Annotated in this window: 220 protein-coding genes and 1 pseudogene (2 of these 221 only partly in view); 126 read left to right on the top strand and 95 right to left on the bottom strand. The window is 71.6% G+C overall.

All coding sequences use genetic code 11. From position 1 onward, the window contains the following. On the top strand, positions 1-608 hold the 3' portion of the coding sequence (locus ACBR40_RS07380; RefSeq protein WP_344207603.1) for a hypothetical protein. 259 nt of this gene lie to the left of the window's left edge; the window shows 608 of its 867 coding nt (coding positions 260-867); its start codon lies off the left edge, out of view; it ends in the stop codon at positions 606-608. A gap of 1336 nt (positions 609-1944) precedes the next feature. On the opposite strand, the gene ACBR40_RS07375 is transcribed toward ACBR40_RS07380, so the two are convergent. Further along, the gene (locus tag ACBR40_RS07375) at positions 1945-2751 is read right to left on the bottom strand and encodes an LLM class flavin-dependent oxidoreductase (RefSeq protein WP_364447890.1); all 807 of its coding nucleotides are present in this window, start codon (positions 2749-2751) and stop codon (positions 1945-1947) included. A gap of 351 nt (positions 2752-3102) precedes the next feature. On the opposite strand from ACBR40_RS07375, the gene ACBR40_RS07370 reads away from it, so the two are divergent. From ACBR40_RS07370 to ACBR40_RS07350, 5 genes are read left to right on the top strand one after another with little or no spacing between them, the layout of a single operon-like run. Then, complete coding sequence (locus ACBR40_RS07370) at positions 3103-3441, top strand: PadR family transcriptional regulator (RefSeq protein WP_371248005.1); 339 nt, start codon at positions 3103-3105, stop codon at positions 3439-3441. Beyond that, entirely contained in the window at positions 3438-4430 is a 993-nt protein-coding gene (locus ACBR40_RS07365; RefSeq protein WP_371248004.1) for a permease prefix domain 1-containing protein, read from the top strand. Before ACBR40_RS07370 ends, ACBR40_RS07365 begins: the two co-directional genes overlap by 4 nt. A 24-nt stretch (positions 4431-4454) precedes the next feature. Continuing rightward, the gene (locus ACBR40_RS07360) at positions 4455-5420 is read left to right on the top strand and encodes an NAD(P)-dependent alcohol dehydrogenase (protein ID WP_371248003.1); all 966 of its coding nucleotides are present in this window, start codon (positions 4455-4457) and stop codon (positions 5418-5420) included. A gap of 32 nt (positions 5421-5452) precedes the next feature. Continuing rightward, on the top strand, positions 5453-5680 hold the full coding sequence (locus ACBR40_RS07355; RefSeq protein WP_371248354.1) for an aminotransferase class V-fold PLP-dependent enzyme: 228 nt from the start codon (positions 5453-5455) through the stop codon (positions 5678-5680). Continuing rightward, entirely contained in the window at positions 5656-5856 is a 201-nt protein-coding gene (locus ACBR40_RS07350) for a hypothetical protein (protein WP_371248002.1), read from the top strand. Before ACBR40_RS07355 ends, ACBR40_RS07350 begins: the two co-directional genes overlap by 25 nt. Positions 5857-6009: 153 nt before the next feature. On the opposite strand, the gene ACBR40_RS07345 is transcribed toward ACBR40_RS07350, so the two are convergent. From ACBR40_RS07345 to ACBR40_RS07330, 4 genes are read right to left on the bottom strand one after another with little or no spacing between them, the layout of a single operon-like run. Next, positions 6010-6666, bottom strand: coding sequence for a response regulator (locus ACBR40_RS07345; protein ID WP_371248001.1), 657 nt, complete (start codon positions 6664-6666; stop codon positions 6010-6012). After that, positions 6663-6926, bottom strand: coding sequence for an ATP-binding protein (locus ACBR40_RS07340; RefSeq protein ID WP_371248000.1), 264 nt, complete (start codon positions 6924-6926; stop codon positions 6663-6665). The genes ACBR40_RS07345 and ACBR40_RS07340 overlap by 4 nt, the downstream gene beginning before the upstream one ends. Beyond that, the gene (locus tag ACBR40_RS07335) at positions 6832-7740 is read right to left on the bottom strand and encodes a sensor histidine kinase (protein ID WP_371247999.1); all 909 of its coding nucleotides are present in this window, start codon (positions 7738-7740) and stop codon (positions 6832-6834) included. Before ACBR40_RS07335 ends, ACBR40_RS07340 begins: the two co-directional genes overlap by 95 nt. Position 7741: 1 nt before the next feature. Further along, positions 7742-9157: an alpha/beta fold hydrolase gene (locus tag ACBR40_RS07330; RefSeq protein ID WP_371247998.1), complete on the bottom strand. Its 1416-nt coding sequence runs from the start codon at positions 9155-9157 to the stop codon at positions 7742-7744. A 460-nt stretch (positions 9158-9617) separates the two neighbouring features. Here ACBR40_RS07330 and ACBR40_RS07325 point away from each other — a divergent pair, with 460 nt between their 5' ends. The 4 genes from ACBR40_RS07325 to ACBR40_RS07310 all read left to right on the top strand — a co-directional run bounded on the left by ACBR40_RS07325 (position 9618) and on the right by ACBR40_RS07310 (position 13778). Further along, on the top strand, positions 9618-10808 hold the full coding sequence (locus ACBR40_RS07325) for a hypothetical protein (protein WP_371247996.1): 1191 nt from the start codon (positions 9618-9620) through the stop codon (positions 10806-10808). A 439-nt stretch (positions 10809-11247) separates the two neighbouring features. Next, complete coding sequence (locus ACBR40_RS07320; RefSeq protein WP_371247995.1) at positions 11248-12063, top strand: hypothetical protein; 816 nt, start codon at positions 11248-11250, stop codon at positions 12061-12063. Between the two features lie 164 nt (positions 12064-12227). After that, positions 12228-12590 (top strand): nuclear transport factor 2 family protein, encoded by a 363-nt coding sequence (locus ACBR40_RS07315; RefSeq protein ID WP_371247994.1) that lies wholly within the window; start codon positions 12228-12230, stop codon positions 12588-12590. Between the two features lie 384 nt (positions 12591-12974). Beyond that, positions 12975-13778, top strand: coding sequence for a hypothetical protein (locus ACBR40_RS07310; RefSeq protein WP_371247993.1), 804 nt, complete (start codon positions 12975-12977; stop codon positions 13776-13778). Positions 13779-13791: 13 nt separating this feature from the next. Here the strand turns inward: ACBR40_RS07310 and ACBR40_RS07305 are convergent, their stop codons facing one another. Both ACBR40_RS07305 and ACBR40_RS07300 read right to left on the bottom strand, forming a co-directional pair. Continuing rightward, the gene (locus tag ACBR40_RS07305) at positions 13792-14511 is read right to left on the bottom strand and encodes a response regulator (RefSeq protein ID WP_371247992.1); all 720 of its coding nucleotides are present in this window, start codon (positions 14509-14511) and stop codon (positions 13792-13794) included. Next, positions 14508-15710 carry a sensor histidine kinase gene (locus ACBR40_RS07300; protein WP_371247991.1) on the bottom strand — a complete coding sequence of 401 codons (1203 nt, stop codon included), beginning with the start codon at positions 15708-15710 and terminating at the stop codon, positions 14508-14510. The genes ACBR40_RS07305 and ACBR40_RS07300 overlap by 4 nt, the downstream gene beginning before the upstream one ends. 421 nt (positions 15711-16131) lie before the next feature. Here ACBR40_RS07300 and ACBR40_RS07295 point away from each other — a divergent pair, with 421 nt between their 5' ends. Beyond that, the gene (locus tag ACBR40_RS07295) at positions 16132-17586 is read left to right on the top strand and encodes a hypothetical protein (protein ID WP_371247990.1); all 1455 of its coding nucleotides are present in this window, start codon (positions 16132-16134) and stop codon (positions 17584-17586) included. A 91-nt stretch (positions 17587-17677) separates the two neighbouring features. Continuing rightward, positions 17678-17953: a hypothetical protein gene (locus ACBR40_RS07290; RefSeq protein ID WP_371247989.1), complete on the top strand. Its 276-nt coding sequence runs from the start codon at positions 17678-17680 to the stop codon at positions 17951-17953. Here ACBR40_RS07290 and ACBR40_RS07285 read toward each other — a convergent pair. Then, complete coding sequence (locus ACBR40_RS07285) at positions 17950-20370, bottom strand: glycoside hydrolase family 2 TIM barrel-domain containing protein (RefSeq protein WP_371247988.1); 2421 nt, start codon at positions 20368-20370, stop codon at positions 17950-17952. The two genes, ACBR40_RS07290 and ACBR40_RS07285, sit on opposite strands and share 4 nt — an antisense overlap. A 144-nt stretch (positions 20371-20514) precedes the next feature. Between ACBR40_RS07285 and ACBR40_RS07280 the strand changes: the two genes are divergently transcribed. From ACBR40_RS07280 to ACBR40_RS07240, 9 genes are all read left to right on the top strand, one after another. Then, positions 20515-21468 carry a LacI family DNA-binding transcriptional regulator gene (locus ACBR40_RS07280; RefSeq protein WP_371248353.1) on the top strand — a complete coding sequence of 318 codons (954 nt, stop codon included), beginning with the start codon at positions 20515-20517 and terminating at the stop codon, positions 21466-21468. Positions 21469-21545: 77 nt separating this feature from the next. Further along, entirely contained in the window at positions 21546-22595 is a 1050-nt protein-coding gene (locus tag ACBR40_RS07275; RefSeq protein ID WP_371247987.1) for a LacI family DNA-binding transcriptional regulator, read from the top strand. Positions 22596-23042: 447 nt separating this feature from the next. Further along, positions 23043-23945: a sugar ABC transporter permease gene (locus ACBR40_RS07270; RefSeq protein WP_344207949.1), complete on the top strand. Its 903-nt coding sequence runs from the start codon at positions 23043-23045 to the stop codon at positions 23943-23945. Beyond that, positions 23938-24765 (top strand): carbohydrate ABC transporter permease, encoded by an 828-nt coding sequence (locus ACBR40_RS07265; RefSeq protein ID WP_344207624.1) that lies wholly within the window; start codon positions 23938-23940, stop codon positions 24763-24765. The genes ACBR40_RS07270 and ACBR40_RS07265 overlap by 8 nt, the downstream gene beginning before the upstream one ends. A 23-nt stretch (positions 24766-24788) precedes the next feature. Further along, positions 24789-26075: a sugar ABC transporter substrate-binding protein gene (locus ACBR40_RS07260; protein WP_344207625.1), complete on the top strand. Its 1287-nt coding sequence runs from the start codon at positions 24789-24791 to the stop codon at positions 26073-26075. Between the two features lie 24 nt (positions 26076-26099). After that, entirely contained in the window at positions 26100-27194 is a 1095-nt protein-coding gene (locus tag ACBR40_RS07255; RefSeq protein ID WP_344207626.1) for a Gfo/Idh/MocA family oxidoreductase, read from the top strand. After that, positions 27191-28093, top strand: a complete 903-nt coding sequence (locus ACBR40_RS07250) for a PmoA family protein (RefSeq protein ID WP_371247986.1) — start codon at positions 27191-27193, stop codon at positions 28091-28093. The genes ACBR40_RS07255 and ACBR40_RS07250 overlap by 4 nt, the downstream gene beginning before the upstream one ends. Before the next feature lie 79 nt (positions 28094-28172). Next, on the top strand, positions 28173-32135 hold the full coding sequence (locus ACBR40_RS07245) for a carboxypeptidase regulatory-like domain-containing protein (RefSeq protein ID WP_371247985.1): 3963 nt from the start codon (positions 28173-28175) through the stop codon (positions 32133-32135). Between the two features lie 5 nt (positions 32136-32140). After that, on the top strand, positions 32141-33199 hold the full coding sequence (locus ACBR40_RS07240) for a LacI family DNA-binding transcriptional regulator (protein WP_371247984.1): 1059 nt from the start codon (positions 32141-32143) through the stop codon (positions 33197-33199). Here the strand turns inward: ACBR40_RS07240 and ACBR40_RS07235 are convergent. Genes ACBR40_RS07235 through ACBR40_RS07220 form a run of 4 tightly spaced genes read right to left on the bottom strand, consistent with a single transcriptional unit; the run spans position 33196 to position 37955 of the window. Continuing rightward, positions 33196-33915 (bottom strand): FadR/GntR family transcriptional regulator, encoded by a 720-nt coding sequence (locus ACBR40_RS07235; RefSeq protein ID WP_371247983.1) that lies wholly within the window; start codon positions 33913-33915, stop codon positions 33196-33198. The genes ACBR40_RS07240 and ACBR40_RS07235 overlap by 4 nt on opposite strands. Positions 33916-33922: 7 nt before the next feature. Continuing rightward, entirely contained in the window at positions 33923-35056 is a 1134-nt protein-coding gene (locus ACBR40_RS07230; RefSeq protein ID WP_371247982.1) for a DUF917 domain-containing protein, read from the bottom strand. Further along, entirely contained in the window at positions 35041-36630 is a 1590-nt protein-coding gene (locus tag ACBR40_RS07225; RefSeq protein ID WP_371247981.1) for a hydantoinase/oxoprolinase N-terminal domain-containing protein, read from the bottom strand. The genes ACBR40_RS07230 and ACBR40_RS07225 overlap by 16 nt, the downstream gene beginning before the upstream one ends. 14 nt (positions 36631-36644) lie before the next feature. Beyond that, complete coding sequence (locus tag ACBR40_RS07220; protein WP_371247980.1) at positions 36645-37955, bottom strand: cytosine permease; 1311 nt, start codon at positions 37953-37955, stop codon at positions 36645-36647. Between the two features lie 155 nt (positions 37956-38110). Between ACBR40_RS07220 and ACBR40_RS07215 the strand changes: the two genes are divergently transcribed. Further along, positions 38111-38857, top strand: coding sequence for a hypothetical protein (locus ACBR40_RS07215; RefSeq protein WP_371247979.1), 747 nt, complete (start codon positions 38111-38113; stop codon positions 38855-38857). A 43-nt stretch (positions 38858-38900) separates the two neighbouring features. Here the strand turns inward: ACBR40_RS07215 and ACBR40_RS07210 are convergent, their stop codons facing one another. Next, positions 38901-40127, bottom strand: a complete 1227-nt coding sequence (locus ACBR40_RS07210) for an alpha/beta hydrolase family protein (RefSeq protein WP_371247978.1) — start codon at positions 40125-40127, stop codon at positions 38901-38903. 119 nt (positions 40128-40246) lie between these two features. Continuing rightward, the gene (locus tag ACBR40_RS07205; RefSeq protein ID WP_253767451.1) at positions 40247-40744 is read right to left on the bottom strand and encodes a hypothetical protein; all 498 of its coding nucleotides are present in this window, start codon (positions 40742-40744) and stop codon (positions 40247-40249) included. Between the two features lie 96 nt (positions 40745-40840). On the opposite strand from ACBR40_RS07205, the gene ACBR40_RS07200 reads away from it, so the two are divergent. Then, positions 40841-41332, top strand: coding sequence for a helix-turn-helix domain-containing protein (locus ACBR40_RS07200; RefSeq protein WP_344207638.1), 492 nt, complete (start codon positions 40841-40843; stop codon positions 41330-41332). Positions 41333-41425: 93 nt separating this feature from the next. Here the strand turns inward: ACBR40_RS07200 and ACBR40_RS07195 are convergent, their stop codons facing one another. Further along, positions 41426-42256: a class I SAM-dependent methyltransferase gene (locus tag ACBR40_RS07195; RefSeq protein ID WP_371248352.1), complete on the bottom strand. Its 831-nt coding sequence runs from the start codon at positions 42254-42256 to the stop codon at positions 41426-41428. A 69-nt stretch (positions 42257-42325) separates the two neighbouring features. Here ACBR40_RS07195 and ACBR40_RS07190 point away from each other — a divergent pair, with 69 nt between their 5' ends. Then, complete coding sequence (locus ACBR40_RS07190) at positions 42326-42832, top strand: GbsR/MarR family transcriptional regulator (RefSeq protein ID WP_371247977.1); 507 nt, start codon at positions 42326-42328, stop codon at positions 42830-42832. Between the two features lie 14 nt (positions 42833-42846). Here ACBR40_RS07190 and ACBR40_RS07185 read toward each other — a convergent pair whose 3' ends face one another. Then, positions 42847-44214, bottom strand: coding sequence for an ankyrin repeat domain-containing protein (locus ACBR40_RS07185; protein ID WP_371247976.1), 1368 nt, complete (start codon positions 44212-44214; stop codon positions 42847-42849). A gap of 462 nt (positions 44215-44676) precedes the next feature. Between ACBR40_RS07185 and ACBR40_RS07180 the strand changes: the two genes are divergently transcribed. Next, the gene (locus tag ACBR40_RS07180; protein ID WP_371247975.1) at positions 44677-44856 is read left to right on the top strand and encodes a hypothetical protein; all 180 of its coding nucleotides are present in this window, start codon (positions 44677-44679) and stop codon (positions 44854-44856) included. Positions 44857-45102: 246 nt separating this feature from the next. On the opposite strand, the gene ACBR40_RS07175 is transcribed toward ACBR40_RS07180, so the two are convergent. After that, positions 45103-45441 carry a hypothetical protein gene (locus ACBR40_RS07175; protein WP_371247974.1) on the bottom strand — a complete coding sequence of 113 codons (339 nt, stop codon included), beginning with the start codon at positions 45439-45441 and terminating at the stop codon, positions 45103-45105. A 9-nt stretch (positions 45442-45450) separates the two neighbouring features. Next, the gene (locus ACBR40_RS07170; protein ID WP_371247973.1) at positions 45451-45894 is read right to left on the bottom strand and encodes a VOC family protein; all 444 of its coding nucleotides are present in this window, start codon (positions 45892-45894) and stop codon (positions 45451-45453) included. An 87-nt stretch (positions 45895-45981) separates the two neighbouring features. Between ACBR40_RS07170 and ACBR40_RS07165 the strand changes: the two genes are divergently transcribed. Next, positions 45982-46431: a winged helix-turn-helix transcriptional regulator gene (locus tag ACBR40_RS07165; RefSeq protein WP_371247972.1), complete on the top strand. Its 450-nt coding sequence runs from the start codon at positions 45982-45984 to the stop codon at positions 46429-46431. A gap of 22 nt (positions 46432-46453) precedes the next feature. Here the strand turns inward: ACBR40_RS07165 and ACBR40_RS07160 are convergent, their stop codons facing one another. Then, entirely contained in the window at positions 46454-47035 is a 582-nt protein-coding gene (locus ACBR40_RS07160; protein ID WP_371247971.1) for a hypothetical protein, read from the bottom strand. Between the two features lie 222 nt (positions 47036-47257). Further along, positions 47258-47716 (bottom strand): MarR family transcriptional regulator, encoded by a 459-nt coding sequence (locus ACBR40_RS07155; protein WP_344207645.1) that lies wholly within the window; start codon positions 47714-47716, stop codon positions 47258-47260. A gap of 62 nt (positions 47717-47778) precedes the next feature. Here ACBR40_RS07155 and ACBR40_RS07150 point away from each other — a divergent pair, with 62 nt between their 5' ends. The 7 genes and pseudogenes from ACBR40_RS07150 to ACBR40_RS07120 all read left to right on the top strand — a co-directional run bounded on the left by ACBR40_RS07150 (position 47779) and on the right by ACBR40_RS07120 (position 52866). After that, positions 47779-48147 (top strand): VOC family protein, encoded by a 369-nt coding sequence (locus ACBR40_RS07150; protein WP_371247970.1) that lies wholly within the window; start codon positions 47779-47781, stop codon positions 48145-48147. A 178-nt stretch (positions 48148-48325) separates the two neighbouring features. Beyond that, positions 48326-48555 (top strand): annotated as a pseudogene (locus tag ACBR40_RS07145) (ISL3 family transposase); the annotation flags it as partial. Positions 48556-48595: 40 nt separating this feature from the next. Continuing rightward, positions 48596-49168 (top strand): RNA polymerase sigma factor, encoded by a 573-nt coding sequence (locus tag ACBR40_RS07140; RefSeq protein WP_371247969.1) that lies wholly within the window; start codon positions 48596-48598, stop codon positions 49166-49168. After that, positions 49165-49953: a zf-HC2 domain-containing protein gene (locus tag ACBR40_RS07135; protein WP_371247968.1), complete on the top strand. Its 789-nt coding sequence runs from the start codon at positions 49165-49167 to the stop codon at positions 49951-49953. The genes ACBR40_RS07140 and ACBR40_RS07135 overlap by 4 nt, the downstream gene beginning before the upstream one ends. After that, a complete protein-coding gene (locus tag ACBR40_RS07130; RefSeq protein ID WP_371247966.1) occupies positions 49950-50786 on the top strand; it encodes an ABC transporter ATP-binding protein in 837 nt (278 codons plus the stop codon). The genes ACBR40_RS07135 and ACBR40_RS07130 overlap by 4 nt, the downstream gene beginning before the upstream one ends. Next, positions 50783-52225: a hypothetical protein gene (locus tag ACBR40_RS07125; protein WP_371247965.1), complete on the top strand. Its 1443-nt coding sequence runs from the start codon at positions 50783-50785 to the stop codon at positions 52223-52225. The genes ACBR40_RS07130 and ACBR40_RS07125 overlap by 4 nt, the downstream gene beginning before the upstream one ends. Continuing rightward, positions 52216-52866 carry a hypothetical protein gene (locus tag ACBR40_RS07120; RefSeq protein ID WP_371247964.1) on the top strand — a complete coding sequence of 217 codons (651 nt, stop codon included), beginning with the start codon at positions 52216-52218 and terminating at the stop codon, positions 52864-52866. The genes ACBR40_RS07125 and ACBR40_RS07120 overlap by 10 nt, the downstream gene beginning before the upstream one ends. Positions 52867-52963: 97 nt before the next feature. Here ACBR40_RS07120 and ACBR40_RS07115 read toward each other — a convergent pair whose 3' ends face one another. The 5 genes from ACBR40_RS07115 to ACBR40_RS07095 all read right to left on the bottom strand — a co-directional run bounded on the left by ACBR40_RS07115 (position 52964) and on the right by ACBR40_RS07095 (position 56067). After that, a complete protein-coding gene (locus ACBR40_RS07115; RefSeq protein WP_371247963.1) occupies positions 52964-53797 on the bottom strand; it encodes a hypothetical protein in 834 nt (277 codons plus the stop codon). Further along, positions 53794-54330, bottom strand: a complete 537-nt coding sequence (locus ACBR40_RS07110; RefSeq protein ID WP_371247962.1) for an RNA polymerase sigma factor — start codon at positions 54328-54330, stop codon at positions 53794-53796. Before ACBR40_RS07110 ends, ACBR40_RS07115 begins: the two co-directional genes overlap by 4 nt. Before the next feature lie 171 nt (positions 54331-54501). Further along, positions 54502-54879 (bottom strand): SDR family oxidoreductase, encoded by a 378-nt coding sequence (locus tag ACBR40_RS07105; protein ID WP_371248350.1) that lies wholly within the window; start codon positions 54877-54879, stop codon positions 54502-54504. A gap of 154 nt (positions 54880-55033) precedes the next feature. Beyond that, positions 55034-55669 carry a transcriptional regulator gene (locus ACBR40_RS07100; protein WP_371247961.1) on the bottom strand — a complete coding sequence of 212 codons (636 nt, stop codon included), beginning with the start codon at positions 55667-55669 and terminating at the stop codon, positions 55034-55036. After that, positions 55666-56067 carry a DNA-binding protein gene (locus ACBR40_RS07095; RefSeq protein ID WP_371247960.1) on the bottom strand — a complete coding sequence of 134 codons (402 nt, stop codon included), beginning with the start codon at positions 56065-56067 and terminating at the stop codon, positions 55666-55668. The genes ACBR40_RS07100 and ACBR40_RS07095 overlap by 4 nt, the downstream gene beginning before the upstream one ends. A gap of 57 nt (positions 56068-56124) precedes the next feature. Between ACBR40_RS07095 and ACBR40_RS07090 the strand changes: the two genes are divergently transcribed. From ACBR40_RS07090 to ACBR40_RS07075, 4 genes are all read left to right on the top strand, one after another. Further along, entirely contained in the window at positions 56125-57351 is a 1227-nt protein-coding gene (locus ACBR40_RS07090) for a PEP/pyruvate-binding domain-containing protein (RefSeq protein WP_371247959.1), read from the top strand. After that, on the top strand, positions 57348-57944 hold the full coding sequence (locus tag ACBR40_RS07085) for a histidine phosphatase family protein (RefSeq protein WP_371247958.1): 597 nt from the start codon (positions 57348-57350) through the stop codon (positions 57942-57944). Before ACBR40_RS07090 ends, ACBR40_RS07085 begins: the two co-directional genes overlap by 4 nt. Positions 57945-58095: 151 nt before the next feature. After that, positions 58096-58641: a DinB family protein gene (locus ACBR40_RS07080; protein ID WP_371247957.1), complete on the top strand. Its 546-nt coding sequence runs from the start codon at positions 58096-58098 to the stop codon at positions 58639-58641. Between the two features lie 301 nt (positions 58642-58942). Next, entirely contained in the window at positions 58943-60112 is a 1170-nt protein-coding gene (locus tag ACBR40_RS07075; protein ID WP_371247956.1) for a hypothetical protein, read from the top strand. A gap of 70 nt (positions 60113-60182) precedes the next feature. On the opposite strand, the gene ACBR40_RS07070 is transcribed toward ACBR40_RS07075, so the two are convergent. Next, entirely contained in the window at positions 60183-60590 is a 408-nt protein-coding gene (locus ACBR40_RS07070) for an Imm10 family immunity protein (RefSeq protein ID WP_371247955.1), read from the bottom strand. Between the two features lie 62 nt (positions 60591-60652). Between ACBR40_RS07070 and ACBR40_RS07065 the strand changes: the two genes are divergently transcribed. After that, positions 60653-61120 carry a hypothetical protein gene (locus tag ACBR40_RS07065; RefSeq protein ID WP_371247954.1) on the top strand — a complete coding sequence of 156 codons (468 nt, stop codon included), beginning with the start codon at positions 60653-60655 and terminating at the stop codon, positions 61118-61120. 69 nt (positions 61121-61189) lie between these two features. Here ACBR40_RS07065 and ACBR40_RS07060 read toward each other — a convergent pair whose 3' ends face one another. The 5 genes from ACBR40_RS07060 to ACBR40_RS07040 all read right to left on the bottom strand — a co-directional run bounded on the left by ACBR40_RS07060 (position 61190) and on the right by ACBR40_RS07040 (position 64579). Beyond that, positions 61190-61483 (bottom strand): hypothetical protein, encoded by a 294-nt coding sequence (locus tag ACBR40_RS07060; RefSeq protein ID WP_371247953.1) that lies wholly within the window; start codon positions 61481-61483, stop codon positions 61190-61192. A gap of 25 nt (positions 61484-61508) precedes the next feature. Beyond that, positions 61509-61904 (bottom strand): hypothetical protein, encoded by a 396-nt coding sequence (locus ACBR40_RS07055; protein WP_364448038.1) that lies wholly within the window; start codon positions 61902-61904, stop codon positions 61509-61511. Between the two features lie 234 nt (positions 61905-62138). After that, on the bottom strand, positions 62139-62525 hold the full coding sequence (locus ACBR40_RS07050; protein ID WP_371247952.1) for a hypothetical protein: 387 nt from the start codon (positions 62523-62525) through the stop codon (positions 62139-62141). Positions 62526-62718: 193 nt separating this feature from the next. Continuing rightward, a complete protein-coding gene (locus ACBR40_RS07045) occupies positions 62719-63963 on the bottom strand; it encodes an MFS transporter (protein ID WP_371247951.1) in 1245 nt (414 codons plus the stop codon). A gap of 16 nt (positions 63964-63979) precedes the next feature. After that, the gene (locus ACBR40_RS07040; RefSeq protein ID WP_371247950.1) at positions 63980-64579 is read right to left on the bottom strand and encodes a helix-turn-helix domain-containing protein; all 600 of its coding nucleotides are present in this window, start codon (positions 64577-64579) and stop codon (positions 63980-63982) included. A 213-nt stretch (positions 64580-64792) separates the two neighbouring features. Between ACBR40_RS07040 and ACBR40_RS07035 the strand changes: the two genes are divergently transcribed. Further along, positions 64793-65233 (top strand): hypothetical protein, encoded by a 441-nt coding sequence (locus tag ACBR40_RS07035; protein WP_364448048.1) that lies wholly within the window; start codon positions 64793-64795, stop codon positions 65231-65233. A gap of 28 nt (positions 65234-65261) precedes the next feature. Here ACBR40_RS07035 and ACBR40_RS07030 read toward each other — a convergent pair whose 3' ends face one another. Continuing rightward, on the bottom strand, positions 65262-65708 hold the full coding sequence (locus ACBR40_RS07030; protein ID WP_371247949.1) for a MarR family winged helix-turn-helix transcriptional regulator: 447 nt from the start codon (positions 65706-65708) through the stop codon (positions 65262-65264). Between the two features lie 114 nt (positions 65709-65822). On the opposite strand from ACBR40_RS07030, the gene ACBR40_RS07025 reads away from it, so the two are divergent. Continuing rightward, positions 65823-66710 (top strand): MBL fold metallo-hydrolase, encoded by an 888-nt coding sequence (locus ACBR40_RS07025; protein ID WP_371247948.1) that lies wholly within the window; start codon positions 65823-65825, stop codon positions 66708-66710. Positions 66711-66713: 3 nt separating this feature from the next. Further along, entirely contained in the window at positions 66714-67910 is a 1197-nt protein-coding gene (locus tag ACBR40_RS07020) for an MFS transporter (protein ID WP_371247947.1), read from the top strand. 12 nt (positions 67911-67922) lie between these two features. Here the strand turns inward: ACBR40_RS07020 and ACBR40_RS07015 are convergent, their stop codons facing one another. Both ACBR40_RS07015 and ACBR40_RS07010 read right to left on the bottom strand, forming a co-directional pair. After that, positions 67923-68168 (bottom strand): hypothetical protein, encoded by a 246-nt coding sequence (locus ACBR40_RS07015; protein WP_371247946.1) that lies wholly within the window; start codon positions 68166-68168, stop codon positions 67923-67925. A gap of 30 nt (positions 68169-68198) precedes the next feature. Continuing rightward, a complete protein-coding gene (locus tag ACBR40_RS07010) occupies positions 68199-68645 on the bottom strand; it encodes a hypothetical protein (RefSeq protein ID WP_371247945.1) in 447 nt (148 codons plus the stop codon). Positions 68646-68829: 184 nt separating this feature from the next. Between ACBR40_RS07010 and ACBR40_RS07005 the strand changes: the two genes are divergently transcribed. Continuing rightward, positions 68830-69984 carry a hypothetical protein gene (locus tag ACBR40_RS07005; RefSeq protein WP_371247944.1) on the top strand — a complete coding sequence of 385 codons (1155 nt, stop codon included), beginning with the start codon at positions 68830-68832 and terminating at the stop codon, positions 69982-69984. Between the two features lie 58 nt (positions 69985-70042). On the opposite strand, the gene ACBR40_RS07000 is transcribed toward ACBR40_RS07005, so the two are convergent. Then, positions 70043-70927, bottom strand: a complete 885-nt coding sequence (locus ACBR40_RS07000) for a LysR family transcriptional regulator (RefSeq protein WP_371247943.1) — start codon at positions 70925-70927, stop codon at positions 70043-70045. Positions 70928-71169: 242 nt separating this feature from the next. Between ACBR40_RS07000 and ACBR40_RS06995 the strand changes: the two genes are divergently transcribed. After that, the gene (locus ACBR40_RS06995; RefSeq protein WP_371247942.1) at positions 71170-73689 is read left to right on the top strand and encodes an excinuclease ABC subunit UvrA; all 2520 of its coding nucleotides are present in this window, start codon (positions 71170-71172) and stop codon (positions 73687-73689) included. A 7-nt stretch (positions 73690-73696) separates the two neighbouring features. On the opposite strand, the gene ACBR40_RS06990 is transcribed toward ACBR40_RS06995, so the two are convergent. Further along, complete coding sequence (locus ACBR40_RS06990) at positions 73697-75736, bottom strand: hypothetical protein (RefSeq protein ID WP_371247941.1); 2040 nt, start codon at positions 75734-75736, stop codon at positions 73697-73699. A gap of 7 nt (positions 75737-75743) precedes the next feature. Then, positions 75744-76757, bottom strand: a complete 1014-nt coding sequence (locus ACBR40_RS06985; RefSeq protein ID WP_371247940.1) for a hydroxyacid dehydrogenase — start codon at positions 76755-76757, stop codon at positions 75744-75746. A gap of 201 nt (positions 76758-76958) precedes the next feature. On the opposite strand from ACBR40_RS06985, the gene ACBR40_RS06980 reads away from it, so the two are divergent. The 4 genes from ACBR40_RS06980 (at position 76959) to ACBR40_RS06965 (ending at position 81691) form a co-directional block, all read left to right on the top strand. Next, entirely contained in the window at positions 76959-77927 is a 969-nt protein-coding gene (locus ACBR40_RS06980) for an ABC transporter permease (protein WP_371248348.1), read from the top strand. Then, positions 77924-78814, top strand: a complete 891-nt coding sequence (locus ACBR40_RS06975) for a carbohydrate ABC transporter permease (RefSeq protein ID WP_344207674.1) — start codon at positions 77924-77926, stop codon at positions 78812-78814. Before ACBR40_RS06980 ends, ACBR40_RS06975 begins: the two co-directional genes overlap by 4 nt. Positions 78815-78834: 20 nt before the next feature. Then, positions 78835-80490: an extracellular solute-binding protein gene (locus ACBR40_RS06970; protein WP_371247939.1), complete on the top strand. Its 1656-nt coding sequence runs from the start codon at positions 78835-78837 to the stop codon at positions 80488-80490. 118 nt (positions 80491-80608) lie between these two features. After that, on the top strand, positions 80609-81691 hold the full coding sequence (locus ACBR40_RS06965) for a LacI family DNA-binding transcriptional regulator (protein ID WP_344207676.1): 1083 nt from the start codon (positions 80609-80611) through the stop codon (positions 81689-81691). Positions 81692-81704: 13 nt separating this feature from the next. On the opposite strand, the gene ACBR40_RS06960 is transcribed toward ACBR40_RS06965, so the two are convergent. The 3 genes from ACBR40_RS06960 to ACBR40_RS06950 all read right to left on the bottom strand — a co-directional run bounded on the left by ACBR40_RS06960 (position 81705) and on the right by ACBR40_RS06950 (position 86938). Continuing rightward, on the bottom strand, positions 81705-82415 hold the full coding sequence (locus ACBR40_RS06960) for an endonuclease/exonuclease/phosphatase family protein (RefSeq protein WP_371247938.1): 711 nt from the start codon (positions 82413-82415) through the stop codon (positions 81705-81707). Between the two features lie 83 nt (positions 82416-82498). Further along, positions 82499-85216, bottom strand: coding sequence for a Tat pathway signal sequence domain protein (locus ACBR40_RS06955; RefSeq protein WP_371247937.1), 2718 nt, complete (start codon positions 85214-85216; stop codon positions 82499-82501). Positions 85217-85246: 30 nt separating this feature from the next. After that, positions 85247-86938, bottom strand: a complete 1692-nt coding sequence (locus tag ACBR40_RS06950) for a hypothetical protein (RefSeq protein ID WP_371247936.1) — start codon at positions 86936-86938, stop codon at positions 85247-85249. Positions 86939-87424: 486 nt separating this feature from the next. Here ACBR40_RS06950 and ACBR40_RS06945 point away from each other — a divergent pair, with 486 nt between their 5' ends. Continuing rightward, positions 87425-88462, top strand: a complete 1038-nt coding sequence (locus ACBR40_RS06945) for a rhamnogalacturonan acetylesterase (RefSeq protein WP_371247935.1) — start codon at positions 87425-87427, stop codon at positions 88460-88462. A gap of 84 nt (positions 88463-88546) precedes the next feature. Here ACBR40_RS06945 and ACBR40_RS06940 read toward each other — a convergent pair whose 3' ends face one another. Continuing rightward, positions 88547-89089 carry a cyclophilin-like fold protein gene (locus tag ACBR40_RS06940; RefSeq protein ID WP_371247934.1) on the bottom strand — a complete coding sequence of 181 codons (543 nt, stop codon included), beginning with the start codon at positions 89087-89089 and terminating at the stop codon, positions 88547-88549. Between the two features lie 102 nt (positions 89090-89191). On the opposite strand from ACBR40_RS06940, the gene ACBR40_RS06935 reads away from it, so the two are divergent. From ACBR40_RS06935 to ACBR40_RS06920, 4 genes are all read left to right on the top strand, one after another. After that, positions 89192-90091, top strand: coding sequence for a helix-turn-helix transcriptional regulator (locus tag ACBR40_RS06935; RefSeq protein ID WP_371247933.1), 900 nt, complete (start codon positions 89192-89194; stop codon positions 90089-90091). Between the two features lie 140 nt (positions 90092-90231). Further along, positions 90232-91194 (top strand): hypothetical protein, encoded by a 963-nt coding sequence (locus tag ACBR40_RS06930; RefSeq protein WP_371247931.1) that lies wholly within the window; start codon positions 90232-90234, stop codon positions 91192-91194. A 601-nt stretch (positions 91195-91795) separates the two neighbouring features. Then, a complete protein-coding gene (locus ACBR40_RS06925; protein ID WP_371247930.1) occupies positions 91796-91948 on the top strand; it encodes a hypothetical protein in 153 nt (50 codons plus the stop codon). A gap of 55 nt (positions 91949-92003) precedes the next feature. Then, positions 92004-92198, top strand: a complete 195-nt coding sequence (locus tag ACBR40_RS06920) for a WYL domain-containing protein (RefSeq protein WP_371248346.1) — start codon at positions 92004-92006, stop codon at positions 92196-92198. A 130-nt stretch (positions 92199-92328) separates the two neighbouring features. Here the strand turns inward: ACBR40_RS06920 and ACBR40_RS06915 are convergent, their stop codons facing one another. After that, positions 92329-93879: a M4 family metallopeptidase gene (locus tag ACBR40_RS06915; RefSeq protein ID WP_371247929.1), complete on the bottom strand. Its 1551-nt coding sequence runs from the start codon at positions 93877-93879 to the stop codon at positions 92329-92331. Between the two features lie 360 nt (positions 93880-94239). On the opposite strand from ACBR40_RS06915, the gene ACBR40_RS06910 reads away from it, so the two are divergent. After that, the gene (locus ACBR40_RS06910) at positions 94240-94500 is read left to right on the top strand and encodes a hypothetical protein (protein ID WP_344207686.1); all 261 of its coding nucleotides are present in this window, start codon (positions 94240-94242) and stop codon (positions 94498-94500) included. A gap of 60 nt (positions 94501-94560) precedes the next feature. Here ACBR40_RS06910 and ACBR40_RS06905 read toward each other — a convergent pair whose 3' ends face one another. Genes ACBR40_RS06905 through ACBR40_RS06895 form a run of 3 tightly spaced genes read right to left on the bottom strand, consistent with a single transcriptional unit; the run spans position 94561 to position 97518 of the window. Further along, the gene (locus ACBR40_RS06905) at positions 94561-95226 is read right to left on the bottom strand and encodes a response regulator transcription factor (RefSeq protein ID WP_344207687.1); all 666 of its coding nucleotides are present in this window, start codon (positions 95224-95226) and stop codon (positions 94561-94563) included. Further along, positions 95219-97297, bottom strand: a complete 2079-nt coding sequence (locus tag ACBR40_RS06900; RefSeq protein ID WP_371247928.1) for an ATP-binding protein — start codon at positions 97295-97297, stop codon at positions 95219-95221. The genes ACBR40_RS06905 and ACBR40_RS06900 overlap by 8 nt, the downstream gene beginning before the upstream one ends. Beyond that, on the bottom strand, positions 97276-97518 hold the full coding sequence (locus tag ACBR40_RS06895; RefSeq protein WP_344207689.1) for a hypothetical protein: 243 nt from the start codon (positions 97516-97518) through the stop codon (positions 97276-97278). The genes ACBR40_RS06900 and ACBR40_RS06895 overlap by 22 nt, the downstream gene beginning before the upstream one ends. A gap of 294 nt (positions 97519-97812) precedes the next feature. Here ACBR40_RS06895 and ACBR40_RS06890 point away from each other — a divergent pair, with 294 nt between their 5' ends. Further along, on the top strand, positions 97813-98100 hold the full coding sequence (locus tag ACBR40_RS06890; RefSeq protein ID WP_371247927.1) for an ATP-binding cassette domain-containing protein: 288 nt from the start codon (positions 97813-97815) through the stop codon (positions 98098-98100). Between the two features lie 76 nt (positions 98101-98176). On the opposite strand, the gene ACBR40_RS06885 is transcribed toward ACBR40_RS06890, so the two are convergent. After that, positions 98177-98761 (bottom strand): DinB family protein, encoded by a 585-nt coding sequence (locus tag ACBR40_RS06885; RefSeq protein ID WP_371247926.1) that lies wholly within the window; start codon positions 98759-98761, stop codon positions 98177-98179. A 279-nt stretch (positions 98762-99040) separates the two neighbouring features. On the opposite strand from ACBR40_RS06885, the gene ACBR40_RS06880 reads away from it, so the two are divergent. Both ACBR40_RS06880 and ACBR40_RS06875 read left to right on the top strand, forming a co-directional pair. After that, positions 99041-99571: a PadR family transcriptional regulator gene (locus tag ACBR40_RS06880; protein WP_371247925.1), complete on the top strand. Its 531-nt coding sequence runs from the start codon at positions 99041-99043 to the stop codon at positions 99569-99571. Positions 99572-99739: 168 nt separating this feature from the next. Beyond that, positions 99740-100186, top strand: coding sequence for a nitroreductase family deazaflavin-dependent oxidoreductase (locus ACBR40_RS06875; protein WP_371247924.1), 447 nt, complete (start codon positions 99740-99742; stop codon positions 100184-100186). 238 nt (positions 100187-100424) lie between these two features. Here ACBR40_RS06875 and ACBR40_RS06870 read toward each other — a convergent pair whose 3' ends face one another. Beyond that, positions 100425-101408: an AraC family transcriptional regulator gene (locus ACBR40_RS06870; protein WP_371247923.1), complete on the bottom strand. Its 984-nt coding sequence runs from the start codon at positions 101406-101408 to the stop codon at positions 100425-100427. Between the two features lie 69 nt (positions 101409-101477). On the opposite strand from ACBR40_RS06870, the gene ACBR40_RS06865 reads away from it, so the two are divergent. Both ACBR40_RS06865 and ACBR40_RS06860 read left to right on the top strand, forming a co-directional pair. Then, a complete protein-coding gene (locus ACBR40_RS06865; protein WP_371247922.1) occupies positions 101478-102326 on the top strand; it encodes an SDR family oxidoreductase in 849 nt (282 codons plus the stop codon). Next, positions 102323-102733, top strand: a complete 411-nt coding sequence (locus ACBR40_RS06860; RefSeq protein WP_371247921.1) for a DUF4440 domain-containing protein — start codon at positions 102323-102325, stop codon at positions 102731-102733. The genes ACBR40_RS06865 and ACBR40_RS06860 overlap by 4 nt, the downstream gene beginning before the upstream one ends. Positions 102734-102736: 3 nt before the next feature. Here the strand turns inward: ACBR40_RS06860 and ACBR40_RS06855 are convergent, their stop codons facing one another. Both ACBR40_RS06855 and ACBR40_RS06850 read right to left on the bottom strand, forming a co-directional pair. Further along, positions 102737-102982: a hypothetical protein gene (locus ACBR40_RS06855; RefSeq protein WP_371247920.1), complete on the bottom strand. Its 246-nt coding sequence runs from the start codon at positions 102980-102982 to the stop codon at positions 102737-102739. 53 nt (positions 102983-103035) lie between these two features. Beyond that, on the bottom strand, positions 103036-103659 hold the full coding sequence (locus ACBR40_RS06850; protein ID WP_344207699.1) for a hypothetical protein: 624 nt from the start codon (positions 103657-103659) through the stop codon (positions 103036-103038). Positions 103660-103794: 135 nt separating this feature from the next. Between ACBR40_RS06850 and ACBR40_RS06845 the strand changes: the two genes are divergently transcribed. Together ACBR40_RS06845 and ACBR40_RS06840 are read left to right on the top strand one after the other, a co-directional pair. Further along, on the top strand, positions 103795-104328 hold the full coding sequence (locus ACBR40_RS06845) for an RNA polymerase sigma factor (RefSeq protein WP_344207700.1): 534 nt from the start codon (positions 103795-103797) through the stop codon (positions 104326-104328). Beyond that, on the top strand, positions 104328-105260 hold the full coding sequence (locus ACBR40_RS06840) for a CU044_5270 family protein (RefSeq protein WP_371248345.1): 933 nt from the start codon (positions 104328-104330) through the stop codon (positions 105258-105260). The genes ACBR40_RS06845 and ACBR40_RS06840 overlap by 1 nt, the downstream gene beginning before the upstream one ends. A gap of 49 nt (positions 105261-105309) precedes the next feature. On the opposite strand, the gene ACBR40_RS06835 is transcribed toward ACBR40_RS06840, so the two are convergent. Further along, on the bottom strand, positions 105310-105912 hold the full coding sequence (locus ACBR40_RS06835) for a TIGR03086 family metal-binding protein (protein WP_371247919.1): 603 nt from the start codon (positions 105910-105912) through the stop codon (positions 105310-105312). A gap of 51 nt (positions 105913-105963) precedes the next feature. Between ACBR40_RS06835 and ACBR40_RS06830 the strand changes: the two genes are divergently transcribed. The 3 genes from ACBR40_RS06830 to ACBR40_RS06820 all read left to right on the top strand — a co-directional run bounded on the left by ACBR40_RS06830 (position 105964) and on the right by ACBR40_RS06820 (position 107475). Then, a complete protein-coding gene (locus ACBR40_RS06830) occupies positions 105964-106425 on the top strand; it encodes a MarR family winged helix-turn-helix transcriptional regulator (protein WP_371247918.1) in 462 nt (153 codons plus the stop codon). Positions 106426-106538: 113 nt separating this feature from the next. Further along, on the top strand, positions 106539-107087 hold the full coding sequence (locus tag ACBR40_RS06825) for an alcohol dehydrogenase catalytic domain-containing protein (RefSeq protein ID WP_371247917.1): 549 nt from the start codon (positions 106539-106541) through the stop codon (positions 107085-107087). After that, positions 106996-107475, top strand: a complete 480-nt coding sequence (locus ACBR40_RS06820; RefSeq protein WP_371247916.1) for a zinc-binding dehydrogenase — start codon at positions 106996-106998, stop codon at positions 107473-107475. The genes ACBR40_RS06825 and ACBR40_RS06820 overlap by 92 nt, the downstream gene beginning before the upstream one ends. A gap of 29 nt (positions 107476-107504) precedes the next feature. On the opposite strand, the gene ACBR40_RS06815 is transcribed toward ACBR40_RS06820, so the two are convergent. Both ACBR40_RS06815 and ACBR40_RS06810 read right to left on the bottom strand, forming a co-directional pair. Beyond that, positions 107505-107987, bottom strand: coding sequence for a pyridoxamine 5'-phosphate oxidase family protein (locus ACBR40_RS06815; RefSeq protein ID WP_364448156.1), 483 nt, complete (start codon positions 107985-107987; stop codon positions 107505-107507). A gap of 19 nt (positions 107988-108006) precedes the next feature. Then, positions 108007-109419, bottom strand: coding sequence for an MFS transporter (locus ACBR40_RS06810; protein ID WP_371247915.1), 1413 nt, complete (start codon positions 109417-109419; stop codon positions 108007-108009). 170 nt (positions 109420-109589) lie between these two features. On the opposite strand from ACBR40_RS06810, the gene ACBR40_RS06805 reads away from it, so the two are divergent. The 6 genes from ACBR40_RS06805 to ACBR40_RS06780 all read left to right on the top strand — a co-directional run bounded on the left by ACBR40_RS06805 (position 109590) and on the right by ACBR40_RS06780 (position 115423). Beyond that, positions 109590-110084, top strand: a complete 495-nt coding sequence (locus ACBR40_RS06805) for a helix-turn-helix domain-containing protein (RefSeq protein WP_344207707.1) — start codon at positions 109590-109592, stop codon at positions 110082-110084. Between the two features lie 433 nt (positions 110085-110517). Continuing rightward, positions 110518-111312, top strand: coding sequence for an integrase (locus tag ACBR40_RS06800; protein ID WP_371247914.1), 795 nt, complete (start codon positions 110518-110520; stop codon positions 111310-111312). A gap of 187 nt (positions 111313-111499) precedes the next feature. Next, complete coding sequence (locus tag ACBR40_RS06795) at positions 111500-112936, top strand: MBOAT family protein (RefSeq protein WP_371247913.1); 1437 nt, start codon at positions 111500-111502, stop codon at positions 112934-112936. A gap of 11 nt (positions 112937-112947) precedes the next feature. Then, entirely contained in the window at positions 112948-114105 is a 1158-nt protein-coding gene (locus ACBR40_RS06790; RefSeq protein WP_371247912.1) for a hypothetical protein, read from the top strand. A 122-nt stretch (positions 114106-114227) separates the two neighbouring features. Further along, complete coding sequence (locus ACBR40_RS06785; protein ID WP_344207712.1) at positions 114228-114794, top strand: RNA polymerase sigma factor; 567 nt, start codon at positions 114228-114230, stop codon at positions 114792-114794. A gap of 2 nt (positions 114795-114796) precedes the next feature. After that, on the top strand, positions 114797-115423 hold the full coding sequence (locus tag ACBR40_RS06780; protein WP_371247911.1) for a hypothetical protein: 627 nt from the start codon (positions 114797-114799) through the stop codon (positions 115421-115423). A 71-nt stretch (positions 115424-115494) separates the two neighbouring features. On the opposite strand, the gene ACBR40_RS06775 is transcribed toward ACBR40_RS06780, so the two are convergent. The 5 genes from ACBR40_RS06775 to ACBR40_RS06755 form a co-directional block, all read right to left on the bottom strand. Then, a complete protein-coding gene (locus ACBR40_RS06775; RefSeq protein ID WP_091088912.1) occupies positions 115495-115896 on the bottom strand; it encodes a DUF6009 family protein in 402 nt (133 codons plus the stop codon). Further along, the gene (locus ACBR40_RS06770; RefSeq protein ID WP_344207714.1) at positions 115893-117413 is read right to left on the bottom strand and encodes a phage/plasmid primase, P4 family; all 1521 of its coding nucleotides are present in this window, start codon (positions 117411-117413) and stop codon (positions 115893-115895) included. Before ACBR40_RS06770 ends, ACBR40_RS06775 begins: the two co-directional genes overlap by 4 nt. Further along, on the bottom strand, positions 117410-118516 hold the full coding sequence (locus tag ACBR40_RS06765) for a bifunctional DNA primase/polymerase (protein WP_371247910.1): 1107 nt from the start codon (positions 118514-118516) through the stop codon (positions 117410-117412). Before ACBR40_RS06765 ends, ACBR40_RS06770 begins: the two co-directional genes overlap by 4 nt. A 781-nt stretch (positions 118517-119297) precedes the next feature. Further along, a complete protein-coding gene (locus ACBR40_RS06760; protein WP_371247909.1) occupies positions 119298-120794 on the bottom strand; it encodes an FAD-dependent monooxygenase in 1497 nt (498 codons plus the stop codon). 62 nt (positions 120795-120856) lie between these two features. Then, positions 120857-121459, bottom strand: coding sequence for a TetR/AcrR family transcriptional regulator (locus tag ACBR40_RS06755; RefSeq protein ID WP_371247908.1), 603 nt, complete (start codon positions 121457-121459; stop codon positions 120857-120859). Positions 121460-121602: 143 nt separating this feature from the next. On the opposite strand from ACBR40_RS06755, the gene ACBR40_RS06750 reads away from it, so the two are divergent. Further along, on the top strand, positions 121603-121758 hold the full coding sequence (locus tag ACBR40_RS06750) for an RNA polymerase sigma factor (protein WP_371248343.1): 156 nt from the start codon (positions 121603-121605) through the stop codon (positions 121756-121758). Between the two features lie 268 nt (positions 121759-122026). Next, a complete protein-coding gene (locus tag ACBR40_RS06745) occupies positions 122027-122281 on the top strand; it encodes a hypothetical protein (RefSeq protein WP_371247907.1) in 255 nt (84 codons plus the stop codon). Between the two features lie 20 nt (positions 122282-122301). Here the strand turns inward: ACBR40_RS06745 and ACBR40_RS06740 are convergent, their stop codons facing one another. The 3 genes from ACBR40_RS06740 to ACBR40_RS06730 all read right to left on the bottom strand — a co-directional run bounded on the left by ACBR40_RS06740 (position 122302) and on the right by ACBR40_RS06730 (position 126054). Continuing rightward, positions 122302-123060, bottom strand: coding sequence for a hypothetical protein (locus tag ACBR40_RS06740; protein WP_371247906.1), 759 nt, complete (start codon positions 123058-123060; stop codon positions 122302-122304). Between the two features lie 452 nt (positions 123061-123512). Further along, complete coding sequence (locus ACBR40_RS06735) at positions 123513-124505, bottom strand: ParA family protein (protein WP_344207720.1); 993 nt, start codon at positions 124503-124505, stop codon at positions 123513-123515. A gap of 967 nt (positions 124506-125472) precedes the next feature. Further along, complete coding sequence (locus ACBR40_RS06730; RefSeq protein ID WP_371247905.1) at positions 125473-126054, bottom strand: TetR/AcrR family transcriptional regulator; 582 nt, start codon at positions 126052-126054, stop codon at positions 125473-125475. A gap of 64 nt (positions 126055-126118) precedes the next feature. On the opposite strand from ACBR40_RS06730, the gene ACBR40_RS06725 reads away from it, so the two are divergent. Then, entirely contained in the window at positions 126119-127162 is a 1044-nt protein-coding gene (locus tag ACBR40_RS06725; RefSeq protein WP_371247904.1) for an FAD-dependent monooxygenase, read from the top strand. Positions 127163-127245: 83 nt separating this feature from the next. On the opposite strand, the gene ACBR40_RS06720 is transcribed toward ACBR40_RS06725, so the two are convergent. Continuing rightward, positions 127246-128046, bottom strand: coding sequence for a hypothetical protein (locus tag ACBR40_RS06720; RefSeq protein WP_371247903.1), 801 nt, complete (start codon positions 128044-128046; stop codon positions 127246-127248). Between the two features lie 236 nt (positions 128047-128282). On the opposite strand from ACBR40_RS06720, the gene ACBR40_RS06715 reads away from it, so the two are divergent. The 4 genes from ACBR40_RS06715 (at position 128283) to ACBR40_RS06700 (ending at position 132099) form a co-directional block, all read left to right on the top strand. Further along, on the top strand, positions 128283-128666 hold the full coding sequence (locus ACBR40_RS06715) for an alpha/beta hydrolase fold domain-containing protein (RefSeq protein ID WP_371247902.1): 384 nt from the start codon (positions 128283-128285) through the stop codon (positions 128664-128666). A 196-nt stretch (positions 128667-128862) separates the two neighbouring features. Beyond that, on the top strand, positions 128863-130311 hold the full coding sequence (locus tag ACBR40_RS06710) for an alpha/beta fold hydrolase (protein ID WP_371248342.1): 1449 nt from the start codon (positions 128863-128865) through the stop codon (positions 130309-130311). A 208-nt stretch (positions 130312-130519) separates the two neighbouring features. Beyond that, complete coding sequence (locus ACBR40_RS06705) at positions 130520-130990, top strand: histidine phosphatase family protein (protein WP_371248341.1); 471 nt, start codon at positions 130520-130522, stop codon at positions 130988-130990. A 305-nt stretch (positions 130991-131295) separates the two neighbouring features. After that, positions 131296-132099, top strand: coding sequence for an endonuclease/exonuclease/phosphatase family protein (locus ACBR40_RS06700; protein WP_371247901.1), 804 nt, complete (start codon positions 131296-131298; stop codon positions 132097-132099). Between the two features lie 381 nt (positions 132100-132480). Here the strand turns inward: ACBR40_RS06700 and ACBR40_RS06695 are convergent, their stop codons facing one another. After that, on the bottom strand, positions 132481-133398 hold the full coding sequence (locus ACBR40_RS06695; RefSeq protein WP_371247900.1) for a hypothetical protein: 918 nt from the start codon (positions 133396-133398) through the stop codon (positions 132481-132483). 332 nt (positions 133399-133730) lie between these two features. Here ACBR40_RS06695 and ACBR40_RS06690 point away from each other — a divergent pair, with 332 nt between their 5' ends. Both ACBR40_RS06690 and ACBR40_RS06685 read left to right on the top strand, forming a co-directional pair. After that, the gene (locus ACBR40_RS06690; protein ID WP_371247899.1) at positions 133731-134684 is read left to right on the top strand and encodes a phosphotransferase family protein; all 954 of its coding nucleotides are present in this window, start codon (positions 133731-133733) and stop codon (positions 134682-134684) included. A 298-nt stretch (positions 134685-134982) separates the two neighbouring features. After that, the gene (locus tag ACBR40_RS06685; protein ID WP_371247898.1) at positions 134983-135249 is read left to right on the top strand and encodes a hypothetical protein; all 267 of its coding nucleotides are present in this window, start codon (positions 134983-134985) and stop codon (positions 135247-135249) included. A 7-nt stretch (positions 135250-135256) separates the two neighbouring features. Here ACBR40_RS06685 and ACBR40_RS06680 read toward each other — a convergent pair whose 3' ends face one another. Both ACBR40_RS06680 and ACBR40_RS06675 read right to left on the bottom strand, forming a co-directional pair. Further along, the gene (locus tag ACBR40_RS06680; protein ID WP_371247897.1) at positions 135257-135790 is read right to left on the bottom strand and encodes a GNAT family N-acetyltransferase; all 534 of its coding nucleotides are present in this window, start codon (positions 135788-135790) and stop codon (positions 135257-135259) included. A gap of 58 nt (positions 135791-135848) precedes the next feature. Further along, the gene (locus tag ACBR40_RS06675; protein ID WP_344207731.1) at positions 135849-136697 is read right to left on the bottom strand and encodes a helix-turn-helix transcriptional regulator; all 849 of its coding nucleotides are present in this window, start codon (positions 136695-136697) and stop codon (positions 135849-135851) included. A gap of 101 nt (positions 136698-136798) precedes the next feature. On the opposite strand from ACBR40_RS06675, the gene ACBR40_RS06670 reads away from it, so the two are divergent. Further along, complete coding sequence (locus tag ACBR40_RS06670) at positions 136799-137563, top strand: SDR family oxidoreductase (RefSeq protein WP_371247896.1); 765 nt, start codon at positions 136799-136801, stop codon at positions 137561-137563. Between the two features lie 109 nt (positions 137564-137672). Here ACBR40_RS06670 and ACBR40_RS06665 read toward each other — a convergent pair whose 3' ends face one another. Continuing rightward, on the bottom strand, positions 137673-138893 hold the full coding sequence (locus ACBR40_RS06665) for an aminotransferase class V-fold PLP-dependent enzyme (RefSeq protein ID WP_371247895.1): 1221 nt from the start codon (positions 138891-138893) through the stop codon (positions 137673-137675). Here ACBR40_RS06665 and ACBR40_RS06660 point away from each other — a divergent pair. From ACBR40_RS06660 to ACBR40_RS06630, 7 genes are all read left to right on the top strand, one after another. Then, a complete protein-coding gene (locus ACBR40_RS06660; RefSeq protein ID WP_371247894.1) occupies positions 138892-140292 on the top strand; it encodes a PLP-dependent aminotransferase family protein in 1401 nt (466 codons plus the stop codon). The genes ACBR40_RS06665 and ACBR40_RS06660 overlap by 2 nt on opposite strands. A gap of 34 nt (positions 140293-140326) precedes the next feature. Beyond that, positions 140327-141367 carry a LacI family DNA-binding transcriptional regulator gene (locus tag ACBR40_RS06655; protein ID WP_371247893.1) on the top strand — a complete coding sequence of 347 codons (1041 nt, stop codon included), beginning with the start codon at positions 140327-140329 and terminating at the stop codon, positions 141365-141367. Positions 141368-141505: 138 nt separating this feature from the next. Beyond that, positions 141506-143602: an alpha-galactosidase gene (locus ACBR40_RS06650; protein ID WP_371247892.1), complete on the top strand. Its 2097-nt coding sequence runs from the start codon at positions 141506-141508 to the stop codon at positions 143600-143602. Between the two features lie 59 nt (positions 143603-143661). Further along, a complete protein-coding gene (locus tag ACBR40_RS06645) occupies positions 143662-144981 on the top strand; it encodes an ABC transporter substrate-binding protein (RefSeq protein ID WP_371247891.1) in 1320 nt (439 codons plus the stop codon). Between the two features lie 60 nt (positions 144982-145041). Next, entirely contained in the window at positions 145042-145980 is a 939-nt protein-coding gene (locus ACBR40_RS06640) for a carbohydrate ABC transporter permease (protein WP_371247890.1), read from the top strand. Next, positions 145977-146852, top strand: coding sequence for a carbohydrate ABC transporter permease (locus ACBR40_RS06635; RefSeq protein ID WP_344207739.1), 876 nt, complete (start codon positions 145977-145979; stop codon positions 146850-146852). Before ACBR40_RS06640 ends, ACBR40_RS06635 begins: the two co-directional genes overlap by 4 nt. A gap of 42 nt (positions 146853-146894) precedes the next feature. Continuing rightward, complete coding sequence (locus tag ACBR40_RS06630) at positions 146895-149489, top strand: CBM35 domain-containing protein (protein ID WP_371247889.1); 2595 nt, start codon at positions 146895-146897, stop codon at positions 149487-149489. 158 nt (positions 149490-149647) lie between these two features. Here the strand turns inward: ACBR40_RS06630 and ACBR40_RS06625 are convergent, their stop codons facing one another. After that, positions 149648-150121 carry an Rrf2 family transcriptional regulator gene (locus ACBR40_RS06625; RefSeq protein WP_371247888.1) on the bottom strand — a complete coding sequence of 158 codons (474 nt, stop codon included), beginning with the start codon at positions 150119-150121 and terminating at the stop codon, positions 149648-149650. Positions 150122-150287: 166 nt separating this feature from the next. Here ACBR40_RS06625 and ACBR40_RS06620 point away from each other — a divergent pair, with 166 nt between their 5' ends. Both ACBR40_RS06620 and ACBR40_RS06615 read left to right on the top strand, forming a co-directional pair. Next, entirely contained in the window at positions 150288-150755 is a 468-nt protein-coding gene (locus ACBR40_RS06620) for a carboxymuconolactone decarboxylase family protein (RefSeq protein ID WP_371247887.1), read from the top strand. Positions 150756-151032: 277 nt separating this feature from the next. Beyond that, entirely contained in the window at positions 151033-152493 is a 1461-nt protein-coding gene (locus ACBR40_RS06615; RefSeq protein ID WP_371247885.1) for an RICIN domain-containing protein, read from the top strand. A 98-nt stretch (positions 152494-152591) separates the two neighbouring features. On the opposite strand, the gene ACBR40_RS06610 is transcribed toward ACBR40_RS06615, so the two are convergent. Together ACBR40_RS06610 and ACBR40_RS06605 are read right to left on the bottom strand one after the other, a co-directional pair. After that, the gene (locus ACBR40_RS06610) at positions 152592-154070 is read right to left on the bottom strand and encodes an MFS transporter (RefSeq protein ID WP_371247884.1); all 1479 of its coding nucleotides are present in this window, start codon (positions 154068-154070) and stop codon (positions 152592-152594) included. Then, complete coding sequence (locus tag ACBR40_RS06605; RefSeq protein WP_371247883.1) at positions 154067-155029, bottom strand: MBL fold metallo-hydrolase; 963 nt, start codon at positions 155027-155029, stop codon at positions 154067-154069. The genes ACBR40_RS06610 and ACBR40_RS06605 overlap by 4 nt, the downstream gene beginning before the upstream one ends. A gap of 101 nt (positions 155030-155130) precedes the next feature. Between ACBR40_RS06605 and ACBR40_RS06600 the strand changes: the two genes are divergently transcribed. Next, positions 155131-156072, top strand: coding sequence for a cupin domain-containing protein (locus ACBR40_RS06600; protein ID WP_371247882.1), 942 nt, complete (start codon positions 155131-155133; stop codon positions 156070-156072). Positions 156073-156265: 193 nt separating this feature from the next. After that, on the top strand, positions 156266-156538 hold the full coding sequence (locus ACBR40_RS06595; protein ID WP_371247881.1) for a hypothetical protein: 273 nt from the start codon (positions 156266-156268) through the stop codon (positions 156536-156538). A 252-nt stretch (positions 156539-156790) separates the two neighbouring features. Here ACBR40_RS06595 and ACBR40_RS06590 read toward each other — a convergent pair whose 3' ends face one another. After that, positions 156791-157891, bottom strand: coding sequence for a hypothetical protein (locus ACBR40_RS06590; RefSeq protein WP_371247880.1), 1101 nt, complete (start codon positions 157889-157891; stop codon positions 156791-156793). Between the two features lie 209 nt (positions 157892-158100). Here ACBR40_RS06590 and ACBR40_RS06585 point away from each other — a divergent pair, with 209 nt between their 5' ends. After that, positions 158101-158403 carry an ArsR family transcriptional regulator gene (locus tag ACBR40_RS06585; RefSeq protein WP_364448302.1) on the top strand — a complete coding sequence of 101 codons (303 nt, stop codon included), beginning with the start codon at positions 158101-158103 and terminating at the stop codon, positions 158401-158403. Continuing rightward, on the top strand, positions 158393-158923 hold the full coding sequence (locus tag ACBR40_RS06580; protein ID WP_371247879.1) for a YbaK/prolyl-tRNA synthetase associated domain-containing protein: 531 nt from the start codon (positions 158393-158395) through the stop codon (positions 158921-158923). The genes ACBR40_RS06585 and ACBR40_RS06580 overlap by 11 nt, the downstream gene beginning before the upstream one ends. An 18-nt stretch (positions 158924-158941) precedes the next feature. Here ACBR40_RS06580 and ACBR40_RS06575 read toward each other — a convergent pair whose 3' ends face one another. After that, positions 158942-159736, bottom strand: a complete 795-nt coding sequence (locus tag ACBR40_RS06575) for a helix-turn-helix transcriptional regulator (protein WP_371247878.1) — start codon at positions 159734-159736, stop codon at positions 158942-158944. An 83-nt stretch (positions 159737-159819) separates the two neighbouring features. Here ACBR40_RS06575 and ilvD point away from each other — a divergent pair, with 83 nt between their 5' ends. The 7 genes from ilvD (at position 159820) to ACBR40_RS06540 (ending at position 166820) form a co-directional block, all read left to right on the top strand. Beyond that, the gene (ilvD, locus tag ACBR40_RS06570) at positions 159820-161655 is read left to right on the top strand and encodes a dihydroxy-acid dehydratase (RefSeq protein WP_371247877.1); all 1836 of its coding nucleotides are present in this window, start codon (positions 159820-159822) and stop codon (positions 161653-161655) included. Between the two features lie 90 nt (positions 161656-161745). Continuing rightward, positions 161746-162339: an RNA polymerase sigma factor gene (locus ACBR40_RS06565; protein ID WP_364448312.1), complete on the top strand. Its 594-nt coding sequence runs from the start codon at positions 161746-161748 to the stop codon at positions 162337-162339. Next, a complete protein-coding gene (locus ACBR40_RS06560) occupies positions 162336-163304 on the top strand; it encodes a CU044_5270 family protein (protein WP_371247876.1) in 969 nt (322 codons plus the stop codon). The genes ACBR40_RS06565 and ACBR40_RS06560 overlap by 4 nt, the downstream gene beginning before the upstream one ends. A gap of 54 nt (positions 163305-163358) precedes the next feature. Further along, entirely contained in the window at positions 163359-163595 is a 237-nt protein-coding gene (locus tag ACBR40_RS06555; RefSeq protein ID WP_371247875.1) for a hypothetical protein, read from the top strand. Positions 163596-163705: 110 nt separating this feature from the next. Further along, positions 163706-164770, top strand: a complete 1065-nt coding sequence (locus ACBR40_RS06550; RefSeq protein ID WP_371247874.1) for an AAA family ATPase — start codon at positions 163706-163708, stop codon at positions 164768-164770. Then, positions 164767-166074 (top strand): VWA-like domain-containing protein, encoded by a 1308-nt coding sequence (locus ACBR40_RS06545; RefSeq protein ID WP_371247873.1) that lies wholly within the window; start codon positions 164767-164769, stop codon positions 166072-166074. Before ACBR40_RS06550 ends, ACBR40_RS06545 begins: the two co-directional genes overlap by 4 nt. After that, positions 166071-166820, top strand: coding sequence for a hypothetical protein (locus ACBR40_RS06540; protein WP_371247872.1), 750 nt, complete (start codon positions 166071-166073; stop codon positions 166818-166820). Before ACBR40_RS06545 ends, ACBR40_RS06540 begins: the two co-directional genes overlap by 4 nt. Positions 166821-166837: 17 nt before the next feature. Here ACBR40_RS06540 and ACBR40_RS06535 read toward each other — a convergent pair whose 3' ends face one another. Continuing rightward, on the bottom strand, positions 166838-167632 hold the full coding sequence (locus ACBR40_RS06535; RefSeq protein ID WP_371247871.1) for a hypothetical protein: 795 nt from the start codon (positions 167630-167632) through the stop codon (positions 166838-166840). Positions 167633-167692: 60 nt separating this feature from the next. After that, positions 167693-168130, bottom strand: coding sequence for a MerR family transcriptional regulator (locus ACBR40_RS06530; RefSeq protein WP_371247870.1), 438 nt, complete (start codon positions 168128-168130; stop codon positions 167693-167695). Between the two features lie 37 nt (positions 168131-168167). Here ACBR40_RS06530 and ACBR40_RS06525 point away from each other — a divergent pair, with 37 nt between their 5' ends. Then, entirely contained in the window at positions 168168-168797 is a 630-nt protein-coding gene (locus ACBR40_RS06525; protein WP_371247869.1) for a class I SAM-dependent methyltransferase, read from the top strand. Between the two features lie 9 nt (positions 168798-168806). On the opposite strand, the gene ACBR40_RS06520 is transcribed toward ACBR40_RS06525, so the two are convergent. Together ACBR40_RS06520 and ACBR40_RS06515 are read right to left on the bottom strand one after the other, a co-directional pair. Further along, complete coding sequence (locus ACBR40_RS06520) at positions 168807-169220, bottom strand: SRPBCC family protein (protein ID WP_344207768.1); 414 nt, start codon at positions 169218-169220, stop codon at positions 168807-168809. A 36-nt stretch (positions 169221-169256) separates the two neighbouring features. After that, a complete protein-coding gene (locus ACBR40_RS06515; protein WP_371247868.1) occupies positions 169257-169814 on the bottom strand; it encodes a MarR family winged helix-turn-helix transcriptional regulator in 558 nt (185 codons plus the stop codon). Between the two features lie 89 nt (positions 169815-169903). On the opposite strand from ACBR40_RS06515, the gene ACBR40_RS06510 reads away from it, so the two are divergent. After that, on the top strand, positions 169904-171952 hold the full coding sequence (locus tag ACBR40_RS06510; RefSeq protein WP_371247867.1) for a tetratricopeptide repeat protein: 2049 nt from the start codon (positions 169904-169906) through the stop codon (positions 171950-171952). Here ACBR40_RS06510 and ACBR40_RS06505 read toward each other — a convergent pair. The 5 genes from ACBR40_RS06505 to ACBR40_RS06485 form a co-directional block, all read right to left on the bottom strand. Next, a complete protein-coding gene (locus ACBR40_RS06505; RefSeq protein ID WP_371247866.1) occupies positions 171872-172345 on the bottom strand; it encodes a hypothetical protein in 474 nt (157 codons plus the stop codon). The genes ACBR40_RS06510 and ACBR40_RS06505 overlap by 81 nt on opposite strands. Positions 172346-172352: 7 nt before the next feature. Next, positions 172353-176990 carry a CHAT domain-containing protein gene (locus ACBR40_RS06500; protein ID WP_371247865.1) on the bottom strand — a complete coding sequence of 1546 codons (4638 nt, stop codon included), beginning with the start codon at positions 176988-176990 and terminating at the stop codon, positions 172353-172355. 73 nt (positions 176991-177063) lie between these two features. Beyond that, on the bottom strand, positions 177064-177696 hold the full coding sequence (locus tag ACBR40_RS06495) for a GPP34 family phosphoprotein (RefSeq protein WP_371247864.1): 633 nt from the start codon (positions 177694-177696) through the stop codon (positions 177064-177066). Further along, positions 177683-177949 (bottom strand): hypothetical protein, encoded by a 267-nt coding sequence (locus tag ACBR40_RS06490; RefSeq protein WP_371247863.1) that lies wholly within the window; start codon positions 177947-177949, stop codon positions 177683-177685. Before ACBR40_RS06490 ends, ACBR40_RS06495 begins: the two co-directional genes overlap by 14 nt. 5 nt (positions 177950-177954) lie before the next feature. After that, complete coding sequence (locus ACBR40_RS06485) at positions 177955-178905, bottom strand: SPFH domain-containing protein (RefSeq protein WP_371247862.1); 951 nt, start codon at positions 178903-178905, stop codon at positions 177955-177957. 104 nt (positions 178906-179009) lie between these two features. Between ACBR40_RS06485 and ACBR40_RS06480 the strand changes: the two genes are divergently transcribed. After that, entirely contained in the window at positions 179010-179540 is a 531-nt protein-coding gene (locus ACBR40_RS06480) for a GNAT family N-acetyltransferase (RefSeq protein WP_371247861.1), read from the top strand. Between the two features lie 189 nt (positions 179541-179729). On the opposite strand, the gene ACBR40_RS06475 is transcribed toward ACBR40_RS06480, so the two are convergent. Beyond that, positions 179730-180158 carry a type II toxin-antitoxin system VapC family toxin gene (locus ACBR40_RS06475; RefSeq protein ID WP_143082465.1) on the bottom strand — a complete coding sequence of 143 codons (429 nt, stop codon included), beginning with the start codon at positions 180156-180158 and terminating at the stop codon, positions 179730-179732. After that, a complete protein-coding gene (locus ACBR40_RS06470; RefSeq protein WP_329594113.1) occupies positions 180151-180417 on the bottom strand; it encodes a hypothetical protein in 267 nt (88 codons plus the stop codon). Before ACBR40_RS06470 ends, ACBR40_RS06475 begins: the two co-directional genes overlap by 8 nt. Before the next feature lie 138 nt (positions 180418-180555). Here ACBR40_RS06470 and ACBR40_RS06465 point away from each other — a divergent pair, with 138 nt between their 5' ends. The 3 genes from ACBR40_RS06465 to ACBR40_RS06455 all read left to right on the top strand — a co-directional run bounded on the left by ACBR40_RS06465 (position 180556) and on the right by ACBR40_RS06455 (position 185133). Then, positions 180556-180852 carry a DUF4193 domain-containing protein gene (locus ACBR40_RS06465; protein WP_344207957.1) on the top strand — a complete coding sequence of 99 codons (297 nt, stop codon included), beginning with the start codon at positions 180556-180558 and terminating at the stop codon, positions 180850-180852. Positions 180853-181099: 247 nt separating this feature from the next. Continuing rightward, positions 181100-181522: a hypothetical protein gene (locus tag ACBR40_RS06460; RefSeq protein ID WP_371247860.1), complete on the top strand. Its 423-nt coding sequence runs from the start codon at positions 181100-181102 to the stop codon at positions 181520-181522. Then, on the top strand, positions 181519-185133 hold the full coding sequence (locus ACBR40_RS06455) for a tetratricopeptide repeat protein (RefSeq protein WP_371247859.1): 3615 nt from the start codon (positions 181519-181521) through the stop codon (positions 185131-185133). Before ACBR40_RS06460 ends, ACBR40_RS06455 begins: the two co-directional genes overlap by 4 nt. Before the next feature lie 38 nt (positions 185134-185171). Here the strand turns inward: ACBR40_RS06455 and ACBR40_RS06450 are convergent, their stop codons facing one another. Beyond that, positions 185172-186695 (bottom strand): alpha/beta hydrolase, encoded by a 1524-nt coding sequence (locus ACBR40_RS06450; RefSeq protein WP_371247858.1) that lies wholly within the window; start codon positions 186693-186695, stop codon positions 185172-185174. A gap of 430 nt (positions 186696-187125) precedes the next feature. On the opposite strand from ACBR40_RS06450, the gene ACBR40_RS06445 reads away from it, so the two are divergent. From ACBR40_RS06445 to ACBR40_RS06410, 8 genes are all read left to right on the top strand, one after another. After that, on the top strand, positions 187126-187773 hold the full coding sequence (locus ACBR40_RS06445) for a hypothetical protein (protein WP_371247857.1): 648 nt from the start codon (positions 187126-187128) through the stop codon (positions 187771-187773). Positions 187774-188091: 318 nt separating this feature from the next. After that, positions 188092-189234, top strand: a complete 1143-nt coding sequence (locus tag ACBR40_RS06440; RefSeq protein ID WP_344207781.1) for an MFS transporter — start codon at positions 188092-188094, stop codon at positions 189232-189234. A 56-nt stretch (positions 189235-189290) separates the two neighbouring features. Continuing rightward, positions 189291-190805, top strand: a complete 1515-nt coding sequence (locus tag ACBR40_RS06435; RefSeq protein WP_371247856.1) for an ABC transporter substrate-binding protein — start codon at positions 189291-189293, stop codon at positions 190803-190805. After that, positions 190802-191713 carry an ABC transporter permease gene (locus tag ACBR40_RS06430; RefSeq protein ID WP_371247855.1) on the top strand — a complete coding sequence of 304 codons (912 nt, stop codon included), beginning with the start codon at positions 190802-190804 and terminating at the stop codon, positions 191711-191713. Before ACBR40_RS06435 ends, ACBR40_RS06430 begins: the two co-directional genes overlap by 4 nt. Beyond that, positions 191710-192465, top strand: coding sequence for an ABC transporter permease (locus ACBR40_RS06425; RefSeq protein WP_371247854.1), 756 nt, complete (start codon positions 191710-191712; stop codon positions 192463-192465). Before ACBR40_RS06430 ends, ACBR40_RS06425 begins: the two co-directional genes overlap by 4 nt. Next, the gene (locus ACBR40_RS06420) at positions 192452-193852 is read left to right on the top strand and encodes an ABC transporter ATP-binding protein (RefSeq protein WP_371247853.1); all 1401 of its coding nucleotides are present in this window, start codon (positions 192452-192454) and stop codon (positions 193850-193852) included. Before ACBR40_RS06425 ends, ACBR40_RS06420 begins: the two co-directional genes overlap by 14 nt. Positions 193853-193888: 36 nt before the next feature. Then, on the top strand, positions 193889-195223 hold the full coding sequence (locus ACBR40_RS06415) for a lanthionine synthetase LanC family protein (protein ID WP_371247852.1): 1335 nt from the start codon (positions 193889-193891) through the stop codon (positions 195221-195223). Between the two features lie 32 nt (positions 195224-195255). Continuing rightward, positions 195256-196701 carry an FAD/NAD(P)-binding protein gene (locus ACBR40_RS06410; RefSeq protein WP_371247851.1) on the top strand — a complete coding sequence of 482 codons (1446 nt, stop codon included), beginning with the start codon at positions 195256-195258 and terminating at the stop codon, positions 196699-196701. A 65-nt stretch (positions 196702-196766) separates the two neighbouring features. Here ACBR40_RS06410 and ACBR40_RS06405 read toward each other — a convergent pair whose 3' ends face one another. Continuing rightward, the gene (locus ACBR40_RS06405) at positions 196767-197792 is read right to left on the bottom strand and encodes a hypothetical protein (protein ID WP_371247850.1); all 1026 of its coding nucleotides are present in this window, start codon (positions 197790-197792) and stop codon (positions 196767-196769) included. Positions 197793-197870: 78 nt separating this feature from the next. On the opposite strand from ACBR40_RS06405, the gene ACBR40_RS06400 reads away from it, so the two are divergent. Together ACBR40_RS06400 and ACBR40_RS06395 are read left to right on the top strand one after the other, a co-directional pair. Beyond that, positions 197871-198461: a TetR/AcrR family transcriptional regulator gene (locus ACBR40_RS06400; protein WP_371247849.1), complete on the top strand. Its 591-nt coding sequence runs from the start codon at positions 197871-197873 to the stop codon at positions 198459-198461. A gap of 118 nt (positions 198462-198579) precedes the next feature. Further along, positions 198580-199122: a dihydrofolate reductase family protein gene (locus tag ACBR40_RS06395; RefSeq protein WP_344207790.1), complete on the top strand. Its 543-nt coding sequence runs from the start codon at positions 198580-198582 to the stop codon at positions 199120-199122. A gap of 142 nt (positions 199123-199264) precedes the next feature. Here the strand turns inward: ACBR40_RS06395 and ACBR40_RS06390 are convergent, their stop codons facing one another. The 3 genes from ACBR40_RS06390 to ACBR40_RS06380 are packed head-to-tail and all read right to left on the bottom strand — an operon-like array spanning position 199265 to position 203354. Beyond that, entirely contained in the window at positions 199265-200413 is a 1149-nt protein-coding gene (locus ACBR40_RS06390; RefSeq protein ID WP_371247848.1) for an ROK family protein, read from the bottom strand. Between the two features lie 48 nt (positions 200414-200461). Then, a complete protein-coding gene (locus ACBR40_RS06385; protein ID WP_371247847.1) occupies positions 200462-201955 on the bottom strand; it encodes a glycoside hydrolase family 36 protein in 1494 nt (497 codons plus the stop codon). Positions 201956-201986: 31 nt separating this feature from the next. Further along, positions 201987-203354, bottom strand: a complete 1368-nt coding sequence (locus ACBR40_RS06380) for a sugar ABC transporter substrate-binding protein (RefSeq protein WP_371247846.1) — start codon at positions 203352-203354, stop codon at positions 201987-201989. A 146-nt stretch (positions 203355-203500) separates the two neighbouring features. Here ACBR40_RS06380 and ACBR40_RS06375 point away from each other — a divergent pair, with 146 nt between their 5' ends. Then, positions 203501-203674 (top strand): hypothetical protein, encoded by a 174-nt coding sequence (locus ACBR40_RS06375; RefSeq protein ID WP_371247845.1) that lies wholly within the window; start codon positions 203501-203503, stop codon positions 203672-203674. A 30-nt stretch (positions 203675-203704) separates the two neighbouring features. Beyond that, positions 203705-204889, top strand: coding sequence for a DUF4832 domain-containing protein (locus ACBR40_RS06370; RefSeq protein ID WP_371247844.1), 1185 nt, complete (start codon positions 203705-203707; stop codon positions 204887-204889). Positions 204890-204928: 39 nt separating this feature from the next. On the opposite strand, the gene ACBR40_RS06365 is transcribed toward ACBR40_RS06370, so the two are convergent. Both ACBR40_RS06365 and ACBR40_RS06360 read right to left on the bottom strand, forming a co-directional pair. Then, entirely contained in the window at positions 204929-205810 is an 882-nt protein-coding gene (locus tag ACBR40_RS06365; protein WP_371247843.1) for a carbohydrate ABC transporter permease, read from the bottom strand. A 10-nt stretch (positions 205811-205820) separates the two neighbouring features. Continuing rightward, positions 205821-206774, bottom strand: a complete 954-nt coding sequence (locus tag ACBR40_RS06360; protein ID WP_371247842.1) for a carbohydrate ABC transporter permease — start codon at positions 206772-206774, stop codon at positions 205821-205823. Positions 206775-206995: 221 nt separating this feature from the next. Here ACBR40_RS06360 and ACBR40_RS06355 point away from each other — a divergent pair, with 221 nt between their 5' ends. Beyond that, the gene (locus ACBR40_RS06355) at positions 206996-207598 is read left to right on the top strand and encodes a hypothetical protein (RefSeq protein ID WP_371247841.1); all 603 of its coding nucleotides are present in this window, start codon (positions 206996-206998) and stop codon (positions 207596-207598) included. Between the two features lie 197 nt (positions 207599-207795). On the opposite strand, the gene ACBR40_RS06350 is transcribed toward ACBR40_RS06355, so the two are convergent. From ACBR40_RS06350 to ACBR40_RS06325, 6 genes are all read right to left on the bottom strand, one after another. After that, the gene (locus ACBR40_RS06350) at positions 207796-208143 is read right to left on the bottom strand and encodes a hypothetical protein (RefSeq protein WP_371247840.1); all 348 of its coding nucleotides are present in this window, start codon (positions 208141-208143) and stop codon (positions 207796-207798) included. Continuing rightward, positions 208140-208739 carry a hypothetical protein gene (locus tag ACBR40_RS06345; protein ID WP_371247839.1) on the bottom strand — a complete coding sequence of 200 codons (600 nt, stop codon included), beginning with the start codon at positions 208737-208739 and terminating at the stop codon, positions 208140-208142. The genes ACBR40_RS06350 and ACBR40_RS06345 overlap by 4 nt, the downstream gene beginning before the upstream one ends. 1208 nt (positions 208740-209947) lie before the next feature. Then, complete coding sequence (gene ssuE / locus ACBR40_RS06340) at positions 209948-210448, bottom strand: NADPH-dependent FMN reductase (RefSeq protein ID WP_371247838.1); 501 nt, start codon at positions 210446-210448, stop codon at positions 209948-209950. 24 nt (positions 210449-210472) lie between these two features. After that, complete coding sequence (locus ACBR40_RS06335) at positions 210473-211624, bottom strand: acyl-CoA dehydrogenase family protein (protein WP_371247837.1); 1152 nt, start codon at positions 211622-211624, stop codon at positions 210473-210475. After that, positions 211621-212775: an LLM class flavin-dependent oxidoreductase gene (locus ACBR40_RS06330; protein ID WP_371247836.1), complete on the bottom strand. Its 1155-nt coding sequence runs from the start codon at positions 212773-212775 to the stop codon at positions 211621-211623. The genes ACBR40_RS06335 and ACBR40_RS06330 overlap by 4 nt, the downstream gene beginning before the upstream one ends. A gap of 11 nt (positions 212776-212786) precedes the next feature. Then, positions 212787-213968, bottom strand: a complete 1182-nt coding sequence (locus tag ACBR40_RS06325; protein WP_371247835.1) for an SfnB family sulfur acquisition oxidoreductase — start codon at positions 213966-213968, stop codon at positions 212787-212789. 85 nt (positions 213969-214053) lie between these two features. Between ACBR40_RS06325 and ACBR40_RS06320 the strand changes: the two genes are divergently transcribed. The 8 genes from ACBR40_RS06320 to ACBR40_RS06285 are packed head-to-tail and all read left to right on the top strand — an operon-like array spanning position 214054 to position 223183. After that, complete coding sequence (locus ACBR40_RS06320; protein WP_371247834.1) at positions 214054-215679, top strand: ABC transporter substrate-binding protein; 1626 nt, start codon at positions 214054-214056, stop codon at positions 215677-215679. Between the two features lie 3 nt (positions 215680-215682). After that, positions 215683-217302 (top strand): ABC transporter substrate-binding protein, encoded by a 1620-nt coding sequence (locus tag ACBR40_RS06315; RefSeq protein WP_371247833.1) that lies wholly within the window; start codon positions 215683-215685, stop codon positions 217300-217302. Beyond that, positions 217299-218231, top strand: a complete 933-nt coding sequence (locus ACBR40_RS06310; protein ID WP_371247832.1) for an ABC transporter permease — start codon at positions 217299-217301, stop codon at positions 218229-218231. Before ACBR40_RS06315 ends, ACBR40_RS06310 begins: the two co-directional genes overlap by 4 nt. Before the next feature lie 31 nt (positions 218232-218262). Beyond that, a complete protein-coding gene (locus ACBR40_RS06305) occupies positions 218263-219066 on the top strand; it encodes an ABC transporter permease (protein ID WP_371247831.1) in 804 nt (267 codons plus the stop codon). Continuing rightward, entirely contained in the window at positions 219063-219542 is a 480-nt protein-coding gene (locus ACBR40_RS06300) for an ATP-binding cassette domain-containing protein (RefSeq protein ID WP_371247830.1), read from the top strand. The genes ACBR40_RS06305 and ACBR40_RS06300 overlap by 4 nt, the downstream gene beginning before the upstream one ends. Further along, positions 219443-220642 carry an ATP-binding cassette domain-containing protein gene (locus ACBR40_RS06295; protein WP_371247829.1) on the top strand — a complete coding sequence of 400 codons (1200 nt, stop codon included), beginning with the start codon at positions 219443-219445 and terminating at the stop codon, positions 220640-220642. Before ACBR40_RS06300 ends, ACBR40_RS06295 begins: the two co-directional genes overlap by 100 nt. 1 nt (position 220643) lies before the next feature. After that, positions 220644-221822, top strand: a complete 1179-nt coding sequence (locus ACBR40_RS06290) for an SfnB family sulfur acquisition oxidoreductase (protein ID WP_371247828.1) — start codon at positions 220644-220646, stop codon at positions 221820-221822. Beyond that, entirely contained in the window at positions 221819-223183 is a 1365-nt protein-coding gene (locus tag ACBR40_RS06285; protein WP_371247827.1) for an LLM class flavin-dependent oxidoreductase, read from the top strand. Before ACBR40_RS06290 ends, ACBR40_RS06285 begins: the two co-directional genes overlap by 4 nt. A gap of 16 nt (positions 223184-223199) precedes the next feature. On the opposite strand, the gene ACBR40_RS06280 is transcribed toward ACBR40_RS06285, so the two are convergent. Beyond that, a protein-coding gene (locus ACBR40_RS06280; protein ID WP_371247826.1) for an LLM class flavin-dependent oxidoreductase crosses the window boundary here: on the bottom strand, positions 223200-223527 show its end. The gene runs 689 nt beyond the window's last position; only the last 328 of its 1017 coding nucleotides appear in the window; its start codon lies beyond the right edge, outside the window; its stop codon occupies positions 223200-223202.

The following is a 223527-nucleotide window of genomic DNA, read 5'->3' as shown; positions in this document are numbered from 1 at the left end:
GGCTGAACGCAGTCGACACGACCTTGCGCCAGGTGCTCGGCGACGTGGTCGATTCACCGGAGATGTCTCATGCCGCCGCGCTGGCCCGGGAGGCGGCCCAAGCCATCTCGGGCGAGCTGAGCGGGCGGCCTCTGTACGCCGCGCACGCCGCACTTCCCTGGCCCACCGCCCCGCACCTGGTTCTCTGGCACGCCGCGACCTTGCTGCGCGAGTTCCGCGGTGACGGCCATCTGGCCGCCCTGCTGGCCGCCGGGCTCAGCGGAATCGAAGCCCTCGTCACCCACGCCGCCACCGGCGCCGTCCCGGCCGAGACGCTCCGGGTCACCCGCGGCTGGACCGAGACCGACTGGGCGGCCGCTGAGCGCAGGCTGGAGGAACGCGGCTGGCTCCGCGACGGCTCCTTGACCGAGCAGGGCCGCAGGGAACGTGAAGGGATCGAAGAGGCGACCGACCGTATGAGCACGGCCCCCTACGCCGCGCTCGGCGACGATCGCTGTCAAGAACTGTGCGTCCTGGCGCGCCCTTGGAGCAAACAAGTGGCGGCCGAGCTGATGTCCTGGGCCGCGGCCCGCAACTCCCGGGATCCCCGAACGCCACGAACGGACTGATCATCGTCCCACCCAACCGAGCGACGTCACTCCCGCGAGGCCGCCGTGACGCTCTTCGCCTGGCTGTCCGTGAAGCGCCCTTGATCCAGACCTAGCACACCAGCCCAGCAGCGTTACTGAAAGCGTCAGGCCATAGCGCTCAGCAACCGCCCCACGTTCGAGCTCGCACCGCCTGCGGTACTGCTGCGGCCCTCACCGCCCATGAGCAGGCATCGGAACTGTGCCGACAGACGCCGGCGCGCTCGCTGAGAGGGAAGATTTGGCTCTTCAGCGTCGCGAGCCTGGACGCGGCAGGGTGTCGACGGCCTCGGCGAAGGCACGGATGAGCGGGTTGGTGTCAGTGGCGCGCCAGGCGAAAGCCCATCGAACGGGCAGGGACTCGCCTTTACACTGTAGATTCGTTTTTGCCCCGGGGACACATGCAGTGGCGGGGCTGACTCAGCGGTAACACCCCCAGCGCGATGTCGGGAGGCCTGAAGAGATTCCCTCGAAACCGTCGGTGTGACCGCATACGCTGCCGGCAGTGGCCGACGCGCTGGCCCGCTTCCGAGTTCCCCGCCCCCCACGCGGCGGACGGCGACGAGGACAAGGTCCCCCGGATCGCGCTTGATGAGACTCCGCTCCGCTGCTGGTCGTGACGACTCTGGCGGGGTGGCGTGGGCACCCTCGCCGAGAGGAACCAGGCCACGACCAAGAACAGCGCCCGCAAGAAGGAGATCCGCGCCCGCCAGGCCGCGACCGGCGAGGCAAGGCCTGGCAGTACGCCAAGGTCCCGTGCCCGCGGGTGTCCGGGCCGCACCTGAGGACGCCTATGGGCTGCGGAGAAGGCCCTCAGCACGGCGTTGCAGGTGGACGGCGCGGTCGGGGTGGACGCCCGGTTGGCCCCGCGCGAGCGGAAGGAGGCGGAGGTGCGGTTCGGCGAGCGGCTGGCCGCCGTGCTCGGCACTCCCGTCTGATTGGCGTCCTCATTCCCCACCAACCTGCCTCCTGCACCGCCCACCCGGGCGCGGGAGGCCCTTCGTATGTGACTCGGGCGGGGTCGCATTCCTGTGGGCGTCCTTCTCCCGAAGCTGTCCCCAGCCGTCAGGTAGCGCTGATCGGACAGAACGCCAATTCTGTCCGGTTCCGGAATGACCGAGTCGCAGGTCAGCGCATCCGAGAGGCTCTCCATGCGGATTCGGGCGCATCCCAGCGCTAACGTCCGGTGCCGAAAACTCGGTCTCTGCTGTCCGGCGCGGACCCCGCGCGACCTGTAACGATCGGTCTGCTTGACGAGTGGGGCCACGCTCGGGAGGAGGACGCCTTCCTCTAGTGGACAGCGCGCACTGTAGGCGCTTCACACGGGTGGGCCCGCCTTGACGCGCCGCACCAGTCGTTCCATCGACCCCCGGTAGCTGTGGAGGTGCTCCAGCCACCACGTGGCGCCCGCATCGGCGTAGGCCCGGACCGACGAGCCTGGCTCGCTCACCCCGATGACCGCCACGTCGAGGTCGCCCGCGTTTGCCCGGTGCCGGCGCAGCTCGCTGACCTGGGCAGCCAGGGAGTCGGGTGAAAGCGTCATGCGGCCCTCCCGGTCGTCGCCGGCGACGATCCAGCCGTCCCATCGGGCGGCCCGCCGAAGGGCTCCCGGAGCCGTGCCGCCGACCCACACCGGCACCCGGGGCCGCTGGAGGGGCAGCGGCGCGAGCCGCACCCCGTCGACGGCGTAATGAGCGCCCCGGTGGTGCACCTCCTCACCGGACCAGAGCGAGGCCATCACGTCGAGTGCCTCGTCGAGCACGACCCCGCCGGGCCGCGTTGAGCCGAAGGCGGTGAACTCCTGCCTCACGCCGCCCAGCCCGGCGCCCAGGATCGCGCGGCCGCCGCTCAGCCTGTCAAGCGTCGCCACCGTCTGGGCCAGCCTTTCCGGGCGGTGCCGGGCCACGGCCGTCACGGCCGTGCCCAGCCTTAGGTGCGAGGTCGCCTGCGCCGCCGCGGCCAGCGTCACCCACGGGTCGGCCGATGGCATGCCCCAGGCGAAGGCCAAGTGGTCCCACACCAGCACGGCGTCCCACCCGGCGGCCTCGGCCTCCCGGGCGAGGGTGACCAGGTGTGCCGGCTCCCCGAGGTCGCCGAGGATCGCGACGTCGATGCCGTAACGCATGCCCCCACTCAAGCATTCGGCACCGACAGTTCTGGGGCGCCGCGAACATGCAGCGCGACGCCGACGAGTGGCCTGCGCCACAACCCTTCACGCTGTGCGCATCATAGATCACTATCAGTCAGTACAGCCAAAATTGAGCCGGGCTCGCTCGACGCGGCGCTCTCCCGCCACGATCCCGACGCCCTCCATGGCCCGCATGCCAGGCGCTCAGAGGCTACGCCGGATTTCCCGCGAATATGGCCAGGGCCTCGAAGTGATGCGCCCTGTCGAGCCCTGTCGCGCCACCCTGAATGGTTCAACCTTATACCGTGCTCATTGCAATAGTGTGTGCCGCACAGTATCGTGTGGCATGTGCACGATGACGATGAGCTGCTTGCCACCCATCTCCAGGAGCTGCGGCGGGGCACCGTCGTCCTGGCCTGCCTGCTCATGCTCGACCGCCCCGATTACGGCTACGCCCTGCTCGACCGCCTCACCCGGGCGGGCCTCGCCGTCGACGCCAACACCCTCTACCCCCTCCTGCGCCGCCTGGAGAAACAGGGTCTGGTGACCAGCTACTGGAACACCGAGGAATCCCGGCCGCGCAAGTTCTACCGCACCAGCGACAGGGGCGCCGCGCTCGCCGCCGCGCTCAGTCGCGACTGGGACGAACTCGACACCGTACTCCGCTCCCTGAAAGGCGCGTCATGACCACTACCGCCACCACCAACACGCTCACCGACCGCTATGTCGCGGCGGTCCTGCGCCACCTGCCCGGAAGCCGGCGAAGCGGGAGCCGGCGATCCGAGGACCAGCGGTCCGACATCGACATCGAGCGCGAGCTGCGGGCCTCCATCGCCGACGCCGTCGACGATCGGGTGGAGGCCGGCGCCGATCGGGCCGAGGCCGAGTTCGCGGTGCTCACCGAGCTCGGCGACCCGGCGCGGCTGGCGGCCGGTTACGCGGACCGTCCGCTCCAGCTCATCGGTCCCGCGTTCTACCTCGACTACACGCGGTTACTGACCGCCCTGCTCGTGACCATCGTGCCCGCCGTGGCCGTGGCGGTGGGGCTCGTGCAGGGACTGCGCGGGGCGGGCGCGCTCGACCTGATCGGCGACACCCTCGGTGCGGCGCTCACCACCGCCGCGCACCTGGTCTGCTGGACCACGCTGCTGTTCGCGGCCATCGAACGCGCCGCGGGACGCCGCACGCCCGCCAGGCGCTGGACGCCCGACGCGCTCCCCGAGCCGCCCACCCGCCGCGCCCGCTACGGCGAGCTGATCACCTACACCGTGGCGATGGTGCTGTTCACCACCCTCATCCTGCTCTCCCCGGTGATCAGCACCGAGACCGACGCGCACGGCGCCCCCATCGGCGTGTTCTCGCCGTGGCTGTGGCAGACCGGCTTCGTGTACGCGTTCATCGCCCTGGTGGCCCTGAACCTCGCCGTCGCCTACGCCAAGCACTACGCCCGGTGGAGCGTTCCGCTCGCCGTGGCCGGGACACTGGTCGAGATCGCCTGCCCGATCGCGCTGCTCTGGCTCGCCGCCGGTGACCGGGTGCTCAACCCCGGCTTCACCCAGGCCGCCGCCTGGCCGCAGAGCGCGACCACCTGGATCAACACCGCGCTCATCGTCGTGTCCGCCCTCACGATCGTCTTCGCCGTCATCGACGGCCTCGCCCGAGCCACGCGTCGCTGAACCCACACGAATCAGGAGACCGGCATGAAAGCAATCGTCTATCAGGAGTACGGCTCGCCCGACGTCGTGCGTCACGCCGACGTCGACCGTCCCGCCCCGGCCGCGGGTGAGGTGCTGGTCCGGGTGCGTGCCGCCGCGCTCAACCACGCCGACCTGCTCACCCTGCGCGGCACGCCGCTCCTGCTGCGCCTGGTGTTCGGGGTGCGGCGGCCGAAGGCCACCGTCCTGGGACGCGCCGTCGCGGGCACGGTGGCGGAGATCGGCCCGGACGTCAAGGACCTCCAGGTCGGCGACGAGGTCTTCGGCGAGGCGGCCCAGTGCGGCTTCGCCGAATACGTCGCGATCCCGGCGAAACGCCTGGCCAGGAAGCCGGAGCAGGTGACGTTCGAGCAGGCGGCCACCTTACCCGTGGCCGGGGTCACAGCCTTGCAGGCGCTGCGGCTCGGCGCCGCGCGCCCCGGCACGACGGTGCTGGTCAACGGCGCCTCCGGCGGGGTCGGCACGTTCACCGTGCAGCTCGCCAAGGCGCTCGGCGCCGAGGTCACCGGCGTGTGCAGCACCCGCAACGCCGAGATGGTTCGCTCGCTCGGCGCCGACCACGTGATCGACTACACCCGCGAGGATTTCACCCGGGATACACGCCGCTTCGACGTCCTGATCGACATGGTCGGCAACCACCCGATCTCGGCGCTGCGCCGGCTCCTCGCCCCCAGCGGCATCTACATCGCCTCCAACAGCGCGGGCGGGCCGGTGCTCGGGCCCATTCCCCGGCTGCTGGCCACGGTCGCGCAGACGCCGTTCGTCCGGCAGCGGCTCCGCGTCCTGACCTCCCGGAGCAACGCCGAGGACCTGCGGACGCTCGCCGGCTTCGTCTCCGACGGCAAGGTGACACCGGTGATCGAACGTACGTATCCGCTCAGCGAGACCGCCGACGCCCTCCGGCTCCTGGAGCGGGAGCACGCCCGCGGCAAGATCGTCCTTCTGGCGTAGGACGAGGAGGCCGGGCGCCCAGGGCCCGGGGCCTGGACGAAAGTACGAGATCGCGGTCGGCCGAGGGGCGGGCGCAGGCCGGGCCCGACAACGAGACCGGCGCCCCGCAGCCGCTCTCCGACCTCGCGGCCCTGGCGCACGAGCACGGGGCGCTGCTGCGCTGCGACGCCGTCCAGGCCGTCGGCAAGATCACGGTGGACGTCGAGGCGCTCGGCGTGGACCTGCTGACCGCCGCATGTGGGATGCCTACAAGCAGGTGACGGCCCGCCTCGGCACTGATCGCTCCGCTCGTCTGCTCGATCACATCCGCGCCGACATTCGAGAGCACGGCACCCCCGACGAGATCGCCGACCTTGAAGCGGCTGAGGCGGAGCTGGCAGAGCGCCGGGCGCGCAAGGGAGGCCGGCCGCGCCGCCGACCTCCCGAAGGTGCGTGATGACCTTGCGCGGGTGAGGGGCGGTATGGAGAAGCCCCCCGCCGGCGCGTGGCCGCTCGCCGGCAGGGCCACCGTGAGGAGAGGCGGCCGGGGACGACCGGCATGACCACCTCCACAGGGCCGATGTGACATGGGCCCGAGACCGGCGGACGGTCAAGGTGCATCGCGGGTGACGATCCCGTGTTCGTATGCGTAGATCGCTGCGTGCACGCGGGTCCGGAGGCCGAGTTTGGTGAGAATCCGGTTGACGTGGGTTTTGACCGTACCCTCCTCGATGGTGCACGCGGCGGCGATCTCGCCGTTGCTCAGTCCTCGGGCCAGGAGGCGTAGCACGTGGTGTTCGCGCGGGGTCAGCAGGTCGAGTTCGGGGGTGGCGGGGCTCGGGGACAGCGCGGCGAAGCGGCTGATCAGGCGGCCGGTGACCTGCGGGTCGATCAATCCCCTGCCCTGGTGCAGCTCGCGGACCGCCGCGACGAGCACGTCGGGGTCACTGTCCTTCAGCAGGAAACCGGCGGCTCCTGCGCGCAGCGCGCCGAACAAGTACTCGTCGAGGTCGAACGTGGTCAAGGCAAGCATGCGGGGGGCGGATTCCGCGGCGGCGAGGCGGCCGATGGCGGCGATGCCGTCCATGCCCGGCATCCGCAGATCCATCACCACCACGTCCGGCCGACGCAACAGCGCCTGGCGCACCGCCTCGGCGCCGTCGGCGGCCGTCGCGATCACGTCGATGTCGGGTTCGCCGTCGAGGATGAGCCGCAGCGCCTCCCGCGCCGCCTCCTGATCGTCGGCGACCAGCACCCGGATCGTCACCACACGTTCCCTTCCCTGGGCAGGTCGGCGCGGACCCGCCAGCCGCCCGTTTCGACCGGTCCCACCGACAGGGCGCCGTCGAGCAGGCGCACCCGTTCGCGCATGCCGCGGATGCCCCGCCCCTCGGCCTGGGGCGCAGGGGCCGGGGCGCCGTTGTCGAGGACCTCAAGGCGCAGACCGCGGTCGTCCTGCCGCAGGTGGACGGTGACCTCGGTCGCGTCCGCATGCCGTACGGCGTTCGTCAGCGCCTCCTGGACCACCCGGTAGGCAGTGTGATCGACGGCCGGCGGCAGCGCGTCCCCCCCTCCCGGAGCGGCATATGGTGATCGTCCGATCCGCGCAGGTGAGCCGTCCGGCCAGCCGCTCCAGGTCGGCGATGCCGGGCTGGATGGCGGCCGGGTGCTCGTCGAGCGTCCGCAGCAGTCCACGTACCTCGGTGAGCGCCGACTGCGACAGGTCCGAGATCGTCTGCAAGTGCTGCTTCGCGTGCGCGTCGTCGGGCGCCCGCCGACCCGCCGCGGCCTGCAGCCGGATCGCGGTCAGGTGGTGGCCGACGCTGTCGTGCACGTTCCTGGCCAGCCAGGTACGCTCCTCGGCCAGGACGCGCTCCGCCTCGGCCCGCTGCAATCGCAGCGACTGGTCGGCCCGATCCCGGTGCAGCCGCAGCGCGTAGCCGGTGGCCACGGGCGCGACGCTCATGATCGCTATGCTGGTCGGCTCCGGTACGCCCTCGCCCCCCAGCACCGCGAAGGTGCCGAGAACCCAGCACGAGGAGACCGCCAGCACCAGGCCCGGACGCCGCGGCCGGTGGTAGACGGCCGCGCAGAACAGAGCCATCGTGACCAGCATCCCCTCCCACCGGTGCAGCTGCGCCATCCCGACCAGCGCGATCACCGCGGACGTCACCGCGGCAGCCAACGGCAGCACCCGCCGGACGAGCAGAGGGAGGCTGACGCCGACGCTGAAGACGATCAGAAGCAGGACGTCGGCCCGGACCGGCCCTTCCAGTGCCGTCAGCAGCGCCGCGGCGGTCGCGGCGCCGGCGACGAGCAGAACCTCCCTCAACCAGGGCATGTCACGATGATGCCGGATCACAGGTCGTGCCCGCGGGCGGGAGTTGCCCGGTGGTCAGGTATCGGTGAACGTGATCGCGGACGCAGGGATTGCCTGCCAGGTAGAGCGCGTGCCCACCTTTGGCCCCCAGATAGCGGGCGCCGTCAAGTTGTGCGGTGATCCGGCGGGCGGACGCGGGCGGCGCCACGTCGTCGTACAGGCCGGCGGCGACCAGGACCGGAGGCAGGCCGCGGGGGTGAACCGGATGGGGCGGGAAGGACGCCTTCTGCGGGAGTCCGGTACAGAGGTTGGCCGGCGGCCAGGCCACGGTCCAGCCGATGCGCGGCGCGGCGTGCCTCAGCCGCTTTTCCAGAGCCTTGACCTCGCCGTATGCGGTCGGGTACGGGAAATCGGCGCAGTTCGCGATCCTGCTGAAACCTGGATCGGCCGCTCCGGTGAACGGCTTGGCGAACCGGGTGGCGTCGCCCGCGTACGCTTCGGCCAGGGACGTGGCCAGTTCGGGCCAGGTCTCGTCGAACGTGACAGTCGCGCAGGAGGCGATCAGGGTCGCACTGGCCGCTGCTCCGGCACCGGCACCGGGTGCGGGGATCGGCTGCTTGGCGGCGCGGTCCATGACCTCGTCCCACACCTTGAGCGCATCGCGGCCGTGGAGCGCGCAGCTCTGATCGGTGGCGCACCACTCGGCGAAGCGGTGCAGGTTGTCTTCCTTGACCTTCGCTCTGGGCAGAAGCCATGCGGTCCACGATCGGTTGGTGTGGTCGATCGGGCTGTCCAGGTACATGCGTCCGACGTGGGAGGGGAACTTCTCGGCGTAGGCCACGCCGAGGACGGTGCCGTAGGAATTGCCGTAATAGTTGAGCTTCTGTTCGCCCAGCGCCACCCGGACGGCCTCCAGGTCGTGGGCCCCTTGACCGGAATCCAGGTTGCCCGCGAGCGGGCCGGCGGCCGCGGCGCAGCCGAGGCCGAAGCGACGGTTCTGCTCCGTGTACCGGGCATAGGTGGCGCGGTCGGGGAACACCCACTCCGCGTTCGCGGCCCACGGCGCCGGGTCTGGACAGCGCACCCCGGTGCTCGCCTCGAATCCGCGCGGATCGAAGACCACCACGTCGAACCATCGAGTCAGGTCGGCGAAGGCCGTCTTCGCCACGCGCAGGACCGAAATCTGCTGCGCGGGGCCACCCATGTTGAGGACAAGCGTCCCCTTCCTGGCCGCCGGGTCCCTGGCGGGCAGCTTGGCGAGCCCCAGCGTGATCTGCTCGCCCTTGGGAGCGGCCCAGTCGGCGGGCACGGTGATCCGGCTACATTGCAGGCCGTCGCCGCAGTCCTGCCAGGACAGCCCGGTATCCGCCACTGCGGGCGTCGCCGATGCTACGGGGAGCAGCATTGCGCCGAGCACGGCAATGATCGTCTTCTTCATGGCCCTCAGCTTTGCCGAGAGGACTGCCGCCGGTCGTCCACCTTTCGATAGATCCTTACGCGTGCGCGCTGCGATCCACCTTGCGGAGAGCTGAGGTGCGGTGCCGGACCCTCTTAGCTTGTCGTGCAACCTCTGAGCTGGACGATTGTCACCACTCAGGGATGGCGTGTCGCCGCCGTGCACAAGCTCCCTGCGAGTGGTGAGCCGTCCGGCGTTGAGCGCCAGGACTCCGAGCATCAGGCGGCGGCGGGTGGCCGGCGTCGACCTCGCGATCATCGTGCCACACCCGGAGGCGGCCGAGCACGTGGACGACCAGCACCGCCACGGGTGTTCAGCGAACGTCCAGAGCCTGTCCAGAGGCCGGAGTTCTCCTTCGTCCAACAGATCCTTTTTACGCAGGGAGAATCCCGTGGTCAGATGGAAAGCGGGGATCGCAAGTGGCGCGCTGATCCTGTTATCCGTGTTCGTCCCCACCTCGTTCGCCCCCACCGCCTCGGCGACGACGGCGGCGGAGCCGGACCAGCCGCCCACCCCGAAGCCCACCCTCACGAAGGAGTGCGGCACCGACCTCACGCAGGAGGCGGCGGCGCTCGCCGGGGACGGCAAGACCGGCAACGCCACCTGCATCCGCAAGCAGACGAGAAAGCCCGGCGACGCCAGCACCTCGAAGTCCTCCAAGGGGGCCGATGCCCAGCTCGCCGCCGACATCTGCGGCGGCCAGGCAACCATCAGCCGGTCGGCCAACTGCGTCATCGAGGACGGCATCCTGCTGATCTTCACGGTGCCCAACGGGGTCGTCATCGGCTCGATCCAGTACACCGTCTCCAGCCTGACGACCCTCGACTACGCCTCGCTGAGGTGGACCCAGTCGTGGCACTACCAGGCCAACACCGTCGCAGGACCGGCGATCCCGCCGGTGCTCGACACGTTGGTCTACGCCGAGCCGCAGTGCCTGGCCAACTGCACCGTGTCCAGCAGCGGACTCGTCGGCGGATCGGCGCTGCCCGGCCGCACCCACTCGGCCACCACGTACTTCCAGACCCCGCTGAGCGGCTCCTCGTGGCAGGCGCACGGCGGCATCAGGTACTGGTTCTACAACGCGGCCTGGGTGAACACGTCGTCGAACGCCTCGATCACCACGCCGGCCGTGCACCGCTGCGACAACGTGCTGACTGGTTACCCCTCGGGCTGCGTCTACAACTCGGTCCTCCCGGTGCACGATGTGCTGAGCTACCGCTATCCGACGTACGCACGCCACCTGAGCCTCGCCATCAACCACTACAAGATGAAGAGCATCCTGACGAGGACCCAGGACGAGAACCTCATGAACAGGAACTACGAACGATCCTGCCGGGAGAACGTTCCCAACCCCATGCCTGCGGGCTCGTGTGACGAGTACCCGTTCAAGTCCACCCGCGAGGGCGCCTACTCCCAGCCCTACGGCCGCACCATCTTCATACTCAACATCAACGGGAACTCGTTCTCCTGCGGTGCCACCTGGCTGCCCGTCCGCGCTCCCAACGACTCCGGCGGTTACAGCATCTGCATGATCCCCCTGTCGGAGAACCTCCTCGGCGGATCCGACCTGGGCGCCTTCTACTACAAGTCCCGCGTCATCGACGGGGACCAGTTCCAGGTCCGCGTCGTCTAACACTCCAGGGACACTTGGCGATCTTGCAGCGTTCGGGTCACATGGCGACGGCCACCGCGTGATCATTCGGAGTTTGTGAAGACAACCGAAGATCGTGCGGTGGCCGCGAGCCACAGCGTGGACCCTGACGGCTGGATGGTCATCTTCAACGAGCTGACGACCCGGGTCATCCGCGATCTGCATCGGTCGGCGGGAATGCGCGGAAAATACCCCGATGGTTCTCGGGGCGGTTATGGGCGGCACTTATAGTCCGCCGTTGATCGAGAAATAGCGAAATAATGTCATTAATCTTGTCAAGGTCCCGTCGTGCGCAGAAAGTGAGGGGTGACCAGGAGGAACCACGACCGATGGAGGAACGGTGGACCGACCCGTGAACGGGCTCCGGCGCGTCCGGCCGACGATCCGGCGCGCGTTATCCGTGGCTCTGGGAATTCTCACCGTGGCATTTGTCGCCGCGCCGCCGGCCGCTGCGCTGACGCTGCCCACGCCGAAGGATTTCGTGTCGTACCTCGACCTCGAATGCTTCAAGACCGACCCGTACCAGCCGCCGGCCGTCGGGCTGGCGCTGCGGCACCTCAACCCGGTGCTCGAGGGCCTGCCGGTCGAGCAGGTCAGCCTCGGCGCGCGTGAGCAGCTGTGCGTGCCGGTCGCCAAGAACAACGTGATCCCGCCGCCCGGGGTGCTGGACTTCGTCAGGTTCGTCGACCTGGCCTGCTACCGGGTCGTCACCCCGGCGCCCGGCAAGGGGCTGGTGCTCAGCCACCTCAACCCCGTGCTGCAGGACCTGCCCCGTACGGAGGTCGTGCTGGGCAGGGCGGAGCAGTTGTGCGTGCCGGTGGCGAAGAACGGCGTCGTGCCGCCCGCGGAGGTGCTGCGGCTGGTACAGCACATCGACCTGCTGTGCTACGGAATCACCCCGAACCAGCCGATGAACCGGGCGCTCAACCTCACCCAGCTGAACCCGGTGCTGACCGGCCAGATTCCCCCGGCGACGGCGCGGGTGACCTACGCCCGTCAGCTGTGCGTGCCGATGCAGAAGGGCGGAGACGTCATTCCGCCGGAGGTGCTGCAGGTGGTGCGCTGGGTGGATCTGGAGAAGTTCGACATCGCCGCTCCGGCGATCGCGCCGGTAACGCTGAGCCTGCGGCATCTGAACCCGGTGCTGGGGTCGTTGCCGCCGGAGCGGGCGACGCTCGCCGGCGCCGCGCAGCTGGGTGTGCCGGTGGCGAAGAACGGCCAGTTCCCGCCGGGGTGAGCGTGCCGCCGGTGGCGTAGGTCCCGGCCGGGCCTCCAGGCGGGGTCCGGCCGGGCATACGGGGCCGGTCAGCCGACGATCGGAGTCCTCGGGTCGGACTGCGAAGATCAGCCGAGCGTGAACGTCCTGGCGCGGGTACGGCGCCGGCTGGGAGGGTGGACCTCATGATGGAGGACTTGCGGGACGCCGAGCGCCGGCTCCAGGCCGCGCAGCTCGCCGGAGATGTCGAGGCGCTGGATCGGCTGCTGGATGATCGGCTGATCTTCACCTTCGGTGCGAACGTTGCGACCAAGGCGGACGACCTGGAGCTGCACCGCACTCGGACGCAGGTGATGACGAAGGTGGCCGAGGAGGAGTTGACCGTGCTCACCGATGGGCGCACCGGGGTGACGTGGTTTCTCGGCACCGTCGAGGGGACCGTCTCCGGTGCGCCGTTCGCGGCCAGGATGCGCTACACCCGTACTTGGCTGTACGACGAGACGCACGGCTGGCGAATCATCGCCGTGCACGCCGGCACGGCCGACTGACATAGCCGACACGTTGTCCGACGACCGGCCGGCCGGATGGTCCGGCGAGGCCCGGAGCAGCGCTGGGTGAGGTTTCAGATCCCGCGCCACACCGCGGTCATGGTGGTCTCCGATACGGGGCCCGAGGTGATTCCCCTGCGTTTCAGCGGCTGAAAGCGGGACGCCGCTCCCTCCAGGACGCGAACCTATCGCCTCGGCGGATCATTCGGCATCTGCCCACGGTAGGACATGCGCATCCGTCCGGGGTCGTACCACCTGCTCGTGCCCGCCCACCAAGATGCGACCCGAGCCAGACGCGTGCCCACCGCACCGCCCCTCACCATTGCGGTGTGCCCGGACATACCGGTCCGGGCGCACCGACACGGATAGGACGGGCGGCAATCCATGAAGCTTGAGCTGGGCGGGCGCATCACACGATGGCGACAGGCCGGCGCGGACCGACGGGCCGCCAACGCCGCCGCCAACCTGGACCGCCAGCCCCCGTTTCCCGGCCGATGGGTGAGCGCCATCTCGCTGATCGGCGGCCCCAGCCTGATCATGACCGGGACCCTCCTGCGCTCCCCGTTCTACTACTTCGTCCCTTACCAGCTCACCGCCTACACCCAGCATCCCGTCCTCATCACCGCCGCCTACGCCTGCTTCGCCAGCGGGTTCGTGCTGCTGTGGCCGGCGGTCATGACGCTGGCGCAGCGGATCGCCGCCACCAGCCCGCTGTGGGGAATCTGGGGCGGCTGCCTGGTGATCGTCGGCCTGTTCACCCGTACCTTCCAGTTCGGCACCGATCACCTGGCCTTCCACCTGACCGACGCGCTCGGCCTGCAGACCATGCTCACCGGCATCGACGGCTACTACGTGGCCTGGCGGGACACGGTCTGGCACCCGTTCAGGTCCATGTCCGGGCCGGCCTTCTTCGGCTGGGTCGTGCTGGCCGTCGGCGCCTACCGCTCCGGCGCCCTGGGGCTGGGCCGCTCGATCGCACTCGGCCTGATGTCGGCGCTCGCGCTCGGGACGCTCAAAGGCACCGAACCGCAGTCGTTCGTCGCCGTGGGCGGCCTTTGCCTCGCCTTCATCCCCCTCGGCATCTCGCTGCTGCGCGGCGGCACCGCGCCGACCAGGCGCGCCTGGATCTGGGTCGCCGTCCTCATCGGCGTGCATGTCCTCATGACGGGCTTCGGCCCGAGAGGATGACGATCCGGACCGGTCACCGGTGGCCGGCCGGATTGACGATGAGCCCGCCCTCGTAGGCGGCGATGACGAGCTGGGCCCGGTCCCGGGCCTGCAGTTTGGCCAGGAGGCGGCCGATGTGGGTCTTGACCGTGCCGACGGTGAGGTGCAGGTGCTCGGCGATCTCGGCGTTGGACATCCCCTTGCCGATGAGGGTGAGCACCTCGCGTTCGCGCGGGGTGACGTCCTCGAGGCCCCGTACGCCCTGGGTGGGTTGAGGGCCGCGCAGGAACTCGGTGATGAGCCGGCGGGTGACGGTGGGCGCGAGGAGCGCCTCGCCGGAGGCGACGACCCGGATGGCGGCCAGCAGCTCGGTCGCCGTGGCACTCTTGAGCAGGAAGCCGCTCGCGCCCGCCCGCAGCGACGCGTACACGTATTCGTCCAGGTCGAACGTGGTGAGGATCAGTACGCGCACCCCGGCGCAGGCGGGGTCGGCGTGGATGCGCCGGGTCGCTTCGATGCCGTCCATGTCCGGCATCCGCACGTCCATCAGGACGACGTCGGGCCGGTGCCGGCGGGCCAGGAGCACGGCCTCGGCGCCGGTGCCCGCCTCGCCCACGGCGGCCAGCCCCGGTGTGGCGTCGATGAGGACCTTGAGGCTGTCGCGGATCAGGACCTGGTCCTCGACGAGCAGGACCCGGACGGGTGGGGACGAGTCGTGCGGTGCGGCGCCGATGCTCGTGTCGTCGATGCTCATGCCGCGGTGCCGTCCTGATCGTAGGGCAGTCGAGCCGACACGTGAAAACCTCCTGCCGGACGGGGCCCCGCCTTGAACGTGCCTCCGTACATCTTGGTCCGTTCGCGCATGCCGACCAGGCCGTGTCCGCCGTGGCCCGCGCGCGGCGGCCGGCCGTGGCGGGGGCCGTCGTCGACGACCTCGATCACCGCCTCCCGCCTGTCGACGTCCACGGTGACCGCGCAGCGAGTCGGCCCCGCGTGGGTGACGACGTTGGTGAGGGCCTGCTGCACGATCCGGTAGACCGACATCGCGACCGCGGCAGGCAAGGCGGCCTCCTCACGGACGCTCAGCTCCACCTCGACCCCGGCCGCGCGGGCGTGGGCGGCCAGCTCGGGCAGGTCGGCCATGCCGGGCGTGGGCACAGGCTCCTGCCGGGGATCGCCGTCGGAGCGCAGCAGGTCGAGCACCCGGTGGATCTCGGCGAGCGTGCTGCGGCTGGTCTGCTCGATGACGGCCAGCGCGGCGCGCACCTCCTGCGGGCGGGCATCGGCGACGTGGTTGGCGACGGTGGCCTTGACGGCGATCAGGCTCATGCTGTGGCCGATGACGTCGTGCAGTTCCCGGGCGATGCGCCTGCGCTCGTCGGTCACCGCGGCGTCGGCGAGGTGGCGGACGAGCCGGGCGGTCGTGTCCCGCTTCCAGCGCACGGCCGTTCCGAGGGCCCACGCGACGGTCAGGAGCACACCGGTCGTACCGATCTCGATCGGCCAGGCCATCGGCAGCTCACTGGGCGCCGCCGCGAGCGCGAGACCGGGGAACACCTGGGCGTAGAAGATCAGGATCGCGGTCACCGCGGCGGCCAGGCAGATCGCCAGGCCCGCCACCGACCAGGCGATCGAGGCGGTGGTGGCCACCAGGTACAGCACGAGCACGGTCGGCACGAAGGTCAGCCAGATCGCGCCCGCCGCGACGGCGCCCACCACGGTCACCGCCGCGCCCGCGGCGCACGCGACGGCGAGCACGACCCGCGGCCGGCGCCGCCGGAGCGCGATGGGAAAGCTCAGGACCGCCGCCACCAGCCAGGCCGACCACGCGGGCCACGGTGACGACGGCCCCGGCGGATCGACGATGGCGTATCTGATGAGCAGCGCCACGGCGACCGCCACCGCCGCGTCGGCGACGCCCTTTCGACCGCGCCGCCATCCAGCCCATTTCATGAGGGGAAGGTATCGCCTCACCGGATCACGCGGCATCCGCCCACGGTCGGACATCCGCGCCCGCCCGCGCATCCGTCCCGGGTCGTACCACCGGCTCGCACGGGATGCCCGGCAGCGGGCGACCTCTGTGTCGCTCACCCGCCCTCGCTTCGACGGGCGTCCGCGCTCGTCGGTACGGCAAGCAGGGCTACATCAAGGACACCGGCCCCCGCGCGGCCCGCCTTGTCCGAGCGCATCCACGCCGACAGCCGCGTGGACCTGCCGGTCACCCCCGACAACCTCGCCGGCACCCTGCGACGCAAAGCCGAACGGATTTTTGCGGCTGCACGGCTGAGGCTCACCGCCGCCCTGCGCGCACAGCGCCCTTGAATGGTTCTGCGCATGCGTATACGCCGTCGGCGCGGCTCACTAACATTTGGCCATGTCTGTCGATCTTGGTATCTGCGTCGCCGTGTTCGTGGGCGTTTTCTTCATGGCCGTGGCGGCGGGCATTTCTGGCACATCAATCTCCGCCTCGCACGGTCGCCGCGAGCTCACGAACCGAAGAATCGTCGTCCTGGGACTGTTCACCTCGTTCTCCGGAGTCTGCTTGATGGCGCTCGGCGCGTGGCTGGCGCAGGAGAATTCGCGGTACGGCGTCTGGGAGATCCTCGGCATTCTGCTGCTCACCCTCGCCGGCGCGGGTCTGCTTGCCGCCGGTCTCGCCCCGCTGCCTCCGTGGCTGGTGGAGATCATCGGCCCGTACGCGGAACGGCTGCCGCCGCCCGTTCGCCTGGCGGTCCGCGATCTGGGCCGCCGCCGGGCCGGCGCGGCGCTCGCGGTCCCGCTGGCGATGACGGCGACGGCCTTCGGCCTCGCGCTGACGGTCGTCGCCGTCGGGCTGACGGCGCAGAGCAAGGCCGAATACCGTCCCTCGGCACGACCGGGCACTTTATCGGTCCGGGCAGGTTCGGCCGCGGAAGCGGCCACCGTGCGAGCGACGATCGCGCGGGAACTGCCCGGCGTGCCGATCGCCCAGCGGGAGACCGTCGTGGACTCATCCCGGCTTTTCGGTGTCGAGGCGGCCAATGTCGAGGCGTCGGAAAAGGCATTCTACGGCGAGGCCATCGGTGACGAGAATCTGCTGCGCTACCTCACGGGCGACCGGTCGACGCCGTACGACGAGGGCACCGCCGTGGTGGTCACATCGGCCGACGTGAAAGTCGACTCGGTGACCCTCACCTACGAGATCGACAAGGACGACGAGAACACCAAGAACATCCCAGCAATTGTCGCCAAAACCTCCGACCCTCACATGGAGACGATTTTCCTCCCCTCGACAATCGTCCGGGAGCTCGGCTATCAGCTCCAGCCGAGCGAGCTGATCGTCGACCCCGCCCTCTACCGGGTCACGGCCGAGGATCAGCGGCGCCTCGACGACCGGCTGGACGACGCGGTCGCGGAGATCTACGTCGAACGGGGCTTCGAGGCTCCCCTCGGGTGGCTGCCCGTCGCCGCGGCGGCATTCCTCATCGCCGTCTTCTGCGCCTTGACGTCCGGCTTCGGCCCGGACGCGAACGCGCGCCAGGCCCGCGTCATGAGACGGGCCGGCGACAACTTCCGGTGGTTCTGCGCCTCCCGCGCCGACCTGAGCGCTCTGTGCGCGACAGTCCTCGGCGCGGTCGTCGGATGTCCCGCCGGGATGTTCCTGCTGTGGCCTCTGACGATCAGTGGCTCATGGGAAGAGCCGGTACGGCCGCCGTTCGAGACCCCCTGGCCGGCGATCACGGCGGTCGTGGTCGGTCTGCCTCTGCTCGCTGCGGCTGTCGCCGCGATCTTCGCCCGCGAGCATCCGCACGTACTCGGGCCCCGGCCCCTCACGCCGGCCGGGCGCTGACCCGCTGCCTGTCCTCGTCCGGCAGTCCGCGGCCAGGGCCTCCAGCCTGCTGACGATCTTCCCGTGCACCCGTACGGCGAGGTCCTCGCCCTTGGGCGTCAACTCGACCCGGCACGCGCGCCGGCCGGCCGGCAGACGCAGGGCTGTCGAGGCGTCGCGGGAGATCGCCCGGCTTGGGCGGCCCGGCTCGCCCAAGGGCGACGAGATCCGGGTGGCCTCCAACAAGACCATCGTCGGCGGCGGCTTCTTCCTCAACGGCGTCTCGAACGTCATTATCCGCAACCTGACGATCCGCGACACCCGCCCAAGGGACAGGCCCAGCGGTACTTCAATCCGCGGCGTGGTCGGCTCGGGCCTGAAGGGCTAGGTCCGAGGTGTCACCTCGATGGTGACGGTGGCCGGCGGCAGCCCGTCGGCCCGTACGGTGACCGTGACCCGCCCGTCCACCCCCGTGGGCCGCAGCACCGCCAGCGCGTGGCCCTCGTACGTCGTGCAGGAGTTCGCCTGGAACGGCTCCTCCGTGGACGGCCGCGCCGTGCCCAGCGCCTGGAGGGCCGCCGGGCCGTCGAGGGTGACGGTCACCGTACGGTCACTGACGGGGTTGACCGTGCCGCGCTCGTCGACGAGCCGGATGTCGAGGTGGGCCAGGTCCTGCGCGTCCGCGCTGAGGCCCGGACGGTCGGGGGTGACGAGCAGCCGCGCGGGCGCGCCCGCGGTGACCAGGCGGCAGCGGCCGGTCTCGGTCCCGTCCTGGTAGGCGACGGCCTCCAGCGTGCCCGGCTCGTACGGCACCTCGGCCGCCGCCAGGAACGCCTTGTCCACGCCGACCGGCGCCTTCGCCACCGTGACGCCGTCGAGCAGCAGCTCGATCTCGTCGGCGTCCGCGTACACCTCGACGGTGACGGGCGTGCCGGCCGGGACGTCCCAGGTCCAGCTCGCGACGGAGTCGCTCCAGGCCCAGCCCTTGGGCCGGAAGGGGTGCTCGCGGTGCTCGGGGCGCTGCACGGCCAGGTAGGGGTCGCGGCGCAGACCGTAGACCGTCTCGCGGTAGTAGGAGACCGGGCGGCGGCGGCCGGTGATGTCCAGGTCGCCGGTGGAGGCGGTGAGCCACGGGTACGGAGCGCCGAAAGCGACCGGATCGTCCGGGTACGTCGGCCGGCCGATCCCGCTCTCGCCCAGATAGTCCCAGCCCGTCCAGGTGAAGTCGCCGATGACGTGGCCGTGCTCGGTGACGAGCTTCCAGTACTGGTCGATCTGCGTGGGGAAGGTCTCCGTGCCGACCATGACCCGGTTGGGGTGGGTCTCGTGGTCGGCGAGGTAGCGGGAGTCGCCGTAGTTGAGCCCGACCACATCCAGTACGGCGGCCGACTCGGCGATGCGCTCGCCGACCTCCGGCAGCGCCGCGAGCGCGCCCATGCCGTCCAGCAGATCGTTGAACCCACCGTTTTCGGCGGGCGCCGCCTGGGCCATGAGCGCCGGGATCAGGTCCATGATCGCGAGCATGCCGTTGAGCGCGTTGGTGACCAGGCGGGTCGGGTCCTGGGCGCGGATGCGCTCGGCGAGCAGGCGTCCCCAGCGGGCGCCGTGCGGGGTGCCGATCTCCAGGATCTCGTTGCCGATGGAGTAGAAGATCACGCTCGGGTGGTTGAAGTCCTTGGCGACCAGGGCGTCCACGTCCCGCTCCCACCACTGCGGGAAGCGGCGCGCGTAGTCGTCGTCGGTCTTCGACACCGTCCACATGTCGAACGTCTCGTCCATGACCAGCATGCCGAGCCGGTCGCAGGCCGCCAGCATGGCCGTGCTGAGCGGGTTGTGCGCGGAGCGGATGGCGTTGAACCCGGCGTCCTTGAGCAGCTGGACGCGCCGCTCCTCGGCGCGGGCGATGGCGGCCGCGCCGAGCGGGCCGTTGTCGTGGTGCACGCACGCGCCGCGCAGCTTGACGGTCTCCCCGTTGATCCGCAGGCCGTGGAAGGGGTCCACCGTCACGCTGCGGACGCCGAACGTCGTGCTCGCCTCGTCCACCTGCCCGCCCGCGTCCGTCAGCCGGACGGTCGCCGTGTACAGGTTGGGCGCGTCCACGCTCCACAGCGCGGGCCGGCGGAGGTAGGCACGCTGCCGCACCGTCGCCCGCTCCCCGGCCAGCACGGTCAACGGGACGCGGTCTTCGGCCACGACCGCGCCGCCGCCGTCGCGCACCTGCAGCAGGACGTCGACGGTACGGGTGCCAGTGCCCTCGTTGATCACTTCGGTGGCGACCGCGGCGACGGCCAGGTCGTCGTCGATCTGCGGGGTGGTCACACGCAGCCCGGCCGGGGTGACGTGCAGCAGGTCACCGATCAGCAGGTGCACCGGGCGGTGGATGCCGCCGCCGCTGTACCAGCGCGAGTCCTTGTGCGCCTGCGCCTCGACGCGGATGGTGTTGGTCGCGCCGTAGCGCAGGTACGGATCGGCCGCGACGTGGAACGTGGCATAGCCGTTGGCCCACTGACCTGCGAAGACGTCGTTGACGTAGACCATCGCGTCCCGGTACACGCCTTCGAACTCGAACGTCACTCGCTTGCTCGCCCACTCGGCCGGCACCTCGAAGTCCTTGTCGTAGCGCCAGGCTCCGGGCCGGTGGTAGCCGGTGTGCGAGCCGTCCGAGCCCTCGGCGGAGCGGCCGGCGGCGAGCATGGCGTCGTGCGGCAGCGTGACCTCCGTCGTCGCGGCGGCCGGCATGAACTGCTCGAAGAGGGACGTCCGGCCGCTGACGCGCCAGCCGTCGTTGAAGGGTTCGCGGATCACTGGCTTGCTCCTTCGGCGTTCACGCGTGTGAATCACGCGCGTGAACGTGAGCGTAGGGTGTGGCCCGCCGCTCCGTCTACCATCAATCCGAGCACGCCCCGCAGACCGACCACCCCGGAAAAGACGACAGGAGTGCCCGTGCCGATGAGGGTCAGCAGCGAGGACGTCGCGCAGCGGGCGGGCGTGTCCCGCTCGACGGTCAGCTACATCCTCAACGGACACGGCGACCGGTTCAGCGAGGCCACCCGCGACGCCGTCGAACGCGCCGTCGCCGAGCTCGGCTACCGCCCCCACTCGGCGGGCCGCGCGCTCGCCCGCGGACAGAGCGACCTCGTGCTCCTCGTGCTCCCCATCGCCCCGAACAGCCAGTTCAGCCAGGTCGCCGACCAGCTCACCGAGACGCTGGCCGAGCACGGCCTGTCGCTGCTCATGTGCTCGTCCACCGCTTCTCCGCGCTCCTTCGCCGCGATGATCGACGCCGCCCGCCCCCGGGTGGTCATCGCGCTGTCCGAGCTGCCCGAGGCCAAGCGCACCGTCCTGCGCGCGGCCGGCGTCCGCACCCTCGACATCGCCCACGCGATCTCCCAGCGCGGCGGACTGAGCTGGCGAGCCGGACGGCTCCAGGCCGACCATCTCATGCAGCGCGGCTACCGGCGCCTCGCCTACGCCCGGCTCGCGGAGGCCCGCGACGACGTGCTGCTGCGCGCCCGCGAACAGGGCGTACGCGAGGCATGCGAAGCCGCCGGCCTGGACGAACCCCAGGTCATCACCGTGGCTCTCCGCGCCGACGCCGACCTGGACGCCATCGCCGCCCTCCCCACCGGCACCGGCCTGGCCTGCTACAACGACGACACCGCCGCGGCGGCGCTGGCCGCCGCCCGCGTCATCGGCCGGACCGTGCCGCGGGAGCTGGGCGTGGTCGGCGTGGACGACACCCCGGTGGCCACGCAGACCAGCCCCCGCCTGACCACCATCAGCTTCGGCCCGCCCACCTCCTGGGACCACCTGACCCGGCTCCTCCTCGACCCGTCCCCGCCCGCGGACACCAGCCTCGGCGACCTCGGCGAATGCCACCTCGTCCAGGGCGACTCGACCTGAAGATCCGCCTGCCCGGTCGAGCATGGGGGAAGGGCAGTACGCTTCATTACCGGTCACCGTCGGAAAGGACAAAAGGGATGCCGCATGCGGCGAGGCCCACGGTCACGCTGCACGACGTGGCCGCGGCAGCCGGGGTGTCGATCTCCACGGCGTCGCGGGTCCTGAGCGGCAGCGCGCGGAAGGTCGCCCCCGACTACGAGGCCCGCGTCCTGGCCGCCGCGGCGGCCCTGCGGTACACGGTGGACGCCTCCGCCCGGGCGATGCGCCGGGCCAGCGATTCGATCGCGCTCGTGGCCGACGACCTCACGACGCCGTCCATGGGCATGGTGGTCTCCGCCATGGAGCGTGAGGCGCGCTCGGCAGGGGCGTTCGTCACCGTGTCGGCCACGATGGGCGTCGCGGAGCGGCAGGCCGAGACGGTCCGCGTGCTGCGCTCGTTGCGCCCGCGCGCGCTCGTGGTCACCTCCAACCGCTTCCTGGCGGCCGAGGCCGAGGTCCGGCTGTCGAGGGAGCTGCGGGCGTACGAGCGGGAGGGCGGGCGCGTCGTCATCGTCGGCGAGACGGACATGGAATTCGACTCGATCGGCTTCGACAATTTCCGGGTCGGGCACATCATGGGCGCCTTTGTCGCCGAAATCGGGCACCGCCGGGTGGCGATTTTCGCCGGTGTCAGGAATCTGCGCAACCTGGCCGACCGCACCGCCGGGTTCATGGCGGGACTGCGCGCCGGAGGCGTCGAAGAACGCGATATCCGGCTCGTTCCGTGCGAGGTCAGCCGCCGTGGCGGGCTCGATGCCGCGCGCCGGCTGGCCGAATCGGGAATGGCCGGCGTGGGGGCGGTTCTCGCCGTCAACGACATCGTCGCCATCGGCGCGCTCAGGGCATTTCACGCCGCCGGTGTGGCGGTGCCGGACGACGTTTCCGTGACGGGGGTCGACGACATACCGCTCGCCTATGACGTGACGCCGCGGCTGACGACGGTGGCGCTGCCGCTGGCGGAGGTCGGGGCGGAGGCGATCCGCGTCGTGCTGGGCGAGGGCGGCACGGGCCGCCGGATGAGCGTCGAAGGCCGCCTGATCGTCCGCGACAGCACCCGCCCCGCCACGGCACCGACGACCCCCGCCTGATCTCGCCGCGCCACCAGCCATCCCCGCCTGAGCGCCGCGCCACCAGCCATCCCCGCCTGAGCGCCACGGCACCAGCCACCCCCGCCTGACCACCCGCCGCGGACCTCCGCCACTCCCCCGCGACCCCACGTCCGCGCTCCGCCTCTCGCGCCCTTGACTCTCGGTAACCGCCACCGGAAAGCGCCCCGCAGCCCTGGAAACGCGCCCCGGCCAGGCCCGCGAGCCCCTGTCCCCCACCTCGACCACGTCCGTGCTGGTCAGATCCCCGCCGCTCGGACCACACAGTTCGCTGATTGCTCCAGCAACACTCTTGACGCTCACGTTACGTCCGTGCAAACTGCGGAATACGTTTTCCCAAGGCGGTCCCGATCCCGTCCTTGGTGACAGGAGGTCACGGATGATCGCGTCGAGGAGGCCCGCTTGAGCGCTCTCGGCGAGTTGCGGCGGATGCGCAAGGGCAGCGGCGGAACTCTCGGCGGCAAGAAGGAGAACAAGGCCGCCTTCGTGTTCCTGGCCCCCTGGTTCGCCGGTCTGCTGCTCATTACAGCGGGCCCGATCGCGGCCTCGTTCGCGCTCGGTTTCACCGACTACAACCTGATCCAGCCGCCGGAGTTCACCGGCCTGGACAACTTCACCCGCATGCTGAGCGACACCCGGCTGCACCACGCGCTCGGTGTGACGCTGGTCTACGTCATCGTCTCCGTCCCGCTCCAGCTCGCCTGCGCCCTCGGCCTGGCGCTGCTGCTCGACCGGGGGCTGCGCGGCCTGGCCTTCTACCGCTCGGCGTTCTACCTGCCGTCCCTGCTCGGCTCCAGCGTGGCCATCGCGGTGCTGTGGAAGCAGATCTTCGGCGCCGAGGGCCTGGTCAACCAGGTGCTCGCGGTGGTCGGCATCGAGGGGCGGGGCTGGATCTCCGACCCCGACACGGCCCTGTCGACGCTGATCGTCCTGAACGTGTGGACGTTCGGCGCCCCGATGGTGATCTTCCTGGCCGGTCTGCGGCAGATCCCGGCCATGTACTACGAGGCCGCCGCCACCGACGGCGCCGGAAAGTGGACGCAGTTCAGGAGGATCACGATCCCGCTGCTGTCACCGATCGTCTTCTTCAACCTGGTGCTGCAGATCATCCACGCCTTCCAGTCGTTCACCCAGGCGTTCGTGGTCTCGGGCGGCAGCGGCGGGCCGTCGGACTCGACCTTGTTCTACACGCTCTACCTGTACCAGCGCGGGTTCGGCAACTTCGACATGGGCTACGCCTCGGCGCTCGCCTGGCTGCTCCTGCTGATCATCGCCGGGTTCACCGCGGTCAACTTCTGGGCCGCCCGATTCTGGGTCGTTTACGATGACTGACCTTCGCAAGGCGGCCAAGCACGCCGCCCTCATCCTCCTGGCCCTGGTCATGCTCTACCCGGTGCTGTGGATGGTGGTCAGCTCCCTGCGGCCCAACAGCGAGATCTTCCGCCGCCCCGGCCTGATCCTCGACAGCCTGCAGGTCCAGAACTACGGCGAGGGCTGGAACGCCCTGGCCTCCCCCTTCGGCCACTACCTGCTCAACTCGGCCATCCTCGTGCTGGCCTGCATCGTCGGCAACCTGGTGTCCTGCTCGATGGCCGCGTACGCCTTCGCCCGGCTGGACTTCACCGGCAAGCGCCTGTGGTTCGCCGTCATGCTCGGCACGATCATGCTGCCGATCCACGTGATCATCGTGCCGCAGTACATCCTGTTCTCCCAGCTCGACTGGGTGAACACGTTCCTGCCCCTGGTGGTCCCGAAGTTCCTGGCCACGGACGCGTTCTTCGTCTTCCTCATGGTGCAGTTCATCCGCGGCCTGCCGCGCGAGCTGGACGAGGCGGCCAGGATCGACGGCTGCGGCCACGCCCGGATCTTCGTCCGGATCATCCTGCCCCTGATGCTGCCGGCGCTGGCCACCACGGTGATCTTCACCTTCATCTGGACCTGGAACGACTTCTTCAGCCAGCTCATCTACCTGACCGACCCGGAGATGTACACGGTCCCGGTCGCGCTGCGCTCGTTCGTGGACGCCACCGTGTCCACCTCGTGGGGATCCATGTTCGCGATGAGCGTGGTGTCCCTGGCCCCGGTCTTCCTCGCCTTCCTCGTCGGCCAGCGGTACCTCATCCGGGGCATCGCCACCACCGGCGGCAAGTGACCCCCCACCGAACAGGAACCACCATGAAGAGAATCGCCCTTGCCGCCGCGGCGGCACTCCTGCTCAGCGCCTGCGGCAGCGGCGGCGGCGGCAACGCGAGCCAGGAGCTGTCCAAGGACCCGGTGACCCTCCGCTTCACCTGGTGGGGCGCCGACGAACGGCACAAGCGCACCCAGCAGGTCATCGACGCCTTCCAGAAGAAGCACCCGAACATCACGGTCAAGGGCGAGTTCAAGGACTGGAACGGCTACTGGGAGAGCCTCGCGACGACCGTCGCCGCGAACGACGCCCCTGACGTCATCCAGATGGACGAGCTCTACCTCGCCTCGTACGCCGAGCGCGGCGCGCTGCTCGACCTCGGCACCGCCTCCCAGCACCTCAAGACCGCCGACTTCGACAAGAGCGCCCTGGACACGGGCGTGGTGGAGGGCAAGCAGTACGGGCTGCCCGTCGGCCTGAGCACGTACGCGATCGTCGCCAACACCACCCTGCTCGACCAGCTCAAGGTGAAGCTGCCCGACGACACCACCTGGACCTGGGACGACCTGAAGAAGACCGCCGAAGAGCTGTCCAAGGCCGGCGGCGGCAAGGTCACCGGCATGCAGTCCTTCGGCTTCGACGCGGGCAGCATGAACATCTGGGTCCGCCAGCAAGGGGCGGCGCTGTTCGACCAGGCGGGCAAGGTCGCCGTGCCGGAGAACGTGCTGGCCGGCTACTGGAGCTTCATCAAGGACCTGAGCAAGGGCGGCGCGGCCCCGTCGCCGTCGGTGACGATCGAGCGGGCCGGCGGGTCGCTCGACCAGTCGGGCACCGCCACCAACGCCTCGGCCTTCGCCACCTGGTGGAACACCCAGCTCACCTCGCTCACGGCGGCCAGCGGCCAGCAGCTGAAGCTGCTCAGGCTGCCCGGCGAGTCGCAGGCGTCCGCCCCGGGCGCGTACTTCAAGCCGTCGATGTTCTGGTCGGTCTCCTCGCGCAGCAAGCATCCGGCGGAGGCGGCGCTGTTCGTGGACTTCCTGGCCAACAGCCAGGAGGCGGCCGACATCCTGCTGACCGACCGGGGCGTCCCGGCCAACACGAAGATCCGCGCCGCCATCGCCCCGAAGCTCAACGAGACGGACAAGGCGGCGGCCGAGTACCTCGACACCGTCAAGGTCGGCACGGCCCCCCGCGTGACCCCGAACGGCGCCAGCTCCATCGAGGCGATCATCAAGCGGCACACCGAGGAGGTCCTGTTCGACCGGGAGACGCCGGAACAGGCGGCCAAGGCGTTCATCGCCGAGCTCCAGGCCGAGATCGACGGCGCCTGACCTCCTCCACCAGCGAAGGAACACATGTCTGAACGCAACTACCGGGCCGCGATCATCGGCACCGGAGCGATCGCCCACGCCCACGCCCAGGCGATCCAGGAGACGAAGGGCCGCGTCAGCCTCGTGGCCGTGGCCGACGTGGACGCCGGGCGCGCGGGCGAGTTCGCCGCCACGTACGGCGGAGCCGCCCGCGCCTACGGAAGCGCGGAGGAGCTGCTGCGCGCGGAGGAGCTCGACCTCGCGCACCTGTGCACGCCGCCGCAGACGCACGCGCCGCTCGCCCACGCGTGCCTGGAGGCCGGGGTGACGGCGCTGATCGAGAAGCCGCCGACGCTGTCGCTCGCCGAGTTCGACGCGCTCGCCGAGGCCGAGCGGCAGACCGGGGCGCGCGTCGCGACCGTGCTGCAGCACCGTTTCGGCCCGGGAGCCGTACGGCTGCGCCGCCTGGCGGACGCGGGCGACCTCGGCCGCCCGCTGCTGGCCACCTGCGTCACGCAGTGGTACCGCGACGAGGCCTACTACGCGGTGCCGTGGCGCGGCACGTGGGAGTCCGAGGGCGGCGGCCCGACGATGGGCCACGGCATCCACCAGTTCGACCTGCTGCTGTCGGTGCTCGGCCCGTGGCGCGAGATCACGGCGATGGCCGCCAGGCAGGCCCGCGCGGTGGACACCGAGGACGTGTCGATGGCGCTGGTGACGTTCGAGAACGGCGCGCTCGCCACGGTCGTGAACTCGGTCGTCTCCCCCCGGCAGACCTCCGGGCTGCGCTTCGACTACGAGCACGCCACGGTCGAGGTCGAGCACCTGTACGGCTACACCGACGACGACTGGACCGTCACCCCCGCGCCGGGCCACGAGGACGTCCAGGCCCTGTGGGACAAGGACCGCTCGGAGGAGGCCAGCGGGCACGCGGGCTGGCTGGCCGCCGTCCTCGACGCGCTCGACCAGGACCGGCCGCCGCCCGTCGGCACCGCCGACACCCGCCGGACGATGGAGTTCATCGCCGCCCTGTACGCCTCCGCCTTCACCGGCGAGCGCGTCCGCAGCGGCCAGATCACCGCCGACAGCCCGTTCGCCCGGCGCATGGACGGCACGGGCGCCCCCTGGAGGAACGCATGACCCTGCACGCCGTCCACACGATCGGGCGGTCCGTCGCCGTCAGCGCGGGAGACGTGGAGCTGTTCACCTACGTCTACCGCCCGGACACGCTGGTGCTGGAGTCGCCCAAGCCGTACGTGCACCCGATCCGCACCCTCGGCGGCGCGCTCGTGTCGCTGTTCCGGCCGCACGACCACGTCTGGCACAAGGGCATCGCCTGGTCGCTGCCGCACGTGGGCGAGCACAACTTCTGGGGCGGGCCGACGTACGTCGAGGGCGAGTACGTCCAGCTCGCCAACAACGGCAGCGCCACCCACCGCGAGATGACCACGCTGGAGGCCGACGGCGACCGGTTCGTCATCGGGCACACCCTCGGCTGGACCTCCCAGGAGGGCGCGCCCGTCATCGAGGAGCGGCGCGCGCTGAGCGCCACGGTCGTGGACGCGTTCACCTGGGCGCTGGTCTTCGAGACGACCATGACCAACGTGTCGGGCGCCACGCTCGACTTCGGCTCGCCGACCACCAAGGGCCGCGAGAACGCCGGCTACGGCGGCCTGTTCTGGCGCGGCCCCCGCTCGTTCACCGACGGCGTCGTCCAGTCGCCGGACGGGGCGGGCGGCGACGAGCTGCGGGGCACGCGAGCCGAGTGGTTCGGCTTCCGCGGCCGGCACGACGAGAGCGGCGACCACTCGACGATCGTCATCGTGGACGACCAGGCCAACCCGCGTCATCCGCCGCGGTGGTTCGCCCGCACCGAGGACTTCGCCTGCCTCAATCCGGCCCCGTTCTTCAGCGAGGAGCTGGCGCTGCCGGACGGCGAGAGCGTCTCCTTCCGGTACGCGGTCGTGATCGCCGACGGCGACCGGGGCGAGGAGGGCAGCGCGTTGCTGGCCGAGCAGGGCCGCAAGGCGCTGCGCTGACCCCGCCGGAAGGCGCCGCCGAACCGAGCTGACCTCCCGCCGGCGCGCCCGCGCCCACCCCCTGATGAGGAGCACGGCCATGCCCCCTGCCCGATCGATCCTGCTGCGCCTGCTGACGGCGGCCCTGACGGCCACCGCCCTGGCGCCCCCCACGGCGGCGGCGGCCACGACCCACGCCGCCGCGGCCGGCACCACCTACTACGTCGACGCGGCCGGCGGCGACGACACCGCCTCCGGGCTCGACGAGACGCACGCCTGGAAGTCGCTCGCCAAGGTCAACGCCACCACCTTCCAGCCCGGCGACCGCATCCTGCTGCGCGCCGGGCAGCGGTGGACCGGCCAGCAGCTCTGGCCCAAGGGCTCTGGCGCGAGCGGAGCCCCGATCACCATCGACCGCTACGGCGAGGGCACCAAGCCGCGCATCGACGCCGCGGGCCAGGTCGGCGACGCCGTACGGCTGTTCAACCAGGAGTTCTGGACCATCCGCAACCTGGAGGTCAGCAACGAGGTTCCGGCCACCGGCACGCCCGGCGCGAACCTGCGCGACCTGCGCGGCATCCACGTCTCCGGCGACAACGGCCAAACTCTCGACGGCTTCGTCATCGACGGCGTAGCCGTGCACGACGTCACCGGCCAGGTCAACTGGATCGGCGGCAGCGTGGCGAACAACGCGCCCGGCATCCGCTTCCAGACCGGCTGGGACGGCTCGAAGAAGACCGGCGGCATCGTCTTCGACACGACGGTGCCCGACATCGGCGCCCCGCCGGACCGCGCGACCGTGCTCAACGACGTGCTGATCCAGAACTCCACGATCGCCGACACGTCGTTCGCCGGCATCGTGTTCAAGCAGTACACCGGCGACGGCCGCAACGACGCCGGCGAGATCGTCGCCGAGCCCACCGGCTGGGGCACCCGCGAGAACCGGGACGACCCGAAGTTCACCCCGCACACGAACATCGTCATCAGGAACAACCACATCACCCAGGCCGGCACCGCGTACGGGTGCAACGGCATGTACCTGACCAACATCCGCGGCGCCCTCGTCGAGCGCAACGTCGTCTACCGCACCGGCACCTCCGGCATGGAGACGTACTACGCCGACGACGTGACGTTCCAGTTCAACGAGGTGTACGAGACCCAGCAGAAGGCCGGCGGCGCCGACTCCAACGGCATCGACCCGGACAAGGGCACCACCCGGCAGGTCGTCCAGTACAACTACCTGCACGGCAACGGCGACGGCGTGCTGCTGTGCCAGTTCGGCTTCGGCGACGCCGTCGTCAGGAACAACGTCATCGCGGGCAACACCCGCTACCAGATCTACCTGCACTCCGACCGGGCCGCCACCGCGAAGATCTACAACAACACGATCTACAACGACCGGTCGGGCTACCTCATCTACGGGTACGGCAGCTACCTGGAGGCCCGCTACGACATCACCGGCAACCTGCTCCACTCGACCAGGGCGGGCGCGGTGCTGACGACCAGCCCGACCATCTCCTACAGCCACAACCTCTACGGCGGCGCGGCGCTCACGGTGCCGCCCGGCGACCGGAACGCCGTGGTCACGGCCGACCCGCGCTTCGTCAAGGCCCCGCTCGACGGCCCCTACGGCACTCCGGAGACCGGTCCCGCGCTGGAGACCGCGTACGGCCTGCGCGTCGCCTCCGGCTCGTACGCGATCGACGCGAGCACGGAGATCGCCGGGAACGGTGGCCGTGACTACGCCGGGGCGACCCTCTACAACGGCGCCCCCGACATCGGCGCCTTCGAGTACACCACCCCCGACGGCGCCGCCGGCGAGGCCGTCACCGGCACCGTCCGCACCCCGGCGGGCGCCCCCGTCACGGGCGCGACCGTGACCGCCGCCGGGGCCACGTCCGTCACGGGCGCCGACGGCCGGTTCGCGATCGGGAACGTGCCCTTCGCCGACGGCGTCGAGGTCACCGCGACCAGGAACGGCTACGCCACCGCCACGGCCACGGTGAACGTACGGCGGGGCAACGTGAGCGTCGTCGCCCTCACCATGGCCTCGACCAGCACGGTCGGCACGATCACCGGCCGCGTGCTGGACCAGGCCGCCGAGCCGCTGCCCGGCGCCGCCGTCACCGTACGCGACGGCGACCAGACGCTCGCCACCGCCACCAGCGGCCCCGACGGCGCCTTCACCGCCGCGAACGTGCCGATCGGCGAGGGCTACACGCTGCGCGCCACCGCCGACGGCTTCGTGACGAAGACCACGCCGGCCCCGAGGGTCGAGGCGGCCACCACGGCCGCCGCCGGCTCGCTGCTCCTCGTCCGCCCCGCACCCACCTACGTGGCCGTCCACGACTTCGACCGGCTCCCCACCGGCCCGCTCACCAGCGGCGACGGCCTGACCGTCAGCGCCGCGGGCGGCAGCGCCGAGATCGTCGAGGTGGCGGGCGACCGGAGCGTCCGGCTCACCCGCACCACCAACAGCGGCGTCACCAGCCTCACCCGCGACGTCGCGCTCAAGGGCATCGTGACCGTCGAGACGAACGTCAGGAGCGAGCGTCCCTACTCCTCCGGCAACCACTGGTGGTCGGTCCCCTACATCAAGGACGCGCGCGGCCAGAACGCGGTCAGCCTCGCCTTCACCAAGGACACGATCGTCGCCTACGCCGGCGCGACCACGAAGACGGTGGGCGCGTACGAGCCGGGCCGCTGGTATCACGTCGCCGCCGTCATGGACACCGTCAACCAGCGCTTCGACCTGCTGATCGACGGCCGCAAGGTGCTCGAAGGGGCCGCCTTCAGAACCGCCGCGGACGCCGTGGCGAAGCTCGAGTACAGCGCCACCAGCACCAACTACGGCAGCATCGACCTCGACGACATCCGCGTCGCGCAGGGCGTCGGCCTCGCCCGCGACGACGCCGGCCTGCTCAGCCTGAACACCGACCAGGGCACGCCCGCCGACGGCGTGCTGGAAATGCCGGCCCGCGTGTCGAAGGTGACGGTGACCGCCGTGGCGCGCAGCCCGTTCGCCAGGTCGGTGGCCATCGACGGCGAGCGCGCGGACGGGGCCCGGGCCACCCGCGAGATCACGCTCGGCGACACGGGCGCCGAGGTGAGCGTCGTGGTCACCGCCGAGGACGGCACCGAGGGCTCCCACACCCTGCGGATCAGGCGCGGCCCGCTCGCCCAGGACACCACCCTGTCCGCCCTCGTCCCCGGCGCGGGCACGCTCGACCCCGCCTTCGACCCCGACGTCCGCGCGTACACGCTGACCGTCCCGCACGACCGGATCACGTTCACGCCCACCGCGCTCAACCCGAAGGCGGCCGTCACCGTCCAGGGCGGGCCCGTCGCGAGCGGCACCGCCTCACCGGCGATCCCGCTCCCGGTCGGCGACACCGAGGTCGCCGTCAAGGTGGTCTCCGAGGACGGCACCGCGGACGCCACCTACCTCGTCAAGGTCACCCGCCCGGAGCCCGAGCCGCCCCAGGACGGCGCCGTCAAGCCCCCGGCCCGCGGCACGCTCTCGGCCACCGGCGCCGACCTGCGGCGCGGCGCCTACGACGTGACCATGAACCTCTGGTACGGCGTCAACGCCAGCGTCCTCGTCCTGTACGAGAACGGCAAGGAGATCGCCAGGCGTGACCTGACCCCGCGCACCCCCGCCGCCCAGCAGGCCACGGTCCCCGTCGGCGGCCGGGTGAACGGCACCTACGTCTACACCGGCGAGCTGATCAACCAGGCCGGCCGCACCGCCACCACCTCCGTCACGGTGAAGGTGACCGAGGCGAACCCGGGCACGCCGGTGCTCAGCAGCGACAACTGGGACCGCGACGGCGACTACACGATCCGGATGAACATGTGGTGGGGCACCAACGCCACCACGTACCGGCTCTACGAGGACGGCGTCCTGGTCGACACCCAGCGGCTCACTGCCGCGACCCCGGCCGCCCAGACCGCCGCGACCGTGCTCGTAGGCCGCCCGGCGGGCGAGCACACCTACGTCGCCGAGCTGGCGAACGCGGCCGGCGTGACCAGGAGCCGGCCGTTGACGGTGATGACAAAATGACCGCCATGACTGACGGGTCCGCAGCCCCCTTGTCCCCCCCGACTCTGCACGACGTCGCCAGAGAGGCGGGAGTGTCGGTCGCCACCGCCTCGCGCGCGCTCAACGGCAGCTCGCGCAACGTCAGGTCGGAGAACGTCTCCCGCGTCCGGGCGGCGGCGGCCAAGCTCAACTACGAGCCGCACCTGTCGGCGCAGGCCATCGCCAAGGGCTCGACCAGGACCGTCGCGCTGGTGGTGCGCGACGTGGCCGACCCCTACTTCTCCGCCATCGCCGCCGGGGTCGTCCAGGCGGCGGAGGCGGCCGGGCTGATCGTCACCATGGCGGTGGCCGACGGCTCGCCGGAGCGGGAGCTGGAGATCGTCAGGACGCTCCGGGGGCAGCGGCCCAAGGTGATCATCGTGACCGGCAGCCGCATCGAGGGCACCGGGCTGCGGGAGACGCTCGTCGAGGAACTGGCCGAATACCGCACGGCCGGCGGCCGGGTGGTGCTGATCAGCCAGCGGGACCTGCCGTTCGCCACGGTGACCGTGGACAACAGGGGCGGGGCCGCCGCGCTGGCCCGCGCGCTGCTCGGCGTGGGATACCGGCGGTTCGCGGTGTTCCACGCGGCGCCGGAGATCCGCACCTCGCGGGAGCGGCACGAGGGCTTCCTGGCGGAGCTGGCCGCGGCGGGGGCGCCGGAGCCGCTCGCCGTCGAGACCGGCTTCACCCGCACGGGCGGCTACGAAGCGGCCCGGCGGCTGGTGGAGCGGGGGTTCGAGGACGTCGAGGCGGTGTTCGCGGTCAACGACGTGATGGCGATCGGCGCGATGACGGCCCTCCGCGACGCCGGGGTGCTGCCCGGGGCGGACCTCGGGGTGGCGGGCTTCGACGACATCGACTCGGCCATGGACGTGCGGCCGGCGCTCACCTCGGTGGCGGTCCCATTGCGGGAGGCGGGACTGAGCGCGATGCGCCTGGCCCTGTCCGACGACGGGTCGGGCGACGGGTCCGGGGAAGCGGGCGTGCGGCTGCCCGCCGAGGTCGTCCTCCGGGAGAGCACGCCGCCTCGCCGCCCCGGCTAGCGGCCGGACTGCTCGCCGTGCACCTGCCTGGCCAGCTCGACGTCCGCGATCGAGCGTTCGACGAGCGCTCGCATCGCGGACTCGGCCGCCCTGGGCCGCTGCCTGCGTACGGCGAGCAGCACCTCGGCGTGCTTGTCGGCGGACTCTCCGGTGAGCGCCGTGTGCACGAACTGGTCGCGCAGCCGCAGCCCGGCCTCGATGGCGGTGGTCATCTGCGCCATCAGCTCGTTGTGCGCCGCCCGGAGCAGCGCGTGGTGGAAGGCCAGGTCGGCCTCCACGTGCTCGCCGACCGGCCGGCCCACGGCCGCCCGCATGCCGGCCAGCGCGTCCTCCAGATCGGCCAGGTCGCGGTCGGTGCGGCGCAGCGCCGCCATGCGCGCCACGGCCGGCTCGACGGTCAGCCGCACCTCGCCCAGCTCGTCGAGAAAGCGTTCGTCCACCCGGTCCGCGAAACGCCAGCGCAGCACGTCGGCGTCGAGCAGCGCCCACTGCTGCCGCGGCGCGACGAAGGTGCCCCGCCGGGGCCTGGCCCCCACCAGGCCCTTGGCGGCCAGCACCCGCAGCGCCTCGCGCACGGCGGTCCTGCTCACCGCGAAGCGGTCCTGCAGCGCCGGCACGTCGAGGTCGGCGTCAGGGCCGATGTCGCCGTTGACGATGGCCGCCCCCAGACTGCTGACCACCCGGTCGTGCGCACCGGCTCTCCCGATCTCCGTCATGGCGGAATCATGCCATCTGCCCCTGGCGTGGTTGCCGCCTCGCCGGCTGGTTCAGGTCCTCCACCGGCGTGTAGGGCTCGTGCAGCCCGAAGGCGGCCGGCCCGAAGACCTCCAGCGCCTCCGGGGTGCGCATGATCGGCGGGGTCGAGATGGCGAAGACGGTCAGCCGCTGGCCGTAGCTGAGCGCCTCGGTGGTGACGGGCGTCCCGGTCTCGCTGTTCAGCGTGCAGATGAGGTCGGGCACGATGGCCAGGACGCGCCCGCCGCGGCGGGCCACGAGGTGCTCGTTCTGGAAGACGATCTCCAGGGTGTCCCCGTCGTCGGCCGCGTCGGCCAGCGTGACGCGGCCGCGGGCGAACCCGTCGACGGTTCTGCGGTCGACGTCGACCACCTTGCCGGCGAACAGCACCCGGCTGTGGGTGTAGATGGTGTCGGCGAGGGTGGCGCTGAGTGCGGCGAACGGGTCGGCGTGCTCCTGGCGGGCGCGCCGGAGCGTGGCCCCCAGGCGCCGGGCGAGGGTGAGGGTCCCGGGGATGGCGGTGCGCCGTACGGTCGCCGCGTCCATCGGATAGTCGCAGATGTAGGCGGCGCCGCCCATCTGGATGGTCAGCGCACGGGCCAGGTGCTCCATCCGCCGGTTGTCGACCGCCTCGACGATGCCCACGTCGCCGTGATCGGAGGCGATCGACATCGGGCTGCCCGGCACACCGTAGACGGCGAACGTCTCCATCTGCAGCTCAGGAAAGGCGCGGCCCATGCCGTCGGCGTCGACGACGGGCAGATCGGCCTGGGCGGCCAGCAGCAACGGCATCATGCTGTTGAGCCCGCCGCACTCGATCGGCATGGTGGCGGCGGCGGAGCGGCCGAGATGTCGTTCGAGGGCACGCAGGGCGGCGAGGTTGCCGTCGCCGGACGGCAGCTTCTCCACGAAGACCGTGGGCGCCCCCATCATCGCCGATGGCAGCACCAGGGCGTCGTCAGGCAGCTCGTCGACGCCGATGACGTGGATGCGCCGGCCGGCGCGAAGCTGCCGTTCCACCAGCATGCGCCCGATGTAGGGGTCCCCGCCGCCTCCGGTGCCCAGCAGGGCCGCGCCTTCGGCCAGGTCACGTACGTCTTCCAGCGTCAGGTCGTAGCCCATGGCCGGTCCTCCTCAGGGGTACGTGGGCGGCTGAGGTCGAGATCACCGATGGCCTTGACGCGGACGCGGACCGCGTTGCCCGGCAGGTACGCCACGTGCACCTCGTCGATGTCCACGACCTGGACGCTGCCGGGGGCGGCGCCCGCGGCGACGGCCCGGTCGATCGCCTCGGCGCGAGCCTGGTCGAGCACGTCCTCCCGGCTGAGCGCGGCGGTGATCGCGAACAGCCGGTCCACCTCGCCGCCGATCTGCCCGATGGCGGCGCCGATGGCGTTGGCCACGGCGTGATGCTCGGGCCGATGCACCGAGGGGATGCCCGGCAGGTCCGGCGGCATGAGGACGCTGCCGCCGCCGACGACCACGACCGGCAGCGGAGCGGACGACACGCGCATGCGTTCGACCATGTCGGCCACGCGGGTGGCCATCCAGTCGATGCCCTGCCGGATCAGGTCGCGGTCCAGGTGGTCCACCAGCGCGCGATCGCCGATGTCGGCCAGACCGGCCGCGACCGCCAGGTCCGTCGCGGTCAGGACGCCTCCCCCGAAGACCTTCGCCTGCTCGGTCAGCTGGTAGCCGACCGAGTCCGGGCCGACCTCCAGCGCGGGACCGGTGACGACCCGGCTCCCGCCGCCCAGGCCGATGGACAGCACGTCCGGCATGCGGAAGTTCGTCCGCACCCCGCCGATGTCGACCTCGCCGGTGGCCGCCCGCGGATAGCCGTTGGTCAGCACCCCCACGTCGGTGGTGGTGCCGCCGATGTCCACGACCGCGCAGTCGCTCAGCCCGGACAGATGGGCCGCGCCGCGCATGCTGTTGGTGGGGCCGGAGGCGAACGTACGCACCGGATAGCGGCGCGTGTACTCGGCGTCCATGAGCGTGCCGTCGTTCTGCGACAGGAACAGCGGCGCCGTCACCCCGACGGCCTCCAGCGCGCCGGCGAACGCGTCCACGATCTGGTCGGCCAGCCGGCGGAGGCAGGCGTTGACGATGGTGGCGTTCTCCCGCTCCAGGAGACCGACCCGGCCGATCTGATGCGACAGGCTGATGTGCAGGTGCGGCAGCTCGGCCAGCAGGATGGCGGCGGCCTGCTCCTCCAGGTCGGCGGCCACCGGTGAGAACACCGAGGAGACGGCCACCGTGTCGATGCCGCGCGCGTGCAGCTCGGCGGCGGCGCGTTTGAGCTCGTCGGGTCTGAGCGGGGAGATGAGCCTGCCGTCGAACTCGTGGCCGCCGTGACACAGGTACACGGACGGGCTGATCGCGGACAGCAGGCGGTGCGGCCAGTCCACCATTGGGGGCAGGGCCGCGGTGGCGGGCAGGGCGAGCCGGACGACGCCGGTCGGCGCGAGGTGCCGGCCCGTGACCAGGGCGTTGGTGAAATGCGTGGTGCCGATCATGACCGCGGAGACCTGGTCCCTGCCGATGCCGCCGGCGGCCAGCAACTCACGCAGAGCAGTGACGATTCCCGTGGTGACGTCCGGGGTCGTCACCGTCTTGATCTCGGCCCGGACGGTGGTGTGGTCCATGATGACGGCATCGGTGTGGGTGCCTCCCACGTCGATCCCTATGCGCACCCGTACTCCTTCGTTCAGGACTGCGTCCACAGGCGGGCCTTGCCCGCCGCCACGTACACGAGCGCGGCGATGACCAGCGCGTTGAGCGCGGGGATGCCCCACGCCAGGTAGTGCCCCGCGAAGGCGGCGATCACCCAGGCGACGAGTCCGGCGGGCACCCAGTTCGGCGCCTCGGCGGGCAGGCCGCCGCTGCTCCGCGACGACGTCAACTCCTCCCGCCACCGCCGCACCACGTAGTATTCGGCGATCATGATCCCGGCGATCGGCGGGACGGCGACACCGAGCAGCACCAGGAAGTCCACGAGGTGGTCGGCGATGCCGAGGGCGGCCAGCGCCGTGCCGATCACCCCGAGGCCGACGGTGACGGCCGCCCGCCCGGGCCGCACGCCGAAGATGGTGTGCAGCGCGTTGGTGACCCCCAAGGAGGCCGCGTACAGGTTCCAGTCGTTGGTTTTCAAGGTGGCGGTGAGCAGCACGACGGTGCCGACGACGCCGGAGGTGGTGGTGACGATCGCCACCACGTCACCGGTGCGCAGCGCGTGCGCGAGCAGGACGCCGATGAGGGCCAGCAGGTACTCGCCGAGCGTGATCCCGATGACGGTCTGCTTGACCACGTCGGCCGCGCTGCGGTTGAAGCGGCACATGTCCGGGCTGATGACCGCGCCCACGATGAAGCCACCCGCGACCAGCGTGGCGCCCTGCGCCAGGCTCAACGGCGTGCCGGGCGGCGCGGACGCCACCAGGTCGGCCACGTCGTGCTTGCCGAGCTCGACGACGACGGCCCAGCCGGCCAGCGTCAGGAAGGCCGGCACGGTGATCCAGGCCGTCCAGGCCATCCCGGCGAACCCGACGACCACGATCGCCGTGATCACCAGCCCTCCGACGATGGCCCACGCCCAGACGGGCGGCCCGCCGAGCAACGCGGCGAGCCCCTGAGCGAGGACCGCCGACTGCACGCCGAACCAGCCCAGCAGGCAGACCGCGACCACGATCCCGACCAGCCCCGACCCGTGCCGCCCGAACCCGGCCCACCGGGCCAGCACCGTGGTGGACATGCCTTCCCGCATGCCGGCGATGCCGACCGCGATGGCCACCAGCTCCAGGATCACCGCGCCGAGGGTGATGGCCACGACGGCGTCCCAGAACGTCATGCCCATGCCGAGCGTGGCCCCGAGGAGGAACTGGCTCAGTGCCGACAGCAACCCGAAGCGCTGAATCGCGACCGTGGGCCATGCGTAGCGGGCGGAGGGCGGAACTCGTTCCAAGGCGTAGTCGTCGCGTGCGGGAGTGTCGCCGGGTAAGGCCGGCACCGAGGTGGAACGCATGCGAAGCCCCTTCTGGCCGAAGCGGTCTTTTCATGCGAACGCTACGTCGGCGTAAGTGATCACGGGAAGAGGCGGGACGCCCCTATTCCAGCGGTGCAAGCGCATCCCAGAGTGCGACCTGACTTTCGACGGGGACGACGGTTGACGATCGGCAGATGATCTCCCAGCTCGCTCTCGGCAGGCTCGCTCCCATGAACACGTTCTTCCCCGGACGGTGGATCAGCGGCGCGACGCTCGTCCTGGGGCCGTTGATCATGTGCGCCGGATACCTGCTGCGCTACCTGGGCACAGCCACCGCCCTCACCCCTCAGCAGCACGCGTGGGCGGAGGCACAGCCCTTCGCCGCCTACGGCCAACTCCTCGCGTACACCTCGGCGCCCGCCCTGCTCACCCTCGCCTATGCGGTCTTCGCGCTGGGGGCGGTGCTGCTCTTCCCCGCTTTCGTCGCCCTGGCTCAGCGGATCGGCGGCGGCCTCGCCTGGTGGGGCGCCACGCTGCTGGCCGCCGGGCTCTTCTCCCGCCTGTACTTCGCCGGCGCCGACCAGACCGCCTTCCAGCTCACCGAGGTGATCGGGCTGGACCAGGCGACGAACGCGATCATGAAGGAGTACGTCGACATCTCCTACGGGCCGTGGCGGGTGCCGGTCTGGGCCTCGGTCGGCCAGTACGCGGGCTCGCTCCTCCTGGCCGTCGCCGCCTGGCGATCGGGCGTCTTCGGCACCGCCCGCGCCGCGATGCTGCTGCTGGCCGGGGGCACCTGGGTGGGCGTGCTGAAGGGCGCCTCCATCCCTGACGTACTGGTCACCGGCCTGCTCTGCGTGGCCCTGGTCCCGCTGGGCGCGCAGGTGCTGCGCGACCGGCTGCCTGCCCCAGCCGGCCGTCCGAAGATGCTCAGCTGGTAACCGCTGCGCTGATCGTGATGGCTTCAGGATGCGCAGGCCGGCGCTACGCGCAGGTCTTCTTCTCCGGGGCGCAGAACTTGACCTCCGGGTAGCTCGCCGACGGCTGGTCGAGCAAGGGCTGCGGCTTCTTGCGCAGGTGCTGGTCGAAGAAGGCCGCGACGTACCTGCGGGTGATGGCCATGGCGCGGACGCCGGGGATGTCGGCGCCGTCCTCGATGCCGAACTGGTCGACCAGCACACCGAGGTCGGTGAAGGACGTGTGCGCGGCCCCGTCCACCAGCAGCCAGCGCTTCCAGCCGTGCAGCCCCGCCCAGACGCTCTCCCAGTTGGCGGCGGTCCCGGGCTTCCCAGGCGTGTACGTGGCGGGCTTGCCCAGCAGAAGGAACGGCCGCGACAGCCCGCCCTCGGGAAGCGCGGCCTCGACCGTGCCGTCCACGTCGATGCCGGCACGCAACCGGCGGTCGGCGGCCATGGCCGACAGCGTGCTCGCGCCGCCGGCGGACTGACCGGACATGCCGATCCTGGAGGTGTCGATCAGCCGCGCGTACTTCCACTTGGGGCGCGCGCCGGTCAGCTCGTCCAGCACGAAGGAGACGTCAGCGGCCCGGCCCTTCTCCAGCTTCACCCATTCGGCCGGGCCCTTCTTCATCTCGCACGTGACGCAGGTCGTGACCCGCCCGTCGGGGAAGGTCTGGGCGACGTTCTCGTAGGTGTGGTCGATGGCGGCCACCACGTATCCCCGGCTTGCCAGGTCCTCGGCCAGGGCCGTGAGCTCGGACCTGGGCTTGCTGTGCCCGGGAGAGAGCACGACGAGGGGCAGGCTGTGCGGGCGTCCCGCGGGGCGGGCGTCGGTGAAGGCGTGGGTGCGCACCTTGCTCAGGGTGTCGGCCGGGACGCTGGTGATGTCCCCGTCCTTGAGCAGCAGCTCGGACTCCTTGGGCGTCATGTACCGGGCGCGGTGGCGGCCCGGCGCCTCGGCCGGATACCACAGCGAGACCATGAGCTCGCGAGCCTTCACGCTGGGGACCCAGGGGTCGGGGCGCGAGGCGTCCTTGAGGTACAGGGAGGTGGTGCCGACCGGCCGCGAGCCGGTGGGCGCGGGCAGATACGGCTCAGCGGACGCGGAGGCGGAAGCGGAGGCGACGGGCGCGAGGCCGGACACGGCCATCACGGCGACGAGCCCGGCGACGGCGGCCCGCCGGCCTCGCCGCCATGTTGTACGCGGCGCAAAGGGCTTGGTGGACGTTCGGTCGTCGATCATCTGACTCATGCCGAGCGACTATACCTTGAGAGTATACGCCCGGTGTATAAAGTCATGAGAGGGACCCGCGACAGGCCGCACGACGCGGCCGGCGCGCCGTTTGGTCCGCCGACGTCGTTCGCCGCTCATCAGGGCAGGCGGGCGTGTTCGGCCCGGGTGGCGGCGATCCGCTCACGCGCGAGCGTACGGGCCCGCTCGGTGTCGTCGCCGGTGAGCCGGGCGAGGATCGTCGCGAGCGGCCTGATCTGGCCCCAGCCGCCCCAGTGACCCTCGGGGATCTCGGTGGGGAACACCCAGATCCGGCTGGCGTCACGCGGCCAGGCGCCGTTCTCCGCGTCGAGGATCGCCTCGGTGACCTCGGCGATGACGCTCGCACGCTTCTGCTCGTCGAGCTGGCCCTCGGGGACGGACGGGACGACCTTGTAGCGAGGTGCGTCCGCGGGTTCGCCGCCGACGTAGACGCCGGCCGGTCGGTGCAGCCAGAGCCAGGAGACGGAACGGCTCACCGGGTCGGCGGGGTCGAATCCCTCGTTGCGGACGAGGATCTCGGTGATGCGCTTCAGCAGGGCCGCCTCGGCGTCGGGCTGGAGCGCGCCGTCGGGAATGTACACGTCGAGCATGGGCATGGTCGATCTCCTCCATGAGTTTAATTCTTCAACTCAGGCCCCGGAGTCTAGGATGGCTAAGTACAACTTGTAAACCCAGGTGGGTACACTCGTCCCATGGAGACGCGGCGAATCGACCCGGTGAACTGCTCGGTGGCGCGCGCCCTCTCGGTGGTGGGGGAGCGCTGGTCGCTGCTGATCGTCCGTGAAGCGCTGGACGGCGCGCGCCGGTTCGGCGAGTTCCACTCCCGCCTCGGGATCGCCAGAAATCTCCTGGCGACTCGGCTCGAGACCTTGGTGACGGCGGGAGTGATGCGCCGCGTGCCCTATCAGGAGCCCGGGGATCGGCAGCGCTTCGCCTACGAGCTCACCGAGCAGGGCCGGGCGTTGCGGCCCACGCTCGTGGCGCTCCTGGAATGGGGCGACACGTATCTCGCCGACCCGCAGGGCCCGTCGGTCATCGTCCGGCACCGGCCCGTCGGCGATGCGAGCTCCTGCGACGAGCCGGTCAAGGTCGTCCTGGAGTGCGCTGCGGGGCACAGCCACCTCGCCCCGGACGACATCTGCCGCACACCCGGGCCGGGCGCGCGCTTCGTGGAAAGCTCCTGAGAAGCAGTGGGACCAGGTGGCCGGAGTCGCTTCCGGGCCGTACACACCTGCACAAACGTCCGACGGACGGTTCGGCCGGCCCGGCGGCGGTGGTCAGACCGGCGTCTCGCGGAAGCGGAAGCGCACGATGCGGGTGGAGCGCTTCATGCCCGGCAGCAGGTTCATGACCCGGTACAAGCGGCGGACGCCCGCCGGGGCCCTGGCCATCAGGAGCGGCGCGTCGTTCATCGGCGCCTCGTCGACGTACTCCAGCCGCGGATGCCACGCGGCCAGCGCCGCCGGTACGTCGAAGCCGCAGTGGAACCGGGCGTCGTACATGCGCAGCGTGGGGTTCCACCTCGAGGTGCGCCACGCCCAGACCGCCACCGTGTCGAACTGGATCTGGCCCGAAGGAAAGGCATCGACGACGCTCGTCAGCAGCCGCCGGACGTCCTCCTCGGTCAGGTACGGCACCAGCCCCTCGGCGATCATCAGCGCCGGCCGGCCGCGAGGGACGCGCTCCAGCCAGGTCAGGTCGGTGACATCGGCCCCGATCAGCGTGTGGTGGTGCTCGCGCGGCGGAAGGAGCCGCCGGCGCAGGTCGATGACGGTGGGGTGGTCCAGGTCGTACCAGTCGACGGTGGGGGGCGGGTCGATGCGGTAGGGGCGGGCGTCAAGGCCGCAGCCCAGGTGCAGGACCACCGCGTCGGGGTGCTCGGCGAGGAAATCGCGGGCCCAGTCGTCATGGGCCCGGGCGCGGACCACGGCGACCAGGCCCAGCTGGCTGGTGCCGAATCTGCGCTGGTCGTAGGCGGGGTCGAGGAGGCGCATCACCCGCTCGGCGTAGGTGTCGCCGAGAATCGGGTCCGGGAGCCGGTTGTCCAGCGCTTTGGCCTTGAGGACGGGAGTGAGGGTTTTCTGCACTCCGAGGAGTCCGGTGTCCATCACGACAACGACGCTACTCCTATTTCACGAAATTCGTGAAGTTTCCGAAATGCTCTAGACTCTGGCGTCATGACGGCGGAGGACGGAGCGGTGGTGACGCGAGCCGGCGAGGACGCCATCGCGGACTTCCGGGAACGGTTCGCGCAGATCCTGGTCGAGTCCGGCATGCCGCGGATGGCGGCACGCGTGTACGCCGCGCTGCTGGTCACCGACTCCGGCAAGCTGACGGCCGCCGAGCTGGCCGAGCGGCTGGGCGTCGGCGCGCCGGCCATCTCGGGGGCGGTCAAGTACCTGGTGCAGGTACGGCTGGTCGAACGCGGCCGCGCACCCGGCAGCAGGCACGACTTCTGCCGCATCCACGAGCACACCTGGAGCCACTACATCAGCCAGTCCGTGCCGGTGCTGGTCCACGTACAGACCGGCGCGGAGGAAGGCGTCACGCTTCTGGGCGACGACTCCCCCGCCGGGCGGCGGCTGGAGGAGACTGGGCGGTTCTTCGCGTTCATGCGCGAGGAGATCGAGCGATCGATGGCCAAGTGGCGTCGCCTCCAGGCGGCCGATCCTGAGGACGACTGAACCGCCGCAGTAGCTCAGCGCGATCGAGCCTCGATCAGGTCGTGGATCTGCCGGGTCACGGGATCGTGCGGGTGAGCCGCGTGGGACATGTGCAGCCAGCCGTCGGCGTCGATCCGGAAGACGTCGTCGCGGATGGACGGATCGGCACCGCGCTCCAGAAGCAGGCGGATCACCTCGACGTTCCCGGGCGGGATCGCCCAGTGCAGGCCGGTCCGCCCGAGGTAGGGCGCGACGTCGGGATCGACGCCTCGATCGAGGAACCAGCGTACGACCTCGATCCGGCCGTGCTGGCAGGCGTGCACGAACGCCTCCCCCACGATCTCCTCCGGATCGTCGGTAGGCGGCAGCCGGGTGAGGAAACCGCCGCCGGCGGCGTCAGCGAGATCGGGGCGCGCCGATGCCGCGCCCGGCCGGAGCCCGCCGTCCGCGTCGAAACAGGACTGCACGAGATCCAGCCGCCCACAGGCGGCGTACGTCCACAGCGCCCGCGGGACGATCCCGTGCCCGGCGAGCAAGTCGACGAGCTCCGTGCCGCCAGAGAGAACGGCGTTCTCCAGCGGGGTGCTGCCCCAGATGCGGGCGCCGGGATCGGCTCCGGCTGCAAGCAGCAGGCGTACGTACTCGACCCGATCGCAGCGGACAGCTCGGATGAGCGGGGCGTCCAGGCCGGTGGCCCTGCCGATCAGAACCTCCACGGCGGCACGCGGCACGCCGAGCTCCTTCTCGAGCCGGACACCGGGGATCGTCTCGGGACCCGCCAGCATCTCCAGCAGGGTGTCGGCCTGCTCGGCGGTCAGACCGGCCAGCCGATCGGTGTCGCCGGCCAGCAGGGCTCCGGCCTCGCGGTGCAGCCGCCGCCGCTCCTCCTGGCGTTCGTCGAGGTCACGCCGGGATTTCTCGGTGAACGCCACAAGTTCCCGCCACGTCGGGAAGCCGGACTCGCGCGCGATGATCAGCCGCGCGTCCCGGAGCTCGACGGTGGCGGCGGAGGTCGCGATGGCATGCCGGGGCACGTAGGCCCGCAACCGTCGCAGCGCGCCGGGATCGTTGCGGCGCAGCTCGGCGAGGAGACGGTCGGCCATCGAGACGTAGGCGCCCGGCCTGATCCCCATAAGGCGGGAGACCGGCCGCTCCTCGGTCGTGCTGCGTCCTTCGACGTGAGCGCGGAACTCGGCCCAGGTCCGGAATCCGTGTTCCTGGGCGAGCACGAACTGGGCGTCGCTGAGCAGGAACCGCTCGCCGGCCCGGCCACCCAGCACCTCGGCGACCCGGGCTGCGGCTGCCGCGTCGCCCGCCGCGTATGCGCGATGCAGGTGCTTGGCCTGCTTGCGGTAGTACTCCAGGTTCGGATGAGCCGGCAGTTCGAAATGGCGGGCGGACATCGCAACCTCCTTCGACGCCGAGGTCCGCTCGCCCGGCCGGAAAGAGGCTGTTCTTGTCCGGTGCGTCGATGTGCTGCTCGAGGTGGGAAAATCCCTGCCCGCGGACCGGCAGCGCCCTCGCACGCTCCCTCCAGCCTAATGATCGGCGCCTTTCCTGGTCCAGGGAGTCGAGGCGGGCTGTACGCCCGCAACCCGCGAGCTCTCAGTCCGATGCGAGGGCGACGTCGAGAAGGGACCGGCTGCAATTCGGGGTTGGCGCGGTGGAACAGAAGGAGTTGACGGAGAAGTCGCTGAAGTTCGCGCTGGACTCGATGGGAATGACGCGCCCCACCGGGTTGGGAGTCACACTGACCTTGAACTCCGCACCCAGACGTAGGCCGTTTGCGCTGCGGTGACGCCTACGCGGACCTCGAAATCGTCCCGGCCTCCGTTGAATGCGTCCGGCCGTGACCAGGATCCCAGATGGAAGTCCTGGATCTCGCCCGGCCGCAGCGAAGCCTGGACGGGAACCTCGGCGCATTGGCCCTGGACGGTCACCTGGGGCACTTCGTAGGCCAGGAACGGCGAAAGGGGGACGACGCCGCCAGGACGAACCGGGGCTATCCGATACTGGCCACGCCGGCCGCCCGGCTGGCGGGGTGATCAGACCGGGGAATGCTCAGACGGCGGCAGCCCTCAGTTCGCGCATGCGTTGAACGCCGCTCCCCCGGCCAACTTCCCGTGAGCCAGTCGTGAACGGCGCGCTCGCGTCGGCAGCGAGAAGGGCGTCCGCTGGGCAGTGCGGCGAGGGCGCGAGGCGCCGGCCCTCAGTGATGTTCTGCCGTGAACAGGCGTGCGCGACATGGCTGCCACGATCGGACAGGCGCTGATTGCCCTGGCCGGGATCGTTCATACGGGGAGGGCGTCTCCGGGGAAGCCGTGGCACGGGTGAACCTCGCAGCGCATCATCCCCGCGCGCACGCAGGGGTCCTCGGCCATGATCTCCGCGGCTTCTTCGGCCGGCACGGTCATGATCGCGACGCCGGCCACGGTGTCGGAGGCGACCGGGCACAGGATCGCGATCACCCCCTCAGCACGCAGCGACACCATGCGCCGCTGGTGTTCGAGTTCGATGGCGTCCGCGCCGTCCACGGCCCGCTCCGGCCCCCAGTGGAGGAGCGCCAGGCTGTAGGGCTTCGCGGTCGCGGCCAGAGCCCGGATCTGTTCGTCGGTCACGGTCGTGCTCATGAGGTCTCCCTACTTCTCGATGCGCTCGGCCAGCGAGACGATGATTCCTTCGGGCCCGCGGACGTAGGCCATGCGCCACACGCCCTCGTACTCGCCGATGCCTCCCACCAGGCCGTAGCCGGCGGCTGCGGCGTGGTCGACCGCGGCTCGGAGGTCGTGCACCTCGAAGGCGACGTTGCGCAGGCCCAGCTCGTTGGCCGGCGCGGCAGGCGAACCCGGGAGGTGGTCCGGCCGCGTGAAGCTGGAGAGCTCCAGCGTCGTCCCTCCGCCGGGCGGTCGCAGCATGACGATCTCGGTGCGGGCATCGGTCATGCCGATGACCGTGTCCAGGAACTCGCCTTCTACGGCCATCTTCTGATCGGCCTCCAGGCCGAGGCTGACGAAGAACGCCGTCGCGGCGTCGAGGTCGGCGACGGTGATGCCGACGTGGTCGAAACGCCTGATGAATGTCATCGGATCCCCTTCAGAGTTTCCTTAAGAGACTCTGGGAAGGTAGCACCCAAGGTTTCGTAAGGGAACCCCAATTGCTAGATTGTCGCCATGCAGCGAACGCGGTTCGGGGAGATGGCGTGCTCCATCGCGCGTACGTTGGACGTGATCGGCGAGCCCTGGTCACCGCTGATCCTGCGCGACGTGTGGGCCGGGGTGCGCCGCTTCGACCACATCCAGGCGGACATCGGGATCTCCCGCAAGGTGCTCACCGAGCGGCTCAACCACCTGGTCGAACAGGGCGTGCTCGAGCGGCTGCCCTACGACGCCCGCCCTCGCTACGAGTACCACCTCACCGCCAAGGGCACCGAGCTCGTCGAGATGCTCATGGTAATGGCGCGGTGGGGCGACCGCTGGCTCGCCGGCGAGGCCGGGCCTCCCGTGCTGTACCGCCACCATGCCTGCGGGCAGATCGGCCACGTCGACCCGCGCTGCAGTCACTGCGGAGAGCCGATGCACGCCGACGACGTCGACCTCCTCCCGGGCCCGGGCTCGGCCTGACGACCACAGGACCTGCGCGGTGTTACCAGTAGTCCCAACCGTGCCAGCCGTACCAGGAGCCCGTGAGGTGCCGGTAGGTGTCGTCCCCCGTCTCCTCGGGCTCGCCCTTGGGAAGCAGGACGAAGTTCGTATTGCTGTAGACGGCCCATTCCTCGGCGATCAGGCAAGCACTGCCAGGGACGTCCTCGGCGTTCTTCTCCAATCCCAAGCACGGAAAGGCATCACATATCCGGTACAACCCCACCCATTGGCAGGAAAAATCGCGATCCGTCTGCCTGGTTACGGTCTGAGCGTAGGCTTCCATGCTCGGTTTCGAGATCGTGAATCGCAGCCAGAAGGGCGCGTCCACGACGAGTGCCCCCACCACGCCTCCGGCGATGATCCAAGGCAGGACCCAACGTACGATCCGGCCGTCGATCGCGCCTCGACTCGCCGCCAAACCGAAGCGGAACAACCAGATCACATACAGAGGAACCCCGAAGAAGAAGGCAACCAGCATCATCTCGATGACGTACCAATGGGGGACGCTGGCCCAGTACAGAATGACGCAGGCCGAGGCGGAGAGCACAGTGAGGTACAGCCATCCGGGAGGCTTGGTGATCACGCGCCACCTTAGCGCTCGTCATAACCATGCAACCAGGCCGCGTCAGGCCGACTTTCAAGGGCTGGAGTGACGCGAACCGGGCTTCGCGAGGCCGGCGTTCAAGGGACTCATCGCAGAAGAGGGTGCAGCCGGGGTCCGCCGGTTTTCGAGGTCGCCCGCACGGATTCTCACGCTCGGCTGCACTCCTGTCCGAGCGCGCCGGGACGTGCGCCGGGGAACGAGCTATGCATCGTCGTTGCCATCGCGCAGGGAATGGATCATGCTCCGCAGGATCCGGAACGCCTCTGACTGCTCGGTCTCGGACATGCCGGCCAGCATTCTGACCTCGACGGACCGGACCGCCACGGTCGCCTTCTCGAGGCTCCGCCGGCCGCGAGGCGTGAGCCGCGCTGGAAGAGCCTTCCCGACGGGCGCCTCCGCGGGCCTGGTCACGTAGCCGTCTCGTTCCAGGGCCTGGAGCAGCACGTTCATCGTCTGCCGGGTCACGAACGCGCCCCGCGCGAGCTCCGAGTTCGACAAGCCCGGCCGTTGAGCCAGCAGCTCGAGGCAGGAGTAGTGCGTCACGCTCATCCCGAGCGGCCGCAGCACCTCCTCCATGGCTGCACGGAGGGCGCTCGACGCCTCTTTCAGCAGGTAGCCCAGTGACGTCTCCAGATCGACGCCGACACCCTTTTGACTCATGTCAGTATTCTGACATAGATTGCCTGTGTCAGAAAACTGACACAAAGAGAAGGAGCATCATCATGCCCGCCACCGGCCCCGACTTCATCTCGCTCCAAGCGCGCGACCTCCACGCTTCGCAGGCGTTCTACGAGCAGTACCTCGGCCTCGTCCGCTCGCAGGCCGGACCTCCGCACGCCGTCGTCTTCGAGACGAAGCCGATCGCGTTCGCACTCCGCGACATCGTTCCCGGCACCGATCTCGCATCCGCCGCTCAGCCTGGCATCGGTGCCGCGATCTGGCTCCACGCCACAGACGTCCAAGCCATCCACGATGCTCTGCTCGCCGACGGCCACACCATCGTCTCCGCACCGACCGACGGCCCCTTCGGCCGGACATTCACCTTCGCCGACCCCGACGGCTACCAGATCACTCTCCACGATCGCGCCTGACAGGCCGAACGCCACCGGACGATCACCGGCCCCCGAAGACCGAGCTTGTGCCCGAGACCCGAGAACCGGGCGACGTTTGTTCACCCAGGGTGATCACCTTCCGGCTCTGCACGCGTGGGGTTGACTGAGTGTGATGTCGAGGCCGGGCGGTCATGATTCGGCACGCCGAGGGGGTCCAATCCGCCGTTACCGGTGCGGCGGCCGCGGCCCCGTGCTCTCGCGCCGCGGGCTGCGGTGGGCACTGGAGGCAATCGTGGTCCAGCACCTGACCGTGACCCGAATCGCCGAAGGCTTCGCGGTTTCGTGGAACACCGCCGACGACGCGGTCCTGGCCGAGGGCAAGCAGGTCCTGATCAACGACGAGCATCGCTCGACGGCGTCCATGTGATCGGGGTCGACGAGCCGATCCGGGCGAACCGTCTCGTACGAAGCGTGCGATAGATACACCGTGAGACCGTTCCCCTTCCGGCGGCGCGCGGCCCCGGACGTCACCACCGCAAGCGGCGACGCCGACCTCGTCACCGCCGTCGCCGCCCGCAGCACCACCGCCCTGCGCATCCTCCACCAGCGCCATGCCCCCTGGCTGCGCGCCCGGCTGGCCCGGCGCTGCGCCGACGCGGACGTGGTCGACGACGCGCTGCAGGAGACGTTCCTGGCCGTGTGGCGTTCGGCGGGCCGCTTCCGGGGCGACAACGTGGCCGGTTGGTTGTGGACGATCGCCGTCCGGCGGCTGATCTCCGCCCTTCGGGGGCGCGGTTCGCGCTGGGTCGGCTCCGGCATCGCACCGGACGACAGCTCCCCCGTCGCCTCCGCCGAGGACGTCGTCCTGCTGGGCGTGGAGCACGGCGATCTCGGGGCCGCACTGAACAGGCTCGCCCCCGAGCTGCGCGCCGTCATCGAGGCGACCGTCCTCGACGGCCTCACCACCAAGGAGGCCGCCGGTCTCCTGGGCATTCCGGAAGGCACAGTCAAGACCCGCGCGATGCGGGCCAGGGCCCGGCTTCGCGAGGAACTTTCATGAGCAACTGGCACATCCCCGACGACCTGCGTGAACGCTACCTCCAAGGCAGGCTCGAACCGGCGCCGGCCATGTCCGTGGACGCGCATCTCGGCCGCTGCGCCGGCTGCCGGGCCGCGATCCCGTACGACCAGGACTGGCTCGAAACGTCCTGGGCGAGGCTGGAAACCGAGCTGATCGCGCCGCGCCCCGGCCTGACCGAACGTTTCCTGCGGCACCGGGGGATGCCCGACCACCTGGCCAGGCTGCTGACGGCGACGCCGACGCTGAGCCGGGCCTGGCTGGCCGCGGTGGTGGCGGTGCTGGCGTTCGCGCTGCTGGCGGCGCGCGCGCAGGCCGACCTGCTGCCCGCCTTCCTCGTCGTCGCGCCGATGCTGCCGCTGGCGGGCATCGCGCTCGCCTACGGTCCGCGCGTCGATCCCGCCCACGAACTGGTGGCCGCCACCCCGATGTCCGGGCCGCGGCTGCTGATGACCCGGGCCACGGCGGTGCTGGCGGTGGCGGTCGTGCTGGCCGGGCTCGCCTCGCCGCTGCTGCCCGCGCCGCCCGGGCTGAGCGCCGCCTGGCTGCTGCCCGCGCTCGCCGCCGCCTCGGGTTGCCTGGCCCTGTCGAACCGGCTGCCGGTGCCGATCGCCGCGCTCGCCGTGGGCGGGGTGTGGCTGGCCATCGTCGGCGCGGGCGGCCTCGCCGCCGGCTGGCCCGCCGTCTTCGGCCCCGCCCCGCAGATCGGGTACGGCGCCGCCGCCCTCCTGCTGACGTACCGCTTCCGCAAAGTGAGCACGAGATGATCCAGACCAAGCACCTGACCAAGACCTACGGCGCCAAAAGGGCGCTCGACGGCCTCGACCTGACGCTCGGCCCCGGCGTGACCGGGCTGCTCGGCCCGAACGGCGCCGGCAAGACCACCCTGCTGCGCTGCCTGGCGACCACCCTCGCCCCCGACAGCGGCACCGTACGCGCCTTCGGCCTGGACCCGGCCGATCGCGTCCAGCGGACCGCGCTGCGGCGCAGGCTCGGCTACCTGCCGCAGAACCCCGGCGCCTACCCGCACTTCACCGCCTTCGACCTGGTGGACTACGTGGCGATACTCAAGGAGCTGACCGACCGCGAGCACCGGCACGCCGAGGTGCGCCGGGTGCTGGCCGAGGTGCACCTCACCGACCAGGCCCGGACGAAAGTACGCAAACTGTCGGGCGGCATGCGTCAGCGGCTCGCGCTCGCCCAGGCGCTCCTGGGCGAGCCGGACCTGCTCATCCTCGACGAGCCAACCGTGGGCCTGGACCCGGAGCAGCGGATGGCGTTCCGCGCGCTGGTCTCGCGGCTCGGCGAGAGCCGCGTCGTCGTGCTGTCCACGCACCAGACCGAGGACGTCGCCGCGCTGTGCGAACGGGTGGTCGTCATGCGGGACGGCCGGGCGGTCTTCGACGGCACCCCCGGCCAGCTCGCGGCCGTGGCCGACGGCCGGGTGTGGCTGTCGGACGCGCCGCCCGCCATGTCGGAGCTGTTCTGGCGGACGGCCGACGGCCGCTACCGTACGCTCGGCGCACCCCCACCGGCGGCGGACGCGGTGGCGCCCGGCGTCGAGGACGGCTACCTCATGCTGCTCGGGGAGGCGGCGTGACGCGGCGGCTGTTCCTGTTCGAGACGCGCAGACTGGTACGGCACCCGCTCGTGTGGGGCGTGACCGTCCTGGTGCTGGCGCTGCAGACCTTCCTCAGCCGGGACCAGCAGCCCGACCTGACGATGGACCCGGTCAACGCCACCGGGCTGGCCACCTGCCTGGCCGCGGCGGTCCTGATCGTGGCGGGCCTGGCCGCCTCGCGCGACGGGCGGCACGGCATGCCGGAAAGCCTCGCCGGGCTGCCCGGCCGGGCCGAGCACCGTACGCGGGCCCTGCTGCTGGCCACCCCGCTGGTCGCGGGGCTCGCGGCGGCGGTGGCCGTGGGCGGCTACCTGGGCATCCGGCTGCTGAGCGGCCCTGCCGGAGGGCGGCTGGACGTGTGGGAGCCGTTGACGGCGGTGGCCGCCGCGGTGCTCGCCGCGACGCTGGGCGTGGCCGTCGGCCGCTGGGCGCGGTGGCTGATCGCGGGGCCGCTGGTGGTGGCCGTGCTCGGCTTCCTCATCTACACGAACCCGATGAACGGGCAGGCCCGCTGGCTGCTGCCGGTGATGCAGGACCACCGTCCGGACTGGCCCGACCGCCCGTCGGCGGCCCACCTGGCGTACGTGCTCGCTGCCGCCGTCGTCTTCGGCGGGGTCGCGCTGCTCAGGCACCGGCCACGGCCGGCGCCCGCCGTGGCCGTCGTGGTGGGGCTTGCGGTCGCGGTGCCTGCCGGGGCCGTCGCGGCGTCCACCCGGCCACCGGCGCGCTTCCCCACGAACGTGACGCTGACCGCCGCCCACGTGGACTCCCGCGTACGTGAGCGCTACTTCGGTCCCGACGCCTATCGATGCACGCGGCGCCAAGGGCTCACCTACTGCGCCTTCGCCGGTTACGAGCCGTGGATCCCGCTGTGGGAACAGGCCGTCCAGCCGGTCGTGGCGGCGCTGCCCGCCGGGCTGCGGAACCGGGCGCCCCAGGTGCGGCAGGCGAGCACGACCTGGGACTTCACCGGCGATGCCGGCATGATCCGGCCGCCGATGAGCTGGGGACATCCCGACCAGCGCCGGATGCTGGCCGAGGACGTGGCCTTCCGGGCGACCGGCCTGTACGACTCGGCCACCGAGCACTTCACCTCCTCCCGCCGCGCCGCGCCGTGTGACGTACGCGGCCAGGCCCGCACGGTGGTGGCGCTCTGGCTCATCGGCCAGGTCTCCCCTCCCGAGGCCCGGCGGCAGCTCTACGTCGACCACAACCTGGGACGCCTGTCTGGCCTGGACTGGGGCCCGGCCGAGATCGGTTACGCCAGACGGCTGCTGGCCTCCCCCGGCGCCCGCGCGAAGGTCCAGGCCGGCTGGGACACGCTCGTCGAGCCCACCACCACGATCGACCAGGCCCTGCCGCTGCTCGGGCTGGAACGCGAGTTCAACGCGCCGATGGGAGCCACGCCGTGCCTGTGACACTGCCCGCCCGGCCGCGGATGGCGCTCCTGCTGGTGCGCCCCCTCGCCCGGGCCATCGACTGGGGGCCGCTGGCCGTGGTGTCCGCCTTCACCGCCGGGCTGGTGAGCCTGGTGCAGTACGGGGAGACGCTGCCCGGGGGCGACGCGCTCGTGCTCATGCGCATCTGCGGCACCCTGCTCGGCGCGGCGGCGGCGTTCGGGCTGGTCGACGCGATGTCCGCCGACCTCGGCGCCGCCGCGGTCCCCCGATGGGTACGGCAGGCGCTGCGCTGCCTGCTGCCCGGCGGCGCCGCGGTCGCGATCTGGCTGGCGGCCTTCGCCTACGTCCTCACCCGCCTGCCGGAAGGCGCCCTGTTCCCGGTCGGCGACCTGCTCATCGAGATGGGCGTCTGCCTCGGCATCGCGCTGGCCGCCGCGGCGACCGCCGTACGGCTCGCGCCGGGACGGCAGGCCGCCATGGCGGCGGTCGTGGTCCAGCTGGCGATGGTGCTGGGGACCATCCTGCTGCCGCAGCAGGTCCGGCTCTGGCCGCCGACCTGCGGGTTCGGGTACTGGGACCAGGCGCATCTGTTCTGGCTGGCGATGCTGCCCCTGCCGTACCTCTGGCTGGTCCTCGCGGGGCGCGACCTGCGGCGCTGACACCTCGCGCCACAGCATCGGCCTCGCCGGCCCGCGGTGAGGGCGCCGCACCTTCTGTCGCGGCGCCCTACCCACTCATACGAGGTATTTCCGGCGGTCAGCCGTTCGGGCATCCGGCCATCTTCTTCTTCACGTGCATGGTCATCCCGGGAGTCAGCTTCACCCGGCCCGGCTGCGCCCAGACGAGCACCTGTCCAGGGGCCGACGGCACCGCGTCGGTGACGAACCAGTTGCCCGGCACCTGCTGGGCGCGGTCCGATCGCTGGCCGACCCTGAACTCCTCGATCGAGCCGTCCCGCTCGGCCAGCACGGCCCGTACCTCGTCCACGGTCATGCCGCGGAACGGTACGCAGTGCAGCAGCTCACCGGTGGCCTCGGCGTCGCCTGCCGATACGTACCGCTCCCCGGGCCGGGCCGGGCGGGCGAACGAGATCTGCGCGCTGCCCTTGAAATCCCCGGGAATGCGGAACGAGGCCGTGCATCGGCCGGACTCGCACTCCACCGACTCCTCTTCGATGCCGGCTCCCTCCGAATTATCCGTGGCCGTGACATGACCGACGATGCTCGGTGAACCCGGTGCGATCGTCAGGCGGATGTCGAGCCCACGGGCCTTGAACTCGGACGCGAAGCGCTCGGGGTCCGCGTAGAGGTCCTTGACGGTGACGATCCAGTCGTCGCCCGAACGCTCGAACGCCAGCGCGGCGGCCGGCGCGACGCCGCCTGGCGCGCTGGTGGGGATGAACGCCACCCCCGTGACGGCCACGGCCGCCAGCATCGCGGCGACGGGGATCACCACCGGCCAGAGCACTCTGCGACGTGCCTTGACCGGCGTCGCCACGATCCTGCGGAACAACTCCTGCGCGTCCTGCCCGTGTTCCGGCGCGTGGGGCGCCGGGTCAATCGCGGTCACAAGCCGGTCGATCTTGCTCACAGGCTCTCTCCTCTCAGTTCCGCGATCGCCTGGTCTTCTTCGGTCAGCCCCAGCGCCTTGGCCAGCCGCTTGCGTGCGCGGTGCAGCCTGATGCGGGCCGCCGTCGCCGTACAGCCGAGCACTTTGCCGATCTCCGGTCCGGTCAAGCCCTCCCAGCAGGCCAGCGCGAGCACCTCGCGGTCACGGACGGGAAGGTCGTCGAACGCCTCCCGAACATGGTCAAGCCCGTCCGGCCCGGACGGCCGCGCGGCGGACGACGCGTCCTTCAGCCGTTCTGCCAGCCCTGCCCTGCGGGACTGGCCGCGCCGCTGGTTGGCCAGGACGCGACGGGCGACGCCGTACAGCCACAGGCGGGCGGCCTCGCCCTCGGGCACGTCGGCGATGCGCCGCCACGCGGTGAGGAACGTCTCGGACATCACGTCCGCCGTGTCCTCGGGCGAGTCCGTACGGCGGGCGGCGTACTGGTGAATGGCCGGGTAGTGCGCGTTGTAGATCGCTTCGAAGCGGTCCCGCGCGCCCGGGGGATGGGTCACAGACGACTCTCCTCGTACCAAAGGTGTCGGACATTGCGATACATGTCCGGCACCTTTTCCGAGTGTTTCACCCCGCCGTTCCGAGGGCACCGCTCAAGATCTCACCCGGCACGACGCTGGCAGGATCGCGGCCGAGCCGACCTGGGTCACGGCGAGCGCACTCTGCGGACGTCAGATCTGGTTCAGGCCGCCGTCGACGTACAGGTTCGAACCGGTGATGAAGCTGCTCTGCCCGGAGGCGAGGAAGACCACGGCGGCGGCGATCTCCTCCGGGCGCCCGAGCCGGCCCAGCGGGACGTACGCGGCCAGTCGCCGCCGGAAACCGTCGGCCTGCTCCGGGTCGCCGACGAGGCCCGACAGTCCGGGAGTGTCGGTCGGGCCGGGGGTGATGGTGTTGACCCGGATGCCGCGTCCCTTGAGCTCGTTGGCCCAGGTGCGGGCGAACGACCGGGTGGCGGCCTTGGTGGCCGCGTACACGCCGAACGCCTCGTCGCCGGCGTCCACGTTGGTGGAGCCGTTCAGGATCACCGAGGCGCCGTCGTTGAGCAGCGGCAGCGCCTTCTGGACGGTGAACAGCGTGCCGCAGACGTTACGTCACCACCTTGGCGTTCGGCATCGCCGTGCAGGCCGCGAGCGGTGTCGGCCGCGAGGAACTCCAGGAGATGGCCGACGCCGCCCTGCGCAACTGGCCGCTCGCCTGAGATCAAGGCTGCGCGTGCCGGTCGAGACCGAGCGTGGCGATGAGGTCTTCGTGGAGCTGGAACCAGACGCGATGGCAGGAGTCGACGTCGTTGCGGTCCACCCACGCGTTGTCCCCGGTCCGGGCGCGCGCCAGCGCCGCCGCGAACCGGGCGTCGTAGCCGCGGAACCGGGTCAGCACGCTCCCGAGCCGGTCCGCCAGCGGCGTGAGCGCGCGGGAGACGCAGGCGAGCTCGTGCAGGACCCCGGCGTCCCAGTCGGCATCACGGTGATCGTTGACGGCGAGCCGGTCGCCGGCGGTCGGCCGGAGCTGCCAGTCGGTGCACGCCTGGAGCAGGAGGGCGTTCAGCGGGAGGAACGCGCGGTAGACGTCCCTGACCTCGTCGGCGCCGCCGGCGTCGGCGAGTTCGGCGGCGAGCCGGCGCTCGTTCTCGGCCCGGCCTGGCTCGGTCAGCGACCAGCCGCCGGTGCCGGCGAAGGCGGAGTGCCCGGCCCAGCCGCGCGCCTCGAAGTCTCGCAGCAGCTCCTCGGCCTGGGCCGCGTCGAGCCCGTACCGCCGCGCGACCTCCGGGGTGTCGGCGAAGCCGAGGACGCGTACGGCGTGCAGGACCAGCAGGTCGGGCGCGGAGTCGCGGGTCATGCGCCGGCCTCGCGCGCGGTCAGGCGGGTGTAGTGCTGCTGGCACGCCTGCGGCGAGTTGAACCCCATCGCGTCCGCCATCTTCGCCCACGTCAGCCCGCTGCCGCGGGCGATGAACAGCAGGGCGGATTCGAGCCCGTCGACCTCGGCGCGGGCGGCCGGCAGGAGGGCCAGCGCGCTCAGGACGTCCTCCGGGGCCAGGTCGGCGTTGCGCCAGACGGCGAACTGGACGAGGTCGACCGCCGACGGCGGGGCCGGCGCGGGGCGCCACGGACGGGCGTCGAGCGCGTCCGCGCCCAGGCGCAGCAGGCGTCGCCGCGCGTCGTGCTCGCGGCCGGCCTGGGCCTGGTCCGCCCGGTCGGCGCGGCCGGACTGACTGAGGTCCTGCTTGCGTGACATGCCGTTCATGATCCAGAATCAACGAAATGTTGTCAACGTTTCGTTGAAAGGTGGCGGATGATCGTACCCCTCAGGTCGGCCGCCGCCGGCACGTGCGGGGGCAAGGCCGGGGCGCTCGGGGCGCTGCTCCGCGCGGGACTGCCGGTCCCCGACGGGTTCGTGGTGCCGTTCGCCGCCTACCGGGCCGCCGTACGCGACCTGGCCCCCGGGCCGGACCGGCGGCGGGCGATCGAGGCCCTTCCCGTCCAGGCCGCCCTGATCGACGCGCTCGGACAGGCGCTCGGCGAGCTCGGCGATCCGCCCGTCGCCGTGCGATCGTCCGCCGCGCACGAGGACACCGGTCAGATGTCGGCGGCCGGTCAGCACGACAGCTTTCTCGCCGTACGCGGAGCCGGCGCGGTCGCGGACGCCGTACGCGCCTGCTGGGCCTCGCTGTTCACCCCGCGCGCCGTCGACTACCACCAGGGGGCCGGCGACCTCGCCATGGCCGTCCTCGTGCAGCGCCACCTGGACGCCGAGGCGTCCGGCGTCATGTTCACCCCGGCCGACCCGCACGACCCGGTCCGCATCGAGGCGTCCTGGGGGCTCGGCCCCAGCGTCGTCGGCGGCACCGTCACCCCTGACGCCTACCGCGTCGCCGGGGACGGGACGGTCACCCGCGCGCTCGCGCACAAACGCACCCGCCTCGACCGGCGGGGCGACCGGCTCGTCACGTCCGACGTGCCCGCCGACGCCCGTGACCAGCCGTCACTCGACGACGTGACCGCCGGGCTGCTCGCCGAGCTGGGCAACCAGATCGCCGCCGTACGCGGCGGGCCGCAGGACGTCGAATGGGCGATCGCCGGCGGACGCCCCTGGATCCTGCAGGCACGGCCGGTCACGGCCACACCTCCCGCGTGGCCCACCCACCACCCCCCGGCCACGCTGACCGGAACACCCGGCAGCCACGGGATCGCCACCGGCACCGCGCGGATCATCCGCGGCCCCCGCGACTTCGCCCGCGCGCGGCCCGGCGACATCATCGTCTGCCCCTTCACCGACCCCGCCTGGACGCCGCTGCTGCGCATCGCGGCCGGCGTCGTCACCGAGACCGGAGGCGTACTCTCCCACGCCGCCATCGTGGCCCACGAGCACGGCATCCCCGCCGTCCTCGGCATCCCCGACGCGACGAGCAGACTGCACGACGACAGCACCATCACCATCGACGGCACCATCGGCACCGTCACGGACCGGAAGGAGACGGGAAGCGGGCCCGCCCGGGCGCCGCGCCCCACCCGCCCATGACCACGCGACACCTCTACCTGGCCCGCCACGGCGCGGCCGACGCCTTCGGCAACCTCACCGACCTCGGCCGCCGGCAGGCGGGACTGCTGGGCGAACGGCTCGCCGGCCTGCCGATCGACGCCGTGTGGCACTCCCCGCTGCCGCGCGCCGCCGCCAGCGCGCGCGAACTGGCCCGCCACCTGCCGGACGCGCCCGTCGCCGAGGCCGCCGAACTCGTCGACCACGTGCCCTACGTCCCCTCGGCGGCCGAGATGCCCCCGGCGCGGGCCGGCTTCTTCGACGGCTACGACGAGGCCGAGGCGGCCTCGGGCCACAAGCTCGCCGAGGCCCTGCTGGCCCGCTTCGCCACGGCCCCCGACGCCACCGACACCCACGAGGTCCTGGTGACGCACGCCTTCCAGATCGCGTGGCTGGTGCGGCACGCCCTGGACGCGCCGCCGTCACGCTGGCTCGGACTGAACAGCGCGAACGCCGCGCTGACGGTCATCCACTACCGCCCCGGCCTGCCGCCGACGCTCGTGACGTTCAACGACATGGGCCACCTGCCCGCCGAACTGCGCTGGACCGGGTTCCCCGACGGCATCCGGCCATGAGGTGACGGCCTCCAGCAGCTCCCGCACCCGGCCGAGGCAGGCGGCGGCGTACGCGCCGTCAACCTCTCCGCAGTTCGGCACGGTCCCCTTGTAGGCTGCGCACCCCTGCCGCCAAGGGCGGCGCCCTCGTGACCGACCACCGACGACCGGAGTGACCGCTTTGTATGAGATCCCGCAACTGCTGGCCGAGTACGACCGCGCCCGCGCCTACACCGACGAGCTCTGGCGCGACCTGACCGCCGAGGAGCTGCACTGGCGACCCGAGCAGAACTTCAGCCCCATCGGCTGGCACCTCGGCCACCAGGCCCACGTCGCCCACTTCATGGTCCGCAACCTCACCGCGGCCGAACCGAGCCCCGCCCCCGACCTGGACGGCCTCATGGACTCCGCCAACCCGGAAGCGGACCGGCTGCCCCTGCCCGACCCCCGGCGGCTGGCCGACTTCCGCGCCACCGTCGGCGAACGGGTCCACGCCCGCATGAACGCCATCGGCGCCGGCGACGTCGGCGCCCCCGCCCAGCTCAAGATCGTCGCACAGACGCTGCTCATGGCCATCATCAACCACGAGTACCAGCACGACCGCTGGATCGGCGAGGTACGCAACCGCGACCTCGGCCACACCCTGCCCGACGACCCCACCTCCGATCTCATCACCACCGTCGATGGTTACCTGGTCGTGTGCGGGTGGAGCATCTGAGGGGGTTGCCTGCCTTCGTCATCTTGCCCACTGCGGGCAGAACGCCACGTGCAATTGAGTGATGCCCCAGCCGTAGATGGCTCGACACACGTGATAGTTGCATCCAACCGGTTGGTGCAAACCCCGTTGCGGCGGCGGGCGGCGTTCCCCGCCGACATCGGGCACGGCCGGAGCGGTACGCATCGGCACATGGACCAACGACCGCGGCGCGAAGCGACCTCCGCATCGAAGGTCGTAGCCGCCGATCCGCGCGACGAAATCCGCTCGCTCGCCCCGCCCGGAGCGCACTACTGTCGCGCGGATGAGCAACCCTCACCTGCCTGTGCTGTGGCTGTCGGGCCCCACGGGTGTCGGGAAGTCCTCGGTCGGCTGGGAGGTGTTCACGCAGCTGAGCCGTGGCGGTGTCAAAGCGGCGTTCGTCGACGCCGACCAGATCAGCCTGTGCCACCCCTTGCCGGAGGGCGTGACGCATCGCCTCCGAGCGCGCAACCTGGCCGCGATGTGGCCGCACTTCCAACAGGAAGGCATGCAGTGTCTCGTCCTCGCGGGCTTTGTCCACGCTCCTGAGGAGGTTCGTGAGTACACGGCCCTTCTGCCCGAGGCCGCGTTCACGTTGTGCCGGCTGCGCGTCGACAGCGCCGAGCTCAAGGAACGCTTTCTGGGGCGAGGCTGGCGGCCCGAACTGGTCGAGGCGGCGGTCGCCGAGGCAGACGCCCTGGACCGGAGCGACTATGCCGACGTGTGCGTGGACACCGGCGGCCTCGCGGTGCCTGAGGCGGCGCGACTGATCCGTGAGCGGGCCGGGGGATGGCCGGGCGCCCTCCCCGCCCCGGCGTCCTCCGGAGACCTGCGGCACCACCCGCCCGCATCCCAGGCGGATGCCGCGCCCACACCCGTGCTGTGGCTGCGCGGCGCGACGGCGGTCGGCAAGTCCACGGTCGGTTACGAGATCTTCTCGCAGGTCTACCGGACCGGTCTGCGTGCCGCCTACGTGGATGTGAAGCAGATCGCTGCGCTGGCTCCTGTCGGCGACGACGACACGGACAACCGCCGCCTCAAGGCGCACAACCTCGCGGCCGTCTGGGCCGGCTATCGCGAGGTGGGCGCTCAATGCCTGGTCGTCTCCGGCGAAGCCGACTCCGACGACACCGTCCAGGCCTATGCCGAGTCGCTACCAGGAACGGCCCTGACCGTGTGCCGCCTGGATGCCGGTCCAGCGACACTGGCTGACCGCATCGCACGGCGTGCCCAGGGAGGCGGGCCGTCCATACCGGGCGACGAGCTGAGAGGGCTGGGCCCGGACGCCCTGCGACGTGCCGCCGAACGCGCGGCCCGCGAGGCCGAGGCGCTTGCCCGGGCGGGGGCAGGTGATCTGCGCATCGACACCGATGGCCGGTCGGTGCAGGAGGTGGCCGCGGACGTACGGGCTCGCGCCGGCAACTGGCCGGCAGGCGCCCAGGCCGAGACGTGATCAGGATCGCAGGTCTAAACCAAGCGGAAGGTGTCGGTAGTGGAGCTCGCATTGGCATGTCCCGGTCGCGTCAAAGATGGACGACCTTCGGGCGGGCATCCTCACGGCCGTAGGCGAGGATGCGCCGCAACGCGCTCCGGAACTCCTCGATCGCTTCGTCGTCCGCCTCGATGGTCGCTTCGATCTCGGGGTCGGACAGGCCCAGCGCTTCGAGATCGTGCGAATCCAGGACGATGCGCAGCACGTTGCCGTGCAGGGCGAGCTCGTTGACGGCGCCGTACGCGGTGCCTTGGTTTGCGGTGACCACGCAGTGGGTGTCCCAGCCCAGGGTGATGTCCTGCTCGTCGGGCTCGTACAGGGCGCACTGGAAGTCGAACATGAGGCCGTCGCCGTCCTCGGTCTCGGCGATGCCGGCTGACAGGCAATCGTCGGCTCCATCCTGGACTCCGACCGCTCGGGCGATGAACCTGATCGTCATATCGCCGGAGAGTAGCGGCATGCCGTACCGGCGGTCCCCGCTGGAAGGAAAGAAGAGCTGTCATGAGAAAGATCATTGCTGAGCGCTCCGACGGGATAGAGGTGAGGGGTTTCCACGGGTTCGCGGATGTCGAGGCTGCGAAGGATCTCCGTCCCGGTCAGCGGAGCATCTGGGACCTCAGCGGGCCTGGCCGTGGCCGGCGGGTCGCGGTCGGACCTAATGCGCTCATCGTGGATGTCGCTCCGGACGTCGGCGTGTTCGTACGCTACGAGAGATGGGACGGCCCGCCCGACCCATATGCGGAATGGGAGCTGGTGTGGGACGGCCCGCTCTTCCTCGCTTCGGGGCGGGTCTGCGCCGTGAAGGAGGATCAGGGCGAGAGGGATTATCATCCGGCCTTCGACCTTGGACGTGAGATGACGCAGTGGAGCGCCCGCCTGCTCTCCAAGTTCGTCGACAACGACCGCGAGCCACTCTTCCCCCGCGACATCTACGAGGTCACCCTTCTCACGCTGCAACTCTGGCCGTGAACCGCGCGAGGTCATCGCTCGCATCGCGCGACCACGCTCGTGCAGGCGATCCTCGTGCTCGGGCAGGCGCTATCTGCGTTTTATGATGATGCGTTGCGGGCCGTTGACGTTGTTCCCGCTGCCTCCGGACAGGTTGTTGGACTTGTAGGAGTCGACCACGTTCGAGAAGTTTCCGCTGTCGATCGATTTGCCCTTGCTCCAGTAATTGCCGAACTTTCGCGAGTTTCCCTTGTTCTTGGGATGGCCCGCCTTCGCGGAAACATAGGCCGCCTCGTGAGTCGACGATTCGGCGGGCAGGGCCGGGGTCGTCGCGGCGAAGAACGCCAGGCCGACAACGGCGATGGCCAGGCCGGTCATGTTCACGTGCTCTCTCATTCCGCCCGCCCGGTCACCGCAGGGTCTGGGATCCGTTGGCGGTGTTGCCGCTGTCGGTGGCGTTGTTGCTGTTCGTGGAGCCGTTCACGTTCGAGAAATTGCCGCTGTTGATGGGATCTCCTTCGCTATGGTAATTCCCGCTGTTGGTGGAGTTGCCGCTGTTTTCTGCCCCGTTGACGCATTTCGTGGGAGAGTTGGACGAAGGAGAGTTGTAGTTGACCAGCCGGTTGCCGCAGAAGACCGCCGGAACCATCGACAAGATGGTGCCCAGGTCCGCGCCCACCAGGCGCGCCAACGGGGAGGGCTCTTGAGGCGCCGGTCGTGCCGCCGCGTCGCTGACCGCGGTGAGGGTCATGCTGGACCCGGTTATTGTCACGACCGCGGCAAGCCGAATCAGGATTTTCTTCATAGGCCCCATGTCCGCCTCCGATGCTCAGTGACAGGTCGGTTCACGATCGCCGCCGAGCGTATAGCTCACGATGGAGCGTGGCCAATGTTCCGGCGCCGTGTCGGCTTTCTCAGTGAGCCTTTTTATCCTGGGTAACGGCCCTCTTCGACGCACGCCTTCAAGGTGGCGACGGGTACGAGCGGCGGTCACGTCGTGGACGGCGCCCGCAAGCGCGGGTGAGGAAGGTCGGCTGTGTCAGCAGTAGTGCTGTGCTCTGGCGGTGAACTCGGCGGCGGAGAGCAGGGCATCGACCCCGTCCGGGTGATGTTCGGCGTGGTTCTGAACGAGGATGCTTCCGGCCGTTATCTTCTCTTTGGTGTCGTTCGTGAAGGTGACGTCGGCCATTCTCGCGTGGCTCGTGGCGTTGTAGGCGCCGGCGACGTACTTCTGGCCAGGCCGGAAGTTCAGGTCGCCCTTGAGCAGGGACCAGCCCGGCGGGATTCTCTCCAGGTCCAGGGAGGCCGTGGTCCCGGACAGTTTCGGCGCTTTGAGGTCGGCTTGGTCCACAAGGTCGCCGTTGACCCTGCGATAGATGATGACGCCGTCCGGAGGCTCCTGGCACCATGCCGCCACCACCGCCATTCGTCCTTCGGCGTTGACGGTGATCCCGGTGACGCCTCCAGCGGCTGGGCTCGTGGGGACGCAGCCGGTGGCCGTGGCGAGGGCGAGAAGGCCGAGGATCTTCCGGACCGGATGCCTGTCGGCCTGCGTTCTCACTGATCGCACCATCTTTCGGATAGTGACACCTGAACATCTCGGATTGAGATGCGCTGGGTCACAGGCCGGCCGATGATGATCGGGATGTCAGCACGACGAGCAGGCCCGCCGTGATCAGCCCGCCGGCGTGCAGGCAGAGCGTCGGGACGATGCCGAGGTGGTCGCCGAGCACGCCCGCCGACACCATCCCGAGCAGCGACGTGGCGGCCTGGGCGCTGCCGAGGAGGCCGAAGACCGCGCCCAGCCGGTCCTCGCCGGTGGCCGTCTGGGCGAACGTGGTGAGTCCCGCCATCGCGGCCGCGGCCGGTAGCCCGGCCAGGGCGATCAGCGCGATGGCCGGCCACAGCTCACGCGTCAGGAGCGGATAGGTGAACAGCGCCAGGTCGGCCAGGCCGAAGACGACCGTTCCCCATCCGAACAGCGCGCGCGGCGTGGCGTACCCCGGGCGGGCGGCGACCGCCAGGCCGCCGGCGATCCCGCCGACCGCCTGCGCCGACAGGAACAGCCCGTACGCGTCTCCTTCCCCGCCCAGCACCTCTGCCACGAACGGCGCCGCGAGTGTCGCGAAGATGCCCTCGCCCAGGCCCGTGATCACCATGTACGTCACCAGCAGGCGCACGCCGGGGTCGCTCCTGGCCAGCCGCAGCCCGGCGACCCACTGCCCGCCCATGGTCGTCGCGGCCGTGGCGCGTCGGGCGGGCGTACGCAGGCGGGCCAGCAGGAGTGCGGAGATCAGGAAACCGGCCACGCCGATCCAGACGACGGCGGCCAGCCCGCCCGCACCGACCGCGACCCCGCCCGCCGGCGCTCCCAGCAGTCTGGCGGCCTGGCCGCTCTGCCCCTGCAACGCGTTCGCCCTGACGAGCTGCGAGGTGGCCACGATCTGCGGCACGAGGGCCTTCTGCGCGGGGAACAGGACCGTGCTGATCACGCCCGTCCACAGGGCGACGGCGTAGACGATCCACACCTGTCCCGGTTCGCGTACCGCGAGGAGAGGCAGCAGCCCCAGGCCGAGCAGCACGTCCGTGATCACCAGCAGCCTGCGGCGGTCCCAGCGGTCGGCGAGCACGCCCGCCAGTGAGCCGAGCAGGACGTCCGGCAGGCGGCCCGCCAGCAGCATGGTGGCGCTGGACAGGGTGGACCCGGTGAGGACGTAGACGTGGTACGCCAGGCCGGTGCCGATGACCCAGTCGCCGGTCTGCGAGATCAGCCCGGCCGTGAGCAGCCGCCGGTAGTCGCGGTTCTTCCCTAACAGGCCGCCGATCCCGGTCGGCGCCTCCCCTGCCGGTTCCCCTCCCGGCAAGGTGGCGTCCCTGGCGTCAGTCACCGGTGCCGGTGGCCGGGAGCGGGACCAGGAGGGTGGTCAGCAGGACGGGCCGGGCCCCCTCCGGCCGCTCGGACGGGTCGGCGATCCGCGCCATCAGCGGTTCGAGCAGCCGGTTGAACGCGGCGTCGAACGAGGCCAGTTCGTCGGGCGTGACGTAGAGGTAGGAGCTGCCGATCCCGCCGGCCGTCCGCCATTCGTCCGGCTCGTCCGTACGGCGCTCCTGCCACTCGGCCAGCCGGGACAGCGCCCGTTCGGCGATGACCTGTTCCAGCAGGCCGCGGGCGGCCGACGCCTCGGGGGTCGATGCGGTGTCGGACCACTCCTGGGTCAGCGACGTCGCCTTCCACGGCCGCTCGCGTTCGTCGCGCGCCTCGGCCTGCTCCACGAAGCCGTACTTGGCGAGCTGCCGCAGGTGGTAGGAGGCCAGGGCCTGGCTGATGCCGACCTCGCGGGCGGCGTCCGCGGCGGTCGTGGCGCCGGCCCGCATCAGCAGCTCGTGCAGGGCCAGGCGGACGGGGTGGGCGAAGGCCCGCATGGCGGCGGGGTCGTCGAGCACCCGGCGTGGCCGCTTCCTCCAGGATTCCAAAGACATGCTTGGAATCCTGGGCCGGCCGAGTGCCGATGTCAAGGAACTCTTTGGAATATGGTGCACACGAAGCCGCGTACATCCCGGCGCCGACACCCGCCACAACCCACGCGGTACGGACGCCGTACCGGAACGGCACCCCAGGCGGACGACAGGCCGCCGGCCCCGCGCCTACCGTCGGGCGCGACCGAAACCCCGTGAGGCGGAGGACCCTGTCCGATGAGATCCAAGACCCTCGGCCTGTCGCCGATCGCCGTCCTGGCCCTGGCCGCGCTCGGCGTGCCCAGGGCGATCGCGCATGACCTGGGCCTGGTCGGTCCGGTGGTCAACGCCCTGCTGGTGTTCCTGCCGATCGCCGTCTGGCTGGTCGTCGTGCTGCGGAGGCGTGTCCCGAACCCGTTCCTGACCCTGCTGGCGATCGGCGTCGCCTACGGGGTTCTGCTCGGCGTCACCCACCAGGTGCTGTGGTCGGCGTCGTTCGGCGATGATCCGCCCACTCTCGGCGGCAACCTGGCGGGCGCTCTGTCGCCGGCGATGGAGGCCGTGCTGCTGCGCACCTTCGCCTTCGGCAGCAGTGTGCTGACCGGCGCGGGGGTCGGCGTGGTCGCCGGCGTCGTCGGCTGGGTCGGGGCGCGGCTGCTCCCCGCGGCGCGACGCTGACGCCCGGCCGCGCGAGGCCGGCGTCGGCTCATGGACGGACGATGGCTCGTTCGAGCAGGTCCTGAAGGGTGCGCTGCTGCTCGGCGGTGAGGCCGGCCAGCGGTGAGTCCTGGACGAGGAGTTCGAGGAGCCGTTCGCGGAGAGCGTTGCCCTCCGGGGTGAGGACGAGTTGCTTGGCGCGACGGTCGGTGGGGTGCGGGCGGCGCTCGATCAGGCCCTGCTTTTCGAGCTTGTCGACGATGAACGTGGCGTTGGAGGGCTCGCAGCTCATGCGTTCGGCGAGCTCCCGCATGGTCATCGGGCCGGTCAGCTCCCGCAGCGCGGTCGCCTGGGCCGAGGTGAGGCCCAGGGTGACCGCGCGTTCGCGTACGTGGACGGCGATCTGCTGGGCCAGTCCGTTCACCAGGCCGCACAGCTCCCGCTCGGCGACGGCCTGCGGTTCCGAGGACGGCGGGGACGGCGGGGACATGGTCATGCGCCCCATCCTAGCAAGTACATCAAGCCAGAATCTTTCAAGCTTGACCATTTCAAGCTTGAAGTTTATGGTGGCCTGGCCGACGACCCGACCCCCGAAGAAGGGAACGCGACCATGTCGAACTCCGCGGTTCATCAGGACGAGCGGCTACGGCGGCCGGCGAGGATCCACTCGGTACGGCTGGGCGACACGAAGGTGTCCTTCGTGCCGGACGGGGCCATCCAGGGGAGACCGCGCAGCTGGCTGCCGGACACCACCGACGAGACCTGGGCCGCCCACCCGCAGTACCTGGACGCCTCCGGCCACCTCGTGGCGAGCATCGGCGGTCTCCTGGTGGAGAACGGCGACCGCGCCCTGCTGATCGACGCCGGGTGGGGCCCGGTGTCGCTGCCCGCCGAGCCGGGAAGCCCGAACGGCGCCGTTCACGGTGGCGCGCTGCTCGACAACCTGGCCGAGCTGGGCCGCAGGCCGGAGGAGATCGAGGCGGTGGCCTTCACCCACCTGCACATCGATCATCTCGGCTGGGCCTGGCACCCCGCCCCCGGCGGTGACCGGCCGGTGTTCACCCGGGCCGAGTATGTGGTGGCCGAACCGGAATGGGCCCGACGCGACCTGCTCGCGCAGGGCGTCACCGAGGAGGAGGCCGCCGCGCTGGCGCCGCGCGTGCGTACGGTGACGGACGGCCAGGAGATCTTCCCCGGCGTGAAGGCCCAGATCACCGGCGGCCACACGGCCGGGCACACCCAGTACGTCATCACCGGCGGCGGAACCCGGCTGATCGCCTTCGGCGACGCCCTCCATTCACCGATCCAGGCGGACCACCCCGAATGGTCATGCCTCTACGACCACGACCCTGCCCGGTCCGCCGAGCATCGTCGTCAGCTTGTCGCCGAGCTGGAAGAGCCCGGCACGATCGGCTTCGGCATCCACTTCGCCGATGCGGTCTTCGGGCAGGTCCGCCGGGACGGCACCGGCCCCGCCTGGCGCCCCCTGGACGTCTGATCCATGCCGACGACCATCACCCGCGGCCTGCCCACCCGCTCGCCCGTACGGCACTGGCCGGGAATCGCCGCGACCGCGCTGACCGCGACCGTGGCGGGGACGCCCGGCTTCACCGTCGGGGCGCTGGCCCCGGCGATCGGAGCGGACCTGCACCTCTCCCGCAGCGCCGTCGGGCTGGCCATGAGCCTCTTCTACGCCGCCACCGCCTTCGGCTCGCCCGTCGCCAAACGGGTGGCGGCGCGGTTGCCTGTCCCCACGGTCCTCGCCGTCGCGGCGCTGGTCGCGTCAGCGGTGATGGTCGTGGCGTCGCGGGCGACCGGGCCGGGGCTGCTGACGGCGGCACTGCTGGTGGGCGGGCTGAGCAACGCGCTCGTCCAGCCGGTGGCGAGCCGGCTGATCGCGGCACGCGTCCCGGAACGCCGGCGTTCGCTGGCCGCGGGCATGATCGGCGCGGCGCTGGGGGCGGCCGCCCTCGTCCCCGGCCTGCTCGTCGCCCTGGTCCTCCCGGCGTACGGCTGGCGGACCGCCCTGCTCGTCGCGGGTGCCGCCGCGCTCGTACCGGTCGCGCTCGTCCCGCTGGCCCGGGCGCCCGGCGGTCCGCCGCCCGTCAGGCCGAAGGAGGCCGGGGACGAGCGACGGACGGTCGGGCGGGTCCTGGTGCTCTGGGCGCTGGCCGCCGCGCTCTCCGCGACCGGCAACAACGCGGTGGCCACGTACTTCGTCGAACTGGGCACCCACTCCGGGCTGGGCACCACCGTCACGGGCAACCTGTTGTCGCTCAGCGCCCTGTTCGCCATCGCCGTACGGATCATCGCCGGGGCGCTCACCGACCGGGCTCCTCACCGCAACGCGGCGGTGATCGTCACGATGATGCTCACCGGCGGGCTCGGGCTGGCACTGATCGCGATCGGGACGGCGACGACGTTCGTCCTCGGTGCGATCCTGGCCTTCTCCGCGGGCTGGGGCTGGACCGGGCTCCTGCTCGCCACCACGCTGCGCCTGGTGCCCGGCCGGACCGAGGACGCCGGGCACACCGTGCAGATCGGCGTGTACGCGGGCGCCACCATCGCACCGTTCGCCTTCGGCGCCCTCTCCAGCGCCCTCGGATTCCCGGCCACCGCCCTGCTCGCCGCCGTGGCCGCCGTCGCCGCGGCGGCGGCGATGACCGCCGGGGCGCTGCTGCTGCGGCGGGCGGGATGACGGGCGCGGGCCTTACCGGGGAAGCTCGTCCGTCCACCCTGTGGTCAGCTTGATGAAGAACCCGCTGTTCATACCCATCGACCCTCCCGTGGCGGTGGGGAGCCAATTGGTACGGATCACCTGGGACGTCTCAGGATCGACGACCAGCCTCCTCTCATGCCTCCCGCTCTGGATCAGCAGCTCCTCGCCGCCTTCGACCGCGCCCAGCCGCCGCACGCCCGGCAGCTCGGCGAGCGCGCGGAACGCCGCCGATCGCACCTCCGCGGGCGGACGTCCCAGGGCGGGAGTTCAGCTGTTGATGAGCCTCGGGGAGGACGACCCCAGGACGCGGGCCGGTGCGGATCGCCGTGGCCGGTGAAGGCGACGACCGCTGTGGCCGCACCTGTCGCGCCGGGGCCGGCCGCCTGCTCGCGCCCCCGCCCGGCGTCCCGTCACCGGCTGCGACGACGGCGGTGGCGGCGAACCCGGGGACGGTGAGGACGGTGGCCGGCCCGGAGGGCCGCCGCCTGCCCCGGTGGGCAGGGAGAACATCCAGGCGAGGGTCGTCCCGTAGACGGCCATCGACACCGCGAGCTTGAGCAGCTTGAGCCAGACGGGCGCGCCGGACGGCATCCGGTCGGCGAACACGAGCCCGGCCGCCGAGACGACCAGCAGGAGCAGCATCGAGGCGACCATCAGCATCAACGGTCGCTGCCACCGGGACGCCCGGCGCAACGCGGCGCGAACGAGAGACATGGGACCTCCCGGGAACGACCAGACCCACCGTCCAGGCTCCAGGTCACCTGGTGTCACCGCATTGCCGTACACCCCCTTGTCGGCAGTGAGGCCCGCCCTACCCCTGGCGCCTCCTGGCGCCGTCGGTGATCCACCCGCGTGCGCCGGACGAATCACGGTCACCTCTCCAACGGAAGGGACTTCGATGGTCCAGCCACACTGGTTACGCAAGACCCTGACCGCGGGCCTGCTCCTGGCCGTGGCCGCGGGCGTCCTGACGCCCGGATCCTCCTCCGCCGCCGCGACGGCCGCGCCGCCGCCGTACGCGGCCGACCTGCCCGACCTCGGCACTCCCGCCGTCGCCTACGACCGTACCTCCCAGCCCACGGCGACCGGCGTCGCCGCCCGCGGCGCCGACGGCTCGCTGCTGTACAGCGCCCGCTCCGGCTCCTCCTTCGGACCCTTCCAGTCGCTCGGCGGGGTGATCGTCGGCGACCCGTCGGTGGTGGTGACCACCGCGGGCACCCACTTCTTCGTACGGGGCACCGACGACCAGGTGTACACCAACACGATCACCCCCTCCGGCGTCGTCACCGGCTACGCGCACGTGCCCGGCCTGACCGTCACCGGCGACGTCGAGGCGCTCGTCCCCAACCTCGCGCCCGCGGGCAGCCTGCGGATCTTCGCCCGCGGCACCGACGGCGCCGTCTGGACCAACCAGCTCACCGGCGGCGCCTGGAGCGGCTGGAGCAGCCTCGGCGGCTTCGCCACCAGCGACATCACCGCCACCCGTACCTTCGCCTTCCCGAACGACACCGTCCGGGTGTTCGTCCGCGGCGCCGACCACCGCGTCTACGTGAGCAGGGTGGCGGCCAGCGGCGTCACCCCCTTCGAGCCGCTCGCGGACCTGCGGGTCACCAGCAACATCGCCGTGGCGGAGGACGCGATCTTCGGCGGCGGCTCCATCGCCGCCCGCGGCTCGGACAACGCCGTCTGGGTGCTCAACCTGTTCACCCTGCCCTACACCTGGAGGTCCCTCGGCGGCAGCGCCACGAGCGACGTCGCCCTGAGCTACCAGGCGAACGTCACCGCCCTCTACGTCCGGGGCACCGACAACGCCATGTACGTCAACAAGACGACCGCTTCCGAGGCTGCCTATCGCGGCTTCGAGCGCATCGACGGAACCGTCACCGGCAACCCGGCGGCGTTCGGCACCGGCCCCAGCGTCCCGGGCACCGGCTTCCTGCTGGCCCGCCTCGGCAGCGGCGCCCTCGGCCTGAACCTGGAGCCCAATCCCGCCGTCCTGCCGCCGCACAAGTTCGGCGGCTACAGCCCGATCCCGGGCCCGGCCGTCGGCTGAACCACGGTCGCCCGCGCCTCTCTCGAGCCGCGGGCGACCCTCCCGGCGGCGGGGCCGGTCAGTCGCCGGCGGTCCAGTTCCAGTCGGCGATCATGGTGCGCATCAGGCGCGCGGCGGTGGACAGGTGGCTGTCGGCGCCCCAGTACAGGGTGACGGTGCGGCGGCGGTCGGGGCTGTCGACGGAGATCCAGGCGGCGGTGGCTCGCGTGGCGCTGCGGAGGGCGAAGGCGGGGACGAGGCCGATGCCGAGTCCCGCGCTGATGAGCTCCGCGATGGCGGCGGGCTCGTCGCTCTCGCAGACGATCTCCGGTGTGAGTCCCCTCGCGGCGAAGAGCCGATCGAGGAGCCGGCGTTGCCAGTGCCCCTTGCGGGCGGTGATGAAGGGCTGGCCGGCGAGTTCGTCGACGCTCACGGAGGTACGGCGCGCCAGTGGATGGTCAACTGGCGTGGCCACCCCCACCGCCTCGTCGAACAGCTTCACCGACGCCAGGCCCTCGGCGTGGATCGGCTGGGAGGCGATGCACAGGTCGACGTCCTGCGCCCGCAGGTGGCGGGCCATGTCCTCGGCCGGTGACCAGTGGAGCTCGATCTCGATGGAGGGATGGGCCCGCTTGTGAGCCGCCAGCGGGCCGGTGAGGGTGAGGAAGGTCTCCGACGCCAGTCTCACGGTCCCCAGGCCCTCGCTGGTGGCCTCGGCCACGGCGCGCCGGCCGGCTTCCAGCTCGCCGAGGGAACGTTCGACGTGGTCGCGGAAGAGCTTGCCCGCCTCGTTCAGCCGCAGCCGGCCGCTCCGGTCGAACAGCGGTGTGCCCAGTTCGCTCTCCAACCGGGCGATGGTACGGCTCAGCGACGGCTGGGCGACGCGAAGCTCGTCGGCCGCCCGGCTGAGGTGCTCCGGTCGCGCCACCACCAGGAACTGCCTGAGCGAGTTCAGCTCCACCATGTCTCCCTGGGCATGACGCCATACGCACGACGCCGGCCTCAAGGACACCGTCTCCTTGCGACCCGGCGAAGCAGTGGAGATCATCACCCGCTTCGACGGCTGATCATCTAGGGCCTCGTGACGCGAGAGGGAGGCGGCCGAGGGCGCGGCTGGAAAACATGACACAAGGCGTCGGGTTTTGGAGCGACCATCGGTTCCCTCGACCGGGACAACGTCCCGGTCCTGGTCAAGATGGAGGAAGGTTGACGGCGTTCGTACCGGATGTGGCGGGTCTGCGGAGCGAGACCATCGAGGTGGTGGGGGCTCGTACCAACAACCTGCGGGACGTGTCGGTGAGCATCCCCAAGGGGTGCCTCATCGCCTTCACCGGGGTCAGTGGCAGCGGCAAGACCTCGCTGGCCATCGACACCCTGCACCATGAGGCCCAGCTGCGCTATCTGGAGGGGCTTTCGCCGTTCGTGCGGCAGTACATCACGCAGCGCAACCGGCCGAAGGTCGACCGCGTCCTGGGACTCGGCGCGACGCTCGCGGTCGACCAACGCCGTCTGAACCGCAACCCCCGGTCCACGGTGGCGACGATCACCGGTATCGACGGGCATCTGGGGCTGTTGTACTCGCGCCTTCCGGGCGTCGGCGCGGACCCGGCGGCGCAGGGTGGGAACGGGCATCTGACGACCGCTCATTTCGACCGGAACACGCCGGAAGGGAGCTGTGCGGACTGCCACGGCGTGGGCGGGCGCTGGCAGGCGCAGGAGGACCTGGTCATCACCCATCCGGAGCTTCCGCTCTTCGAGGGGGCCTCGCCCTGGTACGCCAAGTGGCGTTCGGGGGAGCACGCGTTCGTGCCGGCGCTGGCCGAGAAGCGGGGTGTGGATCTCGGCCTGCCGTGGCGGTCGCTGCCGGAGGAGTTCCGTCACTGCGTCCTGTACGGCACCGGTGAGGAGAAGGTCGAGGCGACCGTCGACATGACGAGCAAGAAAGAGACGGTCTCGGTGACCTACACCTCGAGCCAGCCGCTGCGGGGCGCGCTCGCCGAGGTGGAGCGGGTGTTCATGAACGCCCAGACCTCCAGCGCCAAGCAGCGCTACCTGCCGTACATGCGCAAGCAGCCGTGCGGCGCCTGCGGCGGCAGCGGATACGACCAGGTGGCCCGGTCCGTGCGGCTCGGCGGGCTGACCTATCCCGACCTGCTGGAGGTGGAGGTACGGGAGGTGCGGAGCTGGGGGGAGCGGGTGGCCGGCGACCTGGGCGCCCGGCAGCGCGAGGTGGGTGAGCCGCTGCTGCAGGACCTGGGCCGCAGGCTCGGGATACTCGACCGGCTCGGCCTGGCCCATCTCCAGCTGTCCCGGAGCGCCGCGACGTTGTCCGGAGGCGAGTTGCAGCGGACCCGGCTCGCCGCGCAGCTCAGCACCGAGCTGAGCGGTCTCATCTTCGTCCTGGACGAGCCTGGGGCGGGGCTGCATCCGGCGGACAAGGCGCATCTGCTCGACATCGCCCTGGAGCTGCGTAAGGCCGGCAACACGGTGCTCCTGGTCGAGCACGACCCCGAACTGATCGCCCGGGCCGACTGGGTGATCGACATGGGGCCCGGCGCGGGCCGCCTCGGCGGTGAGGTCCTGGTGTCGGGGCCTCCCGCGGCCGCGGCCGCCCATCCGGCGTCGCTGACCGGACGCTATCTGGCCGGTGAGGGGCCGCGGCTGCGCCGGACCCGCCGTCCGGCAGGGGATGACATCGGCTGGGTGGAGCTGCACGGCCTGCGCGCGCACAACATGACCGCGGACCTGGTGCGTTTCCCCGCCGGTCGGCTCACTTGCCTGACGGGGGTGAGCGGCAGCGGCAAGAGCAGTCTGCTCGGCGCGCTCGCGGCGAGCGTGGAGGCCGCGCTGAACGGGACGAGGACGGACATGGTGCGGCAGGTGACCGGCCTGGAGGGGTTCGACTGGGTCGCCGTCGTCGATCAGGAACCGCTCGGGCGCACGCCGCGGTCCAACCCGGCCACGTACAGCAAGGCGTTCGACATCGTCCGCCAGCTGTTCGCCGAGACGGACGTGGCGCGCGAACGCGGGGTCAAGGCCTCCTGGTTCAGCTTCAACACCGCGGGTGGCGGCCGCTGCGAGACCTGCACCGGTTATGGCCGCAAGCTGGTCGACATGCACTTCCTGCCCGATGTGTGGGTGGTCTGCGACGCGTGCGAGGGCCGGCGTTACAAGCCGGAGGCCTTGGAGATCAGGTATCGGGGATTGGCCATCGATCAGGTGCTGGAGCTGACCGTCGCCGAGGCTGTGGAGCGGTTCTCCGAGCCCCGGCAACTCGCGGAGATCCTGGGAGCCTTGAACCAGGTCGGGCTCGGCTATCTCCAGCTCGGTCAGAGCGCCACCGAGTTGTCCGGCGGCGAGGCGCAGCGGCTGAAACTGGCGTCCGCCATCCAGCGCGGCGCCGCAGGCCGCAAGGCCGGCCTCGTCGTTCTCGACGAACCCGTCTCGGGCCTGCACCCGTCGGACATCCAGCGTGTGGTGGACGCGCTCGACGTGCTGCTCGACTCGGGCAACACCGTCGTCGTGGCCGAACATGACATCCCCGTCGCCGCGTCCGCGGACTGGGTGATCGACCTGGGGCCGGGAGCCGGTCCGGACGGGGGCACGGTGATCGCGGAGGGAACCCCGGACGCCGTCGCGACCGCGGACACCCCGACCGCTCGTTTCCTCCGCCGGTACGCGGCGGGCCTGCCGCTCCTGGAAGTTCGAGAAGGCGCGCGCTGCTGATGCCCTCTCACAGCGGCGAGCATGGGTGAGTCAGAGCCCCGCCTCCCGCGCCGGCGCCGCCTGTCATGCCGCTGACCGAGGGTCCGGTCGTTCGCAGCAGGAGCGCCAGGGCCCAGTCCTGGTCGTTGGCCAGGGGGTCCGGACGATGGGCCGGGCGGCCGTCCACGCAGCTCGGCATCACGAAGGCGCAGGTCGCGCGGCCGTCCGGGGTGAAGTCGACGAGGTTGGCCGCGAAGATCGCGTCCGCGGTCCGCCGGCTCTCCTCGGTCTGCAGCTGTGCGGGGAGCCGGCGGAGGGCCATCGCGGTCAGGACGCTCCAGTAGTGCGGGAAGACGTCGCCCCACTGCCGGTCGATGCCGAACCAGTAGCCGTCCCAATGCCGGATGCCGATGTCACGCAGCCGCACGTGCGGCTGTGGCCCGCCGAAGGCCCGCAGCCACGTCACCGCGGGACGCAGCGCGGCGACGAAGCGCTCGTCGGCCCGCAGGGCGTACGCGGTAGCGAACAGGCTCACCAGCGGCGCGACCATCGACTGTTCGTACGTGACCTCGTGCGCCGGCAGGTCGGTGCCGAGGTCCACGAAGCGATCGGCGTGGTCGATCAGGGCCTCGCGCAGCGAGCCCGCCCGCTCCGGATGGCCCTGGTCCCCCAGTGCGTCGGCGACCGCGGCGACGGCCTCGGGGTGCCCGATCAGGAGATGGTCGGCGGCGCCCAACGCGTAACCGGACTCCAGAAGGGACGCGGCGAGGTCCAGGTCGGCGCCGTCGCCGTAGAGATGGAACTGGTCGAGGAAGAAGTGCGCGAGCCACGGCGTGTTGTAGAGCCGCAACGGCTCGGTGCCGGGCCGGCTGCCGCGGTGGACGGAGCCGTCCGGCTGGACGAGCCGTTCCCGGGCGAAGCGCGCGAATCCCCGCAGCGCGTCGTCGATCGCCTGCCGGTCGCCCCAGCCGCGCCGCCGCGCCTGTTGCAGCAGCACGGCCATCCCGGTCCGCTCGGCGCCGTCGGTCCAGTCGGGCCAGCCGTTCTCCGTCTGACGTAACCCGGTGCGGGTGTCCACGGGCACGAACGCGTGCCGCTCGGGATCCGGCCGTTCGACCGGCCGGTGTTCGTGGAGGATGCGTTCGACCCGTGCCTCGGTGAGCAGCCGGACCGGGGCCAGGAAGGCGACCGCCGTACGGCTCGTGCGCCCGTCGCGCTCCAGGTCGAGGTGCTGGACGCCGTGGCGGACGCCGGTCTCCCCGGACAGGAGCTTCGTTCCGGCGGCGAGCTCGACCGCCGGCTTCGCGCCGAGCGGCGCGGTCAGCGAGGGCAGCCGCGCCGGAGCGTCCGTGGCGGCGAGGAACGCCTCGCGGCTGTCGTACCAGCCGAGCTCCCACGACAGCGTGTGGCTCTCCCCCGCGGCCAGCGTCAGGATCGGCTGCCCGCCGAAAGCGTGGGGGTTGCGGGCATGATCGGTCGGGTGGACGAGGAGGTGGCCTCGGGCGTTCGACGAGGTGCGCCGGTTGCGGGACTCGACCGAGTACGCCCACAGGCTCCCCTCCCGCACGATCACCCCGAGCAGCGGCGCCGCCCCGGACATCGGCTCGGCCAGGATCCATGACCACGCGCCGCCGGTGAAGACGTGCGCGTGGCAACCGCGGGCCAACGCCGACCGCGCCCCGTCGTAGACGTCACGTACCGGCACGTTCAGCGCCAGCCCCGTGATCTCGACGGCGCGGTCGCCGGTGTTCGTCCACCGGTAGGTCTCGGCCCAGTGATCGCCGTCGGTGCGCCGGTCGATGGTCAGCTCCAGGTCCGCTCGCGGCCGATGCCACGCGGTCACGCCGCCGGCGTGCCAGTCCACCGCGTTCGCGGTCTGCCATCGGCCGGACCCCTCGGGCGTGATGACGAAACCTGAGCCCCAGGAGTGATCAGGACCATGCCATTCCTCCAGTGCCTCGCTGAGGAGATAGACCCGGCCGGGGTCCCGGGGATGCAGGAAAGCCGTCGGCGCTCCGTCGGGGCCCAGCTCGACGCCGCCCCCGCCGAACATGAACGTCTTCGTCATCCTGACCTCAGGCGATGTAGGGAAGTTGCGCCGGCTCGACCTGTCCGAGCAGCGGCACACCGTTGACGAACCTGCCGACCTCGGCCACCGCGAACTCGCCGAGCCTGCGCATCTCACGCCCCTGCGCACCGGCCAGGTGCGGAGTGACGAGGACGTTCGGCAGGGCGAAGAGCGGATGCCCCGGTGGCAGCGGTTCGGGGTCGGTCACGTCGAGGATGGCGGAGATCCGGCCCGTGGCGCACGCCGCGGTCAGCGCCTCGGTGTCGATCAACGAGCCGCGGGCGGTGTTGACGACGACGGCGCCGTCCGGCAGCAGGGCGAGCCTGCGGGCGTCGAGCATGTGGCGGGTCTCGGGCAGGGCGGGGGCGTGCACGGTGACGAGGTCGCCACGGCGGCAGAGCTCGTCCAGGCTCACCGGCTCGACGCCGAGGGCCGCGGCTTCGGCCGTGCTCACGTGGGGGTCGTACAGCAGCACCTCCACGTCGAAGGCCCGCAGACGGCGCAGCACCAGCCGGCCGATCCGGGAGGCGCCGATCACGCCCACCGTGCAGTCGTGCAGGCCGGTGCCGTCGCCGGAGAGCCAGTCCCTGGGGCCGTCCTCGCGGGCGGCGGCGTAGCGCCGGGCGCGGGTGAAGACGCGCTTGGCGCCCAGGACGAGCATGGCGAGGGTGTAGTCGGCCACCGGGACGGCGTTGGCGTCGGCCGCCGAGGACACGACGACGCCCCTGTCGTACACGGCGGGAGCGACGCGGGCCTTGACGGTGCCGGCGGCGTGGATGACGGCCCGCAGCCGGGGCGCGGCCGTCAGCACCGCCTCGTCGACGCGCGGGCCTCCCCAGCCGGTGAGCAGGATGTTCGCCTCCGCCAACGCGGCGGCGGCCTCCGGTCCCTCGAACGAGGTGAGGGTGGTCGCCGGGTCGATGTCGGCCAGTTGCCGTAACCGGGTGAGCAGATCGGCCGGGAAGACGTCGCCGAACGCCCAGGGGGCGATGGCGAAGACCGCGACGGGTCGCCGTAGCACGGATCAGCTCCTATGAGACGTGGGACACCATGTAAACGCTTCCTCAGTTCGAGGTAACTGTACGAGATCACGTCCCCCGTCACAACGCTGCTTCTCCAGGAAGACTCCCTGGAACCGCTATTGACGGTCCTATGTAACCGCTTTATGTTGATGAACATTCTGTTTCGAGCTGGGCACGCGAGAGAGGCGTAGCACGTGAGCATGACGCGGGTCCGCAGCGACACCGGCGCGGCCAGCCCGCCCGCCGAGAGGACAGGGACGGCGCGCAACCGCTTGCGCCGCATCCGCGCCGACCGGGTGCTGCTGCTCATCGCGGTGCCGGGCCTGGTGTACTTCCTGGTCTTCCACTACGGCGCGATGTTCGGCAACGTGCTGGCGTTCATGAACTATGTCCCGTTCCTCGGGATCTCGGGCAGCGAGTGGGTGGGCCTGGCGCACTTCGAGCGCATGCTCACCGACCCGGCGTTCTGGAACGCGGTGCGCAACACCCTGACGATCGCCGTCCTGCAACTGGTGTTCTTCTTCCCTGCCCCGCTGGCGCTGGCCCTGCTGCTGCACAGCATCGTCGGCGACACGGTCAGGAAGTTCGTGCAGAGCGTGGTCTACCTGCCGCACTTCCTGTCGTGGGTGATCGTGCTGGCGCTGTTCCAGCAGATGCTCGGCGGCGCGGGCGTGGTCAACGGCTGGCTGTCCGACCTGGGCGCGGGCAGCATCTCGATCATCGGGAACCCGGACGCGTACGGGCCGCTGGTGGTCGCCCAGCTCGTCTGGAAGGAGTGCGGCTGGGCCACCATCATCTTCCTGGCCGCGCTGTCGCAGGTCGACGAGCAGCAGTACGAGGCCGCCGCCATCGACGGCGCGAGCTGGGGCCGCCGCCTGTGGCACGTCACCCTGCCCGCCATCCGCCCGGTCATCGTGCTGCTGCTGGTGCTGCGCCTGGGCGAGTTCCTGTCGATCGGGTTCGAGCAGTTCTTCCTGCAACGCCAGTCGGTCGGCCCGGAGACCGGCGAGGTGCTGGAGACGTTCGTCTACTTCACCGCCTTCGCGGGCGGCGACTTCGGCTACGCCGCCGCCGTCGGCCTGTTCAAGGGCGTGATCGGCGTCGTCCTCATCCACACCGCCAACAAAGTGGCGCACCGGCTCGGTGAGCAGGGGGTTTACAAGGCATGAGCACCACCACGCAAGCGCCCGCCTGGATGGGCCGCCCCACCGTCGCCGTCCGCGCGCTGAAGGCGGTCGCGCTGAGCGTCGTCGTGCTGCTGGTGCTCTTCCCGCTGTGGACGGTGCTGGCCACCAGCCTCGCGAGCCCGCAGAACGTCATCGACAACGGCGGCTGGGTGATCTGGCCGACCGAGTTCTCCTTCGACGCCTACGGCGACATCCTGGCCGGCGGCATCATCACCCGCGCCCTGGTCATCAGCACCGGCATCACGCTGGTCGGCACGGCTCTGAGCCTGGCCTGCACCATCGCGCTGGCGTACACGCTGAGCCGGCCGAAGGTCTACGGCGGCAAGCCGATGCTGCTGCTGGTGCTGTTCACGTTCCTGTTCCCGCCCGGCATGGTGCCGCTGTTCCTGGTCGTGCAGAGCGCCGGCCTGGTGGACAACTACGCGGCGCTGATCCTGCCGTTCCTGATCAACGTGTTCAACCTGGTCGTGATGCGCGGCTTCTTCCAGTCGATCCCGCAGGAGCTGATCGACGCCGCCCGCATGGACGGCGCCGGCGAGCTGGCGATCCTGCGCAAGGTCGTGCTGCCGCTGTCCAAGGCGGTCATCGCGGTGATCGGCCTGTTCTACGCGGTCTCGTACTGGAACCGCTTCTTCGAGGCGATCATCTACTTCAACGACCAGAGCAAATGGCCGATCGGCACCGTCCTGCGCCAGTACGTCACCGGCGGCGCCTCCCTGTCCGAGACGGCGGGCGAGATGGCCACGGCCTCGCCGCAGTCGGTCCAGATGGCCGTCGTCATCCTGGCCACCCTGCCGATCGTGTGCGTGTACCCGTTCCTGCAGCGCTACTTCGCCAAGGGCGTGCTCACCGGCGCGCTCAAGGCCTGACCCCCCGAAGGAACCTCGTCATGGACAACATCATGAACCGTCGCGGCCTGCTCAGGATGGCCGGCGCGGGAGCCCTCGGCCTGGCCGCCGCACCCCTGCTGTCCGCCTGTGGCGGCGGCAACGGCGGCGGCTCGGGCACCGGCGGCGTCTCCAACGCGGGCAAGCAGCTGGCGCCGTGGCCGACCTACGTGCCCTTCGCCGGGCCGAAGCCGGACGCGCCCGGCGACGACACCGGCGTGCAGCCGCTCTACCTGACGTACCCGGAGACGCTGACGCAGTCGGTCGACGACACCGTCGGCGACGGCTCGAAGGTGACCGCGCTGGTCGTGACGTACGGCCCGCCGCCCGCGCCCGTCGCCCAGAACCGGTACTGGCAGGCGATCAACAAGGCGCTCGACGTCGACCTGCAGGTGACCGTCATCCCCGACCCCGAGTACGGCCAGAAGATGACCACCCTGATGGCCTCGGGCAGCGACCTGCCGGACATCATCATGTTCACCAACCTGGCGCTGCCGCACTCCCTGGAGTTCATCCAGGCCCGGTGCGCCGACCTGTCGGAGTTCGTCGCGGGTGACGCCGTCAAGCAGTACCCGAACCTGGCCAACATCCCCACCTACGCCTGGAAGGGCATGGGACGGATCAACGGCAAGATCTACGGAATCCCGCTGGAGCGGCCCATGCCGGCCAACAGCCTGTTCGTCAACCGCACGGCCATGAACGAGGCGGGCATCCCCAAGGACTGGACCGCCGAGCAGTACCTGGACGCGATGAAGGAGCTCAGCGACGAGCGCAAGTGGGGGCTCGGCTGGTACAAGACGCTCTTCACCGGCCTGGGCTGCATCACCTACCACGCCGGCGCGCTCGGCGCGCCGAACATCTGGGCGGTCTCGGGCGGCCAGTTCACCTCGACGATCACCACCCCGCAGTTCGAGCAGGCCATCGACGTCATGCGCAAGCTGGTGGAGGCCGAGTCGGTGCATCCCGACAGCCTCACCGTCAGCTCCACCGACATGCAGAGCTACTTCTACAACGGCACGGTCGCCTCCTCCCAGGACGGCTTCGGGTCGTTGTCGCCGACCACCCTCACCAAGATCAACGGCAGGTACGAGCTCGACCTGGGCCGCCCGTACAGCCCGGCCGCCACGCCCTGGCAGAGCGCCGGCATGTTCGGCTACGTCACCTTCAAGAAGGCCCCCGCCGACCGGATCAAACTGCTGCTGCGCATCAGCGACTACCTCAGCGCCCCGTTCGGCACGAAGGAGTACGAGCTGGCCAACTACGGCGTCGAGGGCGTGCACTTCACCAAGGAGGACGGCGGCATCAAGACCACCGACCTCTACCAGACGGAGAACAACAACACCCTCCCCTTCCGCTACATCGGCGCCGCGCCGTCGGTCCTCTACCTCCCCGGCCATCCGGAGACGGCCAAGGCCACCTACGAGTGGCAGCAGGCGACGCTGCCGAAGAGCGTCCCCAATCCCGGCCAGGGGCTGCGTTCGGCCACCCAGGTGAGCAAGGGCGCCCAGCTGAACCAGATCCTCGGGGACGGCATCGCGGCCATCGCCTTCGGCCGCAAACCGCTGTCGGCCTGGAAGGACGTCGTCGCCCAGTGGAAGCGGACCGGCGGCGACCAGATGGCCGGGGAGTTGGCCGAGGAGTACGCGGCGAACCAGTGACGCCGGGTGCAACCGCTTCCACCCGGCACCGGGAGAGGTACGATTTGACACCTCCGCAGGGGAGCGAAACGATCGATGCAACCGGTTTACCAGCCATAGACCTGACAGGTGAGGGTGCATGTCCCGGCGCGCGACATCCGAGGGTGAGGACCGGCGGGCGGTGACGATCCGCGACGTGGCCGCCCACGCCGGCGTGTCCGTCGCCACGGTCTCCCGCATCCTGTCCGGCTCCTACCCCAGCGCCCCCGCCACCCGCAGCAAGGTCATGAAGGCCGTCCGCGAGCTCGACTACGTGGCCAACGCCAACGCCCGCGGCCTGGCCGGGGCCCGCAGCCGCAGCGTCGCCATCATCGTCACCTCCGTCGTGTCACCCCACTACGCGCACGTCGCCCAGGGCGTCCAGACCCAGGCCGCCCTCGAAGGCAAGCTCTGCATCGTCGGCACCACCGGCGGCGACCCCGAGCGCGAGCTCGCCACGGTCCAACTCATGCGGCAGGAGCAGGCCGAATGCGTGATCCTCGTCGGCAACGTCGTCAACAACGACGCCTACCGCGAGCGCATGGCCGACTACGCCCGCGCCCTGGCCGCCGCCGGCTCCCAGCTCGTCCTGTGCGGCCGCCCCACGCTGGGCCCCGACGTGCCCGCCCTCGTCGTCGAGTACGACAACACCGGCGGCGCCTACGCCATCACCAGCCACCTGCTCTCGGCCGGCCATCGGCGCATCCTGTTCCTCGGCCGCCGCGAGGGCTACACCACGCCCGACAGCCGCGTCGCCGGCTACCGCCGGGCCCTGGCCGACTTCGGCGTCGCCCACGACCCCGGTCTGGAGATCGACGGCACCATGGAGCGCAGCGAGGGCTACCGCATGATCCGGGAGCGCCTCGCGGCGGGACCGGCCGACTTCACCGCCGTCTTCGCCGGCAACGACCTCCTCGCGGCCGGCGCCCGGCAGGCGCTGCGCGAGCACGGGCTGCGGGTGCCCGACGACATCTCCATGGTCGGCTTCGACGACCTGCCCACCGCCGCCGACATCGACCTGACCACCGTCCACGTGCCGCACGAGGAGCTCGGCCGCACGGCCGTCCGCATGGCATTGGAACGCGGGTCCGGCGAGGCCGGCACGGGCCACGTCATGCTCGGCACACACATCGTCGTGCGCGACTCGGTCCGCACGCTGAAGCCCGCGCCACCGCGGGAGTGACTCCCGGCGCCGTTCAGGCGGTCACCCTCGCACGCACGAGATTGTGGTCCGACAGGCCGTCCGCGTCCTCGACGGCCGCGTCGCGGGCCTCGCCTCCGCGCATGACCACGTGGTCGATGAACGGCGACTTCGTGCCCTCCGAGCGCGGCCGGGTCGGCAGCGCGTCCGGCGGGAGGTCCGCGACGGTGAACGCGGGGCCGAGGCCGGCGAGCACGGCGGCCCGGTCGGTGTTGAAGTCACCGAGCAGGACGACCGGCTCCGGCGAGGCGGCGGCCAGCTCTGAAAGGCGTTCCAGCTGACGCGCGCTCCGTTCACCGGAGCTCACGTGGACGGCGATCACGAGAACCCCGGCGGTCCGGACGGCGAGCAGACCCTTGCCCGGATCTTCCTCGAAGGGTTCGGCGGCGACCTGCCGGGCCGGTCCGTCCACCGCCAGCACGAGGTGTTCGCGCGGATCGTCGAGGGGGGAGGCGCCGTTGCGCGGTGCCGGGACACGCGGATAGGTCAGGGCATGGACCGTCCGGCCGGGCAGGGCACGACGCAGGGCGGCCAGCTGGTCCCCGCTGACCTCCTGCAGGGCGATGACCTGCTCGGCGCGGCCGGCGAGCCGGGCCGAGACGGCGGCGATCCGCTCCGGCTCGTCCGGCCAGCGCGCCGGGATGTCCGCACCCCAGTTCTCCGCGTGGATGCGGTGCAGAACGTTCCAGGTCATCACGGTGATCATGGGTCGTCATCCTACTGAGGCACGGAGTCGAGATCCGCCGGGGGCCGCCGGCACCGGTTCCGGCGGGCCTCGGCACGATCACCTCAGAGGTGCTCTCCGACCAGGGCGAGGCACTGGAAGACGGCCAGGCCGTACTGTGCGCTGGCGTTCGTCGACAGATTCGCCTCGTCCACGGGGTTCAGCACGGCCGACCCCTCGACCCGCCGCGAGGCGAACGGGTGGTTGTCGGGGTAGCCGGCGTGGCCGGTGCGCAGCTCCTGCCAGGCACGTTTGGCGAGGGCCTGGTCGTTGAGCTGCACGGCCGCGTACGCGGTGGCCCGCGAGTAGGCCTGCCTGAGGTTGAGGTTGCCCCAGTCGGCGCCGGTGACCTCCTTCTGCTCGGCCTTGGTCGCGTTGTAGAGGCGGCAGAACTCCACCCACTTCGCCTTCACGGCCTGGTCGTCGATCAGGCCGATCAGCTCGGTCATGACCTCGATGAGCCCGAAGACGGAGCTGAGGCTGCCGATGCTCACCGACTTCTCCGTCATCGGGGCGAAGCGGCCGTCGGCCAGGTTGTACGTGACGTCCCCGCCCTGCACCCAGCCGTTGGGCAGCGCCGCGATCGTGGTGGCGCCGTTGACCAGCTTGGTGCGGGCGATCGGGTCGCCGCCCCGCTCCCACTCCGTCAGCCACGCCATCGCCAGGGCGCCCCAGTCGGTGGTCGTGCCGACGCCGAGCGCCTTGGGGTCCGGGTCGAACGGCCGGCCGCCCAGCTTGCGTACGGGGTCGAGCACGAGGAAGCTGCGGTCGGAGTCGATCAGGTCGTGCAGCACGTCGCCGATCCGCTCGTCGGCCGTCAGGAAGTAGTAGAAGCGCTTGTAGCCGGCGTTGCTGATGCGCACCTGCTTGGCGCTGTCGCCCCAGTGCATGACGCCGTGCCGGGTGCCCAGGCCGCGCCACTTGCCGAGGTGGTACATGTCCACCTCGCTGGTGTGGCGGGTCATCGCCTCGGCGAAGCGGAACGCCTGCGCGTCCCCGGTGCGCAGGTAGTGGTACCAGAGCCACAGGTCGGTGGACAGCTCGGAGTTGTCCCAGGCGTAGCCGCCGACGTCGTAGCTCCACACGTGCCGGTCGCCGTCGTAGCTGTGCATGATGTCGCCGTAGTCCCAGAAGCCGTACCAGGAGCGCTGGTCCACCTGCTCGCGGTGGTACTTGTGCACCAGGTCGAGCCTGTCCTCCAGTGCCGCCTTGGCCGGGACCGACCGGTCCACCGGTGACCAGGAGCCGAACACGCCGGCCGCGTGGTTGTGCCCAGGCGGGCTGATCAGCAGGGGCGGGGTGGCGTTGGCGTCGGCGAGCCGGGCGAAGCGCTCGCTCGCCGGGGTGGCCTCCAGCGCCCAGAACGTCAGCTCGGTGGTGCGCGCGACGCCGTACGGGGTGCCGAAGCCGGGCTCGTAGTCCTCGTAGGTGATCTCCAGGGCGTCGAGCTGCTCCGGGTAGGTGTCCTGGCCCATGCCGTCGTGGTAGAACCGCAGGTCCATCGCGCCCGCCCGGGGCGACCACATCCACACCGTGGCCTGCGCCTCGTCGGAGGCGGCGCCGGTGATCTCCAGCTCGGTCGGGCAGAGCTGCCAGAAGTTCCGCATGCCGAACGCGAGCCCGCCGGTCGGCCCGCCGACGTAGGCGAGCCCGGCGGCCCGGCGCCCGCCGTCCACGCGCACCCACGAGTGGCCTTCCTTGGTGCGCTTGTGGATCTCGAAGCCGTGCGCGTTGAGCTGGCTCAGCCGGTGGTCGCCCCAGGCCGGGATCCAGTGCAGGCGGGTGGTGACGCGCTGGTCCCAGGTGGCCGGGTCGGGGGTGGCCTTGCCCTGGTACTGGGCCTGCCGGACGGCCTGGCCGGGGTCGCGGCGCAGGCCGGTGACGCCGCGTACGGCCTCGGCCAGCACGCCGTCGCCCTCGCCCGCGAAGCGCACGTGCCGGTCGTGCAGCTCGCCCCGCATCGGCACGGCGAAGCGCACGCCCAGGCCGTTGACGAAGTCCTTGCCCTCGTCGCCGTCGTAGACGAAGGTGTGCACCACGCGGATCGCGTCGGAGCCCGCGTACAGGTAGAACCGCACCGTGAACGGCAGCCACTCGCGCCGCCCCTTCTTGTGCCTGCCCTCCACCTTGACCACCGCCCGGACGGGGCCGTTCTGCTCGACCTTCACCGAGGAGACGTGGCCGGTGAACGACTCGGTCTTGCCGGCCTCCTCGGGCTTGTCCTGGCGGGAGGCGATGAGGCGGCCGTCCTTGGCGACGACGGTCGCGCCCCGCGTGATCGACTTGACCAGGTGCTCACCCGAGCGCCCGAACGCCACGCTGATCACCCCGGTGTCCACGGTGACCTGGCCGCCGGCGGTCCTGACGACCACCGGCTTCGCGGGCTGCGCCGCCGTTCCCGCGGCCAGCCGGTACGTCCGGGTGCGCGGCTCGGCCCCGCTCACCGCGTGCGCGGTCCACTTCACCGAGCCGTCCGGCCAGAAGCCGATCGGCCACGACTGCACCGGCACCTGGGCGCCCGCCTCGGTGGTGAGGGTGAACTGCTGCTCGGGCGCGAACGCGCCGCGCGGCCACGGCACGCCCCACGTCGTTCCACCGGTCACCTCGGCGGGGGCGCCGCCTTCGAGCCAGGTCAAGGTGATCGGGTCATGCCCCTTCAGCTCCGCGGGCGCGGCCGTCGGGGTGGCCTGCGCCGCGGCGGGACTCGCACCGCGGAAGGCCAGCGCCGCCGCGGCGCCCGCCGCCGTGGTGGCCAGCATGGACCGCCGGCTGATTTCAACCACGAAAATCGAACTCCTTCGTACGACAGGGGATCAGTAGCTGATGTTCGGCCGGGGCGGCGTGGTCATGCCGTTGCCGAGGTAGTAGTCGACGTGGTGGTCCTGCAGGTAGCCCTTGACGGTCAGGTCGTTGCGGTAGGCCGGGTTGTGGGCGAGCGTGTAGAGCCGGGTGGTGGTCGGCCTGTCGGTGGTGAAGACGAGCAGCTCGTCGTACTCGGGAGTGGTCATCACCACCTCCTCGCGCCAGTCGCCGAGGATGTCGCCGATCAGCGCGGGATACTGCGTGCCGTTGTTGACCGCGCCGAAGTTCCACGTGGTCACCTGCCGTGACACGCCCCCCGTCGCGGGGTCCCACTTCTCGATCCGGCCGTCGTTGAACAGCTCCGTGGTCAGGTCGCCGTCCCACAGCACGCTCAGATGCGGCCAGGGGCCGGTGGCCTGGGTGAGCGTGTTGGTGCGGGCGTTGTAGACACCGGAGAACGACCAGACCTCCATGCCCAGGTGGCGTGGGTCGATGTCGGCGGCCATGCCGCGTCCGACGTCGCCGACGCCGGCCTCGACGTGCTGCCAGAGCATGTTGCCGTTCTTGGCGCCGTAGTAGTACTCGCGCAGGCCGCTCGGGTTGTCCTGCTGCACGCCGTACCCCTCCAGGCCGGCCCGGCGGGGGTCCATGTCCGCGACGTGCCAGCGGTCGCCGTGCACGACTCCCTCGTCGGCCAGGCTGTAGCGCAGGGTGCCGTCGCCGTTGAGCGCGAACCCGATCTCGGCGATCTCGTCATCGCCGTCCTGGTCCAGGTCGATGATGCGGGTGTTGTGCCCGTCGGGGGCGGCCTGCGAGCCGCGCAGCCACTTCCACTGCCTGCTCAGCGTGCCGCCCGAGAGCTTCCACGCGGTGAACATGAGGTTGAAGCCGCCGTCGCCGACCCGGTTCTTCATGTACGCGACCAGGCTCGGCGTCACGCCGTCGAGGTAGCCGACGCCGAGGCGGGCCCCCATCGGGCCGTCGGCGAGATAGTCGGTCGGCACGGGGGCGCTCGCCCGCAGCGCGCCGGTACGGCCGTCGAGGATGGCGATGGCCTGGTGGGTGTCGCTCGGCAGGCCGGTGTACGTCGTGCCGTTGCCGAAGACCACCCCGTTGGCGATGCGTACCGCCACCTCCGCCCGGCCGTCGCTGTCGAGGTCGTGGACCGTGACGCCGTCCCAGTGGCCCACGTCGACGGTGGACGAGCCGGGCTCGATGTTGTCCTGGTCGGTGCTGTTCGGCCCCAGATTCACCGACCACAGGAAGGCGCCGTCGTTGCGGTAGGCCTCGATCGTCTGGGGTGAGGTCTGACGATCGAGCACGTAGTCGTACTCCCCGTCGCCGTTGAGGTCGCCCACCCAGACGAACTTCACCGGCCCGCCCGCGCGCAGGGGGACGCGGACGACGGGTTCGGTCGCGTGGCCGGCGCTCAGCGTGAAGGCGGCGCTCGGCGCCTGCTCCGCGCCGTTGACCACCGGCCGGACGCGGTAGCTGTTGGCCTTGGTGAGGTCGGCCGTGGAGTCGGTGTAGTTGGTGCCGCCGGTCAGGGCGGAGGAGTTGAGCTTGACGTACGAGCCGCCGGCGGTGGACCGGTAGACGTTGAAGCCGATCCCGTCAGGGTCCAGCCCCAGCAGCCGCCAGGTCACCAGCACGTTCGTGCTGCTGGAACGCACGGCCACGACGCCGCGCCCCAGATTCTCCATCGGACGTGCGGCCGCCGCTTGTTGCGTGGGGGCGGCCGACGCCGGGGGCGCGGTCAGCGCCGTACAGGCGAGCAGAACGACGATAGCTCGATGTCGGCGTAAGGCATGCATGAACGTCTCCTTGTCACGAGGGGGGAGCCGGTCACTGATCCGGCCGGGAGCAGAGGAGATGATGCGGCTCGTCGAAACTCTCACGAGTTGAACCGTTTACGTGGATGTCATCGGACCATAGGCAGGAACGCCCGTCAAGCCTTACCCTGACGCCGGCCTGCGCATCCCGCCCGCGCGACGTCGCTGAGCAGCCTTGAACAGGGATCCAACACAAACCGGGTACCAGGCGGTCTCATGACATCCTGCCGAGCACTACCTCTGAATCCGCCTCCCCTGCTTGCGCAACCCCCGGAGAAACCGTTTAAATCCGGGTGTCCACCACGAGCCCCGCGACTTGTTCAAAGGCCGCTGGAAAGCGCTTACCCAAGGAGCCCAGTGAGACAACGCCGCCCCCTGCTCGCTGTCGCCGCCCTGCTCACCCCGTTACTCATCGGCTCCCCCGCCCTGGCCGTCGGACATCCCCCACGGCCGTACGAGGACCTGGCATCCCACTGCACCGGCACGTCACCCATCGTCTGCACGTTCGACGTCCCCACCGGCAACTACGACGTGACGGTCGTCCTCGGCGACGCCCAGGTCGCCGCACAGACCTCCGTGCACGCCGAGGTCCGACGTTCGATGGTGCCGCTCACCGCGACAGAACCGGGCGCGTTCGCTCGCCGCGGCTTCACCGTCAACGTCCGCGAGCCCGAGGGCGAGCCCACCGGACCGCTCGGCACGCCCGGCCTGACCCTGACCTTCGACGGCCCTGCCCCGCACGTCGCCAGGATCAAGGTGGCCCCCGCCCGCCGCGTCCGCCAGCTCTTCATCGCCGGCGACTCCACCGCCTGCGACCAGAGCAGCCACCCCTACTACGGCTGGGGACAGGCGCTGCCCTCCTTCCTCGGCCGCGGCCTCTCCGTCGTCAACCACGCCGACAGCGGCGAGAGCAGCGTCACCTTCCGCGACGGCGAGGCGTTCTTCCCCGCGATGAAGCCCCGCATCCAGCGCGGCGACCTCGTCCTCATCCAGTTCGGCCACAACGACAAGACCACCACCGCCGAGGACTTCCGCGCCAACCTCTCGGCCATGGTCGCCGGCGTACGCGAGCAGGGCGGCCGGCCCGTGCTGGTCACCTCCGTCGTACGCCGCCGCTTCCAGGGCACCCAGCTCAACGACCTCGGCCTCATCATCCACGGCGACGTGAACCTGCCCGCCGAGACCCGAGCGGTCGCCGCCGCCGAGAACGTCCCGCTCATCGACCTCACCGCCCGCACCGAGCAACTCGTCGAAGCCCTCGGCCCCGAGGGCTCCAAGCCGATCTACCTCACCGACGTCAACGGCGACAACACCCACCTGTCCGAGTACGGCGCCCACCAGTTTGCGGCACTCGCCGTCGAGGAGCTGCGCGCAGCCCACCTCATCCACCCGTGACCGGGGCGGGACGGCGCGAATGTCAGCCGGTTCCCTGGACCATCGAACGAGGAAGAGGACGAGCAGCCCGGGGCGCGCCGTCCTCTACCTCGATCCGCTGCCGACCGGCTCGATCCGGACCGTGAGACGCCGGCCCGCGCGGGAAAGGTCATCCAGACCGGCCTCGACGACGCCGAGCCGGACCAGCCCCGGATCGGGCACCGTCTGGCCGAGGTCGTCGTAGTAGACGGCGATCATCCCGCTCACCGGCCAGAAGTAGATGCCACCCACGGCGGGATCGTGAACCGGCGTACCGCCTCCCCCTGCCGTGAGCGGTCGCGGCAGCGGCCCCGCCTTCGCCTGCCCCCACGCGTCCGCCAGTTGCACGGTCAACGGGAGCATCGCGGTGAACTGCCGCGACACCATCGTGTCGGTCAACCTCGCGGCGACGACATGATCGCCGAACCGCAGCACCACGGGCACCCCCGACCCGGCGCGTGCCACGCCCGGCGACGACACCGGCAGCGTCCTCGTCCCGGCGTCCAGCGGGCCTGCCGGTGCCGAGCACCCCGCCAGGAGGCCGGCCAGCAGGCAGGCCGCCAGGCGGCGGATCCCAGCGGCGGCGGCCGCGATCACAACCTCGCTCATGGCAGCCAGCACACCCGCACCAGCCCGGGCGAGGAAGTCTCTGCCGATGGGTGTACTCCCAGTACATCCCACGTGCCGCAGAGCCTGACGTACCGTTGCGGCATGGACAACCGGTCCGAAGTGCGGGCATTCCTCACCTCACGCCGCGCCAAGATCACCCCCGGACAGGCGGGCCTGCCCGTCGCCGGGCGACGACGCGTTCCCGGCCTCCGGCGCAGCGAGGTCGCCGCCCTGGCCGGGATGAGCGTGGAGTACTACGCCAAGCTCGAACGCGGCCACCTGGCCGGAGTCTCGGCCGGCGTCCTCGACGCGCTCGCCCGCGCCCTGCACCTGGACGACGCCGAACGCGCCCACCTGCTGCGCCTCGCGCACGAGGCCGACGGCAGCAACGCCATTTTGCGCCGACGCCGCCCCAAGCAGCCGACCGCACGGCCCACCCTCCAGTGGATGCTCGACGCCATCGCCACCGCCCCGGCGATCATCGGCAACCACCGCTCCGACCTGCTGGCCGCCAACCACCTGGGCCGGGCCCTGTACAGCGATCTGTACGCCGGCCCGACCCGGTCGCCGAACTTCGCCCGCTTCACCTTCCTCGACAGCGCGGCACGCCGCTTCTTCCCCGACTGGGACCTGGCCGCCGACATGACCGTGGCCAACCTGCGCACCGCCGCCGGCCAGGACCCGCACGACAAGGGCCTGCACGACCTGGTCGGGGAGCTGTCCACCCGCAGCGACGACTTCCGCCGCCGATGGGCGGCCCACAACGTCCGCACCCACGGCACCGGCGTCAAGCACTTCCGCCACCACGTCGTCGGCGACCTCACCCTCACCTACGAGAGCATGGACCTGCGCGCCGAGCCCGGCCTGTCCATGACGATCTACACCGCCGAACCCGGCTCCCCCTCCGAGGACGCGCTACGCCTGCTCGCCTCCTGGTCCGCCACCCAAGAACACCCCGAGCGCCCCCAGGACACGGGCCACCCACGCATGGGACGCCCCTGACGCGACCATCGCCGTGGATCGTCACGACGTGAGCCGGTTGCCCGATTCATGACGATGTCATGGTGAGCTGATGATCACGTCTCTGGTTCGTACCGCGCCTGGCCAGCAGTGTTGTCTCCAGTCGATCCGAAGGAGACATCATGATTGCCCCGCGCTGGAGAACCTGGCACGGCCCGCTCGTCATCTGCGCCGTCGCGATGGCGGCGCTCATGTCGGTGAGCGCCGTCGGCCTGGCGGTCGACGGACGGACCGTCATGGGAGAAGGGGTATGGCTCAAGCCGTTCAAGTTCGCCGCCTCCTTCAGCCTGTACGCGCTCACGCTCGCCTGGATGATCAGCCAGGTGGAGCGGTGGCGGCGGACCCTGTGGTGGCTGGGCACGGTGACGGTGGCGCTGTTCGTGCTGCCGGAGATCTCGGCGATCACCTTCCAGGCGGTACGCGGGGTGCGCAGCCACTTCAACTTCGCCACCACGCTCGACAAGTCGGTGTTCACGGTGATGGGAGGGGCCGCTTACCTGGGCTGGGCGCTGACGCTGGCGCTGGGGATCTTCCTGGTCATGCAGCGCCGGGTGAACCGGGCGATGGCGTGGGCGATCCCGCTGGGGGTGGCGATCTCGCTGGCGGGCATGTCGGTCGGCTACCTGATGACCGCGCCGACGCCGGAGCAGGCGCAGGCCCTGGCCGGCGGCGCCAAGCTGATCACGATCGGCGCGCACACGGTCGGCGCGCTCGACGGCGGCCCGGGGATGCCCCTGCTCGGCTGGGCGACCGGTGGCGGCGACCTGCGGGTGGCCCACTTCGTCGGACTGCACGCCCTGCAGGTGCTGCCGCTGATCGCGCTGTGGGTGCGCCGGGTCCCGCTGGTGATCGTGGCCGCCTTCGGGTACGCCGGTCTCACCGGACTGCTGGTCTGGCAGGCACAGCGCGGCCAGGCACTCATCCACCCCGACGCGACGACCCTGCTCGCCGCCGGCGCTCTCCTGGCGGTGGTGGCGGTGGCGACCGCGATCCTGCGCTGCTCCCCGGCTCGCTCCGAAACCCCCGGACAGAGCACCTTCGCCGAGCCGACGCAACGGCGACGCGAACCCGCCGGACAACACTGACAAGCCAGTGACGGAGCCTCCGGCCAGCCTCCTGAGAAGCCACAGGCACCCGCTTCGCCGTCTCGACGAGAGAGCCACCCTCACCCCGTGCCCGCCGACGCAGGACGCAGAACCTCGCTCCCCCGCTCAGGCAGGGCACAGTCCCTGCTTCCCCTCTGAGGCAGGATGCGGAACCCTACTGCTCCCGCCTGACTGATGAACTCGGTCCCGGAGCATCGGATCCCGTTCATCCCGGTCCGCGTCGCCGGTGGCAACCGCAGCGTGCCGCGATGCCCCAGCAAGGTGGACGGCGGGAACGCGTACTTCGACGACCGTCATGGACCCGCCCCAGTCGATCGGCCGGTCCGCAGAGGCGCGGCGGCCGGGCTGATCGCCGACGACCTGGTGGCGCTGCTGGAGACGCAGGCGCCGCGGCTGAGCACGAATGACAGGGAGCGGGCGGAGCTGTACGGGCGCACCGCCGTCGGCCTGCTCCGCTACCACGACGGGATGGCCGAGGCGTCCCCGGACCGGATCGGCAGGCTGTCGGAGGCTCAACCACCTGCTGTCCCGCTTCAGCGCCTCCTTCGAGGCGGAGGCCGTCGCGGACGGCGTCTCTCGGGTGCGGCGCACGATCTCCATCGACTTCGCCCCGTTCCTGCGCTGGCTGCTGGAGCCGGCCCTGCGCCGCCGGCTGCCCGCCGACGTCCGCAACGAGGTGCGGGGGTCCAAGTGGCGGCTGGAGAGCGAGGAGGCCGGACCGCCGCCGGCCTGAGCCCTCCGGTGGCGGTCGGGCCGGCCGCGTCACCCGCCCGGCGCGGCGGGAGGAACTGCTGGGCACCGCACTGGCCGTCCTCACCGAGGAGCCCGACGCGGACGGCCTGCTGCGGCTGAAGGTCACCTTCCAGGGCGCGCGGCACGCCGTCTGGGCGTTGTGGCAGCTCGGCACGGACGGGAAGGCCCTGTCCCCGGAGTGGCTGCGCGCCTCCCTGCGCGACCGCGCCGCCGCGCTCGCCACCCGCTAGGGGACGCCGGCCGCGGAGCAGGCGTCCGCGGAGCAGGCGGCCTCAGCGCCGCCGTCCCCGGCGTCGGCCGCGGTGCGCCCTGCTCAGGCGGATCACCGGTGATCCGCGCTGAACAGGGCTGCCGTCGTGCTCAGGAGCAGGTCGGCTCGCCGCTCTGTGCGGGGACGTTCACCCCGCTCCAGGCCGCCTTGACGACGTTGAACTCGACACAACCGGTGGGGAACAGCGTCCTGGCCGCCCGCAGCGTGGCCACGCGGGCCTTGGCATGCGTCCACGGCGCCGTCTTCATGTTCAGGCCGGTCATGAAGATCTGCCCGGCCTTGCGGACGCCGACGCCGGTGATGGCCGCGCCGCCGTCGCACCGGCTGCTGGCCGGCTTCCCGCTCGGGTTGGTGCCCTCGGCCAGCAGGTAGAACCAGTGGTTCTGCGGCCCGGCCCCCGCGTGCACCTCGGTGCTCGGGATGGAGGAGCTGTAGCAGTTGGGGTGGCCCAGCGCCGACGGGTTGTACATGTTCCTGATCGCGCCGCGGCCCACCAGGTTGACCTCCTCGCCGACCAGGTAGTCGGGCGGGTCGAGGGTGCTGGGCTCGTTGACGTACGCCTCGGTCAGCGCGCCGAAGATGTCGCCCGTGGACTCGTTCAGCCCGCCGGCCTCGTTGCCGCTGCCGCCGCTGCCGCCGGAGAACTGGAAGATGCCGTGGCCGAACTCGTGCCCGACGACGTCCATCGAGGTGGCCTGCTGGGTGCCGGCGGAGTTACGGCCGAAGGAGGCGTACGAGCCGTTCCAGAAGGCGTTGGCCTGGTTCAGCCCGACCCTGGCGGGGTAGCCGCGGCCCGAGCCGTTGATGCCGTTGCGGCCGAGCCAGTCGCGCAGCATGTTCCACTCGCGCTGCTCGGCGAAGAGCGCGTCGACGCAGGCCGTCTCCAGGTTGGTGCCGCTGCCGTTGCCCCAGTTGTCGGTCGACTTGGTGTAGACCGAGCCGTTCTGTCCGCCGCACTGGACGCCGGTGCGCGTGGGGTCGCGCATCACGTACGCGGGGGAGGTGTCGATGGTGACCGTGCCGTTGTAGTAGCTGTCGCCGGTGCCGTCGACCACCTGGTCCCACTGGTCGATGACCTGGCCGTCACGCGCGTCCACGTACACGTGCACGATGCTGGAGCGGTCGTCGTTGGCGGCGACGACCTCCCACGCCAGGCGTGGGGTGGGCGTGGTGGCATGCACCACGAGAGCGGGGGTGCCGATCGAGGTGGCCTTGGGCGCCGCGGCGCGGGCCGTGTCCACCGCCGCCTGCGCGGCGATCTGCGGCTTGGTGTCCAGGGAGATCGTGGCCTGCTGGCCGGTGTCGATGGCGCTGACCGACTTACCGGACTTGTCGGTCGTCACGACCACCTCGCCGCCGAAGACGGGCAGTCCCGCGTAGGTGCGCGCGTACGTGAGGTGCTGGATGCCGTTGACGCCGGCGATGGCCGACGACAGGGAGAAGGTGTCCTGGTCGGTGGCTCGGAGCTGCGTCCGGTCGGCGGCGATGACGCTCTGCGCGCTCGCCACCGCGGCGCTGCGCTCCGCGGGTGAGGGAGGGTCGGCCGCCTGGGCGTTCGCGCTGGTGAGGCCCGACGGTACGGTGATGGCCAGGGCTAACGCGAGGACGGTGGCAGTGCCCAACCTGAGCTTGGGGTTCACGCTCGTTGCTCCTCAGGGGGGTGGAGTGGACGAGCCCCAGCCGGCTGGGGTGCCCTCAGATTGGCATCGCACGCGACCCGGGTGATACCTCCCAATTTGCCCATAACGCTGTGGTATGGCAGGCCGCCACCTCCATCCGCGGCGACCCGGAGTACGCCGGCGTGGCCGCCGGGGAGCTGAACAGCGCCCGGCAGGTGCGCGGGGCGGTCGGTGTCGCCCCGCGGACGTCGTGCACCGGGCAGGCGTCAGGGCGGGGACATGGCGTGTGCCCCATGTGCCCAGGACACCGGGCGGCCGAAGCTTCAGGTGTTCGAAGAGCCGGAAGCGCCGGCTCGAAAGCCCCGAGAAAGGGAATCGCTCATGAAGCGCATGCTCGCCGCCGCAGGGTTCGTGTTCGTTCTGGCCGGCTTCGCCCAGGCCGCCGCCGCGGAGACCACCACGGCCCACCAGCAGGGCGCCGTCGTCACGGCCGCGGCGCCCGCCGACCTGCCCGTGCACCGGGGCAAGTTCTGGTTCCACAGCGACTGCATCACGGCCGGTCAGCAGGGAGTCGACCGCGGGCACTGGTCGCAGTACCAGTGCGCGGAAGGCTGGATGTGGAACCTGTGGACCGACCGCTGACGGGCCGGATGACGGCGGCCGGATGACGGCGGCGGGCTCGGGAGGTCATGCCTCCTCCGGTCATCCCGAGCCCAGCCCGGCGTCCCGCGCCCGTACGATGGCCGCCGCCCGATCGGGCACCCGCAGCTTGGCGAAGATCGAGCCGACGTGGTTGCGCACGGTCTTGTCCGTGACGAACAGCCGCTGGGCGATCTGCCGGTAGCCGAGCCCCTGGGCCAGCAGGTCGAGGATCTCGCGTTCCCGGGCGGTCAGGGTCGGAAAGGCCTCCTTGGCGGGGGCCGCGGTGAAGGCGGCGAACAGCCGGGTCAGCCGTTCGGCCATGTGCGGGCTGAACACCGCTCCGCCCCGGCAGACCGTACGCAGGGCCAGCAGGATCTCCTCACGTACCGCGCCCTTGAGGAGATAGCCGCGGGCCCCGGCGCGGATCGCCGCCAGCAGGTTGTCGTCGTCCTCGGACATGGTCATGACCAGGACCCGGATGCCGGGGTGGGCGCGCAGCAGGTCGCGCGTGGCCTCGATGCCCGACTGCCCCGGCAGGTTGAGGTCCATGACGACGAGGTCGGGGGCGGTGCGGGCGGCCTCGGCCAGGGCCTCCTCGCCGGTGGCCGCCTGCGCCACCACCTCGAACTCGGCGTCCAGGCCGACCGCGGCGGCCAGCCCCTCCCTGAACAGGGGGTGGTCGTCGACCAGCAGCACCCGCCAGACGCGTGGCCCGGTCTCACTCATGGGGGTCTCCGAGGGTGGTGGGGAGGGTGGCGGTCACGGTGGTGCCGCCGGGGGCGGTGTCGATCGTGGCCGCGCCGCCGATCTCCTCGGCGCGTTCGGCGATCGACGACAGGCCGGTGCCGGGCAGGGCGCCGGCGTCGAAGCCGGTGCCGTCGTCGGTGACGGTGACCGTGAGCGCGCCGGGGCGCGCGGTGAACGTCACCTCGACCCCGCGCGCCCCGGCGTGGCGTACGGCGTTGGTGACGGCCTCGGCCGTGATGCGGTACGCGGCGGTCTCCACCGCCGGGGGCAGGGCGGGCAGCGGGGTGGCCGGGTCGGTCACCGTGACGCGTACGGCGTCGGTGGTGAGGCGGTGCGCCAGGATCCGGGTCGCGTCGAGCAGCCCCCGGTCGACCAGGGTGGCGGGGGTCAGCCCGGCCGTGATCCTGCGCACCTCGGCCAGTGCCTCGCCCAGGACCTCGACGGCCTCGCGCAGGTGGGCGTCGGCGGCGGACGGCAGGCCGCACGCCTGCGCGACGCCCAGCCGGAGCCGGACCGCGGCGAGTTGGGGGCCGAGGCCGTCGTGGATCTCGCGGCGCAACCGCCGGCGTTCCTCCTCGCGGGCCAGCACCAGGCGTTCGCGGGCGGCCCGCGCGTCCTCGGCCAGCCGTAGCGCGGCCAGCGCCGGGCTGGCCTGGTCGGCCAGCAGCGACAGGAGCTCGGTGTCGCGTTCGGCGGGTGTGCTCGCGCCGTCGCGGGCCACCTCCAGGCGGCCCACCACCTGCCCGTGGTGGCGCAGCGGGAAGACCTGCCCCGGCCCGCTCACCGGCGAGCCGGCGGCGGCCAGCACCCGCTGGCCCGCCCGGGTCTCGACGCCGATCCGCGCCCCGGACAGGCCCAGGTCCTCCACGACGCTGCGGCAGATCTGCTCGGGCACCGAACCGGGGTGCGGGGCCTGCTGGAGGCGTACCGCCAGCGCGCGTACGGCCTCGTGCGGGCGGGCGCGCGGGCCGTAGAAGGCCCGCTCGATCGCCAGCACGGCGTGCCGCACGACCGGCCGGGCGGCCCAGCCCGCCACCAGGGCGCAGCAGGCCACGATCACGGTCGCCGCGGTGCGCGTGGCGGGGAAGGCCGCCCACGCCCCGGTGGCGGCGCACGTCGCGGCGATGACCAGCACGGCCAGCACGAACGCGCGGGCCATGCGATGGCTGGTGACCCGCTCCAGCCGCCACATGCCGCCCCGGGAGGCGGCCAGGCAGATCATGGCCCCCCACAGCGCGACACCGGCCGCCCGCGCCACCACCGTCCAGGTCTCTCCCCACAGGTCGGACAGCAGCAGGCACACGTAGAGCGGGTACGCCGTCGCGATCAGCCCCCGGACCCCGCGACCCTCACCGGCGGGCGCCCGCCACGCGCCGCGCGCCAGATCGGCCGTCATCGCCACGGTCACGGCCAGGGTCACCCAGTCGAGGAGGGCGTGGCTGTCGTGCAGCAGGTCCGCGGCCCACTCCCCCGCCGCCGTCTCCAGCCACGGGCTGGCGAACCCGGGCAGGCCCGGGGTGCCGAGGGTCCAGATCACCGCGTACTGGACGCTTGCGGCGGCCGCCACCAGCACCACCATCCGCCGCCAGCGGCGCGAGGCCGAGCCGGGCAGCAGGCACAGCGGGAACAGCAGCACGGTCAACGGCTGGCAGACGGCCCCGGCCGCGCCCAGCAGGAGCGCGGCGGCCGCCACGGGAGCCGCCGGGCCGCGCAGGTGCGCGAGCACGTCGGACACGGCCGGCAGCACGATCCACGCTCCCCCGGCGGCCAGCACGAGCCGGCCCCTGCGGAAGGCGTACCGGTCGGCCAGCAGCAGCACGGCGACCACGCACACCGGCAGCCCTACCACCAGCCGGGTCACCTCGGCGGTCACCCGGGCCGGGCCGGGCGGCGACGGCCCGGCCCGCCCCCAGTCGGGGAGCGTCACCGCGAACCTCGCCACCAGGACGGCCAGCAACAGCGCCGAGGCCATCCCGGCCAGGTGCGCGCCGCGGGTGTGCCACCGGGGGGCGGTGGCGAGCTCCGGCGTCAGTCCACCCAAAGGTCCCACGTGCCGAGCTGGATGCGGATGGTCTTCACGCAGGTGGGGTTGGTCCAGTGCCGCTTCCGCACACCCTCGCGGCCGGCCGCCTGGCATCCGGACTCGGAGTGGTAGGAGGCGATGTAGCGCTTGGCGTCGGGCCCGTCGTCGTCGGCGGCCGCGGCCCCGGCGGGAGCCAGCGCGGCGCCGGCGATCGCCAGGCAGGTGAGCAGTACGGAAGAGATGCGCATGGGGAGCTCCAGAGCAGGGATGATCGCGAACTGTATCCGCTCAGTTGCTCATCGTAGCGGAGCGATCTCCTGCCGACGCAAAGGCTTTCCTCCTTCAGCCGGCCGGCGAGCATGGTGAACGTCGGGCACGCTGCAGCGGCGGCGCGAGGCGCCTCGGCTCCCCCGGCCTCGCGTACGGGTCCCGATCTCGCGCTCGGTCAGGGTCGAGGCGACAGGGACGTGCAGGGTTTCGGGGACCGTACAGGGGTGATGCCCGATGGGCGGTGACAGACCCGTTCCGGCAAGCTGATGATCATGCGGTCCCGCGGACTGGCCCGGCGGCGGCCCGACCCGTCACGGGTGCGGGAGTTGCTGCACCGGGTCGGGCTGGCCGGGCGGGAGGGGCATCGCCCGGCGCAGTTGTCCGGTGGCCGGCAGCAGCGGGTGGCGATCGCGCGTGCCCTGTCCGGCAGGCCGGAGGCGCTGTTGGGCTTCGCCGTTCGGTTTGCGGCGGTGCTCCTGGCCGTGATGTCGGGGGCGGCAGCGGTCTGGTGGTCGCCGGCGCCGGGAGCCGCAGCACTCCGATGTGGAACGTTCAAGTGATCTCACTGGTGGGGGCGGAGGTGAACCGTGGCCCCCGCCAAGGGCGCGGCCCCGGTGGCGCGATCGCGGTGAAGCCTCAAGGGGTACGGGCCGCTCTGGCGGCCTGCTCGATCTTCGCGCAGTAGGCTGCGCGGGCTTCCTCGTCGATCTGCTCCTCGTATTCGGCGCGCAATCCGGTCCGGCCGTCGAGGCCCTCGCGCAGGATGTCGGCGTGCCCGGCATGGCGGGTGGACTCGCAGAGGACATGAACCATGATGGCGAACAGGTTCGTGTGCCAGGCCGGCGTCGACTCCGGCCACCACGGCACGCGGCCGGGGGCGTCGAGGGGAAGCTCGTTGATCGTCGCGTCCGAGTGTTCCCACGTGCGCCGGTAGAACCCGATGATCTGCTCGCGGGTCTCGTCCTCGGTCGCCCACAGATCGCTGCCGTCGGAGTCCTGCCACCGGGGCAGCGGTTCGGAGGAAGGGCGGCCGAAGACCTCGCCGAAGTACCTGGCCTCACAGGTGGCCATGTGTTTGACCAGGCCGAGGAGGTTGGTCCCGGTCGCTGTCAAAGGACGGCGGACGTCGTATTCGGACAAGCCGTCGAGTTTCCAGAGCAGCGCCTTGCGGTCCCGCCGCAGTCTTTCGTGCAAGTTGTCCTTCGCGAAGTCGTCGATCATGGGCCCGATTCTGTCAGGCTGCGCCGGTGGCCTCAGGTCGTGAGCCGCCTGGCGTCGGCTCCGCCGGCTGTCGCTCACAGCCACGCTGCTCGCCGAGGTCCTCGCAGCGATCTCGCAGACCGCTCGCCGCACTCGTGCTGACCCGGCACCCAGGCCACGGTCCGGAGCTGCCACTACCAGCGCAGATCCGGACGTGATCGCGGGTGTCACCGGAGTACTAGCCTGTCCGGCAGGGCGGCTGCTTGGCGGGGGCCGGGCCCCGGCGAGTTGAGGGAGACGATGTCGGCGACGCGACTGCTGGTCCTTGGCGTGGTGCGGCTGCACGGTCAGGCACACGGTTATCTGGTGAGCTCCGAACTGGAGTCGTGGGAGGCCGGGCAATGGGCGGGTCTCAGGTCGGGCTCGATCTACCACGCGCTGCGCCAACTGGCCAAGGAAGGTCTGCTGGACACCAGCGAGGTGTACGAATGGCCGGGCCGCGTCGATTACGCCATCAACGAGAAGGGCGAGGAGACGTTCCTCAGACTGCTCAGAAGCGCCCTGAGGGTCCCCGATCGGCGTCCGGAGCTGCTCAACGCGGCCCTCGTGCTGCTTCCCACGCTGCCCGTGGCGGAGGTGATCGAGCTGCTCAAGGAGCGGGTGGAAGCCCTGGACGGCGAGCGGGAGCAGCTCGTGGCCACGGCCCGGGAGGGAAGGCGGCCGAGGAGCGTCGCAGAGCTGTTCGACCTGCGTGCGGCACAGGCGGCGGGTGAGGCGGCGTGGGTCCGTGACCTGATCGGGCGGCTGGAACGCGGCGAGGAGCCAGTCTGAGCGGTTTGACGGTGAGGAAGTGGATAAGCCATAGTTCGATACCCAAATTTGGGTAGCCAAATTTGGGTACACCTTCTTAAGGAGTTCCATGCGTAGCACGACAGCGGCGAACGCCTCCCCCGCCTGCCGGCGCGAGCGGACCGACCACCGCGTGGACGGGACGGCGCGATGAGCCAGGAGCCCCTCGACAGCCCCACCGGGTGGGTGGCCAGGCACATCAAGAGCTACACCGAGTCCGGCGGCCAGCGCGGTCACCTCTTCCACGGGGCGCCCACGCTGCTGATCACCACGATCGGCCGCCGCTCGGGACTGCCCCGGCGTACCGCCCTCATCTACGGCCGCGACGGCGACCGCTACCTCGTGGTCGCCTCCAACGGCGGTGCCGACGGCCATCCGCTCTGGTTGCACAATCTGCTCGCCCAGCCACAGGTCAGCGTGCAGGTCGGGGCCGAGGTGTTCGACGCGGTGGCCCGCCCGGCGACCGAGGACGAACGGCTTCGCCTGTGGGAGACGATGACCGGAATATGGCCGCACTACGCCGCCTACCAGCGCAAGACATCGAGACAGATCCCGATCGTGATCATTGAGCGGGTGGCGACGCCGGACCCCGGCTGACGTCGCGGCAGCGTTCCGTCATGGGACGGTGATCCCGGCCGGTCAGGAGCCCGGTCCCGCACGGTGCGGCGCGTGCCGGCCGTGCGGGTGGAGCCTTTCCAGGTCGGCAGCCGTGGACGCCCGGTCTCCGCGCTGCCCGCGGGGCTCGGCCGCGCCTTCCTCCGCCTCACGACCAAGGGCGGACGCCTGTGCAACTCCATGTCGGTCGACGACCACCCGGTCGCTCCGACCGGCGACGCTAGTTCGGATTTTGAGTCGCTTCAGTCGCTGTCCGCGCCATCGCCGGCGGCAGGACCGGCGACGCGGCCCGCCGGTAGTCGCCGGGAGTGAGGCCGTACTCCCGTTTGAACGCCAGGTGGAACCCGACCTCGGACCGGTAGCCGACGCGCCGCGCGACGGCGTGGTGCGGCAGCGCGGTCCCGGCGAGGAGCCGGGCGGCCTCCTGCAGCCGCCGCGCGGTCAGGTGCCGCATCGGCGCCACGCCGACCAGCTCGCGGAACGCCGCCGCGAACGCCGAGCGCGACATCCCGGCCTCGGCGGCGAGCCGGTCCAGCGTCCACGGCTCGGCGAACCTGCGGTGCACCGCCAGCAGCGCGGGCCCCACGGACGGATGACGCAGCGCCCGCAGGATCGGCTCGCCGTCCGCCAGAGCGCCCAGCGCCGCCCGCAGCGCCAGCACGAAGGCCAGCTCGAAGGCGCGCAGCGCCACCAGCGTCTGGCCCGGCGCGCTCTGGTCCCACTCCCGCGCCAGACCGTCCAGCGTGCCTGCCAGCAGCGGCTGTCGCCGCAGCGCGGCCCGCTCCAGCACGAGCACCGGCGGCAACGCCCGGTACAGGGGCGCGGCCGCGGCGGGGTCGTAGTGCAGGCCGCCGCACAACATCGTGGTCGCCGCGCCGGGCCCGTCGATGCGCACCGTGCGCACGCCGCCCGGCGGCCGGGCGGGCAGCAGGCTCGCCAGCGGCACGGTGGCGCGGCCGGGAGCGTCGGCGAGCCGGTGGGCGGTGCCGTGCGGGAACACCACGAGGTCGCCGGCCGCCAGCCGCACCGGGGCGTGGCCGGGCAGCTCGACCGTGCACGTTCCCGCCTGCACGTAGTGGAGCAGGGCGCAGTCCTCCGCCTCTCCGGCGACGCCCCAGGGCGAGCGGGCCGTCCAGCGGCTGTGGAAGACGCCCTCCAGCCGCAGCGGGGCGAGGAGTTCGCTCAGCAGGTCGTCGTCTTCCACGGACGTTCCTTAAAGGCTTGAGGACTTTCCTTTATGGATCGTACGCGTCGTGGCTGGGAGGTTGAGGGCATGACGGTTCTGGTGTTCGGCGCGGGTGGCGCCCAGGGCGGGGCGGTGGCCCGGCGGCTCGTGGAGGAGGGGCTGGCGGTGCGGGGCGTGTCCCGTACCGGGGCGGTCCCGGAGGGGGTGGAGCCCGTCAGGGCCGACCTGGGGGATCGCGGGCGGCTGCGGGAGGCGTTCGCCGGCGTCACGCACGTGTCGATGGCGCTGCCGCTGGAGTACGACCCCGACCGGGTGGCGGCGTACACGCGCAACGTGCTGGCGGAGGCGGCGGCCGCCGGGGTGGCGCGGCTGGTGTTCAACCCGGGCAACCGGCTGCCGCGAGCCGGCACCGGCGCGGCGGCGTTCGACACGCGGCGGGCCGCGGCACGGGCGGTGCTGGACTCGCCCGTGCCGACGGTGGTGCTCTGCCCGCCGATCTACCTGGAGAACCTGGCGGCGCCCTGGGTGCGGCAAGGGCTGACCGGCGAGGGCGTCCTGCGCTATCCCCTGCCGGCGAGCGTGCCGGTGGCCTGGCTCAGCCACGCCGACCTGGCCGCCGCCACGCTGGCCGCGCTCACCGGCGACGACCTGGTGGGCGCCACGCTGGATCTCGGCGGGGAGCCGGTGACCGGTCCGGAGCTGGCGGCCGCGTTCGGGGCACGGTACGAGGCGATGGACGTGGACGCGTTCGTGGCGGGCGCGGCCGCGGCGCTCGGGCCTGACGTGGCGGAGGGGGTGGCCGCGACGTACCGGTGGGTCGCCGGGCCGGGACGGGAGCTGTACGCCGCTCCGTCCGGGGGCGCGAAGCGGCTCGGCATCGAGGTGACCTCGCCGGCCGACTGGGCGGCCCGCCAGGCGTGGAGCCGGCAGCGGTGACGGGGACGGACCGGGACCTCACGGACGCGGTGCGCGCCGAGGTCGTACGGCATCACCAGGTGATCGAGCAGTGGCTGGCCGGGAGGGCGCCGCGGGCGGCCTTCGACCTGTTCTCCGCCGCGCACGCGCCCGGCTTCACGATGGTGGCCCCGGACGGGCGGCTGCTGTCGCGCGGCGACGTGCTCGCCGAGGTGGAGCCGGCCTACGGGGGCCGGCCGGACGCGCGGATCGAGATCAGGGCCGTCGCCGTGGTGACCACGGCCCCCGGCCTGGTCGTGGCCCGCTACGAGGAATGGCAGGACGACGAGGGGCGGCTGGCCACCGTCGTCCTCCAGGACGGGCCGGCCGGATGGCGATGGCTGCACCTGCACGAGACCCGGCACGGCGGCAGCGGGACCCGGTCCTGACGGTCAGGCGCTCGCGGCGGCCCGCCAGCGGGCCAGGATCCTCAGGTCGTCGGCGTCGCCGTGCCAGGCGGCCTCTTCGGGCATCGCGTACGGCAGCCAGAGCTCGTAGTCGGGGGCGTCGGGCGGGATGTCGCGGGTCCCGTCGACAATGGTGCCGTCGGCCAGCACGGTCGACTCGGGGATGCGCAGGACGCCGCCGGCCAGCATGACAGCGGTCATGAGCTGCGCCCCTTCCGTCTCATCAGTCACCTGTCCTTCCCAGAATAGCGCGCCTGACTCTCCGGAGAAGGAGACAATTCCGCTCAGCCGATCCCGTACCGGCCAGAAAACCATAAGTAGGCGTGCCGGGCCGCGTCCTCGTCGCCGAACAGATCGATCAGCCGTCTCGCCCGCCGTACCAGGACGCAGGCGAAGGCCTCGGCGTAGAGCTCGGCGGCGTCCTGCCGGTAGGGCGGCGCCAGGTGCGGCGCGCGCAGCGCGTGCAGCCGCGACCAGAACACGCCGCGCGACGCCATGCCGTCGAGGTGGTCCGTGGCGTGCCCCAGCTCGTGCCCCGCGACGCTGACCGATGGGGACGGCACGCTGCCGACGCCGACCCGCCGCCGTACGGGGTCGTAGACGCCCGCGCTGCGCTCCCAATCCCCTTGCTGCACCGGCAGCGGGACGCCGCGAAGCGCCTCGAACCCCGGCAGATCGGGCACGGCCCCGGGCCCCACCACGATGCCGCCGTCCAGGTGCGCGGCCAGGCGGGTGCCCAGGGCCCGCGGCACCGCGGACAGCGTCATGATGGCGAGCAGTACCTCGGCGGGCGGGAACGCGCCGGCCTCCCACGCCCGGGTCAGCCGATCCTCGAGCGCTCCCACGTGCAGCCAGCCCGGCCGTCCCCTGCTCTGGCTGGCCACTCGTCCCCCCGCGTCGATGATCACGACGACTCTATCGGCAGCGGTGGCGCCGCGCATCCGCGGCCGCGACGCCGAGCGGCGGCGGAAACTCGCACGGAAGGGTCGGCGGCGACCGGGCAATCAGTAGTGTCCGACATCCCCGGCGAGAGAGACCGATGCATGACCACGTTCCTCGACGGAGCGGTCGCCGATCCCGAGCGATTCTCCGCCCTCTTCGATGCCCATTACGAGGAGATCCGCGGTTACATCAGCCGCCGCCTCGACCTCGACATCGCCGAGGACCTCGCCGCCGAGACCTTCCTGATCGCCTTCCGCGGGCGTGACGGCTTCGACGCCGCCAAAGGCGGCGTCAGACCTTGGCTGTACGGCATCGCCACCAAGCTCATCGGCCGGCACCGGCGTGCCGAGCTGCGGCGATACCGGGCGCTGGCCAGGTCGGGGCCGCCTCCCGACGAGGACGGCCACGACCAGCGGGTGGTGGATCGGGTCGCGGCGCGGGTGACCGTACAGCAGCTCTCGGCCGCACTGGCCGGGCTGTCGCGCGGTGAGCGCGACGTGGTGCTGCTCGTCGCCTACGGCGAGCTGACCTACGACGAGGTCGCGGCGGCGCTCGGCATCGCCTACGGCACCGTCGCCTCCCGGCTCAGCCGGGCCAGAACGAAGCTTCGTGACACGTTGGGAGTTGAGGTGTGATGAAGGAATTCCAGCTCATCGACGAGGTGATGCCGCAGGCGCCGCCCGCCGACCACGCCACGCTGACGGCCGCCCGCGCCCGGATGCTGGGCGCCGCGCGGCGGCGGCACCGGCCGGTCTGGCCCAAGGTGGTGCTCGCGACCGTGGCCGTCAGCGCGGTGATGGCCGGAGGCTACGTGGCGATGCCGCTCCTGGACCGGACGGGCGTCCAGACGGCCGCGTCGCCGGAGGCGGACGCGGACGCGGTGCTCGCCGCGGCGGCCGACCGGCTGGCCGCCCAGCCCCCGGGGGCCGGGGCATGGTGGCGGCGGGAAATGGTGCAGGTGAAGCGGGTGAAGACCGCGACCTACACCGTCGAGCAACGGGTCAGCGACGTGCTGTGGGCGAGCAGGAAACACGGGTATCGCACCCAGCGCGGACCTGTCGCCGCCGAACCGCTCACGCCCGCCGACGAGCAGGCGTGGAAGGACGCCGGCTCGCCCGACCTGTGCGACGGCTGCCAGTTGGGAAAGACGTACTTCACCCCGCTGAGGCTGACGACCAAGCCCGTGACGGAGCTGCCCACGACACCCGAGGCGCTCAAGGCCGAGATGCTGCGGGCCAACGACAAGGAGGCCCCGGAGGCGTGGCTGTGGGGGGCGGGCAAATGGCTGCTTCTCGACGTCGAGAGCACCTCTGCCACCAGGGCCGCGCTCTACCGGGTGCTCGCCGGCCTGCCGGGCGTGCGGGTCGAGAACGACGTTACCGACCTCGACGGCCGGACCGGGGTCGCGCTGATCTACGGCGAGGCGCCCGCCCGTCAGCGCATCATCGTCGATCGGGACAGCGGAGACCTGCTCGCCGTGGAGGACGTCGAGGGGGAGGCGGCGTACGTGATCAAGCGCCTGGGCTGGACCGACGACCCGGCGCCGAAGGAGTCGACGTTCTCATGACCCGCTGAGCGCTCGGCCTCGTAGCGGGGATGCTCTCGCGGCACGGCGTTCAGCCGGGCCAGCGCGGCGACCGGCCCAGGATGGCGACGATCTGGTCCAGGCGGGACTCTCCCTCCCAGGCGAGCGCCGGCGCGAAGGCCGCTCCGGGAGCGCGGCGGGTCTCGCCGTCAGGAACGGCCCGGGCCACGTCCAGGGCGACCTCCAGCAGGTCCGGCGGGAACTCGACGTCAAGGCCCAGCGCCTTGGCGAGGTCCCACGAGTGGACGACGTAGTCGATGAAGTGGAAGCCGACGGCCTGCCTGCCGGGGAAGGCGAACCCGGTGGCGATCTCGGGCAGGGGGAAGCTCCGCTCCAGCACGCCGTCGGCGGCGAAGGCCGTCAGGACATGGTCGGCCGCGTCCCGGTAGCTCGCCACGACGTCGTCGCCCAGAGAGCGCAAGCGCCACTGGGCGATGTCCCCGTCGCCCCTGGCCGCCGCGGCGAACCCGTGATGCTGGGTGGCCATGTGCGCGAGCAGGCCGTACACGGTCCAGCCGAGGCAGGGCGTCGGGCGGGCCAGGTCCGCGGGCCGCACGCGGGAGGCCAGCTCGACGCTGGCCCGCACGGCCTGCGCGTCGAGGGCGACGATGTCGACCTTTTCATTAGTAAGCACCGGCATATGATCTACGGCTGCTTATCATCTGTCAAAGGGTAGTATGACCGCGTGACGAGTCGCCGCGACCTGGCCGCGATGCTGCAGCCCCTCCTGCAGTCGCTCATCGCGGCCGAGCTCCCGGTGCTGGCGGAGCACGGCCTGTCCATGTGGGGCTACATCGTGCTCGGCGCCCTGGACGACGGCGCCGTACGCACCCAGGCCGCCCTGGCCGAGACGATCGGCGCCGACAAGACCCGCATCATCACCACCCTCGACAGACTGCAGGCGGACGGGCTCATCACCCGCGATCCGGACCCGCGCGACCGCCGCGCCCGCATCCTCGCGATCACCGACGAGGGCCGCGCGAGGCGCCGGGCGGTACGCGCCGAGATCCAGGCCAACGAGGAGCGCCTGCTCGCCCGCCTGCCCGAGGCCGACCGGCAGGGCTTCCTGCGCGCCCTCCAGACGCTCTCCCTGCTGCCCCGCGCCGAGATCGTCGGCGGACCCGTAGCCGAGGAGCGGGTGGAGTGACCATCGCGCTCCTGCGGGTGCGTTACGCACTTCCAGGTGCTTACTTCCTTTTGGAGAGCAGGCATCCGTAGGGTCGTCGTCGAATCCTGAAAGTGGGACGACGAGGAGGCTTCATGCGTGCAGTTGTCATCCGTACGTTCGGCGGCCCGGAGGTTCTCCAGATCGCCGACGTGCCGATGCCGGTCGCGGGAGAGGGACAGGTCCGGATCCGGGTCGAGGCCGCGACGGTCAACCCGGTCGATCTGGCGACCCGGTCCGGCGCGCTCACCGAGGCGGGCCTGCTGCCGGGGCGGGACGTGATCGGCATCGGATGGGACGTCGCCGGAACCGTCGAGGAGACGGGCCCAGGGGTGACCGGCCTCCGGCGCGGTGACCGGGTGATCGGCCTGTCCGACCGGCTGGACGTCCCGCTCGGCGCTCAGGCCGAACACGTCGTCCTCGACGCGGGACGCGGTCGCCGCCGCGCCGGCGGGCGTCTCATCCGTACAAGCCGCCACACTCCCCCTGAACGGCCTCACCGCCGCCCAGGCGCTCGACGGGCTCGACCTGGATCACGGGCAGACGCTGCTGGTGACCGGGGCGGCCGGCGCCGTCGGCGGCTTCGCGGTCCAGCTGGCCGCAGCGCGCGGGCTCCGGGTGATCGCGGTCGCCGGTGCCGATGACGAACCGCTCGTCCGCAGGCTGGGGGCCGAGCTGTTCGTGCCGCGTACGGCGCGGCTGGGCGAGGCGGTCCGTCGCCTCGTCCCGGGCGGAGCGCACGCGGCGCTGGACGCCGCCGTGGCCGGGGTGGCCGCCCTCGACGCGGTCCGGTCGGGGGGAGCGTTCGCCGCGCTGGTGGCGGGAGGGGCGCCGCTTCCGCTGCGCGGCATCCGGGTCTTCCATCACTGGATCCGCGCCGACGGCGCCCTCCTCTCCAGGCTCGCCGCCCTGGTCGAAGCGGGTTCCCTCACCCTGCGCGTGGCTGAGAGCATGCCGCTCGACCAGGTCGCCGCCGCCCACCGGCGCCTCGCCGAAGGCGGTCTCCGTGGCCGCCTCGTCCTCACTCCTTGAAGCAGGCGGCGCGGGCGCGCCCGCTCCGGTCAGGCGGGCTCCGCCTGCCAGATCCTGCTGTGCAGGTCGGCGCCCCGGATGACCTGGACGCGCCATGGGGTCAGCCGCAGGACGTGCAGCCGGGGATCCTCGGGGCTGCTCCAGAAGTTGCCCAGCTCGTACCCCGCTCCGGGCGGGCTGCCCTCGCGGTAGAGGTTCCACACCCGGCGCACGACCGCCGGGTCGCTCACCCATTCGGCCACGGTGTCCAGGCTCACGGCGTTCTGGCGGGGGCTCCAGTAGGAGAACGTGGTGTGCGGGTTGCGGGCCAGGTGTGCCGTCTTCACCGGGGTCCGGTAGGTGGCCAGCCAGCCGAGAGGGCGGCCGTCGACCACTTCCCAGATCGGTATCAGGACGCGCGCCCGCGGGCGTCCCTTGGCGTCCACCGTGGTCATGGTGGCGTACACGATGTCGCCGATGTAGGCGGCGAACTGCTTCTCGATCTCGTCGAACGACGTCACCTTGTCTGCCATGAGGCACTCCGATCGGGGGTCAGGCCGAGGCCGGGACGGATTCGATGGTGGCCGGCGAGTCTCCGGCACGGCGGCGGGTCCCGAAGGCGGTGATCACGGCGGCGGTGATCGCGGCCACGACCGGGACGACGAGGGCGAGCTGGAGGGAATCGAGCCTCGCCGCCCGCGTGGTGGCCTCGCCGAGCGCCGCGACGCTCACGGCCGTCACCGCCGACAGACCGAGCGCCGTGCCGAACTGCAGGGCGGTGTAGAGCAGCCCGCTCGCCAGGCCGTGCTCGTGCTCCTCGACCCCCTCTGTCGCCGCCATCGTCAGCGGGCCGTAGGCCAGGGAGAACGCGACGCCGAGCAGGAGCATGGTCGGCAGCATGGCCGCATAGGTCCAGTCCATCCCGATCGGCAGGAAGAGCGCGTAGCCCAGGGCGGCGGCCACCAGCCCGCCGAGCAGCACGCGTACGTTGCCGAACCGGTTGACCAGCCGCGGGGTGAGCGTCGGCGCGAGGATCGTGTCCATGCCGATCACCAGCATGGCCAGGCCGGTCTGCAGGCTGCTCCAGCCGCGGACCTCCTGCAGGTAGAGGGTGGCCACGAACTGGAAGCCCGCGAACGAAGCGAGAAAGAGCAGCGCTCCCAGGTTGGCCCGTACCAGCGGGCCCGAGCGCAGGATGCCCAGCCGCACCAGGGGGTTGGCCGTACGCCGTTCGATCAGTACGAACAGCGCCAGCAGGGCGAAGCCACCGGCGAACACTCCGAGCGTGACCGCCAGGTCGTCGCCGGGGCGCTCCAGCCGGACCACCCCGTAGACCAGCAGCAGCATCGCGCCGGTGATGCTGAGGGCGCCGGCCAGATCGAAGCCGCCCTGCCCGCGCTCGGGCGTCGGGCTCTCCTTGAGCAGGGCCAGCGCCGCGAGGAGGATCACCGCCGCCAGGATGACCGGCGCGAAGAACACCCATCGCCATCCGATCGCGGTCAGCAGCCCGCCGATGACCAGGCCGAGGGAGAAGCCGCCGGCGGCTGTCCCTGCGTACACGCCGAGCGCCTGCGTCCGCTGGGGCCCTTCGGGGTAGTTGACGGTGATCAGCGAGAGCCCGGCGGGAGCCATGAACGCGGCCGCCACCCCGGTCACGAACCGGGCGACCAGCAGCATCCACCCTTCGGTCGCGAAACCCCCCAGGCCGGAGAAGACCAGGAACACGGTCAGCCAGAACAGGAACATCCTACGGCGGCCCAGCAGGTCGGCCGCCCGGCCGCCGAGCAGCATGAATCCGCCGTAACCGAGCACGTAGGCGCTGACCACGCCGCTGAGCGTGCCGGTCGACAGGCCGAGGTCGGCCCGGATCGCCGGCAGCGCGACGTTCAGCATCGCCACGTCGATCCCCTCCAGGAAGACGGCCCCGGCGAGGACGAAGAGCACGCCCCAGGCGCGCGCGTCCATACGGCCGCTCGGTGTGGATCTCGATCTGGATATGGACATGATGCGCCCCTTATGAGTTCTGGGAGTAAGCCATCCGGCAGACGCCTGCGGCAACGGACCGGCCATGGTTCCCGGAAGGCCTGCCGGTTCCTTCTTGTAACCAGCAGAATCGTCGAGCATCATCAGATGTCATGGAAGATGGCACTTCTAAGTCCCTCGGTTACTGCGGTGATACCGACGGCGACTACGACGTTCTCCAGTGGGACACGCGCGAGGACTGCGAGGTCCGGCAGATACTCGACCGCGTCGCGGACAAATGGTCACTGCTGGTCATCGCCCTGCTCGACCAGCGCTCCCTGCGCTTCTCCGAGCTTCGCCGCAGGATCGACGGCGTCAGCCAGCGCATGCTCACCCGCACGCTGCGGCATTTGGAGCGCGACGGGCTGGTGAGCAGGACCGTGCACCCGACCGTCCCTCCGCGAGTCGACTACGAGCTGACCGCGCTGGGCACGACGTTGCACGCCACCATCCGCGCGCTGGTCACCTGGACGGAGACCCACCAGAACGAGATCGCCGCCGCGCGCACCGCCTACGACGCCCGCGTGCTGGCCGAGCAGTCGGCGGCCGAGGCGCAGGCCGCCGAACGGGACGAGATCGCCCGCAACGTTCTGTCGGGCAGCCGTTGACATCTCGGTGCGCCTTGAGAGCGACTCGAGCGACCGGCCGCGCCGATTCGGCCAAGAGCTACGGAGGGTGAGTCGAGGAGGGCAGGTATACGTGCCGCCCTCGGTCGCTGCCGTCGGGGAGGCAGAGGTTCGCTCGGCTGAGACGCTCGTCGGTCACTGCGCGCTGCTGCTGCTCAGGGGCCTTTCCGGAACACTCCAGCGACCGAAGCGACTGAAGGTTGCGCTCTGTGACGCAGATCGACGCGGAACGAAACGCAGGCCATGAATCCCCTCCCCCCGGTCGCTTCAGTCGCTCGCCGACTCGACCGGGCGTCCTGAGCAGCGTGAACGCCAGCGACTCAGGGTGCCTGCGCGCCGGCTCCGTCCGTCGCTCCGGCTCTGTGTCCGAAGCTCACCGCGCGGGACGTCGCCGCCAGGCCGAAGGCGGCAGGACGTGCGGGTGACGATGGCGAGCGTTCCAAAGCGGGCTGACCGCGCGAACGAGGACTTCACCTGCGCCGGACCGACGGCAGCGGTGCTCATCGACGGCGCCGGCATCCCCGGCGCCGAATCGATCTGCCGGCACGGCGTGGCCTGGTACGCCAACCGCCTGGGAAGCAGCCTCCTCGGCCTTCTGTCACTCGTGCAGGACCGCAGCCTTCCGGCGCTGCTCGCCGAGGCCATCGAGCAGGTGACCGACGGTCACCGTGACACCTGCGACGTGGCCGACCCCATCAGCCCGTCGGCGACCGTAGCCGTCCTGCGCCTGTCCGACGGCCTCCTCGAGTACCTGGTGCTCGGTGACTCGGTCCTCGTGCTCGACCGAGCGGATGATGATCCGTTCGTCGTGTCCGACCCCCGTGAGGTGATCATCAGCCGGTCGTACCAGCCCGCGATCGAGGCCGCCGCCAAGGGCGGTGACGAGTACCACCGGCTCCTGCGGGACCTGCGCGCCCACCGCAACCAGCCGGGCGGCTTCTGGCTGGCCAAGGACGACCCGCGGGCGGCGGACGAGGCGATCACCGGAAGCCGCCCGGTCTCCGGGCTGATCGGCGCCGCTCTGCTCAGCAACGGAGCCAGCCGCATCGTGGACCCGTTCCAGCTCGCCGACTGGCCGCACGTCATGGCCATGCTGGCGTCGAGCGGACCCGCCGAGATCATCCGTCGTGTCCGGCAGGCGGAAGCGCGCCGCGCGGTGGCGGCGGACGATGCGACGATCACCTACTGCACCGACCTCGACGAGGTCTGAACGCGTCCCCATGAAGAATTTCCGCCTGGCGCGGCAATGACGGGTGAACCCCTACGCCAGGAAGGCCCGCATGAACGAGTCCGAGCTCTTCGCCCCACTGTCCAGGAACAGCCGCTTCGCACCCCCGGGACGGCGGGCGAGGGGTTGACGGGCGTCCGGGCAAGAGCCGGAGATCGTCTGGACCGCGATGTCGTTCGCCTCCCCGTTGTTCCTGTGGTTCTTCATGCCGGCCACGCTGCTGGCCCTCTGGGCGCTGCCGAGCCGCTGCCGCAACGCGGTCGTCGCGGCGGCCAGCCTGGTCTTCTACGCCTGGGGCGCCGGGCCGCACACCCTGCTGCTGCTGTCGGCCATCGTCGTCAACTACGGGGCTGGCCTGGCGCTGGACTCGGCGCGGCTGCGGGATCGGCCCCGGGCCCGTCGCGGCGTACTCCTGGCGGCCGTCGGGTGGAATGTCGCGATGCTCGCGGTGTGGAAGTACGCCGGTTTCGCCACCGAGCAACTCGACGCCCTGACGGACGCGCTGGGGCTGGGCCACAGCCCGATCGTGACCCTGGCGCTGCCGATCGGGATCTCGTTCTTCACCTTCCATCACCTGTCGTACGTGGTGGACGTCTATCGCGGCAGCACGCCGGCCCAGCGTAGCCCCGTCCGGTTCATCACCTATATCGCGATGTTTCCGCAGCTCGTAGCGGGACCGATCGTCCGCTACCACGAGATCGCCGAGCAACTGGGCGACACCCGCAGGGACCGCCTCGGCGACCTGGCCGCCGGCTTTCCCCGCTTCGCCCTGGGCCTGGCCAAGAAGGTGATCGTCGCCGACTCGCTCGCCGCCGTGGCGGACGCCGCGTTCGCGCAGGCCGGCGGGCCGGTCAACACGCCGACGGCGTGGCTGGGGGCGACGGCCTTCGCCCTGCAGATCTACTTCGACTTCTCCGGCTACTCCGACATGGCCGTCGGTCTGGGCCTGATGTTCGGGTTCCGGCTGCCGGAGAACTTCGACCGGCCGTACTCGGCGTACTCCGTCACCGACTTCTGGCGGCGCTGGCACATGTCGCTGTCGCGCTGGTTCCGTGACTACGTCTACATCCCGCTCGGCGGCAACCGGGGCGGCGCGCCGAGGACCTACCGCAACCTCCTGATCATCTTCGTGCTCTGCGGCTTCTGGCACGGCGCCGACTGGACCTTCCTGGTGTGGGGCCTCTACCACGGCGGCCTGCTGGTGGCCGAGCGGCTGCTCGGCTGGGACCGTCCGCCGGGCACCGTGTGGACCCTGGCGCTGCGCCGCGCCGCGACCCTCCTGCTGGTCGTCGTCGGGTGGGTGTTCTTCCGCGCGAAGAGCATGAGCGAGGCGTGGAGCATGCTGCGGGCGATGTTCACCTGGCGGCCGGGCGAGCTCGACGAGTTCGTCGCCTGGGCCGCCGGCGACCAGCGGATGGCCATCTTCGCGCTGGCGCTGGCCGTGGTGGCGCTGCCGGCCTCGCGGGCGCTCGGCCCGCTCATCCAGACGGGCCGCGGGCCGGTGGTGCGGGTGGCGCGCGCCGCGGTGACGTGGGTGGGCGCCCCTTACGCGGCGATGCTGGTCGCCGCCGGCACGTTCAGCCCTTTCCTGTACTACCAGTTCTGATGAGGACACCGATGACCCTTGTACGGACCGGATCGGCGCGGCGGGCGATGACGACGCTCGCGGCCGCGCTGTTCTTCTGCGGGCCCACGCTCGCCTTCGCGGCGGGCGCGCGGGCGGTGGAGATGGAGAACCGCAGGCTGCCGGAGTTCCCGGCCCTGTCGCGCGGCTGGAGCGTCATACCGGACGTGGAGGCCTGGGCGTCGGCTCACCTGCCGTTGCGGCAGTACGCCGTCCGCGCCAACGCCACCCTGTCGGAGCTGCTGTTCGACGAGGCGCCGTCGTACGACACGGGGGGCGCCCCCGGCTATCCCCGGGTGATCGAGGGGCGGGACGGCTGGCTCTACTTCGGTGACGACGTGACCGAGGCGTGCCGGCCGCGCTGGTCCGTCGCCGAGACCCTGGAGCGGGTACGCCGCCTGGCCGAGATCGTACGAAGATCGGGAAGACGGTTCCTGTTCACCGTGGCTCCCGACAAGACCACGGTCAGCCCGGACCGGTTGCCGGACCGCTTCCCCGGTCAGGCCTGCCTCCGCGAGCGCAAGCAGGAGTTCTGGACCGCGCTCCGAGCCGCCGGCCTGCCCGGCTTCGTCGATCTCCGGGACCGGCTGGAGCGGGCGCAGCGCGAGTCCGGCACGCCGGCGTACTGGCGGACCGACAGCCACTGGACCGAGCACTCCGCCGGCCTGTACGGCCAGGAACTGGCGGCCGCGCTCCAGCCCGGCCTGTCCCGCGACACCCGGCTGGTCAAGACCGGGCAGGCGCCACGGAACGGCGACCTGGGCGGGCTGCTGGGGATACCCGTCGAGGAGAGCATCGACCGGTGGCGGCTGGTCCGCGACGGCGTGCGCCAGGTCCGGCGGGACGATCGCGAACTGCCCGTGTCGTTCCGTGTCGTCAACCGGTCGGACCAGGCGCCGCTGCACAGGCCCCGGACGCTGCTGATCGGCGACTCGTTCACGCGCAACTCGCTGCCCTGGGTGGTGCCGTACTTCGCCGACCTCACCTACCTGCGCAGCGACGCGCCCGCCAGGACGGGGCCGGACGATCTCGTGGAAAAGGTCGTCCGGAGTGAGACGGTGGTGTTCGAGATCGTGGAGCGGTATCTCGTCGGCGGGCACGCCGAGATGCTGGACGACGCCGTGCTCGCCGCCCTCGACGAGGCGCTCTGAACGCTCGCGCTTCCTGGCATGACGCCCTTCCTCACGGCCGTGATCGTCGTCACCGTGAAGAATCTCGGCCTGGCGCGGCAATAGCTGGTGACCGCCGCATAAGCCAGGAAAGGTCGGCATGCATGACAATCCCTCGCGAAGCTGTCGAGGTCGACGACGCGATCCTCATCGAGAGATCGCTGAACGAGCCCGAGATCTTCGCCACGCTGTTCGACCGGCACGCTCCGCTCCTGCATCGCTACGTGACCAGGCGGCTCGGGCCCAGCGAGGCGGAGGACGTCGTGGCCGACACCTTTCTGGCCGCCTTCCAGCAGCGCGGCGGCTATGACCGCCGTCGCTCCGATGCCCGGCCGTGGCTGTACGGCATCGCCTCCAACCTGATCGGCCGCCGGCGTCGTGCCGAGATGAGCCTCTACCGCGCCTACGTCCGCAGCGGCGTGCACCCGGCGGAGCGCTCCGGCTTCCAGGTCGAGGACGGGGTCAACACCCTGGCCGTCAACCGGCCGCTGGCGCTCGCCCTGATGGACCTCAGCCCGGCCGACCGCGACGTGCTGCTGCTCGTCGCCTGGGCCGAACTGAGCTACCAGGAGGTGGCCGACGCGCTGGCCATCCCGCCGGGGACGGTCGCCTCGCGCCTCAACCGGGCCCGTCTCCGGATCCGTCAAGCCCTGAGCCGACAAGGAGATTGACCATGGACGAGATGGACGAGCTGAAGGCCATGTGGCAGGCCGTCCCCCCGGCCTCGCCGGAGGAACTCGCCGGAGCACGGCAACGGCTGCTCCGCCGGGCGCGGCCACGGCGACGGGTCGTCACCGGCCCACGGCTGCTGGTCGCGGCCGCTGTCGCGGCGGGACTCGTCGTCACACCGTTGATCAGCGGCACCGGGACCTCCGCCTACGCGGTGGCCGAAAGCCCGGACGGCACGGTCATGGTCACCGTCAACGAGCTGCGCGATCCCTCCGGGCTGGAGGCCAGGCTCGCGGAGGCGGGCGTCAAGGCCGACGTGACCTTCCTGGCCCCGGCCATGCGGTGCGCGGCCCCTCGGTTCGTCAGCGAGGACCAGACCTACGGCGGGGCCCCGGTCGCGAACGCGAGCGAGCTGCGTTCACTCGTGGAGAGGTCGCGCTCGTCCAAGGTCGTCCAGGTGAAGTCCGTCCGGACGATTCGGATCGTCCCGCAGTACATCGAGCCGGGCGAGACGCTCGTGGTGGAGTTCCGTGACAACCGGAGCTCGTACATACCCTGGCTGCTCGCCACGTCGCTGGCACCGGCGGGCACCACGGTGAAGCCGTGCGCGCCCGTCAAGGACCCTCACTGAGCACCCGGCCCGCGTGCCGGGTGCGCGTGACGGTCGCCCGAGCCACCCGGTGGAGGGCGGCTCGCGGCTGATCAGGCCTTCGGAAGGGTGATCCCCAAGGCGACCATGGCGGGCGAGGGAGGCCCGCCCTCGGAGCGTTCGGTCTTGTGGCCGGGCTTGCCGGGGGCCAGCGTCCGGGGGTCGACCGACTCCAGCGGGGCTCCGGTGCTGTATTCGCCGTCCGGGAGCGTGTCGCGGTCGTGGGGGGCCAGCCAGAAGACCCGGCGGTGGAAGGTGCCGGACGCGGGAGCGGCCTTGGCCGTCCGCCCGAGCACGGCGTAGCCCACCATGCGGCCGTCGCGGTGGTAGGCGGGCTTGCCGCGACGCGTGGGCAGCCTGTCCAGGCTCTGGCGGACGTAGTCGAGACCCTCGGTGTCCTCAAGCCACACCAGCTCGACCTCGTGGCACAAACTCGATTCGTTGATCAGGCTCATCGCCGGGCCTCCTCACCGTGGAACTCGGAGCTGAGGCCGATACCCGGATAGAACTTGCGCGAGTTGGACAGGATCATATCCTTTGGCGACGTCATTCTCAGTGTGTCGCGAATGCGTGCGGCGAAGTTGCGGGCCGAGACAGGGGTGGCACCCTCTGAGCTGCACCAGCGGGTGTAGGCCGCGTACAGACTCGTCTGTTCTGCACGCAGGCCCGGTTCGAGTATGCAGGCGTCTCCGATGAACCGCCCCACTACATCCTCCGTCGCTTCGTAGGCATCTGTCGCTAGACGTACCCGTTGCGGCCCTGACAAGTCTTTCTCGCCCGCCAGGTAGCGGCGGGCTCCGTCGACCAACCAGGACAAGATTCCCGGTCCCTCCTCATCCACCAGGATGCGTGCGAGGTTGTCAATCTTATGTTCTTCGGACACCACCCGTTCGAAGGGGATCAGGCGCAGCCGCCGCCAGAACGCGAACCCGCCCGTGCTCACCTCGGGGCGATGGTTGCCCAGCAACCACAGGTGGTGAGTCGGGTCGAAACTGAAGAAGTCCTGACGCATCCGGCGCGCCTTGATCTTGTCGCCGCCGGTCAGCAGCTTCACCCGGGCCTCGTCGAAACGATCACCGGGCTTGAGCTCGGAGCAGACGATGACCCGGCGGCCGTGCAGCTCGGCCAGGTCGGTCGGGTGGCCGTCGAACGACTTGGCCATGAGGAACCCGGGCGGGGCCGCGTCGGCGTAGTCGCCGAGCAGTTGCAGCATGACCTCCAGCAGCACGGACTTGCCGTTCTTGCCGGCGCCGAACAGGAACGGCAGGACCTGCGCGCCGACGTCCCCGGAGATGGAGTAGCCGAGCAGCAGGTGCAGGAAGTCGACGGTCTCCTTGCCCTCGGCGTCGTCGCCGAAGGTGTCGGAGAGGAACCGCTCCCAGCGCGGGATGGGGCCCGGCTCGGGGGCCAGGGTGGTGGAGCGCGAGTGCAGGTGCCGCTCGGGATCGGGGGCGGTGATCAGTCCGGTACGCAGGTCGACCACCCCGGCCGGGGTGCACAGGGCGTAGGGGTCGGCGTCCAGCGCGGCGGCGTTGAGTGCCATGCCGGGAGCCGCCTTCGCCTGGACGAGCATGGCGTGGATGCCGGCGGTCGACAGCGCCCGCTTCTTGTGCCGACGCAGGTCGCTCGCGGTGTGCCGGTGGAAGCGGTCGAACACGGCGAGCTGGTCGGCCATCTCCCCCGCCGCCCAGAGCACGGCGTCGCTCTCGTCGGGGATCCAGCGGTACTCCGCCCAGCGGTACCAGCCGAGGCCGGGCACGTGCTTGAAGTCGCGCCCGTACAGGTGCACGAACAGCTTGGCGTTGCCCCGGTCGCTCAGCGACTCAGGCAGCAGCCCGTCGCTGGTCGCGGGGGCCTGGGCAGGCGGCGCGGCCGGCGGCGGAGCAGCGGCGGGCGGGATCTCGGCCAGTTCGAGCATCTGCTGGGCGGCGGCTTCCGCGTTGAAGCCCCCGGACGGGGTGCCGGGCGTCATGAGCGTTCCTGGAGGTAGAGCGGCCGGGTGGAGCCTCGGGTCAAACCGCTGCTGATGATCTTGTCGGAGCGGCCCTCCTGTCCAGGACGCGCGTGGTGGGCGGCCGCCGCCAGCATCGTCTGGGCGTCGTGCGCGGACAGATATCCGCCGGCGACGAGGCCGCCGGCGGTGTACGCCGCTCGGTTGAGCTTGCCGGTGAAGCCCGCGCCGTGCGGGACGGACGCGCACGCCTCGATGTCGGCCAGCAGGCGGTGCAGCAGGCGTTCGGCCGAGGTGTTCCGGCCGCCGGCGCCGACGACGGCCTGACGGGCGCGGGGCGGGATCGGGCGGCCCTGCTGGGGCGGCCTGGCGGCGGGGACGGGGACGTGCCCCGTACGCGAGAGTTCCTGGGCGAGCCAGTGCGGCAGGGGCGCGGGCACGCGGCACTCCCCCACCGCCGTGTAGACGCCGTCCTGGGTGCGCGTCCCCGGCGCGATGATGTAGCCGCCGTGGGCGCGTACGTCGACCTGCCAGGCCAGGGCCCGGGAGGAGCTGGAGCCGGTGGAGCAGAGGAACGTCTGCCCGGACTCGGCGCGGTACCAGATGTGCAGGCCACCGGAGGGCGTACGGACCCGCAGGGTCGAGGCGTCGGCCGCGGGGTCGGGGGCACGGCGCAGGGCGGCCAGCAGCGCCAGCGTGTCGAAGCCGGTCGCGAGGCCGGCCAGGTCGACCCGGGGGTCGATGGGGATGCCGGGCAGCAGGCGGTCGCGGTCGGGCACGGGCGTGGGGTGGGCGTCGACGTCGATGACGACGAGCCGGGCGGGACCGCAGGCGACACCGACGCCGAACGCCGGGTGGGCGCCCCACCAGCTGTCGATCAGCTCCGAGTCGGCGGTGGCGGCGTGGAACCCGTGGCACCACCGGCCCTGCCGCAGGCACGGGCATCCGGCCGGGTCGTGCCCGGCGGCCTGGCAGGCGGGGCAGTTGCGCGCCGGGGTCTTCCGGCCGGCGGCGAGGGGGTGGACGGGCCAGCCCTGGGCGGCGCACCAGCGGGCGATGTCGATCGGCCGGGAGAGCTGGGGAGGGCTGGGGGTGACGTCGTCGAGAGGGGCGTGCAGAGTCACGTCATCCCTTCTCGTGGTCCGGGCAGAGGGTGGGTCGCCGGTTCGGCCTGCTTGCCTGTCGCCGCCCGTGAGGGAGGCTGAGCGACTGAAGCGACCGAGCCTTGAACATGGCACGACAGATTAGCGGACCTTGGGGCGGCTGTGGGGGATGGCGTGGGCGTGGCGGAAGAAATGCGACGCGGCTTCGCGATGGCCCCGTGAGGCGAGGCGCGTCGGCGACGGGCCGTCTGGAGTAGCGACTGAAGCGACTCTACTGAGCACTTATGACGCCAGCACGACGATGCGTACTACGACGACATATACCGGAGGAGGAGTCGCTTTGGTCGCTGCCCATCCTCGCACAACCCCCTGACCTGCGGCTTTGTCAGCTACTCAGGACCAGCTACCGAAGCACTGTCAGTCCCTCCGTCCCCGGCTGCCCCACGCGCCCCGCGGCTTTTGGGATTGTTTGAGCCCCGGCCCGGAGAGGGAGCGACTGAAGACACCGAGGGCCGGCCGGGTCGCTTGGGTCGCTCCAGCACCCAAGCGACTGACGCTCAGTCTCTGCGCCGCGGTGGGCCGCCCGGTCATGACAGCGACCGGAAACGCGGCCCCGTCCCCCTCCCCGGATCGTGCGCCGAGCACCGCCGCATGCCGGTCTTCAGTCGCTTGAGTCGCTTCGATCGCTCGGCCTGCGTGAGTGGTCCGTACGCCTTTTCGGCGGGCCCGGTCCCTTCAGTCGCTCGGGTGCTGTCAGGGCCGGCTCGGCGGCCCGGGCCGGTATCCGCTCCCCCGTGACCGATCAGCCCAGCCAGCGTCGGATCGCCGTCCTGAGGGACGCGCGGGACTCCGCGTCGGGCTGCGGGACATCGGTGGCCCACGCCACGTATCCGTCGGGCCGCAGCAGCAGGGCCGTGCACGGCACGGCGGGCCGGGGCAGCCCCGCGGTCGCGGGGTGTCCCCAGTCGCCCCCGGTGAAGTCGATCAGGTGCGGGCGGCCGTCCCTGGTCAGCTCGGCGAGCCGGCCCCCGCCCTCGAGGTCCAGGTCTGGAGCCCACCGGCCGGCCAGTGGATGGTCGCTGCCCACCTCGTAGCGGATGTCGGCGCCCGACATCAGGTCGGCGATCCGGCGGACGTTGCGCGGGTCGCCGAGCAACTCGGTGAACAGCGCGCGCAGGCCGGTGACCTCGCTGCCCGGGGCGATCAGCGCGGACTGGGCGCGCGAGGACATCACCACCCGCTCGGCGGCCGGGCGCCGTTCGGACTCGTAGGTGTCGAGGAGCCCGGCGGGGGCCGTGCCGCGCACCTCGGCCGCGAGTTTCCAGCCCAGGTTGACCGCGTCCTGGAGGCCGAGGTTGAGCCCGGGCCCGCCGATCGCCGAGTGCACATGAGCGGCGTCGCCGACCAGCAGCACCCGGCCGTCACGAAAACGCTCGGCCAGGCGGGTGTTGCCGCCGTTGAGCTTGCGCATCAGGTGCGGCCCCGGGCCGTCGGGCGGGCCGAAGGCGATGTCCGCGCCGAGCACGCGCCGGGCGCTGGCCTGCAGTTCCTCCAGGGTGAGCGGCCCTTCGGCGTCCTGTCCGTTCCACTCCATGGTGGAGATCAACGGTGCGGTGGAGCTCGGCAGGGGCGCGTACACGAACAACCCGTGCTCGGTCCGGTGGTGCAGCAACGGCGGGATGGGCCCGTACCCGGGGACGTCGAGGCCGCCGGTGGCCGGGTCGATGAACTCGGCCGCGACGGTGGCGTGCGCGGTGCGCGAGATCGTGGTGTCGGTCGTCACGCCGGGGAAGGCGATGCCGGCCAGCTTGCGCACGATGCTGTGGCCGCCGTCGGCCCCGACTAGGAAGCGCGCCTCGACCGTGTACGGCCCGGCCGGGCCGCTCACCTTGAGGGTCACGCCATCGGCGTCCTGGTCGAATCCGGTGAGTTCGTGGCCGCGCCGGATCTCGACGGCGAGCTCGCCGGCCCGTTCCTCCAGCATCTGCTCGATCCTGAGCTGCGGAACCGGGAGGAGGTAGAGGGGGTTGTCGTCCAGCACGCTCAGGTCGATGGGCAGCGCGCCGAAGACGAACCCGGGAGCGGGCCGCGGCGGCTCCTGGACGCCGGCGAGCCGCTCGTACAGGCCGCGCCGGTCCAGCATCCGCACCACCTGCCCGACCAGGCCGTTGGCGCGGTTGTTCTGGCTGCGCTCGGGCAGGCGCTCCAGGACCAGGGGGCGGACTCCGGCCAGGCTGAGCTCGCAGGCCAGCATCAGCCCGTTGGGCCCGGCTCCGGCTATGACGACATCGACGATCATGGTGGTCCTTCCGGGCATGACGGATCGGCCGGCGGCAGGCCGGCAGAGAGAGATGGGGAAGGTCAGGGCGTCGGCAGTCCGGCGGCGACCTGACCGAGAGCGTCGCGCAGCAGCTCCGGGAACGGTGCCGGTGCGTCGCCGTGGAGCCACAGGTGAATGGTCGCGAGCACGGCGGCGCCCACCGCCCCGGCGACCAGGTGCGGATACAGATCCCGATCGAGGTCGGTGCCGGTGCGCTCGGCGACCGCCGCGGCCAGCGCGTCCTGCGCGGCCGCGTGGGCCTTGAGGAACTCGCCCCGGTGCTCAGGGTGCTGGGTCATCAGCTTGACACCGGTGATCCAGTGCTCGTCGACCGGCCACCCGCGCTCCTGCATGCCGAGCGCGAACCGGGCGAACACCGCGTTCGTGACGGCCTCCCACAAGGGCTCGCTCTCCGGCCTGGACCGCAGCTCGTCGGCGATCTGCACCGCCCGGTCGAAGTGCCTGGCCGCGATGGCCTCGCCCTTGCTGGAGAAGTAGTTGTTGAACGTGCGGTGCGAGACGCCCGCCTCGGCGGCGATGTCCTCCACCCTGACATTGTCGAAGCCACGCTCGACGGCCAGCTTGATCGCCGCCCAGCTGAGCGCGAGCCGGGTTTCTTCCTTCTTGCGCTCCCTGAGCCCCATACGAGCACCCTACATAAACTTGCGAGTCACGCAAAGATGCGAGACGCGCAAAATTTCGGCGGCGGGTGCCCTGCCCTGCCCTACCTGGCCGGCCCCGAGCGGCGAACACTGGGCGACAGTCGCTTTCGGGGGGAACGCCGTGACTGCACCACCCCGATGCCCGCGGCTACGAGGAGATCGCGACGGCCCTGGACATACCGGTGGAGACCGTCGGGTCCCGCATCAGCAGGGCACGCAAGAAGCTGCGTAAGGTCCTGGGCGACGTCAACCCGATCGGGGAGCGGCGATGGACGAGTTGAAGCCGATCGGAGCCGGGTTCGCGGAGCCCGAGCCCACGCCGGAGGCGGCGGCGAAAGGACGTGACCGCCTCCTCCGCCTGACCTGTGAGGCGCGGCCGGCGCGGCCGGCCCGTGCCCGCCGCAGCTGGCCCGCCACGCTGCCGATCCGGCGCCGTGGCGGTGACGCTCACCGACGGCATCGTCGTCACCCAGGTGAGCCTGGAGGCTCCGACCCGCGTACCCCTGATGCCTGATCGCCGCCCCTCCAGCCGACGCCAGGACGCTGCTCATGCGGGCCACGCCGGCCGCCGCCGCCCGACAGCCCGACCCGGTTCCGGCCCGCGACCAGTACGTTCACACCAAGACGCTGGCCCAGCGCAGCCTCTACACCACGGACGAGTCGGGCCGGACGCTCCACACCATGGCGCTGGTGAGCGAGGAGCGCTGGGAGGCCGCCGACCTGGACAAGCCCTGGCTGCGCCGCAGCCGGAACCCGCCGGCCACGGGACCTGCGCCCGCATGTACTGGGACCGCGGCGACATGACCGACAGGGCGCCGGGCGTCTCAGGTGGCGGGAAGAGCCCTGACGCCGGACGTCCCGGTGAGCGAGCCCTCCTCCTCGTCGTCCAGCAAGTACGCCTCCACCGCGACGGAGACCAGCGTGGACAGGTGCTCGGCCCCGGTCTCCTCGACGAGCTCGGTCAGGATGTCGAGTTCGGCCGGGCGGAACTGCACCGGCCACAGCACCCTGCGGACGCCCGCCTTCGATCGTGACCGCAGGTTCCTCCGAGGCGGGAATCGCGAGCCGTTGGGCCGGCTGACTTCCAGACGCGCCTGCACCAGGAACCCCAGTACGCCTTCGGTCAGGTAGTGGTCGATGGCGTCCATCGCCAGTTGGGCGTACTCGATGCCCTCGGCACGGCTCATCTCGCGCGCCCGCTCTTTGACCTTGGGCGTCACGTAGATGCTGACCTGCTCAGGCGTCTGGTACGCACTGGTCGGCGAGGGCTCAGCGACCGGAGCGGGCGCGCGGCGGGCGGCCGCCTGTGCGGGACGGGCGGCCTGGCGGCGCGGCTTGGTCGCGTGCGGCGCGGGAGGACGCGACGGCGACGGTGATGTCGCGTCCTCCGTCGTGCGGGCTCGTAGGGCTTCCTCAGGGGCCCTGAGGGGCGAGCCTGCGGCGCTGTCGGGCGATCCCGACGGCTCCGGCAGGCCGCCCGCGTCCGCGGGTGCGACGACCACGCTGACGGGCTTGGAAGGCGTCCGCGGCGTGGGCGTCTCGATGGCGAGCCCGGTGGAGGAGCCGTCCGCCTCCTGTGCCACGGGCGCGGGAGCGACCGGTGCTGCCGGAGCCTCGACCTTGGCGGGCCCTGCTGCGACCGGTGCTGCCGCTGCAGGCTCGGCTGCGACCGGCTCGGGTGCCGGCTCTGCTTGAGGAGCAGGAGCAGGAGCAGGTGGCGCGGGCGCAGAGGCCGCCGCCGTGGCCGGCGTGGTCGGCGCAGGAACCGGCGTGGCGCCCGGCGTGGCGCTTGGCGTGGCGCTTGGTGCGGAGGCCGGTGCGGAGGCTCCTGCAGCAGCCCCTGCCGGGGCGGGTGCCGGGGCAGGGGCTGCCGTGGTTGCGGCGGCCGCTGTAGCCTCCGGAGCCGACTGCTTCTTCTCCCCCTCGGCCGGCTTGCCGACCAACGTCGCCAAGCCGCTCTGCCCCCGCTTGCCGCGCGCCCGGGTCATCCCGCTGAGGCGCGGCTGCGGTGGCTTGTCGTCGAAGAACTCGCTCGTCATGCGTACGCCTCCGCTTCCAGCTCCAGCGCCCGAGCGATGATCTCCATGGTGGCCTCTTCCATCTCGATGGCGGAGGTCTCGGCCGACTCCGAGCTGAGCGACAGCTGGTGCTGCCTGGCGTGCTTCTTCCAGTCCGCGCCCGCGGTCAGATCCGCCAGCTCGGCGAACACCCGGCCGTGCTTGCGGCACTGGTCCGCGACGTTGACGGCCCGCGTGATGACGGTCTGGAAGATCGGGATCCCCGAGTCGCCGAGCACGCCTTCGATCTCGCGCCGCTTCTTGGCCAGGAACCCGATCTCCTTCACCCCCACCACCTCCCCGTCGTCGTCCTTGACCTTGCGCAGATGCTGGCGGTCGAAGCCGAACAGCAGCACGCCGAGCGGCGTCAGCGCCGGGTTGAGCGGGGATGCGACGTCGAAGACCTCGCTGACTCCTTCAAGACCCTGGATGGCGCCTTGGTCGAAACAGACGGGGATGAGCACGTACTCGGCGGCGACGGCAGCCAGGTGCTGCAGGTCGGCGATGTTGGGCGGGCAGTCGATGAGGATCCACTCGTAGTCGTCCGCCACCTCCGCCAACGCCTGGGCCAGACTCAGCAGGATCTCCCTGCGAGGGTCGATGGACCTGGTGCCGATGATCGAGGCGGTCGTCCGCTTGAGCACCTTGCCGCCCGGCACGACGTCGAGCTGAGGCCGTACGTCGCGCACGATGTGCAACGGACCGGTGCCCTCCACCACGTTGATAACGCTCTGCCCCTCGTCGTCCCCGGGCCTGCCCTGGTAGCCCAGATCCAGCCCCAGGTTGCCCTGAGGGTCGAGGTCCAGGGCGAGGACCCGCTTGGACGACCCCGCTTGGTGGAGCGCGGCTGCCAGCTGGGCCGAGATGTTGGCCGTGGTGGTGGTCTTCCCGGCACCCCCCTTGTTGTTCAACACGATGAGCACCCGCCGCAGCTTGGGGCGGATCTGTTCGATGATCTCCTGCGTGGTCATCCCACGGGCCTGAGTGGCAGAGAGGGGGAAGCTCATGGATCTACTCTCCTGTGCATGCCTAGGACTGGACGGAAGGTCCCTTGTTCCTGCAGAGGCGCAAGCTCCCGGTAACTTGACGAAGCTGATGGAACTTCCGTCCCTTTCTTAACAGATGAATGCCTTGAGCGTCATCTTCAGGTACGGCGTGTCGCCGCGCTCGTTCTCCCGTCCCCCTGGGCGATCCCCCGACAGACCTCTCCTCGCGCTGAACCCTCCGCTCGTCTCTCACTTGGTGACCTGATGGGTCCACCCGGCAGTCACGTCGATGAAGGCTCGCTCACTCGTGGAAGTCGTTGAGATGTGCGTCCCCCGGCCTCGCCATGGCCTGACCTTCTGCCCTGATCGCCTACGGCTTCTTCATCTGCTGCCACCCCCACTCTGATCATCAGTCTGCTCAGTTGTCTGCATGGTGCTTGCATCACCGATTGACCTATGACGTGGTACGGCTTTCTGTAGAACATCTGACAAGACTTGTTGCAACACTGTCTCCTGCCATTTCTGTCTGCCTTGTCCTCAGCCTGTCTCTTCCACTGTCGATGTGAATATCTCCATGACATTCGACGTCACTATCTCAGATGCTTTCGATGCAGCTATTCACAAGCCGGTCTATGTCCCTCTCGACAGACCTGTCTTCACACCTATTAGTCGAGGCGACCTGCGGTGATGCGGTCGCTTCGGTGAGGGTACGCGCCGCGATGGCACGCCAACACGCAGAATTCACGGCTGGCGGTGAGCCCTTGAGGAAGCCTCCCGGCTCGCACTGCAAAGCGCGGCCGGGAGCCTTCTCTCAAATTACTTTCCCATCCCATACAGGCCATGCGCAATATCACGAAGACGCTGGCTGGCGACGTACGGCAATTACGAGGAGGCCCTGCAAGCACGCGGGAACGCGGAGATGGCGCGATAACGGGTGCTGCCGGCTCGCCGATCAGGCCGTCCGGCCGGGGTAGGTCGCGGTGATGAGCCGGTGCAGAAAGGCGTCGAGGTCGTCGAGACCGTAGGAGGCCAGCACGTCGGGCGGCTGGGAGAGCAGGTGGGCCAGCGCGCCGTTGATGGCCAGAGTGACCAGGGCGGCGCCGTCCCGGGTGGCCGGGAGGCCGGCGGACTGCTGGAGGGCCAGGTGCAGATCGAGGTCGGCGCGGGCGAGCCGGGCCATGGTCTGGCGCACCTGCGTGTTCCTGGCGGCCTCCGCGTTCAGTTCGAGGTAGGCCAGGACGCGTGACCTGTTGTCCGTCAGCGCCTTGTCCATCAACCGGCGCAGCAGCGCGAGCAGCTGGTCGACGGTGTGGACCTCGGCCTGCTGGAGGTCGCCGAAGTAGCGATCCACGCACCGCTCCGCCGCGGCCTGCAGGAGGCTGACGCGGGTCGGGAAGTAGTTCTTCGCCGTGCCTTCCGGCAGCCCGGCGACCCGGTCCGTCGCCCGGTGCGTGAGCCCCCGGCCGCCCTCGGCAGCCAGCACCTCGATCGCCGCGTCGCGCAACCGATCGCGCCGGTCACTGTTCTCCGCCATGGGCCTCTATGTTTCCACTCGACAGGACCACCACATCCGTGGTACCACAGGTGTGGTGATTCGAATGAGAAATGCCGTCATCGTGGGCGCCGGTGTCGGCGGGCTGACCGCCGCGATCGCGCTGCGCGCCATCGGCTGGAAGGTCTCCGTCTTCGAGCGGTGGCCACAAGTCGTCGCCGAGGGCACCGCGCTGGGCCTGCGCCCCGACGCCCAAGCCGCCCTGGCCACACTGAAACTGGGCGAACGGCTGCGCGAGCGCACCGTCCCCTACCGGCGGGCGCAGATCCGCACCCCCAGCGGCAGACGCCTGGCCGACCTGCCGCTGGGGCGCATCGAACGGCGCGGCGGGGCACCCGTCCGCATGCTGTCGCGGGTCTCGCTGATCGAGCTGCTGCTGGAGGAGGTGAACCAGGAGACGATCAGCACCGGCGTGGAGATCACCGATCCCGCCAGGCTGCGGGCGGAGTACGACCTGGTGATCGGCGCCGACGGGGTCCGCAGCGCGGTACGCCAGGCGTTCTTCGATCCCACCACGCGACCCCGCTACGCGGGCATCGTCGCCTGGCGCGGCGTCGTCGAGGGCTTCGAGCCGCAGGACTACGGAGAGACGTGGGGACGCGGGCAGATGTTCGGCATGACCCCGCAGGCGCCGGGCGTCACCAACTGGTACGCCCCCGTACGTGCTCCGGCAGGCACCCGCGAGACGCTCGACGACCTGCGGGCCCGCTTCGCCGGCTGGCACGAGCCCATTCCCCGCGTGCTGGCCGCGGCCGACGAGGGCACAGTGCTGCGGCACGAGGTCCACGACCTGGCGCCGCCGCTGGCCTCCTACGTCACCGGGAACGTCGCGCTGATCGGCGACGCCGCCCACGCGATGACCCCCGCCCTGGGGCAGGGCGCCTGCCAGGCCCTGCTCGACGCGACCGAGCTCGCCGCCTGCCTGCGCGACCACCCCGGCGACGTCGAGCAGGCGCTGCGCGCGTACGACGCCAAGCGGCGTCCGGCGACCCAGCGAATCGTCACCGCGTCCCGGTGGATGACCCGCCTGGCCGGGGCCGATCGCCTGACGGGCCCGCGCAATGCCCTGATGCGCCTCCTGCCCATGTAAGGGCGAACGCCGCCGTCTGCTCGCTCGTGCTCTTCAGCAGGATCCGGCGGGACGACCCGTTCGAGGACCGAGCGAGTACGAGGTCAGCCGCCGAAACGGGCCTCGTGCTGCTGCTCGGCGAGCAGGGTGAGCCGGGGAAGGAGATCCGACAGTTGCTCCCGAAAGGCGGCATAGCGCTCCTCCCACAGCGCGTCGAGAATCTCCTCCAGCCACCAGCCGATCTCGCGCAGCGTCGGATACCGGTCCGGCGTCAGCGGCCACTGCATCTCTCTGACCGCACGACGCAGGCCGATCAGGTTCTCCGCCAGCTCGTCGTCCAGCAGATGGTCGAACCGCGCGCGATAGTCCACCAGCTCTCCTGCCGCCTCCCACAACGGCAGCGCATGCCGGTCGTACCACGCCGCCTCTGCCGTGCTCGTGCTCGTGGGGGAGGAGGTGGGGGAGCGCCGGTGTGCTCGTTCCGCTCGTTCGTTGCGGGCCAGCCCCAGCTTGGCGGCCCGATGGCGAAGGATGCGGTGCTCCACGGCCTGCCTGCTGCGTACGTTGAGCGGGGGCGCCATCCGGATCATGGCGATCTGCTTGGCACAGCCCAGTTCGAGGAGTTCATGTTCCAGGCGGTCGGCCTCGTCCGGCAGGTGCGGACAGTAGCGCCGGACGTAGGCCAGCACCCACAGACCGTCGATCACGTCACCGACGAGCACCCAGTCCGGGACCCGCCGGCGGGTCAGGACATAACGGATAACGGTGAGGGGATGGTCGGCCGGATCGTCGCGCAGCAGTGTCTCCACATCGGGATCGTGTGCCTTGCGGCGTCGCTCTACAATGTCCTGGATGGCCCTCTGACCTGCGGTTTTAGTGACAAGAGGCTCTGCGCGTTTCGGCATGTCAATAGTGTATTGACGTTTATGATCATGATGCTGCTGGTGGACGGTTGTGACTCCCGGAGATGGTTGTCACCTACCAAAGATAACTGCCACCAAGATCCCTTCATGGCGGTTGTCCTGTCTCGCGAAACCTGGCGTGCGTCTCATCCACCTGGCGGGATTCGCCGTTCCGTCTCACCTGGTTGGTGTGGCCGCCTGTGGTCGGCCACGACTAGTGATCACGTTGGCTACGAGTCGTGGGTCTGGCTCTCCTGGGCCGCGCCGCCGACGCGGGCGCGGCCGTCGTCTTCGTCGAGTACGACCGCTCGCCCGAGGCCCGCCACCCGGTGGCCGTCGAGCAGGCTTACGCCACCGCCCAGCGGATCGTGAAGTTCGGCGCCGAAGAGGGGCTGGACCCCTCCCGGCTGGCCGTCGCGGGCGACTCGGTCGGAGGCAACATGACCGCGCCGCTCACCATCCTGGCCGAGCAGCGCGGTGACGTGCATTTCGTACGACGAGGTCCGGCCGGGCGGCCTGCGCGTCCGTGTCGCTCTCGGATACCGGCTCCGTTGCGGTGCGGCGCGCTTCTCGGTGGGGCCATATGCGATCAGCCGATCCCGCAGATCAGGACGAGCGCGTAGGGCGGGCGACCATCCTCATGGAAACGGCAAGGAAACAACCGCAGCTCTACTACTGATCCGCATGACGTACCGAACTTCACTGACGGCACTGGCCGTGGCGCTGGCGGGGTTGGCGGCGTATCCTTCCGCGGCGGGTGCCACCGCTACCGTCGCCGCGAGCGCGAGCGCCACCGCGAACCCCAGCTCCAGCTCCGGCATGTCTTCCGTGCAGTGGAAATCCTGCCCGGCCTACTCCGATGAGGTGATCCGCGGCCTGGGCGTGGCGGAGGACAAGGTTGCGGCGTTCCGCTCCTTGATGACGCGCCTGGAGTGCGGCACGGTCGGCGTCCCGCTGAACCATCGTGACCCCAGCGGGCGGAAGATCGACATCGCGGTGACCCGGCTGGCCGCCACGGACGAGGCCCACCGGCTCGGCGCCATCGCCGTCCTCCCGGGCGGGCCGGGCAACAGCGGATACCTGGACCCGGTCCTGCGGGCTGCGCTCAGGAACGAGGAGATGGCGGGGCTCAACAAGCGATACGACATCATCGGCTTCGACCCGCGCGGGGTCGGGTACAGCACCAAGGTCGCCTGCGCCTTCTCGCCGAACGGCCCGCAGGAGCCCGGCACGCTGACCAGGGAGGCGGCCAGGAAGATATACGACGCCCAGGTCGCCGCCAACCAGAAGTGCGGACGCTCTGACCCCGCCTTCCTCGGACAGCTCACCACCGAGAACGTGGCCAAGGACCTGGACCTGGTACGGACCGCGCTGGGCGAGAGCGAGCTCAACCTGCTCGGCTTCTCCTGGGGCACCCATCTGGGCATGGTGTTCCGCAGCCTGTTCCCGGGGCACACCGGACGGGCCTTCCTGGACAGCGTGGCGCCGCCGTGGACCCGCATCGACGAGCACGCCAAGGACAGCGCGGAGGCGGCCGAGCGTAACTTCGGGCGCATGGCCGCCTGGCTGGCCCGCCGCGACGCCACCTACGGTCTCGGGCCCACCGCACGGAAGGTGCGCGAGGAGGTGGCGAAGCTGGTCCGCACGTACGACAAGAGCCCCAAGATCTACACCGACCTGCAGCGGCCCATCGACGGCTCGGCCATCGCCGACCTGGCCAGGCGCAACTCGACCGAGTGGGTGCGCGCGGGCAAGGCGCTGGCCGAACTGCGGACGGTGACGGGCACCACCGCCCCGCCCACCGTCAAGGAGCTGCTCGGCGCACCGATGATGGGGACGCCCGTGCCCGGCGCGCCCGAAACACTGAACATGACCATGAACTTGGCCGTCGCGTGCAACGAGGACGGCAGCCGGGCCGGTTTCGACACCGCCTGGCGTGACCACCAGCAGCTCGTGAAGCGCCATCCGGCGACCGGCCGGTCCTGGGGACTGCCTGTCATGTGTCCCGGCTGGCCGCTGCCGGTGCAGCAGGCCACGTTGAAGCGGGGCAACGGGTCACTGGTGCTGGCGGGGCACCTGCACGAGTTCATGTCCGTCTACGACTGGACGCTGCAGACGCGGCGCGCCATCGGCGGCACCGTCTACACGGTCGCCGACGACGTGCACGTGTCGACCACCCGGGTGCCCAAGTGCGCCGCCGACGTGGTGCGGTACTTCGAGACGGGCCAGATCGGCAGAGGTTGCGACGGCAGCGCAATCCCGGGCTGACCATCGGTTACGGCCCGGCGACCCGCCACGGGTCGCCGGCGCGATGTCCTGGCGGCGACGTCGAGGCTCACGGCTCGCCCGCCCGGGACCACGGCGAGCGCCCGGTTCATTCAATCCCTGGAGTGGTCATGATGTCCGCCGGTAACTGCGGGTGACGAAGATCTGCTGGCGGGCGTATTGCTGAAGGCCTGGTTGGACATGTCGACCACTGCGCCGTGGTGCGGCCGACACCGAGGGATGGCAGGCAGCCCACCGGCTGGTCGCCCGACTGCCCAAAGACGCCCGCCTTGTCTCCAGCAACGAGCCGAAGGCATGGCAGACCCTGGGGGGCGATGACGCGGTCGTACGTGATCGACGGTTCGACGAGGTCACCCGCGTGGAGCCATGGGAAGGCGACTATCGCGAGTTGCGGCGCGCGTACGTGGAAGGCGCGGATCACGCGGACTGGGAGCCGCGAGCCGAGGTCGCCAAGCGCTTCGACGCAGGGATCACCGAGCATCTCGCACTTGCCGGCGGGCGCCCGCTCGTGGTGGCGACGCACGGCATGGCGATGACTGTTTGGGTGATGACTCGGCTGGGCCTGGAGAGCGCCGGCGACTTCTGGGCGGACCTTCGCTTTCCTGACGCGCATCTGGTCGACCTGGGCGCGGGCACCGTCGAGCGAGCCTTCACCCTCTGAAGATCACCAGAAGGACCAAGAGGCGGCTGAGAGCGCGGCAGCCGAGCTTCGATCACTCAAACGTCGATGAGAATCGCTCAACCTTCGCTGCGACGGAACATGAAACGACAAGATCCCGCCTATCGCGATGATCAGACGGGATCCCGTCGACTTCCGTCCGGCCGTCTCATGAAGGGCCCTCCTCGACGGCCTGGCGGCTCAACTGCGCTGACGGCCCGTCCAGCCGGTGACGGCCACATGAGGGAGTGTTGAACACTTCCCGCCCGCTCTGTCCTGTTTGACGATCATGCCGACACAATGTCGCCGTGATCCGATTTCTCCTGATGTATCTGCGTGCCTTGCTGATCGGCTGCCTGGCGACGGCCGGGCTGCTGTCGTTCTCCGGCGCCGCCACGGCGGCCACGCAGCCGCCGGCGGGGCAGCCGCCGTACTCGCTGCTCCAGATGAACCTCTGCCTCAGCGGCTACGCCGGTTGCTACGCCAAGACGCAGTACCCGAAGATCCTCGACGAGACGGTGGAGCGCATCCAGGCCAACGACGTCAACGCCGTCACCCTCAACGAAGCGTGCAGCGGCGACGTGGCCCAGATCGCCGAGCGCACCGGCTACCACTACCGCTTCGCCACGATCATTTACAACGGCGCGCCGCTGGCCTGCAAGACCCCGGCCGGGCGCGGCGAGTTCGGCAACGCCGTGCTCACCAAGGAGGCGATCCACGCCGCCGAGGACGCGCCGTACTCCGTCTTCAGCGGCGTCGAGCAGCGGCGCTGGCTCTGCGTGACGACCGCCCGCCGCGTGGACGTGTGCACCAGCCACCTGTCCACCGACGGCGAGGCCGCCGGCTCGGCCAACTCCACCCAGTGCGCCGAACTCGCCCAGGTGCTCGCCACCCGCGCGGGCCGCCCGGTCGTCTTCGCCGGGGACGTCAACCGCCGGGCGTCGTGCGCCCCCGAGGGCCTGTGGACGCTGACCGACGCGGCCGCGAGCCAGGCTCCCGGCATCCAGCACGCCTACGGCAACCTGACGGGGGTGCGGCTGGAGGTCGAGCGGACCACGTACACCGATCACGACGCCCTCGTGATCCGCGGTGGCCTGCCGAAGCTTGCCTGATCAGGCGGCATATTCGCCGGCGTACGCGCCAGTGGCCGGGTTGACAGCACGGGTGACCGCGATGCCCGTGCCCGCCGACCTGGCCCACCTGGTGTCCGGGACCCGGGTGCTGGACGGCGACGCGGCGCCGAGAGGGCTGCCGCAACCCACTGGTGATCTGCTGGTCATGCCCGACAGGGCGTACTGGCCGGCCGGACCCGAGACGCGCGGACGGCAGGGGACACCGCCCGCCGGACACCGCCCGCCGGTGAAGTGCTCAGCCTGGCCCGGCTCCAGGCGCCGTGCCGGGTGTCGCCTCGGCTGGGCGGAGCTGCTGAAGCGCGCTGTGGCGCAGCTGGTGGGTGGACTACGTGGCCGGCCACGGCGACCCCATGAGCTTTGTCAGCGTGGGCGATCGCCCGCCCGCAGGATGTCGGTGATCTCGTCCACCGCAGGACCTCGCCCCGGTGTCGCCTTGGGCGCGGTGATGGAGACCTTGGCCTGCCAGTTCCAGAATCGCGTGACCAGGCGCACCGAGCGGATCCGGTTGTCCCCCAGCCCGATGGAGTCGGCCTTCGTGGTCGTCTGGAAGTGCCAGCCGAGCCGGTCCGGCAGGCCACGGTCGTCGTACAGGTACTGCCACCAGATCTCATCCGTGCCAACGGCCGAAGTGCCCGCCGCCTCACGGAAGGTGGGGGAGACCCGGTAGAGCTCCTTGAGGGTGATCGTGCCGCTACGGGTGTAGATGCGCTGGTTGCGGCCGGTGGTGCGGCTCTTGTGCCATGGCGTGACCGATGAGCGGTCCGCGGTGGACAGCAGCTTGGCCAGGGTGGCCGGCTCCAGCACGTTGATGATCTGGTCACCGTACGCTGCGGCGCCCCCGCCGGCGCGGCCGGTACGGAGCCACGTGCGGGATTTCGGCAGCAGGTGGTAGAGCCAGCCCTTCGTGCTGATCATGCGCGTCGTTCCAGCGGATTTGAGCAGGCCGGCGAAATAGGCGTCTCCCTTGGCCGCCTCCTGCTTCATCAAGACCTGTCCGCTCAACTGCACGACGCGGGTGATTTCGGAGGCCGTCACGCCAGTGGCGCCCAGTTGGAGCTTGCCGCTGCCCTTCAGGCCGACACCGCCGGATATCTGCTCGCGAGTGGCGTCGTTCTGCCAGAACAGATCGGTGCCGGTGCTGCCAAGAAACTCCAGCGTGACCCCGGCATTGCGGGCCAGAAGGGCCCGTACGGCGGCCACCGGGTCGGGAGCCGCGGCGGCATGGGCGGTCGCGGGGACCGCGGTGGCGAGAGCCAGAGTCGCTATGAGGGCTTTCATGTCCTGTCCAGGGAGGGGAGCCAAGATCGCCGCCCAATTGTGGCGGAGTGTGGAAGGGCTGTCGATCTCCTTGACCGCCGGTCGACACCGAGAACGCCGAAAGCAGCGACAGAAGGCAGAGGAGAGTCTCCACCGAACCCGGGGTGATTCGGAGCCGCTTGGAGCTCGACGAGAATTCAGCCTGGTGTCTTGGTCCTGGACTCGAACCCAGGAGTGCTCGATGGCGCGGCCTGCGTCCCGGCGATCTTCCCATCCACACACAACCACGAGTGAGCGCGGCACTCCAGCGATATGGTTCGCGATCGCCCGGTAGGTCCTGATTGGCTGGGCGCGTGAGAACCCAGCGGCGTGATTGGGCAGAGCTCCCGGTCATCGTGAGGCGCGAAGTCGAACATCGGTTGGGTGCCGGCTTCCAGGGCTTCGAGGAGCGTCAAGGCGGCTTCTCCTTCGGCGTGCTCGGCGTCGCGACGCTGTCCACGGGGGAGGAGGTGTTCATCAAGGCCGTACGCGACGATGCGGCCAACGTGCAGGACTACCGGACCGAGGCTGCTGTCGCCGCCGCGTTGCCCCCGGCGGTGCCCACGCCAAGGTTGCGATTCTCGTGTGAGCTGGCCGGGTGGCTACTGCTGTGCTTCGATGTCGCGCCGGGCGCGCTGCCGCACGAACCGTGGCGGCCCGAGGAGTTGTCGGCCGCCCTGGAGGCGGTGACTGAGTGCGCTCTGCAGTTGACGCCCTCGCCGATCGGCGGCCTGCCGACACTGGGCCAGCGGATGGCGGGGCGGTGTGAGATCTGGCGGGAACTGAGGCGAAACGGCGCCCTTGGCACGGTCACCGTTGACAGCATCGGCGAATGGGAACGCAAGCACCTGTCCCGCCTCGCCTCCGTCGAAGCGACGTGGGCCGAGCTTGCCGTCGGCGATACGCTTCTGCACTTCGACCTGCGCTTCGACAACGTCATCGTCAGCCCGCGCGGGACCGCGCAGGTGGTCGACTGGGGGCGTGCCTGCATCGGCCCGGCCTGGGGCGATCTGGTCTGCCTGCTGTTGCAGTCCGATCTGGGCAACCTTCACCCCGACGACATCTTCTCGGGTCACCTGGTCGGCCGAGCCGCTGAGCCCACGCAGGTCGACGCCTTCCTCGTCGCGTTGGCCGGCTACTGGACCCACACGGCATCGTTTCCAGGTCCCGCCCATGCGCCGCATCTGCGGGACCGGCGGGAGCACTCACGGCGAGCGACGATCGGCTGGCTCCGACGCCGCTGGTCCCCAGGTGACTCCCAGAGGTAGTTGCGTGATGAGTCTTCAAAGGGCGCCGGCGTGGTTGCCGTGGCGGTCCTCGACACGGTGCACTGAGCAGCAGGCGCGAAGACCGGGACGTTGGAGGGCTCGTTGACGACAAATGAGGACGGGACGGACGCGAGGCAGGTGTTCATGGCACTGCCGACCCGAACGGATGACGACAGGACGTTGTTGCCGTCGCGTCCGATCGGCGCTGCTCGAACATCTGCGAACGGGCACCGACGGGGAGCGGGCCGGCGCTGCGCGAGCGTGGTACTGGTCGGCTCTGCCGCTTCGGCTCAGCCACGTGCGAGCGGAGACTTCGAGCACCGAGAGCCCGGCGGAGCCAGACGACCCGTCGGCCCTGATGCGGGAGTGGCACCAGGCCGCACTCCGGGAGTTCGTGAGCAACGAGCACCTGGACGTCCGGCGATGCATTCTCCCCGTGCTGCCGCTCTGGCGATCCGCGTACCCGCCGGAGCTGCATGACCTCGTGGACGCGGCGGTGTCGATCGCCCGCTCGCACCCGGACGGGTACATCCGCCATCGCGTGGAACGCCAGGTCCGTGGTTGACCACGTCTCACGTCAACGTTTTGCTCATCAGCGTGCAGACTGTCGCATAGCGCCGGATCACGCCGTCCGGGCCTTCGGCATCCCATGCGTCGGGCTCGCTGCCGTGGGCGACGTATCCGAGTCGTTCGTACAGCGCTCTCGCACGAGGATTGCTCTCCTCGACGCTCAGCTCCGCGCGGTGCAGTCCCCTGGCGATGATGCGCTGCTCGGCCGCGTGAACCAGAACGGTCCCGATGCCGCAGGACTGCAGAGCGGGGAGCACGGCCAGTTGCCAAAGAGTTCCCGCTCCTGGGCTCACCTCATAGTCCACGCCGCCGATCCCCACCGGCCGGCCGGACGGGGGGCAGACGGCCAGGTAGTCCACGACGCCGCTCCGCGCGCGCTCGAGCTCCCGCGCGACGTAAGTCAGGTGCAGAGCCGAACCGGACCACGAACACCACTGCAGATCCTCCTGGGTCAGATCACGCACTGACACATTCACGACGACAGTCGGCATCGACAGCACCTCCTTGCCGGACAGCGTCTCTGCCAGGGCCTTCACCTGGCAACCGAGTTCTCAAGCGCCGGCGCGGCGAGCCCCGCCCTGAAGCTGAGGATGCTCAGCGCTCCGCTTCCGCGAAGGGGCCGTGGCCGAGGACGGCGAGCAGCCGCAGTTTCTCGAAGTCCTCGGTGCGCGGCGCGGCGGTGAGCACGAGCAGCGTCTGGGACTGGTCCTCGGTGAACAGCGCCTGGCAGTCCAGCTCGATCGGCCCGATCTCGGGATGGACCAGCGTCTTGTGGTCCTCGAACCGCCGGACGACCTCGTGCCGTGCCCAGAGCTCGGCGAACTCCTCGCTCGTCCTCTGCAGGACGCGTACGAGCTCGCCGGCCCGCGACCGGGGCCCGCGCAGGCCGTACGCGACGCGCAGGTTCGCGACCTGGGCCCGGCTCTGCCGGTCGCGGTCGGCCTCGGGGTAGAGCGTGCGCTCCGAGGGGTCGGTGAACCAGCGGTAGATCGCGCTGCGCGCCAGGCCGGTGTGCTTGGCGGCGTCCCCGAACAGGGCGGCGGCCGGTCTGTTCTGCACCAGCGTCTCGGCCAGGTCGGACAGGATGAGCGCCGGGGTGTCGTCGAGCCGGTCGAGCACCCGCAGCAGCGCGGGCGCGACGTGCGTCGAGGCGGACAGCGTCGCGGGCGCGTTGTGCCCGGCGATTCGGTACAGGTAGTCGCGCTCGTCGCCGGTCAGCCGCAGCGCGCGGGCGAGGGAGGCCAGCATCTGCTCGCTGGGCTGGGGGCCGCGCCGCTGCTCAAGCCGCGTGTAGTAGTCGGTCGACATGACGGCGAGGGAGGCGACCTCCTCGCGCCGCAGCCCGGGGGCCCGGCGGCGGGCGCCCTCGGGCAGGCCGACGTCCCCGGGCTGGAGCGCCTCGCGGCGGCGGCGCAGGAAGTCGGCCAGTGCTGCACGGTCCATATGACCGATTATGGGGTGCGGCCGCCGGGCGAGGCAGGGATCGCCGATCCCCCGATGACCCATCTCTGCCTGCGCCTCGACGGTTCGGGAACGATCGGTACATGCACATTTCCGGAAACACCATTTTCATCCCCGGCTCCACCAGCGGCATCGGCCTCGCGCTCGCCCTTGAGCTGCAGGCCAGGGGGAACACCGTCATCGTCGGCGGCCGGCGCGCCGAACTGCTCGAACGGATCGCGGCCGAGCACCCCGGCATCCACACCGTCCAGATCGACACCACCGACCCGGCCAGTGTCGCGGACGCCGCCAAGCGGGTGCTCGCCGCGCATCCGGACCTCAACGTCCTGGTGACGATGGCCGGCGTGATGCGCGTCGAGGACTGGCGCGACCCCGCGTCGTTCCTCGCCACCGCCGAGGAGACCGTGATCACGAACGTGCTCGGCCCGATCAGGCTCATCGCCGCGTTCGTCGAGCACCTGCGCGAGCGGCCGGACGCCACGATCATGACGGTCTCCTCGGGCCTGGCGTTCGCGCCGCTCAAGGCCACGCCGAGCTACAACGCCTCGAAGGCGGCCATCCACATGCTCAGCGAGTCGATCCGGCTGCAGCTGGCCGGCACGTCGGTGAAGGTCGTGGAGCTCGTGCCGCCGTCCGTCCGCACCGCGCTGCTGCCGGGGCAGGAGGACAACGAGCACGCCATGCCGCTCGACACGTTCGTGGCGGAGGTGGTCGGGCTGATCGAGGCTCAGCCCGACGCGAAGGAGATCCAGGTCGAACGGGTGAAGTTCCTGCGCTACGGCGAGGCCCGCGGCGACTACGACCAGGTGGTCGAGACGCTCAACGCCGCCGACCCGCACGGCAAGTAGGCCGGGCGGTACGGGCCCGCGCGCCCGCGCCATGACGCGCAGGGCGCACCTCGGCCGGTGGTCACCGCGCCCCCGCGCCATGACGCGCAGGGTGCACCTCGGCCGGTGGTCACCGCGCCCCCGCGAGTTCCGCCACGGTCGCGGCGACCTCGTCGACCTCGTCCTCGGTGTTGTAGTAGTGCGGCGACAGGCGCACGCACCAGTCCACGTCCTTGTCGCCGAAGTCGTACTGGGCGAACTCGCGGAAGCTGAGCGCCGAGTTGATCTTCCGGGCGTCCAGGGCGGCCTTGAACGGCTGGGGCTGCCGGCCGTCGATGGCGAAGGTGACCAGCGCGCCCAGCCGGGCGCCCCGGTCGAGCACGCGCACCCCGGGCACCTCGGCCAGCGACCGGCGCAGCCGGGCGGCCAGCGCGGGGGTGCGGTCGGCGATGACGTCCAGGCCGACCTGCCGGGCGTAGCGCGCGGCCTCGGCGCATCCCAGCACGGCGGCGTAGGGGAACTCCCAGTCCTCGAAGCGGGCGGCCGTCTCCACCGGCTGGTAGCGGTCCTCCGCCACCCAGCGCGCGCCGTACATGTCGATGAACAGCGGCTCGTATCCGGCGCGCAGGACGCGGTCGGCGACGTAGAGGAAGCCCGTGCCCCGTGGTCCGCGCAGGAACTTGCGGCAGGTGGAGGTGAGCAGGTCGCAGCCGATCTCCTCGACGTCGATCGGGTACTGGCCGAGCGACTGGCAGGCGTCGACGAGGTAGAGCAGGTCCAGCTCGCGGCAGTGCCGGCCGATCTCGGCGACCGGCTGGACGAGACCGGAGTTGGTGGGGATGTGGGTGGCGGCGACCAGCCGGGGCCAGTGCTCGCGCATGAGCGCGGCCATGGCGTCCACGTCCACCCCGCCCTCAGGGACGTCGGGCGCGTGGATCACGCGCACGCCGTGGCGCTTGCGCAGTGACAGGAAGGCGATCTGGTTGGAGATGAAGTCGTTGCGGGTGGTCAGGATCACGTCGTCGCGCTCGAAGGGGATCGCCGACAGCGCGGTGGTGTAGGCGTGGGTGGCGCTGCTGGCGAAGGCGATGTTGCCGGGGCCGCAGTTGATCAGGGCGGCCAGTTCGTCGTAGAAGCCCCGCACCTGCTCGGCCCGGGCGGCTGCCGCCTCGTAGCCGCCGATCTGCGCTTCCAGCCGCAGGTGGTCGAGCATCGCGGTCAGCACGGACGCCGGCGCGAGGCCGCAGCCGGCGTTGTTGAAGTGCACGACGTTCGCGACGCCCGGCGTGTCGGCCCGCAGGGCCCGTAGCGATTCTGGGTTAAGGACAGAAGTGCTACCGTCATTCCTCATGAACGAGGGTAGCACTTCTGACGAATTGGCGGCGAGCCTGCGCGCGCTGGTGGCCGGCCTGGCTCCCGGCGATCGGCTGCCCAGCAGCCGCGAGCTGACCGAGAAACACCGGGTCGGTCCCGGGACGGTCTCGCGCGCCATCGCGACGCTGGCCGCCGAAGGGCTGGTGGTGACCAGGCCCGGCTCCGGCACGTTCGCCGCGCCGCGCCGCCGCGGGCCGGGCGACGAGGCCGCCGACACCTCCTGGCAGGCGGTCGCGCTGGCCGGACGTGACTACGACACGGCCAACGCCCTCGAAGCCGCGCAGTACCTCCCGGCTCAAGGGATCGCCATGTCGGGCGGCTACCTGCACGAATCCCTCCAGCCCGTACGGGCCCTGAGCGCCGCCCTGGCCCGCGCGGCCCGGCGGCCCGACGCCTGGCACCGCGCGCCGAGCGCCGGCCTGGAAGCCCTGCGGACGATCTTCGCGAGGCAGATCGGCGCCGGCCTCACCCCGCAGGACGTGCTGATCACCGGTGGCGGCCAGAGCGCGCTGTCCATGCTGTTCCGGGCGATCGTCGCGCCCGGCAGCCCGGTCCTGATGGAGTCGCCCACCTACCCGGGCGCACTGAACGCGGCCCGGGCCGCCGGGCTGCGGCCGGTCCCGGTGCCCATGGACGACGAAGGCATCCGCCTCGACCTGCTCGCCGACGCCTTCGCCATGACCGGCGCGCGGCTGCTGTACTGCCAGCCCACCTTCCACAACCCCACCGGCACGGTGCTCGCGGCCGAACGACGTGCCCGGATCGGCGACGTCGCGCACGCGGCGGGCGCCTTCCTCATCGAGGACGACTTCGCCCGCCACCTCGGTCACGGCCGCCCCGTGCCCCCACCGCTGATCACCGGCGACCGCCACGGCACGGTCATCCACCTCACCTCGCTCACCAAACCCGCCTCGCCCAGCCTGCGCATCGGGGCCGTCGCCGCCCGCGGGCCGGTGATGCGCAGGCTCCAGGGCATGCGCTACGTGGACGACTTCTTCATCGCCCGCCCCCTCCAGGAAGCCGCCGTCGAACTGCTCAGCGCCCCCGCGTGGAACCGTCACCTGCAGGCCCTCGCGGCCTCCCTGTTCGAACGATGCGCCGTGCTGGCCGGCAGCCTCGCCCGGGACCTGCCCGAATGGCACCTCACCCGGCTTCCGGCCGGCGGCCTGCACCTGTGGGTCCGCCTGCCCCCGGGATCGGACGACGCCGTGGTCGCCGAGGCGGCCCGCGCCCGCGGCGTCACGGTCAACGCCGGACACCGCTTCTTCCCGGCGGAGCCGGCCGGTCCCTGCCTGCGGCTCAGCTTCGCGGCCGCGGCCGATCCGGCCGAACTGGCCGAGGGCGTCCGCCTGCTCCGATCGGGGAACGCGGCCTGAAGATCCGTAGAGCGGCCGGGCCTACCATGTGAGCGTGACCTCGACACCCCGCCGCGCGTCCAGGAGCGCCGTCGCCGTGCCCAGCATCCGGGACGTCGCGGCCGCCGCCGGGGTGTCGTACCAGACGGTCTCGCGGGTGCTCAACGACTCGCCCAAGGTCCGCGCCGAGACCCGCGCCGCGGTGCTGGCGGCCATCGACCGGCTCGGCTTCCGGCCGAGCCGCGCCGCCCGCGCGCTCAGCCTCGGACGTGCCCGCTCCATCACCGTGGTGACGTCCAACACGGTCCTGTACGGCTACGCCGCCACCTTGCAGGGCATCGAGGAGGCCGCGCGCGCGGCCGGCCTGGCCGTCGGGATCCGCGTGGTGGAGTCGGCCGAGCCCGCCGAGGTGAAGCAGACCGTCGACGACGTCAGCGACGCCAGCGCGGGCGGCGTGGTGGTGATCGCGTTCGACCCGATGGGCGTGGCGGTGCTGGAGGCGCTGCCCCGGCACGTCCCCGCGGTGGCCGCCGCCGAGCCGGCCGCGCCCGACCGGGGCCGGGTGTCGATCGCGCTGGACGAGCGCCGCGCCGCCGCCGACGCCACCCGGCACCTGCTGGCGCTCGGCCACCGGACCGTGCACCACGTGGCGATCCCGTCGGAGGGCCGGGCGGGCGGCCGGCTGGCCGGCTGGCGCGACGCGCTGGGGGAGTCGGGCGCGCCGATCCCCGCCGTGCTCGACTGCGGCTGGGACATCGCCTCGGCCTACGCCGCCGGGCGGCGGCTGGCCGCCGAGCCGGACGTGACCGCCATCCTGTGCGGCAACGACGACATCGCCCAGGGGGTGCGCCGGGCGTTGTACGACGCGGGCAAGGCGGTGCCCGGCGACGTGAGCATCGTCGGCTTCGACGACATCCCGGGCTCGGCGTACTGGACGCCAGCGCTGACCACGGTCCGGATGGACTTCGCGGGGCTGGGGCGGGCCTGCTTCCACGCGGCCGTGGCCGAGCTGACCGGCCAGGAGCAGCCGGAGCCCGCCCTGGTCGCGCCCAGCCTGGTGGTGCGCGAGTCGACCGGCCGCCCGCGCGGCATTTAGAAACCTGCGCGTAACGATCCCGCAAACAGGTCTTCCCTCATGTCGGTGTGACCGTTCACACTGCACTTTGTGACCGGTCACACCGATGCGCCATCACTGGTCGCACGAGAGCACGGAAGCACGAAAGAGAGTCCCTTGATGCCTGCTGACGTCGTTGAGATCCTGCGCTGGGGCCACTCCGGCCTCGCCGCCGTCCTGGAGGTCCACCCGGATCGCCCGGTGGCGCTGCGCGAGCTGACCGCCGGGCCGGTCAGCGTGCGGGCGCGGGTCTCCCAGCCGGTGGTGGAGGTGCTGGTGCCCGGCGAGGGCCGGGCGCGCGCCTCGCAGCGGCTCTCGGAGACCGCGGTGGGCTGCCGGCTGCGCTACGCCGGGTCCGAGCAGTCCAGCGCGGACGGCTGGCACGAGCTGCGGGTGCGGATGCGGGACGAGGTGTCCGGGCTGGCCGCCGAGCTGACCCTGCGCTCGCCCGACGGCGTGCCGGCCGTGCAGGCGTCGGTGCGGGTGACGAACCAGGGCGAGGAGCCGGTGCTGCTGCTGGCCGTGACCTCCTTCGCCGCGGGCTTCCTCGGCCTGCCGGCCGCCGATCTGGACGTCCTGTACGGCGACAGCGACTGGCTGGGCGAGAACCGCTGGACCAGCAGGCCGCTCGCCGACCACGTGCCCGACCTCGGCCTGATCGGGCACGGCCAGCACGGCAAGAGCGTCTTCGCGCTGACCAGCACCGGCACCTGGTCGAGCGGGAGGCACGTGCCGATGGGCGGGCTGAGCGAGCGGCGTACCGGCCGGACCTGGCTGTGGCAGATCGAGCACAACGGCGCGTGGCGGTGGGAGGCAGGCGACCGGATGGACGGCGCGTACGTCGCGCTGTCCGGCCCCACCGATCCCGACCACCAGTGGAGCGAGCTGCTGGCGCCCGGCGAGTCGTTCGTCACCGTGCCCGTCTCGGTCGCCGTCTCCGACGACGGCGTGGAGGGCGCCGCGGCGGCGCTGACCGCCCACCGTCGCGCGCTGCTGCGTCCCCATCCGGACCGGCCGGCGCTGCCGGTCGTGTTCAACGACTACATGAACACGCTGATGGGCGACCCGACGACGGACAAGCTGCTGCCGCTCATCGACGCCGCCGCCGCGGCCGGCGCGGAGGTCTTCTGCGTGGACGCCGGCTGGTACGACGACGGCGGCGACTGGTGGGACAGCGTGGGGGAGTGGCTGCCGTCCCGGTCCCGCTTCCCGCGCGGCCTGGAGGAGGTGCTGGCCAGGATCGCCGGGCACGGCATGACGGCCGGGCTGTGGCTGGAGCCGGAGGTGATCGGCGTACGCAGCCCGATGGCCGGCAAGCTGCCCGCCGAGGCGTTCCTCCAGCGCGGCGGCGTGCGCCTGGCCGAGCACGGCCGCCACCACCTGGACCTGCGCCATCCGGCGGCCGTAGCGCACCTGGACCAGGTGGTGGACCGGCTGGTCGAGGAGCTCGGCGTCGGCTACTTCAAGCTCGACTACAACGTCAACCCCGGCGCGGGCACCGACGTCGGCGCCACGAGCGTCGGCGCGGGGCTGCTCGCCCACAACCGGGCGCACCTGGCCTGGCTGGAGGGCGTGCTGGACCGCCATCCGCACCTGGTGCTGGAGAACTGCGGCTCGGGCGCGATGCGCATGGACTACGCGATGCTCTCGCGCCTGCAGCTCCAGTCCACCAGCGACCAGCAGGACTTCCTCCGCTATCCGCCGATCGCGGTCGCGGCCCCGCTGTCGATGCTGCCCGAGCAGGCCGCCAACTGGGCCTACCCCCAGCCCGGGATGACGGACGAGGAGATCGCCTTCACGATGTGCACCGGCATCATGGGCCGGCTCTACCTGTCGGGCAACCTGCACCGGATGACGCCGGAGCAGCTCGCCCTGGTCCGGGACGGCGTACGGCTCCACCAGAGCCTGCGCCCGGACCTGCTGCGCGCCACGCCGTGCTGGCCGCTCGGCCTGCCCGGCTGGGACGACCCGTGGCTCGCCCTCGGCCTGCGCACGGAACACGGCACCCACCTCGGGATCTGGCGCAGGCCGGGAGCCGCCGAGACCACCGTGCTGCGCCTGCCCCACCTGGCCGGGCGCGACCTGCGCGCGCAGGCCGCCTATCCGGCGCCCCAGGAGGGCTGGTCCGCCGCCTGGAACCCGCGGACCGCGGAGCTGACCGTCACGGCGACGGTCCCCGCGCCTACCGCCCGAATTCTGCACCTTCGTCCCTACTAACCTCCCTAAAGGGATGTTCGACGCCAAAGGCGGGCGAACATGGATAAAGGAAGCAAACCGTGAAGCTCGTACCGCGTGTCGCCGCCGTCGCGGCCCTCGCCCTGGCCGTCGCGGCCTGCAGCGATCCCTCCGCCGGCCCCGCCGCGCCGGCCGCAGGCAGCTCCCCGGCCGCCTGGCCGTCGCCCACCGCCCGGCTGGACGGGGTCACGTTGACCATCTGGGCCGCCCAGAACAGCAACACCGTGCCCAAAGCCGTCACCGACGCCTTCACCCAGGCCACCGGCGCCAAGGTCGAGGTCGTCACCATCCCCGACCCGTACGAGCAGGGCGTGCAGACCAAGGTCGCCACCGGCGACAAGCCCGACCTGGCCTTCTGGCAGCCGACGGCGTCCATGCTCACCGCGCTCAACGCCCGCGCCAACCTGCAGCCCCTCGACGGCGCGCCCTGGGTCGAGTCGCTGTCGCCGGAGCTGCGCGACATCACCGGCCTGCTGGACAAGACCCGCTACGCCGCGCTCGTCACCAGCCCCGCCGTCGAGGGCGTCTACTACAACAAGCAGGTCTTCGCCGCCCAGGGCATCAAGGAGACGCCCAAGAACTTCGACGAGATGCTGGAGGTCGCCCGCACGCTCAAGGGCAAGGGCGTCACCCCGTTCTTCGAGATGGCCGGCGACAAGTGGGCCACCCAGTGGTGGGTGCAGGTCCAGCTCGCCGACGCCGCCAAGGACGGCCTGTGGGACCGGGTCAACACCGGCAAGGAGACCTTCGAGGACAAGACGGTCCTGGACGCCATCAAGAAGTACAAGGCGCTCATCGACGAGGGCCTGTTCAACTCCGACATCAAGACCGCCAAGTTCGAGGACCAGGGCGAGGCGCTGCTGTCCGGCAAGGCCGCCATGGCGATCCAGGTCAACTCGTTCTTCGGCCAGCTCCAGGCCAAGGCCGACACCGCCGAGCTGGACGAGAAGATCGGCTTCTTCCCGATCTCGCCCAGCGGCAACGTCGGCACCTCCATCCCCGACCAGTCCAACGCGCTGGTCGCCTTCCGCACCGGCGACGACAAGCGGGAGGCCGCGGCCCGGCAGCTGCTGGCGTACTGGATGGGGCCCGGCTACGCCGCCTTCGTCGCCGACCGCAAGACCGTGTCGCTGCGCCCGGACGTGCCCACGCCCGACGGCGTGCCGCAGGCGCTGCGGGACGTGCACGCCTCGCTCGGCCAGTCGGTCGGCTCCATGCAGTCGCTGGCCGTCGCCAACCCGGACCTCTACCTCAACCTGGCCGACATGATCACCGGCAGCCTGACGCCCGAGCAGGTGGCCGCCGCCACCCAGAAGCAGTTCGCCCAGCTCGCCAAGGCCGCCGGCGCCACCGGCTTCTGACCGCACCGGCGGGAGGCGGCCCCCGGCCTCCCGCCCCTTCCTCACACCCCCAAGGAGCCGATGGTGCCGACCGGCCAGCAGACGCTCACCCGCCCAGCACGCCGCGTCCCGGCCGCCCGACCGGCTGCGGTCGCGCGCAACCGCACCCATCCGATGTGGTTCCTCGTCCCGGCGTTCGTGATCCTGTTCGTGTTCTTCTTCCTGCCGACCCTGTTCAACTTCGTCTACGCCTTCACCGACTGGTCCAGCTTCAAGAGCGACATCCGCCCGGTCGGCTTCGACAACTTCACCGACCTGCTGTCGGACGGCACCCTGTTCAGCGCCCTGCGCATCACCGTGATCTACGCCGCCCTGGTCGCGCTGCTTCAGAACCTGTTCGGCTTCGGCCTGGCGGTGCTGCTGGAGAAGGACACCTGGCTCAACCGGGCCGCCCGCATCGTCTTCGTCGTCCCGGTGCTGATGTCCGCGCTCGCCGTCGGCTACCTCTTCCAGGCCCTGCTCAAGCCCGACGGCAGCCTCAACGACCTGCTGTCGGCCGTCACCGGGCAGCAGGTGGAGATCGCCTGGCTGGGCAGCACCACCTGGACGCTCGTGCTGGCCGCGGCCATCCACGCCTGGAAGTGGATGGGCCTGTCCATGCTCATCTACCTGGCCGGGCTCAAGACCGTGCCCGAGGACGTCACCGAGGCCGCCCGCATCGACGGCGCCAGCGGATGGCAGGCGTTCTGGGCGGTGCGCTTCCCGCTGCTGGCCCCCGCGATCACCTTCAACGTGGCCACCGCCCTGCTCGGCTCCATGAACGGCTTCGACATCGTGCAGGCGCTCACCGGCGGCGGCCCGGCCCGCAGCACCGAGATCCTCAACATCTTCATCTACCGCACCTTCGGCCAGGGCCTGTTCGCCCAGGCCACCACCATGAGCCTGGTGCTGTTCCTCATGGTCGCGCTGCTGGCCTTCCCGGTCATCCGCGTCCTGCGCAAGAGGGAGGACATCCTGTGACCGCCCCCGTCTACGGCGCGCCGCGCCGCCGCGTCACCCGCCCGCCGGTCGCGCGCGGCTGGGCCGCGCGGCTGCGGCCCGCCGCCGTCGTCGCGCTCGTCGCGCTCGTCATGGGCGTGCCGCTGTGGCTGGTCGTGGTCACCGCGGGCAAGTCGCAGGGCGAGGCGCTGTCGCCGGACCTGTCCCTGCCCTCGCGCTGGCAGCTCTGGGACAACCTGGCCCAGGTCTGGCAGCAGGGCGAGGTGCCCAAGGCGTTCCTCGGCAGCGTGCTCGTGGTCGCGCCGTCGGTCGCTCTGGTGCTGGCGTTCGGCTCGATGGCCTCCTGGATCCTGGCCCGCCGCGCCAGCCGGCTCAACGCCGTGCTGTACGCCCTGGCCATCAGCGGCATCGTGCTGCCGCCCGCCGTCGTCACCATCGTGCTCCTGCTGCGCCAGCTCGGCCTGGCCGGCAGCCCGGTCGGCATGATCGGCGTCTACGTCGGCATCTACATGTCCACGGTGATCTTCTTCGTCACCGGGTTCGTCCGTACCGTGCCGCTGTCGCTGGAGGAGGCCGCGCGGATGGACGGCGCCGGTCCCGTGCGGGTGTTCTTCTCCGTCATCCTGCCGCTGCTGCGGCCGGTGCTGGCCACCGCGACCATCCTCATCTGCCTGTACGTCTGGAACGACGTCTTCTACGCCTTCTTCGTCATCGGCGGCCGGCTCGACACGCTTCCGCTGAACCTGTTCCAGGTCGCCAACGCCGGCCTCTACCTCAACAACTGGCACCTGATCTTCGCCTACATCATCCTCATGAGCCTGCCGCTGCTGGTCGTCTTCGCCGTCGCCCAGCGGAAGATCATCTCCGGCATCACCGGCGGCGCCGTCAAGTAGCCGGCCCGCCCGTCCCCCCATCCCCCCATGAGAGAGGACGTCATGCCCCGACCCCAGCCCCGAGCACGCGCGGCCACCGCTGCCGCCGCGTTGGCTCTCGCCTCACTGACCGCCGTCCCGGCCCACGCCGCCGCCCCCGACGTGGTGGCGGTGGACTTCGCCCAGCGCACCGGCCCGGTGCACGGCGGCGCGACCGGCATGCTGTACGGACTGTCGGACCCCGGCGTGCCCGGCGACTCCCTCCTCGCCGGCGCCCGGCCGCGTACGATCGCGCAGAAGGCCCCGGACGGCGACCAGCACCCCAACGGCGACGCGCTCAAGGTCGCCGACGGCTTCTTCGCCGCGGGCGGCGAGGAGATCGTCGTCTACATGCAGGACGTCTACAGCCAGTGGCCCTACGAGAACCGCGGCATCGACGACTACCTCGCCAAGGTGGACACGATGGTCCGCAAGGTCGTGCGCGAGCGACCGAAGGACAAGGGCAAGTTCGTCTGGGTGCCGTTCAACGAGCCCGACGGCATCTGGTACCAGAACTGGAGCACCTCGAAACAGAAGTTCTTCAGCGACTGGAAGGCGGTGTTCGAGCGCATCCGCTCCATCGACCCCGCCGCCCGCATCGTCGGCCCCAACGAGGCCAACTACAACCCCGGCCGCCTGCGCGACTTCCTCACCTGGGCCAAGGCCACCTCGTGCGCCGGCGACCAGCAGGGCAACTGCCTGCCCGACATCATGGCCTGGCACGAGCTGTCGCGCAGCCGGCTCGCCGACTACCGCGGCCACTACGAGGACTACCGCCGGATGGAGCGCGAGCTCGGCATCGGCCCGCTGCCCATCAACATCGACGAGTACGGCAACCGCCGCGACATGTCCGTCCCCGGGCAGATCATCCAGTGGATCTCCCTGTTCGAGGACACCAAGGTCGACGCCGACATGGCCTACTGGACCTACGCCGGCAACCTCGACGACCACGCCGTGCGCACCCGCCAGGCCAACGGCGGCTGGTGGCTGCTCAAGTGGTACGCGGACCTGACCGGGCAGACGGTCAGGACCACCCCGCCGCAGATCGACGTGGCCGACACCGTGCAGGCGGTCGCCGCCATCGACGAGCCCGCCCGGCGCGGCACCGTCCTGGTCGGCGGCGGCTCGCAGCCCGTCCGCCTCGACGTCTCCGGCCTCGCGGCCGCCGTCTTCGGCCCGCAGGTCGACGTCCTGGTCTCCAGGACGACGTGGAGCGGATACGAGGGCGACGCGCTCAAGCCGCCGGTCGTCGCCGCGCGGCGGACCGCCGTACGGGACGGGCGCATCCAGGTGGACCTGCCCGGCGGGGACGTGATGGCCGCCTACCGGGTCACGATCGTGCCCTCCACCGGGGCCGCGCCCGCCACGGACGCGCCGTGGAGCACGTCGGTGGAGGCCGAGTCGGCCACCCTCACCGCCGCGCAGGCGTTCGACCAGGACACCACCGCGGACCCGCAGCTCTACGCCACCTCCGGCAGGCGCGACGTCGGCGCCATGAACCAGACCGGCTCGGCCGTGACGTTCTCGGTCACCGTTCCCCGCGACGGCCGCTACCGGCTCGGCATCCTCCAGGGCGCCAACAAGATCCCCGGCAGGCACGCGCTCTTCGTGGACGGCAGGCTCGACCGGATCGTGCAGTACTCGGCCAACCTGAGCTGGACCTACCGGGGGCGCACCGACGTGGAGCTGACGCTGGCCGCCGGCACCCACCAGCTGTCCCTGCGTACCAGCGCCGACGGGGCCACGCGGCTGCCCGGCAGTGACATCACGCTCGACAGGTTCGACCTCACCGAGGTCACCGGGGCGGAGCGGGCCGCGTATCCGGCCGACGAGGCGCGGCTGTCGGGCGGGGCGCGGATCACCCGCGAGGGGAAGGGGCCGGCGATCGCCCTCGGCGGCGGCGCCCGCGCCACCTTCTTCGTCGCCGCCGGCCAGGACGGCTACCACGACCTGACCCTCTCCTACAAGGCGAGCGCCGCCGGCGACCTGGGGGTCCGCCTCGACGGCCGCGAGGTGCGCGGCCTGCGGGCCACCCGCCCGGGCGAGGCCGCCTCCCGCGCCCGGATCTACCTGCCGGCCGGCGTCTCCAAGGTCGAGGTGAGCGGCCCGGCCGGGCTGGAGCTGCGCGAGCTCACCACGGTCAGGACCGCGCAGGCCGACACCGCGATCCACCGGGTCGAGGCCGAGCAGGCGCGCCTGGCCGGCACGGCGAAGGCGGTCACCGTCCCCGCCACGAGCGCGTCCAACGCCTCCGGCGGCGTGTACGTGGGCGACCTCGGCAACGGCGCGGGCAACACGCTGACCCTCACCCGCCCGGCCGGGTTCGGCGCCGGCGAGTACGTCCTGCTCACCCACTACGCCAACGCCGACCGCAACACAGGGCACCCGTACAACACCGACGTCATCAGCCGCTTCCTCGACATCACCGAGACCGGCGGCGCGACGACGCGCGGCGTGTTCCGGCACAACTACGCCTGGGACAACTTCTGGCCCCAGGCCACGCCGCTCACCCTCACCACCCAGGCCGGCGCGCTCGTCCTCGGCAACGCGGGCGCCTACGGGCCGAACGTGGACCGGCTGGAGCTCGCCCGCCTCGTCCTGGAGGTCCAGAACGGCTGACCGCCGGCGGGGCACTCGTGACGACGTAGGGGACGCTGTCGACGATCGCCGACAGCGTCCCCGAGACGCCGAGCGGCCCTATCGTGGTCGGCTCCGGCCTCCTGGCCGTCACGCCCGCCTGACTCGGCCATCCCCACGTGTTGCCGCGTCGCCGTCGCTCAGCCGTGCAGCCACTCCCGGGCCTGCGCGAGGATCTCAGGTGGCGTCGTACGGTTGACGTCCGTGACCAGATCGGCGATGGTGACCCCGCGCAGCGACTCCCGCCAGGCGCGGTCGGCGGATTCCATCGTGCGGGCGATCGGGCAGGGAGTGTCGCACCGCTCCGCCGGCACGGCCATCGGCCCCCGCTGACGCACTTCCGTACACCTGAACGCCGGCTCGACGCCGTCGATCGCCTCGACCACGTCCAGCACGGTGATCTCAGTCGCGGCCCGGGTCAGCACATAGCCGCCGGACTGGCCCAGCGTTGAGCGCACGAGCCCTGCGCGGGACAGCAACTGCAGCTGTTTGGCCAGGTAGCTCTGCGAAACGTCGTGCAACTCGGCGAGCTTGGCCGCCGGCACCGGCGCCCCCGCCCCGCTCAGCACGACACAGCAGTGCAAGCCCCACTCGACCCCGCCGGACATCTTCATGCGCCCAGCCTACTTGACTCGGACAACTCTTATCCGAATAGAATCTCGGACAACAATTATCCGAATTCAAGGCGTCGAGTCGCCGACGGTTCTCGTGACTCCCGCCGATGCGCCGTCGGCGCACGCCGGCCTCGACGACGCGATGCCCACGCCTCAAGGAGAAACCATGACGACCCACGTGCACACCGGTGAGCCCCGCCTCGACCTGCGGACGGTCGCTCCCAAGGCCGCCAAGGCGCTCTACGCCGCGGACCAGGCGATTCTCGCCTCGCCGCTCGACCCGACCATCCGGGAGCTGGTCAAGCTGCGTACTTCACAGATCAATAACTGCGTGCACTGCATCGACCTGCACAGCCACGATGCGCTGGAGCAGGGCGAATCGCTGAACCGCATCATCCAGCTGTCCGCGTGGCGCGAATCGGCGCTGTTCACCCCAGCGGAGCGGGCGGCGCTCGAGTACACCGAGGCCGCGACGACGCTGACCCCGCACGGCGTCAGCGACGAGATCTGGGCCGGCGTCCGCAACCTCATGACCGACGAGGAACTCGGCGCGCTGGTCGTCCAGGTGGCTCTGATGAACGCCTTCAACCGGTTCGGAGTCCCGCTGCAGATACCGGCGCGGCCCCGCGATTAGTCCTGCCGCTGTGCTCGTCCTCGGCAACGTGGGCGCCTACGGGCCGAACGTGGACCGGCTGGAGCTCGCCCGCCACGCCCCTGCGGGACTGGGCCTTTCCTCGATGCTGTGTTAGCGCTAACTTGACTGTGTCAGACGGATTTCTCTCCGGGCGGCCGTCAACGATCACGCGGTGAGCGACGCCCGCACGGAGAGAACCATGACAGGCACCACGTCTCGTCGCGCCCGCCCGACCGCGCGACCGATCGCCACGACGACGCACGAGAGGGGTTCCTTCATGGACACATCCCGAGGCAGGCGGCTGCTCGCCGGGCTGGCGGCCCTGGTGCTGCTGCCGATCACCGTGGTGAGCTTATGGACGACGCCCGCGGCGGCCGCGACCAGTCAGTTCCGCGGCATGAACTGGGCGGTGCTGGGCGACAACTTCAGCACCGCCCCGCTCGTCGTCGACGGGCTGAGCGGCTCCGACAGCTACGCCACCGTGCAGGCCAAGGCCAACGCGCTGTACGACGACATGCAGTCCACCCTCGGCGTGAACACCGTCCGCCTGCCGATCAACACCCACACCGTCGGCACCGCCTGGTGGAACGCCTACCGTGGCGCCGTCGACGCCGCCACGGCGCGCGGATGGAAGGTCATCCTCGCCTACTGGGAGGACGGCGCCGCCTCCGGGGGCCGCATCACCAACCTGGCGGCCTGGAACTCGATGTGGTCGACCGTGACCTCCCAGTACGGATCGAACGCTCTCGTGTACTTCGAGCCGATGAACGAGCCCCACGGCTACAGCTCCGCCGAGTGGCGCAACCTCGCCGCCGACTGGCTGACCTCCCACTACTCGGCTCCGCCGAACCGGGTGCTCGTCGGCGGCACCGGCTACAGCCAGGACCTCCGTGACCTGTGCAACGACTCGCGTTTCGCCGGCACGCTGTTCTCGTTCCACCACTACGCGTTCTTCTACTCCGCGAACACGTACGACGGCTGGCGGTCCCACGTCCAGACGCGCCTCGGCGCCTGCGCCTCCCGGGCGGTCGTGACCGAGTTCGGGGCTCCGATGAACAACGGCCTGAACTACGCCGACGCGAACAGCACCGACAACTTCGTCCGCCACATCCGCGCCGTCACCCAGGTGATGCGGGACAACGCCATGGGCGGCACCTACTGGCCGGCCATCGGCGGCAAGCCCGGCGACATCGGCTACGACTGGTACGCGATGTACGCCAAGAGCGGCAGCGGCACCGCCCTCGACCTCACGATCCGCAACCAGTCCGGCGCGACCCGCCTGCGCTACGGCTGGGGTGACGCCGTCGACGGCGGCGGCGGCCCCACGACGACCCAGATCGTCAACCAGAACTCCGGCAAGTGCGTCGACGTCCTGCAGGCCTCGACCGGGAACGCCGCCGAGATCATCCAGTACACCTGCACCGGCGCCGCCAACCAGCAGTGGCAACTGCGCGATCTCGGCAACGGCTACCACAACCTCGTGGCGCAGCACTCCGGCAAGTGCCTCGACGTCAACAACGCCTCCACCGCCGACAACGCGGCCGTCATCCAGTACACGTGCGGCAGCGGCACCAACCAGCAGTGGCAGCTCCGCGCCGTGCCCGGCACGAACTACGTCGAGATCGTCGCCCGGCACTCGGGCAAGTGCCTCGACGTGTCCGGCCAGTCGACGGCGAACAGCGCCCGCCTCCAGCAGTACGCCTGCTGGGGCGGCGCCAACCAGCACTGGGACGCCTGAGGCCACACCACACGAAGCGGACCGGCCGTCCGGCACGTTGACGTGAACGGCCCTCCTCGACAGCCAGGCTGCTCAACTGCGCCGGCGGCCCGTCCAGCCTAGGCGTGCTTCTCGCCGCCGGCCCGGTGCCGTGGCCTGCCGGGCGGGCGGGGCCGGGGCAGGAAGACGGCCGCGAGCAGGCCGATCGCCATCGCGCCCGTCGCGACAAGGAAGGAAACGCGGAAGCCGTGCAGGGTGGGGACGGTGACGCCGTTCACCTGGTGCGCGGTGCCGGCGAGGACCGTGGCGATGACGGCGCCGGCGACCGAGGAGCCGATCGAGCGCATCAGCGTGTTGAGGGCGTTGGCCGAGCCCGCTTCCGAGGCGGGGGCCGCGTCGGCGATCAGGGCTGGGAGGGCGGAGTAGGCGAGACCGATGCCGACGCCCAGGATCGCCGTGATGACGAGGCTCTGCCAGGGGGCGCTCAGCAGCCCGAGGCCGGCGCCGTAGCCGAGCGCGATGACCATCATGCCGAGGATCAGGGCGGCCTTGGGGGACAGTGCCGCGGACAACCGGGCGTAGAGGGGGGCCGTGAGCAGCATGGTCAGGCCGAGCGGCACCATGCACAGGCCGGCGACCACCATGGACTGGCCGAACCCGTGGCCGGTGCTCGTCGGCATCTGGAGGAGCTGGGGAAGAACCAGCGACACCACCAGAAAGGAGGCGCCGACCATGATCGAGGCGAGGTTGGTGAAGAGCGCCGCGGGGCGGGCCGTGGTGCGGAGGTTCACCAGCGGTGTCTCGAGCCGTAGCTCCATGACCCCCCACAGGACGAGGACGACGGCCGCCGCGGCGAACAGCCCGAGGGTGGCGCCGGAGGTCCAGCCCCAGGCGCCGCCCTTGCTGACCGGCAGCAGGAAGAGGACGAGACCGGCGGACAGCCCGATCGCGCCGAGGACGTCGAAAGTGCCTGGCACGCGGGCCGAGGACTCGGGGACGACAAGGAGGGTGAGGGCGATGCAGAGGACGCCGAGGCCGGCGGAGCCGTAGAAGAGGGCGTGCCAGTCGAGGTGCTGGGCGACCAGGGCCGCCGCGGGCAGGGCGAGACTGCTGCCGATGCCCATGGATGAGCTCACCAGGGCCATCGCCATGCCGAGCTTCTCGCGGGGGAGCAGGTCGCGCATCAGGCCGAGGCCGAGGGGTACCGCGCTCATCGCGAGACCCTGGAGCGTCCGGCCCGCGATCATCACGTACAGGTCGCTGGTGAGGGCGCTGACGAGTGCGCCGCCGACCATCGCCCCGAGGCCGAGGACCAGCATGCGGCGCTTGCCGTGAAGGTCGCCGAGGCGGCCCATGATCGGCGTGGCGACGGAGCCGGCGAGCAGGGTCGAGGTGATGACCCAGCTCGCGTCGTCCGGCTCGGCGCCCAGCAGATGTGGCAGGTCCTTGAGCACCGGGATGAGCAGGGTCTGCATCACCGAGACCACGATGCCCACGAAGGCGAGCACCGGAACGAGAGCGCCGCTCGTCGCTCTGGGCGCGGGAGGGGCGGACGGCGTGGGCGTCGTGGGCGTGCGGGTCATGGGCGTGCGGGTCATGAGGGACGGTCCCCGGACCGGGGGGTACGGGGTGCCGGATTCGCCGGGCCGGCCGCTGCCCAGGGGCCGAGGGCGAACCCGGCGCCCTTCCGCCGGACCTCCACGGCGCCCGCGCCGCCGAAGTGCGCGGGGACGAGCAGTTCCCTTACGTCGGCCGCCCGCCCGAGGATCCGCCGGCGGCTGGCCGCCGCTTGTCGAGGGGCCAGGCAGGCGTTGCTGTTGAGGCAGGGGTCGAGGATCTGCACCGGGCTGTGCAGAAGATCTCCGACGAAGACCGCCCGGTCGCCGCCGGAGGCGAGTCGCAGCACCGACGAGCCGGGAGTGTGGCCGGGGGCGGATTCCAGGGTGAGGTGTTCGTCGATGCGGTGGTGGCCGTCCCACAACACGGCCTGTCCGGCCCGGTGGACGGGTGCGACGCTGTCCTCGTAGATCAGGCGGTCGGCCTCCTGCGCGCCGTTGCCGTACGCGTTGTCCGGGCCGTAGTGGAAGTCGTCGGCGGCTGGAATGAGGTACTGGGCGTTGGGGAACGCCGGCACCCACTGCCCATCCTCGTCGAGGGTGTTCCAGCCGACGTGATCGACGTGCAAGTGGGTGTTGATCACGACATCGACGTCCTGTGGGTGAACGCCGGCTCTCGCCAGGAGGTCAAGGAACTCACTCCGAGCCTGGTGGAACGGCCCCATGCCCGGTCGTTCGCGCCCGTTGCCCGCTCCGGTGTCGACCAGGACCGTCCGCCCGCCGCTGCGCAGCACCCAGCTCTGCAGGGCGGTCACCAGCAGGCCGCTGTCCGGCTCCCAGTGATCCGGCGCCAGCCAGTCCTCGTTGTCCTTCCACACCTCGCCACCGGCTTCCGCGAAGAAGGCGGAGGGGGGCAGGAATGGGGCGTGCCACTCGACGACCCGGATGATCTCGACGTCCCCCAGGGTCATGCGCTGCGCACTCTTGTCGTCGTTCGTCATGGGAACGACCCTAAGAAGGTGCGGACGATCGTCTCAATGCGTATTCAGCTCAGTCAGATACGAGTCCGTCTCACGCCCTATACGGGAGATATCCTGGGTGAGTGGATGTGGTGAGTGACGCGATCTCCGCCGTTCACCTCGGGCACCCGTGGTTCCAGCGGGTGCGGGCGAGCGGGAGCTGGTGCGCGCGGCTTGATGCGTACGACGGCGCGGGCTTCCACGTCGTCCTGAAGGGCAACTGCCGGCTCCTGACCGACGGTGGCGCCTCGGTGTCCCTGGGCGTGGGCGACGCGGTGCTGCTGCCTCACGGCGCGGGCCATGTCATCGCCGACGCTCGCCTTGATGCGGAGGTCGCGGCGCGGAAGGCGGTGCCGTTCGAGCAGTGGCTCGGGGAGACTTCGCCGCGAGCCCGGCCCGATCGCGACGGGACGGAGATGATCTGCGGCAGATACTGGCTCGACTGCAGCCGCATGCACCCGCTGATGACGGAACTGCCCGAGGTCGTCCACCTTCCCAGCCGCGTGGGCACCCACCTCGAACTCCGCGCCGCGATCGACCTGCTCGCCGGTGAGCTGGACGAGGCGCGGCCCGGTTCCTGCGTGGCGCTCCCCAACCTGCTCGATCTCCTCCTCGTCTACATGATCCGTGCCTGGATGACCGAGACCACCAGCGGAGCCTGGCCCAGCGCACTGGGCGACTCGGTGACGGCCGCCGCGCTGCGGGCGATGCACTCGCATCCGGCCGCGCCGTGGAGCATCGACCGCCTGGCCGCGGAGGCGGGCGTCTCCCGCCCCACGCTGGCGCGCCGGTTCACCGCGCTGGTCGGCCGCCCGCCGATGGCGTACCTCACCTGGTGGCGCGTGATCCTGGCGGCCACCCTGCTCCGCGACACCAAGGAGACCCTGGCTGCCATCGCCGACCGCGTCGGCTACGGCAGCCCGTATGCGCTCTCCCACGCCTTCCAGAGGGAGTTCGGCACCACACCAGGGCGATATCGGGAGGCCGCGAACCGGCGCGCGACGTCCGACGCCTCCCCACGCTGATGCGGTTCCCCGCGGACGCCGCCCGCTCGATGCGGTCGCAGCCGGTCTCGCGTTCGACAAGGTGACCGGCAAGCTGTCGCTGCGATCGGCCACCCGGCCGTGCTCCCGGACGATCAGCTGGTCTCATGAAGGCGAGTGCCGGCTGCTCGGTGTACGGCGTGTCGCAGGCCGATCACGGCCAGGGTGGTACGGCATGACGACGCGGATGCTTGCTGAGGCGGTGGCTGTGCTGCCGCAGGTCCTGGAGGCCCTGGGCTGGCAGGGCCGGCGCGTGGTCCAGGCCAGGGCTTTGAGCAGCCGGCGGTGGGTGGCCTGTGAATTGAACGAGGCCGAGCACGAAACTCGATTGCGTGAGGGGCTGCCGCCGGCGGCTGACGCCTTCCTGCTGCACTGCGTCGCCCATCGCTACCCGGACTTCCTGTCGCGCCCGGCGCCGGTGCACATCGAAGGCGCGATCGCCGCGTAGGACCTGGGCGGCCGCGAGGAACAACCTCGGCGGGTTCGTGTCGTTCGGTGCACGGGTGGCCCTCGTACCCACCGTTGTGGCACGAAGTCTGCCCGTCGCGGTGGATGCCGTCTACTACGGCTTCGGTGTGGTGGCTCTGGAAGAGCCTGATCGGCTGGTCCATCCGCCTGAGCCCCTTCCCGCCCAGGAACGCACGTGGGTGAGACGACTTGTCGAGGAAGTGATCTATGACGCCGTGCTTCGTCAGGCCGGTCAGGCTCTTCCCGTCGCACTCGGCGTGGCGTAGGACTTCACCCACGCCTGCAGGTTCTTGGGCACTCCCCACGACAGCCGGCGCTGGGCGTTCAACTCGTGGTGCCGGTGAATGGCGTCCTTGCATTTGGCCAGCCAGGAGCCCGGCCGCTGGTGCGGGAGCAGAGTGGTGATGCCCTCATGGAGGTGCAGCAACGGCTCGAACGTGTGTGCGGCGAGTTCGGTGGATGAGGCGGTGGCCAGCCAGTCCATCGTGCGGCTGCCGCACACGCGGCAGTCGCAGGTCCAGACATCGCGCATCAGGTCGGGATCTTCGAGAGTGGCCTGCACGCCTTCGAGAATCTTGTCCACGGTCATCAAGGCCAGGAGCGGCAGGACGAGTGTGTGCCGTCGGGGCGTCCCATTGTTCGGGGGAGGCGAGGCGTCTTCGGGATAGAGATGGCGCAACGAAGAGGTGGCGCCCATGGCAGCCCAGAGGGCGTCGTGAGCGATTGCTCCCAGCCCGGAGACGTCCGTGCTCAGCAGGCTTACCGGGACGGTGGCACGTTCCAGCAAGTGTCTGAGGCCCGAGACTGCCCGGATGGAGCCGAGAGGGTCGCTCCGGTGCTCCAGCACAAGAGCCACCGGCGTCTCGTGCGAGCAGATCTCACCGACGAGATGGTCTACCCAGGGTGTCAGCAGCCAGCTACTGTGCAAGGGCAGTACGGCGGTGACGTCGGCGCCCGCTTCCTTGGCTTGGCTGAGCACAGTCTGTAGTGCGGCCTTGTCCTCCTTGCCCACGTATCCGGAGTCGGTCAGGACGCTGGGGACGTCCAACGCGCGCTGGGCATCGAGCCAGGCGCGACTGATCGGCTCCGCCCCGGCCTTCCGGCGGGACTTGCCACCGGCGTAGCAGCGCCGGTCGATGAGCAGGGGCCCGCGGAGGCGTTCTCGTAAGGATGGGTGAAGCGCGGTGGCCTTCTCTCCTGTGAGCGCGATTCCGCCGGCGGATGACGGGATGATGTCGAGCACAGCGGACATGTGCCCGGCTGGGATCTGAAGCAGGAGACGATCCGTGAGGATCGTGTTCGCGGTATGGGTTCTTTCTGGCGTGGCGTTCACGGCCTTGTCCCTCCATCCCTCGCCGGATCAACGAAGGAAACATGCCGACGACCTTGACGGTGACTGCCTGCCGGGACGGCGTCAAGGTAATGATTGGCTACAGCCGCCTGGTCGCGTCCGTACGGCGAAGGCGGCAAGTTCCGCGAGGCCGACGTCCACCCTTGACTCTGGACGTAGACAGGTACTTAGCTAATTGCCATAATGCCTTCGTGCTGGACGTTGATCTGGTGAAGGCGCTGGCCAACGACAAGCGGTTGCTGATCTTGGAGTGGTTGCGTGACCCTGAACGCCATTTCCCGCCGCAACGGGACGGCGACCTGGTGCGCGACGGGGTCTGCTCCTTGTTCATCGCCCAGAAGCTGGGAGTGAGCCAGCCGACCTGCGGTGAGCATCTGAAGGTGCTCGCGCAGGCCGGGCTGTTGCGCGGCAAGAAGATCAAGCAGTGGGTGTTCTACCAACGCGACGAGGACCGCATTTCCGCGGCGAAGGAGTTGCTGAGCGGTGAGTGGTGAGCTGGGCGGCGGTGTCGCCGCGCCCGAGAGTCTGGACGCGGGGCTCTATGAGCGGTTGATCGCCGATCTGGAAGCAGCCGGTGCGCGCTACCGTCTGATCGACCACCCGCCCGAGGGGCGCACCGATGAGGTCAGCGCTCTGCGTGGACACGACGTCGCACAGGCCGCCAAGTGCCTGGTCGTCATGGTCAAGATCGGCAAGAAGCGGACCCGGTACGTGCTGGCGGTGGTGCCCGGTGATGCCCGCCTGGATCTGCAGGCGGTGAAAGCCCTGCTGGAGGGCACCTATGCCGCCTTCGCCGACCGTGACAGAGCAGAGGAACTGGCCGGCAGCGTCAGCGGCACCGTGCTGCCCTTCAGCTACCACCCCAAGCTGGAGGTGATCGCCGACCCGGCGCTGCTGCGGGTTCCGGAAATGTTCTTCAACGCCGCCCGCCTGGACCGTTCGATCGCCCTGGCCACCGACGACTACCTACGGCTGGCCGCCCCTCGCGTCGCTCCCATCATCACCGCTCCCTGACTCCGACGCCGGAGCGCGTCAACAGCTCGGGGTGTAGATGACCACGTGCAGGTCGGGGTGGTCGGCGGGGGCCAGGCGGTGGTGCTCGAAGTGTCGCATCCCCGTGATCGGGTGGTCGAAGACGCGCACGCGGGAGGCGAAGCCCTCGATGTGGTGGTCCTGCCACGCCGTACGGAAGGCCGCACTCGTGGCCAGCAGGCGCTGGATGGCCGGGGAGCCGGCGAGGTCGCCGAGCCGGGGCCCGGCCTCGGCCCGGAACTCGGCGACGAAACGACGGCTCGTGACCTCCCAGTCCGGCAGCAGATCACGGACGTAGGGATCGGTGAACACCAGCCACAGCAGGTTGCGCTCCTCGGGAGCGACCGTGGCGACGTTCGGATACAGGTCGACGTAGGCGGCGTTCCAGCCGGTGATCGTCCAGTCGGGCGCGATGGCGTACGCGGGACATCCGGCGAGCGCGTCGAGCAGCCGCTGCACGTGGCCGGGAGCGGTGCGGGCCGCCGGTTCCCCGGGCTCGGTGAGGGGGGCGTATCCGGCCAGGGACAGCACATAGGCATGCTCGGCGGGGGTCAGGAGCAGCGTACGGGCGAGGGCGTCCAGGACGTGCCGGGAGGGCTGGATGTCGCGGCCCTGCTCCAGCCACGTGTACCAGGTGGCGCTGACCTGGGAGAGGGTGGAGACCTCCTCGCGTCGCAGGCCGCCGCGCCGGCGGGGACCGGCCGGGGGCAGGCCGACCGCCGTCGGGTTGAGCCGGGCTCGCCTGGCGCGCAGGAAGTCGCCCAGTTCCTTGCGCCGCTCCGCTGCCGTTCCCATGGACGCAGGATAGGTACTGGTAGCCGGACTACTAGCATTCGGGGCGTCTTCGCGGTGCGCCCGCGCACCGCGAGGATCGGGGCATGCCACAGTTGAGATCCCGCACCGTCACCCATGGCCGGAACATGGCCGGGGCGCGCGCCCTGATGCGCGCCTCCGGCGTGCCCGGCGCGGACATCGGCGTCAAGCCGGTGATCGCGGTGGCCAACAGTTTCACCGAGTTCGTCCCCGGTCACACCCATCTGCAGCCCGTAGGCCGGATCATCGGCGAGGCCATCGGCGCGGCGGGCGGCATCGCGAGGGAGTTCAACACCATCGCGATCGACGACGGCATCGCCATGGGCCACGCGGGGATGCTGTACTCGCTGCCCTCGCGGGAGCTGATTGCCGACTCCGTCGAGTACATGGTCCAGGCGCACTGCGCGGACGCCCTGGTCTGCGTCTCCAACTGCGACAAGATCACCCCGGGGATGCTGCTGGCCGCGCTGCGGCTGAACATCCCCACGGTGTTCGTCTCGGGCGGCCCCATGGAGGGCGGACGGACGGTGCTGTCCGACGGCACGGCCCGTACTGGCCTGACCCTCGTCACCGCCATGTCCGAGGCGGTCAACCCCGCCGTCTCCGACGCCGACCTGGCCGCCATCGAGGAGGCGGCCTGCCCGACCTGCGGTTCGTGCGCCGGGATGTTCACGGCCAACTCCATGAACTGCCTTCTGGAGGCTCTCGGCCTGGCCCTGCCCGGCAACGGCACCACCCTGGCCACCCACACCGCGCGCAGGGCCCTGTACGAGCGGGCCGGGCGGACGGTCGTGGAGCTGACCGAACAGTACTACGGCAAGGACGACGCCAGCGTGCTGCCCCGGGCGATCGCCTCCCGGGCGGCGTTCGACAACGCGATGGCCCTGGACCTGGCCATGGGCGGCTCCACCAACACCGTGCTGCACCTGCTCGCCGCCGCCCACGAGGCCGAGCTGGACTACGGCCTGTCCGACATCGAGGCGCGCTCGCGCGAGGTGCCGTGCCTGTGCAAGGTGGCCCCCAGCAGCGCGTACCTGATGGAGGACGTCCACCGGGCCGGCGGCGTCCCCGCCCTGCTGGGCGAGCTGCGCCGCGCCGGGCTGCTGCGCGAGGACGTCCAGGCCGTCCACGCCGGCTCACTCGCCGCCTGGCTGTCCGCCTGGGACGTCCGCGCCCCCTCGCCCTCCCCGGAGGCGACCGGCCTCTTCCTCGCCGCTCCGGGCGGCGTCCGCTCCGCGTCCGCCTTCGGCCAGTCGGCCCGCTGGGAATCGCTGGACCTGGACGCGGCCGCGGGCTGCATCCGCGACGCCGCCCACGCCTACTCGGCCGACGGTGGGCTCGCCGTGCTGCGGGGCAATCTGGCTCCGGACGGGGCGGTGGTCAAGTCCGCCGGCGTCCTCGACGGCATGACCGTGTTCACCGGCGCAGCCGTGGTCACCGACTCCCAGGACGAGGCGGTGGAAGCGATCCTGTCCGGGCGGGTGCGTCCGGGCAGCGTGCTGGTCATCCGCTACGAGGGGCCGCGCGGCGGTCCGGGCATGCAGGAGATGCTGTATCCGACGGCCTACCTCAAGGGCCGCGGCCTCGCCCACTCCGTGGCCGTCGTCACCGACGGCCGCTTCTCCGGCGGCAGTTCCGGCCTGTCCGTCGGCCACGTCTCACCCGAAGCCGCCGCCGGAGGACCGCTGGCACTGGTCGCCGACGGCGACCTGATCACCGTCGACATCCCGGCCCGCACCCTGCGCCTCCACGTGCCCGAGCCGGAGCTCGCCGCCCGCCACGAGAGCTCGGACTACCGGCCGCACCGCCCCCGGCGGCCCGTCTCGACGGCTTTGCGCGCCTACGCGGCCCTGGCCCAGTCCGCCGATAAGGGCGCCGTACGCGCCCTGCCCAGCGACTGACCGCTCCGGAACGACTCGTTCAGCGCCGTTCCGCCGGTGATGCGCTCGTGGCGTCGAGAACTCGATTCGTCCCATCGGGAAACAGCAGGCATGACACGAACAACCCCACCGGAGGAGAGGGTCGAGGCGGACGACGCCGAGCTCATCCGCCGGTCCATCGACGATCCGGAGCAGTTCACCGGCGTGTTCGACCGGTACGTCGAGCAGATCCACCGCTATGTCGCGCGGCGGTTGGGCGTGCAGGTCGCCGACGACGTCGTGGCGGAGACGTTCCTGACCGCCTTCCGCTGCCGCGCCTCCTACGATCACGCGCAACCGCTGGCCAGGCCGTGGCTGTACGGCATCGCGACCAACCTCATCGCCAGGCAGCGGCGTGACGAGGAGCGGTTCCTGCGGGCGCTGGCGCGTACCGGTGCGGAGCCGCCGCCCGAGTCCATGGCCGACGCGGTGGTCGGGCGCGTGGCCGCGCAGGCCGAGGACCGTCGGCTGGCGGGGGCGCTGACGGGCCTGGCGAGCGGTGACCGCGACGTGCTGCTGCTGGTGGCGTTGGGAGACATGGCCTACGACGAGGTGGCGCAGGCGCTCGGCATCCCGATCGGGACCGTGCGCTCGCGCCTGCACCGGGCCCGCAAGCAGGCGCGGGCCGCCCTCGGCACCGGCACTCAGACGAGAGAGGACGCATGATGGACGAGTTCGGACGGTTCCTCGAGGCCACCCCGGCGATCAGCGGCGAGGCGAAGGCGGCGGCGCGCGCCCGGCTGCTGGAGGCGATCCGCGAGCCGGTCCCCCTGCCTGCAAAGCCTCCGGCGCGGCGGCGCGGGCCGCGCCTGGCCTGGCGGCTGGCGCTGGCGGCGTCGGTCGCGCTGGCCGTGGGCGCGGGCGTCATCACGGTACGCGGCGGTGGAGAACCTGCCTCCGCCCCGGTCGCCGCCGTACGGGAACTCGGCGACAAGGCGGCCAGGAGCGCCGAGACCGACCCGTACCAGATCACGCCCTCGCCGGGCCGCTGGCTGTACGTGCAGCAGACGATCGCTCCGCTCCGCCAGGAGCCGGAGCCCGAGGTGGACCGCGACAGGCGCATGACTCTGGAGACGTGGCACAGCCTGGACGGCAAGCAAGTGGCGTTGGACGACGGACGGGGCAGGCTCGTCACGGAGGAGTACGGCCCCGGCGTCACGGCCGCGGACCTGGCCGAGGCGCCGGTCACCCCCGAGGAGATGATCGCCAGGATCGGGGCGAGCGTCGATGCGACCCCGGCGACGGAGTTCGACGACCCCGGCGCGACCCGGCAGGAGCGGATCTTCCGGACGATCTCCCAGTTGCTGGGCGAGCAGCCGCTGACCGCCGACGTACGGGCCGCGTTGTTCCGGGCGCTGCCCATGATCGAGGGGGTTGCCGTCAAGCAGGACGCGATCGACGCGGCGGGCCGTCACGGGGTCGCGTTCGCCTGCACGGGGACCTGGGAGCGCCTGGAGATCATCGTGAGCGCGCAGGACCACCGGTTCCTGGGGACGTACGGCGAGAGCGTCGCCGACCGCACCTTCGACCTCCCCGGCGGCGCGACACGCACCGTCAAGGCGGGCACCCCGCTGGTGTGGAGCGCGCGGATGACGGCCGAGGTCGTCGACAAGGCCGGGGACCGGCCGTAGCGAGGGCGTCATCTTTGGTTGACGTGCCATCGATCGTCAACCTAAGATGACGCCATGGAGTCCGATCCCATCGCAGCGCTCACCCGCGCGGTGAACGCCGACGACCCGATCAACTCGCTCGCGGCCATCGCCGAGTTCCGCCGTGAGCTCGCGCGCATGGAGGCGGTGGCGGTCCGCCGGGCCCGTACCCAGGGCGACAGCTGGACGGAGATCGCCGCCGCTCTGGGCCTCAGCAAGCAGGCGGTGCACAAGAAGCACGGCGGCCGGGGCCTGTTCCGCGCCCAGGACTAGCAGACGGACACCACACCGAACGTCGGCGATCAAGGCTGGACGTTCCGATGCGTGCTGCCCGGAAGCGGTCCGGGCGGCCGGCGAGGAGGACGATGATGACGGCGGCATCAGTGACACGAGACGCTCTCGCGGTCGCGGTGACGGCCAACCTGCCGGTGATCCTGTGGGGCGCGCCGGGCACCGGCAAGACGTCCGTGGTGACCGCGCTCGGCGCGGCCGTCGGCCTGCCGGTCGAGGTGGTGGTCGGCTCGATCCGCGAGCCGAGCGACTTCTCCGGGCTGCCGGTGCTGCGCGACGGCGGCACCTGGTTCGCGCCGCCGCGATGGGCTGAGCGGCTCGCCGCCGGGGGCGGCGGCCTGCTGTTCCTCGACGAGCTGACCACCGCGCCGCCGGCCGTGCAGGCCGCCATGCTGCGGGTGGTGCTGGAGCGCACGGTCGGCGACCTGGTGCTGCCGGACGAGGTACGGATCGTGGCCGCCGCCAACCCGCCGGACCAGGCCGCCGACGGCTGGGACCTGTCCGCGCCGCTGGCCAACCGGCTCATCCACCTGAACTGGACGGTCTCGGCCGAGGACGTCGCCGAGGGCTTCGCCGGAGGCTTCCCCGTGCCGGAGTTCCACCTGAAGGACCCGGCCGGCCCCGCCGACGCCCGCGCGCTGGTCGGGGCGTTCCTGCGGGTGCGGCCGGAACTCGTCCTGGCGGTGCCCGACAGCCCGGACCGGGCGGGCCGCGGCTGGCCCAGCCCGCGCAGCTGGGAGATGGCCGCACGGGCGATCGCCGCCTGCGAGCGCCTGGGCGCCGGCGAGCCGGTCCTGGCCGAGCTGGTGCTCGGCGCGGTCGGCGAGGCGGCCGGGTTCGAGCTGCTCTCCTGGCGCCGCAACCTCGACCTGCCCGATCCGCAGTCCCTGCTGAACGACCCGCACGCACGCCTGCCCGAGCGACTCGACCGGCTGCACGCCCTGCTCGGCGCGGTGGTCGCGTACGTACGGTCGGACGGCACCACCGACACGTGGGAACGGGCGTGGGCGGTGGTGGCCCGGGTCGCGCGCACGGCGCCGGACGTGGCGGCCACCGCGGCCCGTTCGCTGGCCCGTACCCGGCCCGAGGGCGCGACCCTGCCCGAGGCGATGCTCGAACTCGCGCCGGTGCTGCGCTCGGCGGGGCTCCTGCGATGACCGCCGACCGCGCTCCCGCCCACGAAGAGGCAGTGCGCGCCAGGATCGCCGCCGCGCGGCTGTGGGCGGCGCACCGGGCGCCGTACCTCGCCTCGGCCGTCTTCGCCCTCAACCCGGTCATCCTGGAACCGGCCCTGGACGAGGACACCGGCGCGCCCGTCGCCGACCCTGGATTCCGCGCCTTCCCCGCCGACACCCGGTGGAACCTGTACGTGGAACCGGGCACCGCGCTGGCCACCCCGGTCGAGGAGATCGGCTGGTGGATGCTGCACCAGGTGGGCCATCTGGTGCGCGGGCACGCGGCCCGCTCGCCGGTGCGGCCGGAGCCGGGCCACGAGGTGAGCCACGCCGCCGGCGCGGCCCGCGACGAGGAGGCCCACCGCTGGAACCAGGCCGCCGACGCCGAGATCAACGACGACCTGGAGGCCGAGGAGCTACGCGGCCCGGCGGGCGTGCTGTCGCCTGCCGAGCTCGGCCTCCCTGCCCACCGCACCGCCGAGGAGTACGTGCCGATGCTCGACGTGCTCGCCTCCGCGATGGGCCGCGGCGGGCGGGCGCTGGCCGAGGCGATCGACTGCGGCAGCGCCGTGGACGGGCAGGAGCGCACGTACGAGGACGGCGGCTCCGGCGAAGGGCTCACGCAGCTCGACCGCGAACTGCTCGAACGCACCATCGCGGCCGGCATCCAGGACCGGATCAGCGCGCGCGGCGAGCTGCCGTCAGGATGGCGCCGCTGGGCCGAGGAGCGCCTGCGTCCCTCGGTGAACTGGCGGGCCCGCCTGGGCGCGGTGATCCGGCGCGGGCTGAGCACGGTGGCGGGGCAGGTCGACTTCAGCTACCGCCGCCCGTCGCGCCGCGCCGGCGCGTACGCCGGCATCGTGCCGCCGTCGATGGTACGCGCGGTCCCCGACACGGTGCTGGTGATCGACACCTCCGGCAGCGTCACGAACGACGTGCTGAACCGGTTGCTCGCCGAGGTGACCGGCATCATCGACGGCGTGGCCGGCCCCGGCCGGCGGCTGCGGGCGTTCTGCTGCGACGTCCGCCCGCACCCCGTCCAGCTGGTACGCCGGGCGAGCGACATCGAGCTCGTCGGCGGCGGCGGCACCGACCTGCGGGCCGGCCTCGCCGCGGCCATGGCCCTGCGGCCCCGGCCCGACCTGGTCGTCGTGCTGACCGACGGCGAGACGCCGTGGCCCGAGCAGCGCCCTCCCGCCCAGGTGGTGGTCTGCCTGATCGGCGACGGCGGGCACGCGCCCGGCTGGGCGTCCGTGGCCCGCATCCCGGCGAAAGGAGAGTCATGACGACGGGCTACGCCGACGAGCCGGGCCCGGAGCCGCTGCACGAGTGGCGGCAACGCGGTTTCACCATCGCCGAGGCCCGGCGGTGGATCGACGACGGCTTCTCGATCGGCAACGCGGAGCGGTGGCGCGCATCCGGCGTCTACACCGCGGCCGACGCGCGATCATGGCGCACCGCCGGAGCCACCCCGTACACCGTGGATCTGTGGCTGCGGGCCGGCATGACGCCACGGGACGCGGTGCGGTGGCGCGAACTGGGCTATCCGCCCGAGGAGGCGGCCGACCGGCACCTCGCGGGGGAGCGCCCGCACCCGCGCGGCCGGCTGTGGCGGCTGCTGCACCGGGGCGAGCAGCCGGGCGGCGCGTTCGCCGACGAGGAACGCTCCCGCAGCATGCGCGAGCTCCTGCGGGCCGGCATCCCGGCGGGCAGGGCACGCGCCTACATCGAGGCGGGCTGGACCGGCGCGGCCGCGGTGGAGTGGGCCGAACGCGACGTCGAGGCGGGCCAGGCCCAGGTCTTCAGTGCGCTCGGCCTGTCCGCCCGCGAGGCCGGCCGCGTGCTCGCCTCGGGGCAGGACGCCCTCTCCCTCATGACCGAGTTCTGGCGCGCCGGAGTGCCGATCGACGAGGTGGCGGACTGGCGCGCGGCGGGTTTCACCGGCGAGGAGGCGGCCCGGATGCGGGCCGAGGGCATCGGCGTCGAGCAGGCCAAGGTGCTGCGCGCGTTGAACGACGGCGACGAGTCCTGACCGGGAGGCGAGAAGAGTCAGGGAGCCGTACGACTCCGAGCCGCGAGAGCGCCCGCCACTCCCAGCGCCGCGGCGGCCACGTACGACCAGTTGACCAGTTCCAGGCCGGAGCAGCCGCGCGGTGCCGATGAGGCGAGCTGGGCCACCGGTTCGTACAGGGCGGGGACGAGCAGCACGAAGGCGGCGGACAGCGCGGCCGGACCGGATGCGAGCACGGCGCCGACGGCGGCCACGCCGACCCACACGCCGACGGCTTCGGCGATGGAGAGATGCGCCTGGACCAGCGCCCAGGTGTCCGTCAGGTCCGCGCGGCAGCCGAGGTCCGCGGCCGAGGAGACGGGCATGGTGGCGGCGACGTCGCGGGCGACGGCGACGACCAGGACCGCCGTCCAGGCGGCGGCGGTCGCCCGCCGCGCCGGACGGCGCGGCCGCCGGTCGCCGCGATCCAGGAGGCAGGCGGTCAGGGCGGCCGCGTAGCAGAGGAGCAACAGCCACTCGCCGCGCTGCGGCCCGCAGGGCGTGGTGTACGGGATGACGACGGTCAGCGCGCCCAGCACCAGCACGGCGGCCGACATGGACGCGCCGAGCACCGCGAAGCGGCCTGGCAGCCACAGGGCGAGCAGCGCGAGCGCCACCGGAAGGAGCTCCGCGCTCCACTCGCCGAGCGTCCACACGACCGTCGCCGCGGCACTCGGCCCCGGCAAAGCCTCAGAGAGCGGCGTGTAAGCGAAGAATCCGCAGCTCTCGCCGGGGAACAGCGCCGATAAGACGGCCGGCGTGACGGCTGCCAGCATGGTCAGGAGACGGAACATGAGGCGGCCTTTCGCCGGGTCCACGCGATCATGTGGGGGCGAGGCTACCGCACGGCGAGGTCAGTGCGAATGGACTCGTGCGTGCGCCTCTTCGAGGGAGGATCCCGCGAGGAGCGCCGCGACCCCGCCGGCGAAGTTGGCGCACGCGAAGATGTCCTTGTGCGGGCAGGCCAGGCCGTGGGCGATGGCGGTGCGGGCCACCTGCGCCTGCGCGATCCGCTGATCCAGCTCGGCGAGCTTGCGCTGGTACAGCTCCCGCCGGTCGTCGCCGGCCGGCGTACGGGAGGCGAGGAACGCCTTGACCTCCCGCAACGTGAAGCCGACGTCGCGCAGCAACAGCACCACACCGACCAGCTCGACCGCCGACGGCGGATAACGCCGCTGGCCCGAGACCCGGGCCGGCGCCGGCAGCAGGCCGAGCTGCTCCCAGTAGCGCAGAGCGGAGGTGGCGACGCCGGTGCGGCTCGCCAGCTCGCCGATCGTCAACTGCTCGCTCATTGACTTCAAGCGTACTTGAAGCCGTTGACTGGCGATCATGCAGATTCTCAGGCAACGCGTGATCCGCTACCTGGTGAGCCAGGCCCATCGTCCCCGGGGCGTCGTCGGGTGGGCGAACGGCTGGATGTTCGCCCACCGCCCCTCCAACCGCAAGCGCAACATCTGGGCGGTGTCGTTGCTGGACGTGCGGCCCACCGACCGGGTGCTGGAGGTCGGCTTCGGCCCCGGCGTCGCCATCGCCGAGTTCGCCGCCCGCGCCACCCGGGGCCAGGTCTTCGGCATCGACCACTCGCGGGCCATGGTCCGGCGGGCCGCCCGTCGCAACGCCGCCGCCGTACGCGCCCGCCGCGTCCACCTCACGTGCGCCCCCGTGGAGCGGATGCCGAGCTTCGGCGATCCGCTCGACGCCATCCTCGCCGTCAACTCCGTGGGGTTCTGGCCCGAGCCGGTGGAGCGGCTCGGCGAGCTGCGCCGCCTGCTCCGCCCCTCGGGCCGCATCGCGCTGGTCAGCCAGCCCCGCTGCCCCGGCGCCACCCGGGACACCACGGCCCGGGCCGCCCAGGAGCTCCAGGACCTGCTCACCCGGGCCGGTTTCACCAACCTCCGGGTCGAGACCCTGGAGCTCGACCCGCCCGTCGCCTGCGTGCTCGCCGACAATCCGGGGTAGCCACCTGGCTCAGCTCGGTGCCGCGGCCTCGATCGCCTGCTTCATCTCCCGGGCGCCGTGTTCGACGCGCACGCGGATCTCGGCCGCTCGCGCGTGCGGGAGCACATTGGTGATCCAGATCAGCCGGCCCGCTTCGCCGCCCTCCGGCCGAACCTCGAACGAGGCGTGGTGGTGATCGAGCGCGGGTCTCGCGCCTTCGACGACGGAATAGACCAAGCTGCGGGACTCGTCGTCGATCGCGACGATCAGCTCGCGGATCACGTGCCCGTCGGGAAAGGTCAGGAACCGCTGGTCGCCCTCCAGCCGGGTGCCGACGACACGGCCCGGCAGCAGGCGCTCGTGCACGGCTCCGACGTCGCGCAACACATCCCAGATGTGCTCAGGGGACGCGTCGATGACGATCTCGTGGCGAATGGAGGCCAAGACGCCGCAACTCCCTTCCGTTCGGGACGACATCGGTCAGGGCTGTTGCCCGGTCCGGCGCAGGTGCTCGGCGAGGCGATGCTGGTTGGCGGCCAGCCGCAGGCACAGGTCGCGCAGCACGACCAGTTCTTCAGGGGCGAACCCCTGGAACATCGCCCGCATGGCAAGCTGCGACGGCTTGCGGAACGCCTCCATCCATGCTCGCCCGTCAGGGGTGATCTCGGCCAGGACCGAACGCCGATCCTTCGGATCGGGGACCCTGCGGACCAGCCCGTGGCTCTCCAGCGTGTCGACCAGGCCGGTGGCGTTGCGGGAGCTGACCCCGGCGGCGCGGGCCAGCTCGCCGATGCTGATGCCGTGCTCGCTGTCGTCGAGGCAGATCAGCAGGTCGAGCGCGCCCGCGCTGACCCCTCGTCCCTCAGCGCCGTGGGCGCGCATGCGCTCGACGGCCTGGTTCGCGGTGCGGACGGCGGCGCCCGCCTCGAAGGCGAGCAGGGTTTCGTCGCTGTCGGCGAACCGGGTCATCGCGGCCCTGACCCGAGGGTCGTAGAGGAGGCCGTCGGAGTCGCTCTCATAGATGCTTACGTCCTTCATTATGAAGGAGGAGAATAGTACGTACTTCCCTATATCGTCCAGCGCTCCGGAAATCCCCCGGCCGTGAAACAATCCAGCGGGAGGTCCGTATGCGTGTCACCCCGCTCACCCTGCTGATCCCCGAGAAGCGCGCCGTGCCGTACGCCGACGACCACGGCCTGCTGGCGAGCACGGCCGCGTGGGCCACCGCCGACGAAGCCCCGGCGGTGCGCCTGGTGTCCGGCGCGCCGGGGGCGGGCAAGACGCGGCTGGCGGTCGAGCTGCAGGCGCAGGGGGTGCGCTGTGTCTGGGCGCGGCCGGGCGAAGAGCCCCCCGAGCACGTGGACGGCGGGGTGATCGTCGTGGACGACGCCGACGCGCACGACCCGGTGGGGCTGGCCGAGATCCTGGCGAGGGCCGCGACGACGCGGCTGCTGGTGCTGGCGCGCTCCTTCGGGCTGTGGTGGAGCTCCGCCGTCAGCAGCGACGAGTCGGGCCTGCTGGAGAGCGCCGAGCACGTCACGCTCGTGCCCGCCGTGCTCGATCAGCAGTCCGTACGGGCGGCGCTCGCCGAGCGGCTCGGGGCCCCCGTGCCGGAGGGCGCCGCTGCGCGACTGGAGACTCCGCTGCAGGCCCTGGAGTCGGCGCTGGCCGAGGTGGTCGGCGGGGAGCTGTGGCAGCGCGAGCAGGAGCTCTGGCCCGAGCCCGAGGTGCCGGCGCCGCCCGAGGTGATGCTGGATGTCCTGGCGGTGGCCGTGGTGCTGGACGGCTCGATCTACGGGGACGGGGAGCTGGAGCGGGCCGAGCTGCTGCTGCGCGTTCCCGGCCTGGTGGACGCCGACGTCGAGGTCCGCGTCGCCCTGGCGCGCTGGGTGGCCGACGCCTACCCGGAGGGCCGGCCCGAGTCGTTCATGCGGCGGATGGCGGCCCGCCGGCTGGAGCAGCGCCCCGAGCTGGCCGTACGCCTGCTGCGTGAGCTGTCGGCCCGGCGTGCGCTGCGTGCGCTCATCGCCCTGGCGCGGGTCCCCGGCGTACGGCTCGGCGCGCTGATCGGGGCCGAGGTGGCGGCCTTGCAGCCCGTGCTGCTCAACGCCGCGCTGACCGGCGCCGCCAGAGTGGTGGACGAGGCGCTGGCCGAGCTGGTGGGCGAACGCATCCGCCAGGGCGCGGCGCCGTCGGCGCTGCTGCCCCCGATCGAGGGGCTCGACGACGACGACAAGGCCCTGGTGCTGCCGCTGACCATGGCGGCGCTCGCCGAGCAGGAAGGGCCGCCCGCCGACGCGGCGGAGGCGCGCAGGTCACGGGCCTACCGGCTGCTGGAGCTCGGGCAGCTGGAGGAGGCCGCCACCGTGCTGCGGGAGGCCGTCGCCCTGTTCCGCGTCACGCCGGGCGCGCGGGCGGGGCTGGCGGGCGCGCTCAACAACCTCTACATCTGCCTGTCGGGGCTGGGCCGCCTCGACGAGGCGCACGCGGTGATCATCGAGGAGGTCGAGCTCAACCGGGTCCTGGCCAGGAACGACCCCGGCCGCCACGACGCCGCGCTCGCCGCCTCGCTGAGCAACCTCAGCGTCTCGCTGACCCAGAGGGGCCGCGCCGAGGAGGCCCTGGAGCTCGTACGGGAGGCCCTGACGTTCTTCAGGGGCTCGTTGGAACACGGCCCCGACCTCGCCGGCGCGCTGGCCAACGAGGCGCATGCGCTGAGCAGGCTCGGCCGCGACGAGGAAGCCCTCGCCGGTCTGTTCCAGGCGCTGGAGATCCGCCGCAGGTCCGGCGATCCGGTCAAGCTGCTGCTGGTGCTGAGCAACCTGACCGGCACCCTCAGAAAAGCCGGGCGGGTACGGCAGGCCGCCGAGGTCGCGCGGGAGATCCCGCCGGTCGTCGACGGGCTGCCGCCCCACGTGGCCAGGATCAACCGGCCGCTCATCGCCGGCGCCCTGTTCAACGCCGGGACGGTGCTGCCGGAGGACGGCCTGGCCGTGATGGAGGCGGGCATCGCCGTGCAGCGCGACCTCGCGGCCGAGGACCCCGACCGGCACGGCGACCTGCTCGCCGGCATGCTGCGCGACTTGGAACGGGCCTCACTTGCCCAGCAGGTCGAGGAGCATCTGCAGGACCCTGCCGAGGTTGGCCATCCCCCTGACGTCAACGACGACCTTTAGGTCCTTCTCGTCCTTCTTCTCCTGCTTCCTGAACTCCACCCGCGGCCTGATGATCGCCACGGCCGCGGCCACGCCGACGACAGCGGCCAGCGTCTCGGCGTCGACGGGCAGGGTCGAGCGCCGGCGTACCTGCTCGATCGCGCGCTCGACCTCCGGCGCGACGTCGGGCAGCTCGGCGAGCTCGGCCAGCAGCTCGCGGGCCGAGGGCGGTTGCGCGCCCGGCTGCACCTCCAGGGCAGCGGCGAGGTCGCGTACGTAGGCGCGGTCGCGCTCCAGCCGGTCGCGCACCTCCTGCGGCGTGGTGGCCGGCTCCTCCTCCTCGTCGAAAGCGGTCAGCAGGTGCTGTAACACCCGGACGGCCTCTTCCTCGCGCAGGCTTTCGATCCCGGACATCCGGACCTCAGCTTCCGATGAGTTTGAACGCGGACCAGTGGTAGACATGCTGCCACGCGGGCTGATCGTCGTCGCGCCACATCGCGCGCTGGGCCTGGGCGATCGCCTGCCACTTGGGCACGCCGTCCCACAGCCAGCGGCGGTAGAAGTCCGCGAGCAGCTCGGTGGAGGAGGCGAGGTCGACGTCCCATAGCGGAGCCAGCACCGAGTCCGCGCCCGCCGCCAGGAACGCCCTGGTCGGGCCCCACATCTCGTCGCTGCCGCCGGTGACGTTGCGGCCGAGCGAGCAGGCCTGGACGGTGACGTGGCCAGCGCGGGTGCCCTCCCCGATCAGGTCCCGGCCCGTCAGCAGGCCGGAGGCGAGCGCGAACCCGGACCGCATGATGTCCGCCTTGTCGCGGTAGGCGCCGTGCGCGAGCAGATGGTGCAGCACCACGGACCGGCTCGTCTCCTGGAAGGACGCCACCGTCGCCTGCTCGCCGAACGACGCCCGCACCGCGGGGAACGCGGCCCCCAGGGTCCCGCACAGCTGCTCGTGCGCCGCCGCCATGGCCGCGACGTCGTCACCGGGCATCGGCGCCGTCGTCACGCCCGCGCGCACGAACCGCGCCAGCTGCCGGTCCCGCGCCCGCGTCATGAGGAAGTCGAGCATGCCGAGGCTGGGGGCGTAGGTCCAGCCCGGCGTGGCTCCGCGCCGCCAGAGCCGCGGCAGCAGCAGCGCGTGCACGGGCAGGTTGTGCCACTGCCGGTGCGGGACGGCCACCACCAATTCGCTGTCCTCCAGGTACGGCACGGCCGGCGCGAGCAGCTCGCCCAGCTCGTCGAGCGGCCGGAGAAAGCGCCGGTGGTGCCGGCCGGGATCCTGGGGGTCGATGGCGCCGAACAGCCCGGCCGCGGAGAAGTAGGCCTGCATGCGGGTGCCGGCCCGCTCCAGCTCCGCCGCGCCGACGGGCAGGCGCAGCATGACCGGCGGCCGGGCGGGGTCGCGGACGATGTTGAGCACCGTCTCGCTCCTGGTGGCGTAGAACGACAGCACGGCGGTCCCGCCGGGCAGGCGTTCCCACAGCTCGTGGGCCGCCCGTTCGTCGAGCGTCGCGGAGACGGCGCCGCCCCGCTCCCCGCGCCATTCGCGTTCGGCGAGATCGACGCGCGGGTCGGCCAGCGCCTCGACCGGCAGCCCCGGCGCCTCGTCCGCGGCCCGTTCCACGGGCGGGCGATGCGGCAGGCCCATCGTCAGGTCGCGCAGGAACCAGCGGCTCTTGGCGTTCTCCGCCTCCAGCATGATCTCCAGGGGGTGCTCGGCCAGCAGCTGGGGGCGCGCCGCGGCGCATCTGGCCAGCCGGCCGATCATCTCGATCGCCATCCAGCCGCCGTGCGTCTCCTCGGGACGCGGCGGCCGCACCAGGGCGGCGTAGCCCGCGTGCTGCGCCGCCCGCGCCGTCCTGAACAGCTCCATCGCCGCCTCGTAGTCGCCCCGGGCCTGACGGTCGTCGCCGACCATGGCCAGGATCGGGACCAGCTTGGCCGCGTTGACCTGCTGGAACCCCTGCACCCTGCGCAGGTGGGCGGCGGCGGACCTGTCGAACTGGTCGAGCAGGCTCGGCTCGGCGTACGCCTGCCTGCGCAGCGCGGCGATCGTGAACCAGTCGCCGGTCTGCCGCAGCGCCTCGTCCTCGGCGATGCCCGGCGTGACCCTGAGCTCGGCCAGGCGCTCCATCGCGGCGCCGTCGCCGAGCAGGTCGGCCACCCGCCACCGGTAGAGCTCGATGGTGCGCCGGGACCGCAGCGCCTCCTCGCCTTCGATGCCGTCGTAGATCTCGGCGGCCCGCTCCAGATGGGCGGCGGCGCGCATGAGGAGGGTTCGTGACTTCTCCGGCATCGGCTCCAGGTAGCGGCGCTCCGGCTCGTGGTGGGAGAAGGTCGTCGCGATGGTGATGCCGACGCTCATGTTGAGCTGTCCCTCAAGCCAGCGGTCGGCGAACGGAGCCGGATTGGCGACCGCGGCCGTGAAGTGCGTGACCGCCTCGTCGAGCCAGCCCATGTACTCGCAGGCCACCGCCGCCAGCCTGCGCGCCGTGCGGGCCTGGTCGTGCGCGCCGGTCCGCTCCGCCTGGACGGCGGTCCAGGCGGCCACCCATTCGGCGAAGTCGAGCCGGCCCTCGTCCAGCAGCAGGCCGGCCAGGTGCGTGCCGACGGCGATCCCGCCGCTGACCGTTTCCGGGTCGGCGAGGTCGCCCAGGTAGCGGTGGTAGGCGAAGGAACGGAAGGCCGCGAGCAGGCGGCCCTGCTCGATCGCGGTGACGGCTTCGCGCAGGTAGAGGCCGGACTCGATCTCGGAGGCGCGGCTCTCGGGGACGTCCTCCAGTTCGGTCATCAGCAGCGAGGGCGGCAGTCCGGGCGCGGGCCGTACCGCGTGCATGCGCAGGCCGTACTTCTTGATCAGCTTGCCCAGGTTCCCGCCGCGCGTGGCCCACGAGGGCACCTCGATCGAGGCGACCTTCAGCGACTCCGAGCCGAACGCGTACAGCACGGCCTCGGCGTTCCTGCGGGGATCGCGGGAGATCGGCGAGATCGGGACGGTCAGCCACACACCGTCGCCCTGGGGGAGCTCCGACCAGATCAGGTCGGCCGGCCAGTCCGGCTGGGTGACCGGCACCTCGCCGAGCACTCCGAGGAAGAGCCTGCGGGCGTGCTCGGCGAAGTCGGCGGCTCCCGGGTCGGGCTCCACATAGCACATGCGCCGCCTGCCGCCCGAGAAGTGGCCGGTCAGCATGTGGGCCCGGTAGCCGAGCCCGCGCAACCGGTACGGCCCGCTGATCCGGAGCGGCGCGGTCAGCGCCGTCAGCGCGTCCGTGGCCAGCCGCTTGGCCGTCCAGCCCGGCTGCTGGTGGTAGGGCAGCAGGGGCATCCCCTCGGCGGCGATCCAGGTGCCGATCAGCGCCGTCGTCTCGTAGGACCGCCTGGCCAGCTCGGTCAGCTCCAGCAGGTAGGGGCCGATCCGTTCCCGCAGGGACTCGCTCATCTCCTCGTCGGTGACCTGGACGAACGTCCACATCGTGCCGTCGATGAGGGCGCGGACGACGTAGGCGAGCGGGCTCCCGCGCCGCCTGAACGGCCCCTCGATCCACACCCCTCCGATGCGGGCAGGCGGGGCGGCCGCCTCGGCCGCGGCCAGGGCGGCGGCGGCGAGCTCCTCGCCCTCCAGCCCTTCGCCCTCGGGGAATTCATGAACGGTCGTCTCCCGCCCGCCGAGCACCAGCAGCGGGTCCGCAAGCTCGCCGGCCGCCGCCATGACGTCGGCGAAGAACCTCGCGTACGGGTCCTCGTTCGCCGCCGCGAGGGCGAACCCCTCCGATGCCACCAGCACGAGCGTGCGGTCCCGGCCGCCGTGCTCGCCGCGCAGGGCCCAGACCGCGCCGCCGGCGAGCCGCTCCACCGACACCCGCGGGCCGGACAGCTGGGCGCGTACGCTCAGGAAAGCCTCCGCCGCCGGATGCCGCTCGCCCAGCCCGGCCACGACGTCGTCCACCAGGGCCAGCAGCTCGGCCTTGTCCTCCTCCGCGCCGGTGATCAGGTAGCGGTGACGCAGGAGAGCGGTCAGGTCCATGGCCACGTGGAGGTCGCCGGGGGCCAGGGTCCTGGCCGTACGCAGCAGCTCGACGGCCTCGGCGAGCTGCCCCAACTCGTCGCCCCACAGGCGCCGCGACAGATCGTCGGCCAGGTTGCTCAGGCACATCACCCGGTCGGGCGGCTCGGCCTTCGCCAGGGCTCTGCGGTGCAGGTCGATGGCGCGGTCCAGGTGGGCGCGCTCGTCCTCGTGGAGGAAGCGCTGCCGCCAGGCGAGCCCGTAGTGGTTGAGCACGCGCGCGTTCAAGCCGTCGAGCCCGCCCGGGGTGCGGTCGACCACCTCCTCGTACAGGTCCAGCGCCCGGTAGAGGTCGGCGCGCCGCCGGCTCACGGTGTGCCGCTGGCGTAAGGCGTTGGCGAGATTGGCGACGATCCAGGCCGGCCGCTCGCCACCGGCTGCGGTCAGAGCGGCCTCGTGGGCGTCGATCGCCTCGTCCAGATCGCGCGGCTCGCGCGACAGCGACCAGCGGTCCTGCAACGCCGTGCCCAGCAGGGTGCTCAACCGTACGGGAGCGACGTCCTGTCCGCCGCGCAGCAGCTCCACGGCCCGGTCGACCAGGGCCAGGTCACGATCGGCCTCGTAGAGCCGGCGCAGCGCCTCGGCCTGGGAGGCGAGAAGGTCTTCCTCCGCCGGGCCCCACCGGAGCGCCCGGTCGAAGGCCGCCACGGCCAGACGGGCGTCGTCGGCCAGGTGGTCGCGGTGGTGGCGTTCCAGGTGGACGAGCCCGGCGCGGTACCAGTCCCGGCCCGCGTCCAGACCGGCGCGTTCGGCGAGGTCCGCCGCCGCCTCGGCCGTCACCGCCGCCCTGTCGAGGTCGGCGTCCCGGCCGTCGAGGTGCCAGCGGTTCATGAGCATCGAGGTGAGGGTGGCCTGCAGCTCGCACCGTCGCGCCGCGTCGCCCTCCTCGGCCGCCACCTGCTCGGCCGCGGCTATCGCCTCGTCGAGGTCGGCGCGGTCGTCGGTGCCGAGATAGCGCTGCCACAGCTCCTGCACGTGCGCGTACGGGTCGCTCGCCATGGACGCCCCCTGTGCTCGGCCCCGACGTCATCGTAGGCGCGTGAGCCGGGGCCGGACAGGACCTCGCCTCCCATCAGCCGGCCGAGTACGCCGCCCTGGCCGCCTCGACGCTCTTGCGCAACGCGGTCGCGATCGGCTCGACGGGGGCGGACAGCTGCTGGATCCGGTCGGAGCGCGTCTCCCGCCTGGACGCGACCACCGTGCTGAGCCGGGCCGCCGTGGCCAGCGCCGCCAGGACGCGGACGTCGTCGTCCAGGCGGCCGACCGGCCGGCCGCCGCGGATGGCCCCGCCGACGCGCTCGATGAGCCTGCGCGACACGTACGCCTTGCGCGGCGTGATCCGCTCGACGCTGAACAGCAGGACCCGGCGCCGCTCCACGCTGATCAGCCGGGCGGCCGCCAGCTCGTCGCGTACGACGCCGACCGCCTTGCCGTGGTCCTTCTGCACCCACCGCCGCCACGAGCGCGGCGGCGAGTTCGCGATCTGCTCCCAGACCACGGCCGGCAAGGAGCCCGGCTCGACGGCCGGGGCCGTGAGGGCCCGCGCCTTGCCCGACTCGTCCGCGAGGTTGCCCGCCAGCAGCAGCTCGGCGAGGGCGGCCGCGCGCAGCAGGTAGCCCAGCGCTCCCCGCTCGGTCAACCGGTCCTTCCGCAGGTCGAAGGCCAGCAGGAAGGCTGATCGGGTCAGTGACTCACTCTGCTTCACTCGCGTCTCCATCCGCCCGCTCCCGTTCCTCTCCCTGATCCGCGTGATCCGCGTCGTCCTCCGGCACCTTCCTGGGCCGCCCGCGCGGGCGCATCCGCTCCACCCCGTCGGGCAGGCGCCCGGCCTCGGAAAGGGCCCTGCGCAGCAGGAACTCGATCTGGGAGTTCGTGCTGCGCAGCTCGTCGGACGCCCACCTGGCCAGCGCGTCGTGAACCACCGGGTCAAGCCGCAGCAGGATCTTCTTCCGCTCCACGGTGATTACTGGTAGAGCGTGCCCGTGTTGACCACGGGCTGGGTGTCGCGGTCACCGACCAGCACCACGAGCAGGTTGCTGACCATGGCCGCCTTGCGCTCCTCGTCCAGCTCGACCACGTTGTGCTCGGCGAGCTTGGCCAGCGCCATCTCCACCATGCCGACCGCCCCGTCGACGATCCGCTGCCGGGCCGCCACCACCGCGCCCGCCTGCTGGCGGCGCAGCATGGCGTGGGCGATCTCGGGCGCGTACGCCAGGTGGATGATGCGGGACTCGATGACCTTGACCCCGGCGGACGCCACCCTGGCCGCGATCTCCGTGGACAGCCGCTCGTTGATCTCGTCGGCGTTGTCCCGCAGGGACAGCCTGGGCTCGCCGTGGGCGTCGTACGGGTAGCTGCCCGCGATGTGCCGCACGGCCGTCTCCGCCTGGATGGCCACGAACTCCACGAAGTCGTCCACCTCGAAGACCGCCTGCGCGGTGTCCTGCACCTGCCAGACGACCACGGTCGCGATCTGGATCGGGTTGCCGTCGGCGTCGTTGACCTTCGTCACGTCCGTCTCGTGGTTGCGGATCCTCGTGGACACCCGCCGGCGCAGCGTGATCGGGTTGACCCACTGGAAGCCGGGGGTGCGCAGGGTGCCGACGTACCGGCCGAGCAGCTGCACCACCCTGGCCTCGCCCGGCGCGACCGCGGTGAGGCCGAAGTACATGAGCAGCCCGAGCAGGAACATCAGGACGCTCACGACGGCCACCCAGACGCCGCCCTGCCCGGCCTCCGAGGCGAGCATGACGATCCCCACGACGAACAGCGCGATCCCGCCCAGGGTCAGCGCCGTCGCCACTCCCAGCATCACGAACCCGTTGGCCGCCCGCACCGGGTGCTCGCTCGTGCGCGGTGCCGGCATGTCCACGACAGCGGCCTCCAGTGTGGCCCCGCCCGATGTGTTCGCCATCGTCCGTCCCTTCGCTGCGATTTCACTCTGCTATCTAAGTGATATCACTTTTTTGGCGGCCGTGCGAGGCTGATTTTCACGTACGGGATTGTTAGGCTGCGCGCATGTCAGATTCAGGGCAGGTGCCTTGGCCGCCTGGGCTGATCCGGACCGAGCGGCTCGTGCTCCGTGAGCCCGAGGCGCGGGACCGTACGACGTTCATCGAGCTGCTCGCCTCGCCGGAGGTGCACACCTATCTCGGCGGTCCCCGTCCGCGCGACGAGATTGAGCGTGAGATGCCCGAGGTGCCCGAGCGATGGCCCGGGAGTTTCGTCGTCGAGCTCGACGGGGCGATGATCGGCCAGGTCCTGCTGAGGAGAGCGACCGGGCACCGCCGCCCGGCTGCCGTGGGGAAGGCCGACCTCGGTTACCTGTTCCTGCCCGAGGCGTGGGGGCGGGGGTACGCCGCCGAGGCGTGCGCGGCGGCACTCGGCTGGTTCGACGGCGTCCTTCCCGGCGAGCCGGTGGTGCTCACCACCCAGAGCGCCAACGTCGGCTCGATGCGCCTCGCGGCGAAGCTGGGGTTCACCGAGGTCGAGCGGTTCCACGCCTGGGGCGCCGAGCAGTGGCTCGGCCTGCGGCCCCCGGCCACGTGACGAAGACGAGGACGTGCCGGCCGCGGCTTCCTCCCCTCCGCCCGTCGGTCAGTCGCCACCCGGTCTGCTGAACTCCTCGATCAGCCCCGGATACTGCTCCCCGCCGGCGTCGGCGCCAGTCGCGCGCCCTCGGCCACCAGCGGGCCGGGCCAGGATCCCGTCCCCCGTCTGAACCGTCGCCTCCCGGCCTCACTCGCCGGGGTCGGCGATCTCGATGAAGTAGAGCGGATCGTCCAGGCCGGCGGCGGTCCGCTCCCATCGGGAGCGATCGAGCGTGAGGATCGGGCAGGTCGCCATGAGGGCCAGCGCCGCGACGTGCGCGTCCCACGGGTCCACGCCCGTCCGCTGGATCATCTGGGCGAGCAGGGCCGCCTGCTCCACGCCGTCGAGCGCCGCCACCTGGACGTGCTCGAACGCGGTCAGTCCGGACAGCAGCGCGCTCGCCTCCTCCCCGGGGGCGTCCAGCAGCGCCCCGGCGGCCGTCAGCGCCGAGATGACCAGGGGCTGGCCGATCCGGTCGTAGTCCAGGACGAGCCCGATGAGGTCGGCGTCGCCCCGCGCGATCTCCGCCAGGACGCCGGCGTCGAGGATGTACGGCGCCGGAACGTGGTCACTCACCCGCGGCCACCTCGAAGCCCGCCGCCCGGCTCTGGGCCTCGATGTGCCGTCTCATGCGCTCCACCCGTGCCGGGTCGGCGTGCGCCGCGCGCTCGCGGAGCTTGGCCAGCGCGTGCTGGTCACGCTGCCGCTTGATCGCCATGGCCTCGTTGAAGGCCGCCGACACCGACTCCGCCTTGCCCGCCTGCACGAGTTGCTCGGCGTACCCGGCCAGGTGGGGGTCCACGGTGATGGTGATCCGCTTCTTGACCTCGCTCATACCCGGATCATACTTCCTCGGCGGCCCCGCGAAGGATCTGATTTTTCTCCCGCCCCAAGAGGACTATTTCCCCGTATTTGGGCACAAGACCGGCGGCCACCGGCCAGCAGGCACGAGATGAGGAGACGGATGAACGCCATGGTGACCGACTACGACAGCCCGCGCAAGATCGACGACGCCGGGCAGGAGGGTTACGCGGACACTCTGACCCGCCGCCCCGACCTCGCGTCCGCCGCCATCGACGTCGACGAGACCGAGCTGGCCGAGTCGCTCGAGCTGCCCGGCGCCGACCTGTCGGGCGAGGAGCTGGCGGTGCGGGTGATCCCGCCCCAGCCCGACGAGTTCACCTGCTCGCACTGCTTCCTGGTACGGCACCGCAGCCAGCGCGTCTCGGAGCTGAGCGGTCAGCAGATCTGCCTGGAGTGCGCCGCCTGAACCGCTGGCCGGCGGCATACGAGGCCGTGAAACCGAGGATCCGCCGCGATGTGCTCGCCGCTCCCCGAGTCGCCCGCGTCTCGGGGAGCGGGACCGGCCCTGCGTGGCGTAACTGATCAAGATGCCCAGGTGGTCGCTCCGGGCGGGGTGGCTGCGCGGTGCGTCTGTCATCCGGGCCTTGAGATGGTAAATAACGTCTTCGTCGCTTTCGGCCCTGCTTGCGCTGGTCCGGGCGCACTCTAGAGGCATGTCCAAGACAGGCGAGAGTTCCGGACGCGGGTCGATTTCGCGGGTGCGGCGCGGGGTGAGCGTCGCGGCCCTGGTGGTGATGGCCGCGTTGCTGGTGGTCGGGCTGGTGGGCTTCTTCGCCGACCCGCTGCAGCTGCCGCCGGAGGTCTTGGAGATCCTCGACCAGCGGGCCAGCGTGGTGAGCATGTTCATCGGGGCAGCCGGGTTGGTGATCGCGGTCGCGGCGCTGCGGCTGCAGCTGCGAACCGATCGCGGGCAGGCCACCGCCGAGCCGCCGGTGCAGCTTCCCCCGGCAGCGGGCACGCAGACGCAGCTGAACATGCCGGCCGCGGGCGGGACTGTGAACGCGGTCCAGGGCGGCACCCTGAACATCCACAATCCCGCCGCCCCTGACGGTGGTGCGCAGGAGCCGTCGCCGTGACCGAGCCGCCGTCCTCGGCGAGCGGCGTCCCCAAGGTGCAGGTGAATGCGCCGGCTGCGGGCGGGGTCGTCAACGCGGTCCAGGACGGGGTGCTGAACGTCTACCAGTGGAAACCCGCCTACCGCATCGAGGACTTCCCCGCGGAACCCCGGCCGGTACGGCCGGCCCGGGTGCGGGCGCAGCCGTCCCTGCTGTTGCGGGCCCGATCTCGGGTGGTGCCCTTCACCGGCCGGCAGGATGACCTGCGGAAACTGGCCGGCTGGCGTGATGACGAGGCCGTGCCCGGGTTGGGGGTGCGGCTGTTGCACGGGCCGGGCGGCCAGGGCAAGACCCGGCTGGCCGCCCGGTTCGCCGAGCTGTCGCGCCAGGCCGGATGGCGGGTGTGCCAGGCGAGCACCAACCCGCCGGGCGCAGGACGGACCGGTGCCGTCGCCGAGGCGGGGGAGCACGGGCCAGGGCTGCTGCTCGTGGTGGACTACGCCGAGCGCTGGCCGGTGCCGGCCCTGTACGAGCTGCTGCAGGAGCCGGTCCTGCACGCGGGCCGGGTGCGGGTGCTGCTGCTGGCCCGCCCGGCCGGGGTGTGGTGGGACAGCATCACCGCCTGGGCCGAACGGGTGCTGGACGTCGACGCCGACGCCCAGGCGTTGCCGCCGCTGGTCGCCGAGCCGGCGATGCGGCACCGGCTGTTCGCCGAAGCGCGCGACCACTTCGCCGCCCAGCTCGCCCTGCCGCCCGAGAAGGCGGCGACGATCGCGCCGCCCGCCGGCCTGGTCGACGACGCCGAGTACGCCCAGGTGCTGACCGTGCACATCGCGGCGCTGGCCGCGGTCGACGCTCACCGCCACGGTGAGGAGGAACCCGGAGACCCGGCCCGTGCCTCGGCCTATCTGCTGCGCCGCGAGCGCGAGCACTGGGCCGAGCTGCACCGCCGCCTGCCTGAGCCCCTGGTCAGCGACCCGGTCACCATGGGCCGGGCCGTCTTCGCCGCGACGTTCACCCGGCCGCTGGCCCGCCCCGACGCCCGCCGGGCGTTGCGGCACGCCGATCTGGCCGGGACCGTCGAGCGCGCGAACACCCTGCTCGACGACCACGCCTACTGCTATCCGCCCGCCCAGGCGGGCACGGTGCTGGAGCCGCTGTACCCGGACCGGCTCGCCGAAGACTTCGCCGCCCTGGCGATCCCCGACCCCGCCGTGGCCGGGCCTGCTGCTGACGACTGGGCCGGCCACGCCCTGTCCGGCTTGCTCGCCGCCCCGGCCGGGCAAGCCCACCAGAGGCAGGTGCCGCCGTGGATCCGCCCGGCCCTGACCATGCTGATCGAGACCGCTCGCCGCTGGCCGCACGTCGCCGCCACGCAGCTGTACCCGCTGCTCGCCGCCCGGCCCGAGTTGATGCTGTACGCCGGCGGCGCTGCCCTGGCCCGTCTGGCCGGCCTGCCCGGCATCGACCCCGCCCTGTTGCAGCACATCGAAGCTCACCTGCCGGCCGGCCGGCACATCGACCTGGACATCGGCATGGCCGCGCTGTCCACCCGACTGACCGCGCACCGCCTGGCCACCACCACCGACCCTGCCGAGCACGCCCAACTCCACGCCGGCCACGCCCTGCGCCTGACCAACGCCGGTCAACATCGGGCCGCCTTGGAGGCCAGCCAACAGGCCGTCACCCTGTATGGGGAATTGGCCGGGCTCAACCGCGACGCTTACCTGCCCAGCATGGCGATGTCGCTGAACGATCACGCCCTCAGGCTGGCGGAGGTGGGGCGGCGGGCCGAAGCCCTTGAGGTGTCCGAGCAGGCCGTCACCCTGTACGGGGAGCTGATCGGGCTCAACCGTGACGCTCACCTGCTCAATCTGACCATCTCACTGAACAACCACGCGACCCGGCTGGCGGACATGGGGCGGCGGGCCGAAGCCGCCGAGATGTCCGAGCAGGCCGTCGCCCTGCATGGGGAACTGGCCGAGCTCAACCAGGACGCCTACCTGCCCGACCGGGCGATGTCGCTGAACAATCACGCCCTCCGGCTGGCAGAGGTGGGGCGGCGGGCCGAAGCCCTTGAGGTGTCCGAGCAGGCCGTCGCCCTGCGCCGGAAACTGGCCGGGCTCAACCGCGACGTTCACCTGCCCGACCTGGCGGTGTCTCTGAACAATCACGCCCTCAGGCTGGCGGAGGTGGGGCGGCGGGCCGAAGCCGTCGAGGTGTCCGAGCAGGCCGTCGCCCTGTACGGGGAGCTGGCCGGGCTCAACCGCGACGCTTACCTGTCCGACCTGGCCGGCTCGTTGAACAATCATGCCAACCGGCTGGCGGAGGTGGGGCGGCGGGCCGAAGCCGTCGAGGTCTCCGAGCAGGCCGTCGCCCTGCGTCAGGAGTTGGCCGGGCTCAACCGCGACGCCTATCTGCCTGCCCTGGCCGGCTCGTTGAACAATCACGCCCTCCGGCTGGCGGAGGTGGGGCGGCGGGCCGAAGCCGTCGAGGTGTCCGAGCAGACCGTCGCCCTGTACGGGGAGTTGGCCGGGTCCAACCGCGACGCTTACCTGCCCGCCCTGGCCACGTCGTTGAACAATCACGCCCTCCTGCTGGCGGAGGTGGGGCGGCGAACCGGGGCCGTCGAGGTGTCCGAGCAGGCCGTCGCCCTGTACGGGGAGTTGGCCGGGCTCAACCGCGACGCCTATCTGCCTGCCCTGGCCACGTCGTTGAACAATCACGCCAACCGGCTGGCGGAGGTGGGGCGGCGGGCCGAAGCCGTCGAGGTCTCCGACCAGGCCGTCGCCCTGCGTCAGGAGCTGACCGGGCTCAACCGCGACGCCTACCTGCCCGACCTGGCCGGCTCGTTGAACAATCACGCCCTCAGGCTGGCGGAGATGGGTCGGCGGGCCGAGGCAGCCGAGGTCTCCGAGCAGGCCGCGACCTTTTATAGGGAGTTGGCCAGGTTCAACTGGGACGCTTACCTGCCTGAGCTGGCTACGTCGCTGAACAATCACGCCCTCCGGCTGGCGGAGGTGGGGCGGGAGGCCGAGGCCGTCGAGATGTCAGAGGAGGCCGTCGCCCTGCGCCGGGAGCTGGCCGGGCTCAACTGGGACGCTTACCTGCCCGACCTGGCGATGTCGCTGAACAACCACGCCGCCCTGCTGATGGAGGTGGGGCGGGGGGTCGAGGCCGTCGAGATGTCAGAGGAGGCCGTCGCCCTGCGCCGGGAGCTGGCCGGGCTCAACTGGGACGCCTATCTGCCCGACCTGGCGATGTCGCTGAACAACTACGCCGCCCTGCTGGCGGAGGTGGGGCGGGTGGCCGAGGCCGTCGAGATGTCCGAGGAGGCCGTCGCCCTGCGCCGCCAGCTGGTCGAACTCAACCGCGACGCCTACCTGCCTCACTACGTACAGAGTCTTGTCGTCCGCGGATGGACGCTGAGCGAGGCGCAACAGCACGGCGAGGCTGTCACGCCCCTCGCCGAGGCGTTGGCCGCAGGCAAGGAGCTGCCAGAGTTCGCACGAGAGATTCTCGACAACGCCGTCGCGGTCCTGCGTGAGGCACACCAGAGAAGCCCCGCAGAAGTCGACGCGGCTTTCGAGACCCTCACGGGTCAGACCTTCACCAAGTGGATCAGCGAGTAGCCCCGCCGGTCGTCCGACCGGCGGGGCGAGCTCCCGGATCAGGACGCCCAGTGGGCCTGGTCAGTCGGCCACGTCCGCTGCGTCTGCTTCTTGAGCAGGCTCTCCTCGGGCGTGCCCACCGCGCACCGGGTGCCGCGCGGCGGCACGGTCAGCGCGATCAGGTACTGGTCGATGATGTCGTCCTGGCACTTGTCCTTGCCGTAGATGCGGTGCCCCCAGCCCTCGTACGTGAGCAGCACCGCCTTCGGCCCGAGCTGCCGGGCCGCGTTCGCGGACCAGATGTACGGGGTGGCAGGGTCGTGCAGCGAGTTGCCGAGCAGGATCGGCGCCTCGCCGGTGTACCGCAGCGGGTGCGGCGGGTTGGTCGGCGTCGAGTTGAGACAGATCGGCAGGTCGTCGATCGGGTACGGGTGGTACCGCGTGTCCGGCGCCAGCGCGTTGGACGCGCGCATGAGGGCGGCGTACTCGTTGTAGTTGCGCACCTTGAGGTTGTAGTCCTGGCAGAGGATGCGCGTCGGCAGCTCGGCCACGTCCCCCTCCACCGGCCCCCGGCCGGGCAGCGGCGGCACCCACGACGGCTCCGCGCCGCCGCTCAGCCAGTCGATGACCTCGCTGAGCGTACGCCAGTCGGGGCCCTCGGTGCCGAGCGCGGCGTTGTAGATGACCTGCAGCTCCGTCATCTTCGTGCCGGTGCTCGGGTAGACGAGCTCGCCGCGCCGCGCCTTGGCCAGCAGGTCCTTCCACAGCTTGCGTACGTCACGCCCGTGCAGGACGCAGCTCTCGTCGGCCTCGCACCAGCCGACGAACTGGTCGAAGGCGTCCTCGACGGCCAGCGCCTCGGTGGCGAGGAAGCCCGCGACGCCGAGGCTGTGGTCCATGTTGCTGTCCAGCGCGAGGGCGCGGACCCGGTTCGGGAACAGCTCGGCGTACATCTGTCCGATGAGCGTCCCGTACGAGATGCCGTAGTAGCTCAACTTCTCCTCGCCGAGCGCGGCGCGGAGGGCGTCCATGTCCCTGGCCACGTTGCGCGAGTCGACATGGTCGTAGAGCGGGCCGGTACGCGCGCGGCAGTCGGCGTGCAGCTTCTTGGTGAAGGCGTTCCAGGCGTCGAAGTCGGCCTGGCTGGACATCACCGTGTGGGGCATCTGGTTGTACACCGAGGCCGAGCAGATCACCGGGTGGCTGCGGCCGACGCCGCGCGGGTCGAACCCGACGATGTCGAACCGCTTCTGCAGCTCCTGGGTGTAGGAGTCGGGGGCGCCGTACACGGCTTCCACACCGGAACCGCCGGGGCCGCCCGGGTTGATGACCAGCGACCCGATCCGGGCGGCGGGGTCGGTGGCCTTGCGACGGGCCAGGGCCAGGTCGATGGTCGGGCCGTCGGGCTTCGACCAGTCGATCGGCACGGTCAGCTTGCCGCACTCGGCGCTGGGCTCCTCCTCACAGGGCGCCCAGGCGATCCCGCCCTGCCCGGTGGCCGCCGCGGCGGCGGCCGGCGGGGCGGGGAGGAAGGCGGTTAACGCCAGGACGGCGGTGGCGAGCAGGGTCGTTCTCTTCCGCAAAACGCTCCGATCCTCTGTTGACAGGGACTGACCCGTACGCGCAAGACGAACGAGTCAATTGCTGATCATGGAGCATGCGGCGGCATTTTTAGTCGGAAATCGACAAGTTTGTCACCCGGTCGCGGTCTGGAACCGGCGCTCTCTTCCGCGGCCGTCGAACAACCGTTGATCTACAGCGTAAAGGCGCCGGGACCGCCGTCCATACCGGCGCCCTTCGTCGTCAGACTGGAGCCCGGCGCCTGCTCGGAGCTGCGACGACAGGCGTACGCGAAGGACCGGCATCCTTCGTGACAGCGTGTTACTCTCGCCGAGTCGCCGGGCTGGAGCCCGTAGAGACAGCTGTGCCCCGGGCTGCTTGCGAGCAGAGGCAATCCCGGGGCTTATGTCATCCACGGTAGCACGCGGTGTCCGGCCGAGGGAGGCAAGGTCTGTGGATCAGCAGGAGGCTCGGCATCTGTACGGGGTGCTGACCCAGGCCAGGCTGCCCGAGTACGAGGCGTTCTGCGGGGGTGACCCGGTGGCCGCGCTGCGGCTGTTCTGCTGGAACACCGAGGTCGCGGCGGCCTTCTACGGCCCCCTGCAGCACCTCGAACTCGCCTTGCGCAGCGTGCTCGACCAGCGCATGTCCCACCTGTTCGAACGTGAGGACTGGTGGGATCACCCGCAGGCGGACCTGCACTACGGCGCCCAGGCGAAGATCAGGGAGGCCGTCCACCAGCTGGGCCGGCAGGGGCTGCGGGGCACGCCGCCGGAAGTGGTCGCCGAATTACCGTTCGGGTTCTGGGTGAGTCTGGTCGGGCGCGGCAACAACTACGACCAGCGGCTGTGGCGGGCCTCCCTGTACCGGGCGTTCCCCGGCTATCGCGGAGGGCGGCACGCGCTCCATCGGCGGCTGGACTTCCTGCGGGTGCTGCGCAACAAGATCGCTCATCACGTCCCCATCCACCATCGCCATCTGGAGGCCGACCATGAGGCGATCATCATGATGCTCGGCTGCATCGATGAGTCCTTGGCCCGGCTGGTGGCCCGTTACAGCCCGGTGCCCGCCGTGGTGGCCCTGCGACCGAGCCTGGGCTGAGCGCCCTCGGCCGCGCCGGCGAGGAAGGACGCCGATCGGCCACGCGGAGAACACCGCCAAGCGGGTCCGGTCGGCCTTGCGGCGGCCGGCGCGGTAGATCGCGGCGTCGGCGAGCCGCTCGCCTCCAACCGATCGGCCACCCCGATCGCCGCCGCGCCCGCTGTGCCTGCCGCCGTCCGTACGCCTCCGCCGACCGTATGTCTGGATTGCCATGCCATGACAGAAATGGTAATCATTTCCACGACATGAGGCCAGAGGAGAGGGCAGGGCACATCCGTTGATGAGCGAAAGCGGGCACCGGGTGCCGGTGCGGGCGGCGTGAAAGAGCTCTCCTGGCCCGTACGGCTGCTGCTGGTCAACCAGTTCGGCGTCAACACCGGCTTCTACCTGCTGGTTCCTTACCTGGCCGGCCACCTCACCAAGGATCTGGGCCTGTCGGCCGCGGTCACCGGCGTCGTCCTGGGGGTGCGTAACCTCAGTCAGCAGGGCCTGTTCCTGATCGGCGGCTCGGCCTCCGACCGGCTGGGCGCGCGTCGCGTGATCATCGCGGGGTGCGCGCTGCGCGCCGTCGGGTTCGGGCTGTTCGCGTTCGGCGTCACGCTGCCGCTGCTGCTGGCGGCGGCCGTGCTCAGCGGGCTGGCCGGCGCGCTGTTCAACCCGGCGGTCCGCGCGTACATCGCGGTGGCCGCGCCCGACAAGGCCAGGGCGTTCGCGCTGTTCAACGTGTACGCCCAGGCGGGGGCGCTGTGCGGGCCGGTGCTCGGCGGCGTGCTGCTGCTGGTCGGCTTCCGCGCCGCCGCGGTCGCCGCCGCCGTGATCTTCGTGGTGCTGACCGTCGCGCAGGCGTGCGTGCTGCCGGCGCGCGAGGTGACGCCGAGCGGCTCGTCCGTGCTCGGCGACTGGCGGCGCTGCCTGGCCGACCGCCGCTTCCTCGCCTTCACGCTGTCCCTCAGCGGCATGTACGCCCTGCAGAACCAGCTCTACCTGGTCCTGCCGCTCGCCGCCGAGCGGGCGACGGGCACGGCGGGCTCGGTGGCGCTGCTGTTCCTCGTGTCCACCGTGGCGACCCTGGCGCTCCAGGTGCGGATCACCACGTGGCTGGGGTCGGCGGTGAGCCGGGACCGCGCGATGGCGTGGGGCCTGGCCGTGATGGGCGCGGGCTTCCTCGTTCCCGCGCTGCTCCCGGGCATCGTCCCGGTGCTGGTCGCGGCGCTGGCGCTGGCTCTCGGCCTGATGACGGCCCAGCCGTTCGTGTACGAGCGCATCGGCGCCTTCGGCGGCGATGCGCTGGCCGGCACCTACTTCGGCGTCTTCTACCTGGTCTCGGGGATCGTCGCCGCGGCCAGCACCGCGTTGATCGGCTGGGCGGGCGCGGCCGGGTTCGTCGTGTGCGCGGCGATCGGCCTGGCCTGCGCGGCCGCCGTCCTGACCCTGGAACGCCGCACGGCTGTGCCCGCCTGAACTTCCCCGACCCGTACGAGACCGACCCGTACGAGACCGACCCGCGAAGGACCCCCATGATGCGTGACCATCTCAGCCGCCGCGGCTTCCTCGCGGCGACCGCCGGAGCCGCTCTGCTCGCCGGATGCGGCACGGGCGGCGCGCCCTCCACCGGAGGGGGCAGGCTGCGTGCCGTGTTCGCCGGCGGCGGCGCCACCGAGGTGCTCGACCCGCACCTGGCCAACCTGTTCAACGAGGCCGCACGTGCCAAGGCCCTGTACGACAAGCTCGCCGATCTCGGCTCGGACGTCTCACCCCAGCCCCGCCTGGCCGAGAGCTGGGAGCCGGACGCCGGCTTCACCCGCTGGCGCGTCACCCTGAGGCAGGCGACCTTCCACGACGGCCGCCCGGTACGCCCCCAGGACGTCCTGGCCAGCTACGCGAGGATCACCGACCCCGGCAAGACGTTCCGGGCCAAGTCCAGCCTCGCCCTCATCGACCTGCGGAGCAGCCGGGCCGTCGGCGACCGGGTGGTCGAGTTCGGGCTCAGGCGGCCGTTCGCCGAGTTCCCGAACGTGCTGGCCGCCTTCGGCGCGTACATCGTCCCGGAGGGGACCACGGACTTCAGCAGGCCGGTGGGGTCCGGGCCGTTCTCCTTCGTGTCGTGGAAGCCGGGCAGCTCGGTGCTGCTCAAGCGCTACCCGGACTACTGGGAAGGCGCGCCGTCGATCGAGGAGCTGGAGTTCCTCATCGCCAACGAGGAGTCCGCGCGGGTGAACGCGCTGCTCGGCGGCCAGGTCCACTACGCCCACGACCTCTCCCCGGCCTCCGCCCGCCAGCACGCGGGACGCCTCACGATCGTCCGCGCGCCGGGCAGCTCGATGAACGCGTTCGCGATGAAGGTGGACCGCGCGCCGTTCGACGATCCGGACCTGCGGGAGGCGATGTTCTTGCTCACCGACCGGCGGCAGCTCGTCGACACCGTCATGCCCGGCGCCGGGCAGATCGGCAACGACCTGTTCGGCAAGGGCTACCTGCACTACGCCGACAGCATCCCCCAGCGCCCGTTCGACCTCGACCGGGCCAGGGCGCTGATCAGGAAGGCGGGCGCGGACGGGCTGCCGGTCGAGCTGACGACCTCCACGGCCGCGGCCGGCTTCGTCGAGGCGGCCACGGTCTTCGCCGACCAGCTGCGCGCCGCCGGGCTGAAGGCCACCATCGTGAGCGGCGACAAGGACACGTACTGGTCGGACATCCTCACCAAGGGCTCCATCGTCAGCTTCCGCTCGGGCGCGATGCCGATCGAGACCCACATCGCGCAGCGGCTGCTGTCCACCTCGACCACGAACGCCACCAAGTGGGCCAGGCCGGAGTTCGACGCCCTCTACCGCGAGGCCGTCTCCGCGCCGTCCGCGGCCGACCGGGAGGCCGCCTATCTGGGCATGCAGCGGATGCTGCACGCCGAGGGCGGGCTGCTGGTGTGGGGGTTCGCCGACTGGATCGTCGCCACTTCGCCCGGCGTGACCGGCGTGCTCCCCGCGCCCGCCAACACCCTGGACTGGGCCAGGTTCGACAAGGTGCGGCTGGCGTGAGCCTGTCCCGTTACGCCGCCCGTCGCCTGGCCGTGGGGGTCGTTCAGGTCACCGGGGTCGCCTGCCTGGTGTTCCTGATGGTGGAGTCCCTGCCCGGCGACGCCGCGGTGGTGCTGGCGGGCGACCAGCCCGATCCGGAGAGGATCGCGGCCATCCGCGCCGCCCTCGGCCTGGACCGCCCCCTCGCCGAACGTCTCACCTCCTGGGCCCAGGCCCTGGCGCGCGGCGACCTCGGCGCCTCGCTCGTCTCCGGCCGCCCGGTCACCGGGATCGTCCTGGACGCGCTGGCCCCCACCGCCGTGCTGGCCGGACTCACCGTGCTGCTCCTGGTGCCCCTCGCGGTCGGTCTCGGGGTCGCCGCCGCCCGGCGCGAGGGCGGCAGGTTCGACCGGGCGCTGACCACGGTGAGTGCCGCGCTCTACGCGGTGCCGGAGTTCGCGCTGGCCATCGTGCTGGTGGCGGTCTTCGGCGTGGTGCTGGCGTGGCTGCCGCCGACCGGGCTCGGCGGGCTCACCGCCGCCGCGCTGGTGCTGCCGGTGTCGGTGCTGCTGGTCCGGCCCGTCTGCTCCACCGGGCGGCTGGTCCGCTCGGCGATGATCGACGTGCTGGCCTCGCCGTACGTGCGGCACGCCCGCCGCCTGGGGCTCAACGGGTTCGCGCACGCGCTGCCCAACGCGCTCGCGCCGGTCGTGCAGCACCTGGCCCGCACCGTCGACTGGCTGCTCGGCGGGGTGATCGTGGTCGAGGCCGTGTTCGTGATCCCCGGGCTGGGCCGCACGCTCGCCGACGCGGTCGGGCACCGTGACCTTCCCGTCCTGCAGGGGCTGGCGCTGCTGTTCGCCGCCACGACCGTGCTGGTGAACCTGGTCGCCGACGTCGTCTCGTTCCGGCTGGCGCCGCGCGCATGAGGTATCTGCTGCTCGCCGTGCCGCTGGTCGTGGCCTTCGCGGGGCCGCTGGTCCCGTACGAGGTGGCGCGTTCCGCCTCCTTCGCGGACGTGGGGCCGCTCGGCACGGACTTCGCCGGGCGCGACGTCTGGCACCAGGTGCTGCTGGGCGGGCGGGCCCTGGTCATGACCGCTGTCCTGGCCACCGCCGGCGCGTATCTGCTGGGCACGCTGTGGGGGCTGGCCGCGGCGAGCGCGCCCAGGGCGCTCGACGAGATCATGATGCGGCCGCTCGACCTGCTGATGGCGGTGCCGTCCCTGCTGCTGCTCCTGGTGGTGGCCGCGCTGGCTCCTGACGGCGTGCTCGTCTGGATCGTCATGCTGGTGCACCTGCCCGACATCGCCCGCCTGGTCCGCGCGTGCGCCCTGGAGGCGGGCAGCCGTCCGGCCGTGGAGGCCATGCGGCTGCAGGGCGAGGGCTGGTGGCGGATCACCGTCGGGTTCGTCGCCCGGTCCCTGGCCCGCGTGCTCGCCACCGACGCGGGCGCCCGGCTGACCGGCTCGCTCTATCTCATCGCCGCCGCGAGCTTCCTCGGCGTCGCGGGGCCGCCGGACGCGAGCGACTGGGCGGTGATGGTCGACCGCAACCGGGGCGGGCTCTTCCTCAACCCGTGGGCGGTGCTCGCCCCCGCCCTGATGATCGTCATGCTCGCCGTCGGGCTGAACCTCACCGTGGACCGCGTACTGAACAGGGCCCCTCATGCTGCACGTTGACGATCTGACGGTCGCCGTACCCGGGCGGACCCTGGTGGACGGGGTCGGCTTCGCGCTGCCCGCCGCGCGGACGCTGGCCCTGGTCGGCGCGTCCGGCAGCGGCAAGACCACCACCGCGCTCGCCCTGCTCGGCGAACACCCGCCCGGCGCCCGCGTGACCGGCCGCGTCACCGTGGCCGGACGCCGCATCGCCGCCGGCCAGCCCCCGCCGCCGGGAACCGTCGGATTCATCCCGCAACATCCCGCGAGCGTGCTCAACCCGGTGCTGCGCATCGGCACCGTGCTCCGCCGGCTCGCGGCCCGCCACGGCACCGCCGTGCCGGAGGTTCTGTCCAAGGCCCGACTCCCTGGCGACCGGGACTTCCTGCGGCGCTTCCCGCACCAGCTGTCCGGCGGGCAGCAACAGCGGCTCGTCCTCGCCCACGTCCTGCTGGCCGGCCCGTCCGTGATCGTCGCCGACGAGCCCACCACCGGCCAGGACGCCGTCACCCGGGCCGAGGTCGCCGCCGAGCTGTCCGGGCTCGGCGTCGCCGTCGTCCTGCTCAGCCACGACCTCGAACTGGTACGGGAACTGGCCGACCAGGTCGTCGTGCTGAAGGACGGCCGCGTCGTCGAGTCGGGCCCCACGGTCCTGGACCGCCCGCGTACCGCGTACGCCAGGGCTCTCGTCACCGCGCGCCCCCGTGAGCCGGAGTCCCGTGCGGAACCGGTCGCCCTCCTGGAGATCGAGGACCTCGGCGCCGGGATCCTGCGCGAGGTGACCCTCGACGTGGCGCGCGGTGAACGGCTGGCCGTGGTCGGCCGCTCGGGCAGCGGCAAGACGACGCTGGCCCGCTGCGTGGCCGGGCTGCGCCCGTGGTCCTCCGGCGTCATCCGCCTGGCCGGCCGTCCGCTGCCCCGGCGGCGCGGCCGTGCCGACCTGGCCCGCGTCCAGTACGCCTTCCAGAACGCCCTGGCCTCGTTCGACCCCTACCGCGCTGTCGTGGATCAGGTCGCCAGGACCGCCGTACGCCTGCGCGGCCTGCCCGTGCCCGCCGCCCGGGAGGAGGCCGTCGAGACCCTCGCCGCGCTCGGGCTGGACCCCGGCGCCGGCCGGCGCCGGCCGCACGCGCTGTCCGGCGGCGAGCTCCAGCGCGCCGCCCTGGCCCGCGCGCTGCTCGCCCGCCCCGACGTGCTGATCTGCGACGAAATCACCTCGGGCCTCGACCCCGTCACCGAGGCCGAGGTGTTCGACCAGCTGACCGCCCTCGACGTGACCCTGATCGTCATCAGTCACGACCTGCCCTTGGCCGCGCGGATCGCCGACCGGGTAGCGGTCCTGCGCGACGGCCGGCTGGTCGAGCACGGACCCGCCGGGCAAAATTCCCTACCAAACCTACGGAAATAGTCTGCATTTGTCCGGAAGGTGTGCCATAGTCCCGACATGAGCTTGGACGAGATCCGCCCCATGAGCGCCCGTGCTCACTCTCCCATGACGGCCGCCATCTCGACCGCGCGCTGGATCAGGTCCGCCGCCGTGGACGACGAGCACGGCAGGCACTGGCGGGCCAACCCGGACCGGCACGGCAGGCCGGCGCTGCGGCCGCGGCCCCGGTCCCTGTACTCGGGCGCGGCCGGGGTGGTGCTGTTCTTCCTGGAGCTGGCCGCCGCCACCGGGCAGGAGGCGTACCTGGAGGACGCGCGGCAGGGTGCGCACTGGCTGGCGGCCACCTGGCGGCGGGAGGACGACCTGACGCTGCACCACGGGCTGACCGGCACGATGATCGCGCTGATGGAGGCCGGCTGGGCGCTCGGGGACGACCGGCTCGACGCCGCGGCGGCGGCCATCGCCGACCTGGTCGTCGCGAGCGGGCACGCCCGGGTGGACGGCTTCGGCTGGACGTTCGACCCTGCCCAGCTCGGCGACGGGGGCATCGTGCTGGGGCTGCTGCGCGCGGCCGCCCGGTTCGGTGAGCCCGCGTACGAGGAGGCGGCCGTCAGCGCGGGCCTGCGCATCGCCGGGCTGCCCGTGCCCGGCCGCCGGCACGGGGGCCTGGACGGGCTGCCCTCCGACGCGGTCGCCCCCGGTTTCCTGACCGGTTCGGCCGGGATCGCCTTCCTCATGGCCCGCCTGTACGGGGTGACCGGGGACGAGCGATTCCTCCGCGCCGCCCGCAGCGGGGCCGGTTTCGTACGCGAGGTGAGCGTGACGGGCGGCGACCGGGCGCTGGTCCCGCACCACGTGCCGCGCTCCGGGGAGCTGTACTACGCGGGGTTCTGCTCGGGTGCGGCCGGGGTGGCCAGGATGTTCTACGAGCTGTACCGGGTGACCGGCGACCCCGAGGACCTGGACTGGGTGGAGCGGCTGGCCCGCGGCGTGGTCGACAGCTCCGCCCCGCCGCGCCGTACGCCGGGCTACTGGAACTCGGCCTGCCAGTGCTGCGGCACGGCCGGGCTGGTGGAGCTGTTCGTGGGGTTGTGGGCGGTCACGGGGCGGTCCTCCTGCCTGGAGTTCGCCCGCACCCTCGCGGCCGACCTGGTCGCCAGGGCCGACGATCACGACGGACGCGGCTACCGCTGGTACCAGGCCTACCGCCGGGTGCGGCCCGGCGAGGTGAGCGCGGACACCGGCTACATGGTCGGCGCGGCCGGCATCGGGGCGGCCCTGCTGCACCTGGACGCGGCCGGGCAGCCGGACCGGGCGCGCCGGGTGCTGCTCCTGCCGGACAACCCGTTCCCCGCACTTCCATTTCCATGTATATCCAGTAGGGATAGTTGACTATAGGGGGAGCGGCGGGTAGCGTCGTGATCATGAACCACGCGGTGGGCAGGATCGTGGTGATCGGCGCGGGACCGGCCGGGACGTGCGTCGTGGACAGGATCTGCGCCGGGGCCCCGCAGCCGGGCGGCGGGCGGACGGTCGAGGTCCACGTGGTGGACCCCGCCGCGCCCGAGTGCGAGACGCCGTACGGCGTCCAGGTGCACGTCCATCGCGACCGGGCGATCGGGCTCACCGAGTCGGCGGGCCGGCAGCTCGTACGCCTGCTGGGCGGCCGGACCCTGGAGGCGGACGCCGTGGTGCTGGCCCAGGGCCGCCCCGGGTCAGGGGAGCATGACGTCGCCGCCCGGGACGGGCTGCTCCACCTGCCCGGCGGCCCCGGCCACGACCTGGAGAACGTCCCCGCGGGCGAGCCGGTGCTCGTGCGCGGCGCGGGACGGGCGTTCACCGACCTGCTGGCGCCGCTCACCGTCGGGCGCGGCGGCCGCTTCACCCGGGGACGCCAGGGCGAGCCGGTCTACCTGCCCGGCGGCTTCGAACCCCTCCTGTACGTGGGCTCGCGGCGCGGCGTGCCGCACCACGCCCGTCCCGGATACGAGCCGGCCGGGGAGGCGCGGGCGCGGCGGTTCCCGTACGAGGGCGACGAGCGGCAGGCGACGGCCAAGGAACTGGCGTACGCCTACTACCGGGAGCTGTTCACCGCACACCCGTCCCGTACGAGAACGACGTGGGCGGCGTTCGAGCCCGCCTTCGTCCGCGCCGAACCGGGCGGCAGGGAGATGCGCGCGCTGGTGACCAGGTCCGTGCCGCGCTTCGCCGACCGGCTCCACCTGGACCGGCTCGCCCGCCCGCTGCGCGGCATGCGCTTCGGCGACCTCGCCGGGCTGCAACGGTGGATGCACGGCTTTCTCGCGGCCGACCTCGAACGGCGGGCCGACCCCGCCTTCAGCCCCGACCTGGCGCTGATCCGCGCGCTGCGGGACGCGCGCCCCCGCATGGCCGGCGATCCGTGGTTCGAGGACCTGTTCGGCCTGCTGGCCGACGGCCCGTCCCTGGCCCGCCAGGCCGAGCTGCACGCCCTGGCCAGGGCGGGGATCGTCACGTTCATCGGGGCCGAGCCGCGCATCGAGCAGGACGAGGACGGCTGGCGGGCGAGCGGCCCCACCGTTCCCGGCCTGACGCGGGCCCGGACGCTCATCGAGGCGCGGCGGCTGCCGTCCGGGCCGGACGGCTGCGCCGACCCGCTGCTCGCCGGCCTGTACGCCCGGGGCGAGGCCCGTCAAGCGGCCGGCCTCCTGGACGTACGCCTCCCCGACGGCCGGCTGATCACCGGGGACGGCTCCGTCCACGACCGCCGCTTCGCCCTGGGCTCCCTGACCGCCGCCGGTGGGTTCGCGACGCTGCTGCGCCGGGCCGACGCGGTGGCACGGGCCGTGCTGTCCCAGGTCTCCGAGGCCCTGGTGCACGCGGCGGCCTGACCAGAGCCCGGACGACGTAGCCGAGGTGATCGCGGAGACCTTTTCCTCCCCTGCTCACGGGACGCCTACATCCGAGGGGGAGACGCTGGTCCGCCGTGCGCGTCGGTGAAGGTGGCGCCGATCTCCGCCAGCCGTTCGGCCGCGTAGCCGGGGTCGATCAATGCCTCGGGGGTGTGGAGACCGGGCTGCACGGGGGCGCCGCGCAGGCCGAGCAGCCGTTCGACGCCGAGGGCGACGCCGAGCGCTGTCAGGGGGCGCTGTCCCTGCGGGTGGAGGAGGTAGTGGCTCGTCCTGAGGGGTGCGCCGGTGCGATCCACGCCTTCGAGGTCGATTCTGACCTCCGCGGAGCTGGGTCCGCCGCGCCGCCTGCCTGCCGATTCGCCGATCGCGAAGGCGACGCGGACGTTGGCCGCGCCGGTCGCGACGGCCAGGCTCGGGATGTCGAGGATGGGGACGAGCTGGCCGGGCAGTACGGTGCCGTCGATGCTGGTGATCTCCACCTGCGCGTCGGGGCCGCTGAGCCAGTCGAAGACGCCGTCGCGGCGGACGGGTGCCGCCGAAGCGGCGGCCAGCAGGCGTGCGACGTCGGCCACGGCCGCGGGTCCGCCGCCGTCCTGTTCGTCCAGCACGCCGGTGACCTCGATGGTGTCGAGCCGGTCGAACTGCCTGGCGAGGGCGAGCGTGGCGAGGACGACGGTTCCCGCGTACCAGTGGCCGGCCAGCAGGATCGGCGCCGCGCCGGCTCGCAGGCCGGCGGCGGCGACCTCGGGTCCGATGTCGTTGAGGCCGTTGGAGATGCTGATGTACGGCAGGCCGTGGTCTTGTGCGTAACGCAGTCCGTTCAGGTGGCTGTCCCACAGCGCTGCCACGACCGCGGAGTAGCCGTCGGTCGGCTGGAGGCCGAGGCCGTCCCGGCGCACGTCGATGGTCACGGCGGTCGCGCCGCCGAGCTCGTCGGCGACCCGCCGGGCGCGGCCGAGATCGCGGGCCGCGATCGTCAACGGCAGCTCCGGGTGCCACCGGCGCAGGAGGGCCGCGGTCTCCGCGCCCACCTCGCCGGACCCGCCCAGGATCAGTACGGAGTGCTCCACAGTGATGTCCTCTCGCTAACCTACATTCTGTAAGTTACATTTTGTAGCTTACGATGGGAGGTAACGCAAGGGAGGACGATGACCACGGGATCGACGCGCCTGTCCAGGCCGGCCAGACGGGAGCAACTGCTCGACACCGCCATGACGATCGTGCGCGCTCACGGCACCGACAGCCTCACGCTGCTCAGCCTGGCGGAGGCCGCCGGAGTGAGCAGGCCGATCGTCTACGACCACTTCGGCACCCGCCCCGGCCTGCTGATCGCGCTCTACCGGCGGCTCGACGAGCGGCACCGGGCCGCCCTGGAGGAGGCCCTGCGCGACGCCCCGGCCGTCCCCCGCGAGATCGCCCGCGTCCTGAGCGCCGCCTACTTCGCCTGCGCCACCGACATGCCCGAGTGGACCGCCATCTCGGCCGCGCTGAAGGGCAACCAGGAGATGGAGGCGGTCGAGCGCGAGTTGCTCGACGGCTTCGCGGACCTGATGGCCACCGCCCTGCGGCCGTACTCCGGGCTCGCCCGGGAAGCCCTCCGGCTGCGCTGCGTCGGCGCGCTGGGCGCAGCCGAGGCGATCGCCGCGGAGCTCAACCGGGGGCGGGCCGTCGTCGCCGATGCCATCGCGGCGCTGACCGACCTGATCCTCGGCGGCATCGACGCCGGAGCCTGGGCCTGAAACTGACGCGCCTGCAGATCCTGTTGCGTGCTTGTGTTGACAAAGCATGGTTGCAAAAGACAAGCTTGCTGCTCGTTCGGCCACCAGGCCGTCCGCCCGGCTGTCGAAGGAGCCCCCCATGCCTGCCCGCAAGATCACCGCTGGACTGTTCGTCGCGCTGGACGGGGTCGTGGAAGCGCCGGAGACCTGGCACTTCCCCTATCTGAACGAGGAGATGAGCGCGGCGGTCGGCCAGATGTACGCCGAGGCCGACACGCTGCTGCTGGGCCGCGTCACCTACGAGGCGTTCGCCGCCGTCTGGCCGCACCAGACCGGGGAACTGGCCGGAGCGATCAACGGCATCCGCAAGCTCGTCGCCTCCACCACCCTCACGACGGTCGCATGGAGCAACGCGGCCCTCGTCGAGGGCGACGTCGTCGCCGCGGTGAAGGAGCTCAAGGGGCAGCCTGGCGGCACCGTCACCCTGGCGGGCAGCATCAGCCTGGTCCGCGCGCTCCTGCGCGCCGGGCTCCTGGACGAGCTGCGTCTGCTGATCCACCCGCTCGTGGTCGGCACCGGGAAGCGCTTGTTCCCTGAAGGCACCGCCCCCGTGCCGCTGAAGCTCACCCGGTCGGCCACCTTCACCACCGGCGTGCTCGACCTGACCTACCAGCCCGCCTGACCCACCCCCTGATCAGAACGGAAGACCCCCATGAACGACGTCCGGACCGGGACGCTGCAGGTTCCCGGCGCATCGGTGTCGGCGCCGCCTCAGGCGACGGGGATCCGCCAGGGACGCGGACGCTGATGAGGGGGTGATCCGCTCAGGCGTGGAGGGTGGGCAGCCCGTCGGTGAACACTCGCGCGTCGACCTGGTCCAGGGCGACACGCAGTGCGCCGAGTGCGACGCTGTCGGCGCCGAGGACGGAGGCCCGGATCTCGGGGACGCGCAGGCAGAGGCGGCTGAGCTCCCGTTCGAAGGGCTCGATGAGAAGGTCGGCGGAGCGGGAGTAGCCGCCGCCGAGGATGACGACCTGCGGGTCGAGCGTCAGCACGAGGGCCGCGGCGCCCACGGCCAGGTCCTTGACGTAGCGGCGCAGCGCCTGGCGGGCGTGGCGGTCGCCCTCGCGGGCGCGTTCGAAGACCCAGGCGGCCTTGTCGTTGGGGTGGATGCCCTCGGGCACCCCCGGGCAGTTGTCGATGTGGGAGGGCGCCGCGAGCCAGCGGACCGCCTTCAGCGCGCCGATCTCACCGGCCGCTCCTCGGTAGCCGCGCCGCAGAGTGCCGTCGAGGATGAGGCCCGCGCCGGTGCGCATGCCCGCCAGCAGGTAGACGATGTCGTCGGCGTCCTGGGCGGCGCCTTTCCAGCGTTCGGCGACGGCGGCGAGCTTGCAGTCGTTCTCGACCAGGATCGGGCAGGTGAAGCGGGCCGACAGGTGCTCGGCGGGCGAGACGCTCGCCCAGCCGGGCAACGGGGTGAACAGCGTGGTGCGGCCGGTGGCGTCGACCGGGCCGGTCACGCCGACCGTGACCGCCCAGATCTGATCGGGCCGCATCCCTGCGCCCGACAGGCACTGGGTGATGGCGGTGTCGAGGGCCTGGAGCCGCGCTGCGGGGTCGGCGTCCGGCTCGACCGGGAGCCGGTGGCTGTGCAGCACCTGCCCTTCGAGGTCGGCGAGCAGGACGAGGATCTTGTGGCCGCCGACGTCGACGCCGAGCACGTGCCCGGCGCCGGCGTTGAAGCGGTAGCGGCGGGCGGGGCGGCCGACGCTGCTGCCGTCGGGCTCGACGACCTGCACCCATCCGTCGGTGACCAGCCCGCGGACCACGACGTCGGTGCCGGGCCGGGACAGGCCCGTGCGGTGGGCGAGCTCGGTGACGGTCACGGGTGGCTGGCCGCGCATCGCCCGCAGGATGCCGAGCGAGTTGATCTCGCGCAGTCTGCTGACGTCCGCCCCGGCCGCCTCCGGCACCCCTGCACCCCCGATTATGCTTCGTTTCAGCGTAATTCTAGCGCCCTGTCAGGAGATCGGATACTGCTGTCCCGGTCCCAGCGCGGGGGCGAAGTCCACGGTACGGCCATCGATGACGAAACTGTAGCGGCCTGTACGCACGATCTCCGGCTGCTCGGCCAGGTAGGCCGTCAGGTGCGCGAGCTCGTCGGCGCTCAGCCAGGAGGGCGGGTCGGAGACCGCCTTGAAGCCGCAGATCGCGGCCAGGTCCCGCAACCAGCCCATCTGCGTCTCGGTGAGCAGGTTGAGCCGGCTGCGGAAGTACACGATGTCCGGGTCGACCTGGAGCAGGGGTGACTGCCACAGCCGGTGCAGCGTGTTGACCAGGGCGTTGTAGGCCATGGCGTCCGAGGGGTCGTCGGTGGCGTAGTTGGTCCACAGCGGGGCGACGTCGGGGCCGCTGCGCAGCCCGTCGGCCAGGCCGAGCGAGGGCAGCAGCGGGGCGCCGCTGCCGAGCAGGTAGACCTCCGGGCCCGCGACGCGCCGGATCAGGGCGAGCGCGTCCCGGTAGGCCTGCTCGCGGGGCGCGCCGGAGTGCCGGACGCCGGGGACCGCTCCGGCGTTGACGAAGTCGAGCTTGAGGTAGGTGAAGCCCCACTCGTGCACGACCCGGTGTATCAGCTGGGTGAGGTGGTCCTGTACGGCGGGGTGGGTGAGGTCCAGGGCCCAGTAGGAGGTGCCCCAGTTGTGTCCCGCGACGACCGGCTGCCCGTCGCCGTCGCGCAGCAGGAACTCGGGGTGCTCGCGGGCGGTCCGCGACGTGGGCAGCACGATGAACGGGGCCAGCCACAGGCCCGCCCTCATCCCGGCGGCGGCGATGCGCTCGGTCAGGGCGCGCATGCCGGAGGGGAACTTGTCGTTGGGCTCCCAGTCCCCGACGGCCACCTCCCAGCCGTCGTCGATCTGGGCCACGTCGTACGGCAGGCCCGCCAGCGCGGCGAGATCCTTGTTCAGCACCTGCTCGCTGACGCCCTCGTAGTAGGCGTACCAGGTGCACCAGACGTTGCCGGCCTGCCGGTCGCTGCTGCCGAGCCGCGCCGCGAGCTGGTCGGTGTAGCGGGCGAAGACCTCCTGTTCGGGGCCGTAGGCCAGGAACCAGGGGGCGCCGTCGTCCTCGTACCAGCCGGCCAGGGTGTCGAGGTCGGCGGACAGGCGGGGGGTGCCCAGCCCGAGCGAGCCCAGCAGCAGCACCTGCCCGTCGTCGCCCTGCAGCGCGGCCACGGCCGAGGAGTGGTGGCGGGCGGGATCGTCCCAGATCGTGTCGTCCGCCGTCAGCCGCCGCCGCGGGTCGGCGATCCGCAACGGGGGCTCGCTGAGGCGGCGCCACCCGCACGGGCTCCAGGAGTTCTGGCCATGCCGGTAGAACAGGGCGTCGGCGAGACCGTGCAGGATCGCGACCCGCCCGGACGGCAGGACGAGACCGCCGGCGACGGGCGTGGGGGGCTCGGAACCGGTGAGCTCGATCGCGAATTCACGACCGGCCAGGTCGACGAGCAGGGGCATGGTTCTCCTTCGAGCAGCAGATGGTGAAACGTCAGGCGAACAGGGCGTTGACCTGCTGGTTGGCCTTCTTCAGCGCCTCGGCGGGCTCGATCTGGCCGAGGATGACCGCCTGCAGGGCGTCCTGGACGATCTGGCTGATCTCGGTGCCGTGGTCGGTGATCGGCAGCAGGAACGTGCCGCCCGGGGTCTTGGTGTAGTCCACGTACACCTGCACGTCACGGCCCTTGGCCTGGTGGGCGGCCAGCGCCTTCTCGGCCGAGGTCTTGATCGCGGGGAACACGACGGCGTCGGCGGCCACCACGTCCTGGCAGGCGGCCGAGCCGAGGTACTTCACCCACTTCCACGCGGCGTCCTTGTGCTCGGTGCCCGCCCAGATGGCGTCCGAGAGGCCGTTGATGGCGCTCTTGCGGGTCCCGGCCGGGCCGACGGGCAGCGGCGCGAGCGCGAACTTGTGCTGGGCGCCGTCACCCATGTACGTGTTGATGGTCCAGGAGCCGGCGATCGTGAGCGCGGCCTTGCCGGAGTTCATCACGGCGTCGATGCCGAGCGTCGACTGCTTGTCGAAGCGGGGCGCGTACCCCTTGTCGGTCATCGCCTTGTACCAGCCGATGGTCTCGATCAGCTTGGGGTCGTCGTACTTGTACCGGGTGCCCCAGGGGTTCTTGTCGAGGTAGGTGAAGCCGTTGGCGGCGGCCAGCTCGCCCCAGCCGTTCTGGCCCTGGGAGCCGTCGTTCCATTCCGGCTGGTATCCGTGGACGGCGACGTTGTCCTTGTCGAAGTCCGGGTCCAGGCCGTTGCGGCCCTTGTCGTCGACGGTGAGCTTGGCGATGACCTGCTCGAAGGTGCCGCCGTCGGTGGGGTTCCAGGTCAGGTCGGCCAGTTCCTCGGGCTTGACGCCGGCCTTGGCGAGCAGGTCGGCGTTGTAGACGATCGCCTCGGTGTCCCAGTCCTTGGGCAGGCCGTAACGCCGGCCGTCCTTGGTCCACAGGTCGGCGAGGCCGTCCTGGTACTGGGTCAGGTCGACCTTGTCGGCCTCGACGTAGGGCTGGATGTCGAGGATCTGCCGGCTGGAGACGAACTGCGGGTAGTACGACACCTGGTTGGTCCACACGTCGGGGGCCTCGCCGGCGGCCAGCTGCGTGGTCAGGTTCTGCCAGTACTGCGCCCAGGCCGTCTGGGTGATCTTGATGGTGATGTTCGGGTTCGCCTTCTGGAAGGCGTCGGCGCAGGCCTGGTAGGAGGCCAGCTGGTTGTCGTCCCACAGCCAGTAGTCGAGGGTGACCTGGCCGCCCCCGTCCTCTCCCGCCTGCCCGCCGGTCTCCGAACCGCCGCAGGCGGTGAGCGTGGTACCCGCCAGCAGCGCGCACAGCGCCGCTCCTGCCAGCTTCTTGTTGATCATGGGAGGTGCCTCTTCCTGGGGGGTGGGGCCGAGGGCCCAGAAGTTGCCTCTTGCCTTGATGGCTCTCTCGAATAATGATGTGGCTCATCGAATATTTGTCAAGGCCGACTCATAATTGCCTTGGCGATCATCCTGTGGAGGCTTCGATGGTCCACACCCCGACCGGCCGGCCCGCCCGGATGGCGCTCGCCGCCCTCCTGGCCGCGACCGTCACGGCGCTGCCCGCCCCGACCCCGGCCTCGGCCGCCGGACCGGGCTGGCGGAGCCTGGCGGCAGGGCAGGCCGCGGACGCCAACCCGCTGAAGGGCTTCATCCCCTAAGCCGGCGCCTACACGACGTTCCCGCACTCGATGGAGTGGTTCTACCTGCCGCTGAACGCGGTGATGACCGGCGCGCACCGCTTCGACTGGCGGGCGCTCGACGAGCAACTGGACGCGATCGCCGGCCGGGGCCACCAGGCGGCGTTCCGCTTCTACCTGGACTATCCGGGCAAGCCCAGCGGCGTCCCGCGGTTCCTGCTCGACCAGGGGCTGCTGACCCGGCCGTACGACGACTTCGGCAACGACGGGCAGAGCGTGTCGCCCGACTACGACGACCCGAACCTGGCCGCCGCGCTCGACCGGTTCATCGCCGCGCTCGGCCGCCGCTACGACGGCGACCCGCGGATCGGGTTCGTCCAGCTCGGCCTGCTGGGCTTCTGGGGCGAATGGCACACCTGGCCCCACAACGGCGACCCCGGCACGGAGAACTGGTTCGCCTCCCAGGCCGAGCAGCTCAGGGTGCTGAACGCCTACGACGACGCCTTCGACCGGACCCGGCTCATGGTCCGCTACCCCGGTGCCGACAACAAGGCGCACGACCTGGGCTATCACGACGACTCCTTCGCGTACTCCACCCTGCCGGGCCCCGGCTGGCACTTCATGGACCTGATGCGGCAGGCCGGCACCACCGACAAGTGGCACACCAACCCCAACGGCGGCGAACTGCGGCCCGAACTGCAGGGCTGCCTGTTCAACACGCCTGTGGACTGCCCCGGCGACGGGGACAAGGACTTCGGGGCGAGCGTCGCCCAGACGCACGCCACCTGGCTGCTCAACCACCACGCCTTCAGCCCCGGATACACCGGCGCCGCCTACGACCAGGCGCTGAAGGGCGCGAAGTCGCTGGGTTACGAGCTGAGGGTCACGGCGGTGCGGACCGAGCAGCGGGGGCGCGGCCTCGACCTCGCCGTACGGATCAGCAACGACGGCGTCGCCCCGTTCCCCTACGACTGGCCCGTCCAGGTGGCCGCGGCCGGTCGGGACGGGCGGATCGCCCGGACCTGGACGACGTCATGGAAGCTGACCCGGGTCATGCCCGGCGAGCCCGCCGAGCTCACCGCGTCCCTGCCGCTCGGGCTGCCGAAGGGCGACCACACGCTGGTCCTGCGGGCCGCCAACCCGTTGCGGAACGGGGTGCCGCTGCGCTTCGCCAACGCCGACCAGGACACGACCGTCCCCGGCTGGCTGACCCTCGGGCGGATCAACGTCTCCTGACCACGAAAAGGGGTGCGGCTCCGGCCGCACCCCGCTCCGTCACTTGATGCCGGAGAAGTTCATCGACTGGACCAGCCGTTTGCCCAGGAGGACCAGCAGGATGAGCACCGGGATGACGGACAGCACCGACCCGGCCATGATGCCGGTCCAGTCAGGCCCCCGGTTCGGCGACTGCTGGAGGAACACGCCCAGCCCGACGGTGAGCACCCGGGTGGCCTCGCCCTTGCCCACCAGCAGCGGCCACAGGTAGTCCTTCCAGCTCCACACGACGGTGGTGAGCCCGATGGTGATCAGCGGGCCGCGGCTCATGGGCAGCACGATCCTCCAGAACATCCCCCACCGGCCGATGCCCTCCAGCGTCGCGGCCTCCTCCACGTCCCGGGGGATGGACAGGAAGAACTGCCGCAGGAAGAACACCGCGAACGGCGTCATCAGCAGGCCGGGCAGGACCAGCCCCGGGATGGTGTTGAGCAGGTCCAGCTGCTTGACCAGCACGAAGTTGGGCAGGATCGTGAAGATCGGCGGCACCATGAGCGCGGCGACGATGACGGCGAAGGCCACGTCCCTGCCGGGGAAGCGCAGCCGCGCGAAGGCGTAGCCGGCCATGGCGCAGCAGAAGGTCTGCACGACGGCGATCAGGCCGCTGTAGATGAGCGAGTTCATCGTGTACAGCAGGAAGTTCAGCTGCGCGCCCGACCCGCCCGCGGCTCTGGCCGTCCCGGCGTCGACCAGCCCCAGCACCCGCGCGAAGTTGATCAGGGTGGGGTGGTCGGGCCACAGCCCGATCGAGTCGGTGTAGAGGTCGCCCGCAGGGGTCAGGGCGGTGCGGACCATCCAGTAGAAGGGGAAGACGGTGAGCACGACCGCGACGAGGAGGGCGAGCCAGGCGGCCCTCCTGCCGATCTTCATGCCGGAGAACATCCGAAGCTCCTTAGCCCAGGTCCGAACGCGACGCGCGCAGCATCCGCAACTGCAGGGTCGTCAGCACGCCGAGGATGACCACGAGGACCATCGCCAGGGCGGAGGCGTATCCCATGTCGAAGTAGGTGAAGGCCCGCTGGTAGATGTAGTAGTAGATGACCCGGGTCTCCGGGATCGGCGCCTTGCCGCCGTACACCACCGCGACCGTGTCGAAGATCTGGAACGAGCCGATCAGCGACACCACCAGCACCAGGGCCAGGATCGGCCGCAGGAGCGGCAGCGTGATCGAGCGGAACATGCGCCATTCGCCCGCGCCGTCCATCGCCGCGCCCTCGTACAGGTGGGGCGGGATCTGCAGCATCCCCGCGTAGAGCAGCAGTGCCGTGTAGCCCGTGAAGGTCCAGGTGTTGACCAGGGCCACCAGGGGCATCGCCCAGTCCGGCGCGTTGAAGGACAGAGTCGTGTCGAGGCCGGTCAGGCCGATGAGATGGTTGACGAACCCGAGGTCGGGATCCAGCAGCCAGGCCCACAGCAGGCCGATGGTGACGTTCGGCACCAGCCAGGGCACCAGGAGCGTGGCGCGCAGCACGACCGACCGGGTCAATCGGTGCATCAGCGCGGCCAGGCCGAGCGCGAGCAGCGTCTGTGAGGCGATGTTCACGACGACGTAGTAGCCCGTGACCTTGAGGGCGTTCCAGAACTGGCCGTCGCTGACGAGCTGGCGGTAGTTGTCGGCGCCGACGTACTCGGGGTCGGCGAGCAGGCTGTAGTCGGTGAACGAGTACCAGATGCCGCGGGCCGTCGGATAGGCGTAGAAGACCGCGAAACCGACGATCACCGGCAGCAGGAACAGCCACGCGGTGCGGCGGTCGTCCCGTGGTCGCCGCGGGGAGCGGCCATGCCGGCCGAGAAGCCCCTGGCGCTGGCCGGTCCCGGCATCGAGTCGTGTCCCCACCGCTTGCATGGACGCTCCCTGTCGACTGCCACTGGCCGGCGTTCCGTGCGGCCGGTCTGGGTAATAATGATGCGATCTAGCGATAGTTTGTCAAGGTCTAATCATATTTACGGGCGCAGCGGCGGAGCGGGGTTCTTTCGGGGTGCTTACGTCTCCCGGCGCGCTCTTCGGGCGGGTGCCGGGCGGGCGCATCATGGCGAGCACCAACACCAAGAGAAGGGCTCGTCGCGATGGGACTTCATCGGGTCGCCGCGGTCGCGGGGTTCGTGTCAGGGCTGTTGATCGTGGTCAACGCGGCGCGCAGGGGCGGGCTGGTCGCGGAGACGGACTTCACGCACGCCATCGCGCCGTTCGGGGCGCTGACGGGGCTGCTCGCCGTCACCGGGATCTACCTGGCCATCCGGCACCGGGCCGGGGCGCTGGGGCTCGTCGGGTACGTGCTCAACTCGGCCGGGCTGGCCGGGGCGTTCGCGGTCGAGTACATCCTGCACTACGTGTTCCCGTACCTGGGCGCGGGGACGGTGGCCGCGCTGCTGACCGGCATGACCGGGACGGCGTTCCTGGTCACGTCCGCGGTGCTGGTGATCGGTGTGGTGGTCTTCGGGGTGGCCGCCGTCAGGAGCGGGACGATGCCCGTCGTGGGGGTGGTGCTGTACGTCGCGGGGATGCTGCCCGGGTCGCTGCGGAGCCTGGTGCCCGTGCCGCTGTATCTGGGCGGGCTGGTCGTGGCGGCCGTCGGGGTCGTCTGGATGTCGGCCCGGCTGTGGTCCGTAGGGGCGGCGGGGGAGACGGGCGCGCTGCGGCGTACGACGCGACGGAGTGTCACGCCCTGACGCCGACCACGATCGGCCGGGCAGGGGGCATTCGCGGGTGAGCCGCATGTCCTCGCCGGGACAGAGGCCGCGGCCGGGGTCACGACGAGGGCCTTCCGCAGGTGCGGTCGGCTCTCGTCGTCGTCGGCCCGCACGTCCGGGGGCGGCGCGGACCTCGGTGTGAAGCTCGCCTTGGAGCCTGCGGCCGGTCTGCTCGGTCAGTTTGAAGACGGCTGCGACAGAGCCGTCAGAACCCGGTCGAGCTTGTCGTCCATTTGCGCGAACCGGTCGTCCATCTGCGCGAACCGGTTGTCCATCTGCGCGAACCGGTTGTCGACCAGTTCTTTCAGCTGGTCGAGGTCCTCCTTGGTGGCCAGCGAAGCCTTGCCGGCCATGATCTCCCCGAAAACGGGCTCGGTGTACTCGAGGATCTCCTGCCGGATGGTGGCGGGGAGTTGTTCTACGGCAGTCTTGATCTCTCCCAGATCAATGCCGAGCCTGAAGGCTGCGGCTTCGAGGCGTTCAACACGAACGGCGAGTTGCGCGCGATGCTGGGGAGCGGTCATGTGGCCATCGTAGCTCGACGGTGCCCTTTTCTTTTACCGAAGCTGGTGCTCGTGGCAGGAAAGCTGGTCACCAACGCCCGCGAACGCGCCGCGGCCACCAGCCCCGCCCGCGTCCGCTCGTCATGCAGCCGGGTGACCCGGCTCGCCAGGAGCCCGAGCACCAGCGCCACGACCAGCATGACCTGCAGCCCGTGCGGGCCGACGAAGTGCGGGATGCGCAGGCCCCCGCCGACCGTGCTCCAGCCGGTGACCGGCAGCCCGGGGCCGCCGTCCGGGACGCCCACGTTGTGCTGCGCGTCCAGAGGGCCGGCGTGCCCGGCCGCGTCCTTGGCCGTCCACACGCCGGTTGACCTCGCCGGTATCAGGAGCCCGAGGCCGATCCCGGCGATCACGAAGGTCAGGCCCGCGCGAATCGCCCAGGTGAGCGCCCGGTCGCCGACCCTTTGGAAGATCAGCAGCGCGGCGAGGACGATGTTCGCGAGCATGAGCAGCTGCACGCCCACGCTGAAGATCGGCTGGATGACGTCGTTGAACGGGTGGCCGTCGTCACCGCCGACACCCCCGCCGGCGGGCAGGACGGGTTCGTCGCCGCGCACATCGTGGCCACCGGCGACGGCGACCTGGTCCTCAGCACGCCGGCCGGGGCCACAAGGAGAAGGAGAGCCACGACCTCACGCTCACGCTCACCGGCAGGGACGGCGGGCCGGCCGGCGAGGTCTACACGACCTTGTACCCCCCTGGACCCCGGCCAGACGCCGATCGACCTGGAGAACCCACGGGACCGGTCACCCTGTCGCACCAAGGTCGCCGGGCTGTGGGCCGCCGCGCGGACCGGCAGCCCGTACGCCTACAGCCTGGCCTGGTTCCGCTCCGGCGGCCTGGTCGACGGGTTCGAGCGGCGCGTGGCGCAGCGCGACCTGACCGCCGTACGGACCGACTACGCCCGCCACCTGCCCGACGCGGAGCCGGGCGCGTACCGGGGGGCCCGGCCGCGCGACGGCTCCATGTTCGCGTTCCTGTCGCCCACGACGTTCGGGACGCCCTTCCAGCAGGTCGAGTATGTCAACACCGACGGCGGCGTCCGCTGGCAGCGGCACCTGTTCGAGTACGGTTCCGACGGCCGGCTCAACCGCTTCGACTCGCCCTTCACGGTCTACCGGTCCGGGAGGACGTACACGGAGCTGTGGAACCGGGGCGTCTTCCCGCCGGCGCTGCCGTGGGCCGGCGCGGACGACCTCGACGGCGTCAGCCGCGCCGGCGACGTCATCGCGACCGACCTGCCCCTGTACGGCGACGGCAGAGGCGCGCTCGGCCTGTCCACCCGGTCCACGCAGCGGACCGCCCTCTACCGCGACGGCGCCCTCGTGGGCGAGCAGACGGAGGCGAGGACCAGCTTCTCCGTGCCCGCGAAGGACGCCGACTACCGTCTCGTCGTCGACGGCGAACGCGGCGCGCCCGCGACCCTGTCCACCCGGGTGTCCGGCGTGTGGACGTTCCGGTCCGGGCACGTGGCGGGCGGCGCGCCCGCGCGGCTGCCCGTGTCGGTCGTGTTTCAGCCCCGCCCTCGACGCCGAGAACTCCGCGCCGTCCGGGCGGCGCTTCACGGTGCCGGTGACCGTCCGGCCGCTGGAGGGGAGCGCCGCGCGTCCGGTGAAACGGCTGTCGGTGGAGGTCTCCTACGACGACGGCGCCATCTGGACCGGGGCCGAGATCCACGGGCCGGGGACGCCATCGCCGACCTCGGGAGGCGGGCACCGCTACGACAAGGTCCTCTGCCTGCTGGACCTCCGCGGGCAGGGAGAGGTCAGGCGGCCGCGCGCAGCGGAACCGCGTTCACCTCGTCCACCAGCGCTCGAAGCCGGGGCCACAGCTCCTCGGCCAGCGGGGTGATCTGCGTGTCCAGCACGAACAGCCCCCGGGTCACGTGCCGGGCCCCCAGCACGCTGAGCACCGGCCGCAGCGCGTAGTCCACCGCCAGCAGATGCGCCTGCGTGCCGCCGGTGGCGATGGGCACCACGGTCTTGCCCGCGAACGCCTGCTGCGGCAGCCCGTCGAGGAAGGCCTTGACCAGGCCGGTGTAGGCGGCCTTGTAGATGGGCGTGGCCAGGACGATCACGTCGGCCGCGGCCACGGAGCGCCGCGCGGCCACCAGATCCGGATGGTCGGCGTGGCCGAGCAGGAGCGGCTCGGCGGGCAGGTCGCGCAGGTGGAGCAGGGAGACCGCGCCGTCCAGGAGCTCGGCCACGTGGCCGAGGAGCCGTCCGGTGCGGGAGGTCGCGGAGGGGCTGCCCGAAATCAGGAGCACGCGGGTCATGGTGGGGGAATCCCTTCAGAACAGGCCGTTCAGCGGCGGCTGCGCGCCGGTGAGGTGGTAGGCGCCGACCACGGCCGCCTTCCAGGCGCGGGGGTTGTGGTTGGCGACGGTCCTGGCGTTGCGCCAGTGCCGGTCGAGGTTGTGGCGGCGGGCGACCGCGGAGCCGCCGCCCACGTCGAACAGCAGCTCGGCGGCCTTCAGCGCCGACTCGGCGGCGACGAACTGCGCCTGCGCCACCTCGACGGCCGCCTCCGTGAGCAGGCCGGGCTCCAGGTCGGCCGCCCATGCCCGGTCGATCGTGGCGGCGGCCCGCAGGACCGCGGACTCGGCAGCGTAGGCGCGGGCGGAGATCTCGCCGACGGCGTGGCGCACGTACGGGTCGTCCACGGACCGGGTGGCGCCGCTGTGCTGGATCGGGCGGGCACGCTCGCGGGTGAACGCGACGGCGTCGGTCAGCGCGGCCCGCGCGATCCCGGCCAGCACGGCGCCCAGGTGGAGCTGCATGAACGCGCTGACGGGGGAGCGGGCGTCGTTCCCGGGGCGTTCGGCGATCTCGTCGGGCAGCACCTTGACGCCGTTGAGCCGGGTCGTGCCGCTGGCGGTGAGCCGCTGCCCGATCCCGTCGAAGTCGTCGAGCAGCTCCAGCCCCTCCCGGTCGCGCGGCAGCGTGAAGAACACCCGCCCGCCTGAGTCGTCCACGGCCGACGCGCTGACCCAGTCCGCGTACAGGGCGCCGGTGCTGTAGTACTTGCTGCCGTTGACGACGCCGTCGCGGTCGATGCGGGTGCGCACCTCGCCGTTGGCCCCGCCGATCTCCCAGCCGGCGTTGCCGAAGACGTCCCCGGCCAGGAAGCGCGGGAACCAGCGCTCGCGTTCCGGTTCGGAGGCGGTGAGCAGGTGCTCGACCCGGCCGAAGCTGGGGCGTACCGCCTGGGCGATGTTGGAGTCGGCGGCGGCCAGGGAGATGAGGAAGCCGAACACCTCGGCCACGCTGGAGCCGCCTCCGCCGTGGGAGGCGGGGACGCGGAAGGTGAGCAGGCCGGCGGCGGCGAGGGCGCGGATCTCCTTGTGCGGGAGCTCGCGGGCGAGCTCCCGCTGCCCGGCCCCGGCCGCCAGCTCGGGAAGCAGCTCGGCGGCGCGCCGCCGCAGCTCCGCCAGGGTGCTCATCGCGCTCCCGCCGTGGCGAACGGGATCGAGGCCGGTGCGGCGGCGGCCGGCTCCGCGGGGTGCTGCCACAGGCCGCGCTCACGCAGGAGGGGGAGCACGCCCTCGCCGAACCAGTACGCCTCCTCCAGGTGCGGGTAGCCCGACAGCACGAACTCGGTGAGGCCGAGGCGGTGGTACTCCTCGATGCGGTCGGCGACCTCGGTGTGGCTGCCGACCAGGGCCGTGCCCGCGCCGCCGCGCACCAGGCCGACGCCGGCCCACAGGTTCGGGTAGATCTCCAGGTCGTCGCGTCTGCCGCCGTGCAGGGCGAGCATGCGCCTCTGCCCCTCGGACTCGCTGCGGCCGAGGCCAGCCTGCACCTTCTCCACGGTGGCCTGGTCGATGCCGTCGAGCAGCCGGCGCGCCTGCGCCCACGCCTGCTCGGCGGTGTCGCGGGTGATCACGTGCAGCCGGATGCCGTGCCGGAGCGTACGGCCCTCGGCGGCGGCCAGCCTGTTGATCCAGGCGAGCTTCTCGGCCACCGCGTCCGGCGGCTCGCCCCAGGTGAGGTACGCGTCCACGTGCCGCGCCGCCACCCGGCCCGCGGCGGGGGAGGAGCCGCCGAAGTACACCTCGGGCACCGGGTCGGGCAGCCGGGCCAGCCGCGCCTCCTCCACCCGCAGGTGCTCGCCGGTGAAGGTCACGCTCTGGCCCTGCCACAGCGAGCGCACGACGTGCAGGAACTCGTCGGTGCGGGCGTAGCGGGCGTCCTTGTCCAGGAAGTCGCCGTAGGCGCGCTGCTCGTGGGCCTCGCCGCCGGTCACGACGTTGAGCAGCAGCCGCCCGCGCGAGTGCCACTGGAAGGTGGCCGCCATCTGCGCGGCCAGCGTGGGGGAGACCAGCCCGGGGCGGAAGGCCACCAGGAACTTCAGCCGTTCGGTGGTGTCGGCCAGCATGGCGGTGGTCAGCCAGGCGTCCTCGCACCAGGCGCCGGTGGGCGTCAGCGCGCCGGCGAAGCCGACCTGCTCGGCCGCGTGCACGATCTGGCGCAGGTAGGGCAGGGTTGCGGGGCGCGCGCCGGAGGCCGCGCCTGCCGGGAGTCCGTGGCCGCCGCCCACGACGTCGCGGCTGTCGCCGTAGGTGGGCAGGAACCAGTGGAACGTCAGACTCATCGTCGTCTCTCCTAGAGCAGGCCGTGCCGGGGCGGCAGCTTGCCGTCAAGTACGTAGCGGCCGATGTGCTGGATCTTCCAGCGGGCCGGGTCGTGCAGGGTGTGGGTACGGGCGTTGCGCCAGTGGCGGTGCAGGTTGAGCCCGTCGAGGCTGGAGCGGGTGCCGCCCAGCTCGAAGATCGCGTTGCCCAGCTCCACCGCCACGGGGTCGGCGAACGCCTTGGCCGCGGCCACGGCGATGGAGGCGGCGGCGGCCGTGGCGTCGTTCAGGTCGTCGCGGGCGGTGTCCACGGCCTGTGCGGCCCGGTCGAGCAGCGCCTCGGCGGCGCGTACCTTGACGGCCAGCTCGCCGGATCGCTGGATGACGAGCGGATCGTCGGCCGCGCGCTCCTGGCCGCTCTCGAACCACGGCCTGGCCTTGGTGCGGACGAATTCCAGCGCCTCCTCCAGCGCCCCGCCGGCGATGCCGACGTCGATGGCGGCGTGCAGGAGCTGGGCGTAGGCCCCGTGGAGCTGCGGCCCCTGGAACGTCAGGTGGTGGGGGACCACGCGGTCCTCCGGCACCCGCACGTCCTCCAGTTGGACGGTGCCGCTGGCGGTGGTGCGCTGGCCCATGCCGTCCCAGTCGTCCACCACGGTCAGGCCGGGGGCGTCGCGCGGCACGTACGCCACGTGCAGCGTGCGGTCCTCGCGCCGGGCCAGGACGGGGATCCAGTGCGCGAACAGCGCGCCCGTGCTGTAGTGCTTGGTGCCGTTCAGCAGGAAACCGCCCTCGGGGGCGGCGACCAGCGAGGTCCGGTAGTCCTGGACGTGCCTGGTGCCCGCCTCGGACTGCGCGTTGCCGAAGCGCCTGCCGTCCAGCACCTCGCCGAAGAAGAACTTGCGCTGCACGTCGGTGCCCTGCTGCCGCAGGACGTTGACGTAGACGAAGTGGCTGTGCGGGATCTGCGCGAGGTTCGGGTCGGCCGCGGCCAGCAGCCGGAACACCTCGGCGAGGGTGCGCGCGCTCACGTCGGCGCCGCCGTACGCGCGCGGCACGGTGACGGCGAGCAGCCCGCTGGCCGACAGCCGGTCGAGCTCGGGCTCCGGCAGCCGGCGTTCCGCGTCGCGGGCCGCCGCCCCCTCCGCGAACCCGGCGGCGAGTTCGCGCGCCGTCGCGAGCGCCTCGGCGTCGTCGGCGATCACGTGGGTCATGTTGTTTCTTCCGTTCTGCGTGTTACGTTATGGTTCACCGTAATCCCTGCAATGCAGGTAGGCAATACCTGATTTGAGGACCCCCATGCTCACCCGCTCCACAACGTTGCTCGTCACAGCCCTGACCCTGGTGGCGACCCTGGCAGGTTGCGGCGCCGACGCCGCGCCGCAGACGGCCGGCGGCGACACCGGCCCGAAATCCGGAGGCACGCTCGTGCTCGGGGAGAACGCCGACGAGCCGGCCTGCCTCGACCCCCACCAGTTGTCCACCACGAACACCACGGTCGTCGGCCGCCCGATCTTCGACTCGCTGCTGTGGCAGGACGCCGAGGGCGAGCTGAAGCCCTGGCTGGCCACCGCCTGGAAGGTCTCGGATGACGGCCTGACCTACACCTTCACGCTCCGGGAGGGCGTGACGTTCCACGACGGGTCGGCGTGGGACGCCGAGGCGCTGAAGCTCAACCTGGAGCACATGCGCGACCCGGCGACCAAGTCGCCGCTGGCCGCCTCGTACATCGCGCCGTACAAGGACGCGAAGGTCGTGGACGAGCACACTCTGGAAGTGCGCCTGAGCTCGCCGTACTCGGCGTTCCTGAACGTGCTCGCGCAGTCGTACCTGGCCATGATCTCGCCCAAGCAGCTCAAGGAGAACCCGGCGAGCACCTGCGAGCACCCGGTCGGCTCGGGGCCGTTCGTGTTCGGCACGTGGACCAAGGGCCAGAGCATCACGTACAAGAAGAACCCCGGCTACGCCTGGGGGCCGGCTGGGCGCACGGGCCCCGCGTACCTGGACGCCCTGGAGATCCGTTTCCTGGCCGAGGACGCCACCCGCTACAACGCGCTGCTGGCCGGCGAGGTCGACGTGATCGACAACACCCCGCCGGCCAGCGTCGCGGACGTCAAGGCCAACCCCGACCTCGCCTTCACCAGCATCGACCGGCCCGGACACCCCTTCTCGGTCTGGCTCAACACCGGCCGTGCCCCGTTCGGCGACCAGAAGGTACGCCAGGCGCTCACCCTGGCCGTGGACCGGGAGGCCATCATCGGCAGCGTCTCGTTCGGCCAGTGGAGCGTGGCCACCGGCTTCATCACCCCCTCCACCCCCGACCACGCCGAGGGCGGCCGGATCGCCCATGACCCGGCCAGGGCGAACACCCTGCTGGACGAGGCCGGCTGGACACAGAAGGACAAGGACGGCATCCGGCTCAAGGACGGCAAGCGCCTGACCGCCGTCGCCCTCGACACGGGTGTGAACCCGCAGAACACCCAGATCCTGGTCCAGACCCAGGCCGCCGCAGCCAAGGCGGGCATCGAGCTGAAGATCGAGAACGTCACGGCGCAGGAGTCCCTGGACCGCACCGGCAAGGGCGACTTCGACGTCTCCGTCGGCATCTGGACCACGAACACGGCCGACGTGCTGTGGATCCAGTACTCCTCCAAGAACATCACCACCCCCGAACGCCGCGGCCAGAACACCACGAGGCTCTCCGACGACGGCCTCGACGAGCTGCTCGAACAGGCCAGGGCCAGCACGGACGCCGCCGAGCGGGCCGCCATCTACGGCAAGGCGCAGGCCCGGCTGCTCGAACTGGCGCCCGCCGTCCCGCTCTACGACAGGCCCAGCCTGGTCTCGTCGCAGAAGCGGGTGCACGGCCTGACCTGGGACTACGCCTACGGCGCCGTCACCTTCCACGACGCATGGGTGAGCTGACACATGACCAGGACCCCCCTCGCCGTCCTCACGCTCGCGCTGCTGCTCGCCGGATGCGGCACCGCGCCCGTGACCTCGGGCGGCACCACGAGCACCCCCAAGTCCGGCGGCACCCTGATCCTCGGCGAGAACGGGCAGGAGCCGCCCTGCCTCGACCCGCACGGCAACGCCAGCTCCGACGGCCCGGTCAGCACGGTCCCGGTGGCCGACTCGCTGGTGTGGTTCGACGCCGACGGGAAGATCCAGCCGTGGCTGGCCGACAGCTGGGAGATCTCCGACGACGGCCTGACCTACACCTTCAAGCTCCGCCAGGGCGTGAAATTCCATGACGGGGCGGTCTGGAACGCCGAGGCGCTCAAGACCAACTTCGAGCACATGCGCGACCCGGCGACCAAGTCACCGCTGGCCGCCTCCTACATCGCGCCCTACAAGGACGCGAAGGTCGTGGACGAGCACACGCTCGAAGTCCACCTCAGCTCGCCGTACCGGCCGTTCCTCGACATCCTCGCCCAGGGCTACCTCGGCATGATCTCCCCCAAGCAGATCAAGGAGTCGCCGCAGAGCATCTGCGAGCACCCGATCGGCTCCGGCCCGTTCGTCTTCGGCAAGTGGACGAAGGGCCAGAGCATCACCTACCACCGCAACCCCGACTACAACTGGGGCCCGAAGAGCGCCAAGCACACCGGCCCCGCCTACCTGGAGAAGCTGGAGATCCGCTTCCTCGCCGAGGACGCCGCCCGCTACAACGCGCTGGCCGCCGGCGAGGTGCACGCCATCGACTTCACCCCGCCGCAGAACGTCGAGGACGTCAAGGCCAACCCCGACCTCGGCTTCCTCACCGCGATCCGGCCCGGCCACCCGATGTCGTTCTGGCTGAACACCTCCCGCCCGCCGTTCGACGACGTCCGCGTACGCCGGGCGCTGCTGGCCGCCGTGGACCGCGACTCGATCATCAAGGGCATCTCCTTCGGGCAGTACCAGGTGGCGCAGGGCTTCGTCACCACCTCCACGCCCGGCTACGCGCAGGGGCTGAGCGGCACCATCAAGCACGACGAGGCCCTGGCGAACAAGCTGCTCGACGAGGCCGGCTGGACCGCCAGGGACAAGGACGGCATCCGGCTCAAGGACGGCAAGCGGCTGACCGCGTACTTCCCGATCGCCGCGAACTTCCCCGCCCAGCGCATGCAGATCGCCGTCCAGACCCAGGCCGCCGCCAGGAAGATCGGCCTCGACATCCAGATCCAGACCCCGCCCGAGCAGGAGCTCACCGACCGCTCCACCAAGGGCGACTACGACCTCAGCTCCGGCCTGTGGGCCACGAACACGGCCGACGTCCTGTGGATCCAGTACTCCTCCAAGAACATCACCACCCCCGAACGGCGCGGCCAGAACGTGGCCCGGCTCAAGGACACCAAGCTCGACGACCTTCTCGAACAGGCCAGAAGCGCCCAGGACCCCACCGAGCTGTACAACCAGGCGCAGGCCAGGCTCCTCGACCTCGTCCCCGCCATCCCCTTCTACGACGACCCGCGCCCGGTCGCCTACCAGAAGAAGGTCCGCGACCTGGCCTTCACGCCCGCCTATCCGTCGCCGTACTTCTACGACACCTGGCTGGACGAATGAAGACCCTGAGATTCATCGGATGGCGCCTGCTGGCCGGGGTCGGCGTGCTGTGGGGTGCGGCGACCCTGACCTTCCTGGTGGTGCACTTCACCCCCGGCGACCCGGCCGAGGCCGTCGTCGGGGGTGAGGGCGCCGCCCCGACACCCGAGGTGCTCGCCCAGGTCAGGGCCGAGTACGGGCTCGACCGCCCCTGGTACGAGCAATACGCCGCCCACCTGTGGCGCATCGCGCACGGCGACTTCGGCACCTCCTACCGCCTGCACACCCCCGTCGCCCGGGCCATCGGCGAGCAGGCCGCCGCGACCGTGGAGCTGGCCGTGGCCGCCGCCGCCACCGGGCTGCTCCTGGCGGTCGCGACCGCGCTGGCCACCGCGGGCCGCCGCCGGTGGCGCGGCCTGGCCTCGGTGGCGGAGCTGGTGGCGGCCTCGACGCCGACGTTCTGGCTGGGGATCGTGCTGCTGACCGTCTTCTCCTTCGGGCTGCGGCTGTTCCCCTCCACCGGCGGGCAGGGCGTGGCCTCCCTGGTGCTGCCCGCGCTCTGCCTGGCGCTGCCGATCGCGGGCGTGCTCGGCCACGTGCTGCGCGAGGCGCTGGAGGAGGTCCTGGACGAGCCGTTCATCGTCAGCGTCCGCGCCCGCGGCCTGGGCGACACCGCCGTACGGCTGCGCCACGCGCTCCGGCACGCCCTGACCCCGCTGGTCACGATGACCGGCTTCTGGGTGGGCGCGCTGCTCGGCGGCGCCGTCGTCACCGAGACGCTGTTCACCCGGCAGGGCATCGGCCGTCTGCTCGTCGCGGCCGTGAACGCCAAGGACCTGCCGCTCGTGCTCGGCGTGGTGCTGCTGTCCGCGCTGGTCTACGTCCTGGTCAACCTGCTGGTCGACCTGCTCTACCTGGTCATCGACCCTCGTCTGAAGGAGGCCGTCTGATGCTCGCGGACCGCCGGCCGCGGGAGGCCGCGTGAACCGGATCGGCGTGTGGCTCGCCGCGGCCGTCCTGGCCGTGCTGGTCCTGGCCGCGCTGGCGCCGGGCCTGTTCACCGGCCAGGACCCGCTCGCCGTGGACAGCGCCGCCACCCTGAGGGCTCCCAGCGCCGCGCACCTGCTCGGCACCGACGAGAACGGCCGCGACGTGCTGGCCCGCATCGTGCACGGCACGCGCGCCTCGCTGCTGCTCGGCTTCGGCGCGATCGCCGTCGCCCTGGTCTTCGGCGGGCTGCTCGGCCTGGCCGCCGGGCTCGGCAACCGGCTCGTCGAGAACGTCATCATGCGCCTGTCCGACGTCGGCATGGCCTTCCCCGAGCTGCTGCTCGCCCTCGTCGTCATCACCGTGGCGGGCGGCGGCACCGCCAATGCCGTCCTCGCCATCGGTGTGGCCAACATCCCCTCCTACGCCCGTCTCGTCCGCGCCCAGACGCTGGCCATCCGCCGGGCGAGCTACGTCGAGGCGGCGTACGCGCTGGGCCTGCCGGCCCGGCGCGTGATCCTGCGGCACGTGCTGCCGAACGCCGTCAAACCCGTGCTCATCCTGGCCACCATCGGCGTCGGCACCGCCCTGGTGGCCGGCTCGGCGCTGAGCTTTCTCGGGCTCGGCACGCCGCCGCCGGAGCCCGAATGGGGCTCCATGCTGTCCACCGCCCGCAACTTCATCTCGCGGGCCTGGTGGTACGGCCTCTTCCCCGGCCTGGCGATCACGCTGACGGTGATCAGCGTGACCGTGGTCGGCCGGGCGCTCAGACTGCGATCGGAAGGGAGGACCGGGTGAGCCTGGTCAAGGTGGACGACCTGCGGGTCGCCTTCGGCGTGACGCCCGTGGTGCACGGGGTGTCGTTCGAGATCGGGACAGGGGAGTGCCTGGCCCTGGTGGGGGAGTCCGGCTCCGGCAAGAGCGTCACCGCCCGCACCCTGGTCGGCCTCACCGGCGGCGGCGCCCGCGTCACCGCCGGCGAGCTGACCTTCGACGGGCAGGACCTGACCCGCCTGCGCGAGCGCGGCTGGCGGCGCCTGCGCGGCGGCCGCATCGGCTTCGTGCTCCAGGACGCCCTGGTCTCGCTGGACCCGCTGCGCAAGGTCGGCAAGGAGAGATCGAGGAGGTCCTGGCCGCCCACACCGATCTGCCGGGCGCGGCCAGGAGGTCCAGGGTGCTGGAGCTGCTCGACTCCGTGGGGGTGCCCGAGCCGGAGTTGCGGGCCGGACAGCTCCCGCACGAGCTGTCCGGCGGCCTGCGCCAGCGCGCGCTGATCGCCGCCGCGCTGGCCGCCGGCCCCGAGCTGATCATCGCGGACGAGCCCACCACGGCCCTGGACGTCACGATCCAGGCGCAGGTGCTGGACCTGCTGGCCCGGATCAAGGCGGAGGGCACCTCGCTGCTGGTGATCAGCCACGACCTGGCCGTGGTGGCCCGGCTGGCCGACCGGGTGGCCGTCATGAAGGACGGAGTGATCGTCGAGCAGGGACCCACCGCCCAGGTGCTGGGCGAGCCCGCCCACGACTACACCAAGCGGCTCCTGCGCGCGATCCCGGCCGAGCACACCAAGGGCACCCGCCTGTCGGGCACCGCCCCGGACGGGGGTGTCCCGCCACGGCCGGTCGCGGGCGAGGTCGTGCTGCGCGCCCGGGGCGTCGGCAAGTCCTTCGGCGGCCGGGCCGCCGTGCGGGAGGTGTCCTTCGCGCTGCGCGCCGCCGAGACGCTCGGCATCGTCGGCGAGTCCGGCTCGGGCAAGACCACCACGGCCAGGATCGCGCTCGGCCTCACCCCGCCCGACACCGGCACGGTCGAGATCCACGGCCGGCCGTGGACGCGCGGCGACCGCGCGCAGCGCCGCGACGTCCAGGTCGTCTACCAGGACACCCTGGCCTCCTTCGACCCCCGTTACACCGTGGCGAAGGTGCTCGCCGAGGCCCTGGCCGTGGCGGGCGTGCCGCGCGAGCACCGCCGCGCCCGCTCCGTCGAGCTGCTGGAGCTGGTGGGACTCGGCGCCGAGCATCTGAGCCGCCGGCCGCTGAAGCTGTCCGGCGGGCAGCGGCAGCGGGTGGCCATCGCGCGGGCCCTGGCCCCGTCGCCGTCGGTGATCGTGTGCGACGAGCCGGTGTCCGCGCTCGACGTGTCGGTGCAGGCGCAGGTCCTCGACCTGCTGGAGGACGTGCAACGGGAGACGGGCGTGGCCTACCTGTTCATCTCCCACGACCTGGGCGTGGTCCACCACCTGTGCGACCGGGTGCTGGTCATGAAGGACGGGAGCGTGGTGGAGGAGGGGCCGGTCGGGACGGTCTTCAGCGAGCCCGCGCACCCGTACACGAAGGAACTGGTGGCGGCGATCCCGAGACTGGCGGCGGCGTGACATGGCACATGTGATCAAGACCGACGACGAGGCGATCGCGGTCGCCCGCGAGCTGGCCGCGAGCTTCGCGGCGGGGGCCGCGCGGCGTGACGCCGAGCGGGTCCTGCCCGTGGCCGAGATCGAGGCGCTGTCGGACAGCGGCCTGCTCGGCATCACCGTCCCCGCCGAGCACGGCGGGGCCGGCGTGCGCACCGCCACGCTCGGCGCCGTCATCAGGGAGCTGTCGGCCGCCGACGCCAGCATCGGTCAGATCCCGCAGAACCACTTCTGGTACCTCGACTCGCTGCGCGAGCACGGCACACCCGGCCAGCAGGCGTTCTTCTACGCCGAGGTCCTCGCCGGGGCCCGCCTCGGCAACGCCGCGGTGGACGCCCGAGGCCCCGGCGGCGAACGCGAGCGCGCCGTCCTGCGCCCGCACGACGGCGGCTACCTCATCTCCGGCCGCAAGATCTACTCGACCGGCGCGCTGTTCGCGCACTGGATCCCGGTGACCGCGCTCGACGAGGACGCGCACAGCGTCGCCTTCGTGCCGCGCGACGCGCCCGGCCTCAGCGTCGTGGACGACTGGGACGGCTTCGGCCAGCGGACCACGGCCAGCGGCACCGTCGTGCTCCGCGACGTGTTCGTGCCGGCCGGCCACGTCATGCCGGTGCGGCGCGACGACGTCAGCACCTTCCGCAGCTTCGGCCTGCTCATCCACGCGGCCATCGACACCGGCATCGCGGAGGGGGCGCTCGCCGACGCCGCCGCCTTCCTGCGCGGCTACACCAAGGGCGGCTGGCCGGGCTCCGAGGCGGAGAAGGTGGTCGAGGACCCGGTCGTCGTGCAGCTCTTCGGCGAGCTGGCCGTGCTGACCAGGGCCGCCCGCGCGCTGCTGGAGAGCGCCGGCGACGCCGTGGACCGGGCCAGGTCGGCCTCGCCCGAGGAGTTCCCCGCCCTAGCGGCGGAGGCGGCCGTCGCCATGTCCGCCGCCCGCGCGCAGGCCGACCGCGCCGCCAACCGGGTGAGCGCCGAATGGTTCGAGCTGGCCGGGGCCAGCGCCGCCCGCGCCCCGCTCGGCCTGGACCGGCACTGGCGCAACGCCCGCACCCACACCGTCCACGACCCGCGGCGCGCGAAGGTGCACGACGTGGGCAACTACCACCTCAACGGCATCGCCCCCAGGAGCTTTCCTCGATGAGCGGCATCATCCACTTCAACCTGTTCGAGATGAACTGCGTCGGCCACATCCAGCACGGCCTGTGGACCCACCCGGCCAACAACCGCCACCGCTACACCGACCTGGAGTACTGGACGGACCTGGCCAGGCTGCTGGAACGCGGCCTGTTCGACGCCGTCTTCCTGGCCGACGTGGTCGGGACCTACGACCGCTACCGCGGCGGGCCCGAGACCGCCATCCGCGAGGCCGTGCAGATCCCCGCCAACGACCCGCTGCTCGTGGTGCCCGCCATGGCCGCCGTGACCCAGCACCTGGGGTTCGCGGTGACGTTCTCCACCACGTACGAGCCGCCGTTCGCGCACGCCCGCCGGATGTCCACCCTCGACCACCTCACCAAGGGCCGCGTCGCCTGGAACGTCGTCACCTCCTACCTGCGCAGCGCCGCCCGCAACTTCGGCCTCGACGACGAGATCGAGCACGACCTGCGCTACGAGATCGCCGAGGAGTACCTGGAGGTGCTCTACAAGCTGTGGGAGGGCAGCTGGGAGGACGGCGCCGTGATCCGCGACCGGGAGCGGCACGTCTACACCGACCCGGACAAGGTGCACGCCGTCGACCACGTCGGCAAGCACTTCCGGGTGGCCGGGCCGCACCTGTCGGAGCCGTCGCCGCAGCGCACCCCCGTTCTGTACCAGGCGGGCAACTCCGACCGCGGCAAGGAGTTCGCGGCCCGGCACGCCGAGGCCGTCTTCACCGGCGCCGGGTCCCTGGAGGCGCTGCGCGACGACATCGCCGACACCCGCCGCCGCGCCGCCGCCTACGGCCGCGACCCCGCCCACATCACCTTCTTCCCCAGCGCCTCGGTCATCGTGGCGCGTACGCAGCACGAGGTGGACGCCAAGATCGCCGACCTGCAGCGGCACATCCGCCCAGAAGGCTTCCTCGCGCAGCGCGGCAGCGGCATCGACCTGGCCGCCTACGACCCGGACGAGCCGATCGACGACATCGTGGCGCGCGGCGGCGACTTCACCGAGCGGGCCGTGCGCCCGCTGGTGGGCCGCGGCCTGCGGGTGCGTGACGTGCTGGAGTCCGTGGGCCGCATCGGGCAGGGCCCGTTCTTCGTCGCCGGCACCCCGGAACGGGTCGCGGACGAGATCGAGCGCTGGGCGGACGAGACGGGGGCGACCGGGTTCAACCTCATGCAGTACCTGTCGCCGGGCACGGCCGAGGACTTCATCGAGCTGGTCGTGCCCGAGCTGCAGCGCCGGGGCCGCTACCGCACCTCCTACGAGGACGCGACGCTGCGCGAACGCCTGCTCGGCCCGGGCGTCCACCGGCTGCCCGACAGTCATCCCGGCGCGGCCTATCGGCTTCACGGGTGACGGCGGGCCGAGGCGGTCAGGCGGGGCGCCAGCCGAGCTCGGGCCCCAGCCGGGTGGCGATGTCGGTGAGGATCTGCACGTAGTCCTCGTGGTCGAAGGTGAACGGCAGCGCGAACGCCACCTCGTCGATCTCCTGGAAGGCGGCGTGCGCGTACAGTTGCTCGGCGATCTCGGCGGAGCTGCCGACGAGGTCGGGCGCGAACATCATGCGGGCCGGGCCTTGCGGCGTGGCGGTGCGGGGCAGACGCTTGCCGGCGTACTCCTTGTACTTGGCCCGCTGCTCCAGTGTGGCCGAGTCCGTCGGGATGACGACCAGCCCCTGCGAGACGCGGGCCCGCTCGCCG

The organism is Nonomuraea sp. AD125B (assembly GCF_041402765.1).
Lineage (GTDB): Bacteria > Actinomycetota > Actinomycetes > Streptosporangiales > Streptosporangiaceae > Nonomuraea > Nonomuraea bangladeshensis.
The sequence above is the reverse complement of the archived record's forward strand: the minus strand, read 5'-3'. Positions and strand labels throughout refer to the sequence as shown.

Bases quoted from the DNA above. Each gene is read 5' to 3' on its own strand.
- ACBR40_RS07175 (WP_371247974.1), bottom strand. From the start codon at position 45,441: ATGAGCACGACCGTGACCGACGAACAGATCCGGGCTCTGGCCGCGACC.
- ACBR40_RS06565 (WP_364448312.1), top strand. From the start codon at position 161,746: ATGACACGAACAACCCCACCGGAGGAGAGGGTCGAGGCGGACGACGCC.
- ACBR40_RS06755 (WP_371247908.1), bottom strand. From the start codon at position 121,459: ATGGGGCTCAGGGAGCGCAAGAAGGAAGAAACCCGGCTCGCGCTCAGC.
- ACBR40_RS06805 (WP_344207707.1), top strand. From the start codon at position 109,590: ATGGAAGATGGCACTTCTAAGTCCCTCGGTTACTGCGGTGATACCGAC.
- ACBR40_RS06970 (WP_371247939.1), top strand. From the start codon at position 78,835: ATGGACAACATCATGAACCGTCGCGGCCTGCTCAGGATGGCCGGCGCG.
- ACBR40_RS06540 (WP_371247872.1), top strand. From the start codon at position 166,071: ATGACGACGGGCTACGCCGACGAGCCGGGCCCGGAGCCGCTGCACGAG.
- ACBR40_RS06825 (WP_371247917.1), top strand. From the start codon at position 106,539: ATGCGTGCAGTTGTCATCCGTACGTTCGGCGGCCCGGAGGTTCTCCAG.
- ACBR40_RS07025 (WP_371247948.1), top strand. From the start codon at position 65,823: ATGTCGAACTCCGCGGTTCATCAGGACGAGCGGCTACGGCGGCCGGCG.
- ACBR40_RS06905 (WP_344207687.1), bottom strand. From the start codon at position 95,226: ATGAGTGAGACCGGGCCACGCGTCTGGCGGGTGCTGCTGGTCGACGAC.
- ACBR40_RS06840 (WP_371248345.1), top strand. From the start codon at position 104,328: ATGAAGGAATTCCAGCTCATCGACGAGGTGATGCCGCAGGCGCCGCCC.
- ACBR40_RS06725 (WP_371247904.1), top strand. From the start codon at position 126,119: ATGAGAAATGCCGTCATCGTGGGCGCCGGTGTCGGCGGGCTGACCGCC.
- ACBR40_RS07210 (WP_371247978.1), bottom strand. From the start codon at position 40,127: ATGAGTCAGATGATCGACGACCGAACGTCCACCAAGCCCTTTGCGCCG.
- ACBR40_RS07360 (WP_371248003.1), top strand. From the start codon at position 4,455: ATGAAAGCAATCGTCTATCAGGAGTACGGCTCGCCCGACGTCGTGCGT.
- ACBR40_RS06535 (WP_371247871.1), bottom strand. From the start codon at position 167,632: ATGTTCCGTCTCCTGACCATGCTGGCAGCCGTCACGCCGGCCGTCTTA.
- ACBR40_RS06320 (WP_371247834.1), top strand. From the start codon at position 214,054: ATGCTCACCCGCTCCACAACGTTGCTCGTCACAGCCCTGACCCTGGTG.
- ACBR40_RS06620 (WP_371247887.1), top strand. From the start codon at position 150,288: ATGACGACCCACGTGCACACCGGTGAGCCCCGCCTCGACCTGCGGACG.
- ACBR40_RS07195 (WP_371248352.1), bottom strand. From the start codon at position 42,256: ATGGACACCGGACTCCTCGGAGTGCAGAAAACCCTCACTCCCGTCCTC.
- ACBR40_RS06760 (WP_371247909.1), bottom strand. From the start codon at position 120,794: ATGATCGTCGATGTCGTCATAGCCGGAGCCGGGCCCAACGGGCTGATG.
- ACBR40_RS07245 (WP_371247985.1), top strand. From the start codon at position 28,173: ATGCCCCCTGCCCGATCGATCCTGCTGCGCCTGCTGACGGCGGCCCTG.
- ACBR40_RS06980 (WP_371248348.1), top strand. From the start codon at position 76,959: ATGACGCGGGTCCGCAGCGACACCGGCGCGGCCAGCCCGCCCGCCGAG.
- ACBR40_RS06360 (WP_371247842.1), bottom strand. From the start codon at position 206,774: ATGCAAGCGGTGGGGACACGACTCGATGCCGGGACCGGCCAGCGCCAG.
- ACBR40_RS06615 (WP_371247885.1), top strand. From the start codon at position 151,033: ATGGACACATCCCGAGGCAGGCGGCTGCTCGCCGGGCTGGCGGCCCTG.
- ACBR40_RS06610 (WP_371247884.1), bottom strand. From the start codon at position 154,070: ATGACCCGCACGCCCATGACCCGCACGCCCACGACGCCCACGCCGTCC.
- ACBR40_RS06560 (WP_371247876.1), top strand. From the start codon at position 162,336: ATGATGGACGAGTTCGGACGGTTCCTCGAGGCCACCCCGGCGATCAGC.
- ACBR40_RS06775 (WP_091088912.1), bottom strand. From the start codon at position 115,896: ATGAGCCTGATCAACGAATCGAGTTTGTGCCACGAGGTCGAGCTGGTG.
- ACBR40_RS07240 (WP_371247984.1), top strand. From the start codon at position 32,141: ATGACTGACGGGTCCGCAGCCCCCTTGTCCCCCCCGACTCTGCACGAC.
- ACBR40_RS07200 (WP_344207638.1), top strand. From the start codon at position 40,841: ATGGAGACGCGGCGAATCGACCCGGTGAACTGCTCGGTGGCGCGCGCC.
- ACBR40_RS06500 (WP_371247865.1), bottom strand. From the start codon at position 176,990: ATGGCGAGCGACCCGTACGCGCACGTGCAGGAGCTGTGGCAGCGCTAT.
- ACBR40_RS06460 (WP_371247860.1), top strand. From the start codon at position 181,100: ATGTCCAAGACAGGCGAGAGTTCCGGACGCGGGTCGATTTCGCGGGTG.
- ACBR40_RS06880 (WP_371247925.1), top strand. From the start codon at position 99,041: ATGTCGGCGACGCGACTGCTGGTCCTTGGCGTGGTGCGGCTGCACGGT.
- ACBR40_RS07350 (WP_371248002.1), top strand. From the start codon at position 5,656: ATGTGGGATGCCTACAAGCAGGTGACGGCCCGCCTCGGCACTGATCGC.
- ACBR40_RS06480 (WP_371247861.1), top strand. From the start codon at position 179,010: ATGTCAGATTCAGGGCAGGTGCCTTGGCCGCCTGGGCTGATCCGGACC.
- ACBR40_RS07235 (WP_371247983.1), bottom strand. From the start codon at position 33,915: ATGACGGAGATCGGGAGAGCCGGTGCGCACGACCGGGTGGTCAGCAGT.
- ACBR40_RS07165 (WP_371247972.1), top strand. From the start codon at position 45,982: ATGCAGCGAACGCGGTTCGGGGAGATGGCGTGCTCCATCGCGCGTACG.
- ACBR40_RS06510 (WP_371247867.1), top strand. From the start codon at position 169,904: ATGCGTGTCACCCCGCTCACCCTGCTGATCCCCGAGAAGCGCGCCGTG.
- ACBR40_RS07035 (WP_364448048.1), top strand. From the start codon at position 64,793: ATGAGATCCAAGACCCTCGGCCTGTCGCCGATCGCCGTCCTGGCCCTG.
- ACBR40_RS07230 (WP_371247982.1), bottom strand. From the start codon at position 35,056: ATGGGCTACGACCTGACGCTGGAAGACGTACGTGACCTGGCCGAAGGC.
- ACBR40_RS07275 (WP_371247987.1), top strand. From the start codon at position 21,546: ATGCCGCATGCGGCGAGGCCCACGGTCACGCTGCACGACGTGGCCGCG.
- ACBR40_RS07130 (WP_371247966.1), top strand. From the start codon at position 49,950: ATGATCCAGACCAAGCACCTGACCAAGACCTACGGCGCCAAAAGGGCG.
- ACBR40_RS07150 (WP_371247970.1), top strand. From the start codon at position 47,779: ATGCCCGCCACCGGCCCCGACTTCATCTCGCTCCAAGCGCGCGACCTC.
- ACBR40_RS06410 (WP_371247851.1), top strand. From the start codon at position 195,256: ATGAACCACGCGGTGGGCAGGATCGTGGTGATCGGCGCGGGACCGGCC.
- ACBR40_RS07065 (WP_371247954.1), top strand. From the start codon at position 60,653: ATGAGAAAGATCATTGCTGAGCGCTCCGACGGGATAGAGGTGAGGGGT.
- ACBR40_RS07180 (WP_371247975.1), top strand. From the start codon at position 44,677: ATGGAAGTCCTGGATCTCGCCCGGCCGCAGCGAAGCCTGGACGGGAAC.
- ACBR40_RS07270 (WP_344207949.1), top strand. From the start codon at position 23,043: ATGCGCAAGGGCAGCGGCGGAACTCTCGGCGGCAAGAAGGAGAACAAG.
- ACBR40_RS06370 (WP_371247844.1), top strand. From the start codon at position 203,705: ATGGAGTGGTTCTACCTGCCGCTGAACGCGGTGATGACCGGCGCGCAC.
- ACBR40_RS07090 (WP_371247959.1), top strand. From the start codon at position 56,125: ATGATCGTACCCCTCAGGTCGGCCGCCGCCGGCACGTGCGGGGGCAAG.
- ACBR40_RS07375 (WP_364447890.1), bottom strand. From the start codon at position 2,751: ATGCGTTACGGCATCGACGTCGCGATCCTCGGCGACCTCGGGGAGCCG.
- ACBR40_RS06770 (WP_344207714.1), bottom strand. From the start codon at position 117,413: ATGACGCCCGGCACCCCGTCCGGGGGCTTCAACGCGGAAGCCGCCGCC.
- ACBR40_RS06605 (WP_371247883.1), bottom strand. From the start codon at position 155,029: ATGACGAACGACGACAAGAGTGCGCAGCGCATGACCCTGGGGGACGTC.
- ACBR40_RS06960 (WP_371247938.1), bottom strand. From the start codon at position 82,415: ATGATCACCGTGATGACCTGGAACGTTCTGCACCGCATCCACGCGGAG.
- ACBR40_RS06350 (WP_371247840.1), bottom strand. From the start codon at position 208,143: ATGACCGCTCCCCAGCATCGCGCGCAACTCGCCGTTCGTGTTGAACGC.
- ACBR40_RS07010 (WP_371247945.1), bottom strand. From the start codon at position 68,645: ATGTCTCTCGTTCGCGCCGCGTTGCGCCGGGCGTCCCGGTGGCAGCGA.
- ACBR40_RS07305 (WP_371247992.1), bottom strand. From the start codon at position 14,511: ATGAGCATCGACGACACGAGCATCGGCGCCGCACCGCACGACTCGTCC.
- ACBR40_RS07295 (WP_371247990.1), top strand. From the start codon at position 16,132: ATGTCTGTCGATCTTGGTATCTGCGTCGCCGTGTTCGTGGGCGTTTTC.
- ACBR40_RS06575 (WP_371247878.1), bottom strand. From the start codon at position 159,736: ATGGGAACGGCAGCGGAGCGGCGCAAGGAACTGGGCGACTTCCTGCGC.
- ACBR40_RS06965 (WP_344207676.1), top strand. From the start codon at position 80,609: ATGTCCCGGCGCGCGACATCCGAGGGTGAGGACCGGCGGGCGGTGACG.
- ACBR40_RS06660 (WP_371247894.1), top strand. From the start codon at position 138,892: ATGAACGAGGGTAGCACTTCTGACGAATTGGCGGCGAGCCTGCGCGCG.
- ACBR40_RS07330 (WP_371247998.1), bottom strand. From the start codon at position 9,157: ATGAAGAAGACGATCATTGCCGTGCTCGGCGCAATGCTGCTCCCCGTA.
- ACBR40_RS06485 (WP_371247862.1), bottom strand. From the start codon at position 178,905: ATGGCGAACACATCGGGCGGGGCCACACTGGAGGCCGCTGTCGTGGAC.
- ACBR40_RS06375 (WP_371247845.1), top strand. From the start codon at position 203,501: ATGGTCCACACCCCGACCGGCCGGCCCGCCCGGATGGCGCTCGCCGCC.
- ACBR40_RS06810 (WP_371247915.1), bottom strand. From the start codon at position 109,419: ATGGACGCGCGCGCCTGGGGCGTGCTCTTCGTCCTCGCCGGGGCCGTC.
- ACBR40_RS07315 (WP_371247994.1), top strand. From the start codon at position 12,228: ATGATGGAGGACTTGCGGGACGCCGAGCGCCGGCTCCAGGCCGCGCAG.
- ACBR40_RS06470 (WP_329594113.1), bottom strand. From the start codon at position 180,417: ATGAGCGAGGTCAAGAAGCGGATCACCATCACCGTGGACCCCCACCTG.
- ACBR40_RS06400 (WP_371247849.1), top strand. From the start codon at position 197,871: ATGACCACGGGATCGACGCGCCTGTCCAGGCCGGCCAGACGGGAGCAA.
- ACBR40_RS06505 (WP_371247866.1), bottom strand. From the start codon at position 172,345: ATGTCCGGGATCGAAAGCCTGCGCGAGGAAGAGGCCGTCCGGGTGTTA.
- ACBR40_RS06930 (WP_371247931.1), top strand. From the start codon at position 90,232: ATGATTGCCCCGCGCTGGAGAACCTGGCACGGCCCGCTCGTCATCTGC.
- ACBR40_RS06640 (WP_371247890.1), top strand. From the start codon at position 145,042: ATGGTGCCGACCGGCCAGCAGACGCTCACCCGCCCAGCACGCCGCGTC.
- ACBR40_RS06885 (WP_371247926.1), bottom strand. From the start codon at position 98,761: ATGATCGACGACTTCGCGAAGGACAACTTGCACGAAAGACTGCGGCGG.
- ACBR40_RS06895 (WP_344207689.1), bottom strand. From the start codon at position 97,518: ATGCGCATCTCTTCCGTACTGCTCACCTGCCTGGCGATCGCCGGCGCC.
- ilvD (WP_371247877.1), top strand. From the start codon at position 159,820: ATGCCACAGTTGAGATCCCGCACCGTCACCCATGGCCGGAACATGGCC.
- ACBR40_RS06845 (WP_344207700.1), top strand. From the start codon at position 103,795: ATGACCACGTTCCTCGACGGAGCGGTCGCCGATCCCGAGCGATTCTCC.
- ACBR40_RS06625 (WP_371247888.1), bottom strand. From the start codon at position 150,121: ATGAAGATGTCCGGCGGGGTCGAGTGGGGCTTGCACTGCTGTGTCGTG.
- ACBR40_RS06890 (WP_371247927.1), top strand. From the start codon at position 97,813: ATGCGGTCCCGCGGACTGGCCCGGCGGCGGCCCGACCCGTCACGGGTG.
- ACBR40_RS06720 (WP_371247903.1), bottom strand. From the start codon at position 128,046: ATGCCGAAACGCGCAGAGCCTCTTGTCACTAAAACCGCAGGTCAGAGG.
- ACBR40_RS07005 (WP_371247944.1), top strand. From the start codon at position 68,830: ATGGTCCAGCCACACTGGTTACGCAAGACCCTGACCGCGGGCCTGCTC.
- ACBR40_RS07030 (WP_371247949.1), bottom strand. From the start codon at position 65,708: ATGACCATGTCCCCGCCGTCCCCGCCGTCCTCGGAACCGCAGGCCGTC.
- ACBR40_RS06310 (WP_371247832.1), top strand. From the start codon at position 217,299: ATGAAGACCCTGAGATTCATCGGATGGCGCCTGCTGGCCGGGGTCGGC.
- ACBR40_RS06670 (WP_371247896.1), top strand. From the start codon at position 136,799: ATGCACATTTCCGGAAACACCATTTTCATCCCCGGCTCCACCAGCGGC.
- ACBR40_RS06435 (WP_371247856.1), top strand. From the start codon at position 189,291: ATGATGCGTGACCATCTCAGCCGCCGCGGCTTCCTCGCGGCGACCGCC.
- ACBR40_RS07095 (WP_371247960.1), bottom strand. From the start codon at position 56,067: ATGTCACGCAAGCAGGACCTCAGTCAGTCCGGCCGCGCCGACCGGGCG.
- ACBR40_RS06290 (WP_371247828.1), top strand. From the start codon at position 220,644: ATGGCACATGTGATCAAGACCGACGACGAGGCGATCGCGGTCGCCCGC.
- ACBR40_RS06555 (WP_371247875.1), top strand. From the start codon at position 163,359: ATGGAGTCCGATCCCATCGCAGCGCTCACCCGCGCGGTGAACGCCGAC.
- ACBR40_RS06695 (WP_371247900.1), bottom strand. From the start codon at position 133,398: ATGAAAGCCCTCATAGCGACTCTGGCTCTCGCCACCGCGGTCCCCGCG.
- ACBR40_RS07280 (WP_371248353.1), top strand. From the start codon at position 20,515: ATGAGGGTCAGCAGCGAGGACGTCGCGCAGCGGGCGGGCGTGTCCCGC.
- ACBR40_RS06335 (WP_371247837.1), bottom strand. From the start codon at position 211,624: ATGAGCACCCTGGCGGAGCTGCGGCGGCGCGCCGCCGAGCTGCTTCCC.
- ACBR40_RS07255 (WP_344207626.1), top strand. From the start codon at position 26,100: ATGTCTGAACGCAACTACCGGGCCGCGATCATCGGCACCGGAGCGATC.
- ACBR40_RS07020 (WP_371247947.1), top strand. From the start codon at position 66,714: ATGCCGACGACCATCACCCGCGGCCTGCCCACCCGCTCGCCCGTACGG.
- ACBR40_RS06710 (WP_371248342.1), top strand. From the start codon at position 128,863: ATGTCTTCCGTGCAGTGGAAATCCTGCCCGGCCTACTCCGATGAGGTG.
- ACBR40_RS06745 (WP_371247907.1), top strand. From the start codon at position 122,027: ATGCGGGCCACGCCGGCCGCCGCCGCCCGACAGCCCGACCCGGTTCCG.
- ACBR40_RS06530 (WP_371247870.1), bottom strand. From the start codon at position 168,130: ATGAGCGAGCAGTTGACGATCGGCGAGCTGGCGAGCCGCACCGGCGTC.
- ACBR40_RS07215 (WP_371247979.1), top strand. From the start codon at position 38,111: ATGATCTCCCAGCTCGCTCTCGGCAGGCTCGCTCCCATGAACACGTTC.
- ACBR40_RS06815 (WP_364448156.1), bottom strand. From the start codon at position 107,987: ATGGCAGACAAGGTGACGTCGTTCGACGAGATCGAGAAGCAGTTCGCC.
- ACBR40_RS07075 (WP_371247956.1), top strand. From the start codon at position 58,943: ATGAGCAACCCTCACCTGCCTGTGCTGTGGCTGTCGGGCCCCACGGGT.
- ACBR40_RS06355 (WP_371247841.1), top strand. From the start codon at position 206,996: ATGGGACTTCATCGGGTCGCCGCGGTCGCGGGGTTCGTGTCAGGGCTG.
- ACBR40_RS06940 (WP_371247934.1), bottom strand. From the start codon at position 89,089: ATGAGCGAGGTTGTGATCGCGGCCGCCGCCGCTGGGATCCGCCGCCTG.
- ACBR40_RS06380 (WP_371247846.1), bottom strand. From the start codon at position 203,354: ATGATCAACAAGAAGCTGGCAGGAGCGGCGCTGTGCGCGCTGCTGGCG.
- ACBR40_RS06385 (WP_371247847.1), bottom strand. From the start codon at position 201,955: ATGCCCCTGCTCGTCGACCTGGCCGGTCGTGAATTCGCGATCGAGCTC.
- ACBR40_RS07265 (WP_344207624.1), top strand. From the start codon at position 23,938: ATGACTGACCTTCGCAAGGCGGCCAAGCACGCCGCCCTCATCCTCCTG.
- ACBR40_RS06395 (WP_344207790.1), top strand. From the start codon at position 198,580: ATGCCTGCCCGCAAGATCACCGCTGGACTGTTCGTCGCGCTGGACGGG.
- ACBR40_RS06465 (WP_344207957.1), top strand. From the start codon at position 180,556: ATGGTGACCGACTACGACAGCCCGCGCAAGATCGACGACGCCGGGCAG.
- ACBR40_RS06795 (WP_371247913.1), top strand. From the start codon at position 111,500: ATGTCGTTCGCCTCCCCGTTGTTCCTGTGGTTCTTCATGCCGGCCACG.
- ACBR40_RS06780 (WP_371247911.1), top strand. From the start codon at position 114,797: ATGGACGAGATGGACGAGCTGAAGGCCATGTGGCAGGCCGTCCCCCCG.
- ACBR40_RS06910 (WP_344207686.1), top strand. From the start codon at position 94,240: ATGAAGCGCATGCTCGCCGCCGCAGGGTTCGTGTTCGTTCTGGCCGGC.
- ACBR40_RS07000 (WP_371247943.1), bottom strand. From the start codon at position 70,927: ATGGTGGAGCTGAACTCGCTCAGGCAGTTCCTGGTGGTGGCGCGACCG.
- ACBR40_RS06545 (WP_371247873.1), top strand. From the start codon at position 164,767: ATGACCGCCGACCGCGCTCCCGCCCACGAAGAGGCAGTGCGCGCCAGG.
- ACBR40_RS07170 (WP_371247973.1), bottom strand. From the start codon at position 45,894: ATGACATTCATCAGGCGTTTCGACCACGTCGGCATCACCGTCGCCGAC.
- ACBR40_RS06950 (WP_371247936.1), bottom strand. From the start codon at position 86,938: ATGGAGAATCTGGGGCGCGGCGTCGTGGCCGTGCGTTCCAGCAGCACG.
- ACBR40_RS07260 (WP_344207625.1), top strand. From the start codon at position 24,789: ATGAAGAGAATCGCCCTTGCCGCCGCGGCGGCACTCCTGCTCAGCGCC.
- ACBR40_RS07190 (WP_371247977.1), top strand. From the start codon at position 42,326: ATGACGGCGGAGGACGGAGCGGTGGTGACGCGAGCCGGCGAGGACGCC.
- ACBR40_RS06330 (WP_371247836.1), bottom strand. From the start codon at position 212,775: ATGAGTCTGACGTTCCACTGGTTCCTGCCCACCTACGGCGACAGCCGC.
- ACBR40_RS06315 (WP_371247833.1), top strand. From the start codon at position 215,683: ATGACCAGGACCCCCCTCGCCGTCCTCACGCTCGCGCTGCTGCTCGCC.
- ACBR40_RS06785 (WP_344207712.1), top strand. From the start codon at position 114,228: ATGACAATCCCTCGCGAAGCTGTCGAGGTCGACGACGCGATCCTCATC.
- ACBR40_RS06525 (WP_371247869.1), top strand. From the start codon at position 168,168: ATGCAGATTCTCAGGCAACGCGTGATCCGCTACCTGGTGAGCCAGGCC.
- ACBR40_RS07070 (WP_371247955.1), bottom strand. From the start codon at position 60,590: ATGACGATCAGGTTCATCGCCCGAGCGGTCGGAGTCCAGGATGGAGCC.
- ACBR40_RS06875 (WP_371247924.1), top strand. From the start codon at position 99,740: ATGAGCCAGGAGCCCCTCGACAGCCCCACCGGGTGGGTGGCCAGGCAC.
- ACBR40_RS07135 (WP_371247968.1), top strand. From the start codon at position 49,165: ATGAGCAACTGGCACATCCCCGACGACCTGCGTGAACGCTACCTCCAA.
- ACBR40_RS06365 (WP_371247843.1), bottom strand. From the start codon at position 205,810: ATGTTCTCCGGCATGAAGATCGGCAGGAGGGCCGCCTGGCTCGCCCTC.
- ACBR40_RS06675 (WP_344207731.1), bottom strand. From the start codon at position 136,697: ATGGACCGTGCAGCACTGGCCGACTTCCTGCGCCGCCGCCGCGAGGCG.
- ACBR40_RS06735 (WP_344207720.1), bottom strand. From the start codon at position 124,505: ATGACCACGCAGGAGATCATCGAACAGATCCGCCCCAAGCTGCGGCGG.
- ACBR40_RS06515 (WP_371247868.1), bottom strand. From the start codon at position 169,814: ATGAAGGACGTAAGCATCTATGAGAGCGACTCCGACGGCCTCCTCTAC.
- ACBR40_RS07335 (WP_371247999.1), bottom strand. From the start codon at position 7,740: ATGCCCTGGTTGAGGGAGGTTCTGCTCGTCGCCGGCGCCGCGACCGCC.
- ACBR40_RS07050 (WP_371247952.1), bottom strand. From the start codon at position 62,525: ATGGCGGTGGTGGCGGCATGGTGCCAGGAGCCTCCGGACGGCGTCATC.
- ACBR40_RS07085 (WP_371247958.1), top strand. From the start codon at position 57,348: ATGACCACGCGACACCTCTACCTGGCCCGCCACGGCGCGGCCGACGCC.
- ACBR40_RS07040 (WP_371247950.1), bottom strand. From the start codon at position 64,579: ATGTCTTTGGAATCCTGGAGGAAGCGGCCACGCCGGGTGCTCGACGAC.
- ACBR40_RS07310 (WP_371247993.1), top strand. From the start codon at position 12,975: ATGAAGCTTGAGCTGGGCGGGCGCATCACACGATGGCGACAGGCCGGC.
- ACBR40_RS06790 (WP_371247912.1), top strand. From the start codon at position 112,948: ATGACCCTTGTACGGACCGGATCGGCGCGGCGGGCGATGACGACGCTC.
- ACBR40_RS06420 (WP_371247853.1), top strand. From the start codon at position 192,452: ATGCTGCACGTTGACGATCTGACGGTCGCCGTACCCGGGCGGACCCTG.
- ACBR40_RS07155 (WP_344207645.1), bottom strand. From the start codon at position 47,716: ATGAGTCAAAAGGGTGTCGGCGTCGATCTGGAGACGTCACTGGGCTAC.
- ACBR40_RS06415 (WP_371247852.1), top strand. From the start codon at position 193,889: ATGAGCTTGGACGAGATCCGCCCCATGAGCGCCCGTGCTCACTCTCCC.
- ACBR40_RS07055 (WP_364448038.1), bottom strand. From the start codon at position 61,904: ATGAAGAAAATCCTGATTCGGCTTGCCGCGGTCGTGACAATAACCGGG.
- ACBR40_RS06730 (WP_371247905.1), bottom strand. From the start codon at position 126,054: ATGGCGGAGAACAGTGACCGGCGCGATCGGTTGCGCGACGCGGCGATC.
- ACBR40_RS06650 (WP_371247892.1), top strand. From the start codon at position 141,506: ATGCCTGCTGACGTCGTTGAGATCCTGCGCTGGGGCCACTCCGGCCTC.
- ACBR40_RS06935 (WP_371247933.1), top strand. From the start codon at position 89,192: ATGGACAACCGGTCCGAAGTGCGGGCATTCCTCACCTCACGCCGCGCC.
- ACBR40_RS06425 (WP_371247854.1), top strand. From the start codon at position 191,710: ATGAGGTATCTGCTGCTCGCCGTGCCGCTGGTCGTGGCCTTCGCGGGG.
- ACBR40_RS07220 (WP_371247980.1), bottom strand. From the start codon at position 37,955: ATGCGTTCCACCTCGGTGCCGGCCTTACCCGGCGACACTCCCGCACGC.
- ACBR40_RS06285 (WP_371247827.1), top strand. From the start codon at position 221,819: ATGAGCGGCATCATCCACTTCAACCTGTTCGAGATGAACTGCGTCGGC.
- ACBR40_RS06990 (WP_371247941.1), bottom strand. From the start codon at position 75,736: ATGACGAAGACGTTCATGTTCGGCGGGGGCGGCGTCGAGCTGGGCCCC.
- ACBR40_RS06975 (WP_344207674.1), top strand. From the start codon at position 77,924: ATGAGCACCACCACGCAAGCGCCCGCCTGGATGGGCCGCCCCACCGTC.
- ACBR40_RS07300 (WP_371247991.1), bottom strand. From the start codon at position 15,710: ATGAAATGGGCTGGATGGCGGCGCGGTCGAAAGGGCGTCGCCGACGCG.
- ACBR40_RS07205 (WP_253767451.1), bottom strand. From the start codon at position 40,744: ATGCCCATGCTCGACGTGTACATTCCCGACGGCGCGCTCCAGCCCGAC.
- ACBR40_RS06325 (WP_371247835.1), bottom strand. From the start codon at position 213,968: ATGACCCACGTGATCGCCGACGACGCCGAGGCGCTCGCGACGGCGCGC.
- ACBR40_RS06665 (WP_371247895.1), bottom strand. From the start codon at position 138,893: ATGAGGAATGACGGTAGCACTTCTGTCCTTAACCCAGAATCGCTACGG.
- ACBR40_RS07365 (WP_371248004.1), top strand. From the start codon at position 3,438: ATGACCACTACCGCCACCACCAACACGCTCACCGACCGCTATGTCGCG.
- ACBR40_RS06595 (WP_371247881.1), top strand. From the start codon at position 156,266: ATGACGACGCGGATGCTTGCTGAGGCGGTGGCTGTGCTGCCGCAGGTC.
- ACBR40_RS07100 (WP_371247961.1), bottom strand. From the start codon at position 55,669: ATGACCCGCGACTCCGCGCCCGACCTGCTGGTCCTGCACGCCGTACGC.
- ACBR40_RS06865 (WP_371247922.1), top strand. From the start codon at position 101,478: ATGACGGTTCTGGTGTTCGGCGCGGGTGGCGCCCAGGGCGGGGCGGTG.
- ACBR40_RS07185 (WP_371247976.1), bottom strand. From the start codon at position 44,214: ATGTCCGCCCGCCATTTCGAACTGCCGGCTCATCCGAACCTGGAGTAC.
- ACBR40_RS06630 (WP_371247889.1), top strand. From the start codon at position 146,895: ATGCCCCGACCCCAGCCCCGAGCACGCGCGGCCACCGCTGCCGCCGCG.
- ACBR40_RS07250 (WP_371247986.1), top strand. From the start codon at position 27,191: ATGACCCTGCACGCCGTCCACACGATCGGGCGGTCCGTCGCCGTCAGC.